Origin of the sequence: Alteromonas sp. S015 (assembly GCF_036864485.1) — a bacterium.
Taxonomy (GTDB): Bacteria; Pseudomonadota; Gammaproteobacteria; order Enterobacterales; family Alteromonadaceae; genus Alteromonas.
This window is the reverse complement of the sequence record NZ_JAZETO010000005.1, coordinates 173,015-401,213: the sequence shown is the minus strand read 5'-3', so window position 1 is coordinate 401,213 and position 228,199 is coordinate 173,015. Positions and strand designations below refer to the sequence as shown.

183 protein-coding genes and 1 tRNA gene (1 of these 184 only partly in view) are annotated in these 228,199 nt (G+C 44.2%); 107 read left to right on the top strand and 77 right to left on the bottom strand.

The features are described from left to right. Positions 1–207: 207 nt before the first annotated feature. Genes V7R42_RS12185 through V7R42_RS12160 form a run of 6 tightly spaced genes read left to right on the top strand, consistent with a single transcriptional unit; the run spans position 208 to position 7,863 of the window. The gene (locus tag V7R42_RS12185) at positions 208–3,006 is read left to right on the top strand and encodes a TonB-dependent receptor (protein WP_334020512.1); all 2,799 of its coding nucleotides are present in this window, start codon (positions 208–210) and stop codon (positions 3,004–3,006) included. A gap of 60 nt (positions 3,007–3,066) precedes the next feature. Then, a complete protein-coding gene (locus V7R42_RS12180) occupies positions 3,067–4,422 on the top strand; it encodes a DUF5690 family protein (protein ID WP_334020510.1) in 1,356 nt (451 codons plus the stop codon). Next, positions 4,419–5,225: a phosphonoacetaldehyde hydrolase gene (gene phnX, locus V7R42_RS12175; RefSeq protein WP_334020508.1), complete on the top strand. Its 807-nt coding sequence runs from the start codon at positions 4,419–4,421 to the stop codon at positions 5,223–5,225. The genes V7R42_RS12180 and phnX overlap by 4 nt, the downstream gene beginning before the upstream one ends. After that, positions 5,222–6,616 (top strand): FAD-dependent oxidoreductase, encoded by a 1,395-nt coding sequence (locus V7R42_RS12170; protein ID WP_334020506.1) that lies wholly within the window; start codon positions 5,222–5,224, stop codon positions 6,614–6,616. The genes phnX and V7R42_RS12170 overlap by 4 nt, the downstream gene beginning before the upstream one ends. After that, a complete protein-coding gene (locus V7R42_RS12165) occupies positions 6,613–7,164 on the top strand; it encodes a phosphohydrolase (RefSeq protein ID WP_334020504.1) in 552 nt (183 codons plus the stop codon). The genes V7R42_RS12170 and V7R42_RS12165 overlap by 4 nt, the downstream gene beginning before the upstream one ends. Positions 7,165–7,170: 6 nt before the next feature. Further along, on the top strand, positions 7,171–7,863 hold the full coding sequence (locus tag V7R42_RS12160) for a UTRA domain-containing protein (protein ID WP_334020502.1): 693 nt from the start codon (positions 7,171–7,173) through the stop codon (positions 7,861–7,863). Positions 7,864–7,916: 53 nt separating this feature from the next. Here V7R42_RS12160 and phnW read toward each other — a convergent pair whose 3' ends face one another. After that, the gene (gene phnW / locus V7R42_RS12155) at positions 7,917–9,005 is read right to left on the bottom strand and encodes a 2-aminoethylphosphonate--pyruvate transaminase (protein ID WP_334020500.1); all 1,089 of its coding nucleotides are present in this window, start codon (positions 9,003–9,005) and stop codon (positions 7,917–7,919) included. Positions 9,006–9,367: 362 nt separating this feature from the next. On the opposite strand from phnW, the gene V7R42_RS12150 reads away from it, so the two are divergent. Next, positions 9,368–10,330, top strand: a complete 963-nt coding sequence (locus V7R42_RS12150) for a DUF6792 domain-containing protein (RefSeq protein WP_334020498.1) — start codon at positions 9,368–9,370, stop codon at positions 10,328–10,330. Between the two features lie 275 nt (positions 10,331–10,605). Here V7R42_RS12150 and V7R42_RS12145 read toward each other — a convergent pair whose 3' ends face one another. The 4 genes from V7R42_RS12145 to V7R42_RS12130 form a co-directional block, all read right to left on the bottom strand. Continuing rightward, positions 10,606–11,229, bottom strand: a complete 624-nt coding sequence (locus tag V7R42_RS12145; protein WP_334020496.1) for a phosphatase PAP2 family protein — start codon at positions 11,227–11,229, stop codon at positions 10,606–10,608. A 137-nt stretch (positions 11,230–11,366) separates the two neighbouring features. Continuing rightward, positions 11,367–12,062, bottom strand: coding sequence for an EF-hand domain-containing protein (locus tag V7R42_RS12140; RefSeq protein WP_334020494.1), 696 nt, complete (start codon positions 12,060–12,062; stop codon positions 11,367–11,369). 381 nt (positions 12,063–12,443) lie between these two features. Continuing rightward, a complete protein-coding gene (locus V7R42_RS12135) occupies positions 12,444–12,842 on the bottom strand; it encodes a GFA family protein (RefSeq protein ID WP_334020492.1) in 399 nt (132 codons plus the stop codon). Positions 12,843–12,886: 44 nt separating this feature from the next. After that, positions 12,887–13,945, bottom strand: a complete 1,059-nt coding sequence (locus V7R42_RS12130) for an aromatic ring-hydroxylating oxygenase subunit alpha (protein ID WP_334020489.1) — start codon at positions 13,943–13,945, stop codon at positions 12,887–12,889. A gap of 162 nt (positions 13,946–14,107) precedes the next feature. Between V7R42_RS12130 and V7R42_RS12125 the strand changes: the two genes are divergently transcribed. Both V7R42_RS12125 and V7R42_RS12120 read left to right on the top strand, forming a co-directional pair. Further along, positions 14,108–15,028 carry a cation diffusion facilitator family transporter gene (locus V7R42_RS12125; protein ID WP_334020487.1) on the top strand — a complete coding sequence of 307 codons (921 nt, stop codon included), beginning with the start codon at positions 14,108–14,110 and terminating at the stop codon, positions 15,026–15,028. 101 nt (positions 15,029–15,129) lie between these two features. After that, entirely contained in the window at positions 15,130–15,462 is a 333-nt protein-coding gene (locus V7R42_RS12120; protein ID WP_334020520.1) for a hypothetical protein, read from the top strand. 187 nt (positions 15,463–15,649) lie between these two features. Here V7R42_RS12120 and V7R42_RS12115 read toward each other — a convergent pair whose 3' ends face one another. Beyond that, positions 15,650–15,889 (bottom strand): hypothetical protein, encoded by a 240-nt coding sequence (locus V7R42_RS12115; RefSeq protein ID WP_334020485.1) that lies wholly within the window; start codon positions 15,887–15,889, stop codon positions 15,650–15,652. A gap of 312 nt (positions 15,890–16,201) precedes the next feature. On the opposite strand from V7R42_RS12115, the gene V7R42_RS12110 reads away from it, so the two are divergent. The 11 genes from V7R42_RS12110 (at position 16,202) to V7R42_RS12060 (ending at position 26,945) form a co-directional block, all read left to right on the top strand. Next, the gene (locus V7R42_RS12110) at positions 16,202–18,121 is read left to right on the top strand and encodes an ATP-dependent DNA helicase (protein WP_334020483.1); all 1,920 of its coding nucleotides are present in this window, start codon (positions 16,202–16,204) and stop codon (positions 18,119–18,121) included. A gap of 76 nt (positions 18,122–18,197) precedes the next feature. Next, positions 18,198–18,914 (top strand): tRNA (adenosine(37)-N6)-threonylcarbamoyltransferase complex dimerization subunit type 1 TsaB, encoded by a 717-nt coding sequence (tsaB, locus tag V7R42_RS12105; protein ID WP_334020482.1) that lies wholly within the window; start codon positions 18,198–18,200, stop codon positions 18,912–18,914. A 131-nt stretch (positions 18,915–19,045) separates the two neighbouring features. Continuing rightward, positions 19,046–19,342 carry a hypothetical protein gene (locus V7R42_RS12100; RefSeq protein ID WP_334020481.1) on the top strand — a complete coding sequence of 99 codons (297 nt, stop codon included), beginning with the start codon at positions 19,046–19,048 and terminating at the stop codon, positions 19,340–19,342. A gap of 351 nt (positions 19,343–19,693) precedes the next feature. Continuing rightward, the gene (locus V7R42_RS12095; RefSeq protein WP_334020479.1) at positions 19,694–20,350 is read left to right on the top strand and encodes a Slp family lipoprotein; all 657 of its coding nucleotides are present in this window, start codon (positions 19,694–19,696) and stop codon (positions 20,348–20,350) included. 95 nt (positions 20,351–20,445) lie between these two features. Continuing rightward, entirely contained in the window at positions 20,446–21,285 is an 840-nt protein-coding gene (locus tag V7R42_RS12090) for an alpha/beta fold hydrolase (protein ID WP_334020478.1), read from the top strand. A 121-nt stretch (positions 21,286–21,406) separates the two neighbouring features. Further along, complete coding sequence (gene fadD / locus V7R42_RS12085) at positions 21,407–23,059, top strand: long-chain-fatty-acid--CoA ligase FadD (protein WP_334020477.1); 1,653 nt, start codon at positions 21,407–21,409, stop codon at positions 23,057–23,059. A gap of 62 nt (positions 23,060–23,121) precedes the next feature. Further along, positions 23,122–24,276, top strand: a complete 1,155-nt coding sequence (gene rnd, locus V7R42_RS12080) for a ribonuclease D (RefSeq protein WP_334020476.1) — start codon at positions 23,122–23,124, stop codon at positions 24,274–24,276. 124 nt (positions 24,277–24,400) lie between these two features. Then, positions 24,401–24,697, top strand: coding sequence for a YcgL domain-containing protein (locus V7R42_RS12075; protein ID WP_334020475.1), 297 nt, complete (start codon positions 24,401–24,403; stop codon positions 24,695–24,697). A gap of 6 nt (positions 24,698–24,703) precedes the next feature. Next, positions 24,704–25,786 carry a lytic murein transglycosylase gene (locus V7R42_RS12070; protein ID WP_334020474.1) on the top strand — a complete coding sequence of 361 codons (1,083 nt, stop codon included), beginning with the start codon at positions 24,704–24,706 and terminating at the stop codon, positions 25,784–25,786. Further along, positions 25,786–26,454, top strand: a complete 669-nt coding sequence (locus V7R42_RS12065; protein WP_334020473.1) for a fumarylacetoacetate hydrolase family protein — start codon at positions 25,786–25,788, stop codon at positions 26,452–26,454. The genes V7R42_RS12070 and V7R42_RS12065 overlap by 1 nt, the downstream gene beginning before the upstream one ends. Continuing rightward, the gene (locus tag V7R42_RS12060) at positions 26,451–26,945 is read left to right on the top strand and encodes a YcgN family cysteine cluster protein (protein WP_334020472.1); all 495 of its coding nucleotides are present in this window, start codon (positions 26,451–26,453) and stop codon (positions 26,943–26,945) included. Before V7R42_RS12065 ends, V7R42_RS12060 begins: the two co-directional genes overlap by 4 nt. A 42-nt stretch (positions 26,946–26,987) precedes the next feature. Here V7R42_RS12060 and V7R42_RS12055 read toward each other — a convergent pair whose 3' ends face one another. Continuing rightward, entirely contained in the window at positions 26,988–28,634 is a 1,647-nt protein-coding gene (locus V7R42_RS12055; RefSeq protein ID WP_334020471.1) for a methyl-accepting chemotaxis protein, read from the bottom strand. 241 nt (positions 28,635–28,875) lie between these two features. On the opposite strand from V7R42_RS12055, the gene V7R42_RS12050 reads away from it, so the two are divergent. Further along, entirely contained in the window at positions 28,876–30,159 is a 1,284-nt protein-coding gene (locus V7R42_RS12050) for an alginate export family protein (protein WP_334020470.1), read from the top strand. A gap of 41 nt (positions 30,160–30,200) precedes the next feature. Here V7R42_RS12050 and V7R42_RS12045 read toward each other — a convergent pair whose 3' ends face one another. From V7R42_RS12045 to nhaB, 3 genes are read right to left on the bottom strand one after another with little or no spacing between them, the layout of a single operon-like run. Further along, a complete protein-coding gene (locus V7R42_RS12045) occupies positions 30,201–30,755 on the bottom strand; it encodes a GNAT family N-acetyltransferase (protein WP_334020468.1) in 555 nt (184 codons plus the stop codon). Then, positions 30,752–31,279 (bottom strand): disulfide bond formation protein DsbB, encoded by a 528-nt coding sequence (dsbB, locus tag V7R42_RS12040; RefSeq protein ID WP_334020467.1) that lies wholly within the window; start codon positions 31,277–31,279, stop codon positions 30,752–30,754. Before dsbB ends, V7R42_RS12045 begins: the two co-directional genes overlap by 4 nt. Before the next feature lie 3 nt (positions 31,280–31,282). After that, positions 31,283–32,857, bottom strand: a complete 1,575-nt coding sequence (gene nhaB, locus V7R42_RS12035; protein WP_334020466.1) for a sodium/proton antiporter NhaB — start codon at positions 32,855–32,857, stop codon at positions 31,283–31,285. 430 nt (positions 32,858–33,287) lie between these two features. Here nhaB and fadR point away from each other — a divergent pair, with 430 nt between their 5' ends. The 5 genes from fadR to V7R42_RS12010 all read left to right on the top strand — a co-directional run bounded on the left by fadR (position 33,288) and on the right by V7R42_RS12010 (position 38,615). Next, positions 33,288–33,998 carry a fatty acid metabolism transcriptional regulator FadR gene (fadR, locus tag V7R42_RS12030; RefSeq protein WP_334020465.1) on the top strand — a complete coding sequence of 237 codons (711 nt, stop codon included), beginning with the start codon at positions 33,288–33,290 and terminating at the stop codon, positions 33,996–33,998. A 352-nt stretch (positions 33,999–34,350) separates the two neighbouring features. Next, positions 34,351–36,528, top strand: coding sequence for a S9 family peptidase (locus V7R42_RS12025; RefSeq protein WP_334020464.1), 2,178 nt, complete (start codon positions 34,351–34,353; stop codon positions 36,526–36,528). A gap of 170 nt (positions 36,529–36,698) precedes the next feature. Further along, positions 36,699–37,058: a phasin-related domain-containing protein gene (locus V7R42_RS12020; protein ID WP_039222766.1), complete on the top strand. Its 360-nt coding sequence runs from the start codon at positions 36,699–36,701 to the stop codon at positions 37,056–37,058. A gap of 186 nt (positions 37,059–37,244) precedes the next feature. Then, positions 37,245–37,997, top strand: coding sequence for a hypothetical protein (locus V7R42_RS12015; protein WP_334020462.1), 753 nt, complete (start codon positions 37,245–37,247; stop codon positions 37,995–37,997). A gap of 255 nt (positions 37,998–38,252) precedes the next feature. Further along, the gene (locus V7R42_RS12010; RefSeq protein ID WP_334020461.1) at positions 38,253–38,615 is read left to right on the top strand and encodes a hypothetical protein; all 363 of its coding nucleotides are present in this window, start codon (positions 38,253–38,255) and stop codon (positions 38,613–38,615) included. A 154-nt stretch (positions 38,616–38,769) separates the two neighbouring features. Here the strand turns inward: V7R42_RS12010 and V7R42_RS12005 are convergent, their stop codons facing one another. Together V7R42_RS12005 and V7R42_RS12000 are read right to left on the bottom strand one after the other, a co-directional pair. Then, positions 38,770–40,203 (bottom strand): hypothetical protein, encoded by a 1,434-nt coding sequence (locus V7R42_RS12005; RefSeq protein WP_334020459.1) that lies wholly within the window; start codon positions 40,201–40,203, stop codon positions 38,770–38,772. A gap of 77 nt (positions 40,204–40,280) precedes the next feature. Continuing rightward, on the bottom strand, positions 40,281–41,741 hold the full coding sequence (locus V7R42_RS12000; protein WP_334020458.1) for a DUF3336 domain-containing protein: 1,461 nt from the start codon (positions 41,739–41,741) through the stop codon (positions 40,281–40,283). A 400-nt stretch (positions 41,742–42,141) separates the two neighbouring features. On the opposite strand from V7R42_RS12000, the gene V7R42_RS11995 reads away from it, so the two are divergent. From V7R42_RS11995 to V7R42_RS11985, 3 genes are read left to right on the top strand one after another with little or no spacing between them, the layout of a single operon-like run. Further along, positions 42,142–43,350 (top strand): DUF445 domain-containing protein, encoded by a 1,209-nt coding sequence (locus V7R42_RS11995; RefSeq protein ID WP_334020457.1) that lies wholly within the window; start codon positions 42,142–42,144, stop codon positions 43,348–43,350. 55 nt (positions 43,351–43,405) lie between these two features. Then, positions 43,406–44,071: a TetR/AcrR family transcriptional regulator gene (locus tag V7R42_RS11990; protein ID WP_334020456.1), complete on the top strand. Its 666-nt coding sequence runs from the start codon at positions 43,406–43,408 to the stop codon at positions 44,069–44,071. Positions 44,072–44,081: 10 nt separating this feature from the next. Then, the gene (locus V7R42_RS11985) at positions 44,082–45,521 is read left to right on the top strand and encodes a wax ester/triacylglycerol synthase domain-containing protein (protein WP_334020455.1); all 1,440 of its coding nucleotides are present in this window, start codon (positions 44,082–44,084) and stop codon (positions 45,519–45,521) included. Between the two features lie 27 nt (positions 45,522–45,548). Here V7R42_RS11985 and V7R42_RS11980 read toward each other — a convergent pair whose 3' ends face one another. Beyond that, positions 45,549–46,274: a DUF1439 domain-containing protein gene (locus V7R42_RS11980; RefSeq protein ID WP_334020454.1), complete on the bottom strand. Its 726-nt coding sequence runs from the start codon at positions 46,272–46,274 to the stop codon at positions 45,549–45,551. Between the two features lie 214 nt (positions 46,275–46,488). Between V7R42_RS11980 and V7R42_RS11975 the strand changes: the two genes are divergently transcribed. Then, on the top strand, positions 46,489–48,141 hold the full coding sequence (locus tag V7R42_RS11975) for a GMC family oxidoreductase (RefSeq protein ID WP_334020452.1): 1,653 nt from the start codon (positions 46,489–46,491) through the stop codon (positions 48,139–48,141). Positions 48,142–48,313: 172 nt separating this feature from the next. Here V7R42_RS11975 and V7R42_RS11970 read toward each other — a convergent pair whose 3' ends face one another. Further along, positions 48,314–48,919: a TetR/AcrR family transcriptional regulator gene (locus V7R42_RS11970; RefSeq protein ID WP_334020451.1), complete on the bottom strand. Its 606-nt coding sequence runs from the start codon at positions 48,917–48,919 to the stop codon at positions 48,314–48,316. A gap of 138 nt (positions 48,920–49,057) precedes the next feature. Between V7R42_RS11970 and V7R42_RS11965 the strand changes: the two genes are divergently transcribed. From V7R42_RS11965 to V7R42_RS11955, 3 genes are all read left to right on the top strand, one after another. Beyond that, complete coding sequence (locus tag V7R42_RS11965) at positions 49,058–49,897, top strand: crotonase/enoyl-CoA hydratase family protein (RefSeq protein ID WP_334020450.1); 840 nt, start codon at positions 49,058–49,060, stop codon at positions 49,895–49,897. A 239-nt stretch (positions 49,898–50,136) separates the two neighbouring features. Then, positions 50,137–52,179 carry an NADPH-dependent 2,4-dienoyl-CoA reductase gene (locus tag V7R42_RS11960; RefSeq protein ID WP_334020449.1) on the top strand — a complete coding sequence of 681 codons (2,043 nt, stop codon included), beginning with the start codon at positions 50,137–50,139 and terminating at the stop codon, positions 52,177–52,179. Between the two features lie 209 nt (positions 52,180–52,388). Continuing rightward, positions 52,389–52,751: a HopJ type III effector protein gene (locus V7R42_RS11955; protein WP_334020447.1), complete on the top strand. Its 363-nt coding sequence runs from the start codon at positions 52,389–52,391 to the stop codon at positions 52,749–52,751. A gap of 66 nt (positions 52,752–52,817) precedes the next feature. On the opposite strand, the gene V7R42_RS11950 is transcribed toward V7R42_RS11955, so the two are convergent. The 4 genes from V7R42_RS11950 to V7R42_RS11935 all read right to left on the bottom strand — a co-directional run bounded on the left by V7R42_RS11950 (position 52,818) and on the right by V7R42_RS11935 (position 57,568). After that, a complete protein-coding gene (locus V7R42_RS11950) occupies positions 52,818–55,079 on the bottom strand; it encodes a cytochrome c3 family protein (RefSeq protein ID WP_334020446.1) in 2,262 nt (753 codons plus the stop codon). 86 nt (positions 55,080–55,165) lie between these two features. Then, positions 55,166–56,305 (bottom strand): retropepsin-like aspartic protease family protein, encoded by a 1,140-nt coding sequence (locus V7R42_RS11945; RefSeq protein WP_334020445.1) that lies wholly within the window; start codon positions 56,303–56,305, stop codon positions 55,166–55,168. Further along, positions 56,305–56,751, bottom strand: coding sequence for an acyl-CoA thioesterase (locus V7R42_RS11940; RefSeq protein WP_334020444.1), 447 nt, complete (start codon positions 56,749–56,751; stop codon positions 56,305–56,307). Before V7R42_RS11940 ends, V7R42_RS11945 begins: the two co-directional genes overlap by 1 nt. A 106-nt stretch (positions 56,752–56,857) precedes the next feature. Further along, positions 56,858–57,568 (bottom strand): FFLEELY motif protein, encoded by a 711-nt coding sequence (locus tag V7R42_RS11935; protein WP_334020443.1) that lies wholly within the window; start codon positions 57,566–57,568, stop codon positions 56,858–56,860. A gap of 154 nt (positions 57,569–57,722) precedes the next feature. On the opposite strand from V7R42_RS11935, the gene V7R42_RS11930 reads away from it, so the two are divergent. From V7R42_RS11930 to V7R42_RS11915, 4 genes are all read left to right on the top strand, one after another. Then, positions 57,723–58,481, top strand: coding sequence for an elongation factor P hydroxylase (locus V7R42_RS11930; RefSeq protein ID WP_334020442.1), 759 nt, complete (start codon positions 57,723–57,725; stop codon positions 58,479–58,481). After that, positions 58,478–59,641: an ATP-NAD kinase family protein gene (locus tag V7R42_RS11925; protein ID WP_334020440.1), complete on the top strand. Its 1,164-nt coding sequence runs from the start codon at positions 58,478–58,480 to the stop codon at positions 59,639–59,641. The genes V7R42_RS11930 and V7R42_RS11925 overlap by 4 nt, the downstream gene beginning before the upstream one ends. A 113-nt stretch (positions 59,642–59,754) precedes the next feature. After that, entirely contained in the window at positions 59,755–60,048 is a 294-nt protein-coding gene (locus V7R42_RS11920) for a YfcL family protein (RefSeq protein ID WP_334020439.1), read from the top strand. A gap of 203 nt (positions 60,049–60,251) precedes the next feature. Next, positions 60,252–63,005 (top strand): M16 family metallopeptidase, encoded by a 2,754-nt coding sequence (locus V7R42_RS11915; protein ID WP_334020438.1) that lies wholly within the window; start codon positions 60,252–60,254, stop codon positions 63,003–63,005. A gap of 59 nt (positions 63,006–63,064) precedes the next feature. Here the strand turns inward: V7R42_RS11915 and V7R42_RS11910 are convergent, their stop codons facing one another. Beyond that, positions 63,065–63,406, bottom strand: coding sequence for a carboxymuconolactone decarboxylase family protein (locus V7R42_RS11910; protein ID WP_334020437.1), 342 nt, complete (start codon positions 63,404–63,406; stop codon positions 63,065–63,067). 358 nt (positions 63,407–63,764) lie between these two features. On the opposite strand from V7R42_RS11910, the gene V7R42_RS11905 reads away from it, so the two are divergent. The 3 genes from V7R42_RS11905 to V7R42_RS11895 all read left to right on the top strand — a co-directional run bounded on the left by V7R42_RS11905 (position 63,765) and on the right by V7R42_RS11895 (position 69,925). Further along, positions 63,765–67,907 (top strand): hybrid sensor histidine kinase/response regulator, encoded by a 4,143-nt coding sequence (locus V7R42_RS11905; protein ID WP_334020436.1) that lies wholly within the window; start codon positions 63,765–63,767, stop codon positions 67,905–67,907. Positions 67,908–67,974: 67 nt separating this feature from the next. After that, complete coding sequence (locus V7R42_RS11900) at positions 67,975–69,282, top strand: short-chain fatty acid transporter (RefSeq protein WP_334020435.1); 1,308 nt, start codon at positions 67,975–67,977, stop codon at positions 69,280–69,282. Between the two features lie 82 nt (positions 69,283–69,364). Further along, complete coding sequence (locus V7R42_RS11895; RefSeq protein WP_334020434.1) at positions 69,365–69,925, top strand: isochorismatase family protein; 561 nt, start codon at positions 69,365–69,367, stop codon at positions 69,923–69,925. A gap of 32 nt (positions 69,926–69,957) precedes the next feature. Here V7R42_RS11895 and V7R42_RS11890 read toward each other — a convergent pair whose 3' ends face one another. Then, entirely contained in the window at positions 69,958–70,482 is a 525-nt protein-coding gene (locus V7R42_RS11890) for a cysteine hydrolase family protein (RefSeq protein WP_334020433.1), read from the bottom strand. Between the two features lie 125 nt (positions 70,483–70,607). On the opposite strand from V7R42_RS11890, the gene V7R42_RS11885 reads away from it, so the two are divergent. The 3 genes from V7R42_RS11885 to V7R42_RS11875 all read left to right on the top strand — a co-directional run bounded on the left by V7R42_RS11885 (position 70,608) and on the right by V7R42_RS11875 (position 73,533). After that, positions 70,608–71,564: a GlxA family transcriptional regulator gene (locus V7R42_RS11885; RefSeq protein WP_334020432.1), complete on the top strand. Its 957-nt coding sequence runs from the start codon at positions 70,608–70,610 to the stop codon at positions 71,562–71,564. 81 nt (positions 71,565–71,645) lie between these two features. Continuing rightward, entirely contained in the window at positions 71,646–72,848 is a 1,203-nt protein-coding gene (gene zigA / locus V7R42_RS11880; protein ID WP_334020431.1) for a zinc metallochaperone GTPase ZigA, read from the top strand. 1 nt (position 72,849) lies between these two features. Beyond that, positions 72,850–73,533, top strand: a complete 684-nt coding sequence (locus V7R42_RS11875) for a DUF1826 domain-containing protein (RefSeq protein WP_334020430.1) — start codon at positions 72,850–72,852, stop codon at positions 73,531–73,533. Positions 73,534–73,801: 268 nt separating this feature from the next. Here V7R42_RS11875 and V7R42_RS11870 read toward each other — a convergent pair whose 3' ends face one another. Further along, positions 73,802–75,313, bottom strand: coding sequence for an ATP-binding cassette domain-containing protein (locus V7R42_RS11870; RefSeq protein WP_334020429.1), 1,512 nt, complete (start codon positions 75,311–75,313; stop codon positions 73,802–73,804). Between the two features lie 120 nt (positions 75,314–75,433). On the opposite strand from V7R42_RS11870, the gene V7R42_RS11865 reads away from it, so the two are divergent. Beyond that, positions 75,434–75,928 carry a GNAT family N-acetyltransferase gene (locus V7R42_RS11865; protein WP_334020428.1) on the top strand — a complete coding sequence of 165 codons (495 nt, stop codon included), beginning with the start codon at positions 75,434–75,436 and terminating at the stop codon, positions 75,926–75,928. A 60-nt stretch (positions 75,929–75,988) separates the two neighbouring features. Here V7R42_RS11865 and V7R42_RS11860 read toward each other — a convergent pair whose 3' ends face one another. Next, on the bottom strand, positions 75,989–76,408 hold the full coding sequence (locus tag V7R42_RS11860) for a helix-turn-helix domain-containing protein (RefSeq protein ID WP_334020427.1): 420 nt from the start codon (positions 76,406–76,408) through the stop codon (positions 75,989–75,991). Between the two features lie 92 nt (positions 76,409–76,500). On the opposite strand from V7R42_RS11860, the gene V7R42_RS11855 reads away from it, so the two are divergent. The 6 genes from V7R42_RS11855 to V7R42_RS11830 all read left to right on the top strand — a co-directional run bounded on the left by V7R42_RS11855 (position 76,501) and on the right by V7R42_RS11830 (position 80,624). Then, on the top strand, positions 76,501–76,998 hold the full coding sequence (locus V7R42_RS11855) for a DUF2938 domain-containing protein (RefSeq protein ID WP_334020426.1): 498 nt from the start codon (positions 76,501–76,503) through the stop codon (positions 76,996–76,998). Between the two features lie 73 nt (positions 76,999–77,071). Then, on the top strand, positions 77,072–77,509 hold the full coding sequence (locus V7R42_RS11850) for a GNAT family N-acetyltransferase (protein WP_334020425.1): 438 nt from the start codon (positions 77,072–77,074) through the stop codon (positions 77,507–77,509). 129 nt (positions 77,510–77,638) lie between these two features. Further along, entirely contained in the window at positions 77,639–78,058 is a 420-nt protein-coding gene (locus V7R42_RS11845; RefSeq protein ID WP_334020424.1) for a GNAT family N-acetyltransferase, read from the top strand. A 395-nt stretch (positions 78,059–78,453) separates the two neighbouring features. Further along, positions 78,454–79,119, top strand: coding sequence for a FlgO family outer membrane protein (locus tag V7R42_RS11840; RefSeq protein ID WP_334020422.1), 666 nt, complete (start codon positions 78,454–78,456; stop codon positions 79,117–79,119). 4 nt (positions 79,120–79,123) lie between these two features. Further along, complete coding sequence (locus tag V7R42_RS11835; RefSeq protein ID WP_334020421.1) at positions 79,124–79,888, top strand: FlgO family outer membrane protein; 765 nt, start codon at positions 79,124–79,126, stop codon at positions 79,886–79,888. Positions 79,889–79,898: 10 nt separating this feature from the next. Beyond that, positions 79,899–80,624, top strand: a complete 726-nt coding sequence (locus tag V7R42_RS11830) for a FlgO family outer membrane protein (RefSeq protein WP_334020420.1) — start codon at positions 79,899–79,901, stop codon at positions 80,622–80,624. Between the two features lie 124 nt (positions 80,625–80,748). On the opposite strand, the gene mnmC is transcribed toward V7R42_RS11830, so the two are convergent. Further along, on the bottom strand, positions 80,749–82,809 hold the full coding sequence (gene mnmC, locus V7R42_RS11825; RefSeq protein ID WP_334020419.1) for a bifunctional tRNA (5-methylaminomethyl-2-thiouridine)(34)-methyltransferase MnmD/FAD-dependent 5-carboxymethylaminomethyl-2-thiouridine(34) oxidoreductase MnmC: 2,061 nt from the start codon (positions 82,807–82,809) through the stop codon (positions 80,749–80,751). Positions 82,810–83,077: 268 nt separating this feature from the next. Between mnmC and V7R42_RS11820 the strand changes: the two genes are divergently transcribed. The 8 genes from V7R42_RS11820 (at position 83,078) to V7R42_RS11785 (ending at position 93,322) form a co-directional block, all read left to right on the top strand. Continuing rightward, positions 83,078–84,643 (top strand): AMP-binding protein, encoded by a 1,566-nt coding sequence (locus V7R42_RS11820; RefSeq protein ID WP_334020418.1) that lies wholly within the window; start codon positions 83,078–83,080, stop codon positions 84,641–84,643. 293 nt (positions 84,644–84,936) lie between these two features. Then, a complete protein-coding gene (gene fabB, locus V7R42_RS11815) occupies positions 84,937–86,151 on the top strand; it encodes a beta-ketoacyl-ACP synthase I (protein ID WP_014949953.1) in 1,215 nt (404 codons plus the stop codon). A 388-nt stretch (positions 86,152–86,539) separates the two neighbouring features. Next, positions 86,540–89,719, top strand: coding sequence for a CHAT domain-containing protein (locus V7R42_RS11810; RefSeq protein WP_334020417.1), 3,180 nt, complete (start codon positions 86,540–86,542; stop codon positions 89,717–89,719). Continuing rightward, the gene (locus V7R42_RS11805; RefSeq protein ID WP_334020416.1) at positions 89,720–90,301 is read left to right on the top strand and encodes a sigma-70 family RNA polymerase sigma factor; all 582 of its coding nucleotides are present in this window, start codon (positions 89,720–89,722) and stop codon (positions 90,299–90,301) included. It abuts the gene before it with no gap. 79 nt (positions 90,302–90,380) lie between these two features. Beyond that, positions 90,381–91,019, top strand: a complete 639-nt coding sequence (locus V7R42_RS11800; protein ID WP_334020415.1) for a hypothetical protein — start codon at positions 90,381–90,383, stop codon at positions 91,017–91,019. A 19-nt stretch (positions 91,020–91,038) separates the two neighbouring features. Continuing rightward, positions 91,039–91,692 (top strand): hypothetical protein, encoded by a 654-nt coding sequence (locus V7R42_RS11795; RefSeq protein ID WP_334020414.1) that lies wholly within the window; start codon positions 91,039–91,041, stop codon positions 91,690–91,692. Positions 91,693–91,995: 303 nt separating this feature from the next. Continuing rightward, entirely contained in the window at positions 91,996–93,078 is a 1,083-nt protein-coding gene (locus V7R42_RS11790; RefSeq protein ID WP_334020413.1) for a hypothetical protein, read from the top strand. Positions 93,079–93,088: 10 nt separating this feature from the next. Further along, positions 93,089–93,322, top strand: coding sequence for a hypothetical protein (locus V7R42_RS11785; protein ID WP_334020412.1), 234 nt, complete (start codon positions 93,089–93,091; stop codon positions 93,320–93,322). 187 nt (positions 93,323–93,509) lie between these two features. Here the strand turns inward: V7R42_RS11785 and V7R42_RS11780 are convergent, their stop codons facing one another. Continuing rightward, a complete protein-coding gene (locus V7R42_RS11780) occupies positions 93,510–94,199 on the bottom strand; it encodes a Crp/Fnr family transcriptional regulator (RefSeq protein ID WP_334020411.1) in 690 nt (229 codons plus the stop codon). Positions 94,200–94,373: 174 nt separating this feature from the next. On the opposite strand from V7R42_RS11780, the gene V7R42_RS11775 reads away from it, so the two are divergent. The 10 genes from V7R42_RS11775 (at position 94,374) to purF (ending at position 109,462) form a co-directional block, all read left to right on the top strand. Continuing rightward, on the top strand, positions 94,374–95,129 hold the full coding sequence (locus V7R42_RS11775) for a class II aldolase/adducin family protein (protein WP_334020410.1): 756 nt from the start codon (positions 94,374–94,376) through the stop codon (positions 95,127–95,129). Positions 95,130–95,365: 236 nt separating this feature from the next. Continuing rightward, a complete protein-coding gene (locus V7R42_RS11770; RefSeq protein ID WP_334020409.1) occupies positions 95,366–96,568 on the top strand; it encodes a 4-phosphoerythronate dehydrogenase in 1,203 nt (400 codons plus the stop codon). 29 nt (positions 96,569–96,597) lie between these two features. Then, the gene (locus V7R42_RS11765) at positions 96,598–97,614 is read left to right on the top strand and encodes an aspartate-semialdehyde dehydrogenase (protein ID WP_334020408.1); all 1,017 of its coding nucleotides are present in this window, start codon (positions 96,598–96,600) and stop codon (positions 97,612–97,614) included. A gap of 520 nt (positions 97,615–98,134) precedes the next feature. Further along, positions 98,135–103,126: a FimV/HubP family polar landmark protein gene (locus V7R42_RS11760; protein WP_334020407.1), complete on the top strand. Its 4,992-nt coding sequence runs from the start codon at positions 98,135–98,137 to the stop codon at positions 103,124–103,126. A 204-nt stretch (positions 103,127–103,330) separates the two neighbouring features. Beyond that, positions 103,331–104,122, top strand: coding sequence for a tRNA pseudouridine(38-40) synthase TruA (truA, locus tag V7R42_RS11755; RefSeq protein WP_334020406.1), 792 nt, complete (start codon positions 103,331–103,333; stop codon positions 104,120–104,122). A gap of 310 nt (positions 104,123–104,432) precedes the next feature. Then, entirely contained in the window at positions 104,433–105,278 is an 846-nt protein-coding gene (gene accD, locus V7R42_RS11750; RefSeq protein WP_014949945.1) for an acetyl-CoA carboxylase, carboxyltransferase subunit beta, read from the top strand. Continuing rightward, entirely contained in the window at positions 105,278–106,609 is a 1,332-nt protein-coding gene (folC, locus tag V7R42_RS11745) for a bifunctional tetrahydrofolate synthase/dihydrofolate synthase (protein WP_334020405.1), read from the top strand. The genes accD and folC overlap by 1 nt, the downstream gene beginning before the upstream one ends. A 46-nt stretch (positions 106,610–106,655) precedes the next feature. Continuing rightward, on the top strand, positions 106,656–107,276 hold the full coding sequence (locus V7R42_RS11740) for an SPOR domain-containing protein (protein WP_334020404.1): 621 nt from the start codon (positions 106,656–106,658) through the stop codon (positions 107,274–107,276). Between the two features lie 159 nt (positions 107,277–107,435). Beyond that, positions 107,436–107,924, top strand: a complete 489-nt coding sequence (locus tag V7R42_RS11735) for a CvpA family protein (protein WP_334020403.1) — start codon at positions 107,436–107,438, stop codon at positions 107,922–107,924. A 14-nt stretch (positions 107,925–107,938) separates the two neighbouring features. Continuing rightward, a complete protein-coding gene (gene purF / locus V7R42_RS11730; protein WP_014949941.1) occupies positions 107,939–109,462 on the top strand; it encodes an amidophosphoribosyltransferase in 1,524 nt (507 codons plus the stop codon). Between the two features lie 79 nt (positions 109,463–109,541). Here the strand turns inward: purF and V7R42_RS11725 are convergent, their stop codons facing one another. Beyond that, positions 109,542–110,141 carry a Yip1 family protein gene (locus V7R42_RS11725; protein ID WP_334020402.1) on the bottom strand — a complete coding sequence of 200 codons (600 nt, stop codon included), beginning with the start codon at positions 110,139–110,141 and terminating at the stop codon, positions 109,542–109,544. A gap of 210 nt (positions 110,142–110,351) precedes the next feature. Beyond that, positions 110,352–111,134 carry a tRNA isopentenyl-2-thiomethyl-A-37 hydroxylase MiaE gene (gene miaE, locus V7R42_RS11720; protein ID WP_334020401.1) on the bottom strand — a complete coding sequence of 261 codons (783 nt, stop codon included), beginning with the start codon at positions 111,132–111,134 and terminating at the stop codon, positions 110,352–110,354. Positions 111,135–111,330: 196 nt separating this feature from the next. On the opposite strand from miaE, the gene V7R42_RS11715 reads away from it, so the two are divergent. From V7R42_RS11715 to V7R42_RS11700, 4 genes are all read left to right on the top strand, one after another. Then, on the top strand, positions 111,331–111,918 hold the full coding sequence (locus V7R42_RS11715) for an acyl carrier protein phosphodiesterase (protein ID WP_334020400.1): 588 nt from the start codon (positions 111,331–111,333) through the stop codon (positions 111,916–111,918). 150 nt (positions 111,919–112,068) lie between these two features. Next, on the top strand, positions 112,069–113,685 hold the full coding sequence (locus tag V7R42_RS11710) for a S10 family peptidase (protein ID WP_334020519.1): 1,617 nt from the start codon (positions 112,069–112,071) through the stop codon (positions 113,683–113,685). Between the two features lie 187 nt (positions 113,686–113,872). Continuing rightward, entirely contained in the window at positions 113,873–115,129 is a 1,257-nt protein-coding gene (locus V7R42_RS11705; RefSeq protein WP_334020398.1) for a nidogen-like domain-containing protein, read from the top strand. Positions 115,130–115,182: 53 nt separating this feature from the next. Next, positions 115,183–115,677 carry an invasion associated locus B family protein gene (locus V7R42_RS11700; RefSeq protein WP_334020397.1) on the top strand — a complete coding sequence of 165 codons (495 nt, stop codon included), beginning with the start codon at positions 115,183–115,185 and terminating at the stop codon, positions 115,675–115,677. 11 nt (positions 115,678–115,688) lie between these two features. Here V7R42_RS11700 and V7R42_RS11695 read toward each other — a convergent pair whose 3' ends face one another. Then, positions 115,689–116,606 carry a LysR family transcriptional regulator gene (locus V7R42_RS11695; RefSeq protein WP_334020396.1) on the bottom strand — a complete coding sequence of 306 codons (918 nt, stop codon included), beginning with the start codon at positions 116,604–116,606 and terminating at the stop codon, positions 115,689–115,691. A 99-nt stretch (positions 116,607–116,705) separates the two neighbouring features. Between V7R42_RS11695 and V7R42_RS11690 the strand changes: the two genes are divergently transcribed. Both V7R42_RS11690 and V7R42_RS11685 read left to right on the top strand, forming a co-directional pair. Beyond that, positions 116,706–117,719, top strand: coding sequence for a zinc-binding alcohol dehydrogenase family protein (locus tag V7R42_RS11690; protein WP_334020518.1), 1,014 nt, complete (start codon positions 116,706–116,708; stop codon positions 117,717–117,719). 282 nt (positions 117,720–118,001) lie between these two features. Further along, positions 118,002–120,071, top strand: coding sequence for a catalase (locus V7R42_RS11685; protein ID WP_334020395.1), 2,070 nt, complete (start codon positions 118,002–118,004; stop codon positions 120,069–120,071). Between the two features lie 384 nt (positions 120,072–120,455). Here the strand turns inward: V7R42_RS11685 and V7R42_RS11680 are convergent, their stop codons facing one another. Next, a complete protein-coding gene (locus V7R42_RS11680) occupies positions 120,456–121,445 on the bottom strand; it encodes a YhdH/YhfP family quinone oxidoreductase (protein WP_334020394.1) in 990 nt (329 codons plus the stop codon). Between the two features lie 195 nt (positions 121,446–121,640). On the opposite strand from V7R42_RS11680, the gene V7R42_RS11675 reads away from it, so the two are divergent. Continuing rightward, positions 121,641–122,063, top strand: a complete 423-nt coding sequence (locus tag V7R42_RS11675; RefSeq protein ID WP_334020393.1) for a winged helix-turn-helix transcriptional regulator — start codon at positions 121,641–121,643, stop codon at positions 122,061–122,063. 132 nt (positions 122,064–122,195) lie between these two features. Here V7R42_RS11675 and gtfA read toward each other — a convergent pair whose 3' ends face one another. The 9 genes from gtfA to V7R42_RS11630 form a co-directional block, all read right to left on the bottom strand. Then, complete coding sequence (gene gtfA / locus V7R42_RS11670; protein ID WP_334020392.1) at positions 122,196–123,692, bottom strand: sucrose phosphorylase; 1,497 nt, start codon at positions 123,690–123,692, stop codon at positions 122,196–122,198. Between the two features lie 367 nt (positions 123,693–124,059). Beyond that, positions 124,060–124,239 carry an oxidoreductase-like domain-containing protein gene (locus V7R42_RS11665; protein WP_334020391.1) on the bottom strand — a complete coding sequence of 60 codons (180 nt, stop codon included), beginning with the start codon at positions 124,237–124,239 and terminating at the stop codon, positions 124,060–124,062. 172 nt (positions 124,240–124,411) lie between these two features. Beyond that, positions 124,412–126,181: a flotillin family protein gene (locus tag V7R42_RS11660; RefSeq protein WP_334020390.1), complete on the bottom strand. Its 1,770-nt coding sequence runs from the start codon at positions 126,179–126,181 to the stop codon at positions 124,412–124,414. A gap of 18 nt (positions 126,182–126,199) precedes the next feature. After that, entirely contained in the window at positions 126,200–126,814 is a 615-nt protein-coding gene (locus V7R42_RS11655) for an OB-fold-containig protein (protein ID WP_334020389.1), read from the bottom strand. A 166-nt stretch (positions 126,815–126,980) separates the two neighbouring features. Beyond that, complete coding sequence (locus V7R42_RS11650; RefSeq protein ID WP_334020388.1) at positions 126,981–127,754, bottom strand: hypothetical protein; 774 nt, start codon at positions 127,752–127,754, stop codon at positions 126,981–126,983. A gap of 83 nt (positions 127,755–127,837) precedes the next feature. Next, positions 127,838–129,751 carry an alkaline phosphatase gene (locus V7R42_RS11645; RefSeq protein WP_334020387.1) on the bottom strand — a complete coding sequence of 638 codons (1,914 nt, stop codon included), beginning with the start codon at positions 129,749–129,751 and terminating at the stop codon, positions 127,838–127,840. Positions 129,752–129,765: 14 nt separating this feature from the next. Further along, positions 129,766–131,349, bottom strand: coding sequence for an alkaline phosphatase (locus tag V7R42_RS11640; RefSeq protein ID WP_334020386.1), 1,584 nt, complete (start codon positions 131,347–131,349; stop codon positions 129,766–129,768). Positions 131,350–131,669: 320 nt separating this feature from the next. Next, positions 131,670–132,395: a UDP-2,3-diacylglucosamine diphosphatase gene (gene lpxH / locus V7R42_RS11635; protein WP_334020385.1), complete on the bottom strand. Its 726-nt coding sequence runs from the start codon at positions 132,393–132,395 to the stop codon at positions 131,670–131,672. 126 nt (positions 132,396–132,521) lie between these two features. Continuing rightward, on the bottom strand, positions 132,522–133,013 hold the full coding sequence (locus V7R42_RS11630) for a peptidylprolyl isomerase (protein WP_334020384.1): 492 nt from the start codon (positions 133,011–133,013) through the stop codon (positions 132,522–132,524). A 202-nt stretch (positions 133,014–133,215) separates the two neighbouring features. Here V7R42_RS11630 and cysS point away from each other — a divergent pair, with 202 nt between their 5' ends. Continuing rightward, complete coding sequence (cysS, locus tag V7R42_RS11625) at positions 133,216–134,598, top strand: cysteine--tRNA ligase (protein WP_334020383.1); 1,383 nt, start codon at positions 133,216–133,218, stop codon at positions 134,596–134,598. Positions 134,599–134,659: 61 nt separating this feature from the next. Here cysS and V7R42_RS11620 read toward each other — a convergent pair whose 3' ends face one another. The 4 genes from V7R42_RS11620 to gloB form a co-directional block, all read right to left on the bottom strand. Continuing rightward, on the bottom strand, positions 134,660–136,822 hold the full coding sequence (locus V7R42_RS11620) for a TonB-dependent siderophore receptor (RefSeq protein WP_334020382.1): 2,163 nt from the start codon (positions 136,820–136,822) through the stop codon (positions 134,660–134,662). A 328-nt stretch (positions 136,823–137,150) separates the two neighbouring features. Then, positions 137,151–138,188, bottom strand: a complete 1,038-nt coding sequence (locus tag V7R42_RS11615; RefSeq protein WP_334020381.1) for an ion transporter — start codon at positions 138,186–138,188, stop codon at positions 137,151–137,153. A gap of 80 nt (positions 138,189–138,268) precedes the next feature. Then, positions 138,269–139,933, bottom strand: coding sequence for a lytic transglycosylase (locus V7R42_RS11610; RefSeq protein ID WP_334020380.1), 1,665 nt, complete (start codon positions 139,931–139,933; stop codon positions 138,269–138,271). Positions 139,934–139,997: 64 nt separating this feature from the next. Continuing rightward, positions 139,998–140,789, bottom strand: a complete 792-nt coding sequence (gloB, locus tag V7R42_RS11605) for a hydroxyacylglutathione hydrolase (protein WP_334020379.1) — start codon at positions 140,787–140,789, stop codon at positions 139,998–140,000. 84 nt (positions 140,790–140,873) lie between these two features. Here gloB and V7R42_RS11600 point away from each other — a divergent pair, with 84 nt between their 5' ends. After that, positions 140,874–141,734: a class I SAM-dependent methyltransferase gene (locus V7R42_RS11600; protein ID WP_334020378.1), complete on the top strand. Its 861-nt coding sequence runs from the start codon at positions 140,874–140,876 to the stop codon at positions 141,732–141,734. A 197-nt stretch (positions 141,735–141,931) separates the two neighbouring features. On the opposite strand, the gene metG is transcribed toward V7R42_RS11600, so the two are convergent. Then, positions 141,932–143,959 (bottom strand): methionine--tRNA ligase, encoded by a 2,028-nt coding sequence (gene metG, locus V7R42_RS11595; RefSeq protein ID WP_334020377.1) that lies wholly within the window; start codon positions 143,957–143,959, stop codon positions 141,932–141,934. 106 nt (positions 143,960–144,065) lie between these two features. Here metG and apbC point away from each other — a divergent pair, with 106 nt between their 5' ends. The 4 genes from apbC (at position 144,066) to V7R42_RS11575 (ending at position 147,771) form a co-directional block, all read left to right on the top strand. Beyond that, entirely contained in the window at positions 144,066–145,172 is a 1,107-nt protein-coding gene (gene apbC / locus V7R42_RS11590; protein WP_334020376.1) for an iron-sulfur cluster carrier protein ApbC, read from the top strand. Between the two features lie 222 nt (positions 145,173–145,394). Further along, complete coding sequence (gene dcd, locus V7R42_RS11585) at positions 145,395–145,988, top strand: dCTP deaminase (protein WP_334020375.1); 594 nt, start codon at positions 145,395–145,397, stop codon at positions 145,986–145,988. A gap of 134 nt (positions 145,989–146,122) precedes the next feature. Next, on the top strand, positions 146,123–147,559 hold the full coding sequence (locus V7R42_RS11580; RefSeq protein WP_334020374.1) for an SLC13 family permease: 1,437 nt from the start codon (positions 146,123–146,125) through the stop codon (positions 147,557–147,559). 135 nt (positions 147,560–147,694) lie between these two features. Further along, positions 147,695–147,771 (top strand) — tRNA-Pro (locus V7R42_RS11575). Between the two features lie 173 nt (positions 147,772–147,944). On the opposite strand, the gene V7R42_RS11570 is transcribed toward V7R42_RS11575, so the two are convergent. From V7R42_RS11570 to V7R42_RS11540, 7 genes are all read right to left on the bottom strand, one after another. Next, the gene (locus V7R42_RS11570) at positions 147,945–148,115 is read right to left on the bottom strand and encodes a YrhK family protein (RefSeq protein ID WP_334020516.1); all 171 of its coding nucleotides are present in this window, start codon (positions 148,113–148,115) and stop codon (positions 147,945–147,947) included. 28 nt (positions 148,116–148,143) lie between these two features. Further along, entirely contained in the window at positions 148,144–148,593 is a 450-nt protein-coding gene (locus tag V7R42_RS11565) for a carboxymuconolactone decarboxylase family protein (RefSeq protein WP_334020373.1), read from the bottom strand. Positions 148,594–148,641: 48 nt separating this feature from the next. Further along, positions 148,642–149,454, bottom strand: a complete 813-nt coding sequence (locus V7R42_RS11560; RefSeq protein ID WP_334020372.1) for a helix-turn-helix domain-containing protein — start codon at positions 149,452–149,454, stop codon at positions 148,642–148,644. Positions 149,455–149,538: 84 nt separating this feature from the next. Beyond that, the gene (locus V7R42_RS11555) at positions 149,539–150,402 is read right to left on the bottom strand and encodes an alpha/beta fold hydrolase (RefSeq protein WP_334020371.1); all 864 of its coding nucleotides are present in this window, start codon (positions 150,400–150,402) and stop codon (positions 149,539–149,541) included. Positions 150,403–150,555: 153 nt separating this feature from the next. Next, the gene (locus tag V7R42_RS11550) at positions 150,556–151,902 is read right to left on the bottom strand and encodes a sensor histidine kinase (RefSeq protein WP_334020370.1); all 1,347 of its coding nucleotides are present in this window, start codon (positions 151,900–151,902) and stop codon (positions 150,556–150,558) included. After that, positions 151,899–153,428 (bottom strand): DUF3369 domain-containing protein, encoded by a 1,530-nt coding sequence (locus V7R42_RS11545; protein ID WP_334020369.1) that lies wholly within the window; start codon positions 153,426–153,428, stop codon positions 151,899–151,901. Before V7R42_RS11545 ends, V7R42_RS11550 begins: the two co-directional genes overlap by 4 nt. A gap of 242 nt (positions 153,429–153,670) precedes the next feature. Further along, a complete protein-coding gene (locus V7R42_RS11540; RefSeq protein ID WP_334020368.1) occupies positions 153,671–155,173 on the bottom strand; it encodes a catalase in 1,503 nt (500 codons plus the stop codon). A 229-nt stretch (positions 155,174–155,402) separates the two neighbouring features. Between V7R42_RS11540 and V7R42_RS11535 the strand changes: the two genes are divergently transcribed. Further along, positions 155,403–156,074, top strand: a complete 672-nt coding sequence (locus tag V7R42_RS11535; RefSeq protein ID WP_334020367.1) for a nitroreductase — start codon at positions 155,403–155,405, stop codon at positions 156,072–156,074. 63 nt (positions 156,075–156,137) lie between these two features. Here V7R42_RS11535 and V7R42_RS11530 read toward each other — a convergent pair whose 3' ends face one another. From V7R42_RS11530 to V7R42_RS11515, 4 genes are all read right to left on the bottom strand, one after another. Then, positions 156,138–158,018: a putative bifunctional diguanylate cyclase/phosphodiesterase gene (locus tag V7R42_RS11530; RefSeq protein ID WP_334020366.1), complete on the bottom strand. Its 1,881-nt coding sequence runs from the start codon at positions 158,016–158,018 to the stop codon at positions 156,138–156,140. A 147-nt stretch (positions 158,019–158,165) separates the two neighbouring features. Beyond that, positions 158,166–159,272 (bottom strand): NADH:flavin oxidoreductase/NADH oxidase, encoded by a 1,107-nt coding sequence (locus V7R42_RS11525; protein WP_334020365.1) that lies wholly within the window; start codon positions 159,270–159,272, stop codon positions 158,166–158,168. A 65-nt stretch (positions 159,273–159,337) separates the two neighbouring features. Beyond that, entirely contained in the window at positions 159,338–160,492 is a 1,155-nt protein-coding gene (locus V7R42_RS11520) for an iron-containing alcohol dehydrogenase (RefSeq protein WP_334020364.1), read from the bottom strand. Positions 160,493–160,506: 14 nt separating this feature from the next. Further along, the gene (locus tag V7R42_RS11515) at positions 160,507–161,373 is read right to left on the bottom strand and encodes a type 1 glutamine amidotransferase domain-containing protein (RefSeq protein ID WP_334020363.1); all 867 of its coding nucleotides are present in this window, start codon (positions 161,371–161,373) and stop codon (positions 160,507–160,509) included. Between the two features lie 108 nt (positions 161,374–161,481). Between V7R42_RS11515 and V7R42_RS11510 the strand changes: the two genes are divergently transcribed. Then, on the top strand, positions 161,482–162,390 hold the full coding sequence (locus V7R42_RS11510) for a LysR family transcriptional regulator (protein ID WP_334020362.1): 909 nt from the start codon (positions 161,482–161,484) through the stop codon (positions 162,388–162,390). A 77-nt stretch (positions 162,391–162,467) separates the two neighbouring features. Here V7R42_RS11510 and V7R42_RS11505 read toward each other — a convergent pair whose 3' ends face one another. Then, the gene (locus V7R42_RS11505) at positions 162,468–162,872 is read right to left on the bottom strand and encodes a phosphate ABC transporter substrate-binding protein (RefSeq protein WP_334020361.1); all 405 of its coding nucleotides are present in this window, start codon (positions 162,870–162,872) and stop codon (positions 162,468–162,470) included. A gap of 163 nt (positions 162,873–163,035) precedes the next feature. Between V7R42_RS11505 and V7R42_RS11500 the strand changes: the two genes are divergently transcribed. From V7R42_RS11500 to V7R42_RS11480, 5 genes are all read left to right on the top strand, one after another. Further along, the gene (locus tag V7R42_RS11500; RefSeq protein WP_334020360.1) at positions 163,036–163,287 is read left to right on the top strand and encodes a hypothetical protein; all 252 of its coding nucleotides are present in this window, start codon (positions 163,036–163,038) and stop codon (positions 163,285–163,287) included. 204 nt (positions 163,288–163,491) lie between these two features. After that, positions 163,492–165,411 (top strand): methyl-accepting chemotaxis protein, encoded by a 1,920-nt coding sequence (locus tag V7R42_RS11495; RefSeq protein ID WP_334020359.1) that lies wholly within the window; start codon positions 163,492–163,494, stop codon positions 165,409–165,411. 389 nt (positions 165,412–165,800) lie between these two features. Beyond that, positions 165,801–169,811 (top strand): ExeM/NucH family extracellular endonuclease, encoded by a 4,011-nt coding sequence (locus V7R42_RS11490; RefSeq protein ID WP_334020357.1) that lies wholly within the window; start codon positions 165,801–165,803, stop codon positions 169,809–169,811. 11 nt (positions 169,812–169,822) lie between these two features. After that, the gene (locus V7R42_RS11485) at positions 169,823–170,434 is read left to right on the top strand and encodes a PEP-CTERM sorting domain-containing protein (RefSeq protein WP_334020356.1); all 612 of its coding nucleotides are present in this window, start codon (positions 169,823–169,825) and stop codon (positions 170,432–170,434) included. A 114-nt stretch (positions 170,435–170,548) separates the two neighbouring features. Then, the gene (locus V7R42_RS11480) at positions 170,549–171,436 is read left to right on the top strand and encodes a WYL domain-containing protein (protein ID WP_334020355.1); all 888 of its coding nucleotides are present in this window, start codon (positions 170,549–170,551) and stop codon (positions 171,434–171,436) included. Between the two features lie 51 nt (positions 171,437–171,487). On the opposite strand, the gene V7R42_RS11475 is transcribed toward V7R42_RS11480, so the two are convergent. From V7R42_RS11475 to V7R42_RS11460, 4 genes are all read right to left on the bottom strand, one after another. Then, positions 171,488–173,611 carry a response regulator gene (locus tag V7R42_RS11475; protein ID WP_334020354.1) on the bottom strand — a complete coding sequence of 708 codons (2,124 nt, stop codon included), beginning with the start codon at positions 173,609–173,611 and terminating at the stop codon, positions 171,488–171,490. Positions 173,612–173,702: 91 nt separating this feature from the next. Further along, positions 173,703–174,905, bottom strand: a complete 1,203-nt coding sequence (locus V7R42_RS11470) for a pectinesterase family protein (RefSeq protein ID WP_334020353.1) — start codon at positions 174,903–174,905, stop codon at positions 173,703–173,705. A 9-nt stretch (positions 174,906–174,914) separates the two neighbouring features. After that, on the bottom strand, positions 174,915–176,381 hold the full coding sequence (locus V7R42_RS11465; protein WP_334020351.1) for a glycoside hydrolase family 28 protein: 1,467 nt from the start codon (positions 176,379–176,381) through the stop codon (positions 174,915–174,917). A 32-nt stretch (positions 176,382–176,413) separates the two neighbouring features. Then, entirely contained in the window at positions 176,414–177,619 is a 1,206-nt protein-coding gene (locus V7R42_RS11460; protein ID WP_334020350.1) for a glycoside hydrolase family 88/105 protein, read from the bottom strand. Between the two features lie 678 nt (positions 177,620–178,297). Here V7R42_RS11460 and V7R42_RS11455 point away from each other — a divergent pair. Together V7R42_RS11455 and V7R42_RS11450 are read left to right on the top strand one after the other, a co-directional pair. Beyond that, entirely contained in the window at positions 178,298–180,997 is a 2,700-nt protein-coding gene (locus V7R42_RS11455) for a TonB-dependent receptor (RefSeq protein WP_334020348.1), read from the top strand. A gap of 206 nt (positions 180,998–181,203) precedes the next feature. Continuing rightward, positions 181,204–182,139 carry a rhamnogalacturonan acetylesterase gene (locus V7R42_RS11450; protein ID WP_334020347.1) on the top strand — a complete coding sequence of 312 codons (936 nt, stop codon included), beginning with the start codon at positions 181,204–181,206 and terminating at the stop codon, positions 182,137–182,139. A 144-nt stretch (positions 182,140–182,283) separates the two neighbouring features. On the opposite strand, the gene V7R42_RS11445 is transcribed toward V7R42_RS11450, so the two are convergent. From V7R42_RS11445 to V7R42_RS11395, 11 genes are all read right to left on the bottom strand, one after another. Then, positions 182,284–183,255, bottom strand: a complete 972-nt coding sequence (locus tag V7R42_RS11445) for a sugar kinase (protein ID WP_334020346.1) — start codon at positions 183,253–183,255, stop codon at positions 182,284–182,286. After that, positions 183,252–183,890 (bottom strand): bifunctional 4-hydroxy-2-oxoglutarate aldolase/2-dehydro-3-deoxy-phosphogluconate aldolase, encoded by a 639-nt coding sequence (eda, locus tag V7R42_RS11440; protein ID WP_334020345.1) that lies wholly within the window; start codon positions 183,888–183,890, stop codon positions 183,252–183,254. The genes V7R42_RS11445 and eda overlap by 4 nt, the downstream gene beginning before the upstream one ends. Continuing rightward, positions 183,890–185,431: a mannitol dehydrogenase family protein gene (locus V7R42_RS11435; protein WP_334020344.1), complete on the bottom strand. Its 1,542-nt coding sequence runs from the start codon at positions 185,429–185,431 to the stop codon at positions 183,890–183,892. Before V7R42_RS11435 ends, eda begins: the two co-directional genes overlap by 1 nt. Positions 185,432–185,433: 2 nt before the next feature. Further along, positions 185,434–186,849, bottom strand: a complete 1,416-nt coding sequence (gene uxaC / locus V7R42_RS11430; protein WP_334020343.1) for a glucuronate isomerase — start codon at positions 186,847–186,849, stop codon at positions 185,434–185,436. An 11-nt stretch (positions 186,850–186,860) separates the two neighbouring features. Next, on the bottom strand, positions 186,861–188,351 hold the full coding sequence (locus tag V7R42_RS11425; RefSeq protein ID WP_334020342.1) for a UxaA family hydrolase: 1,491 nt from the start codon (positions 188,349–188,351) through the stop codon (positions 186,861–186,863). Between the two features lie 209 nt (positions 188,352–188,560). After that, positions 188,561–189,577, bottom strand: a complete 1,017-nt coding sequence (locus V7R42_RS11420; protein WP_334020341.1) for a LacI family DNA-binding transcriptional regulator — start codon at positions 189,575–189,577, stop codon at positions 188,561–188,563. A 146-nt stretch (positions 189,578–189,723) separates the two neighbouring features. Next, positions 189,724–191,019 carry a TRAP transporter large permease gene (locus tag V7R42_RS11415; protein ID WP_334020340.1) on the bottom strand — a complete coding sequence of 432 codons (1,296 nt, stop codon included), beginning with the start codon at positions 191,017–191,019 and terminating at the stop codon, positions 189,724–189,726. Continuing rightward, complete coding sequence (locus V7R42_RS11410) at positions 191,019–191,504, bottom strand: TRAP transporter small permease (RefSeq protein ID WP_334020339.1); 486 nt, start codon at positions 191,502–191,504, stop codon at positions 191,019–191,021. Before V7R42_RS11410 ends, V7R42_RS11415 begins: the two co-directional genes overlap by 1 nt. Positions 191,505–191,506: 2 nt before the next feature. Continuing rightward, positions 191,507–192,490 carry a TRAP transporter substrate-binding protein gene (locus tag V7R42_RS11405; RefSeq protein WP_334020338.1) on the bottom strand — a complete coding sequence of 328 codons (984 nt, stop codon included), beginning with the start codon at positions 192,488–192,490 and terminating at the stop codon, positions 191,507–191,509. A 30-nt stretch (positions 192,491–192,520) separates the two neighbouring features. After that, positions 192,521–193,384, bottom strand: coding sequence for a 5-dehydro-4-deoxy-D-glucuronate isomerase (gene kduI / locus V7R42_RS11400; RefSeq protein WP_334020515.1), 864 nt, complete (start codon positions 193,382–193,384; stop codon positions 192,521–192,523). Positions 193,385–193,442: 58 nt separating this feature from the next. After that, complete coding sequence (locus V7R42_RS11395) at positions 193,443–194,201, bottom strand: SDR family oxidoreductase (RefSeq protein WP_334020337.1); 759 nt, start codon at positions 194,199–194,201, stop codon at positions 193,443–193,445. A gap of 175 nt (positions 194,202–194,376) precedes the next feature. On the opposite strand from V7R42_RS11395, the gene V7R42_RS11390 reads away from it, so the two are divergent. From V7R42_RS11390 to V7R42_RS11380, 3 genes are all read left to right on the top strand, one after another. Continuing rightward, a complete protein-coding gene (locus tag V7R42_RS11390) occupies positions 194,377–195,609 on the top strand; it encodes a DUF4861 family protein (protein ID WP_334020336.1) in 1,233 nt (410 codons plus the stop codon). Positions 195,610–196,045: 436 nt separating this feature from the next. Next, a complete protein-coding gene (locus V7R42_RS11385) occupies positions 196,046–197,902 on the top strand; it encodes an alkaline phosphatase PhoX (protein ID WP_334020335.1) in 1,857 nt (618 codons plus the stop codon). A gap of 64 nt (positions 197,903–197,966) precedes the next feature. Beyond that, positions 197,967–199,709, top strand: coding sequence for a hypothetical protein (locus V7R42_RS11380; protein WP_334020334.1), 1,743 nt, complete (start codon positions 197,967–197,969; stop codon positions 199,707–199,709). A gap of 170 nt (positions 199,710–199,879) precedes the next feature. Here the strand turns inward: V7R42_RS11380 and V7R42_RS11375 are convergent, their stop codons facing one another. Beyond that, positions 199,880–200,863: a glycosyltransferase family 2 protein gene (locus tag V7R42_RS11375; protein WP_334020333.1), complete on the bottom strand. Its 984-nt coding sequence runs from the start codon at positions 200,861–200,863 to the stop codon at positions 199,880–199,882. 555 nt (positions 200,864–201,418) lie between these two features. Between V7R42_RS11375 and V7R42_RS11370 the strand changes: the two genes are divergently transcribed. Beyond that, a complete protein-coding gene (locus V7R42_RS11370; protein ID WP_334020332.1) occupies positions 201,419–201,967 on the top strand; it encodes a hypothetical protein in 549 nt (182 codons plus the stop codon). A gap of 10 nt (positions 201,968–201,977) precedes the next feature. Here the strand turns inward: V7R42_RS11370 and V7R42_RS11365 are convergent, their stop codons facing one another. Continuing rightward, positions 201,978–202,967: an endonuclease/exonuclease/phosphatase family protein gene (locus V7R42_RS11365; protein ID WP_334020331.1), complete on the bottom strand. Its 990-nt coding sequence runs from the start codon at positions 202,965–202,967 to the stop codon at positions 201,978–201,980. 392 nt (positions 202,968–203,359) lie between these two features. On the opposite strand from V7R42_RS11365, the gene V7R42_RS11360 reads away from it, so the two are divergent. Further along, entirely contained in the window at positions 203,360–203,959 is a 600-nt protein-coding gene (locus tag V7R42_RS11360; RefSeq protein WP_334020330.1) for a BON domain-containing protein, read from the top strand. Between the two features lie 93 nt (positions 203,960–204,052). Here V7R42_RS11360 and V7R42_RS11355 read toward each other — a convergent pair whose 3' ends face one another. Beyond that, positions 204,053–205,288, bottom strand: a complete 1,236-nt coding sequence (locus V7R42_RS11355) for a polysaccharide lyase family 7 protein (protein WP_334020329.1) — start codon at positions 205,286–205,288, stop codon at positions 204,053–204,055. A 648-nt stretch (positions 205,289–205,936) separates the two neighbouring features. On the opposite strand from V7R42_RS11355, the gene V7R42_RS11350 reads away from it, so the two are divergent. Next, complete coding sequence (locus V7R42_RS11350; RefSeq protein WP_334020328.1) at positions 205,937–206,314, top strand: hypothetical protein; 378 nt, start codon at positions 205,937–205,939, stop codon at positions 206,312–206,314. A 175-nt stretch (positions 206,315–206,489) separates the two neighbouring features. Here the strand turns inward: V7R42_RS11350 and pyk are convergent, their stop codons facing one another. Continuing rightward, positions 206,490–207,926: a pyruvate kinase gene (gene pyk / locus V7R42_RS11345; protein WP_334020327.1), complete on the bottom strand. Its 1,437-nt coding sequence runs from the start codon at positions 207,924–207,926 to the stop codon at positions 206,490–206,492. 238 nt (positions 207,927–208,164) lie between these two features. Next, on the bottom strand, positions 208,165–209,016 hold the full coding sequence (locus tag V7R42_RS11340; RefSeq protein ID WP_334020326.1) for a MurR/RpiR family transcriptional regulator: 852 nt from the start codon (positions 209,014–209,016) through the stop codon (positions 208,165–208,167). Positions 209,017–209,300: 284 nt separating this feature from the next. Between V7R42_RS11340 and zwf the strand changes: the two genes are divergently transcribed. The 5 genes from zwf to V7R42_RS11315 are packed head-to-tail and all read left to right on the top strand — an operon-like array spanning position 209,301 to position 214,925. Continuing rightward, positions 209,301–210,794: a glucose-6-phosphate dehydrogenase gene (gene zwf / locus V7R42_RS11335; RefSeq protein WP_334020325.1), complete on the top strand. Its 1,494-nt coding sequence runs from the start codon at positions 209,301–209,303 to the stop codon at positions 210,792–210,794. Position 210,795: 1 nt separating this feature from the next. Then, positions 210,796–211,488 carry a 6-phosphogluconolactonase gene (gene pgl / locus V7R42_RS11330; protein WP_334020324.1) on the top strand — a complete coding sequence of 231 codons (693 nt, stop codon included), beginning with the start codon at positions 210,796–210,798 and terminating at the stop codon, positions 211,486–211,488. Positions 211,489–211,497: 9 nt separating this feature from the next. Further along, positions 211,498–213,324: a phosphogluconate dehydratase gene (gene edd, locus V7R42_RS11325; RefSeq protein ID WP_334020323.1), complete on the top strand. Its 1,827-nt coding sequence runs from the start codon at positions 211,498–211,500 to the stop codon at positions 213,322–213,324. After that, entirely contained in the window at positions 213,324–214,277 is a 954-nt protein-coding gene (gene glk, locus V7R42_RS11320) for a glucokinase (protein WP_334020322.1), read from the top strand. The genes edd and glk overlap by 1 nt, the downstream gene beginning before the upstream one ends. A gap of 3 nt (positions 214,278–214,280) precedes the next feature. After that, the gene (locus tag V7R42_RS11315) at positions 214,281–214,925 is read left to right on the top strand and encodes a bifunctional 4-hydroxy-2-oxoglutarate aldolase/2-dehydro-3-deoxy-phosphogluconate aldolase (protein WP_334020321.1); all 645 of its coding nucleotides are present in this window, start codon (positions 214,281–214,283) and stop codon (positions 214,923–214,925) included. Positions 214,926–215,046: 121 nt separating this feature from the next. Here the strand turns inward: V7R42_RS11315 and V7R42_RS11310 are convergent, their stop codons facing one another. Both V7R42_RS11310 and gap read right to left on the bottom strand, forming a co-directional pair. After that, on the bottom strand, positions 215,047–215,898 hold the full coding sequence (locus V7R42_RS11310; RefSeq protein ID WP_334020320.1) for a D-hexose-6-phosphate mutarotase: 852 nt from the start codon (positions 215,896–215,898) through the stop codon (positions 215,047–215,049). Between the two features lie 188 nt (positions 215,899–216,086). Next, complete coding sequence (gene gap, locus V7R42_RS11305; protein ID WP_334020319.1) at positions 216,087–217,082, bottom strand: type I glyceraldehyde-3-phosphate dehydrogenase; 996 nt, start codon at positions 217,080–217,082, stop codon at positions 216,087–216,089. 236 nt (positions 217,083–217,318) lie between these two features. Here gap and malQ point away from each other — a divergent pair, with 236 nt between their 5' ends. From malQ to msrB, 5 genes are all read left to right on the top strand, one after another. Continuing rightward, positions 217,319–219,517 (top strand): 4-alpha-glucanotransferase, encoded by a 2,199-nt coding sequence (malQ, locus tag V7R42_RS11300; RefSeq protein WP_334020318.1) that lies wholly within the window; start codon positions 217,319–217,321, stop codon positions 219,515–219,517. 159 nt (positions 219,518–219,676) lie between these two features. Continuing rightward, positions 219,677–221,860, top strand: a complete 2,184-nt coding sequence (glgB, locus tag V7R42_RS11295) for a 1,4-alpha-glucan branching protein GlgB (RefSeq protein ID WP_334020317.1) — start codon at positions 219,677–219,679, stop codon at positions 221,858–221,860. Positions 221,861–221,906: 46 nt separating this feature from the next. After that, complete coding sequence (glgX, locus tag V7R42_RS11290) at positions 221,907–223,994, top strand: glycogen debranching protein GlgX (RefSeq protein WP_334020315.1); 2,088 nt, start codon at positions 221,907–221,909, stop codon at positions 223,992–223,994. A gap of 345 nt (positions 223,995–224,339) precedes the next feature. Next, the gene (gene gndA / locus V7R42_RS11285) at positions 224,340–225,893 is read left to right on the top strand and encodes an NADP-dependent phosphogluconate dehydrogenase (protein ID WP_334020314.1); all 1,554 of its coding nucleotides are present in this window, start codon (positions 224,340–224,342) and stop codon (positions 225,891–225,893) included. Between the two features lie 99 nt (positions 225,894–225,992). Beyond that, complete coding sequence (gene msrB / locus V7R42_RS11280) at positions 225,993–226,421, top strand: peptide-methionine (R)-S-oxide reductase MsrB (RefSeq protein ID WP_334020313.1); 429 nt, start codon at positions 225,993–225,995, stop codon at positions 226,419–226,421. Positions 226,422–226,594: 173 nt separating this feature from the next. On the opposite strand, the gene V7R42_RS11275 is transcribed toward msrB, so the two are convergent. Beyond that, positions 226,595–227,479, bottom strand: coding sequence for a DUF2989 domain-containing protein (locus V7R42_RS11275; protein WP_334020312.1), 885 nt, complete (start codon positions 227,477–227,479; stop codon positions 226,595–226,597). 190 nt (positions 227,480–227,669) lie between these two features. Here V7R42_RS11275 and V7R42_RS11270 point away from each other — a divergent pair, with 190 nt between their 5' ends. Further along, positions 227,670–228,199 carry the 5' portion of a glyceraldehyde-3-phosphate dehydrogenase gene (locus tag V7R42_RS11270; RefSeq protein ID WP_334020311.1) on the top strand. It continues 916 nt past the right edge of the window, so 530 of the gene's 1,446 nt are visible here — the first part of the coding sequence; the start codon lies at positions 227,670–227,672; its stop codon lies off the right edge, out of view.

Sequence of the window (228,199 nt, the reverse complement as noted above, 5' to 3'; positions counted from 1 at the left end):
CAACTACAGACATTCAGGATAGGCTATTAATTGTCTAGGTTGTTAGTGCCTATTCATACAGTTATTTCTTTAAAATTTGTGAAATACTTTTGTCACATTCACCCCATAGAATAATTACAAGTCATCTGGTCTAGACCAGAATGTTAAGCACACTTTCTTGGGGATAACATGTACAAACTAACACCGATAGCAGCCGGCATTTTAGCTATGTCTAGCTTTTCCGCTTTAGCTGATGGTTCAATTACAGGTTTAGTAACTGATGCTTCTGGCACCTTGTCTGGTGCTAAAATTTCAGTTGTTGGCACTAAATCAAAAACATCATCAAATTATCAAGGACAATTTAATTTATCACGTTTACCCGCAGGTAAGCACGTATTACGTATTGAGTACCTTGGCTACCCATCATCTGATTTTGATATTACCGTTGTTGATGACAAGGTTGTCGATTTAGGTAGTTTAAATTTAAACCTCAATGATAATACCATGGAAGAATTGGTTGCGGTTGGCTATATGCGTCGTGGTGCTATGATGGCGACCAATATGCAAAAAGAATCAGACAATATAAAAAGCGTTTTATCAGCTGATGGCATTGGTAAATTACCGGATCGTAACGCTGCTGAAGCAGTGCAACGTATGCCAGGTGTTTCGATTGAGCGAGATCAAGGTGAAGGTCGGTTTGTGGCGGTACGAGGTTTACCATCGCAATGGAACTCAACGTCTATGAATGGTGACCGCCTACCAACCGCGGAAGAAGAAACGACAAGTCGTGCAGTGGCATTTGATTTTTTTCCTACTGATATGATTGAGCTCGTTGAAGTATCTAAAGCGATCACTCCTGATATGGAAGGAGATGCTATTGGCGGTAATATCAATTTTACTACGCGTCGTGCCCCTGATGAGCGCATATTATCGGTAAATTTGGGCATTGGTGACTCAGAGCTCGCAGAAGGTGGTAGTCATTCATTTAATATTTTATATGGTGATCGTTTACTTAACAATAAACTTGGCTTTTTAATTAATGCCACAGGATGGGAACGCGACTGGGCAACAGATAATTACGAACCTCGTCGTGAAGTTGATGCAGACGGTTTTGCTGGTGTGCATCGCTTAGAGCTTAGAGATTATACCGGTACACGAAAAACATATGGATTAAATGTAGCGGGTGAATACTTGCTTGATCATGGTTTGGTATATGCCAAAGCAATGTACGGTACGTTATCGGATGAAGAAACTCATTATAAACATCGTGTACGTTACAACAAAACTCGCGTTGAATTACAGCATATTTATGATGAGCTGATCACTGAAATGACAGGGTTTGAATTAGGTGGTGAGTACGATATTGACTTTAATACACGTTTCGAATGGAAGTTGAGCACTTATCAAAATCAGTTTGAATATGGTGATATACCTAACGGCAAAGATAATGCCTATTATGTAGTCAAGTTTAAACAAGGAGTGCAGTTTGACACTGATGTAGGTGAACGCGATGGTGTCGATGTAGGTAGCGGTTTAATTTATAACACAATTGATGGTGGTACAGATCCTGCCTTAGAAATTGGTATGCATTTGCCAAATGATTGGGTGATGGATCCGAATCAAGCGGTATTAGCCGATGTGGAACTTTATGGCATTGATATTAAAGAAAAAGATAAAATAGTTGCCCAGTTTGATTTAATCCATAACTATTCTGAGCAGCTCGAACTAAAAACCGGTGTTAAGTATCGAGATAAAGAGCGTAATGCTAGCTTCTACGATAAGTTTTATGGTTGGAATGAAGATCTATATGGTCCAACACCAACACTTGCTCAGGTTGCTGCTGATCTTGGAGTTAGCCTAGTTGACCAGCCGGGACGTAGTGACTATCTCGACAATTTCTCTATCAATTATCAACAACACTTTTCACAAGTGATACCTGTTAATGATTTAAAGCGTTGGTGGGATGAAAATAATCATAAACTAACCTTCTTAGATGGTGATTCTGAAGTCGTCGAAAATGGTGGAGGTTTAAGCCGTAATTTTGACCTAGAAGAAAGCCATTTATCATCGTACGGCATGGCAACATACAAGCCTTCTTCTATGTGGACTATTCTAGGTGGGCTTCGAGCGACACAAACAAAAACGGATGTTTACGGTTACGTAGCTGTTGAAAATGATCAGGGCACTAGCGTTGAGCCGGAAAATGGTAGTAAAGATTATTGGTCAATATTACCATCTTTGCACGTGACTTATCATCAAGATGATATGACCAATGTTCGACTTGCTCTAACGCGTACTTTTGCTCGCCCAGATTTTGGTCAATTATCACCAGGTGCAACCTATTTGGAAATGGAAAACCAATTGCGCTCAGGTAATCCAGAGCTTGATCCAACCTATTCAAACAACTTCGATTTAATGTATGAACATTACTTTGATGACGCAGGCGTTATTTCGGTTGGTTATTTCTACAAACAGATCATTGACCCAGTATTTTCGCAAAGCTATCAAGGCAGTTATCGTGGTAACTCTGTAACGGTGAAAAGCCCATTAAATGGTGATGATGCTTGGTTACATGGCATTGAGTTTGCTGCCAACTCAAGCCTTGGATTTATCAATCAATCGCTTGATAACTTCGGCATGAGTTTTAATTTCACCTTAATGGATTCAGAGATGGAAATCCCAGGTCGTGATGACAAAGTGAAAATATCTCGTCAGGCAGATGAGCTTTATAACTTTGCACTTTATTATGATGATGGCAACTTTGCTGCACGTATTGCGGTTAATCACAAAGGTGAATACATCGAAGATCACGGAAGCAACGAGATGTTAGACACCTACTACGGTGACTATACTAGTGTTGATGCCACCGCATCTTATTACCTTAACGACAATGCCATGATTTACATGGAACTGAACAACCTTACTGATGAGCCACTACAATATTTCACTGGCTCAGAAAGTCGTCCAAACCAAATTGAATACTACGGGATCCGTGGCCAAATTGGCTTTAAGTACGACTTCTTTTAATCAAGTTGTCAACTGGGAAGGTTAACCTTCCCAGCTCTCCTCTCTTCAGGTAAGTGATCAATGTCGGTAATCAGCAACTTTCTTCAGCGTAGCAACACTTTCGTGTTTGTGATTTATGCCTCGTCAGCGGCATTTATGACTTACTTCTGCATGTATGCATTTCGTAAACCTTTTTCTGTGGGGAAATTTGAACAAGTCGACGCCTTTATGGGCGTGCTAGATTTCAAAATTGCTTTAGTATTAGCACAAGTTTTTGGCTATTTATTGTCAAAATTCATCGGCATCAAAGTCGTTTCCGAGTTAACGGCAAATCGCAGGGCTTTAGCTTTGCTGGCTTTGGTTATGGCGGCGCAACTGGCTTTAGTATTATTCGCCTTAGTACCTGAATCTCTAAAGCCGCTGATGATGTTCTTAAATGGCATTCCATTGGGCATGATTTGGGGCATAGTTTTTAGCTTTCTTGAAGGCAGAAAAACCTCCGAAATTTTGGGTGCTTTTTTAAGTGTCACTTTTATTGTTGCATCAGGTTTAGTGCGCACCGTTGGCCAATGGTTAATTTTAGACTTAAACGTTACAGAGTATTGGATGCCAGCGACAACAGGGGCTATTTTCGTTTTACCGCTGTTTTTATCAGTGTACTTTTTAGCACAAACTCCTGCTCCTTCCCACAGTGACAAACTAGCACGCCAAGCACGTGCACCGATGAATGGCCAGCAGCGTCTAGCTTTCTTTTTCCGTTATGCACCAGGCATTCTATTACTTATCTCCAGTTTTTTGTTGTTCACCGGCTTAAGAGATTTTCGCGATAATTTTTCCGCTGAAATATGGCAAGCCCTTGGTCACGGAGAAGAGCCCGCGATCTTTGCTTATGCCGGTATTCGTATTGCGGGAGTGGTGTTGTTCGTCTTAGCTGCCATGGTGATGATCAAAAATAATACCACGGCATTTTTAAGCAATCATGGCTTTATATTGCTTGGCTGTGTTTTGTTAGGGGGGACTACTTATGCCTTTGAACAACAATGGATTGACGGCAAAAGCTGGATGGTATGGTTAGGTGCCGGTTTATATATTGCCTATATTCCCTACAACTGTTTTTTGTTTGACCGGATGATCTCCGCTGTTGGCTCAACGGCTAACGCGGGCTTTTTAATTTACCTCGCCGATTCAGCTGGCTATTTGGGCAGTGTCAGCATTTTGCTTTATCGCACCTTTGCATCTCCTGAGATCAGCTGGCTCGAATTTTTTATCCACCTTTGTTACTTGGTGGCAACACTTGGAGGAGCTTTGGTGATTGGCTCTATGTTGTATTTTAGCGTTCGGTTGCTTCGCCGCAGCCATGCATCTCATGCTGGATATCACCATAGTCATGAGAGACTCACTAAAGCCCCCCTACTTTTTTATAAGGAAAACACATGAATCACATCGAAGCGGTAATTTTAGATTGGGCAGGCACAGTGGTTGACTATGGCTCAGTCGCACCAACTACTATTTTTGTTGAAGCATTTAAACAAGCATATGACTTTGATATTTCCCTTGCTGAAGCTCGAGCCCCCATGGGCATGGGGAAGTGGGATCATATAAAAACTTTAGGCCAATTACCGTCCGTAGATCAACGTTGGCAAGCTCAGTTTGGCCAATCGATGACAGATGAAACTGTTGATGAAATTTATCAAACCTTTATGCCATTGCAAAAAGCCAAAGTAGCACAACATGCAACACCAATTGCAGGGGCATTAGACACAATTGCGTGGTTAAGAGTACAAGATATCAAAATTGGCTCTTGCTCTGGTTACCCTAGAGAAGTCATGGAAATCTTAGTGCCCGCAGCCGCAGAACAAGGCTATAACCCAGATTGCTGGGTCGCAAGCGACGACACTATTGGTTCAAGACCAGGCCCATGGATGGCGCTTGAAAACGTGCAAAAACTTGGCATCAAAGATGTCGCTAATTGTATTAAATTTGATGATTCTGCACCTGGTATCACAGAAGGGTTACGTGCAGGTATGTGGACTGTAGGTTTAGCTGTTACTGGCAATGTTATCGGTTTAACAGAGTCAGAGTGGCGCGACTTATCATCAGAAGAGCAAAACGCATTAAAAACTAAAGCTTATACTGAGCTTTATCAAGCGGGAGCTCATTTTGTTGTCGACTCATTGGCAGACGCAATTCCGGTGATCCAACACATCATGGCCAATAGAGCGAGGCAGCTACGCCCATGAGTAATACTCAGCCTTTTTGGTTTAAACAAGCATTAACCTTAACGGGCGATCAACCTGGTAGACCATTAACCAGCAACATCAGCACTGATGTGTGTATTGTTGGTGGTGGTTTTACCGGCTTATGGACAGCGATTAAAATTAAACAACAATCACCTAATACCGATGTCACCATTGTCGAAAAAGGACGATGTGGAGAAGGCGCTTCAGGGCGTAATGGTGGTTGTATGTTAACCTTTGCCACTAAACTCAATACCTTGATCAGCTTATTTGGCGTTACTGAGGCAATTCGACTAGTTCAGGCTTCTGAGCAAGCGGTATTTGATATTAAGAAATTTTGTCAGGCACATCACATCGATGCTGATATACGAGTCGATGGCGCTATTTACACGGCTAATAATGCTGCTCAAGCCAAAAAATTATATCAACCACTTAGTTTGCTCGATCAATATGGTATTAATCGTTGGCAAAAATTAAAAGCGCATGAAGCTATTAAGGTCTCCGGCAGCCCGTTAACCCAAGTAGCTATATCAACCGATGCTGCTGGTAGTTTGCATCCAGGAAAGTTAGTACTTGGGCTAAAAAAAGCCGCGCTTTCGCTTGGCGTGAATATTTATGAACATTCACCGATGACAGCACTACAGCAAACGACAACTCCAGAGGTTAATACTAAGCAGGGCAGTATAAAAGCCAAAAAAGTGGTGATAGCAGTTAATGGTTGGATGGGGCAAATGTTTCCTCGCTTTAATCGGCATTATGTGTTGGTGTCATCTGACATGGTCATCACCAAGCCTCAAGCACAAGCGTTAACTGATGTAGGTTTATCACATGGCAAAGCCGTGGCAGATTCGCGTATTTTTGTTCATTACTATAGAACAAGTGCGGACGGTAGGCTCATGTTAGGTAAAGGTGGAAATTTGTTTGCTTATGCCAACAAGATGTTGCCAGCCTTTGATCAAAAAAGTGGTTTTGAGGCTATGTTAGGCAAAAGTTTTAACAAAATTTTCCCTTCATTAGCGTTCAACATTGAAGCCAGTTGGACAGGCGCTTCTGATCGCTCTGTTACTGGGCTTCCGTTTTTTGGACGACTTAACGAAAACCCGAAAGTCTTTTATGGGTTAGGTTATTCTGGCAATGGCGTAGTACAAAGTTATCTGGGTGGTGAAATACTGTCTTCTTTAGCGCTAGGCCATAATAACACATGGTCAAATTGTGGTTTAGCAAAAGGTCCATTAGGTTCGTTTCCACCTGAGCCAATTCGTTACCTTGGTGCACAAATCGTTAAAAACTGTGTGCAACGTAAAGAACAATTTGAAGATGCCAACAAAACTCCTTGGTGGTTTGACCAATACATGGCGAAATTTGCCGCAGCGGCAGGAAAAGCAGATAAATGATCAACGATGTGATGACAGGTATTGAACAACTTTTTCAGCACTTTGGCGATAAAACTTACGGAGAATCTTGCAATCAACGCACTCACGCCATCAGTAGTGCTTGGCATGCTAAACAACAGCAAGCGCCGAAACCCTTAGTTTGTGCGGCTTTTCTTCATGATATTGGTCACTTTATTGCTGACCAACGTCAAATGGCAGGTTTAGATCAATGGGGTCACATTAATCACGATGTGATTGCTAGTGATTGGCTGCAACAACAAGGCTTTCCTGCTAGCGTTTATCTACCAATTCGTTATCATGTACAAGCAAAACGTTATGTAGCGCGCACCATGGAGCCTAGCACGTTATCAAAGGCGAGTTTTCAAACCTTGCAACAGCAAGGCGGCCCAATGACTGATGACGAAGCGTTAGCTTTTGAACGGCTGAATTGTTTTGCTGAGGCAATGGAGCTCAGACGCTACGATGATTTAGGAAAACCATGCCATACTATCGATGTATCAATTACGCCATGGTTAGCTCTGACAAAACAGATGTTTATAGGAAACTAGGGGCTTATGCTGCTCTACCAAGAAATTAGGCAATACTTATTTGCATTGATTGCTGAACATCCTGAACTTAAAAAACTACCTTCTGAACGAGAGTTACTAGAAAAATTTCAATCAACTCGTATTACCGTTAGAGAAGCGTTAACTCGCTTGGAAGCAGAAGGGGTAATTTATCGGCAAAATCGTAAGGGCTGGTTTATCTGCCCTCCCAGATTAAAGTGGGATCCAGTCAAAAAAGTTAATTTTTATCAGTTAGCACAAGAGCAATATTTTATACCGTTAACCAAGCTAGTTTCGTTTGAAACTTTGGCGACGAATAAGGAACTAGAGCAAGCATTTTCGCTGAAAACCTCAGGTGAGCTTCACAAAATATATCGCGTCCGATCGTTAGATGAACGTCCTATAATGGTAGAAGAGATTTACTGTTTAGCTTCTCAATTTGATGGTTTAAAAGACAAGGCCTTAGACGGTTCAATTACGACTATTTTTGAACACGATTACAGGGTCAATATCACCCATGAAAGTAGCCGTTTGATAGTTACTGTAATACCTGATGACAAAGCCGAATTGCTCAATGTAAATAGTGGCGCTCTGTGCCTAAAAATTATTCGTAAACGCTTTAACCAACACGACGAACTGGTCGACTACAACATTGAATACTGGGTGCATAGTGCGATAGAAATAGAAGTAGATAGTAAATAAGGTTATATAACTATCTTTAAATTAACTTAAGGCCGCCAAGCGGCCTTTTTTATTTACCAATATTTTACTCGAGCAACTGCCGAGACAAGGCGTTTAATATCTTCTGGATACACTTCGCCAATATTGCCAATCCTGAAGCAGTCGGCATCTGAAACCTTTCCCGGATAAATCACAAAACCAAATTGCTTCAATTCCTGATAAAAACGTTTAAAATTATATTCAGGTGCGCTTGGTGAATAAAAAGAAGTGATGATAGGCGAGTGCATTTCAATCGGCAATAAAGGTTGAAAACCCAGCTCTTTCATGCCATTGCATAATAATTGCTGGTTTTGTTGATAACGAGCTTGCCTAGCAGCTACACCACCTTCTTGTTCAAGTTCTACGAGTGCTTGACCAAATGCTCTCACCACATGTGTCGGTGAGGTAAAACGCCACTTGCCATTAGAATGTTCCATGGTATGCCATTGATCGTATAGATCTAGGCTTAATGATTTTGCATTGCCTTTACAACGTTCTATAGCTGATAGTTTGCCGATAACAAATCCAAAACCTGGCACACCTTGAATGCATTTGTTGGCGGAGCTAATCAAAAATTCTATATTTAGCTGTGCAACATTCATAGTTATGCCACCAAAACTCGACATAGCATCTAAAATAAAACGGACCTTATGTTCACTACAAAGTGCAGCTATCGCTTCGACAGGATTTAGCATCCCAGTGGTTGTTTCACAATGCACCATAGCTAAGTGACTAAAATCACCCGATGTTAAGGTGTTTGCAATCAATGCTATATCTGGTGCCTGTGTTTCTTTAAAGGTTAATACTTGATGGTTAAGTCCAAGTACTTGGCAAATCTCAGCCATACGTTTGCCATAAGCGCCATTGTTAATCACTAATAACTTATCATTGGGTAAAATAGCGCTGCCTAGTACAGACTCAACCGATGACGTGCCACTACCTTGCATCAATACACTAGAATAGTCGTTTGAATTAGTTGCCAAACTGACTAAGGTTTGGCGAATTTTTTGTACAACATCAATGTTGTAATCATCATCCCAAGTACACCAATCTTTGAGCATAGCTTGCTTAACGGTGTCTGACGTCGTTAACGGGCCGGGGGTCAATAACAAATAATGAGCCATAAGGTATTCTCTAACTACATTTCAACCTGGTCTAGACCAAATTGTATGGTTAAATAATTTCCATGGCAATCTTAGATCACTAATATTCACTGAATTGTCATATTATAAAATTCAATAGTGAACCTAATCAGACCTTATTCACTAAAAATGACGCTTTATCCTCCTACCCTCGGTCCTTTAAATATCCTTATAAAGATCTCAATGTAAGGGCGTCCGCTCTACGTACTTTGCAGTCCCATAGCTAGTTATGGTAAACAGAAAAAGACAGTATTTGCACAATCGTTGCTTGTATATTATATATACAATTGTAATATGAGTTGAAAGAACTGAGTAGTAGCTCTGTGCTTAGAAGGGACGACTTAATGAAGGGAATCAATCTCAGTACTATTTTTCTTATTTTGCTTCTTTCAGGGTGCTCCTCAGCCCCTAACCAAGCACCTATACGCAAAGCCCACCTTTCTGAATTTCAAAATCATTGGGTCGGCGATACAGAGCTAAACCATGCTGACAAAAAGTATGCTTTAGAAACATGGGTTTATTCTGTTGTAGCAGATAGAGCTTACCTTGAAGACGAAACTCTTTGCCTTCCTCTCAATGAGCAATGGAAAGAAATAACCATTGATGAAAACGAGTTTAAGAATATGCAAAGTAATGGTTTCTATGGTCAAGCTTGGCATCGAACTGTTTCGAATGGTAAAAAAGAATTGATTATCGCATATAGAGGAACAGATGGTTCTGGAGATTTCATGTATGCCAACTTCCGATTTTTTAGTACCAAAAACGATGACTCTCAGTTTACTTCATCCCTGTTGTTCAGAGATTTAGTTATTGAAAAGGCGAATGCTAATCCCAGCTTGGCATATGACTATGTCACATTCGTCGGCCACTCCTTAGGTGGGGGGCTTGCCCAGTTTGCACAAGACTTTACGGAAAACAGTAAAGCATATTCTTTCAATGGATCGCCAAACAGAGGGCGATTGTTTTCGCTGGGAAAACCCCATGAAGAACCTCGCAATGCAACCAGAGTATATGAAAAAGGTGAAGTCTTACGACCACTGAGGTGGCTACTTTTTGATTTCGACCCTTCTAACAACGAAAATCCCGGTGAACCCGGCATGAATACTCGGTGGATAGACTTTTATAAAGATTCACTTATAGCAAACCACAACATGAAAGACTTTTCCACTGCGCTAACAAGACTTGCTGCTTTTGCAGGAGACAAAGAAGCCGAGAGGGTGATTGATTATATGAGAGAGAGGCGCTTGGACAATGTCGAAAAACATCCATCTCATTGTTCGATTGGTGGTGTCATCACGAGTAACTGATGCTAACAGTTCATTGGGCGAATCAAGCGGACCAGCATATTTCGGACTTAGGAATTAGCGACTTGAATATCTCCAGGCATTTATCAATCTTTCAGGACGAAAGCCAGGCTTTAAGATTTTACTAAACGCCTTCTTTAAGTACACAGGAGACTGTCTCAGTTTAGGGTAAGTGGATAATGAACAATTGACCTAATGTTACACGTCAGGTTTAACCTAATATAAGCGTGTCCCTCTTAAAACAGAAAGGGACACACCTTATATTTAAGTGCTTAGCGTTATTTAAATCGGTTCGTCAGGGAAGTACTTTGTTTCTGGTCTTCAACCTTAGCTTCAACGGGCTTTTCGAGTTTGGACACCGCGTAGGCAACGCCAAAACCTAGGCAACTTCCAACCAACACATCTGAGAGATGATGCGCGTCACGTTTTGTCCTTGACCTTCCAATAACAGCGGTGGCAGCCAAACCTGCCGCTGATGCTAACAGCAGAGGCCCAGAAGTACGAGGAATTGAGCCCGCGACTGCCGCTACTGCGCAAGCATGTCCCGAAGGCATGGAGTTAAACTTGTCTTTTAAGGCAGGTCCTTTGAATTCAGGGCCGCTTTCAGCTCGCGGACGCTTCCGGCCGATTAAGCGCTTAAGACCAGCATTCAGTAGCCCCGCCACCGAAACTGAAAGCGTTGACTTCAATAGAAAGCGCTGTATCTTTGGTGAATCAGTCATCTTAGATATCGCGTATGCTGACCCCATAATTGTGGCAACAGATGGGGGCGTCGTTGCATTGCTTAATGCGCTAGATGTAACTAGGTTGCCTTTATTTTGCGTTGGTTTCGCACTGTGCCCATTCATTTTTCGCAGTGCTCGATACGCAAATAATCCTTTGATTCCTGTGGAAGCTAACATAAAAAATCCCTTGTTCGATAAAGTAGTAAAACCTTGAAAAAGGTTGCTGTCGTGTACAGCAATAAATGCATGCTCACAAAGCAAGTTGTTAAACCACAAAAAAGAGCCGCACGAGCGGCTCTGATCTTACTTAACAATTACTCTTCCGAATTATCGCCTAGGTCATTTTCTGGCGTACGCTGATAACGTTGAAATTCAGCCCGTGTGATCAATTCGTCGTCATTTACGTCGATTTTATCGAAGTCACGGGTTACGCCACTTCTTGACGCTTCGGCTTTGGTCAGTTCGCCGTCATTATTAGCATCCATCATTTCAAATTTACTGCGCGCAATTACCGCTTCATCTGCAATAACCGTGTTATCGTTAACAACGGTATCATCCGCGACTTTTTCAACATTTGTCTTTTTTAGGTTTCCTTTGGCATTCAACTTAGTTTCAGCTCTTAGCTCGTGAGTTAGCCTTTTGTCATTCGTTGCGGCAACCACTTCATCTACATCGGTATCAACTTCAACTTTTGTTTCCATGGTACCTTGTTTGCCCATGCTTTCTTTCATCGATTTTGCAGTAGCAAGCACTTCATCATCGAAATGTTGGGGGAACTTCATAACATGAGTGTTAAATTCTTCAGCTGAAAGCTGCATGTCTGAGTTGGCATCAATTTTTGAAAAATGTGCATAAATCTCATCGTCGTCAGCTTCTTCGCGTGAAATATAGCCGTTATCATCGTTATCCAAATCGGCAAATGTAGTGTCGATTTTTTCTATATCGCTGCCGGCAAATGCGCCAGTAGAAAGAGCGGCACTGATTAATGTAGCAATTGTTAACTTTTTCATATCTAACTCCTTGGTTTTTCGGCCTCCATACTGCTTTAAAACGGAGGAGAGAATTCACAAAGGGTTATTCATAGCACGTGCCAAATGTATAAAATTTACTTTAATCAATGGTTTATATGATGTGAGGGAAGAGGGGCGTCAAGCTAGGATTGTGAGAACTATAGAATTTTCTGAAAAAGTTACCGGTTTTTGTTAACGAAAATAGTACAAAAAGAGGGGCCGCATTAATACAATCGATAAATGAATTGCTGTTATTCAAGCAGGCAATTATTTGCGGTAACACACCGCGATTGTGAACATGTTAAGTCTTACATAGTGGGCGATTATCTATGCGGATCGGTATAACCCGGCTATAGTTTTTTCAAAAGAACACAGGTTTTCTTATGGTAAGCGCTCAAATTTTTTAAGTGTTTCCAAACTTTCTTCCCACGCCGCTTTGCTTGCACTAAAAATATGTGCAGTAGGCTTAATCAGGAGTTTTGTATCTAAGCACCCCGCAGGTACAGCAAGCATATTTTGAGATTGAGCGCTGGGTAGAGCTGAACCACATATTTTACAAAAGCTTTTGCTATGACGCGTGTTTTTTAGGGTAAAGGATGTGACTTCGTTAACACCCGATAGCCAAGTTAATATAGCCGAACTTGAAAACAGGTTGGCAGCGAAGGCCGAACCTGTATCCTTTTGACAATGTTTGCAGTGGCACAGATAAAAACTGTCTAGATCACCCTTAATTTCAAACCTTACGGTGCCGCATAAGCAGGACCCTTTATGCCTTTTCATCAAAACTCCTTTTTTGTAAAGTAACACCATTTAAAGCACTAAGATTACTGCTGTTTAGCAAGCCAGGCGTAAAAATGCGCCACGCCCGCTTCTAAAAAGGGGTCGATGGGCCCGTATTCTTCTTCGCCCGATAAATACAGTGCCCTTCGACCTTTTTCTAACAACAGGCAGGCTTCTTCGTCTTCTACAGCGGTTTCCATATAGGCCGCTTTTTCTGCGGCAAAGTAATCTGGCATGTCTTTATACAGTGCTTTGGGATAGTAAAACTCTACGTGATTTATACACGCGCCGGCCCCCTTGGGGTAAATCGTACTGACAACGATAATATCTGGGTACCACTCAATCATAATATTAGGGTACAAAAAACACCATATTGCGCCATAGCGCGGAAGTGTTTGCCCGAAACGTGCTATTAATGCGTCTTGGAACTCTCTGTAACATGGCGTCGTCCGCTTAGTAAGTTGATCGCCCAGCCCTACTTTTTGCACTGAAAAATCATCGCCAAACGACCATTCTAAATCATCGGGCTTAACAAACTGGCGAAGCCCGGGGTGCATGGAGTACACATGATAGTTCTCTAGATAAATCTCGATAAATGTCTTCCAGTTAAATTGATATTCCGTCGTTTCAGAACCGGCGTAAAAGTAATCGGCAAAGTCGAGGTAGTCTTGGATCTCGAGGTCTAATAAATCCATGTTGGGAGCGCGCCCTCGAAATAGAAGACCGTTCCACTTAGAAAGTGACTCCTTTTTCAACCGACCGTTAGGGGCATCTTTAAAATGGGGCGTACCTTTAAGCTGGCCTGTGTTGTCATAGCCCCAACAGTGGAGCTTACAAACAATGCTGCGTGCCCGACCTTGTCCTTCAAGAAGTTGAGCTTGTCGATGTAAACAAACATTAGATATAAGTTCATAGTTCTCACCCTGATTAAACAACGCATAACGGTCGTTAAAGTGCGGCAGCACTTGATAACTATACGTTTCTGGCACCATTAGAGAATGGCCTGCATAAGCAAGCCCACGAGAGAAAGCCTGCTCGACTTCCTGTCGGCATTCATCTGCATCAAAGTAACTTTTTATAGAAGGGTGGGTAACGATTTTCATAGTTCAAAATGGGCGTTAAAAACGCATTGCGTTAAGTCGAAATTGTATAGGCGCTATGTATCACTGAATTGGTTAAAAAAATAGCAATATTTTCGTTCAAAGCACTATTTTTTTTAAAATATCGGAGTAGAATCCGCGCACCTTAATTTCGAAGTGATTTTCATGGACATTGGCTTCCATCACCTTGAAGAAAAGCGCCTATTAACGCTTTCCTTTTATATTGCAGGCGCATTCGTCGTTGTTGCGCTTGGTTTTGCCATTTTAACGGGCTCAGGCGCTATTTTGTTTGACGCCGCTTACTCGTTAATCGCTTTTGTTATGTCAATGCTAACACTTAAAGTAGCTAACTTGGTTCAACGCCCTGATGATGACCGGTTTCACTTTGGTTATACGGCAATCGAGCCTACGCTAAACATGTTTAAGTCGCTCATTATCATTGCCACGTGTGTGTTTGCCGTCGCGAGTTCTGTTCAGAGTTTATTGGCAGGTGGGCACGCAGCTGAGTATGGTATTGGTATGGTCTACGGTGTTGTGGCAACGGTTGGCTGTTTTAGTATCTCTCTTTACATGCGTGTAAAAGGTAAGCATTTGCTGTCCGACTTAGTAAAAGTGGATTCCCACACGTGGCTGATAGACGGTGTGCTAAGTGCATCCATTTTGTTCGCTTTTATTTTGGCCTACGCGTTAGAGTTGACGGAATATAGAACACTGTCGCCGTACGTTGATCCTGTTTTATTGATTATTCTTGGTTCGGCAATGTTGCCGGTACCTTTTAAGATTCTGCGTGAAAGCCTTAATGAGGTAATTAACAAAGCGCCACCTGAAGCAATCTCGGCGGTAATTGAGAAAAAATTCAAGAAAACGTTGTCTGACGTGCCATACGAGCACGTAGAAGTGCGAATTAGTAAGCGTGGGAGGGATGTTTATCTTTTAGTCCACATTATTGTTGATGACGCATTCTCTATTGCTACCATTAGTGAATTAGATGAAATTAGACTGAAATGTGAAGCTGAGATGCGCGAGTGGGATCCCGCAATCATCATGGATATTTTGTTCATAAAAGATCCCGAACTAGCGGAGTAAAGATATGGGGTGAATGTGAAATCTTGCATTCACTCATTACTCGACTGGTAAAATCCCTAAAATTTTCCGATAATCAAATCTTTAAGCTATTTGAAGATGTGATGGAAACGCGACTTCCGCTATATAAAAAGCTGCTGGTAATGTACCGAATAGAACCGGGTTGCCTTGGGCCGCAGGGTGCTGACTATGTCGAAGAATTTTGTGTATTTGCCAAAAAGAAGCTAAAAGACAACAATAGTCACTGTTTGCGATGGACGATTAAGCCCCGTTACGACAAGACGCTACCAGAGCTTGAATTTCAGATAAAGAATGTCGCACTTTCACGTGATAACGCGGCTAAATATATGGACAGTTTTGGTATTGATATCGACGCTTTTGAAGAACAACTAGAGGAGTCGCTCGCTGATTTGGTTGATGCGTTTTTTGAGCGCTGATTTATTCAACTAAAGTGGCTTTGCATGCATTGCTGTATACAAGGCTGATAATCTCGAAAAGACACTTCAAAGATGAGCCCAGAAACACTCGCCCTCCAAAAAAAGAAACGCACAAAAAAGCCCCACCATTTCTGGCAAGGCTCGCCTGCTAATTCAGATAAAGTAATTTATTGGCTTACTTCTTAGATTAGTTTAAAGATTTCAGTTTTTGGTAACCTTCAGCTTCTAGCTCATCATTTACGCACTCTAATACAAATACGTCTTCAGATTTGCCTTTTGTGCCTTCTTCTTCAGCAACTTCTTTACAGAACTGGGTTAATTCCTCTACTAGTTCTGCAGGTGCTTTTTCTGATGCAGCTGCAATTACAGAGAACGCCATTGCGCTTAAACCGATTAAGCCTAAACCTATAAAGCGTAAACCTTTCATAATTACCTCGTTAAATAGTTGAGTGTGAACATTTACGGACTGGATATTGCGCCTAAGTGTTAATATAAAAAAGCTAATTTTTTTACTCTAGAAGACAAATTCTTTTCATCAAAACGTTAACATTTGTTTTGACCATTAAGACGGTATGGAGCAAACAGCGACGGACAGTGCGGTCTTCCAATGTATTGGCATGTCGACAGTGGATAGAGTGGTATCGGCCGACGTTAAAATGCAAACCTTTAATGGGCATTCAATAGGCTTTTTGGCATAATGCGCGGCCTAAAGATGAAAAGTAATGACAGCGCTTAAACCATGCCTACTATAAATAACGTATTCTCGTCAGATGGCCTCCTTGCCGGTGCTATCAAGGGGTTTGTACCTCGCGAAGCTCAAACTGAGATGGCAAAGTCGGTGAAGCGCGCTATCGATACCACAGGTAGCTTAATTGTAGAGGCAGGTACAGGAACGGGAAAAACCTTCGCCTATCTTGCGCCAGCATTGTTGAGCGACGGAAAAGCCATTGTTTCTACAGGAACTAAAAACCTCCAAGAGCAGCTATTTCACCGCGACTTACCGCTGGTGAAAAAGGCCTTGGGCAGCAAGCGAAAAACTGCATTGTTAAAAGGCCGTTCAAACTATCTTTGTCTCCACCGGGTAGCGCAGCACAGCGGTAATTCTACTTTGGTTGAAAAAGAGGTGCTAGGCCAGCTTTCAGAAGTTAAACGTTGGTCTAGTACCACCAAAACAGGTGACATGGGCGAGCTTAAAACCCTTCCCGAAGATGCCCGTGTTTTGCCCCTTGTCACTTCTACAGTGGATAATTGCTTAGGGCGCGATTGCCCAGATTACGAAGATTGCTATTTAGTAAAAGCGCGCAGAAAGGCGCTTGATGCTGATATTATCGTAGTTAATCACCATCTTTTCTTTGCTGATATGGCACTGAAAGACACAGGGTTTGGCGAACTTATCCCTGAAGCTGACGCGATTATTTTTGATGAAGCCCATCAAATTCCCGACATTGCGAGTGATTACTTTGGTGAGTCACTTTCGACAAGACAAATTCACGACATTGCGAAAGATATTACGCTGTTGTTTAGAACGGTTTTGAAAGATGCGGGGCAGTTAGATAAAGCGGCTGACAAATGCAGAATGATTGCCTCTGATTTACGGTTATTGTTCCCGGACACTGCTGAACGCGGCAACTGGGCCGAGGCACTAGACCGTGACGACGTACGCATGCAGGTAGGCAAGCTGGCCGAAGCGCTTGGCGTATTGCACGAGGTGTGCAAGTTACACATTGGCCGCGATAAAGATTTAGATAACATGTACGAACGGGTTGTGGCTGCAAGAGAGCAATTAGATGCATTGAGCGACAATAAGCAAGAAAATGTGAGCTTGTGGTATGAAACTACCCAGCGTCACCTCATTATGCATTTAACGCCATTATCGATTGCGGCTAAATTTAGGCGTTTCGTATCATCGCCCCCGCGCGGGTGGATCTTTACATCGGCAACCTTAATGGTAAACGGTGGTTTTGAGCACTTTCAGCGCCGCATGGGCTTAGAAGATGCAGAAACCTTGGGGCTAGATAGCCCGTTTAATTACCCTGAGCAAGCTATGTTGTGCGTGCCCCGCTATTTACCTGAACCCAATAGCTATGCAATGCGCGAAACCTTGTTAGAAACAGCAAAACGGCTAATTAAAGCAAGTCGCGGTAGGTGCTTCTTGCTGTTTACCAGTCACGCTATGCTTAGAGAAATTGCGCAGAAGCTAGAAGATGAGATAGATAATCCGCTACTGGTGCAAGGGACTACCACCAAGCAAGCATTGCTGGATGCGTACCTTGCAGATGAAAAAGCTGTATTAATGGGCACGGGCGCTTTTTGGGAAGGGGTAGACGTACGCGGCAACGACTTGGTTTGCGTTATGATTGATAAGCTGCCCTTTGCGTCACCTGATGACCCGCTGCTTCAAGCGCGTATGGAAGATGTAAAAAAACGTGGAGCAAACCCGTTTAGTGTTATTCAAATTCCCCAAGCCGTTATTACGTTAAAGCAGGGCGCAGGTCGACTCATTCGAGATCCCACAGATAAAGGTGTGCTGGTAATATGCGACAATCGGTTGGTGACAAAGCCTTATGCCAAAACCTTCGTTGGTAGCTTACCGGATATGAAAAGAACAAGAAGCTTGGACGAAGTAGAAAAATTTTTAGCCGGCATTGATGAAGCCTAAGTTAAAGCACTGAAAAGCGGTTAGCGTGTATACAGTCACCAACGCCATTTCAGCTTAGATGAAATAAGAGATAAACATGAACATTTTAGCTATAGACACGGCAACCGAAGCTTGTTCGGTAGCGCTTCAATACAAAGACACTGTGATTACGCGTTTCGAAATATGCCCTCAGCAGCACAGCCAGCGTCTTCTTCCCATGGTAGATGAGGTGTTAAAAGAAGCAAAGGTTTCACTGGGCGATCTGGATTTATTGGCTTTCGGTCGAGGCCCAGGTAGCTTTACCGGTGTGCGCATAGCTACAGGTATGATTCAAGGTTTAGCGTTAGGGACGGGCCTAAAAGTAGCCGGCGTGAGCACGCTTGAAGCTATTGCGTGTGAAGTGGCGTCTCAAACGCAGCACAACGATGCATTGATCGCCGTTGCATCGGATGCGCGTATGGGTGAAGTGTATTTCGCGGTTTACTCACAGTCTACCAATGGGGTTGTGCTTAGTATTGAAGAGCAAGTTTGTCCGCCTGAGGTGGCTATTGAACAGCTAAACGCGTTTAGGGAAGGAAATAGCGCCGCTGTGATTGCAGCTGGCACCGGCTGGTCTGCTTATGAGGAGCTTGAACAGTGGAAGTCTGAGGAGTGTGGCGAGGTAACGTCTGACGTTACGCTTCCAAACGCTCAATACATGCTTAAGCTTGCGTTTGATGCATTTGGTAAAGGCGAAATATCTGAAGCGGTAGCCGTAGAACCTGTTTATTTGCGCGATAAAGTCACGTGGAAAAAGTTACCTGGTAGAGAGTAGCGGCCCGCCATTTTTTATGAGGCTACCATTACTTAGCGATAAAAAGGCTGATACTGAAATGAGGAGCGAGTCGAATTACTGAGGCTCACTTCACACTCTAAATGGTATGATTCTTGCCTTGCTAACTCCATATGATTATCAATAATAATTTCGCTGTACCGTCTTCCGAACCTTCACAAGGCCGGGTCGCGAAAACCAATAAAGGCCCTGAACAGCAACAAAACAAAGGGCAAAGTGAATCGTCTGTTAGGGCGATTGTTGTTGCGCCTGATAAACAAGGAACGGATAACGCCCAAGCGTATCAGCAATTTATCCGTGAAGATGGCAACACCTATTCCCAAAATGCGATAGCCTCTTATACGAGTTTTGAAAAACAACAGCAACGCGAATCTATCCAATCGATGTTCGGTGTGGATATTTACGCGTAAGTTTGAGCAGAGCGCAATAACTTACCAAGTCAAAAAATCTTACGAATTATTAAATTTCAAACGTTGTTTTGAACAAATGTCTATTATCCACGCTCTAAAAAATGTTTGATTAAGTTTATATATCTTATTTACACGTTGCATGAGTTGAACGACAGTGGTTGTCGTTTCGTAATAATGCTAATGTTTAGCTATTAAGATACGGTTTTTCTTTTTTAAATTAAAAAAGATACGCAAAAGTATATAAGAGTTTTAAGATGTAATGCCGCATGTGGACGCCGTTTAAATTGCATATTATTCAATTGGAATCCGTATAAGCGCAGCATTTTTTCTTGGGATCAGAGGAGCGCTTTAATGTCTCGTTATTTAGTTTTACTTACGGTCATGTTGTTTACAGGCTGTACAATCGTTCCAGAAAGTATAGAGGTACCTGAGGGAACGCAGCTCATTACCTATTCTAAGGCGGTGACGTCAGGGGCGAATGCGCAGGGCCAAAAAGCCCGTTGGGGAGGGATGATTGTAGGTGTTGAAAACAAGCCTAACAAAACGTTTATTGAACTCGCACATTTCCCTTTGAATCACTACGGTAAACCTTCTACGAATGGCGAAACATCAGGACGTTTCAAAGTACAAATTGACGGCTTTGTCGATCCTATTGTTTTTGAAGAAGGGCGCTCAGCCACGTTTTTGGGCACGATAACAGCACCCACTGCGGGTATGGTAGGAGAGCAACCTTATATTTATCCAACGATCATTGCTGACGATTATCACATGTGGAGAAAACAAGAGGTTTACGATGTAAACACGTATTTCTTTAACTACCACACGGGTTGGTACTCTCCATTCTATCGCTTTAATGGGCCTTGGATGTACCCGCACTTTAATAGAACCCGAGTAATTCGTTATCAAAATGCACCGAGTAAAGCTACATTGCCCTCTCGAAATCCGGGTACTGGTAGCGCAAGGGGCAAGTCGACGCTGCAACCACAGCGGCTAGAAAAACAGAAATAAGATTAATAGATAAAGCGGCATGCTATTGCCGCTTTATTTTATTGGTGGAACAAAGGTGCAAGGGAGGCGGCAAATATTTGCCAGCATGGAAAGTTATGATTGATACTGAATTCAATATTGGCGCACTACAGTTAGCTGCGTTGGATAATCAAGGTGGTGGCAAAGTTGTAATCGGTTTACATGGGTATTTAGATAATGCAGAAAGCTTACGATTGTTAGCGCCTTATCTTCAGTCGTATCGTTTTGTTGCTATTGATCTCGCAGGACACGGCCGATCTTCCCACCGTGCACAAGGTGCACATTACAATCAAGCTGATTATCTGCAAGACTTGTATGCTTTGATAGAATCTCAAGGATGGGATGACGTTATTTTATTAGGGCATTCCCTAGGCGGAATATTAGCGAGCTTATTTGCTGCGCTATTTCCAGAGAAAGTCTCTGCAGTAATAAGTATCGATGCATGTGGACCGCTAACCGAGAGCGAGGAAACTACCGCGACACAACTGCGAGAATCTATTGTTAGTCGTTATGCCAAATCACGTAATAAGTTACGGCTCGTTGAGCTCGAAGATGCGGTGAGAGCGAGATGCAAAATTTCTGATATTCCCGAAGAACACGCGCGTTCAATTTTATCCAGAAATTTAACTCAAGATGCAGGCGGGCACTGCTTTTGGTCTAGCGACCCTAAACTTCGCACAAAATCATCGTTAAGATTGACGGAAAAGCAGGCAGAATCACTAATGCGTGCTATTGTATGCCCTGTACTTTTTATCGGTGCATCCAACAGCTTTAAAAAACTGGCAAGCGTTTTTCCCAAAAGGGAAGCATGGTTCTTAAATGCACAATACGAACAATTAGTAGGCGGCCATCATATTCACATGGAAAATACTGACGATGTAGGGGTATTAATTCGTCATTTTGTTGAGCAATTGTAAATTGCGCCGTTTATTTTCTTTTACACATCCTATACTATTCGCAAGTTATCAGACCAGTTATATAAGTGCAGCTCCCCAAGCGCTTATAAAATAGTATAAGAATAAAGTAGAGGAGGTTTTGGTGGAAAAAACCTGGCTTAAGCATTACGACCCTCGCGTTTCCGCAGAAATTGATGCCGATCGTTATGCATCTGTAGTAGACATTTTCGAGCAGTCGGTAAAGAAGTTCAAGAATAAAGAAGCCTTCATTAATATGGGGCATTCAATCACGTTTGAAGAGTTGGATACCTTATCAGCTCAATTTGCTGCTTATTTACAAGCAAGCGGACTAAAACGCGGTGATGCTGTGGCAATTATGATGCCCAACCTTCTGCAGTATCCTGTTGCCATGTTTGGTATTCTGCGCGCAGGGATGGTTGTGGTTAACGTAAACCCTCTCTATACCGCTCGTGAGTTAAAGCACCAACTCAATGATGCCAATGCCAAAGCCATCGTTATTGTTGAGAACTTCGCCTGTACGTTAGAAGAAGTCATCGCAGAAACAAATCTACAAGAAGTCTTTTTGACAGCTTTAGGCGATATGCTTCCGGCACCTAAGCGCTGGATTGTGAACGCAGTAGTGAAGTACGTTAAAAAGATGGTGCCTTCGTTTAACCTACCTGAAACCACATCGTTTGTGTCGGCGGTGAAAAAAGGGCAGTCGCTGAAATATAATCGTCCAGATATCGATAGTGGCGATTTAGCGTTTCTTCAATATACAGGCGGCACAACGGGAGTTTCTAAAGGTGCCATGCTTACGCACCGCAACATGGTGGCGAACTTAGAGCAAGTGTCAGGTATCTTAGAAACCGTGATTGAAGAAGGCGAAGATTTTGTGGTTACCGCGCTTCCGCTTTACCATATCTTTGCGCTGCTGGCTAACTGCTTAATGTTCGTTAAATATGGTTGCCGTAACTTACTTATCACAAACCCGCGGGATATGCCGGCTTTTGTAAATGAATTAAGCAAATACCCGTTTACCATTTTGCCTGGCGTAAATACTTTATTTAACGGCTTATTAAACACACCTGGATTCAGCGAGCTTGATTTTAGCAAGTTTAAGTTTGGTCTAGGTGGCGGCATGGCCGTTCAGCGCCCTGTTGCAGAGAAGTGGGAAAAGGTTACCAATACCGTGCTTCTTGAAGGCTATGGCCTTACCGAGTGCTCTCCAGTAGTTGCGGTAAATCCACCACAGATTGAAGCGTATAAAGGCGCCATTGGTATGCCTGTGCCTTCTACCGATATCAAGCTTCTTGACGATGATGGTAACCCGGTAGAAAAAGGCGAGCCTGGTGAAATGTGGGTAAAAGGCCCTCAGGTAATGAAAGGGTATTTAAACCGCCCAGAAGCAACAGAGGAAATTCTGAAAGAGGGTTGGCTAGCTACGGGCGACATTGCAACGGTAGATGATGAAGGTTACTTCTATATTGTTGACCGTAAAAAGGATATGATCCTGGTGTCAGGCTTTAATGTGTTTCCTAACGAAATAGAAGAAGTGGCTGCAATGCATGAAAACATTGTAGAGGCGGCTGCGGTTGGGGTTCCTCACGAAGTCAGCGGTGAAGTTGTAAAATTGTTCGTAGTACGAAACAGCGACTCACTCACTGAAAAAGACGTTATCGCGCATTGCCGTAATCACTTAACGGGTTACAAAGTGCCTAAGCAAGTTGTTTTCAAAGACGACTTGCCAAAAACCAATGTAGGTAAAATACTGCGTCGGGAGCTTCGAGACTAATTTCATTGAAATAGTTTTGTGAAAGCCGGCGTAAGCCGGCTTTTTTATTACTGTGCAAAAATATGCAATATCAATTAATTACAACATTTGAACAACTCGAAAAAGTGTGCACTGCCGCACAGCGTCAAGAGGCGGTAGCCTTAGACACCGAATTTGTAAGAACAAAAACCCTTACTCCTCATTTGGGCCTTATACAGCTTTATGATGGCCATCAGCTGGTACTCATCGATCCGCTCGCTATAGGCAATATGCAGCCGTTTGTCGATCTGATGGAAAATACTGAAGTAGTGAAAGTACTGCACTCTTGTTCTGAAGATATCGAGGCTTTCCTTACTGCCTTTGATACGGTACCAACGCCTGTGTTCGACACCCAGCTTGCGGGAAGCATTTTAGACATGGGGCCGTCGCTTGGCTATGCAAAGCTTGTAGAGTTGCTATGTGATATCAGTTTGGATAAAGGGGAATCGCGAACCGATTGGCTAGCCAGACCACTTCGCGAAGCTCAGCTTAGCTACGCAGCGAATGATGTGCTGTATTTATTGCCTTGCTACCAACAGCTAGCCAATAAAGTACAAGCCGCGGGCAAAGTACATTGGATTTACCAGGAAATTGCGTTGCTAGTTGATAAAAAGCGCGCTCAAATGCCTGAAGACTTTGCTTATCTGAGTTTTAAAAACAACTGGCGATTAAACAGCGAACAACTCACTGTGTTACAAGCGTTAGCGGCATGGCGTTTAAATACCGCGCGTAAAAAAGATTTGGCTTTAAATTTCGTTTTTAAAGAAGGGCATTTGTTTGAAGCAGCGCAGCGGCTTATTGACGATAAATCTGGTCTTTCCCGTATTAACGGCGTGAATCATCAGTCGGTACGTCGTTATGGCGATACCATTATCACGCTGATTGAAGAGGCAAGAGCAGAGTACGCGCAAACGCCAGAAAAGCTTAGGCTTCCGGTTGTGTTGCGCTTAATCGATATCGCCAAATACAAGAAAACACTAGCTGAACTTAAAATTATAAGTGAGCAAATCGCGAGAGATAATGGAGTGAATAGTGACGTTATTGCCTCCAAAAAACAGCTTAATCAACTGTTAAAATGGTACTGGTTTTCGGTTGATGAGACCCGCGTACAGGGTTTAATGCCTGATGTACTGTCGACGTGGAGAGAACCATTGTTTCGCTCTCAAGTAACCCGTCTACTTGGCGACGCTCCGGTTTAAATAGTGCTTTAAAAGCAATATGGGTGAGCAGTATTGGCGAGAGACTTATGCTCTCTGGACAATTAAAACAGCATAGTGAACCCAAAAGAACTAAACAAACGAATTAAGAAAGAGTAAAAATTCTATGTTATGCGCAGTTTATAAAACGCGAAAAAAAGACGGTATGTATTTATACGTGCCAAAGAAAGACTATTTCGAAGATGTGCCGGAACCGCTTATGGCTAAGTTTGGTCGGCCAGAATTAGTGACGATCATTGCTTTGGAAAAACGAGAGAAACTTGGCATGGTTGATAAGCAAAAACTTATTAACGAACTCAATGAAAAAGGCTTTTATCTTCAAATGCCGCCAAAAGAAGATAACTTGCTAGAGCAACACCGTGAATCTCTTGGGCTTTCAAAAACGCCCGATAAGAAGTTTTAAATTTCCATGTTATTTAAGATTCTAAATCGCTTGGCTAACCAAATTACCGTTAAAACTAAGCGTAGTAGCCGTAGCTTGTTTCCTCAAACGCGCAATATTGCCCTAGTTTTATCGAGTATAACCTTAAGCTTTTCACTCGCTGTTCATGCCGAAAATCAATCAAGTAATGACAATGGGCTGAGCGAAGAGGGGTTCAAAAGCTACATTGCTCAATTGAAAAAAGAAGCGGCTGAAAAGGGCATAGATAAGACTAAGTTAGACTTGGCGTTTGCCGACATCACTTTCAGGCCCACAGTCGTCAAGTCTGACAAAAGCCAGCCAGAGAAAAAAATAACGTTAGATGATTATTTAGCAACGCGAGTACCCGACTGGAAAGTAAAGCAGGCGGTTGAGCAGTACAATGAACACAAAGTACTGCTTGACGAAATTGCTCAAAAATACGGGGTTCAGGCACGCTTTATTGTTGCGCTATGGGGTAACGAGTCTAACTTTGGTAAAATACAGGGCAACTTCAGCGTGTTGTCTGCACTGGCATCTTTGGCGTATGAAGGACGACGAGAAAAGCTGTTCAAAGATAATTTTTTTGCGGCACTTCAGATACTCGATGAAGGGTATATCGGTGTAGAGGCGCTTAAAGGCTCTTGGGCCGGTGCGATGGGACAAACACAGTTTATGCCCATATCCTTTCTAAATTACGCAGTGGACTACGACGGCGACGGCAGAAAGGATATTTGGGGAACCAAGGCTGATGTATTTGCATCAATCGCGAACTACTTATCCTCTGAAGGATGGGATAATGAGGGAACGTGGGGACGTCAAGTAACGCTAACCAAACCGGTACCTATTTCAGGTTTAGCTAAATCTAACATGAAACCGTTGGCTTTTTGGCAAGAGAACGGCGTTAAACGCTACAACGGAAGTGAACTTCCCAATGCAAATATCAGTGCATCGCTCATTATGCCCGATGGTGAGCAAGGCCGAATTTACTTGGTGTATAACAATTTTCACACACTGATGAAGTGGAACCGCTCGACTTACTTTGGCGTTTCGGTTGGTTATTTATCAGAGCGGATAAAGCGAGGTTACTAATGACTTATCGTCACATCGATTTTCAAGGTAATGAAATAGCGTTACCTACAGGTAAAGTGGTTTGTATAGGTCGAAACTACCTCGATCACATTCAAGAAATGAATTCTACTGTGTCTGAAGCACCGCTATTGTTTATGAAACCGAAGGCAGCTTTGTGTCATATGAATGAGTCTATTGCCATTCCTACCGACAAAGGCGAGTGTCATAACGAACTCGAAGTGTCAGTGCTGCTTAAGTCTCCGCTTAAAAATGCTAGTAATGAAGAGGTCAAAAACGCTATTTGGGGGATTGGGCTTGGCCTCGATTTGACCCTTCGCGAGGTGCAAGCCGAGCTTAAGAAGCAGGGGCAGCCTTGGGAAAGAGCCAAGTCTTTTGACAATAGTGCACCGCTGTCAGGCTTTGTGCCGTTAGACAACGTTAATAACCTAGACGACCTGCATTTTACGTTAACGATAAACGGAGTGGTTAGACAGCAAGGACACACCGAACTCATGCTGCACAAAATCATCCCATTAATCGCCCATATGTCGACTATATTTACGTTAGACCGTGGCGACGTGATTCTTACGGGCACGCCTAAAGGGGTAGGTAAATTGAGCCCGGCAGATAAGGTAGAAGCATCGTTAGATAGCTTGCTCGCTTTAAACACAAAGGTAGTAGCTGGATGACGGTAGCATTTTGGGAAACTAAGTCGTTAGAAGACATGTCCCAACAGGAATGGGAATCGCTTTGTGATGGGTGTGGAAAATGTTGTTTGCAAAAGTTTATTGACGATGACGCGGTAGAAGAATACGAAGTTACCGACCATATCGACGATAATGAAAAGATCCACTATACCAATATTGTGTGCAGGTATTTGAACACTAAAAAGTGTGAGTGTACGCAATATGAAAGACGCACAGAACTTGTACCCGATTGCGTGAAGCTTACCAAAGAAAACCTGAAAGATATTTTCTTTATGCCAAATAGTTGCACCTATCGTCGTCTTTATGAGGGGAGGGGATTACCTTCGTGGCATCCATTGTTAAACAAGGGTAAAAAACACGTGATGCACGCGAAAGGTATGTCGGTACGCAACAAAACCGTGTTCGAAACTGACGTAGATCTTAATCACTTTGAAGACTACATTGCCATCTGGCCGCTGGAGGATATTGATTAAAAGCATGCTACGACAGCATGCTTTTAATCTGTAGTTCTCTTTTTAAACGTTAAAGCGATCGATATTTTTGGCTATGTGCCTTGTTGCATCGCTTACTTTATCGCTAGCGTTTCCAGATTCCTCAATAGTGCCCATAACTTGTTGGCTTAGCGTATTGAGAGAAGAAATATTGTCGTTAAGATTATCGACAACTTGACTTTGCTCTTCGGTGGCAGCAGCGATTTGGTAGATGCGATCGTTCGCACTTATTACTGAATTAGATACAGTATCTAGTCGTTCTTTAAGTGTTGCAGAAATCTCGACAACCTCTTCCATTTGCGATGAACCTGCTTCGATTGCGGTTACTGCTTCTTCTACCCCCTTGTTAAGATTAGAAAGCATTTCGTTAATATCTGTTGTTGCTTGTTGAGAGCGGTTGGCCAGTGATCTCACTTCATCCGCCACGACTGCAAACCCACGCCCTTGCTCACCCGCTCTAGCCGCTTCAATTGCAGCATTTAATGCAAGCAAGTTAGTCTGTTCTGAGATACCGCTAATGACGCCAAGCAGAGAAGAAATTTCTTTTGTTTCTTTTTCCAGTTTCTGTATGACATTGCTTGCTTGGCGTATAACGTCGTTTGTTTTCGCGATACTGTCTGTGGACAGCGTGACGGCACTTTTACTATTTTCAGCATCATTGTTTGCTGTTTGAGTGTCAGTAGACGCAACTTGTGTGTTGTCTGCGACTTCTCGTAGAGCATGGCTTAGCTGGTTTACTGCCGTTGCAATTTGATCAAGGTTGCTTTTCTGCTGTGTTGAGATTTGCGTTACAGCGCTAGAAGAAGCGTTCATCTCTCTTTCTGCTTGTGCAAGCGATGTAACGTCACTTTTAATAAACGATATTAGACGCTGTAAATTGTCCATCAAGCCATTAAACGAGTGGGCAACGTCTGTTATTTCATCACGCCCATTTGTTTTAATTCTCTGTGTAAGGTCACCTTCGCCTTGGCTTATCGAGTCCAGCATATATTTTAACGTATCGATGCGCTTTGTAATGAGTCTTGGCCCCATGACGATGGTCAATACACACGCAATGACTGCAAGTGCTAATGCAACGAGAAGGTAAAGCGTTTGACTATCACTGGTGCTTAGACTGGTCTGTGCGGTTTTGTCTGAGAGCTGTTTGACTGATTCGCCAACGCGATCGAAATTTTCTCTTAACGCTTCGAAAACAGGCATGCCGTTATTGTGGTATTCACTGGCTCCGTTACGCACATCTCCAGAGCGAACTAATTCAAATATTTTCGTATTTAAATTTGTCCACCGTTCAAAGTCTTGTTTATAAGATGACGCTTCCGCGCTTACTTCTGGATATTCTTTTGTAAGCGTGAGCACTTTTTCCATGCGGTCTTTGGCTTGCTGGACATTCTCTTCATAATCTTTAGTTAAGGCTGGAATTAGGTTCTGTTGGTTAAGCTGCGCTGCGAGCATGATGTCCAATATCGCCGAATGAGCTTGATAAAGATCCCTATCAGCATTCAACGCGGCGCTTATCGATTGGCTAAACACTGAAGATAATGTGTTTGTATTGCTGGATAGGAATCTAGCATTTGTAATACTTAAAAAGCTAACAATTAAGAGGAGAAATGCAACAAAACCGGTAGGTACTGCGAGCTTTTTGCGTATTGTTAAATTGTCAAAGTTTAGCATGTAAACCACTGTAGATGATGAAAAAGAACTGCCAACTAAAGCGAGCAATCCTAAAGTTTATTCATGCTTTACATGCTAGATGGTTATGATAGCTAAATCGATTAGACTTTATGTTAGGTGTAATATCCCACAGTGCTCATCGGGCTACATCCACTTTTTATACAAAAGGACAAGAGTGTAATCCAAGAGACTACTTTATACTCCGCTTACTTTTTACTATTTCGATTAAGTAAGGTTTCAGATGAAGAAACTTAGCACTATTGTCGTATTTTTATCTTCTGCAATGGCAGTCGCTCCATTGAGCATCGACGCAAAGGAATTCGAATTTGATTACAGTGGGTCGTATAGAGTGCGTTACGAAACTTTGAATAACCCAATCTTTCCAACAACCGAAGAAGTACGTTCAAAAACCAACGAACGTATTTCAACGCGAATCAGACTTAAAGGTGAAGCAAAGTACGGCAATTGGGAAGGCGCTGTTGAGATAGAAGATTCACGAGCTTATCTAGATGATAACGATCCAACGCTTAAGTCTTCACAGGTCAACACGCTTGAGCCTGTGCAATTCTACCTTTCATATAAAGGGATAAGTGAACACATTGATAGTGTAACCGTAGGTCGAGTTACCCTCGACCACGGAAGCCGCCGTTTAATGGCACGTACGCGATTTCGTAATGCAACAAGTAGTTTTGAAGGCGCGGTAATCGACTCTCGCTGGAACGACTGGAGTGTCAGAAGTTTTTATTTGTTGCCAGTATCGCGTTTTCCTGTAGATACAGCGTCAATAGATGATAATAAACGCGCGTTCGACAAGAGTTTCAGTAATAGAAAGTTCTTTGGTATTTATGCAGAGTCGTCAGATAAAGCGTGGAAAATTCACAGCTATTGGCTTAAAGAATCAGATTCTGCCGATCTTAATACTAAAAACAGAGATTTGTTTACCTTCTCTGTAGATCATACTAGAGAATTTTCAGAGGGATGGAAATATAACATTGAGGCAATAGGGCAAACGGGTCATGCGCGTCAATCTACTTCTTCAGCAGATATAACCGATAGAGACGTTAAAGCGTGGATGATACATAGCCATTTAGGAAAACAAATAAGCGATAGTACATTTTTGAGAGCCGAAATTGACGCAGCAAGCGGTGATAGTGATGCCAACGATGATACCATACACGCCTTTGATTCATTGTATGGACTTCGACGCTTCGACTACGGCCCTACTGATGTATATCAAACGTTTCCTCGCAGTAATATATTAGCTCCCGGATTAAGAAGTGTGACTAAGCTCGATGGTTTGCATAACATCATGATTGGTTATAAAGCGCTGTGGCTTCAAAAAGTAGCAAGTGGCGATGAAGATTTTTTAGGACATCAACTCGAATTCCGTTGGCGATATCAAGCGTTTAAACCGCTACGATTAGAGTTGGGTGGGGCTTATCTAGCGAAAGGCGATGCATTAGACAGTGGCGCATATTCAGACGATGCTATGTATGCGTATACGGCGTTGATGTACACATTCTAAATATTCAAATAGCCGCTTAAAATTACAATATTCTAGGCGGCCTAGCTTTCATTAATGAGGGCGTAAAGAAGCGCGTCTCTGCCAAATACACGTTTTCTGCACAACCCTTCTTTTATTCCACCAATGCGCTCAGCAACGCGAATACTTGCCTTGTTGTTTGGCTCTACAAAACATTCTAGTCGGTGCAGATTCATTTGCGAAAATGCAAGCTTTTTCAGTGCTTCACATAGCGCTGTTGCTAAACCCCTTCCGCAAGCATCGGACCTTAACCAATAGCCAAGGTTAGCGGTGAGGTGTGTATGGTGAATATGATTAATGATACCCATACCTAAACATTTATCCTCGTGAATTAGCAAATAGGTAAGTCCGTACCCTGAATCACGGGCCTTTTCCATATCGCCAATGCATTGTTTGGACAGCGCAGGCGTTACAGGACAAACCGCAGAGCCAAACCAAGGTTTTACGTGGTGAATGGAATGCTGACCCGCTTCACAAAGCGCATAGCAGTGTTTCTCTGCAATGCGCTGAATGGAAATAGGGCCTTGTTCCGTATGTATAGGAGGAAGACGAGAGGGCAAAATAGATAAATCGATCAAAAGGGTTTCTTATCCAATAATCGACAGGCAAATACAACCGCAAACACAGCAAAGTAAGTAGCAAAGATAATCTGCATCCACTCTGCCATACCCATAGACAAAAACTGCCAAGAGTCTTCTAAACAATCACCTTCAGCGGCAAAAACAGCAGGTAGCCACTCGTGAAGTTGTAGCCACGAAGGGAAGTTCGGCACTATTTCACAGCTGGCAAAAAATGGGTTCGCTGCGTTTAGAATACCTACGTGTTCTTTAGCAATTAAGAAGCCCCATCCTGCAGAAACTGCCCAACCCGCGAAGCCCAGCATGCGCGTTAAACCATTATTCTTCATTACAACAATAAGTGCTGACAGCACGATGCCGTACATCGCTGTTCGTTGATAAATACACATAATGCAGGGTTTTAAACCCATGCCGTACTGAAAGTAAAGGGCGGCAATTTCTAGTGTTAATGATGTGGCAAAAAGCACAAGCCATGAAGACTTGTGCTCTGCCCACTGGCTAATGCTGTGAATGATACCGCGCATAGATTAATGGCCTACCGCTTGAGCACCCGCTTCTGCAGCGGTGTGGTGTTCGATAAGGTGCATGTCATATAGCACCTGCGTGGCGTCGGCAAGTCCGATATACGTTGCCAACAGACCTACGATGGTCAGCACGATGGTATAAGGTAAAGCCATTATGACCATGCGGCCGTATGACAAACGAAGTAAAGGTGCAATGGCTGATGTTAGCAAGAACAAGAAAGCCGCTTGACCGTTTGGCGTAGCAACGCTTGGTAAGTTGGTTCCCGTGTTAATGGCTACCGCAAGCATGTCGTACTGGTCGCGAGTAATTTGTCCTGCTTGCAGAGCAGCCGTTACCTCAGTGATATACACCGAGCCTACAAATACGTTGTCACTCACCATCGAAAGCACACCGTTGGCAAGATAGAACATGACCATTTGTGTTTCACCTTCGAACGACAATACCCAATGGATTACTGGCTGGAAAAGGCCTTGGTCAATTATAACCGCCACTACACCAAAGAAAACGCAAAGTAGAGCGGCAAAAGGCAGTGCCTCTTCAAACGCTTTGCCTAATGCGTGTTCTTCAATTACACCGCTCATTGAGGTTGCAAGGACAATAACAGATAAGCCAATGAGACCAACCGATGCCATGTGCGTAGCCAGGCCGACAATTAACCATACCCCGATAAGTGCCTGCACGACCAATTTCGCGGTTTCACGTTTGCTGCGGCCTTTGTCCATGTGCTCGTTATAGTCGACCAAAATTTGTCTAACCGCTGAAGGTAATTTGGCTCCGTAAGAAAACATTCCAGTTTTTTCTAACACTACGGTTGTTAACAGGCCAAATACAAACACTGGCAATGTGACGGGCGCCATGCGGATAAAGAACTCTACAAAGTCCCAACCAGCTTTGTCAGCAATAATTAAGTTCTGTGGTTCGCCTACCATGGTCATTACGCCGCCAAGTGCAGTCCCGACAGCTGAATGCATCATGAGGTTGCGAAGAAATGCTCTGAAATCTTCTAAGTCATGGCTTCCTAGTTCGTCGTCGCTGGTGTGATCGTGATCAGAGTGAAACTCCTTGCCCGACGCCACTTTGTGATAGATAGAGTAGAAACCCAAGCCTACACTGATGATGACTGCAACCACTGTTAAGGCATCGAGAAATGCTGATAAAAACGCAGACGCAAAAATAAACGAAAGCGATAAAATCAATTTGTTACGAACTTTAATCACCAGCTTGGTGAATAAGTACATTAGCAGGTCTTTCATAAAATAAATGCCTGCTACCATAAATACTAGCAGTAACAATACTTCTAAGTTCACTTCAATTTCATGCATCATGTGACCAGGAGACGTCATTCCTATGAACATTGCTTCAATGAGAAGAAGGCCGCCCGGTTGAAGAGGATAACACTTCAGCGCCATCGCTAAGGTAAATATGAATTGGATTACAAGTGTCCAGCCAGCAATGTATGGATCCACCATGAAGATGAAGGGATTAACAATGAGAAAGGCAATAATAGTTTTTTTGTACCAGTCGGGCGCATGTCCCAGGAAGTTCTTATAGATCGCCGCGATCATTGAGGTTTGCATGAGTTCCTGTTCCTTTTACAACAAAGCACGCATTTTGCGCATCTTTATACTGTGGAGTTCCGGTTATTGCATACATAAACAGCTGTAGCTGTACGATTCAATTCGATTAACCGCCGTTTTGTTGCTGTCATTATAGTCGGAAATTAAGCGTACATGATATTAACGCCTTGAGAAAGCAATTCACAGACCCCACCATGTGAAAGTCACTGAATATTTATCACTTTTTGAGGGGTAAATATCATTGGACTTAAAAATGTAGATTATTTTGAACGCAAAACGTACAAGTGTTGCTTTGCAGCGTTTGAAACAACCCTAAAGTTTTTAAAAAATTGTTAAAAGCTTTAGTGGACGAAACATAATTCATTGTGATAATAAAACACCATCTGGTACAATCAGTTGTAAAATAACAAGAACGTGCAGGCGATTAGTTATGATTTATAAGGCACAGAGTCCAGCTGGATTCGCCGAAGAGTATATTGTCGAATCTATCTGGAGTGGAAGGTTCCCACCTGGCACCATTTTGCCTGCAGAAAGAGAGCTTTCTGAGTTAATTGGTGTAACGCGAACCACGTTGCGAGAAGTGCTACAGCGTTTGGCACGTGATGGCTGGTTGACCATTCAGCACGGCAAGCCAACCAAGGTAAATAATTTTTGGGAAACATGCGGTCTTAATATCCTCGAAACGCTAGCTCGTTTGGATCAAGAAGGCATTCCTGAACTTGTTGATAATTTGCTTGCAGCGCGTACCAACTTAAGTGCTGTTTTCATTCGTGGTGCCATTCGTAACAACCCTCAAGCTTCTGCAGATATCATCGCTCGATACAAAAATGTAGAGCAAGAAGGTTTGGCATTCGCGCAATTCGATTATCAGATGACCCACGACTTAGCGCTTGCTTCGAATAACAACGTATTTGTTCTTATGATGAACGGCTTCCGAGGCCTTTATTCGCGTATTGGCGGCTATTTCTTCTCTCACCAGCAGGCGCGGGATATTGCTATGAAGTATTACGCAGATCTTCTCGAAGTGGCCCAGAAAGGTGAATACGATAGGGTACCTGTTGTTGTAAGAAAGTATGGTATAGAAAGTGGCGAAGTGTGGCAGGCCATTCGTGATGACATGCCCAAGGATTTAGTTGACTAAGCACTTATCGTCAAAGGCCGTTAGTTTCAAGCTATCAGCTTAGATATTGAACTGCGAAAGCGCCGCAATGTTACTACATATGCGGCGTTTTTTGTGTGCCTCTCTTGATGCTTATTTGCCAACTCATCGCTGCGGACCACGGTTTCAAATATCTTGTAACATTTTATCTTGTTGTCAAACGCCCTTGCGCTTGCTAATGCTAGACCCTTGATGGTTTTTGTATATACTCAAGCTACTTATAGGTTCAGCTTTGTTTGATTGTCTATCGATTAGTTCAATTGGAAAAAACTCGATTTTCTTCAACTATGGGCTTTAAACAAAGCGCTAATAAAAGTAGACAACAGGAATAATAATGAAATATCCATGGATAGCGCTTGCTGCAGCTGGTTTGTTATCAGGCTGTGGTGTCGAAAATAAAACTGAACATTCTCAACAAGTGGCTGTTAGTGCAGCTCCATCGATTATGCTAAATACCCAAGTAAGTGCGCCCGTGGCGAAAAAAGTGCCTCATGAAATGACGGCGCACGGCGTCACCCGTAATGATAATTACTATTGGATGCGCGACGATTCACGCACCGATAAAGAGATACTGGCGCATTTAGAGCAGGAAAACAGCTATGTAGAAACAGTACTTGCGCCGCTTAAAGAAACTCGTGAGGCGCTTTATGAAGAGCTGGTTTCTCGAGTTGAAAAAGACGATTCTACCGTTCCAGTTTTCGACAATGGCTACTGGTACTACACCCGCTATTCAGGGGAAAACGAATATCCTGTTTATCTAAGAAAGCCTTCCCTTGATGCTGAACCGCAAGTGTTGCTCGATGCAAACCTTATGTCTGAAGGGCACGACTATTTCAGCATTGGTAGCTACTCGGTGAGCAGTAATAATACGCTGATGGCGTATTCTGAAGACACGCTTAGTCGTCGCATTTATTCAATATATGTGAAAAACCTGGAAAGCGACAAAAAGCTAAACGATGTGCTCGAGGGCACGTCAGGCAGCGCTGTATGGGCGAACGACAACAAACATTTATTTTATGTGAAAAAAGACCCGCAAACGCTTTTAGGCTATCAAGTGTATCGCCATAAACTGGGTACGTCTCAGGAAGATGATAAGTTAGTTTACGAAGAAAGCGATCCTACGTTTTATACCTATATCAGTAAAAGCAAAGATGACAGTGTCGTTTATATTCATCATTCCAACACTGACAAAACCGGCGTGACTTTGATTGATGCAAACAACCCAACGTCTCAACCAGACGTATTCCTACCTATTAAAGATGGGCAGGAATATAGCGTAGCAAAAGCAAGTGACGGTTATTACGTTTTAACTAATATTGATGCCAAAAACTTCAGAGTGATGAAAGCGCCGCTTGACGCCACTAATGACATTTCAAAATGGCAAGAAGTGGTACCACATCGTCCAGACGTGTTCCTTCAAAGCATAGAGGTGATGAAAAATCACTTAGTGGTGAAAGAGAAAGAAAACGGCATGCTGCGCATGGTTGTTCATAACCTGACGTCGAATGAAGAACAGGTTATCCCTACACAAGATCCAGTTTATGGTGCTTACTTCAATGACAACTCTGAAATGGACACCAATAAGCTTAGAATCTATTACAGCTCGTTGACCACGCCAGGCTCTATTATTGATATTAATTTAGATACCCTGGAAAGTGAAGTAATGAAGCAAACCCGAGTGTCTGACACATTCGACTCTTCAGTATACGCGTCAGAGCGAGTGATGATTGAGGCACGAGATGGTGCAATGGTCCCAGTTTCATTGGTTTATCGTAAAGATAAGTTTAAGAAAGATGGCACTAACCCACTGTATCAATATGCTTATGGTTCGTATGGAGCAACTATTGAGCCTACGTTCAGAAGTAGTTGGCTATCTTTGATAGACAGAGGTTTTGTGGTTGCGATTGCGCACCTTCGCGGCGGACAAATGCTAGGACGTGAGTGGTATGAAGACGGTAAAATGCATCAAAAAATGAATACCTTTACTGATTTCATTGACGTAACTAAAAGCCTGGTGGCGAAACAATACGCGGATAGAGACCGCGTGTTTGCCATGGGCGGAAGCGCAGGTGGTTTGCTTATGGGGGCAGTAGTGAATATGGCACCTGAGCTTTACAAAGGGGTGAGTGCTCACGTGCCGTTTGTTGATGTGGTAACTACCATGAGCGATGCGTCTATTCCTTTGACCACCGGGGAATATACCGAGTGGGGCAACCCAGCGAACAAAGAGGAGTTTAATTATATGCTCTCTTACTCGCCTTACGACCAGGTAGAAGCTAAAGATTATCCACATATGCTAGTGACGACTGGATTGCACGACTCGCAAGTTCAATACTTCGAGCCTATGAAGTGGGTGGCGAAACTAAGAGAGTATAAAACAGACGACAACTTACTGCTGTTTAAGACAGACATGGAGGCGGGGCACGGCGGCGCGTCAGGGCGCTTTAAGCGTTTTGAATCAACAGCTTTGGAATACGCTTTTGTTTTGCATCTAGCAGGTGTGCCACTCTAATTCGACGCTGATTTTTTGAATCTAGCTTTTGTTTTTAGGCCCGAATAAGTCACTACTTTTCGGGCTTTTTAATTTTTTTGTGTTTTTAGTATGCGGATTCTAATCGTTGAACGTACAGTGTATTCATGGTGTTGAAATACACTCTCATTTAGCATTCATAGGAGCTGAACATGACTACTACTGACACAATTAAAGGCAAAATTAACGAAGCTGAAGAAATGGCGCGTAAAATTTGGTTAGCAGGCCTTGGCGCTTATGGTAAGAGCGTTGAAGAAGCACAGGGGCGTTACGAGAAGTTAAGCGAAGAAGCGAGTAAAATGTTTGACGAGCTCGTAACCAAAGGTGAAACGCTTGAAGACGACGCTAAGAGCAAGTTTAAATCGACCACTAACGATGTAGAAAACCGTGTGGCTGATGTTCGTAAAAAGCTTGGTCTTGATTCTGAGCCTGCTGACCAGCGTATCGAAGAGCTTTCAGCAAAAATCGATGCGTTAACTGAAGCTGTTGCTAAACTGGCAGCAAGCAAGTAAAACAATAAGTATTTTGGGCATCGACCGTGGTGCCCGAAATGCAGCTTTCATTGGGTCCTTTTAATTAAAATGGGTTAATAGAAAGCTACCGTAGAGTGACAGCAGAAAGCAGGAGTACAACTCCAGCGTTGTTTAAACACGTCGTTTTTACTGTCATGCTTACTAAATCTCCATATTGGAGGCGTTATGAGCAACAAAAATATCCCTAATCCGGAAGCTATGCCTGTTGTCCAAAGAGAATCGACAACGTTAAATGGTACCACCGCTTCACCGCTAAAATCGTCCCCCTTGTTTGGATGGCTTTTTGCTGGTTCCGACCTATTATCTGCGAAACTGGATCAAGCTGCAGGCGTAGTAAGCCAGAAGATTGATAACACACACGAAACCATCAATGCTATGCAAGCTAAAGGCATGGAAGTGGAGAGTGAACTCAGACGTACGCTTAATCCATTCAACTTAGTTGATACTGCTCAGAAGCTGGTAGCATCAACGCCTTTATTTTCGGCATTATCAGGCGGTCAAAAACGTCAACAGAAAGAGCAGCAGCTTGAATTGTTGAGTGCAAAAGTGGACTTGCTTGTAGAGCAGGTAGCTCTTTTAGCGGCGAAAGAGGCGGCGAAAAAAGCCGAAGCGATAAGTACTGCCAGTAAGGCAGCTGCCCCTAAGGGAGCAGCCTCTAAAGGTGCCTCAGCGAAGTTAACTACGACTTCATCAACTACTACCAGCACCCGCAAACCGAGTACAGCAAAAACAACCGCTTCATCGTCTAGTTCGACTAAAAAGGCTGCAACCGGAACGGCTAATAAGCGCACTGCCGCAAAGTCAACGGCAGCTAAAAGTACAGCACGTAAAACAACGGCTAGTACCAAAACTACACCGGCCAAAAGCACGGCTAAAAGTACACCGGCTTCGTCTGAAACCACTAAGAACGACGAGTAGAAGCACTGAGTATTTTAGCGAGTGGTGCACTTCGGAGTTGAATTCACGGTTGGAGTTGGTTTAGCAGTAAATTATACATATGAAAGTATCGGCGGTGCTGCCGGAATTAACCGATATTCCGAAAACTCATGGGCTTCGATGAAGTCTTCTTACGATTACAATGTTAGAAGGTTGCGCAGAACCTTTGAGTTAAATCGCCTATAACTTTAGCTGGCCTCCTTTTCTAGTAGGAGGCCACAATTACTCGGAATGATAATGAACTACAAAGCATTTTTGGTCGCATGTGTATGTCTTCCTTGCGCAATCTACTCTGACGGTTTTGTTGAGCAATATAGAAGTTCTGTTCCTGAAAACATTCTTTTGAGCACGGCTTTGTACTCAATGCCTAATTTTATTTCGGTATTTTTTGTTTTTTTGCCATTTATGTTTACTAAATACGCTTTCAAGAAAATATTGCTAGGATTAATTCTTGGTACAATAGTCTATGAGTTTATGCAGGCTAAGTTAGACTGGGGAACAACAGACTATATGGATATTATGTTTACAATCTTGGCTGGTTTGATATCAGTGTTGGTATACAAATCGCTGATATATATGAAAGTATTGCAAAGTGAATAACATTAAAATTTAACCCATTGAGCACGAATTCAACTCTCTATTGCACTGTTTATACTCACAAATTCAGGGAGTAGCACTCTCTTGTTAAACTCAGGGTTGATAAAAGGCCCTCAAAAAAGACCCTAAGCACCGCTTAATTTATACTCATTACCTACTAGTTGTTTTTCGCCCACAAATTCTGATGTTTTTTGAAGCTAAAAAAATCATAGGGTTCCCAAAAACTTGGTACTAAATCGTCAAGTGCGTCTGAAGTAAAATTGCTCGACAGTTGACGCATAATTTCGCTTAGCCTTTCTTTCCCCACGCGCATGAGTTTCTTTCTGTTTGCTGGAAAATAAAGGTTTCTTCCTTTGGGAATAATTTCTTGTGTACCGCCAGTAATATATTTTTGATTTCTGGTTACGATTCTACATAAAGGCTCAGCAGGGTTAGCAGGGTTAAGCCCAATCACTATTGCACACTCGTATTGGTCTTTTTCTTGGCCTTTTTCATTTATTGGTATGTAAGTAATGCCGAATCCCTGCGGGAAGTATCCAACAAGCTCAACAAAGTCCTGCGCTAATTGTTTATCCAACCCGCCTTTTTTCGCTAGCTGTTCAATGACCAGGTAGCCTTTTGGTAGGCTCATACGCGAGTAGTCAGGTTTAGTTGAAAGTACAATCGAAACATAAATTTGAGGGATTTTTATAATTTCTCCCAAGCCCGTTTTCGACACAAACGCATCTTTAACCAGATGCAGCAAAAATTCACTGGCTTCATGATGGGTTTGAATAAAACGGTCTCTTTCATCTTTATTGTTTCCTATATACTTAGGCTGGCCTAACCCTTGAGATAAGTACCTTAAAGTGAAATGATAGTTGAGCTTCAGCAGGTCTTTTCGCTGTGATTCTTCTAACAGACGAAATTCATCTAAGTCGCCATTTTCCCCTTTTAAAATGGTGAGAGCAGCAGGGCTTAGCAGGCCAATATCTTGAAGTAATGCTGCGGTAATTAGCGGCCGCCCCAGCTCAGTTTTCCATTTATCTCGCCAATAACGGTTTCCTCGAAAGCGAGACGCAGCTTCGCGATACTTCGACAAATACTTGTGAGCAATGGTGTCTCGCTCTAAAAGCCTGTCGACCAAACGCAATGTTAGAACGGCTTTGTACAGCGGTTTTAAGCGTATGTGTACACGGGAAAAGTTGCCTTCCGACCCTTTTGTGAGCAGCATAAGTGTACCGAGTAATTTGGCGCTGAGCTGTTGCGTTTCTTGCCAGTTATCACCCTCACAAAGCTCGATAATTTTGGTGCTTACAGCGTCAAGGCGTTCTAGTCTTGCTAAGCGCTCTTCTTCAAGCTTCTCCGTGCTATTCGCTATTTGTTGAGTAAGTTGCTCTGCAAGTGTCTCTTTACTTTTATTCCCTTCAATTTTCTTCAACTTTGCTTTTAAATCTTCAATGTGCTGCTCGAAGGGCGGGGTAAGCGAAAAATAGTGACTAGCATCCTCGAACACCGAACCGTAACCCGTTTCTTGAGGATGAATCATATTAATAAGTTGTTTTACTTGTTGTGTGTAAATGCTATCGGGGTTCTTGCTTTGTGCGCTCACCGTTATCCTTTCAAATGATGCTGTGAATTGCCGTTGTTGTGCTGTTAACAATTCTAGACAGGCAAGCGACACAAACGCTATCTAACTTCATGTCTAAGCTCTACTGCCTCACGTTTTTTCAATTGTCCTAAATGATACCGTAAATTTTCGCTAATGTTGGTATTTCTTTTAATAACATCAAGTTGCGGCCACGATGCCCGCTCACCACTGACGATCAACTGATTAATGCTTGCGAGAGTTGGATTAGACAACACCAGTGACAAATTCCTTATTTGGCGCTTGGGTAAAATATTGATGTTACCAACGTACTGCTGATCAATGATAGACCGAACTTTATGAATAGCCAGCTTAGCACTTTTATTCTCAGTTAATCGTTCGATAATATCAATGGCGAAAATGCTATTGGTTTTCGCTAGTTGCCCAAGGTGACGCGCCGACATATCCCACAGCGAGTTAGGATCTATGCGATTTGAAGAAATAAATGGAACCGCCAATGGATTTGTTTGACTCACAATACTGTGATTCACACCGTACAATCTTGCTAAGCGCTCAAAGGGAAGGTCAGCCATCAGCGAGCCATCGGCAAATCGGCGGTTGGGAATGTAAGGCACAATGTCGCCGGACGGTGTTTTCGCTCTTAGCTGGACTGGACTAAAAATAACTGGAACAGCACAGGATGCACGCACCGCTTGCGTAATTATAGCATTGGGTGAAGTCTTGGCATTTAACAGCCGCGAATGCTGATGCAGATCGGCGGGAGAGACGGTAACTGTTATGTGTCGCCCTGTTTTTTTAAAAGCCTCTTCAAACGTTGTGAGGTCGAACAGTTCAATCAACGCATTTTCGAGTACTGAGCTATCGAATAGCCCTTTTTTTCCAACGCCAGCGAAGCTTCGCCAGTGTTTGAACGTCTCGTAAATAAAGTCGGCACTAAGCGCTTCCAGTAATTGGTCGTGTGTTCGCGTGCCTAACATGGCTGCGATGATCGACCCAGCACTAGAACCAGACACTACGGTGGGTAGCAGGTTTTTTTCATTTAACGATTTAACTACGCCAGCATGGAAAAAGCCTAAACCCGCGCCACCTGAAAGCATAAGGCAGCTTCTCCCAAACGCGTGTGCGGTTTCTTCAAAAAATGACAGCTTTTCGTAGAAGTCTACGTTTTGTTCATCGGCGTGGTAAATGTGCTCCAACGCCAAGATCACTTCATCAATGAATTGTTCGATAAGATATTTAGTGCCTATTTTACATTGGGTAAGTAATACAGGGTTGGCGATATTGCCTAAATTGCCGTGCAGCCCTTCGTGTAGAATAGACATAAGCGCGTGCAAATCACCTTTACCTCTGGCAAGCTGCAGACGCTGAACTCGTTTGCGAATAAGTTTGTAGTCGTAGTCATTGCTAGCATCTTCGGCCTTCCATTCATCAGCACCCGACAACGCGTCGTGTGCTAAGCACGCGGCTTCATATTCATCATAATTGCCTGCATGCTCGATTTCGTGTTCAAGCTTTTTTAACCGCAAGTCGAATACTGCCATGACGAGTACCTATTTTTAATTGATGAGGACTGTCGCTTCTACGCATTTAAAAGTACACAGGCCTGAAAGTACCAGCAAACGATAGTGTTCATTAAAAACGCCGATCTCATGAATTGCATGTCTTTAAAATACAGGCCACAAGCACGGAATATGAGCAGCGTTTCAAACACATGTTTGAGTCTACGATGTAAATTTAGAATCGACTACCTAATCGTTTGCCTTATGTAAAACTCGATGCATGTTAGATGCACTACTTAAATTTGAACCTTCTATTTTTTAGTCTTTCATTTGGTTGTTTTCAATCAACAATAAGCAGTAATTTCACTTTTTACATTGACCATTTCATAAGCACTGAGTAGCCTGAAAGGGAAAACAATAAATTGGATCACATGCTCGTAGTATGGAATGGAACTTTGAAACGCTAAGCCTGCTATCAATTCCTTTAATTAGCGCTGTTGTTGGGTGGCTGACTAACTATTTGGCGGTAAAAATGATGTTTTACCCCATAGAATTCGTTGGTATTAAGCCTTTCTTGGGGTGGCAAGGCCTTATTCCCGCAAAGCGCCGCCAAATGGCCGAGATTGAGGTTGAGCTGGTGCTAGGTAAACTGCTTAGTGTTGAAGAGTTAGCTCAGCGTTTAGATGCGGACGAGCTAACCAAAGCAATTGAGCGCCGTCTAAGTCAGGTTATACGCAAAGTCGTTAATGACGTAATGGCAGAATCTGCGCCTCAACTTTGGGCTGCTTTACCTGTACAAGGCAAAAACTTAGTTTACCAACGTATCGAAAACGACATTCCCAATGTGGTTCATAAAATGGTGGACGACTTTCAGCATAATGTTTCAGAAATTCTGGATATTAAAGAACTGGTGGTAGAGCAGCTGGTTAATGCACCTGAACTCGTTAATGAAATTTTCTTAACGGCAGGCAGTAAAGAGTTTCCGTTTATCGTGCGTTCTGGCTTTTATTTTGGCTTTTTGTTTGGTTTGCCTACCATGCTACTTTGGTATTTCTACCAAGCATGGTGGATTTTGCCGTTAGGTGGACTGCTTGTAGGTTATGCCACAAACTGGATTGCTATCAAGATCATATTTGAGCCTAAACGCCCAAGAAGACTGGGGCCTATTACTATTCAAGGTATGTTTTTAAAGCGTCAAAAGGAAGTGTCTGAAGTCTATTCAAACATTATTGAAGAAAAGCTGATAACGCCTAAGAACATCACTCATGTAATTTTACATGGCTCAGGTTCCGCCCAGCTTCTAGAGCTTATTGAACTTCATGTTAATGACGCTATTGAACGCTATGTTGCCATCGCACAGCCGTATTTCGCATTGGGTGTGGGGTCAGAAAATTACCACAAAATGAAGGCACTGGCAGTACGTCAGATCTTTGATAATTCTGATAAATATTTACTTTATGCCTTTGATTATGCCAATAACGCGATGCAGATAGGACACGATTTGAGTGAACGCATGCAGGCACTGAGTGTTGAAGAATTCGAAGGGGTGTTGCGCCCAGCTTATCAGCAGGATGAGTGGAAACTCATCGTAACGGGCGCTATTTTAGGTATGGTAGCTGGTGTTGCCCAACTTTATTTGGTGTTTATGTAACGTGTTTCATGAATAAAAGTTAACGTACTGGGTTGGCGAAGGAGTGGACTAAATTATGAAGACCGCGCAGAAAATACTGCTCACCGCGCTAACGTTATTTAACGAGCATGGTGAAAACACAGTAACCAGTGTTGATATCGCCGTCGAAATGGATATTAGTCCGGGAAACCTTTATTACCACTTTAAAGGTAAAGACAGCCTTGTTAGTGCGTTGATGAAAATGCATGAACAACAAATGCAGAAAATGCTAAATCGAGAGAAACTCGATACGCTTCACCCTGAAGAAATTATGTACTACTTGTATTTGCTTATCGATAGCATTCATGTATTTCGCTTCTTTTATCGCAGTCCAGCTGACTTGGCGGAAAAATACCCGAGTATAGTGCGGCCTAGACGGCACATACTATCTAGCTTAAATAAACAATTAGCTTTTCTTTTTGAGTCACTATCAAAGCGGAACATTTTCATTGGTTCTAAGGCAGATAGGGCACTCATGGTGGATTTAATATCCTTGATTATTACCCAGTCTTGTCAGTTTGATGAATTAAACAGTCATATGGATAGCACAATGCAGCGGTATCATGCCCTGTCACTCATGATGGTGAGTGTATTGCCAAGACTGGCACTGTCTGATGAACAAAAGCAACAGCTAGAACAGATGCTGCATTCTCATGACTTTGTGAGAAATGCCTCAACCCCGTCCCCCCTCGACTTCGCGTAAAGGAATAGTAATGGCTAAAACGCTCAGTTTCTTAGATAAGTCATTTTGGATAACAGAGTCAGACGAGAACCCAAAACATGTTGCTTGTTTGCAGCTACTCGCTATTCCAAAAGGGGCAAAAAGTACTGAATATGTGTTTCAGTTATTTCAAGAAATAAGAAGTTTTGCTCGGGCTACCTCTCCGTTCAACTGTGCGGTGAAGACGGTGCTAGGTTACCCTGTTGGGTTTACGCCGGTCAAAAAGCTAAACATGGACTATCATGTGCAAATTCATCGAGTGGCAGATATTACAAACCGAGAGGCGCTTGACGCGTTCGTTGCAAGGTTACATGCATCGCGGCTAGATCCTGACAAACCTTTGTGGCAATACCATTTTATTTTTGACGATAATAGCGAAACATTTGCCATTTATGCACGGGTTCACCACATGTATGGCGACGGTGCAACCTTAGTGCGTTGGTTTCAGGCCGGTTATGTTTCTAACTCTCACGAAACAAAGTTTACGCCAGTGTGGGCAGTAAAGCGGCTTCGTCATAAGCGCAGAGACTCGGTGAGTTTTTACAAGCGCTTAGTCGGGGTGGGCTATGCATTAAAAACCGCGTTCGATTTGCTCATTATTTTCATTCGCATATTTATGAAAGTACTGCGAGTGAACCCACATTATATGCCTATCCCTTTTACTGGCACGAAAACAGTACTGACCGGACAAGTCAAAGCAGGTAGAGCTGTGGCTACCATGGACTTAGACTTCAAGCGGGTAAAAGCCCTTGCGAGACGAACGCGCTCTACCGCAAACGAGGTGTTGCTATGCGCCTTTGATATCGGTGTGCATAAGTTGTTACAAGATCATGGTCAGGTGTTTAAAAAAGCGTTATTCACCAATATGCCAATAAATTTGCGTAAACCCGGCGAGAAAACCACTGGTAATAAAATAGCTATCGTGCCGGTAGAGCTAGCTCATGGGGAGAACGACCCTTACCTTAGGTTGCGTCAGATTGTGGTGAATCATCGTATCGTTAAAAATGCGGCACAGCATGCGCGCCCTGCGGCGTTTAGCGGCTATACCATTGTTATTCAATCGCTTGCACTGGTCTTTGAGTGGTTAAGACTATCTGGCGTAGTCAAACCGATCGCAAACATCTTAATCTCAAATGTACCGGGACCAAAAGATACGCGGTATTTAAAAGATGCAGAGCTTTTGGCTTGTTACCCCATTTCCACAATGACGCCAGGGGGCGGAGTAAATATTACCCTTATGACCTACGCGGGCACCGCCAATGTAGGCTTAGTATGCTGCAATAAGAATATTGAATCACTACAGCCTTTAGCGCGTTATGTTGAAGAAGCGTTTGATATGCTAGAAGCGAGCGTGGACGACCCAAGGCTAAACATTGATGATATTGGTGAGCAGGTGGATACCGTCCCTGTTTCTATTGTTTCAGATCACTAGCGTACTTGTTTCAGACACTAGGTATTGTCATTCATTAAGGTAAAAGCGCAGTACGTCGTCTTCTACACGTACGTTTCGACCGGCCTTAGAAAACAAAACCTCGCGCCAATGGTCGTTACGCATTCTATGGCTTAAGTCTTCTTGCTTAATTTGCGTTTTAATAGCGTTGTTAATATGAGGAATGTGATAGTCCAAAACCGCTTGTTTCGAGCCAGATAAATAAACTTTTAGGTAGTCTGCTGCCATATCAGATGTACCAGCACTAAACAGTGATAGTGCTGATTTTAAAGAGCCGCCAAGAAAAGAATTAACACTTTTAGGAAAAAAGCGAGACATCAGAAATTGTGTGTCTTTAATCAGCGCGTAATCATCGTTGACTAGAGTAACGTTGTCAGTGGCGATATCGGTCAAATAGAGTGTGCTCATATTTTTGTCGTAATAAGGTGAAGCCGACACGGTAAATATGACATGGGCGCGATAAATAGTCGTCATGGCTACCACAATATTGAGTGCCGCAAGGCACTGTAGACCAATACGGTTGTTTTCACTATCGAGCGCTATATTTCCCTCGAGCACGGTAACTGTTCCGGCTCCCATGGGGATATCAAAAGTGAATGGGTAGGGAAAACTGTCTTCTATAAGCGCTTGTAGTTCTAACTTTGTGAAGTCATCGTGCGTGAGTTTACCCCATTTCACAAGCCAATGTGCTAGGTAGACTTTACATTTGTCTTTAAACGAAAGGTTATTGGTCAACGTCTATTCTTAGCCTAATTTTATTAGGCGATGGCTTGTAGTTAGCTAGTGTTGGATAAGGGTAATACCGATACATCACTTAAGTTATCAGGATTATTAGATTTTTTAAATCTTACAATTTAAGTCTTTTCTTAGCGAAGTGTTGTTTGGTAATCTGGTCGTACCACAACGTTTTATTAACATTTGAAGTGTCTGCCCTCAAGGAGTTGGCAAAATGAGCGAAGTACTCAGCAAATACGATTACATTATTGTAGGAGGCGGTTCTGCGGGGGCGGTGCTTGCCACTCGATTATCGGAAAATCCTGCATTAGATATTTTGCTATTAGAAGCTGGCTCAAAGGATACTAATCCACTTATTCATATCCCGTTTGGGTTGTCTCTGCTTAGTAGGTTTGAAGGGATCGGCTGGGGGTATCACACGGCCCCTCAAAAAGAGATGTATGACAGAGAGCTGTTCTGGCCCCGCGGCAAAACGTTGGGTGGCAGCAGCTCGGTTAACGCAATGTGCTATATACGCGGTCAAAAAGAAGATTATGACCGCTGGGCCAACGAAGAGGGCGCCGAGGGCTGGTCGTTTGATGATGTACTGCCTTATTTCAAACGCTCTGAGAATTTTGAAGAGGGTGCCGATGAGTATCACGCTACAGGCGGACCTTTAAACGTTAGCAAGCTTAGACATACCAGCGTGCTGTCAGACGCATTCGTAAACTCGGCTTCGTTTGCAGGCTATCAACAGCTTGACGACTTTAACCGAGATGACAGAGAAGGGTTAGGCTACTACCATGTCACTCAGGCCAACGGGCAGCGCTGTTCAACGGCGAAAGGATATTTAACGCAGGCAAAGCATCGCAACAATTTAACGGTGCTTACTAGAGTTGCAGCCGAAAAAGTATTATTGAAAGAAGGGCGTGCTATCGGTGTCCAGGTACGTGAAAAGGGGGCAGTGAACCGCTATTTTGCTAAAAGCGAAGTTATCCTGTGTGGCGGCGCAATTAATTCACCACAACTTCTGATGCTTTCGGGTATAGGACCCAGAGCAGAGCTAGAAGAAAAGGGGATATTTGTACAGCAAGACCTGCCAGGCGTGGGCCAAAACTTACAAGACCATCTTGATGCAATTGTACAGTATACTTGTAAAGTTAGAGAGGGTTATGCCGTGGCATTGGGAGCATTACCTTCCTATGTAAAAGCCACCGCAGACTACGTATTTAGGCGCAAGGGCATTTTTTCATCGAATATAGCTGAAGCCGGTGGTTTTGTTAGCTCAAGCTTAGCGACACAAGGCCCTGACATTCAATTCCATTTCCTGCCTGCAATCTTAAACGACCATGGCAGACAGTTGGCATTTGGTTACGGTTATGGCTTACACGTATGCTGTTTATACCCTAAAAGTCGCGGCACTATTTCGCTGCAAAGTAACCACCCAGCTGACCAGGCACTTATCGACCCGAACTATTTGTCTGCCGAGGAAGATCAGCAAGTCATGATTGAAGGCGTGCGCATTGCCCGTAAGCTGCTATCGGCACCAGACTTTGATAAGTTCCAAGGCAGTGAGCTATACCCCGGGGATGATGTACAAACAGATGAAGAAATTTTAGAATTTTTACGCGAGCGCGCTGAAACCATTTATCACCCAATTGGTACGTGCAAAATGGGCAGCGATGATGATGAAATGGCCGTGGTCGACACTCAATTGCGGGTTAGAGGTGTTGCAGGCCTTAGAGTAGTAGATGCCTCAGTGATGCCCAGCCTCATTGGAGGGAATACGAATGCGCCAACGGTTATGATTGCTGAGCGCGCTGCAGAGTTTATTAAAGCAACGCACGAAGGACAGCCTGTTTCTTTAGCTAATGTAGAATCGGCGTAATTAAACAAAAAAAGCGAGACTTTGTCTCGCTTTGGCTGTTCATCGGCTCTGAGCCATTCATTTGCTGTGGTTTATTTTCCCGTTTAGGCAGTTAAACGCACTAGGCCGCTAACCCCTTTTGGCGCCGTTAATGCACAAAGCCGTATTTGGGCATTTGTATTGATAAAGCGTATTATACTTGCTTTTGCATAAACAAATCCGCTGCACAATCACACATTTCGTCGATATGACTGCTGTCTGCGTAAATACCATCTATAAGCAATCGCGCAATCCCGTGTAACGTGCCCCAAGTAACCTGTGCGAGTCTCAGCGCGTCCTGATTATTCGGTAGCAAGCCTTTCTCTTGCCAATAGCGCGTCATGGTTACTTGAAACTGAAAACAAGGGAATGCAACGTCTTTCAGGTCATTGGTTGCCGCTTGATTTTGCCAAATAGTGCGACCAAACATCAATTCGTACATCTCGGGATTGTCGGCAGCGTAGCCAATGTATTCGTGCACAAATTCGCGAAAACGCGCCTTCGGCGTTTTGTCTTCTTGATCAAAAATGCGTTTTGCTGCGCTATGCCAGTCGCTAAAGCCCTTCGCTGCAATGGCACTTAGCAGAGCGCTTTTATCTTTAAAATGGTGGTAGGGTGCAGTACGCGACACCCCGGCATCTTCTGCCAGCTTTCTAAGCGATAAACTATCCACGCCGTGTTCAGACAAACGCGCTGTAGCCGCTTCTATCAGCGCACTGCGTAAATCGCCGTGATGGTAGCTTTGTACTGCATTAGCCATAAACCCGATGTTTCCATTTTCAAAATTGAGACGAATAGATAACGTTTTATCTTGACACTGTCAACATAGCCTTTTATCTTGACGCTGTCTAGTTTGCAAATTTGTTAACAGGAACAGCCCAAGGAGACAGCGCAAACCATGAAGTACTCTACATTAGAAGTAAAACAAGAAGGCCATATTGCCCACGTAGTACTAAACCGCCCCGACGCAATGAACAGCATGATCCCAGAGTTCTGGACAGAGCTACCAGCGGCTATTCGTGAAATAGACGCTCAAGCAAACGCACGGGTCATTGTTATTTCATCTACAGGTAAGCATTTCTCTGCCGGTATGGACTTATCGGTGTTCCTGAATATGAAAGAAGACTTTAAGGGCGACCCATCGCGCAGAGCTGAGCGCATGCGCCGTATGGTAATGTTGCTTCAAGATAGCTTTACCGCCATAGAGCAGGCACGTATGCCGGTTATTGGTGCAGTTCAGGGCGGGGCAATTGGTGGTGCAGTAGATTTACTTAGTGCATGCGACATGCGCTATTGCACCCAAGACGCTTTTTTCACTATTAAAGAAACACAGTTGGGTATGACAGCAGATGTCGGTACGCTTCAACGCCTACCAAAGCTTATTCCTATTGGTATTGTTAAAGAACTGGCTTACACCGGGCGTAACTTTGGTGCCGAAGAAGCGCAGCAACTTGGCTTTGTAAATCAGGTATTCGATGACCAAACTTCCATGCTAGACGCGGTAATGAAAATAGCGCAGCAGATTGCAATGAATTCGCCGCTCGCGGTTTCAGGCACCAAGACTATGATTAATTACGCGGCAGAACATACGGTGGCAGAAAGCTTGACCTATATGGCCACATGGCAGGCGGGCATGTTCCAAATGGAAGACGTGTTTAAAGCCATGGAAGCACAGAAAACCAAAACGCTGCCGGAATATCCGCCTTTGCATCCAGCGATTAAGAAAATGAATTCTTAAGTGTATGGTTGAAAGCGCGTCTTCCTTGTAGCTCATGGCTCTTTGATGGCTCAATGGTGATTAGCATACGTTAAGGTTGGTGCGCGACATCACTTCTATTACATAAATTAAGTAGCTAGTTAAATTATGTAAGCACTTAGCTAAAAAGCGTTTCTAAAACAGAAACGCATCTAATAAGAATATTTAAACAGGCTTTTTAACGGCTTTTATAAAGCCAAAACGACTTTCAGGAATGTATCATGAATCAGACCGTTACCGATCATCCCGTTTACCCACATTTGTTCCGCCCGTTAGATTTAGGCTTCACTACCCTTAAAAACCGCGTGCTCATGGGCTCTATGCACACGGGCTTGGAGGAATTACCCGACGGCCACAAACGCATGGCGGCATTCTATGGCGAACGTGCCAGAGGTGGCGTAGGTCTTATCGTTACCGGTGGTATTGGGCCAAATGAAGAAGGCGCTACTCACCCGTCAACGTTTCGTTTAGATACAGACGAAGCGGTTAAAAACCACAAAGAAGTGACTGACGCGGTGCACATTGCAGGCGGCAAAATCTGTATGCAAATTCTGCACACGGGGCGCTATGCGTATAGTCCTAAGCTTGTTGCACCTTCAGCGGTACAAGCGCCTATCAATCCGTTTAAGCCCAAGGCACTCGAAGCTGACGAGATTGAGAAGCAAATTAAAGATTTCATCACTGCCGCAACCCAAGCTCAGCGCGCGGGTTACGATGGTGTTGAAATCATGGGTTCTGAAGGCTATTTCCTCAATCAGTTTATTGCAAGACGGACAAACCATCGCGACGATGAGTGGGGTGGCGAATACGAAAATCGCATCCGCTTGCCTATTGAAGTGGTGCGCCGCGTGCGCGAGGCGGTAGGTAAGAACTTCATCATTATTTATCGCTTATCAATGCTAGATCTTGTGGAAGGTGGCTCTACTTATGATGAAGTCGTGCAGCTTGGCAAAGAAATTGAAAAAGCTGGTGCAACTATCATTAACACCGGTATTGGATGGCATGAAGCGCGCATCCCTACCATTGCCACTAAAGTACCGCGTGCGGCATTTACGTGGGTAACGGCGAAATTCCGTGAAGCGTTATCTATTCCTGTTATTACGTCAAACCGCATTAACACGCCTGAAGTTGCTGAAGAAGTGTTGTCTCGTGGCGATGCAGACATGGTGTCTATGGCACGTCCGTTCTTGGCCGACCCTGATTTTGTGCGCAAAGCCCAGCAAAATAAAGCCGATGAAATCAATACCTGTATTGGCTGTAACCAAGCCTGCCTTGACCATGTATTTAATGGCAAAATGACCAGTTGTTTGGTGAACCCTCGTGCGTGTCACGAGCTTGAAATTAACGTAAAGCCAGCAGAAACCAAAAAGCGTATCGCAGTGGTAGGTGCAGGCCCAGCGGGATTAGCAGCGGCAGTGACCTCTGCCGAGCGTGGTCACGACGTTGTGATTTACGATGCATCTAGTGAAATTGGTGGGCAATTTAATATTGCCAAACAGATTCCGGGCAAAGAAGAGTTCTACGAAACACTGCGTTATTTTAAGCGCCAGATAGAGCTTCATAAAAATATTACCCTCAAATTGAATACTTACGTTGATGCGGCTGCGCTAAACGATGAAGGTTTCGATGAAGTGATGGTTGCAACAGGTATAAAACCCCGTACGCCAGCGATTGAAGGTATTGAGCACGAAAAAGTGCTGACCTATATCGAAGTATTGAAGGAAAAGAAACCCGTTGGCAATAAAGTGGCTATTATCGGTGCTGGTGGTATTGGTTTTGATACCGCTGAGTACTTGTCTCATGGCAAAGAAACACCAAGCCAAGATATCCCTGCATTTATGAAAGAGTGGGGCATTGATATGACCTTTTCGGCTCGGGCAGGTATTGAGGGAGTTAAGCCGCAGCCAGAGCCGTCACCAAGAGAGATTTTCTTATTGCAACGCAAGACAACAAAAGTAGGAGCCGGATTGGGTAAAACAACGGGATGGGCGCACAGAGTAGGCTTGCTGGCCAAAGGAGTGACCATGATCCCAGGCGTAAGCTACGATAAAATCGATGACGAAGGGCTTCATATTACGGTTGATGGCAACAGCCAAGTATTGCCGGTCGATAACATTATCATTTGTGCAGGCCAAGAGCCGATGCGAGACATTGTTGAAGGCTTAAACATGCCTTATCACTTAATAGGTGGTGCCGATGAAGCGTTGGAGCTAGATGCTAAACGCGCCATTGACCAAGGCACACGGGTATGTGCTGCGGTTTAATGACCTAGCGCAAAAACGCAGTTAGAAATATAAGTGCCTCATTAAGAGGTGCTTCAGATTGATGATAAACCCCTCTTTTTTCAGAGGGGTTTATTTTTTCTAGCCGCCGAAAGCTGTAATTTTTATGAAAATACCGAAACCAAACCTGTTTCGGCCTGTTGAAGTTACCTAGACCTGCTATTATCGTTTTCTTTTTCAATGAGATAAATATGACGTTTAGCAACACTCAAGACTTAGTTCAAACCGTAATCAATTCACCAGAGACTATCGAGTTTAACGATGTTATCGCGCTCGTTGATAGCGGGTTTGTTTTCACGCCAACCGCGTTCACTAATGGTGATGTTTCAAACGAAGCGAATCAGAATAACGGCTCATGCAAGCTGCTCGCACTTGGCCAGCATTTAAAGCTAAATCAAACACAAACACTGACTTTGTTTGGGCGCTTTTATCGTGAAGACGTACTTAAGAACCCCGATGGTAACGACCACGCCAATATCCGCAACTTTATGAAAACAGGACATGAAGGCGTGACGTTTGAGACATTTCCTTTAGTATTAACTAACGCTAAATAACGGTTGAAATTAAGACCACTTGGTTACTAAATATAGAACCCCTACTATTCAAACTAGGTGAGCAGTCTACTGTCTCATTCTTGATTGAAAAAAGCGGGTTGAGCCTTCATCGCCGAGTTTTCGGGATAAGGACAAGCCTAAGTTAATTAAAGAGCTGTCGGGTTTATTCACAACAATTTCTTTTAAGAGGGAAAGCCCTGTTTGCGTTTCACCGATACTATCTAGTGCAAGTGCATAGATATACCAATTTTGTGGATTATCCGGTGCAAGTGCTGTGGCTTTTTTAAAGTAAGTAATCGCAGTTGGCTTATCTTGATTTCGAATATAAAACATGCCCAAGGAGTAATGTAACAAGTCGCTCTTGGGCATATTTTCTATCCCATCTAATAGGGTCTGCTTTTCTAAATGTGTTTTATGTTGAGCACGATAAAGCTCAGCAAGATTTATATAGTTGGCATTAAAGTATGGATCTACATTAATGCCTTGCTTGAGTAATACTTCTGCTTGATCAATATTACCAAGCTGGTATTCAATTAAACTTTGATTCAGGCTGCCTTCACCACGCCATTGATTTATCGTATTTGATAGCGTGAGTTCGTTTAACGCTTTCTGAAAGCTCTTGATCTTTAAGTCTGATCCAACGAAGTTGTTTGCCGCCGCTATGCGAATGGCTCGATATTTGTCATCAAGTAGATTTACATAAGATTTCATCCGTTCGGGAAGCGGAAGCGCACGACCCGCTTGAGCTGCCCCCAATCGAAGCAGCGGCTCCGTACTTTCAATGAAATGTTGTAAATCTTTGTCTGCCAGCGGCCGGTTTGTTGTAGGCAGCATAGTTAATGCCGTTGCGCGTTTTATCACTGGCAACGATGCTGAATGTGCGATACGTAATATAGCTTGATTGCTTAAATTAATGCCATGCATAAGTGACACGTAATCTTCTTCAATACTACTTAGCAAAGAATCTCTTCCGTACCATTGCGTTAGTTGCTTCGATACCCATGCATTATCTTTGTCATGGCAATTTAAACATGCGTTGGGGGCCCCCGTTTGAGCGGATATGTGCGGGGTTGGAATACTGAAACTGTGGTCTCGCCTTGCATCAACCCCCATGTAAGTGCGGCTGGGCATATGGCAGCTTACACACTGATTAGCCTCTTTATTTTCAGCATGCTTGGAATGTGTTTCTCCTTGATATGTGGCAGCAGAGTGGCATTGTAAGCATAAATCGTTACCTTCTACTTTGAGCTTCATAGAGTGTGGATTGTGACAGTCGAGGCAGTTAACGCCTGCCTCATACATCCTGCTCTGTAAAAAGGAACCATAGACAAACACCTCTTCTCGTATCTGTCCGTCAGCAAAATACAACGGCGATAACAGCAGAGAAGGGGAAAATTGGTCTAAGAAAGACTGCTGTGGTTTGATACCATCTGTGAGCGCACTGCGAAGTGAATGGCAGGCAAAGCAAGTATCCATAAACGAATTGTCCCGGGAAGCGGGAACAAACTCACCATCTTTTTCTTCATGCCAAAGCGCAATACTAGCCCCTTCTTTCAATAACCATTTTCCTAACGATTTTTGCTCAGTTCGGGATAACGTGTGAGGTTTAATGGCGGGCTTGCCAGCTGAATTTATGTGAGATTCACTAACACGCCCACTTAGGCGGTTATGTTTGGCGACGCTTTTTGCAAATTCGCTACTATACACATCAGTGTGTAACGACATATCGCCGTGGCAAGATTTACATGAGACGTTAATTTCATCAAACTGGCTGTTAAACGAAAGGGTGTCGGCATCAAAATTACGCGTTAAGCCGCTAGAATGACAGTCAGCACACATACCGTTCCAGTTTTGCATAGGTTGTTTCCAGTGCAACCTGTCGTTGGTCGCTATATCTTCTGATGGATAATTAGGGTACCAACGTTGACCGCCTTCTTTCTTGTTACGTGCATCCCACGAGAAGGGAAAAACCTGAAATTGCCCGTTCTGCGTTTTTATTAGATATTGCTGCAGCGGATAGTGCCCAAAAACGTAGGTGATGGGGTAGGTTGTTGTAATGCCGCCCTCTGTTAATTTTGCGAAGAATTCGCTACCGCTTTTGAAAAAGTGCGCAGTTTGTGTGAAGTGTTTAATAGTTGAGTTGTCAAAGTTACCAAGTACTGATGAGTTGGTAGCATGGTCCATCGCTTTAGCGTGATCAGATACTTTCCACTCTTCAACTTGCTCTTTGTGACAGTTTACGCAATTTGCTGCCTCTTGTGCTTGCGCAACAACAGAGATATTTGTTGCAAGCGTTAATAAAACGAAAAGAAAAAACAACCTTGGCACTGCTGTATCCATGAATACTAGTGATAACCGGTCACACTTTAACACATTATTGTTTTTCGCATAGCACGCTTAAATTGGCGAAAACGTTACTCGTTACGCTCAGTTAAAATTAATTCGCTAGACTGGGGCATTATTGCAAAGTCAAACTGTCCTAAAACGTTCATTCCCAATAACCCGTCGGCATCGGGTAGGGCGTCTTCGGGTAGCACGATGGCAGAAACATCGCTGAACTCGTAGCCCGCGAAGTAAAAGCGCGGTATTTGTACCAACGACGCTTCTATGGTTCCGGACGCCGTTCTAACATTAAAGTTACCAATAAACGTGAGGTTTCGCATACGGCCCAAGCGAGCAAATAATCGCGACGATATTGCTGTAATACTGGCACCCGTATCCAAAATCATGTTGGCTTTTTGGTTAAGCGCCTTTGCTTCAAGGCGGTATTGGTCGCCGATGCGTTCAAGGGCTACGCGTGTTTGATACCGAGCAGCGTCCAGACTCGTAGGTTCAACTTCGATGTTGCTTGGCGTGGTGTCCGCACTGGCCATATCGCGCATTTCATAGGCGTTATCGCGAATGATATTGGCGTCTCTATCATTTAACGGCAGAGCGGCGAGCACATCTTCCATTAGCGTAAGCTTTTGCTGGTAAGCGTACGCTTCAGCCAAGTTTAGGGTATAGTGCTTAGCATCGGGTATTCGCTGATACAATGGCTCATTTAACCTTGCGACCAACTCCCATTGTTCGTCTTGACTCAGCTGCGTCTGCGCCTGTTGATATAAAGTGGCAATTTTTGTATCTATAAACGTAATTGTTTCGTTTGAAAGAGGCAGTTCAGTCAAGTCGTAATAGTGCACTATCGCCGTTGAAAGAGGCTTCGTCATTTCAATCAGTTCACCTTCAAGTAACAGTAGCGATTCGTTAAGCGGGTCATTTTTTAAAAGGTTTGTAAGCTCTGTGGTGAGCAACGCATATTGCTCGTTATTGAGTAGGGTAGTCAGTGATTCTATTTGGTCTTGATTAACGAGTGGTGAAGAGGTGTGCTGCTCTTCATCTTTCAACTGTGCCTGGGCTTCTAAGTGCTTGTCACTTTCTAAACGATGATCATAACTGGCCTCTATTGCATAAGCTTTATCATTGTGCTGCTTTAAACTAAGCCACAGGTAAACGTTTATGCCTAGCGACACAAAAAGGAAGAGCGAAAGCACTATCGCTAGCCACGTTTTCATTATGCCACACACGCCTTGCCGTATATGTCTACGAATTGTTCAGGCATCCGCTTTGGGGCGCCAGTATCAAGGCTAACGCACACGAATGTGGTTATGGCATCAAATACGGTTTTGTTGCGCTTTGGGCAGATAAATTGAAACTGGCGTTTCAAAGTCAGCTTACTGTCGCAATGCACTATCCAAGTAGCGCATTCTAACCTGTCACCAAGATGAGTTGGCAGGTGGTAGTTAAGCTCGTGACGTTTTATTACCATCCCACGGTTTAGCGCTTGATAATCGGCAAACTGTAAGCCAAGTGCGTTTGAATGTGTCCAAGCTAGGCTTTCTAGCTGCGATAGGTACGCCACATTGTTCACGTGCTGATAGTGATCGATGTGTGTTTCATCGATATGCCATTGCTGAACATAGGGGGTGTCTAACATCCAATTTAGCGTGGTGGAGCTCAAACCTCTTCCTCTTTCATATATCTTGTTCTTATCCTAGCTACTTCATTGCCATTGGCTTAGCGCCGTTGTTCTCGAACACCAGTTTTTGCACATCTGTTTTTGCAACTTATACCTCAGGCAATGGATTATCTTCTGGTAAGGTCAAATCTTCACTTAACAGTAATTGCATTATCGCTCTTTCTCTTGCTAATACGGGTTGTATAAAGCTTTGCACATCACCGAGTGCTTTAAATGCATTAAAGCCGCGCTCTAAAAACTCATGTAGGGCAAGTAAGCCGGCTAATTTGGCCGGGCGACGGGATAGCGAAATCAGCATACCTATACCACGAATTTTTGTTACGTCGGCAAGTTGATCGCCCAAATGGGCAATTATGTCGATTTGATGCTCTCTATCTTCAATCCTGCCCACATTACGATAAGCAAGGGCATAGTTGTCACGGTTGATGGGCTCGCCGGGAAAATGGCTTTGAAGATACTGAGCCATCACCATATCTAAATCAAACGACAATGCATTTAATGATAATGCATCGTCCATGGCGTTCATGGCTTTATCGGGCAGCACTTTTGCGAGCTTTGGTATGACTCTCACTAGATCAGCGTCCCGCTGGCTAAAGTCTTTTGGGCCATACAATTCATCTACAAAAAATGCCATGGCTTTTTGATAGCGCTTTTGCTTTGCCAAGTCGTCGTGAGTGACCAGTAAGCGTTCGCATTGCCAATGTTGCAGTTGATGAATGATAGGCATTACCCCCAACTGATTGGCTAAGTCACGAAGGGCATTTACTCGATGAATGTGTTTAATTATTTCTTGCGCCAAATGACAAACTCCCTGTTAAGCTAATGTGGCTTGTTCTCTGTTGTAAACCTAGATTGACCTAAGCAAGCAAGCCTTTCAAGTGAGAAGACAAAGTTTTACTGGTATACTCCACCGCCATTGATTTAGCTCTCTTATGTAGAATTTATTAGTCGTTATGAATATCGCCGGTAGTCACACTCTGTTTGACAAAATTGAAACTCAGAGCTCTGAAATTAAAAGCCTTGATACTAAACATACCGAAACAAAAAGTGCTGAAGTTGAAAGCCTAGCAAGTGAGAGCGTGCGCGTACACCAGCAAGCGCCAGCAAGTACCGCTCGCTCAGAAGTAGACGCTGATGTTCCGGCGTTAATTGCGTTGTTTAATACTACATTTAAAGATTTTAATACACGCTTGGTTTTAGGTGATAACGAACCCGTTTACATCCCAGCGGGCAGTGGAAAGCCTTACCATCAAATCGTGTTTGCCCATGGATTTTTTTCAAGTGCTCTGCATGAAGTAGCGCACTGGTGTATTGCGGGAGAAAAGCGTCGACTATTAGAGGATTACGGTTACTGGTATTGCCCAGATGGACGCGATGCAGCGCAGCAAGCCGAATTTGAAAAAGTAGAAATTAAGCCCCAAGCCATTGAGTGGGCGTTTACAGAAGCGGCGGGAAGAAAATTTCAGGTGAGCACGGATAACTTAGATGGTGCTGAGCCCGACAGAGAAGGCTTTACCCGCAGTGTAGCCGCTCAGCTTAAATGTTATAAAACTGAGGGCTTTCCGCCCCGAGCTGAACGCTTTATACAAGCGCTGTCATCTGTGTTTGGTAAAAGCAAGTTGTCTGCTTCACCCTGCAGTACAGCAGGAAATGCGCCCACAGATTTTGAAAGAAGCGAAACACGTAGCGGGATAGGAGTTGTTGCTGAATGAGTCAAGTTAGCGCCACGCAATCAGTGTCTGATCATAAACCCACATTCAAGCTAGGCGTTTTAGTTAACCCCTTCGCCGGCATCGGCGGAGCGCTTGCGCTTAAAGGCAGCGACGGTGCTAAAATTCGTGAAAAAGCCCTTGCTTTGGGCGCAGAGAAGAAAGCTAACGAAAAAATGGCTAAAGCGCTCAGCATTCTAGAAGCGTTGTCAGGCCATTTCACGGTGGTTACAGCCTCAGGCGACATGGGAGAAACCGTGTGTGAATCTCTAGGTATTCCTTATGAAGTCATTTATACAGCTAATGCCGAGCAAACCGAAGGCGAAGACTCAGAGCGCGCAGCTGAGGCCATGGTAAATGCTCGCGTCGACTTGCTGTTGTTTGCTGGTGGCGATGGAACCGCGCGAAATATTTGTAGCGTAGTGGGGACTCAGGTCCCCGTGTTAGGTGTTCCTGCAGGTTGTAAAATTCACTCTGGCGTTTACTGTGTCTCGCCAACAGCGGCAGGTCAGGTAGTAAGCCAAATGATCGCAGGCGAGCTTGTAAGTGAAATGGACGCTGAAGTCAGAGATATTGACGAAAACGCCTTTCGCGACGGAAAGGTTATTGCCAAACATTATGGTGAAATGCGTGTACCCGCTGAACTCACTTACGTTCAAGCAGTAAAAATGGGCGGCAAAGAAGACGAGGCTCTAGTGCTTGATGATATTGCCGCTTATGTGAACGAAATTATGGACGATGAACCTAACACTTATTTCGTCATGGGATCGGGCTCAACTGTTGGTGCGGTTATGGACTTTCTTGGCTTAGACAACACCTTGTTAGGTGTGGACGTGGTTAAACAAGGCGAGTTAATCGCAAGTGACGTGACTGCCAGTGAACTGATTGCGCTGACTCAAAACAAACCCACCAAAGTCATTTTGACGGTTATCGGGGGGCAGGGCCACATATTGGGGCGCGGAAATCAACAGTTAAGCCCAGCGTTTATCCGACAAATCGGCAAACAAAATATGCTTATTGTTGCCACTAAACAAAAACTACAGGCATTAAACGGCAAACCGCTTAGATTAGACTCAAGCGATGCAGCGCTGGACGCAGAACTCGCAGGCGCGTTTACGGTTATCACAGGTTATAAAGATAAAGTGCTCTGCCAAGCTAACTAAAGGCATTGCGCCATATACCAAAGCCAATTGATTGCCTTGAAAACAACGAGTTTTATCTCGAACTGAAAATTTAGAGATAAAGAACTTAAATCAACAACAGAAAGGAGTAAGACGTGTTACCACCTGCTGCAGCACCAGAAAGTGTCGTTAACGCCATCGCAGATATTGAGGCATCGCTTGATGATGTGGTAAATCACGGTAGTGATGATGAATTGTTTATTGCCAGCTACTTGCAAGGTCATTTCGCGGTAGAGGCACGCCAACTAGAAATGCAAGAAGACGCTACCGTTGCGCTGCTTAATGAGAAAATGCTCGAAAGCCTTGATAATGCTTTTGCTAACAACGAGTTAGAGAGTAATGATGCAAAACAAGTAAAAGCACTTTGGGCACGGTTAGTCGCAATATAATTGCGGCTTTCTTTGCCACTTTCTACTAAAGATAATTATCCATTCGTCGATTTTCCTCTTTTTTACAATCCGTTACAGTTTTTTGCCCCAGAGCCCTTTATAAACCGTTAGATTGATTTATGTTTAGTACTGGCGTAAAGCCGCCTTATGATGCCTGACACATTCTGGTGTTCAGCACAGATAATAAGATTAAGGATGACGACATGACTGTACTTAAGCATCTCACCAAACGCTTAAAACTAAGTGTAGGTGTGCTGGCAGTAAGTAGCACGCTGGTAAGCTCAGCGTTTGCAAAAAACGACATAAATATCGATTACGAAAAGTTCACTACCGATAATGGGTTAACTGTAATTGTTCACGAAGACCGCAAAGCCCCTGTAGTTGCAGTGGCGGTTTGGTATAAAGTGGGCTCAAAAGACGAGCCAAACGGGAAATCAGGGTTTGCGCACCTTTTTGAACACTTAATGTTCAATGGCACGGAGAACTATGATGATGAGTGGTTCGGGCCGCTTCAAGAAGCAGGAGCTACCGGCTTAAACGGTACCACGAACTTTGACCGAACAAACTATTTTCAAACCGTTCCAACGCCTGCTCTTGACCGTATTCTGTGGATGGAATCAGACCGTATGGGGCATTTATTAGGTGCGGTTACACAAGAGAAATTAGATGAACAGCGGGGTGTTGTTCAAAATGAGAAACGCCAAGGCGAAGACCAGCCTTATGGAAGCGTATTTACCCACATTTTTGAAGGTCTATTTCCAGATGAGCATCCTTATCACCATACGGTGATTGGCTCGATGGAAGACCTTAACTCAGCGTCATTAGACGATGTAAAAGGCTGGTTCAATCAATATTATGGCCCGAATAACGCAATATTAGTGCTAAGCGGCGACATTAATGCTGAAGAAGCCAAACCTCTGGTTAATAAATACTTCGCCGATATTGAGCCGGGACCAGCACTGTCTAAATGGGAAGCATGGGTACCGAAGCGCAGTGCAAACACTCGCGAAATTATCCAAGATAAAGTGCCACAATCGCGTATTTACCGCCTTTGGGTTTCCCCGGAAAATACCTCTTCAACCGCAACAGACTTGTTCATTGCCGCCAGTGTCATGGGAGATGGCAAAAATTCTCGACTATATAAAGAATTGGTATACGACCAACAAATTGCCACCAATGCGTCGGTATTTAACTACGAGCTGCAAATGGCGTCCATTTTTGGTGTAACTGTGGACGTAAAAGATGGCGTTGACGTTGCTAAAGTGGAAAAAGAGATCGATAAAGTCATTAGCGAATTTTTGCGTGAAGGGCCAAGCAGAGATGAAGTTAAATTGGTGTCGACTAAGCGACGTGCTTCTATTATTCGAGGGCTTGAAGAGGTAGGTGGCTTTGGCGGTAAAGCCGATACACTTGCCAGTGGTGAGTTTATTGCTGGTGATCCTAACTACTTCAAAACAGAACTAGAAGAGCTAGGGCAGAGTACACCTAAAGCCGTAAAAGCGGCTGCCAATAAATGGCTTAAAGAAGGGTGGCATCAAATAACGGTTGTTCCGTTTATTGAGCGCACAGCATCACCCGAAGGCGTTGATCGCAGCTCAGGCTTGCCTTCCATTGACGCCGAGACTCAACTAAGCTTTCCTGAAGTGACAGAAGCTACGCTCTCTAACGGGGTGAAGGTAGTCTTTGCACAACGCTCTACCGTGCCTTTGGTAAATGTAGCGGTGCAATTCGACGCAGGGTTCGCGGCCGATGCGGGTGGCAAGCTTGGACTTGCAAGTTTCACAACACAAATGCTCGATGAAGGTGCAGGTAAATATGATGCGCTAGAATTAGCTGCAGAGCTTGAACAATTAGGCACAGATTTAAATGCCGGCTCAAACTTAGATACAACTACAGTTAGCATGTCGATGTTAACAGAGAATATGAAGCCTTCTTTAGCGCTTTTGGGCGATATCTTGAAATCACCCACATTTAAAGAAGAAGAGATTGAACGCCAACGCGCACTTATCTTAAGCAATATTGCACAGCAAAAAACGCGTCCCGTAAGTATTGCACTTACTTTGCTTCCGCCACTCGTTTATGGAGAAGGCCATGCGTACGGTATTCCGTTTACAGGCACAGGAACCGAGCAGGACGTGAAGGCGATTACGCGAGAGGATCTCATTGAGTTCAAAGATACGTGGCTACGTCCTGACAATGCGACAATTTTTGTCGTTGGCGACACAACATTAAATGCCATAAAACCCATGCTTGAAAAAGAGTTCGGTAAATGGAAAGTTGCAGGAAGCAAAGGCACGAAGCAAATTGCTGAAGCGTCGATGCCTGAAAAAGGTCAAGCGATTATTATTGATCGCCCTGGTGCGCAACAGTCTCTAATATTGGCAGCGCATTTAGCGCCACCAACCGGCGCTGACAACAATATTGCTATTGAAGCTATGAACTTGACCTTGGGAGGCGCTTTTACTGCTCGCGTTAATATGAACTTACGTGAAGATAAAAGTTGGTCCTATGGAGCTTACACCTTCCTTCAAGATGCTAGAGGCCAACGTCCATTTATGGTTTATGCGCCGGTACAAACCGATAAAACAGGCCCGTCTCTGCTAGAGCTCAAGAAAGAACTCAACGCTTATCTGGGTGAAAAGCCGCCAATGGCGAATGAACTTGAAAGAGCTCGACTGGACGAAGTCCGCTCATTACCAGGTCAGTTCGAGACAGCGAATGCTGTGCTGAGAAGCTTGCTAGCAAGCGAGAGGTTCAAGAGACAGTATAACTACCCTGAATCTTTGGTAGAGAAATATAACAGCTTGTCTCTAGACGATTTGAGTAGCGCGGCGAAAGAAGTACTGCACCCAGAGAAATTAACTTGGATAATCATCGGTGATGCCGAAAAGATTAAAGCAGAGGTGGAAGCTGCCGAGCTTGGACCGGTTAGCGTACAAAGCATGAACTCGCTATGAAGGTTTAAGTTTTAAACGAATAAAGGGCCGAAATTTATTTCGGCCCTTTTCTTTAATTGCTATTCACTGAATTCATCAAAAGCACGCAAGGCATCTGCCGCGTACATAAACGAAGGGCCTCCTCCCATATAAACAGACATCCCGCAGACTTCTTCTATCTCACCTCGCGTCGCACCTAACTGAACCAACGCTTTTGCATGAAAACCTATACAGCCATCACATCGCGTCGCGATACCAATAGCAAGTGCAATGAGTTCTTTCGTTTTTTTGTCTAATGCACCGTCTGCTGTTGCCGCTTTTGCCATATCAGAGAAGCCCTTCATAACATCTGGGACCCCTTTTTTAACTTCAACCAGGTACGGGTTTAAGCTTTCAGTAATTTGTTTGTATGATTTGGTCATCGAACGCTCCTATTAAAATTTAATTGACTCATCAGTTGTTGGTATATTTTGTAAGCTATTAGATGAATGGGTATATCCCGCCTCAAGTTAATCATAGAGGATAATGCTTAAGGTATTGTGATGCAGGTCAAAAAGTCATCTCCTATATGCGACAAATGCGTCTTTTGTAGGATAGATTGCAATAGCAATATGTTTTAAAGTGAACAAAGTTTAATTTATCGTCTCGATTCTTACTTTGAAGAATATCACCCCTGCGGACAAGTCAAGCCTCGTACTTTCTCCAGTACGCGTGTTTGCGATTGCTCTTCTTAGCCTATTTTATACTTCTTTTGTTTGGGCAACAGGCTCAGACAAGCTCATGAATGAATATTCAGTAGAGCTATTAACCGCTGATGACGGCTTTGTTTCTTCAGAAATCTATTCGATTATCCAAGACCGACAAGGGTTTTTATGGTTTGGTACTGCTGAAAACGGCGTAATGCGCTACGAAGGCCGTAGGGTCACATTGTTTGAATCTAGTAGCGAACATGGTCAAGGGCTTTCCCATAATGACGCCGGCAACCTGATGCTGGACGCAGAAGGGAATATTTGGGTGGGTACGTGGGGCGGCGGGGTAAACAAGTATGACCCTAGAACCGGCATCTATTCACGCTACTTAAATGACCCGAATGACTTCCGCTCCCTTTCTTCAAACCGCATTCAATCGCTCTTTCACGATAAAACAGGCCAAATTTGGTTGGGCTCTTATGATCAAGGCCTGAATCGGTGGTTAGGCGATGGGCTGTTCGAGAGAGTTCAAAAAAAGCCGGGTGTCGGAAACAGTCTGTCTCATAACCGTATATGGGACATTATTGATAACAATGATGATAGCTTATGGGTAGCCACTAGCTTTGGACTAAATTTATTAGACAAACGTACCCATACCGCAATACATTTCTTTCCAGATCCGGACAATAGCACCGCCACAGGTGCCAATGAAATACGCAGTTTGCTGCGCACGTCTTCTAGCCAATTCTACGTGGCGACGCAAGATGGCCCTTTTCTTTTCTTTCCAAGTTCAGGCGTGTTCATTGCGCAAACCACGCGAGACGGCAAAGCACTAGGCCAAGTGAACTCAATGATCGAAGATCATGAAGGGGATATTTGGTTTGTAACTACCACAGGTCTATATAAACACACTGGCGAGGGGAACGTCGTCGAGAAGATGGATTTTGGCTACGACAATGGGCTTCGCATAATATATGAAGACAACACCAAAACGAAATGGATAACCAGTGAAGTCCACGGCATATTTAAACTATCGCCCCGCCGTATAATTAAACAAATCAACAGTGACTTGCTGACCGCGCCGAGTGGCATTGAGCTAGATACCTTTAACTCAGATACCTTAAAAAATAACGGCGATGTGTTGATAGCAACTTCAAATGCTGAAATATACAAGTGGAAAGTGAAAGAGCAAACACTTCAAAAGGAATTTGACTCGGTTTTTAAAGGAGAGAGCGAATATTCTACCAAGGGAGTTATAGAACGACCCATTATTGTTCCAGATAAAAACGGCAATATTTGGGTAGCACAAGACAATTTTATTGCACGTGTTAATAGAAAGAGTGGTCGTGTAAGTCGCTTAGAATATCCCAAAGGTGACAGTAACTACCGCCAATTTAGTGAATTCAGAGCTTTGGCATTGGATAACGAAGATAATTTATGGATAGGTACCTACAAGCATGGTGTGTATATATATAATGTGCAAACCGGCGTCTTTAAGCATATTTCAACCCGTGATGGTTTAGCTCACCCAGAGATCCATGTTCTTGTAAATGACGCTCAAGGTAATATGTGGATTGGCACGGGGAGCGGCGTTAATTTATGGTCTACTCAAAGCAGTAAATTTGTTCAGATTGAACATACCGATAATCACAATGCGGGTCTATTAGGTAACATTGTCGAAGATATTCATGAGGCGAAGAACGGCCAAATTTGGGTTGCAACACAACGAGGGTTGAATGTTTACAAGCCTGAGTCGAAATCCTTTGATTGGTTTGGGGAGCAGAACGGCCTACCAGCCTCCTTAGTAAGAGCGATTGCAGATGGCGATGGAGGCCAGCTATGGCTTACTACTAATAAAGGTATTTTTCTATTTAATCCGGCTACTAAAAGTGCAATTAACTATAGCAGGAATGCGGGGGCAGTAAGTCATAATTTTTATTCGAACAGTTTACTTAGTGCCTCTAACAATACGTTCTTTACCAGTAGTCAGCGAGGTATTGAATACTTTAAACATGTGCCAGAACAGTCTGAATTAGTCGACGCCAAAATTGTGCTAACCGGGTTCAATAAAATGGGCGAAGCAGTAAGCCTTGATAAGCCACTACCTTACGTGACGGATATTAACCTTTCCTACGAAGACTATTTTTTCTCTTTAGATTTTGCTGTCTTAGACTTCTCTGACCCCAAGCGTTCCAATTTTGCTTACAAGTTGGAAGGGTACGACGAACAGTGGATTGATATTGGAAACCACAATAACGTTTCGTTTAATAACCTAAATGGCGGCACCTATACATTGCTGGTCAAAGCAATGAAGCCCAATGGTGAATGGGGCAGTGAGGTCTTGTCGGTTAATTTACACGTTGCTACTGCGCCATGGAAAACATGGTGGGCATATAGCGCTTACATGGTTTTTTTACTCGGCATAACGCTGTTGATTATTTACTTAAGAACCCATTTGCAACAAACGGAAATTACTAAACAGAAACGCTTTGTTCAGGCACTGGAGCAACAAGTTTCAGAAAAAACAGCCTCGTTAAAAGAACAGGCTAGCGATTTGAAAAAAGCACTGGAGCAAGCTGAAGAAGCAACCAAATTGAAGTCTGAATTCCTTGCTAATATGAGCCATGAAATCAGAACGCCAATGAATGGCGTGATAGGGATGTTGGGCCTGCTCAAGAAAAGTAATCTAACCTCAGAGCAATCCCAGCGAGTCAATATCGCAAGCTCAAGCGCAAATTCCCTTCTGGTCTTGATTAATGACATTTTAGATTTTTCTAAAATAGAAGCGGATAAACTGGAGATTGAATCCGTCGATTTTGATGTAAGGGAGTTAGTTGAAAGTATTGCTCAATCGGTCGCGCATGTAGCACAAGAAAAAGGACTGGATGTCATTGTGGATTTGTCGAAAGTCAGTGAGTCCAAAATAAATTCAGATCCAAGCCGAATTCAACAAATCCTTACAAACCTTTTAAGCAACGCAGTTAAATTTACCGAGCAGGGAGAGTTGTCTGTCACTGCAGAACTGCTTCCTACTAACAATCTGAATACCGCGCTTCTGCACATTTCCGTGGCAGATACGGGCATTGGCATTCCCACTTCGAAGCTTCCGCACTTATTTGATGCTTTTACTCAGGTTGACGCCTCCACAACTAGGCGCTTTGGTGGCACTGGACTTGGGTTGAGCATTACTAAAAAGCTGGCTCAATTATTAGGAGGAGAAATAAGTGTTACCTCCGAACTTGGTAAAGGCAGCCGTTTTGATGTGACATGTGAAATTCGGTACGCTGAGCATCGTGAAGCCGTGCGCCCTAAGATTGCTAAGCAAGATATGTGTTGCATGGTTATTGACGACAATGCGTCAACAAGACGTGCTATGCAAAGTCAGCTTGAACTTTGGGGAGTGTTAACATTGGTCGCATCGTCAATAGAGGAAGCGACTACTTTATATCTGAGCGAAAGCGACAGTGAGCAAGAGGTATTGGCACCACCCATTGATGTTGTATTTCTGGAGAAACCAAAAGAAGACGCGTCGTTTGTACGTTTTTGCCAGACATTTTTTAGCAATAAAAGAACTCAACATACGCGTTTAGTATTAATGGTCCAGCTAAGAGATATGGAGAGCTCTGCGGTATATGGCAAAGTGAAAGCTGATGAAAGTCTTCCAAAGCCTCTGGTCTCCTCAGATTTGATTCGAATTTTAGAAGAATCGGTTAATACATCTGACTATCAAGGTAAAAGACTGCCAAAACAGCGCGCGGAACATTCGGCCTTTACTGCCCAAGACAAGACTCAGCAAGTGCACTCACCAGAAGAAAGGGTAAAACCAGTCGGTAAGAAGACGGCCTATCGAATTCTGTTGGTAGAAGACAATGCCATTAATCAAATTGTTGCAACCAATATTCTTGAAAGCGAAGGATATGAGGTTGACGTTGCCAACAGTGGCGTAGAAGCCCTCAAATTGTTAAAAAACAGCAAGTTAAAGGCACGTTACAGTGTAATTGTTATGGACTGCCAAATGCCAGAAATGGACGGGTTCGAAGCAACCAAACGTATTCGCTATGGTGCAGTTGGTGAATACTACAAGAGTATACCCATTATAGCAGTGACGGCGAATGCTATGCAGGGCGATAAAGATAAGTGCTTGAAAGCGGGCATGGATGATTTCCTCACCAAACCCATAGAGCACGATAGAGTAATCTCAACCTTACAGAAGTGGCTTAACAAAATAAAATAGCCCCTCGCCATTACGAAAGGAAACGCGTTAACATGCAACAAATTTTTAACAGGTTGTGAGAGCGTTAATGCTAAATCGAGCATCAAAACCCCTTGTAAAACTCGTAGAGCGATATCTTCCTGATCCCTATATTTTCGTTTTATTGCTCACCCTAATTACGTTTGCTTTTGCGGTGGTCATTCAAAACCAGTCTCCACTTACGACCATTCAGCAGTGGGGAGATGGGTTTTGGAGCTTACTTACATTTTCAATGCAAATGCTCTTGGTGCTGGTGACTGGATTCATGTTGGCGTGCACGCCGTTGGTAAAGGCCTTACTTGAAAAGCTTGCAAGCATAGCAAGAAGCCCCGGAAGCGCTATTGTGCTGGTCACGTTGGTATCCCTTGTAGCAAGCTGGATAAACTGGGGCTTTGGTCTTGTTGTAGGCGCATTGTTCGCTAAAGCCCTGGCAAGAAAAGTCTCAGCAGATTATAGGCTATTGGTAGCAAGCGCGTATTCAGGCTTTATTGTATGGCATGGCGGCTTGGCGGGCTCTGTGCCCTTAACTATTGCAACACTGGGCCATTTCTCAGAAGCACAAATTGGCATAGTGAGTACCAGTGAGACTATCTTTAGTGGATTTAACTTGCTGTTACTGGCACTCATGTTCGTAACTATTCCTATTGTTAACCGGTTAATGTTACCACCTGAATCTGAAAGCATTATTGTCGATAGCGCGAAGCTTCAAGACGACGCTTTACCTTCAGAAAAGAACGAGCGGCCCGCTGACAAGCTCGAAAATAGTAAGACGCTTGGACTACTCGTAGGCTTTGCGGGACTTGCTTATCTCATCAACTATTTTGTTACAGGTGGCGGGCTTAATCTCAATATAGTTAATGCGCTATTTCTCTTTCTCGCTATTGTCCTTCACGGTACACCACGCAATGTACTTCATAGCCTGCAGCAAGCTGTTCAGGGCGGTAGTGGCATTGTTATTCAGTTCCCATTTTATGCTGGCATTATGGCGGTAATGGTGCAATCAGGGTTGGCGCAGACCATGTCAGAGTGGTTGATCAGTTTTGCATCTGCAGAATCGTTGCCCGTATGGAGTTTTATTAGCGCAGGCATTGTTAATATTTTCGTGCCTTCGGGGGGAGGTCAGTGGGCAGTGCAAGCCCCTGTAATCTTGCCTGCTGCCGCAGAACTTGGTGCCGAAATAAATAGAGTCGCCATGGCTGTGGCGTGGGGTGATGCGTGGACTAATTTGATTCAGCCATTTTGGGCGCTACCCGTACTTGCCATAGCGGGCCTCAAAGCTAAAGACATTATGGGCTTTTGCTTAGTTCAGCTTATCGTAACTGGTGTCATTATTTCCTTGGTATTGCGGTTTGTGTGAGGATTTAGAGAGCAATTTAACGCCGTCAAACAAGGCGAATAGAGCCGAATATGAAGCCACAACTTAAACACAAGCGGTGTGAATGATGCATTTAGACGAAGAAAAGGTAGGATTGTTGATCGTAGATGTTCAGGGCGCGCTGGCTCGAAAAGTCAATGATAGCCAGACAATGATCTGCAAAACAGTAAAGCTAATACAGTGTTGTAAATTGCTCAATATTCCCGTAGCTGTACTTGAGCAAAATCCTGATGGCTTAGGGAAAACGGTCCCTGAAATTGAAACTCATGTCGCAAGCGATCCTCACTTTAAGAAGTTTACTTTTAACGCTGTAGCGGGTACTGACCAGTGTTCGTCCGAAATACTGGCGTACATTGGTGAAATGGAATTAAGTCGATGGCTGGTTGCGGGAATTGAAGCGCACGTATGCGTTTATCAAACGGTAACGGGTTTATTGGAAAATAATCACACTGTGGAAGTAATACAGGACTGCATTTCTTCAAGAGAGTCTTCAAATGCTGTGCTCGCCATCCAAAATATGCGTGAGCAGGGCGCACGGATCAGCAGTTTTGAAATGACACTTTTTGGCCTTTTCAAATCATGCCAACATCCAAAATTCCGAGAAGTGTTAGCGCTCATCAAGTAGTCGAACAACGTGATGAGCGAAACAAGTCGGAGCTAAGCGAATGCGGTTTCTATCGATACAATGTCAATACCACGCACTTGCATAGAATCCAGCGCCAATAGATGACCAATGGCGTCACGCGTGCAGGTGCAAGGTTCAATGACTTTGGGGGAATACGTGGCAGCAGCTGGTGATAATGCTGTGTGAGTTACGCAGTTGTGCGTCATCATACCTGCAAGAAGAATTTCATCCACGCCCAATGACTGTAAGGTTTCTTCTAAATTGGTGTTCTCAAAACAATCGGCGTGTTGCTTTGTGATGATGGGCGCATCCGGGGCAGCGGCTATCACCTCTTTATGAATTTCAGCGCCATGAGATCCTTCATAGAAAAACAACCCTTCTCCGGCCTCAACAGGCACAAGGTGCTGTATGTGAATAATTGGAATGCTCTTTTCCTTTGCAATAGCCATCGCTTTAAGTGTTTCTTGCATCGCAAGCTCTGGTTTGTGTAAAGGATACTTCCCTTCAGGAAAGTAATCGTTTTGAATATCTATAACAATAAGTGCTTGTTTAACCACGGTCTTATCCTCTTTTTCCAAGAAATAGTCTCTAGCACGGTTTAAGTTGTGCTTACTCGATATTGACTATTTTGCAGATTTTCACGTGTAATAGAGAGTGACGATAATGACAAAAAGCGCGCCAAATGCGACAGCGTTCACAGAACGACAATGAAACGATGAAAGAAATAAAAATAGCAGTAATAAACTATCCAACCGCAAGCCAATCTGCGCTTTACGGCATCGTTGAGATGTTAGAGTTAGCAAATACGATGTGTGAGCAAATCAACGCTGATGTGGCATTTAGCGCGAGTATTTACAAAGCGGAACAGTTGAATTCAAATGCACTGGTTGATGTCGTCATCTTGCCGCCAAGCATGAGTGAAACATTTTTTGAGCATGACTTCACATCACTCATCAACTATATGGAAGTCATGCAGTCCCAAGGTGCATTGCTCGCATCAGCTTGCGTAGGTGCATTTATTCTTGGCAAAGGGGGCTTTTTAGATAACAAAGAGTGTACTACACACTGGCGAATTGCCGATCACTTCATGGCAGCCTTTCCCACAGCAAAACTAGATGTTAAGGCTATCGTGGTAAACGGGGAGGGCGTAATAACAGCTGGCGGGAGAATGGCGTGGATTGATCTTGTGTTTGAAATCATATCGACCTTAAGTTCACCCACCATTGCCTTGAATCTTTCTAAAGAGATGGTGGTGGATACAGGTTACAGGGAGCAAGGCTTTTATCACCAGTTTTCACCTAAAAAAGATCATGGCGATGCTCTCGTTGTTAAAGCGCAAAACTACGTGGAAAACCATTACAGTCAGCCAATTTCTCTTAGCGATTTAGCCAGCCACACTTTCGTTAGTCAGCGAACCTTACAGCGAAGATTTACGCAAGCGTTAGGTATGTCAGTCATCGACTATCTGCAGAAGCTGAGACTTCATCATGCTTGTCAGCAAATTGAAGTATCAACGCGTAGCATTGCTGATATTGCATTCAACGTGGGCTATCAAAACGTCAATGCGTTTAGGAAGATATTCCGTAAAGAGTATGGGCTTAGTCCGGTGGAATACCGCAAGCGTTTTGCAATAAATTAATCGTATAGTTATTTTCATTTCAATTGTTATGTTATAACATTTATTAAATTCGATATTTAAAATGAAACTTAGCGAGTCGTTATGTCTATTCAAACTCAGCTTCCCGTTACCGTACTTTCGGGTTTTCTAGGCGCCGGTAAGACCACGGTTCTAAGCCATATTCTGAATAATCGTGATGGATTAAGAGTAGCCGTTATTGTTAACGATATGAGTGAAATCAATATCGATGCGGCTAAGGTGAAAAATGAAATTAGCTTTAATCGAGCCGAAGAAAAGCTAGTTGAAATGAGCAATGGCTGTATTTGCTGCACGTTGCGAGAAGATTTGCTTGAAGAGATAGAGCGTTTAGCGCATGAAGGTAAATACGATTATCTGGTAATAGAGTCTACAGGTATTTCGGAGCCGTTGCCTGTAGCTGAGACCTTCACGTTTGCTGATGAAGACGGTAAAAGCTTGTCGGAAATATCACGCCTCGATTCGATGGTTACCGTTGTCGATGCATTGAATTTTCTTAAAGACTATGACGAAGCTAAGTTTCTCAACGAAGTGGGTGAGAGCTTGGGGGAGGAAGACGAGCGAAGTGTGGCAGACTTGTTGGTCGAACAAGTGGAATTTGCTGATATATTGCTAATAAGCAAAACCGACTTAGTCTCTGAACAAGAGTTGGCGCGCCTTAAAAGTATTCTCCAAACCCTTAATACCGAGGCTATTCAAGTTCCTATTGAGCATGGAAAAGTGCCCCTCGACAAAGTGCTAAACACAGGGCGATTTAGCTTTGAGCGTGCTCAGCAGTCGCCCGGTTGGCTGAAAGAAATGCGTGGCGAGCACGTACCAGAGACTGAAGAGTTTGGTATCAGCAGCTTTTCGTACGAAGCGCGACGTCCGTTTGATCCGCAGAAGTTTTATGATTTCCTTCATAGTAAAGACATTGCAGGTAAATTAATTCGTTCTAAAGGCTTCTTCTGGTTGGCAACACGCCCTCAATTAGCTGGCAGCTGGAGTCAAGCCGGCGGTATGGCGAGATACGGAGCCGCTGGACTGTTTTGGAAAGCCGTACCCAAAGAGCAGTGGCCTGAAGATCCTGAATACCTTAAAGCGATTGAAGAACAATGGATGGAGCCCTTCGGCGATATGCGTCAAGAGCTGGTGTTCATTGGACAAGGGCTTAATAAAAACGACATTATCGAGCGGTTAGATAGCTGCTTGTTAACTGACGAGCAGCTAATTCAAGGCCATCATGTGTGGGCTGAAATGCCTGACCCATTTCCAGCGTGGGAGCAGTAGTATGCAGGCGCTACAAGACCAAAATAATGTCTTCGAACATAGCAAATCTTGGCGCTCAAGCGCCGATGCTATGGTGTTGGGTGATATCTTTGAAGAAGATATTAGCGTTGCCGTATGGACACGGCCCGAAGCACCACTTGTCTCGCAATATTATGTCGATGTTTTTAAATCATTAGGAATGGGACTTCGAGGTGTTTTCTCTTTAGCGACACTAAAAGAGGAAATTCCAAAGCAATTACCTGACGGAAAAAGTAGTGCCGAAAAGCAGGCTGCTATTGACGATATTTATTTGCTGTCAGACATGCTCACCACGCTTTTTGATTGTGAGAGTGTCGGTGTAAGGTTAGTGCCTCTCTCATCAGCAATGTGCCCAAGCTTTCATGTAGACAATATTCCTGTTCGATTGGTGAACACCTATTTAGGCGAAGGTACAGAGTGGCTGCCGAAAGAAAGTGTGGTTACAAGCCCATTGATTGACCTTAACGGCGCGAATACGCAAGGGCTGACGAAGAATAGGTTGGGGCAGTGCTATCAAGAGAGCAGCGTTAGGCAAATGAACGCCTTTGATGTGGGTTTACTTAAAGGTAAGTCATGGCAGGGGCATGAAGAATTTGCCGCCGTGCATCGGTCCTGCAAAGTCATACCTGGCACTCATCGCGTGTTGCTTACCCTGGATCCCATGTAGTTTTTAAGTACTTATTACATATCATCCTCGGTTATTTCGGCGCTATCACTTTTTTCATGAGTGTTCCCTTGTGATAGCGCTTTTTTCTTTCTCAGTACTTTCTTTTCGATACTAACTTTTTCACTACTTGCTTTCTCGGTACGTAGCCTCGCTAATCTTCTCAAATATTCACTTTTAAGCTTCCAGCTTTAAGGCTGGTTGTCTCAAAGGCAGGTACCAGATCTTTTTAAACGGAGACCCGAAAGGCCAAGTTTTTCAACCTATACCCTTAAATATTATAATCTTTCATATTTAACGTATTGTGAATGCTAGGAATGCGTTCTTCTGCATGGTGATTCACGTATAACAGTGTACTTGTGCCTGCCTTAGCCAATATATCAATAAGCTTAAGCACTTTTTGGCGGTTGAAGTCGTCTAAACCATTGCAAGGTTCATCCAAAATAAGCACGGCGGGGTGCTTAACCATAGAACGTGCAATAAGTACTAATCGCTGGTCACCAAAAGACAGCGACTGAAACGGCGTGTTCTTTTTCTGTTTCAAACCTAGTACTTCAAGCCACTGCTCTGCCACTATGCGCTCCGCTAGCGTGGGGCGGCTGTACAGACCAATACTGTCGTGGAAGCCTGAAATGATAACGTGCTCAACACTTGCATTCACTTTGTACTGCATGTGGAGCGCATTCGACATAATTCCAATGTGCTTTTTAATGTCCCATATGCTCTCGCCTGTGCCACGTTTTATGCCAAACATTGTTAAATCGTTGGTATAACAATGGGAATTATCACCAGTAAACATTTGAAGCAAACAGGTTTTGCCTGACCCATTTGGACCAGTGATCTGCCAATGCTCATTTTTGTTAAGCGTAAAGTTAAGCTTTTCAAATACGGTTCGCTCATCGAAGCGCACGAACCCATCTTTAAGCTGAATTAAGGTATGAGGAAGTGAATCTAACTCACTGTTCTGCTTATTGTGCTTGGAGTCACCGCCGTCTTTGTCGTTAGCATTAAACGCAGGAGGTACATCAATATCATCAGACTCCAGTGCAAACCACGTGCTTAATTCTGAGCGCAAACCGTCATAGTTAAATTTATCTTCAGATTTCCACGTAATGGCCAAGTCATCCATAACAATCAACTGGGCTTGCATATTCTTGGGAATATCTGCGAGTTTGTTGGCGGTAAGTACTAAAGAAGCTTGCTGCTGAGAGACAAGGAAGCGACTAAATGCGCTTATCGCTTCAACATCTAAACCTTCGAAGGGTTCATCAAGCAAAATAATAGAGGCATTACTTAACCATGCCAACATGATAATAATCTTGCGGGTTTCACCTGTTGAAAGTGAAAGAAACGCATTATCTAGCAAATGCTCAATTCTAAGAGCGGAGGCGAGTTCGTCGTAATAAGGGTGGTTTTGATAATCCTCATTAGTCTGTGCGAATAGTTCGCGAACCTGTGTTGGCTCAGCTATTACGTCTAGAATATCTGCACTGTCTTTTTGTTTTTCTTCTTCAATTATCGCTTGCTGTTTAAAAACCGATACCTCTGCAACAACCGAACTACATTCACGACTACCGCTTGCTACCTTCCCACTACCGGCAAGCGCGGAAATTAAGAGTGACTTTCCGCTACTGTTTCTACCTGCGATAAGGAAGTGCGACGGCGCACTTTCAGTACAGAGCGCTAGCGAAAATTCGGGAGTAATGTATTGATTAGAAAGCTTTATTTGAAATTCAGAAAGGTACAGCATTAATGATCGCGAGTGAATATGGTGTAGAACCATTGTGAAGTTTTCTGATTACGTGTCAATGGCGAATAAGACTTTCTGAAGCCAGAACTAGCTGGTAAGTTAGTCTTATAAAGTTAGCGCCACGTTCAATGGCCAGTTAAGGGAATCAAATTAGTGAGTAAAGTAATACTCAGAGATTTTAAAACGAGCGATGTAAGCAGTTTGGTAGATATTTTAAATCAACCGTCGGTCACGCAATTTCTGTCGACAAAAATTCCCAGCCCTTATACAAAAGAAGATGCCACATGGTGGATTCAAGAGGGGAGCAAAGAGGGTTTTATAAGAGCTGTAGAGTACGACGGCGAGTTAGTAGGGTGTATTGGTGTTAACCCAGGAAACTTTGAATATGAAAGAGCCGGAGAGGTCGGGTACTGGCTTTGTTCATCACATTGGCGAAAAGGGATTATGCGTGACGCGCTGCGCCAAATTATCGCCCTTACTTTCTCAAACACAAGTATAGAGCGCATTTTTGCCTGCGTATTTTCATCCAATCTTGCTTCGCAAAAGCTGTTGTTAGATGCAGGGTTTAAGCAAGAAGCGATATTGCAACGCGCCATTTTTAAAAATGGACGGTTTTACGATAGCCATATTTTTGCCAATTTGAGGTAGCTCTTCGATGGTGACTTTAGAACCCGCAAAGCGATGAGTGGTTTCCATTGATAGGGATGTTTATTTTATTGTTTTATTCGCGGCAACACCTTCAATCACCCCTGCGGCTGCAAGGTTCATCAATCGACGAAACCTCGGACATTCCAAATGACTCGGTGCTGTGCAAGCAGCTGCATGCTGCAGACCATCACGCATTGCTTCTAATTTTTTGACTGTTTCATCTAATTCGTTCGCTTTTTTAAGTAGTAGATCGCGATCTATATCAGGCTTTGCATCGGTTCCTAATATCCCAGAAATTTCTTCCAGTGAAAAACCAGCTGCGCGGCCTAGTGCGATTAATTCAAGGCGCTCTAAAACGTTTGAGCTAAATACGCGACGTATACCTTGTCGACCAATAGATTTGATAAGGCCTTTTTCTTCATAAAAGCGCAGTGTTGATGCCGACACTCCTGACTTTTTTGCTACTCGAGATATTTCCATACTTGTTATCCATAAAGGCACTTGACTTAAAGTTAACTTGAAGTTGTAGGCTAGCATCTCATGTTAATTGAAACTAGTTATTGAGAGTGAATATGGAAAGTATTGTTTTTATCTTGCTGATAGGTATTGGAGCTACTTTAGTGATGGATTTATGGGCCTTGTTGAGAAAGCAATTGTTTGGTATTGCCCCTACCAATTGGGGCATGGTGGGGCGTTGGATAGGGCACATGAGAAAAGGACAGTTTCGTCATACTTCTATTTCACGTGCCCATGCTGTTCACGGGGAAAGTACCATTGGGTGGTCAGCCCATTACTTAATTGGAATTACCTATGCAGCGCTGCTTATTTTTATATGCGGAGAATCTTGGTTGTTCGAACCTACGCTAGCTCCAGCAGTGGCCCTCGGTATCGCTACGGTCGTTGCGCCGTTCTTTATATTGCAGCCAGGTATGGGGGCGGGTATTGCCGCATCGAAAACGCCTAACCCTAATATCGCTCGGTTACACAGCATTATTAATCACGTCGTATTTGGCATTGGGCTGTACCTTTCGGCTTTGTTAATTAGGCTTTTACTATCAATCTGGCTATAAACGACTAATGATGACTTGAGTGAACTTCAGCTTATAATGGCAAGAAAACAGCATGCATTTATAAGAAGACAGGATGAAAATTTCACTGGAAGAAATAAACAAATCTAACTATGAGCAGGTTTGTGACTTGGATGTAGCAGAAAATCAACAAGCGTTTGTAGCGTGCAATATGTGGTCGTTGGTTGAGTCTTTTTACAACGAGAACCATACCTGTAAAGCCATTTATTGCAATGACCAGCCCGTAGGGTTCTTGATGTGGGTTCAGGAAACGCCAACCAAGGTGTCCGTTTGGCGCTTTATGATTGATGAGAGCCATCAGAACAAAGGAATTGGCAGAGTTGCTTTATCTCAAGCTATCACGCTTATAAAGCAAACTTCTGAGCTCGAACAAATAGAGATATGCTATAACCCCGAGAACCCTGTCGCCAAAACCTTCTATTCAAGCTTTGGTTTCGAAGAGGTGGGGTTAGATGAAGATGGCGAAGACATGCTAGCTGTTATTAACATCTAGCCATTGTGTAATTTCAATTGAGCACAGCACTGGGGAAGCGTTTTCTATCTATGGGGCCCGTCGGGCGAGCTTCTTCATATTACCGAATTAGGTAGCTAGCTTTTGCCAGAACTAGGGGCGGAATGACGAATGATGCATACGAATTACACCGTTAAAGAAAGTCCTCCGTCAGCTGAAGACTTTGCCAGTTTAAGAAAATTGATTGGATGGAGTAACCCGTGTTTATCAGTTGTGCAAAAAAGTATTGATGCCTCGTTGTTTTGGGCAACAATTTACCTTGATAACAAGCTTGTAGGCTGTGGTCGGGTGATTGGCGATGGCGCAATGTATTATTACATTCAAGACGTGATTATTCATCCAGAACATCAGAATAAAGGTTTGGGATCGAAAATAATGAACACGCTGATTGCACATTTGGCGTCTTGCTGCGCACCTGGCGCAACAATTGGCTTGTTGGCTGCGCACGGTAAAGAGAACTTTTATCTTAAGTTTGGATTTGAACCTCGCGATGGTCAAAGTTTAGGATTAGGCATGTGCAAGTTTATTTAACTGTTTTGCAAATACAAGGCATGAAAATCGCTGGAATTCTCAGGTTTATCTAAAACCCTCGGTACTGTGATTACTGACTTTCAACTATCGGCAGCTTTACGTCCGGAAGCGGCAAGTTGCCTCCGCTTGTTATGAACTGCTTAACATGCAATATCAAATTTTTCCGGCACAGAAAAAGATACACCTCCTTAACGCAGGCGTGTCACACTACACGCCTGACTGTAATGTTTTAATGCGCTTTTAGAATTAGCGATTACCTCTCTTTGGTGTGAATTTTGCAGTATCTTATTAAAAGACACTGAAAATGTCGGTTTGCGTAGTAGCTGATCACTGTTTTTCGATGAGTTTTTGCTTCTTTCCGATAGTAATTTGACGTTTTTCACTGGACACGTGTAATGAAAAGTATGACAAAACCTGTCTCTCAAGCTTTACTGACAGAAAATGGTCGCTTGATCGCGAAAGCCTTGGCATATACCGCGCTTCTCTTGGGCTTACTCTCTGGTTGCTCTTCATCTGACGAACCTAAGCGTCAATTTGCGCAAACTGATGCCAGCAACGTTTCGGCGTTGGGGAATGTGGAATACCAGACCTATATGTTGGCGAACGAACTTTTTTCAGATGTGAGTCCAGCACGTCAGTCTCGCTATGCGGTAGTTGGCTTTGTACCTGCCGATACTATGAAATACAGTGCCGAGCATCAACATCCGCTAATGTTGTTGGGCCATCAGCTTGAGCAGGGAATGATTACTGAAGCCACGAAAAGAGGCTTTTCTACTCAAGAATTTAAGCTTTCGAACGATATAATTGTTAGTGACGAGAGCGACAGGGTCTTAACGCGCAATATTGACCAGCTTTCCAACGTTGAGCGCGTCGATTTTTATATAACCGGCACTATGGTGTATCAAGAGTCTGGCGCGGTGGTTAACGCTCGAATTATCAACGCTAGAAATAAAAACATTGTCGCTGCAGCAACACGCTTCTTCCCTGCCGAACTGTTTTGGCGCGAAGAACAAGTAACCACCAGAAACGGCAAATTATACAGAACTGAAGGTACGAGGTAACCCCATGAAAAGACGAAATCAATACGCGGCGCTTTCGCTTTGTGCTTCACTGTTAAGTGTGAGTGGGTGCTCTATGATGATGGGGGAAGAAGAGGTAGCCGAACAAACGCCTCGCCGCCCGACCATGAATGTAATTGATATTAGTGCCGCCGACCGCGCTCCAGTTAAGCAAGTTGACAATACCAGTGATACCCAGTCTCAAGGAATGGATGCATACGGTGCTATCGGTCAACCCCCTCTGTATTCAAGCGTGCAGGGCGCGTACAAAGGTCGACCCTTGACCAAGCATATTGGTGACTATGTGAAGAACATGGCGCAAGACTTAATTGCCAATATGGAATATGTGAATAACAAGACACCTATTGGTGTAACCCATTTCGCACTACTAGATACTGACTTGCAGAAAACAGATTTGCTTGGTCGTCAGATGGCGGAATCCTTTGTGCACGAACTGCATAAATTCCGCGTGCCGGTTATCGACTTCAAAGCCACCGAGTATATTCGCATTACTGACGATGGCGATTTTGTATTAAGCCGAGACTATTTGGAATTGAGCAGCAGCCTTCCTATTGAATACGTGTTAACTGGAACAATGACCAAGCACCAAGGTGGCGTGTTAGTTAATGCCCGTATTTTAGGGATTGAGTCGCGTGCGGTGGTAGCAACTGCGCAAATGTTGGTGCCGTTTTACGTAGTAGATGCACTTATTCCAAGTGACGGTAGCCAGCAAAACGGTATGCGCGATGGCGTTAAGCTAAGTCGCGGCTAGGAGTTTCAGTATGGTGTTTACAAAGAAGCTTGTGCCAAGCAGTTGGATAGCCGTTGGCGTAATGCTGAGTATATGTATGACAGGGTGTACTAGCACAGCGTCTATTGGCTCGTTTTGGTTAGGTGAAGACGGTGAAATTACTCATCACGCCGAGCCAGTACCTGTACCAAGCCGTTCAGGGTTAGAGTACACACCAGATTCTCGCGATAGACAATATCAACAGTATGTGGAGGTAGAGCCGGGCTATAAAGACCCACTACACCATGGCTATTCACCTTCACAAACGCACAAGCGGTTAAATGATTACGCCTCGCAGCTGGCAATGGCGTTAATGGACAATGCAACCCGTCTTACGCAGCAAGACATGGTGGGCGTGGCGAGTTTCGTTAGGCTTAATCAGTCGTTGAGCGACAGCACCGTGTTAGGCAATCAGCTTTCAGAGTATCTAATAGCCGAGCTACAAGACTTTGGGTTAGCGGTTGTCGACTTTAAGCTTGCAGGTGGCATTACCGTAACGCCAGTCGGCGATTTCGTACTTACTCGAGATGGTACTGCACTCGCTAAACAGGTTGAAATGGACCATGTTGTAACTGGCACCATCATTGAAGATGACAGAGGCGTCCGCGTAAACGCCCGTATCGTGTCGCTGGAAAATAAACAAGTGGTGGCAAGCGCCAACGTATACATTCCTGCGTTTATCGTGATGGATTTAAATAAAATGGCTAGCGTAAACTAGCCATTTACTTCCTTTGCACTCTGTTTTCGAAAGCGAACTCACTTCATATTCGCTTTAAAACCTCTAAACATCCGATCTTTTGTGTCTAGGCACAGGAAAATTTTCACAAAGACCTCTCCGTTTATTAACCCTGACTTCTAATTGCTTCGCGAGTCATAAAGCGGCTTGTGTTTACAGCATTAAGCAGATCGTTGCTTAAAGGTAGCGGCTCCTTACATAGACTGCTCACCAAGACCTCTGCCATTAAAGGCGCTGTGGTTAACCCTCGTGACCCTAAGCAAGTAAGGGTGGAAACTACGCTTGTTGGTAACACTGGCGCGCTAGTCAACGGTTTGCCCACGCCTAGCATAGTGTAGTGTTCTTTTAATGAGTCAAAATTATGTAGTGCACCGACAACAGGCTGGTGGTCGGGTGAACCTAAACGCGTAGCAGCTCTGGCTTTACCGTCATGTTGTAATGCTTGCACGATGTCGGTGCTTGCCAGCGCTTGTTCGTGGGTGGCGAGGTTCATTTCAGTTTCATCGCCTCGTACATCGGTACTTAAGTCGCTTTTAACGTAGGTTGAACCTAACGCATGCCGACCTTCGAAAACAGGTGTCATATAGCCTTTGTGACACAACACAGTGTTAAGTTGTTCAATTGGCATTTGGGTGGGAATAGCTTCAACCTGTCCGCGAACAGGGCGAAGGGACAGGCTGTCAAAATCGCTAGCGTTTACCGCACCTGCACCAAGGGCAAGAATAAGGTGATCGGCAGTAATAACTTCTTCATTCTCAGCGCTATCTAAGTTAAAACGAATCTGCACCCCCTGCTTTGTTGTCTCAACTGCCTCATGAGATAAATAGGTATGATTGGGTTTCAGCGTGAGTTTGCCACTTTGCAATGCTTCTTCAATCATGGCATTAACTAGCTGTGGAGGAGAAAGCCATCCGCCCAAACCAATGTATAAGCCAGAGTAGGGAAGAGCTAGGTTAGCGATATCGCTCACTTCTTTGCTGTCCACGGGCTTAATCAAAGCGTCAGGCCATACGTCGGCTGCAGCCAGTTTATTTTGGCGTTCTGCTACCTTGTCGTTAAAGCTTAATTGAATAACGCCGCAGAAATCATGGGCAACGCTGGTGAGACCATAGGCTTTTGCATGTGCAATAGTGTGGTCGTAGGCTTGTCTAGCATACAAAAAACTGTGCGCCTGAATGCGGCTGGCAATACTTGCTTCGCTATGAAGCTGCGGATAAAAACCACCTTGTGGATTGCCAGACGCGCCGCTTGCAAGGGTGTCACCATCAAAATACAAAGTAGTGCAAATGCCGCGTTTTACTAAAGCCAGGCATGCCGTAGTTGCTGCAAGGCCGGAGCCAACTACTGCGACTTTACTTGTTTTATCTAAACTGTCGTTCGCGTACCTATAATAGGGGCCAGCAGGTAGGCGAAGTTTATGCTGCACATTTTCATTGTCTTGGTTAAAAACGCCGGTGAGCATGTCACGCTTACGGCCAAATCCTTTGCGTTTTTTAATGGTAAAACCCACACCAGCTAGCCCACGCTTTACGATGCCTGCGGCGGTAAAGGTTCCAAAGGTTGTGCCAGTTTTTGACAAACGAGCCATTTGGCTAAACAGAGCATCGGTCCACATGTCAGGGTTTTTGCTAGGTGCAAAACCATCTAAAAACCAAGCATCGATTAGTCCATTCACAGGAGAATGCCATTGAGGTAGAAGTTCGTGAACATCACCAATCCACAAGTCGAGTGTGGTTGAGTGGCTATCGAAGTGCAAGCGATGACAACCTTCAAGGCCCATGGGGTAAAGTGAAGCGAGTGCTTCCGCTTCGTCTTTAAGGGCAGGGAAAGCCTCTAGCGCACGCTGCATATCCTGTTGAGGCAGTGGAAACTTTTCCGTGGTGATAAAATACAGGCGTTTTAGCGGATGGTCAGGGTTCGCTGCTTTAAATTCGTTAAAGGCACGCATGGCGACCAAAAAGTTCAGCCCAGTTCCAAAACCTGTTTCAGCGATGACAAAAGTAGGGTTGCGCCACTGTTGCCAGCGCTTAGCAAGGTCGTTGCCTGCAACAAAAACGTGCTGGGTTTCATCAATTCCGCTGTCGTTAGAAAAATAAACGTCGTCAAAATGGTCGGCGACAGGCGTACCGCTCTCATTAAAATGAACCTGTGCATGCTTAGATTTCACTGTTTATTTTTCTCCATTGGTTTTGGTTTAGCGACAACAAGGCATCAGTTCGTATTCTTGTTACTTAAACCTGTAACAGTAGGCCGCGTATTCTACCTGTCACCTTTTTGTTTTTCCGCAAAAGTTTGTACCTGCTTTTAACTCTTCTTTTCTTATTGCTTCTGCAAATAACACACTATCAGTAAAAACAATGCGTTTATTTAATTGCAATTGTAAGTAATTTGTTAAGTTTAACTGTGGGTCTATTGAAGATAGTCAGGGAGAAGATATGGCGGGCGTGTTTCACCAATGTGGTCAAAGCATATGTACAAGAACAAGAAACGAAATGGATGATCGTGCACGTATTATCGCACACGCACTCGCTAAGCAAGATGTTAGAGAAAACGATGTGGTCGCTATTTTTATGCGAAACCACGTCGATATATTCGAAATAGTAGAGGCTTGCCGATATGTGGGCTCGCGCTATGTTCTGCTTAATTGGCACAGCCCAGTTGCCGAGCTTTTGCCTATTCTGGACGACTGCGGCGCTAAAGTACTGTTCGCTCATTACGATTTATTAAAGGGTGAGAATGCCCACGAAACGTTATTACAAGTTCCCACCTTGTCTGTGATATACACGATTAAAACGCCGGAAAGCATTTTAGCGCGTTATCATCTAACAGATAATTCACTGTTAGCATCAGAACCGAAAACTGGGGAGCAGTACCAGTGCCTTGACACGCTAATAGCTGCCCCAAACGCAAAGCGCCACAATGAACCGCCCAAACGCTTTAAGGGCATGTTTCCCTACACATCTGGCAGTACCGGAAAACCCAAAGGTATCAAGCGAGATGAAGACCTAACGCGGCCAGACCCTTATTTGATATTTAAGGGGCTGTCTGAAGCGTTAATGCAGTTATCAGAAGGTGATCGCTTTTTCGTCTCGGCACCGCTTTATCACAGTGCACCACATGCGCTTACGCTCTGCTGTTTAGCAGCGGGTTATATTGATGTATTTATTGAGCCTCAATTCGATCCCGAACGCTTTTTACAAGACATAGAGCGGTTTAAACTGACCCACGCCTATATTGTTCCCACCATGATGGTGAGGCTACTCAAACTGCCCGAGTCGACAAGAAGCAAATACGACACTTCAAGTTTGCGATTTGCCTTATCAACAGGGTCCGCACTGCCAAGCGATGTGAAAGAAGCGATGATTAACTGGTTTGGTCCAATTTTCTATGAATCTTATGGCGCTAGTGAATTGGGCTTTATGACCTTAATTTCATCTCAAGAGGCATTGGCTAAACCTAATTCTGTGGGTAAGCCCATTCCCGGTGCTGCAATTAAAATACTGAGCGACGATAAAGAGACGTGTGAAGTAGGGGATGTTGGCGTAATTTATGCGCACCTTTCCATGTTCGCGCCATTCAAATATACCAATACTACGGGCACACTGAGTGATTTGCATGTTGGTGAATTCACGACATTAGGCGATATGGGTTATGTGGATGAAGAGGGTTACTTATATATTTGCGATAGAAAAAAAGACATGATTATCTCTGGTGGTGCCAATATATTTCCTGCCGAAATAGAAAGCGTCATCATAGAAATGCCAGAGGTTGCAGACTGTGCAGTGTTCGGCGTGCCTGATGCTGAGTTTGGTGAAAAAGTTGTGGTGGCTGTTCAATGCTCACCCGGCAATGCGCTGTCGATTGATGAACTACACAGGTATTTAGACGGGAAACTAGCGCGATTCAAGTGGCCTAAATTGTTGCAAATACACGAAGCCCTACCTAGAGAAGATACGGGTAAAATATTTAAGCACAAACTTAGAGCCCAATTTAGTCAATAAAAGAAACCGCTAGAGCTATTTTGAAGGTTTTGTGAAGGTATAAATTAACGCTGGTCATGACCCTGTACATTCGTGCTACATTGGAAATATTCCGAATAAGAGAGCTTAGACGAAGACGGCAAAAACGAAAAAGAAGGGAAGTGGGAAACTACCTGTTTATACACACAAGCCCAGAATTAAAACAGGTAATGCAACGCTTAAGTTTAGCAAATTTGAGTATGGCAATTGGCAGAGCAGACCACTTTTTCATTCAAAATCGTTACCATAAGCCGCAACAACGCAAAGGGTAAACTATGAGAAGAGCAGTTATCACCGGTCTTGGTATCGTATCAAGCATCGGCGTAAATAAAGAAGACGTACTTGCTTCACTTAAAGCGGGTAAGTCTGGAATTACATTTTCAGAACAGTTCGCCGAAATGGGCCTTCGCAGCCAAGTTTGGGGCAACATCGACATCGATTTGAAAGACCACATTGACCGTAAAGCTATGCGCTTTATGGGCGATGCGGCGGGCTACGCATACGTAGCGATGCAACAAGCCATTGCAGACTCAGGTTTAGAAGAAAGCGACATTTCAAACGAGCGCACAGGCATTATTGCTGGCTCAGGTGGCGCGTCTTCTGAAAACCAAGTGCTTTCTGCAGATATCCTTCGCGAAAAAGGCGTTAAGCGTGTTGGACCCTACATGGTTCCTCGCTGTATGGCGTCTACGGTATCAGCTTGCTTGGCCACACCTTTTAAAATTCGCGGTGTGAACTATTCAATTGCCTCTGCATGCGCAACCAGTGCCCACTGTATTGGTAATGCACTAGAACTTATTCAGCTTGGTAAGCAAGACGTTGTATTTGCCGGTGGCGGTGAAGAACTACATTGGTCACTATCAAGCCAATTCGACGCTATGGGCGCACTAAGCTCTAAATATAACGACAATCCTGCTGTGGCATCACGTACTTACGACGCAGCACGCGACGGTTTTGTAAGTTCCGGCGGCGGCGGTATGGTTGTTGTTGAAGAACTTGAGCACGCACTAGCGCGCGGCGCAAAAATCTACGGTGAAGTTGTAGGTTACGGCGCGACATCAGATGGTTTCGACATGGTTGCACCGTCGGGTGAAGGTGCAATTCGCTGTATGAAAATGGCAATGCAAAATATCGATGCCCCAATCGATTACTTGAATACCCACGGTACATCAACGCCGGTAGGTGACGTGAAAGAACTTGCTGCTATTCAAGAAGTGTTTGGTCAAGCGGGTGTGCCTATTAGTGCAACCAAGTCGCTGACAGGTCACGCATTAGGTGCAGCGGGTGTAAACGAAGCTATTTATAGCTTGTTGATGATGGAAAACAACTTTATTGCGCCATCAATTAATATCGACACGCTGGACGACGCGGCACAAGGGCTAGATATTGTTACCCAAGCACGCGAAGCAACGTTAAACACTATTATGTCTAACAGCTTTGGCTTTGGCGGCACTAACGCAACGCTGGTTATGCAGCGTTACAACGGTTAATCAAAACCGCTTGAAGCAGAAAGCTTGTTAGCTTTATTTAAAAAGCTTTAAAACAAAAAGGGCGTAAAACAGAGCACCGTGGGTGTTAGTGTTTACGCCCTTTTTTATTGCCGTTTTTTTGATTAAACCTGCGTTTTTAAAAGCGGCCGCTTAAGTGATTGGCGGTTTTTTACCAATAGCATGCGGTTGCTGCTATTGTTGAAATTAGTCGCGACATCGCGTTTGAAGCGGGTAAAGTTGCAATGACACAAGGATTAGCGCTTAAAGCAAAAGGGTAAGGGGAATAGACGTACCACTTTTCTATAGGAAAGGTGCGCAATCTGTATTAATGTACATTTATTGTTCGTTTTTATGCTCAATCGTTTGGGACGACATGATTAGAGACATAATGATAAATGTAATATTAATAATGATTATAAGCGGGGCGAGTGTTCAGGAAGCCGCTTCAGCACACTATATCAATTTAACACTAACCAACCCTGAGGAAATCAGGCGAGTAGCCACAAATACATCTGTTACTTTTTCCTTACCACCTAACACGTCACTATTAATAGAAGCGTCACAGGACACCAGCGATATTAGTTTAATGGCTTCGGGGTGTTACAAAGGCAGCGACAATGCGAATCACCAAGTAGATATTCCCGGTACATATCGTCAAAGCGAGTATTTATTAATTCATTGGCCTATTGAAGGTGCATGTGCTGTTACCATCGCGAGTAATAGCGAAAGCAAGTACGAGGCAAATACAACTATTTCTTTTCGCTTACTTCAAGATGATAAACGCATTGCGGTATACGATTACTTATCGCGCGCAGGTCAATATTGGTTTAACGAGAAAAGCGAAACGCCCTCGTTACTTGATGTTCAGACCATGTATACCCAAGCGCTTTATCTGGCAAAAAAACATGATCTCGGTGATTTGGCGTTATTGGCACAGTTTAATTTGAGCGTAGTTTACCACTACCAAAGTCGCTACGATGCACAAGCAGAGTTGCTACAATCAATGTTGCTCACATTACCCAGCCAGCATAAATGGGCGTTAAAAGCCAATGCAGAGCTTGCCAACTATTATTTGTACGAGACACACGATCACAAAGCTGCAAAGGAAGCCTTAAATCTCGTACTTGCAAATATTGATAGGCACGTGCACCCCTTTGTGTTTGCAGAAGCACTGGAATTGCAAGCAAGTATCTATGTTTTTAGTCAACGATACATGGATGCGATAAGTGCGTTTAATCAGGCACGCAATATCTATTTGCGACAGGGAGATCATACCTCTGCACTTAATACAGCGCTATCTATGAGCTATTACTATCTGAAAAGTGGAGACTATCTAAGTGCGTTAACTCAGTACAAAAATGCACTAATAAACGCTGAAAATCTTGGAGATTTGTTTTCGCACACCAATGCCAATATAAAACTGGCGACGATTTATCGCAATCTTGGGCAATTCGATGAAGCAGACAAACACATCGCAACCGCACTTCACGGGGTAAAACAGTTCCCTCATTCTTTTTTACAACCGTGGGCGTACAAAGAAAAAGCTCGTCTTTTTTTGCTTACAGCACAGCCCGCTCTAGCGAAAGACTATTTCCTCTTGGCGCAAGAGCACTTCGATGCGCTGATGGCCCACCGTGAAGTGAAAGATATTGCAGCGATTTTAGGTGAGGTTTACGCTCAATTGGGAGAATTGGATAACGCGGAGCGTCAGCTTACTGAGTTTATCGATTATGCATCGCTCAACGGCCTTGACATGGATGTTGCAAGGACCAAAATAACGTTAGCAAACATTTATATTAAACAGAATAAAATAAAAGACAGTGAATCTCTTTTAGTAGACGTCGAATCGGTACTTTCAAATTCCGACGATGCCTTGCTAAAAGGTTTACACAACGCGTTAGCCGCTATTATCTCTTTGCATAAAGGCAATAGTGACCTTGCCGAGGCAACATTTGCTAAAGCGGAAAGCTTATTTGCTACATTGCAGGGAAATACACAACTTCTCAACGCACGGGTTGAGTTTGCCTCACACCTTTCAAAAACCAATCCGGCCCTCGCACCACCGTATTTAGCCAGCGCGTCTGAGCTTATGCAAAGTATTCATACTACGCTCACGCGAAAAGACTTTAAGCGAGGTTTTTTTTCATCTTATCAAACTGTTACAAGCAGAATAATTAGCCTTACTAATGACATGTCACCCAGAGAAAGTTTATTGCTTGCTGAATCCATGCGGGGAGAGGTGAAACAATTCACAGAGCGTGATGTGAACCAGCACGCATTAGACACGCAGGATAACGATAACTTACTGACGCGTTTAGACGAGCAATTAGCGTTGCTATATCAAGCAAATTCCGGTTATGAAAAGCAGCAGATTATGCAGTCGTTGCGGCAGTTATCAGAAGAGCGCTATGCTTACGAAGCGCGTGTAATCGAGCGCGGTAATAATATACAAAACGCGCAGGTCTCTGTGTTTGATAATGACGCCTTGCTATCGCTACAACAGCACCTAGATGCATATACTGCTGTCGTTTTTGTAGATGTCGATGCGTTTCAATCTCATCGATGGCATATAACCACCCACAATGTGAGCTATAAAGCATTGCCAAGTGAAACGTTGTTATCTGACACCGCAGAAACTTTACAGGAGGGTATTCAGCAAAATGCGTCATTATCTGCGCTACAAGGTGAAATCGCGTCTCTCTCCAATTGGTTGTTTTCAGATATCATTGCGCCACACACACATCGAATTATATTTATTGGCGACGGCGCGTTAACAGGCATTCCCGTCTCTGTTTTGCAAGATCCTAGAACACTGTCGCCCATTGTTAACAAGGTGTCGGTATCAAGGCACTTTTCGCTAAAAACGCTACTTACTCAACTTACGCGACGTGATAAACACACATCGTTTTCCAATGCATTGGTAGTAAGTAACCCGCTTACTGTCGCAGACGATTCAGCTAATCGTTTATCATCATTGCGTGTGGTGTTACCTGAACTGATTTATTCCGAGGCAGAGGTCGCCCCATTAAAAACATTTGAGGGCATAAATGTCGAGCTGCTAGAGGGACGTTTGGCATCAAAAAACAACTTGTTATCTAGGCAGTGGAACCATTTCGACCTTTTACACTTTGCTACTCATGGCCTCGCAAATACCGCGTTACCTGAATTGGGCGGTTTAGTACTTGCCACGGAGGACACTGACTCAAATGTGTTATTAGTACCTGAAATCAGAAAGCTGGGGGTTAACGCGCATTTAGTGGTGTTAAGCGGATGTGAGACCAGTGATGGTCAGTACGTTGCTGGCGATGGCATGCTCGGACTTTCACGGGCTTTTTATGAAAGTGGCGCAAACAACGTCATTGGTAGTTTATGGAAAGTTCGGGATGACGCCACAGCCTTCTTGTTTAAGAATTTTTACCAGTTCTTGCTAGAAGATGGGTTATCTATTGATCAAGCATTACGCAACGCAAAAATAGCGGTACGCGAATTTCGCAGAAAAGATGGCAGGCAGCCTTGGCGAGCTCCGCTTTTCTGGGCTGGCTTTGAGCTTCATGGAGGCGGTATATAAATGCAAAGCACGGTGTCGGACAAACTGGCGGTCTCGTTGGTTGAGCGTATTGAGAAAGGCGATAAAGAGGCAGAGCGAGAACTAGTCAGTCTTTATGAGCGAGGTTTGCGTTTTATACTGTTGCGCAATTGTAATCACGACGAAGCACTTGCAAATGATATGTTTCAAGAAACGTGGTCAGTGGTACTGAGTGCTTTGCGTCAAAAAAAGCTTCGCGACCCCACAAAACTTTCCTCGTTTATTATTCAAACGGGCAAAAATCTCGTTATTGCTCACTATCGTAAAACGGAAAACAAAACGGCAAAGTTTGTTGAAAATAAAGATATAGAGTACGCAGATAATACTCAGTCTCCCGATATTTCATTAGAGCGCTACAATCTAGGTCTTTTAGTCAAGAAAGTTATTCTGGAACTTGAACAGCCCCGTGACAGAGAGTTGATGTTTAGGTTTTACGTAAAAGAGCAAGAAAAAAAGGCGATTTGCAACGAGTTAGTATTGGATACTGCCCATTTCGACCGTGTTTTGTATCGCGCAAAACAGCGATTTAAAGCCCTTTGGGAAAGCCGATTTGATACCAGTTGAATGAAGTGGTGAGATAAGCATACCTTTCATCGCACTACTAAATTAAACGAGCACTATATGTGCAACTTGGAGCAAGCCATTGCAACGAGATAGCAAAATTGAACAATACCTTTTAGGTCAAATGAGCCCGAGTGAAGAAGCTGAGTTTGAACAATTATTTGTGACAGACCACGCTATGTTAGCGCAGCTTGAACTTGCTGAGCGGTTACATAGAGGCATGAAAGCATTAGAAAAAGATGATCTTTTCCTAAAGGTTAACGCAGAACAAAAAAAGGTTGTTTGGTTTAAAAAACGCGTACCTGCTTGGTCTCTGGCAGCATCTATTTTTGTTGGCGTACTCACGGGCTATATGGGGTTTAACAACGATATGCGTAGTGACAATACAGCCGTAAACGTTGTTAACCTTGAGTTAGCGTCGCAGCGAAGTAATACCTCAATAATGGCAAAGGTGGCTCAACGCTCACAACAAACCCTGTTGTCTATTTACATTGATAGGACAATAGCAAAACTTAATTACCCAGCGTTTATGTTCGAATTGTTCGATGATCATGACAAACCTGTATTTTCGTCTCAATCAATAACGGTTAATGCTGTCGATATGCTTTACGTAAACTTGGGTCAAACAAAATTTGAGTCTGGTGAGTACCGCTTCCAACTTGTTGGGCTTGATGACAACGAACGCCAAGTGTTGATGTCTGGCAACATTCTTTTTGAATAACAGTTTCAAGGATGCAGGTATGCAAAAGTTAAAAACGAAGTTTATGTATTATTTGGGTTGTTTTTGGTTGTTAAGTGGTTGTCAATTTATATGTCCTGATCTAAGCATAGATGAGCAAAACAAAATTCTACATTACGTAAAGAGTGAATACGCATTGGTCTTTGAGTGCGACCAAAATGACTGCACAGATTACATTAACGATAAACCTAGTCAGGGTGACGCTACTCGAACACCTGTTAGCAAGTACTCAATGTCTTTTATTGAGTCACCTGAGATAAATAGTAGGGTTAAAGGGAGAGAAGCGTTTAATATTAGAATGGAAACAAAAGAAGAAGTTTTGGAATGTGATGGATATTGCAATTGGGATATCAGGCTTCTGGGTAAAGCATACGTCATGACTATTTACAATATTGGGGTATGTATTACAACTGAGTCGAATTGTGAAAAGGTCGGTCAGAACTATCATTTTCATCATGATAAAGATGGTAATTCGCAACATATTTTAACTCTGGTATTCAGAAACATTGACGAGCAAGATGACGCTGATACGACATTATATTTTGAGCAACCAGTGCTGTTTTATTCACTAGTACACGCAGAAAGTGGTTTGCATGATGAACTAAATGATAAAAAACATAGAAGTACCCATGGGGGTGGCGTCGACTTATATTGATAAAAACAATAGGAAAGGCAGCCAACTTGTTGATGTAAAGTTGGCGCTTTTTTTGTTGGTGCATCAATATTGAATGTTTTGATAAACCTATACGTCATTCGTTGACTTTGTAAAACCTTAACAAGGTAGTTGTCTGAACTAATTTAACTTACTCGTGGATAAATATGAGACCTACTCTGTGGTAAACGGACAATCACGCGTTGCTTTGACTAGACTGACAAAAAGGACTTTTTTACGTTCCCCCTGAGAGGTTACGTTTGTTCAGAGCACTGTATTCATAGCGCCAACTTACAAGGAACCGCTATGAATATTGATAATACAAAGTTAACTGGTTTAACCGCTCTGCTTTTACTCGTACTCTCCCACTCGACAGTTGCGAGCACATTAACGCTTCAATGCGACAACAACACACAAGTAACATGCGCCAAAGAGGCATATGAACTAGACGATGAAGTGTGTGAAGCGCCAAAGCGCAGAGAGGCGCTAGACTTAAACTTACAGGCACTGCTTTCTAACGGTCAACAAGCAGGGGACGATGCCTCGACCAATGCTACTGCGTGGTTAAACAGTGCACAACACAGCTATCAGGTATGCATGGCGTTGGCAAATCAACCCGCTATGTTTACAGATTCATGGAGTAATCAAATTCTGCTTGGTTACATGTTTCAAAGTGACTACAACGACCAAGGAGAGCACCTAGGGTTAGAAGAGCAGTCAGCGGTAGCGCAGATTGCATTTAATGGCCGGTGGTTGTTTGATGAACATGCACTTATGCATTGGGAGGTTGGTGCTGTACTTGGCAAAACAGCCGCCAATATAGAACCTGATGATTCAGAGGACGAAAATGACACTGACACTGACACTGACACTGGAAACGGCGCTGGTGGCGATGCGGGTACGATGGCTTCAAAAACCCCCAGTTTTAATGATGTTGATGGCTCTCTTGATATTTATACCAAAATCACTTATTCACCAGAATGGGCGTTAATAGGTAATGAAGATACGTTGTCGTCCTATTTTACCTTTGGTGCACTGGCCGGATTTCGAACCAGAGATGTGCTAACTGACGAAAAAGACGGTGTTTTGGGATACGTAGGGTTAATTGGCGAATATTATTATTTTGGAAAAGATGTTCGCATAAGTGGCAATGACATACCCCGTGGACGCGTTATGCTTGGCCCCGTATATTTCGAAGAATACGGTGGCGCTGAACACGAACTCCGATGGCTATTTGTGGGCGAATGGAATGTAACGGGAGGCGCAGATGGCGACCTTGTGGTAGGTGTACGCGCAAATCTAGGCAAAGGTAGCGATGATATTGGCGTATTCGCTGCTATCAGAAAGCCGTTATCATCGTTAAAAGGCTTCTTCGGCTTTAAAGGGTAGGTAACTCACCATGAATATATACCAAAAGAGTCGTTCCGCAGAGTTGACTACTGAGTTTTCATTTAAACGTTTACCTGTAATGAGTATGAAGCTACTCAAAACGAACAACAAGTGTTGGGTAATACGCATCATTCAAATGGCTAAACCGAGAATCTATGTACTAGAAAAGGATTGGGCCTTCAGTGTGAAAAACTATCGGTTGGAAAGCAACAGTGAAAAAGCCAGTGCGACCACACCGTGTTAATTTCAGGCTTGTTGTAAATTCGACTTGTTAAATATACGATTCTGTATAGCAGTTTCCAGCTATTATGCTGTTAGCATAAGGCTTGGCATTTGGGGAAGTTATGTTGTTTTTTGCGAAATCATTATAACCGATCCAATTGCCGTTTGCTTTTTATACCGCATAGGTCAACACGCTCTAGTCGCTCCAGCTAAATGAACTGATAACGACCAAACAAGGTGTCTGGCTCGGGAATGGTGATTTTGCCGTAATGCCGTTTTACCAAACCTTCTTGTTGAAGTTCACCTAGTAACTGATTAACTGTTTGCCTACTGCTATTTATCATTTGAGCCAAAGACTCTTGCGAAAGCGATAGTGTAATCGCATTGTGTTTGGGTAAATGCTGCCCATAGCTGGTGGTAAGCATTAATAGCCGTTTTACCAGCTGGTGCTTAAGGCTAAGCCCCGCGCTTGAGTCAATAAACTGAAAAGCGCTGCGCACCCTTGTGCATAAAAGGCGGGTAAAATGCGGGTAAAGTTCAGGGAACTGTTCAAGCAGTACTTTAAATGCGTTCTTTTGAATAATCGCTACAGTGCAGTTTGTTTCGCAAAAGTTGTCGTGAGTGCGAGGGAGGTCGTCAAACATCGATATCTCGCCAAACCAGGTGCCGGGCCCAAGTAACGCAAATAGCATTTCGCGACCATCCACGCCCACAGTAACCACTCTTAAACGGCCTTCGCACACTCCATAAAAACCGACACCGTCCTCACCTTTGGCATGCAGTTGCTGCCCAGCTCTTAGGTGTTTTAGACGCATCTTGTCGAACATGGCTTCCTGCAAATAGGGTGGGAGCGCGCCAAACCACGTAGAGCTAGCGAGAACAGGTTTGAATTTTTCCATTTAACAAATTTCTTACAATGTCGTATATCCGACAGTGTATAGCAATTACTGCGCGTAATGTAGGCGTTATGAAAAAGTACGTGGAAGTTTTATTAAAATGCTCAAGGTATCGAGCCTTCCACCTAGGGCTCCCGCCTCAAATGAAATTAATGTGTACATTAAAAGAGTAAAGCTATGACAGATTCAGTAAAGTCGAAAGTGAGCAGTGAAGAATGGCAAACCCGTGTTGACCTTGCCGCATGTTACCGCGCAGTTGCTATGTATGGTTGGGACGACCTTATTTTTACTCACATTTCTGCCCGTGTTCCTGGGCCTGACCATCATTTCTTGATTAACCCCTACGGTTTAATGTTTGATGAAGTAACTGCATCAAGCTTGGTTAAAGTCGATCTTCACGGTAACAAAGTAATGGAAAGTGAATACGACATTAACCCAGCAGGTTTTACTATTCATAGCGCTGTTCATGAGGCTAGAGAGGATGCCAAATGCGTGTTGCATTTGCATACAGCAGACGGCGTGGCGGTATCCATTTTAGAAGAAGGGTTGCAGCCATACTCGCAACAGTCGCTTTTTCCGCTGGCGTCACTTTCCTATCATGCCTACGAAGGCGTGGCGCTGAACCCAGAAGAAAAAGCACGATTGGTTCGCGACCTTGGCGATACCCAATTTATGATTTTGCGCAATCACGGGCTTTTAACCTGTGCAGACAATATTCCCGATGCATTCTTGTTTATGTTTATTATGCAGCGCGCCTGTGAAATTCAACTTAAAGCGCAGGCCACAGGCAAACCGCTTATTCCCATTCACTCGGCAATTCTAGATGGCATTCGAATACAGGCCGATCAAGTCACCCGGCAGGCTGGTGGTTCGTTAGCGTGGCCGGGTATTAAACGACGCGTTGAACGCCGTTTCCCTGGATACGAGAAGTAACGTTTAAAGTTAGCGTTATTCAATACCACGTTCGCAAAGGATGAGGTGGACAAAAAACGCGAGCTAAAGCGCTTTGCTTTAAGCGCTCCCGTTTGAAAAGACTGTATGAACTTCGGCCGTCACTTTAATGTTGCGGCCAAATGTGCATCAAAATGACGTAAAATAAACGAATCATCGACAAGATAAATCAAGGGCGCTGGGTTACTAAAAGCCTAAGTTAAGGTACACTTAGCGCCATGAAAATACTTCTTGAAGACACCATTCCGTTTGGCACCGATTACCTTAATAGCGTAGGTGAGGTTGAAACCTATGCATGGCAATCTCTTGTGCCTGAAATGCTGCGCGATGTCGATATTCTTGCGCTGCGTTCTACCACCAAGGTTACCCCTGAACTTCTGACCAAGGCTAACGAGCTTAAGTTTGTTACTACGGCAACGGCGGGAACCAATCATCTAGATAAAACACATTTGGATAGCGTGGGTATTATGCATAGCAGTGCTGCAGGCTGTAATGCTGTTGCGGTGGCCGAGTACGTGTTAAGTGTTTTGCTGCACGCGCAAAAAGCCCAAAAGCTCGATTTATATAATGCGACAGTGGGAATAGTAGGTGCTGGTAATGTGGGAACGGCACTATCAAAAATTCTAACGGCAATTGGCGTTAAACACAGTCTGTATGACCCACCGCTACAGCAAGCGCTAGCAAAATCGGGTAAGAAGGAGCATAACGGTCAGTCCTTTGTAGATTTAGCGCAAATAGCGAAGTGCGATGTTATCTCGCTTCACGTGCCTTTTATTAAAGGCGGCGAATATCCTACCTATCAGATGATAGACGAAGCGTTTCTGGAAGGACTAACGTCAAACCAGCTGCTTATAAATGCATGCCGGGGCGAGGTTATCGATGAAGTGGCACTACTTAGCGTACTTGAAGAAGAACAATCGCCAACGGTAGTACTCGATGTGTTTGATAGTGAACCTGCCATAAATACAGCACTCTTTGACTATGTTTGGTTCGTTACACCACATATTGCGGGGCATTCTGTAGAAGGTAAAGTGCGCGGTACACAAATGATTTATGAGCAAATTTGTGGCGTTGTGGGCATAGCCCCAAACAAAGCGCTTAGCGACTTTTTAGAGAAGACCAACCCGATCAAAGCTGCGTTAAATTCGCCAGAGGCATCGCGGTTGTCGGTTGATGATCTCATTGCCGTATTCCACAATGTGTATGATGTAGCTATAGACGATGAGATAACGCGAAGCGCGTTTGCGTCAGGCCATAATGAAATGCCAGAGACACACATTGCAAATACGTTCTCTACATTGCGCAAGCAATACAGAGTGCGCCGCGAGTGCAGCGCCTATGCGTTACACTTGCCAAAAAACACCAGTAAGCAAATTCAAGACACATTCACCAAATTGGGCTTTCACGTTAGTCTGGTTTAGTTATTTTTACATTAGGAGCATAAAGCATTATGTCGCAAGCGTTTGACGTAGCGGTACTTGGCGCCACAGGTTTAGTGGGCCAAACCATGATTGAACTATTAGAAGAGCGAGACTTTCCGGTAAACCGTTTGTATCCGCTTGCCAGTAAACGTTCAGCAGGTAGTACCGTGTCGTTTAAAGGCGAAGACATTGAAGTAGTAGATGCTGATGATTTCGACTGGTCATTAGTGCAATTTGGCTTTTTCTCAGCCGGTGGCAGCATTTCTGCAAAATTTGCGCCGCTAGCCGCAGAGGAAGGCTGTATTGTTATCGACAATACTTCAGAGTTTCGTTACGAGCCAGATATCCCACTTGTGGTGCCAGAAGTTAACGCCCATGCACTGGCAGAGTTCCGCAATAGAAACATTATTGCGAACCCAAATTGCTCAACCATTCAAATGTTGGTTGCACTTAAACCTATTCAAGACGCGGTTGGTATTGACCGTATTAACGTGTGCACATACCAGTCAGTTTCTGGTGCAGGTAAAGAAGCCATGGAAGAGCTGGCTAAACAAACCGCAGGTTTGCTAAACGCACGTGAAGTAAAGCCAGAATCGTTTAGTCGCCAAATTGCCTTTAACGTTATCCCTCAAATCGACGTATTCCAAGACAATGACTACACCAAAGAAGAAATGAAAATGCTGTGGGAAACCCAAAAAATCATGGGCGATCAAAGTATTTTGGTAAACGCGACGGCTGTGCGCGTACCGGTTTTCTACGGACATGCTGAAGCCATTCACTTAGAAACGCGCTCACCAATAGATGCGCAGCACGTTAAAGAGCTTTTAGCCGATGCGCCAGGCGTAACAGTTTACGACGGCAATGAGCAATTCCCAACGCAAGTAAGCAGCGCTAGCGGCAATGATATTGTGCATGTGGGGCGGATCAGGAATGACATTACTCATCCTTGTGGTTTAAATTTGTGGGTTGTGTCTGACAACATTCGCAAGGGTGCAGCAACAAACAGCATTCAAATTGCTGAGACACTCATTCGCGACTACTTGTAAGTGTTTTACAGAGGAACAGCCTCTGATTAATCGGGCAAGCACAGGAAAGGGTAAACATTTTTCTGTGCTTGCCGATACGCAATAAAAGAGGCATTACCTGTTGCAATGGAAAAAGGCATTTATTGCAATGAAGCAGCACTATTCAACGGGATAGAAAGACAGCGCTTGAAGCAACCAAATGACGGCTTTTAGCGAAAATTTAAGCATTAGAATAGCCCAATTCTATTGTCTAACTAGATCACCCTTAATAACTGGTTTATAGTTTGTAAAGTTAGGAACAGAACAACATTAAAAACAATACTCAGTCAGACACTTAGGCGAAGGGTAAGAACTTTAAAAAGCGCAAATAAATCTTACTGCTAAGTTTATCAAGGCTGTAAAACGCTAGCTTGATGATTAATGGTGTCAAGGTGGCTTAAGAATAAAAATAAAAGCCAATATTTTCTTCCGTACTGATTGGCTAGAAAATCCGCCCATTTTTCTCGGGTGGTAAAGACGCTTGAGGGCATATAGGACTGCTATGAAATTGCATTTAACGGGCTTACTAATACTCACACTTTGTTTGTCTAGCCCTATTATCACTGTTGATGCACAAGAACGCGCTACCTTCTTAAAAGGTCCCAAAGACGCAACAGATCAGTACTCGGGCCTGGAATATGGACCCATTGACGCAAACGACACCCTATGGCGTATTGCTGAGCGCTATCGTCAAAACAAAAACCTGAGTGTGTATCAGGTGATGAGCGCTATCTATGAGCTTAATCCCAACGCGTTTGAAGACGGTAATTTAAATTTATTGGTTGATGGTGCAGTGTTAAAACTGCCATCAGAGCGTTATATTGCCAGAATTGACAAGCAAAGAGCTCAGATGCGCGCTGAGCAGGATGACAGAGCATTTGCTGAAATGCTCAATAAGCCTGGCAGTAGCGTAAGAAACATCAAGCCTGCATCTCCTTTAGTAAACCAACAAGACTTAACGCAAACCCAAACTGATATCGAGCAGAAAATCACTCGCTTGGATCAGGAGCAAACCCGACAATTTGACGAACTGCGTATGCAGTTTGCAGCCTCACTGGAAAACGTCGAAGCAATTCTTAATGAAAACAGACGCTTGTACGAGCGTGTTGAGGCCGTTAATGGTGAACTAGAAACCTTGCGTGGACAAGTAGAAGGCGACGTTAAGAGCCAACTAGATATGCAAGTGGCGCTCCAGCAAGAACTGCTCGATATGATAAAAGCTGAGCAGGCGCAACGGGAATCTGAGAAACAGTCTTCGTTTCTTAGTGCGCTTACCAGTCCGTTGAGCCTAATCATCGGCTCAGCAATTTTGTCGTTATTGTTGGTTGGTGGTCTTATCATGTGGTTGCTAAAGCGCAACAGTAAGCCTGAAGAAGCGCCTGTTGCAGGCCCCACAATCACCGCTGTTGACGAAGACGTGCCGGTGCCTGAAGCCGACATCGACGACCTGTCAAGTGCGCTAGCTCCAGATTTTGACGACAAAGCAGAGCTATCAGATGATGACTTGTTTAATGATGATGACCTGCTAGATGACGTTCTTACGTCAGATTTAGAAGAAAGTCTGGATGATGAATTAGAGACCTTTTCAGACCTTGAAGATGACATGTTGGTGCCAGATGATGGTGGCGACGATTTGTTTGAAGCAGGAGATGATGAGCTCGATCAGAGCGAATTAGATAGCTTGTTCGACGACGATGACTTGTCAGATAAGGTATTAAACGAAAATGACGCTGACGACCTTGAAGGTTTCGACCTTTCTGGGGATGACGATGTTTTTGATGAAAACAGCAGTGCAGATGTTGCTGAAGATAGCAAGCCAGAAGAGTCGGTATCAACCGATGATGATTTTGACATTGATGACTTGCTCGATGATGTACAAAGCCAAGACGCGGCAGAACCTGAAGGTGATGAACTTAACGAGTCGGGCGACATCGACCCTGACGATATTCTTGCTGAGGTAAACGGAACTGCCGAATCAGAAAATGTAGATGAAGACGATATTGATGCGTTGCTAGCTAGCTCGGTTGACGATTTGTCTGAAGCTAACGAAGAAACAGAAAATGTTTCATCTTTGCCAGCGGTAGAAGATGAAGACGATATGCCTGAAATCAGCATTGATGATTTACTTGAAGAGCATGGCGTTGACGCCGGCCTCACCGATGAACTAGATAGTAATGATGACCTGATCAACGAGGACATGCTGAGTAAGCTTGACGACGAGATAAATCAGCAAAATAAAGAGATAAATAAAATCACAGACGATTTGCTTAGTGAAATAGAGCAAATTGAGATGATGGGCGATCTTGGTGAGGAAAATGCCGAAGACGAAGATGATCTTGAGGAAGAAATAACTACGTCTTCGCCTTCGCCGCAGTCTATTCAGAGTCTTGACGCCATCACTGACGATTTAGATGAAATAGTCACTGATGATATAGAAACCAGCGCAAACTTTAGCGACCCGCTTTCTGACGAACTCATTGCCGAGCTACAGGCGGAAGATGAATTTGATGAAGAGCCTTTAGCGGATACAGAGCCCTCAGCGGATACAGAGACGTCAGCGGAGATAGAGCTCGACGAAAGTGCTTCAAACGCGTTAACTACTGACGCTTTTGATGAAGATAATTTTGATGATCCGTTTACTGATGAGCTACTAGCAGAGCTTGAAGCGGAGTTAGAAGACGAACCTGAAGTTAGTCCAGAAGCACACAATGAAAATGTAGGTATAGATGCTACTGCAGGCAATGAGAACGAAGATGACTTTAGTGATCCACTTACTGATGAATTGCTTGCCGAATTAGAAGAAGAAGAGTCTAAAAGTAGCGAAGAAGTAGATTCGCTAACAGATGAACTACTTTCTGAGCTTGAATCCGAAATAGAATCTGACGACGCGGACGCAGAATTCGAAGCTGAGGAAGAGCCTGAACCTGAAATAGAGCCAGAGCAAGACGCTGAGATTGAGCCAGAATTAGAAGCGGAACTTGACGCGGAGCCAGCGCCGGAATCAGAATTAGCATTCGAAACTGAGGAAGAACCTGAGCCCGGAACTGAAGTAGCATTCGAAACTGAGGAAGAACCTGAGCCCGAAATCGCCTTGGAAGATGAAGGAGAACCTGCCTCTGAGCCTGAACAACCTGAGTTAGAAGCCGAATCAGAATCAGAGCTTGGAACTGAAGTAGAGCCAGAGCAAGACGCTGAGATTGAGCCTGAATTAGAGGCAGAGTTGGATGCGGAGCCAGCGCCGGAATCAGAATTAGCATTCGAAACTGAGGAAGAACCTGAGCCCGAAATCGACTTGGAAGATGAAGGAGGAACTGCCTCTGAGCCTGAAAAACCTGAGTTAGAAACCGAATCAGAACCAGAGCTTGGAACTGAAGTAGAGCCAGAGCAAGACGCTAAGATTGAGCCTGAATTAGAGGCAGAGTTGGATGCGGAGCCAACGCCGGAATCAGAACTAGCATTCGAAACTGAGGAAGCGCCTGAACCTGAAATTGACTTGGAAGGTGAAGGAAAGCCTGCCTCTGAGCCTGAACAACCTGAGTTAGAAACCGAATCAGAACCAGAGCTTGGAACTGAAATAGAGCCAGAGCAAGACACTGAGATTGAGCCAGAATTAGAGGCTGAGTTAGATGCGGAGCCAGCACCGGAAGCAGAACTAGTATTCGAAACTGAGGAAGCGCCTGAGCCTGAAATCGACTTGGAAGGTGAAGGAAAGCCTGCCTCTGAGCCTGAACAACCTGAGTTAGAAACCGAATCAGAACCAGAGCTTGGAACTGAAATAGAGCCAGAGCAAGACACTGAGATTGAGCCAGAATTAGAGGCTGAGTTGGATGCGGAGCCAACGCCGGAATCAGAACTAGCATTCGAAACTGAGGAAGCGCCTGAGCCTGAAATCGACTCGGAAGTTCAAGGAGAACCTGCCTCTGAACTTGAACAACCTGAGTTAGAAACCGAATTAGAATCAGAGCCTGGAACTGAAATAGAGCCAGAGCAAGACGCTGAGATTGAGCCTGAAATCGACTTGGAAGGTGAAGGAGAGCCTGCCTCTGAGGCTGAACAGCCTGAATTAGAAGCAGAACCTGACGCGGAGCCAGCACCAGAATCAGAACTAGCATTCGAAACTGAGGCAGACCCTGACATAGAGCCAGAGTTAGAGAATGCTGATGAAGGCACCATAGAAAACACAGAAGAAACGTCAGACGATCCACTGGATGACGCTATTGAAGCGTTTGAAAGACAAATGATGGATGATATTCCTTCATTCAGTCAGATGGATACGGAAGAGCCTTTAGCGGGAGAAGAGCCCTCAGCGCAGGAAAAGCCCTCAGCGCAGGGAAAGCCTTCAGCGCCAACAGAGCCAGCAGAAGACAGTGATGAATACGACGATAGCCTATTAAACGCGGCGTATGACGAAATAGAAAGTTTTGAGTTAGAGCAAGAAATTGACGGTGTAGTAGACGGTGAAGATGAAGGCGACGAGCTATCGTCAGAATCTGGTGGTGACGAAGAGTCGAGCTCACCTGAAAAGTCTGATTCAAGTCAACCCGATTCAGATAAAAACAGCGAAGAAGACTTTAATGAACTTGATGATGTGCCTGGTCTTGATGACTGGCTGTCATCTTCTGATGACAATAATGTAGACGATAATGAAATTCTCGATGACTTAGACAGTGCAGAATTCGATGAGCTTCTTCAAAGCCTTGAGTCAGACACTATTGTCGATGGCAGTGATATTGAAAGTGAAAACGCTCAGGAGTCAGAAGCATCTTTAGCAGAAATTGAAGAAGATACTTTTGCCCTTGAACAGGAAGATGATGTAGCCCCATCTGAGCCAGAAGACAGCGTCAACGACAATCTTGAACTCAACGAGAACGATGATACGTTTGAACTAGAAGAGGACGATGAAACCTTTGAGCTAGAGGAAGGTGGCGCTTCTGAGTCAGAGCAAGATGGTGACGAAGATACTTTCGCTCTTGAAGAAGATGATTCAGAACTGGCATTAGACGACCTTGAAATTCCAGATGATGTGGAATTGGATATTGCCACACCTACTGAAATTGAAGAGGACGAACAAAGTGATCAAGCCGTTGACACTGACGAGGGGAAAGAGGACGACCTCAAACTTGATAACCCTGACTTAGATCTTGCAGCCTTGCTTAGTGATGTAGACGTGGAAAGTGAGGCTCAAACGCCTCCAGACGACTTCCTTGACGTAGAAGCACTGATGGATGATGGCGATGATGCAGACGCTATCGACCCAGATAGCCAAGCGCTAGATCTTGATGTGAGTTTGTCTGATTTCACTGGCGTATCTGATGAAGATACGGTGATTGATATAGATAAAGACGCAGGGCAAAACGCTAACTTAGATTTAGCACGCGCCTATATTGAAATGGACGATGTAGATGCGGCAAAAGAGTTACTTGAAGAAGTAATGAAAGAAGGTAGCGAAGAACAAAAGCAGGAAGCCGCATTGATTTTAGCGAATATTGCCTAAGTTATCTGTACGGACGCGCATAATAGATTGTTCGATAGACATAATGAACGGCCTGTATATTTATAAGATATACAGGCCGTTTTCGTTTTAGATGATGTACATTCATTTTCTATGGCCTAATAGGGTTTTGCGTATTAGCGGCATTGCATGTTGCAAGCGACATGACTACACTTAGCGCCTTTTCAGAAATGGGGTAAAACAGATATGGGGCGAATTGCCTTAGGGATTGAATACGACGGTGCTGCTGTATACGGATGGCAACGCCAGCGTGAAGTACCAAGTGTTCAGGAACATCTTGAAAAGGCACTATCGACAGTAGCCAACGAACCCATTGAAGTGCAATGCGCCGGGCGTACCGACGCTGGTGTGCATGCCACTGGGCAAGTGGTCCATTTTAATTGTGATGCACCACGCTCAGAGCGCGCTTGGACACTCGGCGTAAATGCGAATCTGCCTAACTCTGTTGCGGTTACTTGGGCGAAGAACGTCAGCGATGACTTTCATGCACGTTTTTCTGCTACACACCGCCGCTATCGTTACGTTATTCATAATGCGAAGATGCGTCCTGCTATTCTCCATTCCGGTGTTACCCATATTCACCGCGAATTAGACGAGAAAAAAATGCATGTTGCCGCACAAGCACTGCTAGGCGAGCAAGATTTTACCTCCTTCCGCGCTGCATTATGCCAAAGTAAAACGCCGTTTCGCAACGTTACCGATGTGAGCGTATATCGCCAAGGGCGATACGTCATTATCGATATTCGCGCCAACGCTTTCTTGCACCATATGGTTCGAAATATTACAGGCGCGCTCGTTGAAATTGGGACAGGGGAGCAAGATGTAAACTGGATAGCTCACTTGTTAAGCCTGAAAGACAGAAGCAAATCTGCAGCCACGGCGAAGCCAAATGGCTTGTACCTGGTAGACGTAACTTACCCTGAAGAGCATAACCTGCCTAAAGGGCCTTTGGGGCCACTATTCCTTCCTGAGGCTTAAGTTAGTCAATATTTATGCCTAAGCTTCTCAAGCCCGAGTTAGCCGCATACCAGCTAGCACTTAACTCGGGTTGTATTGAAGCCTATATCTTCAAATCATCCCTTACCAACTTCTAAGACCAGTTTTGTTTTTTCCATTTCGTTGTATTGTGGTCTAATAGCGCGCTATATTAGGTAGCTGTTCTATTGTGTTACGTATTTTTTCTTTGTAATACAGTATGAAACTTAAAAAATTAATGTGTTGTTGGTCACAAGTATGAACAAACATCAATCGTCATGGCCGGCAAACAAAAACAAAGGATTCAATTTCCATGAGCTGGATTCAAAAAATTCTTCCTCGCACGCAAACATCAACCAAAGGTAACGTACCAGAAGGTATCTGGACGAAGTGTGGTTCATGCCAAGCAGTGCTGTATAAGAGCGAACTGGAAAAACTTCAGGAAGTTTGCCCTAAGTGTGACCATCACATGCGTATCACCGCGCGTCGCCGTATCGATGCATTTTTGGACGATGGCGATCGCGTAGAGTTAGGTGCAGAGCACGAGCCGCAAGACGTACTTAAGTTTAAGGACTCTAAGCGTTATAAAGATCGTATTGTTGCAGCACAAAAGGCTACAAACGAGAAAGACGCGCTAGTGGTAATGCAGGGCAAGTTAAAAGGCATGCCTGTAGTGGTTGCTTGTTTTGAGTTTGCGTTTATGGGCGGCTCAATGGCATCAGTAGTAGGCGCGCGTTTCGTAGCCGCTGTTAATGCTTGCTTAGAAAATGATATGCCCCTTATTTGCTTTAGTGCAAGTGGTGGTGCACGTATGCAAGAAGCATTGATGTCGCTAATGCAAATGGCTAAAACATCTGCAGCCCTCGCTAAAATGAGTAAGAAAGGTTTGCCTTATATCAGTGTGCTTACCGACCCTACAATGGGTGGTGTATCTGCAAGCTTGGCCATGCTTGGTGACGTAAACGTAGCCGAGCCAAAAGCGCTTATCGGCTTCGCAGGTCCTCGCGTAATCGAGCAAACTGTAAGGGAGAAGTTGCCTGAAGGTTTTCAGCGCAGTGAATTCCTTGTTGAGAAAGGTGCAATTGATATGATTGTTGACCGCAGAGATATGCGTGATAGATTACACAGCCTGTTGGTTAAGTTGCATTATAAGAATTAGTGAATAACGAAAACAATCTAAATACTGGCTCAGCGCCACACGCAGAAAACGCCTCAGCGTCTTCATCTTCGCAAAAAAGCCTGAGCCAGTGGTTATCCTACTTAGAATCTATTCATCCTAGCGCCATCGATATGGGGCTAGACAGAGTGAAAGCAGTGGCTAATGCCATGGGACTTTCGCTTAGCCAGTCTTTGGTTATTACTGTTGCAGGCACAAACGGTAAAGGCACAACGTGCCGCTTACTCGAGCAGGCCATGCTTTCGCAAGGAAAAAGTGTTGCGGTATACAGTTCACCCCATTTAACCGACTATCGTGAACGTGTGCGTTACAACGGCGAGTTGCCGCCTGCCGATGAATTTGTAGATGCATTTGAGTTTGTTGAAAGTGCACGTAAAGACACGGGTGGCGAACCTATTACTTTAACTTATTTTGAGTTCGGTACGCTGGCCGCCATGAAAATGATGCAGTCATGGGCAGTCGATGTGGTCATTCTTGAAGTTGGCCTGGGTGGACGTTTGGATGCCACCAACATTATTGACCCCAATCTTGCCGTTATTACGACTATCGATCTCGACCATCAGGATTGGCTTGGCAATACCCGCGAAAAAATAGCCCGGGAAAAAGCGGGCATTATGCGTAAAAACGGCAGTGCCGTGGTGGGTGAACTGTTTCCACCATCATCGCTTTACGATGTGGTTAACGAACTACAGGCAAACGTACGATGGGCTACACAACATTTCGAAACCGTAGTAGCAAGTGATTACAGTGAGTGGAGCTGGAAAGGGAAGAGCAATAGTTATACGTCACTACCTTACCCTAAAATTCCGCTTCAAAATGCGAGCACAGCGTTGGCTGCGCTGGAGCTGCTAGATTTGCTTCCTGAAGAACATGTAGTCAGAGATATTATTGAAAACACCACCATGCCGGGGCGTCAGCAGACTATCAGTGAATCACCGCTCGTTGTTGTAGACGTTGCCCACAATCCACAGGCCACAACAGCTATGCAAGATTGGCTGAATCGTTATGATGTAAGCCAAATGCGTATTGTGGTAGGCATGCTTAAAGATAAGTCTATTGCTGAAACCTTAGCGCCACTGGCGGCACTTAATGCCAAGTGGTACGTAGCGTCAACCAGTGGTCCTCGGGGCTGTAAAGCAGAAGTACTTGAAAATGCACTTGTTAATGCCGGCACAACCATAGAGAATATAGACACGTTTCAGGACGTGACCTCGGCATATCAGCGCGCGCTTGCAGATTATCAAACTGGTGAACTTATTCTCGTTTTTGGTTCTTTTGTTACCGTAGCAGACGTGCTTGCTGAGCAAAACTAACATACGCATTGTAGAGTATAACCGTGTATTCAAGCAGGAGAGCACAGTGACATCGGCATTAAAGAATAGACTGGTGGGGACAATTATTGTTGTCGCCTTAGCGGTTATCTTTTTACCAGACTTTCTTGACGGCAAAAAGCAAACAAACAGGGAACCATTTGTCTCTGTACCTGCCAACCCAGCTAAAAAGCCTATCGTTGAGCCTGAATCGTTTCCATCAGAGCGAGTAGCCAAAGCATCAGTTCCAGCGGTTCAAATTGAAGATGAAACGGCACTAGATGATGAACCCACTTCTTCTGGCGCTAGGGACAGTGGTCGCTCAAGTGAAGCGACTACCGCAAAAGCGCCAACGGTGAAAACCTTTGAAGAAGAGGACAAGCTAGCAAGTCAAACGGTGGTTAATACGAAAAGTGTCGCAGACGATGACGCTGGTTGGGTTATTCAACTCGGCAGCTTTCGTCACGAGAAAAACGTGAAGGCACTTTTGACGAAATTGGAGAAGGCCGGATATCGCGCATTTAGTCGCAAAATTCAAACAAGCTCTGGCCTGCTCAATAAAGTCTTCGTGGGGCCGGATTTGGACAAGAAGAAATTGGAATCTGCACTACCACACTTAAAAGAACTTACGAGCCTTAAAGGTAAGGTCACTACGTTCAAAGTTGAATAGTGCGCTTTACCCCTAGTGAGGGCCGAATTTAGCGTAGATGGAGCAACTGGATTGGTATTACAGACTAGTAATATTTTTATCTTCTGTTAGAATGCGCGCCATCTCGCCAAAGGCTCGTTGCTTTTCGATAAAAAGCAACATCAACGCAATAAAGAGACGATGAACTGGGTAGACTTTTCCATACTGGGTATCATTGCGGTATCTACCTTAATAAGCCTGATCAGAGGGTTTGTTAAAGAAGCCATCTCATTAGTGGTTTGGTTTGCTGCACTCTTTATTTCAAGCAATTTTTACGCGGACCTCGCCGTTTACTTTACAGCCATTGACGACCCTTACTTAAAAAACGGTGCTGCAATAGCAGCATTGTTTGTCACAACGCTCATTCTGGGCGGCATGATCAATTACGTTATTAGCCAGCTAGTTCAGGCAACGGGTTTGTCTGGCACAGATAGGGCACTAGGTATCGTTTTTGGTGCTCTGCGTGGCGTGCTTATAGTTAGCGCATTGCTCTTTTTTATGGACACCTTCACTGGCGCCGCTTCCTCTGGTTGGTGGCAAGCATCGGTGCTCATTCCCGAGTTTGGTGTCATCATTGAGTGGTTTTTCAGCTATGTGAAAGACTCCTCTAGTTTTTTAAATCCCGCTTGAAATAGGTAACGCACATGTGTGGTATAGTCGGAATAGTTGGTAAAACGCCCGTAGCTCAGTCGCTGTACGACGGTCTCACGGTTATTCAACACCGTGGACAAGACGCCGCAGGCATAATGACTATCGACCAAAATATGTTCAATTTGCGTAAGGCAAATGGTTTGGTTCGAGATGTTTTCCATACGCGTCATATGAAAAGGCTATCGGGCAACATGGGGATTGGCCATGTTCGCTATCCAACCGCGGGTACGTCAAGCTCTGCAGAAGCGCAACCGTTTTACGTGAACTCGCCGTTTGGTATTGCTTTTGCTCACAATGGCAACCTAACTAACGCTCATGAGCTTCAGGAAGAAGTGTTCCGCATTGCACGCCGTCACATCAACACCACCTCAGATTCAGAATTATTACTTAACATTCTTGCTCACGAGCTTCAGCAAGTTGCAGGTTTAAGCGTAAGCGCCGAACACATTTTTGAAGTGGTAACGAAAGTTCATAAGAAGATCCGTGGAGCCTACGCTGTCGTTGCGGCTATCATCGGACAGGGCATTGTAGCGTTTCGCGACCCACACGGTATTCGCCCTCTGGCGCTAGGAAAGCGTATGAGCGAGTTAGGTGAGGAATGGATGGTGGCATCTGAAAGCGTGGCGCTTGATGCCGTAGGCTTCCAGTTTGTTCGCGACGTAATGCCAGGTGAAGCGGTTTTCATTACCGAAGAAGGTCAGCTACATACCAGACAGTGTGCTGAAAACCCTGTAACGTCACCGTGCATCTTTGAATTTGTTTACTTTGCTCGTCCAGACAGCTTTATAGATGGCATTTCTGTTTATGCATCGCGTGTAAACATGGGCCGCAAGCTCGGTGAAAAAATTAAACGCGAATGGGCAGACCTTGATATTGACGTGGTTATTCCTATTCCTGAAACCTCTATGGATGTGGCGCTTCAAATCGCGAATACCTTAGACTTACCGTATCGGCAAGGCTTCGTTAAAAATCGCTACATTGGCCGTACGTTCATTATGCCTGGCCAAACCATGCGTAAGAAGTCAGTACGTCGTAAGCTAAACGCAATATCGTCTGAGTTTAAAGGAAAAAGTGTACTACTAGTCGATGACTCTATCGTGCGCGGTACTACGTCAGGTCAAATCATTGAGATGGCGCGTGAGTCAGGTGCGAAAAAAGTGTATTTCGCGTCAGCCGCTCCAGAGATTCGTTTCCCGAATGTGTATGGTATTGATATGCCATCGGCAAACGAACTGATTGCTTATGGTCGTGAAATCGATCAAATTGCAGAACTAATCCAAGCTGATGGTCTAATCTTTCAAGACATTTCTGACTTGGTTGATGCCGTTCGCGAAGAGAACGAAACTATTCAGCGTTTCGAAACATCAGTGTTCGATGGTAATTATATTACTGCGGATATCGACCAAGAGTACCTTGAGCGAATTGATATGTCGCGCGGTGAAGCGTCAAGAAAAGCGCCAGTGGTGCAAGCAGAGCTTAGTAACCTTGATGTGCATAATATTGATGCCGCTGATTAATGTTAGACACGTTTTGATATAACAAAAAGCCGCTTTTTGAAGCGGCTTTTTAGTGCTTTATATTAATTGATGATGGAGGTTAGTGAACAAATACCGGTCCGCCGGATAGTCCCCATACCAATACCGAGCCTGTCATTAAGATAACGAGCAACACTAAACCGCACGTCACCACCGAACTAGAGTAAATGAAGCCTTTATCTTCAGGCATGTGCATCAAAATTGGTACGCCAGAATAGAGCAAATATACTGAATAGCTAATGCCGACTAACAGGGCCGTCATCACCACCCAGAGTTCGGGGTAAAGACCTGCGAAGCCCACCATAAACAACGGTGTAGCCGTGTAGGCCGCAAGTTCCAGCGACTGCGTGTAAGTAGGCGTCGCATCAAACGCTTTAGCCAACTCATGAATAAGTACAGCCAATGCGACCACGCCGGCAATTAAGCCAAAATACATGCCTATACCCATCATAATGGCGGTATTTTCACTAAGGCGAATTATGTCACCTGCGCCGATACTCCAGCCTGTATGGGCGCTGGAGTAATACGCCACAACTGAAGGAATAAGTGCTATAAAAGCGATGTGCGTAAGTGCGTAAAAATAAGTTTCGTGCTTGGTATCAATGGTTTGCCATTCTTCTCTTGGGTGAGTATAAATACCAATTAGATGATTTAAAATCATAATGTCCTGCCTTATTCACCAACGTTATTATTTTAAAAAATATTGTTGTGAGGCAGGGTAAACACACGGACAAACCGTAAAATCAGGAAAACACGAACACGACGCAAAGCGCCAAACACTGCCATTAACAATATGTTTACAAAATGAGTGTGCAGCAGAAATTCAAAGCCGTCAATATAAATTGATTGATTTATAAACAGATGCAAAGCGCTAACTTAACCGTGGTGCGCCTGAGTGAAAGCGCAATTCGTTGTCGTCGCTTTCAATCAGCGACTTTTCAACGCTTCCGAAGTGGGCGACACGCTCTGAAATATCGGTTTTAGCAATTTGCCCAGCAAGGGTAAGGTAATCTTCGAAGTGTCTGGCTTCTGAACGCAGCAGTGACACATAGAACTTGCCTAAATCTTCAGAAACATACGGCGCGAGTTTGGCAAAGCGTTCGCAGGAACGTGCTTCAATGTAGGCGCCACAAATGAGTTTGTCGACGAGCTTTTCCGGCTCATAAGTGCGTACGTGACGCAGCAAACCATTGGCATAACGACTGGATGTTACCGATTTATATTCGAACCCTAACTCGTGCATAATTTCTAGCACTTGGTAAAAATGGTGTAGCTCTTCTTTAATCAGCATAACCATTTTATCCAGCATATCTTTTTTAAACGTGTCTAGCCCATCGGTGTTAAACACATTTTTTGAAAGGTGCTTAGTATTTAGCGATTGCCAATCACCTTCATGGCGATAAGTAAAATCTTCATAAGGCTTCAACCAGCCCAGCAGTACCTTACTTGTTTCATCATCAGCCACATAGCGACGAAGCAGGTACATAGCCGACTGAGCCGCTTTAAGCTCGCAAATTAAATGATCGGTAAGGATAACCCTAAGGTTTTCTTCTTTCTGCGCTTCATCTATCCACGACTGTGGCGTCTCGCAATGTAAAAAGGCATTGACGGGTGAAAGTAGAGACGTGACTTCAGAGGAAGATATTACAGACATGTTGAAACTCAGTTTTAAGTGCTACGAATTTTCAGTTACATTTGAATTTGTCATACTTTCAACGGTAGTGTCGGCAAGGCAGTTGTCTGCGCTCTAGACTGAGGCTATCCAAATTCAATGCTTCTGAACTGAGCGCCGATTTTACTTGATACCCGCAAGCCCTTACAACTTAAAATCGAGACCTCTAAGTAACAAAATGAATTATCTTGCCCATCTTTTCTTAGCCCGCCCTACAGCCGATTCTCATTTCGGCAATTTACTCGGTGACTTCAGGCGAGGTGTTGATATAAGCAGATTTGGCAATGCAGTTCAGCTAGGTCTTAAAAATCACTACGAAGTCGATAGGTTCACCGATAGTCATACCAGTGTTTTGGCAGCGAAGGCGCTTTTTCATAAAAGTCGTCGGCGCTTTGCACCTGTAGCGCTGGATATCTACTTCGATCACTTGCTGATTAAACACTGGACGTCGTTTACAACACAGGGTTTTGACGTCTTCAGAGAACAAAGTTTCTCACTGTTAGAACAGCGATTGCCCACTATGCCAAGAACGATGCAGCACAGTGTCGGGCATATGATAACTCATGACTGGTTTGAGGGTTACGCTAAGGAAGAGGGCATTGTTAAAGCGATTGCTGTTGTCGCTAAGCGTATTCGTTTCCCCAACACGTTTCATCTTGCCGTGGATGATATCAATGCGAATCAAGGCGAGATTGAAGCGAGATTCTTGGAGTTTTTCCCTGAACTCATTACACATATTAGAAATAACGGCCCTGAGAATATTTGAAAGGCTTAACCGTGTTTCAGAAGTGTATCGAAGAAATTGGTAGTTTTGTCGTTCATTGCAAAGCTGTTCCGCGAACAGAGATATAGTAAAACGTGCAAAATAAAGACATGCCAAAAACGATAAGGTTAACGACACAAAAAGATAATTATGATGAATATTCAATCCTTAGTTCGAAATACATTGTCCCTGTTATTTAGTCTGGGTAACAATAAGTACAGCGCCAAATCGCATCCGACTTCAGCATGGTTAGTGGCAGCCTTGATTGTATCTGTAAGTCTACCTGCCTTTGCTTCAGCGCAAGAAGAAAGGTCATCTGCACATGCTCGTTCAATAAAAATTGATAGCAGTGTAGTGACAGAGCACGAAACTAAAATCCTTGGCAAGCGTGTAAAGTACAGCGCGACCACAGGTACTCAACCGGTTTGGAACAGTAAAGACGAAGCGGTCGCCACTTTGTTTTACACTTACTATCAGCGCACTGACGTAAAAGAAAATACTGAGCGCCCGCTTATTATTTCATTCAACGGTGGGCCAGGCTCTGCGTCGGTGTGGATGCATGTAGCTTATACAGGCCCTCGTATTTTAAATATTGACGATGAGGGGTATCCGGTTCAGCCCTATGGTGTTCAAACGAACCCTTACTCCATTTTGGATGTGGCTGACATTGTGTTTGTTAACCCAGTAAACACTGGGTATAGCCGAGTGTTGCCTAAAGCCGATGGCAGCATGCCGTCGCAAGATGAGCAGCAGAAAATGTTTTTCGGCGTAAACGCCGACATTAGCTATTTGGCAGACTGGGTGAATACTTTTGTAACGCGTAATAATCGCTGGCGTTCACCTAAATATCTTATCGGTGAAAGTTACGGCACTACGCGCGTTTCAGGGCTAGCATTGGAGCTTCAAAATCGTCAGTGGATGTACTTAAACGGCGTGGTACTAGTGTCGCCAACTGACATTGGTATAGAGCGAAATGGACCAGTTAAAGCTGCCAATCGACTGCCTTATTTTGCTGCAGCGGCGTGGTATCACAATAAGCTTGAACCAGAGTTGCAAAGCAAAGATCTCACCGAATTATTGCCTGAAGTTGAAGATTTCACCATTAATACGCTTGTCCCTGCTCTGGCCAAAGGGGGCTTCATTGGTGAAACAGAAAAGCGCGATGTGCTAAAAAAAATGGCGCGCTATTCTGGGCTAAGCGAAATGTCTATTGCGCAAAATAACTTAGACGTGACTACGGCCTTCTTCTGGAAAGACTTGCTGCGCGATGAAGGGAAGACGCTAGGTCGTTTAGACAGCCGCTATTTGGGTATAGATGCTAAGCAAAGCGGCGACCGCCCTGACTATTGGGCCGAGCTAACATCATGGCTGCATTCGTTCACGCCTGCCATTAACTACTATTTGCGCGAAGAACTAAATTATAAAACTGATATTAAGTACAACATGTTTGGAAACGTGCACCCATGGGATAGAAGCAATAATCAAACGGGTGAAAACCTGCGATTGGCTATGGCGCAAAATCCTTATCTGAATGTGATGATTCAAGCTGGCTATTACGACGGTGCTACGAACTACTTTGATGCCAAGTACACGATGTGGCAGCTCGATAAAAGTGGTAATTTAAAAGACCGTTTGAGTTTTAAGGGATATCGTAGCGGCCACATGATGTACCTGCGTCGCGACGACTTAAAACAGTCTAACCAAGACCTACGCGAGTTTATTAAAATGAGTACACCAGGCAAAGGCGTACCTGCTGAATACAAGCGCTAGTACATCTATAAAATGAAAGACATGGATGTCGGTTTTTTTTACATTTATTTAATAATAATCGTTTGGTTTTTTCTATGCTCTTGTATTTAAAGGTTAATTTATATTTGGCTCACACCTTGCTAAACACGGTGTGCTAAAGCAGCCTATTAAATAAATTCTAATTAACAATAATTACAAGGACGTATACATGCTAAAGTCTTCGCGTTTATCCTTATCCTTACTGGCGAGCGCAGCGCTAGCCTTTTCTATATCAAGCACTGCCGCTAATGCCTCTGTACTTCTTTCCGGTTGGGATGGTTCTACCGAAAGTGGTTTTGGTAATTTGGCGATGAATGGTAATGATGATGAGTCATCGGGCGCTATCGTATTTGATTCATTTGAATCGCTTTCCTTCGAAAGCGGCCTAAACTTTTTCGGTACTTCGTACGATAGATTCTTTATCAATAATAACGGTAACATTACGTTCAATAACCCTGTAGGTACATTCACTCCAGACGCGTTTCCTAACAACAACCAGCCTATGATCGCGCCATTTTGGGGTGATGTAGATACAAGCTGTGCAGAGTGTGGCGACGTGTTTATCGGTTCACCCAATGCAAACACGCTGGTAGTGACATGGAACGATGTTGGCTACTATGACCAAAACAGTAACCCTACTAACACATTTCAATTAGTGTTAATTGATAGGAATGACACTGGTGCAGGTAATTTTGACGTTGAGTTTCGATATGAAGACATCGGCTGGACTTCAGGTGACGCATCAGATGGTATACCGGCTCAGGCGGGTTATGACGCAGGTGACGGTGAGAACTTTTTCACTGTTCCAGGCTCTCGAACTGCCGCCATTGCTGACATAGATGAAAGTAACAGTAATACAGGCACGCCTGGTATCTGGAAGTTTGCTATTCGCGAAGGTGTGTTGCCAGGCGATAATCCTGAAAACCCTATTTTGCCAATAGTTAACCCAGAAACGCCGACTGACTACGAATTTGAATTCTCTATTGATGATCCTGACGAACTTGTTTTCATAGACCCAGACGTAGCAGTAGGTTACGACTATATCGTCAATAGCGGTCCCAATATCGCATCGGTGCTCTTACCAGAAGGTTTTGATGACAACTTGTTTGATTTGTTCCTTTGGGATAGTGTTCTAATGGATTGGTTCGATACGGGTACAGACATTGTTGGTGGCGAAGAATACAATTTTAACTCGCCTGTGGACCGCTTCAGAATAATGGGTATTGATATTTCCAATATGCTTGAACCCACGCCTGACGCATTTGTAACGGGTTTAACGTTCGATGGCTCTGGTGTCATTAACATGAACCAGAATGCAGTAACTGTATTTGTACCTGACTCAACACCAGTTCCTGCGCCCAGCACGCTATTTCTTATGCTAGGTGCGCTGTTTGGTACTACTTTTATGAGAAAGCGCAAGCAGTAAAATTGGCACTAAGAAGGGGAGCGTGAGCTCCCTATTTCTGCTAAGAGGTGAAAGTGAAATATTTAGTTATATTTAGTTCGATACTTGCGTCGTTTTCTTCATGGGCCGTTACAACGAGTGATTTTGGAAGTTGGAGTTTGTTGTGTAACGATTCATCGATATGTACGCTTAGTCAGCTTGTTGCCAAAGATAAAGAAGCAACAAAGGTATTATTGGGTGTCAATGTTGATTACTCTTATTCGCAAGATTTTCCAGTTTTAAAGATAAAGCTTCCAAAAAACACGCTAACAAAAAATGGGGTCGGAGTAAAAATTGATGAATTTGCGCCCTTACAAGTGCCTTTTTCTGGGTGCGATGAAAAGACCTGCCAAAGCATAATCAAAATTGATAGTGAGCTCTTAGCGCAAATGCATAACGGTGAAACCATGTTAGTTGCATTTCAGAAGTCTGAAAGCCAGCAGGTTACCTTACCCATATCGTTAGCAGGCTTTGACGAAGCATACGCGAAGCTTAATCAAAACGTTAAAACTGAACCTAATAGTCTTTAATTAGGTGAGTTTTAACATACGCCCGCTTTTTTGAGCTGCGCTAAACAATCCGCGCAGCGTTCTTTTAGCATGTCTCTAAATAGCCTTACTGCAGGCGTTATTGATTGGCGGCTTGGGCAAATTAGCCAAAGTTGTTTCGGTTTGGGCTGATATTCAGGCAATAAAGTAACGAGACGGCCTTTTACAACCTCTTCGCACGCATCTAAACCAGACTTAACGGCAACACCTTTCCCTGCAATGGCCCAACGCTTGACTATTTCTCCGTCGTTTGCGGTTCTGTTACCTTGCATTTTTATTTTTAACGGTTTGTCGTTGTGAAAAAACTCCCATTCGTTATAAACCTTGTCATGTAATTGATAAAAGAGCCCGTTGTGTGTTTGCAAGTCTTTAACGTCTTTCGGTTCACCGTGGGCGCTGAGGTAAGAAGGAGAGGCAACAAGTAGACTTGGCACGTCACAAATTTTAAAGCCGTATACATTCGCATCAGCGGGTGTACCGTAGCGTAAAGCTAAATCGACGGGATCGCGATAAAAGTCAATATTACTGTCGCTTAGATTGAGCTTAACAGTTATTTTTTCATGTAAATCCATAAAGTCATCAAGCCAAGGGGCAATTACATTTCGGCCTAAATCAGACGATAAACCTAGTCTAAGTTCTCCCTCAATTATGCCAGTATCGCCTTTTAAGTTCTGCTTGGCATTTGCCAGCATTGACATGGCTTCTTGACACGTTGGCAAGAACCTTTCACCCGCCGACGATAACCGCAATGACCGAGTAGTTCGTACAAACAATTCGGCGCCAAGAGTCTGTTCTACGCGCTTGACGGCAGCACTTGCCGTCGCGGTACGCATATTTAAATGGGTCGCTGCTGCAGTAATGTTTCTGAATTCAGCTACCTTTATTACTACGTTTAGGTCGTCGAGCAACATGGTTTTCAAAATTTAATTGATAATGTTTCTTTTATTGTGCTGTTTATAGAAATTTTATCAAGCGTATGATGCTGATATAACTTAAAGGAGAGACGAATGATGAAAGCGATTGGCTATACACGGTCACTTGATATTAATGAGCCTAATGCACTAATGGATATAGAGGTCGAAAAGCCCAGAGCTTCAGGTCGAGACTTGCTTGTAAAAATAAGTGCTATAGCGGTTAACCCTGTTGATTATAAAATTCGACAGCGTGTAAACCCAGAGGGGGGCGAACCTAAAATACTTGGCTGGGATGCAGTTGGTGAGGTGGTTGATATTGGTGCGGATGTATCTGAGTTTGTAGTAGGCGATAGGGTTTATTACGCTGGCGATCTAACCCGAGCTGGTTCAAACGCAGAATTTCAATTGGTTGACGAGCGTATTGTCGGTAAAGCACCTAAGTCTCTATCTGATAGCGATACTGCAGCTCTCCCGCTTACCACAATAACCGCTTACGAGTTACTATTTGATCATTTCGCACTTAAGCAAAAAAGTGAAAAAAACGACGACATCGTGCTTGTTGTCGGCGCCGCTGGCGGTGTGGGCTCTATAATGCTTCAGCTTCTCAAAACGCTTACGGGGGCAACCGTTATTGCTACTGCATCCCGTGAAAGCTCGAAAAAGTGGGTACAGGAACTAGGTGCAGACTATGTGGTTGACCACAGCAAACCTATGGCTGAGCAAATTAAAGCTTTAAACATTGGCGAAGTGACTCACGTTGCTAGTTTAAATAATACCCACCAATATATTGATACTTATGTAGAAGTTATGAAGCCTAGAGGTAAACTAGCGCTGATTGATGATCCAGAAATTTTGGATGTTTCAAAGCTTAAACATAAGAGCTTGTCGCTACACTGGGAGTTTATGTTCACCCGGTCTATGTTTGAAACCAACGATATGGCAGAGCAGAGCCGTCTTCTTACTCACGTAGCAGCCCTTATAGACGAGGGTAAAATAATGACTACAGTGGGCAAACATTTAGGGAAAATTAACGCTTCAAATCTTATACAAGCGCATAAGATACTTGAAGAGGGAAGTGCAATCGGCAAGCTTGTATTAGAGGGGTTTTAATCTTTATCTTTCCTTTAAAACAGCAGTTAATACGTTTTTTTCACAGCTAAACAAAAGGGAATTCGACACCTTGGCTTGGAAGCGAATAGTGCTCATAGCCAGGATGTCGAATTTTAGAAAACTTTCTAGGCTTTTTGTAAAAGTGACGACTCAAACAATGGTGTATTTCCTAAGTGATTGATAAATATTAATTTAGTTCATGGAATCTAACTTGCTGTAAGAGTGACACATTACATTGAAACAATGTGAAACGTGTCCAATCTTAAATGACAAGGAAAAATCATGGCTGAATCATTCAAATATGAAGGAAACAAGGGAAAAGGCGGCGAATTACATCAAAACGCGGGGGATGGTTATTCGACGATGACGACAGCCCAAGGCTGCCCTGTGCATGACGACCAGAACTCCCTGAAAGCTGGCGTACGTGGGCCAACAGCTTTGGAAGATCACGTAATGCGTGAAAAAATCTTCCATTTCGATCATGAACGTATCCCCGAACGGGTAGTCCACGCAAGAGGCTATGGTGCCCATGGTTACTTCGAAACGTACGAATCACTCGCTGACATAACATGCGCCGATATCTTTAAAGAGAAAGGCAAAAAGACCCCCGTATTCACTCGATTTTCTACTGTAGCCGGCAACCAGGGTTCTCCAGACCTTGCTCGTGATGTTCGAGGTTTCGCTGTTAAATTCTATACCCAAGAGGGCAATTGGGATTTGGTCGGCAACAACATTCCTGTTTTCTTCATTCAAGATGCTATTAAGTTTCCAGATTTAATTCACTCAGCCAAACAAGAGCCAGATCGAGGTTTTCCACAAGCGCAAACCGCGCACGATAATTTCTGGGATTTCGCAAGTTTAAGCCCAGAGTCTGTTCACATGCTTATGTGGGCCATGTCAGATCGTGCTATTCCGCGTTCATTCCGGTTTATGGAAGGTTTCGGTGTTCATACGTTTAAGCTCATTAATGAAAAAGGTGAGATGAAGTACGTTAAATTCCATTGGAAGCCAAAGCAGGGCCTTCAATCGGTTGTTTGGAATGAAGCGTTGAAAATAAATGGGGCTGATCCAGACTTTCATCGTAGAGATCTATGGAACGCTATTCTTGCAGGAGACTTCCCAGAATGGGAACTTGGTATGCAGATATTCGATCAAGAGTTTGCAGACAACTTTGAATTCGATGTTTTAGACGCTACAAAACTTATCCCTGAAGAGCAAGTACCCGTTAAAATTGTAGGTAAAATGGTACTTAATAAAGTAGTAGACAATTTTTTTGCCGAAACTGAACAAGTTGCATTTTGTACACAAAATATTGTACCCGGTATCGATTTTACTAACGATCCATTGTTGCAAGGGCGTAATTTTTCTTACCTTGATACACATCTAAAACGCTTAGGTAGTACCAATTTCACCCATCTACCGATAAACGCGCCTAAATGTCCTATGCGTCACTTCCAGCAAGACGGCCACATGGCAATGCACAATCCGAAAGGGCGCGTCAACTACGAACCAAATTCTTGGAAAGCAGATGAAGATAATTCGCGCGCGTGTCCTGCCCATGGATTCCAATCGCACAATGAAGAGGTTTCTGGTGAAAAAGTTAGACATCGCTCGGAAACTTTCGCCGACCATTACAGCCAAGCTCGTCAGTTTTACATTAGCCAAACTGAAACCGAAAAGGCGCATATTCGCGATGCATTCGCTTTTGAGCTATCCAAAGTTGAACGTTTAGCTATTCGTGAAAGAGTTGTTTCCCATCTGCTAAATGTTGATAAGGATCTAGCTAAAGCGGTTGCTGAAGCGCTAGGCTTTAGCGAAATGCCAGAGCCCGCAGAGGCTGCCATGGAAACTAGAGAAGATCTTGCTGAATCTGATGCGTTAAGTATTTTAAAGAATGCGCCTAATACATTTAAAGAAAGAAAACTGGGTATTTTAGTGAGTGATAACCTTGACGGTGAATTACTTGGCAATGTAAAAACCGCCTTAGATAATGAAGGCGCTATGTACGAAATTGTTGCACCGCAAATTGGCGGCGTTACTTGTGATAAGGGCAATTCAGTAGATGCTCAGCAGAAAGTCGATGGCGGACCGTCAGTATTATATGATGCAGTGCTATTATTGATGTCTAAGTCGGGAGCCGAAAAGTTAGCGGGCAAGCCTGAAGCGAAAGACTTTGTATCAGATGCGTTTGCCCACAACAAGTTTATAGGCTATACGGATGCTGCGTTGCCACTCATCAAGGCAGTTGGTTTAGATAGCATGATAGATGAAGGTTTTGTGGACCTTAAACAAAAGTCGGCAGACGAATTCATTAAGACATTACGTGATATGCGTTACTGGGCAAGATCTTAATCCTCATCCGTTGCTGTTTTTTAAAAAAAGAAGGGCGTTCTTTTGAGCGCCCTTTTCGTGCTGCTCGCTCTCTATAATCTACATCAACGTAGCGCCAAATAACGCCTTCACTTCTATTTAAGACAAATATTGCGGGTATAGGAAGAATACGCTATTCCCATTATTAAATGCCTCTAAGTTAAGCTGAAGGGCGTTACGCATATGCTTAAGTAAAATTTCTGGCTCTTTCCAGGCCACGCCATAGGTAGCAGCAACTTTCGCCCACCGAGCGGATAAGACAGTGAAAGGTAGCTGCTTTATCTGCTCCGCGCTTAAACTGCTGGCGGGACTTTTAGGGCTAACGGCGACAAGGCTGCCATTGCGACAGCCTCTACGTTCAACGGGCTAAAGCTTAACTAAAGTTCTGCCCGACAGTTTGCCTTTTAAAATGGCATCAATTTTTTGGCTAACGTCATCTAGCGAAACTTCTTCAGTTAAATCGTCTAGACACTCTAGTTTCCATTCACTGGCCAACTTATCCCAAAGTCTCAATCTAGGGGGCATGGGGCATTGCACAGAGTCGATACCTAGCAAAGACACGCCGCGTAAGATAAACGGAAATACACTTATATTAAGGTTGGCGGAAGCCGTTAGCCCGCAACATGTTACCGAGCCACCATATTGGGTTGCCTTAATAGCCTGCGCTAAGTATTCGCCACCTACAGTATCAACAGCGCCCGCGTATTGCTCTTTTAACATAGGGCGCTCTTTACTTTCTAACAGCTCATCGCGAGTTATTACTTTATTTGCGCCGAGGGTTTTCAAGAATGACTCGTGTTTCTTTTTGCCGGTACATGCCACTACAGAAAAGCCAGCTTTGGCAAGCAGCGCAACTGCCACCGATCCAACGCCACCCGTGGCGCCTGTGACTAAAATATCACCTTTATCTGGCGTTAAACCATGTTCAACTAACTCTTGTACTGATAATCCAGCTGTGAAGCCAGCAGTGCCAATAACCATAGACTCCCTTAACGTAAGACCATCTGGCTTAGGAACCGCCCATTCACTTGGTATTCTGATGTATTCACCAAAGCCTCCTGCGGTGTTCATGCCAAGGTCATAACCGGTAACTATAACTTCATCTCCTTCTTTAAACCGGCCGTCTTCACATGACACCACTGTGCCAGCCGCATCAATGCCAGGGGTGTGGGGAAAATTTCTACTAACACCAGGATTACCTGTCGCAGACAACGCATCTTTATAGTTGAGTGATGAATACTCAACCTTGATGAGTAGTGCGCCGTCTGGCAAATCATCGAGTGAACGCTCCGTGACGCCACGAGTAAATGATTTGTCTTCCTGTTTTTCTACAAGCAAAGCCTTAAACGATGTCATACCTGTCTCCGTTGGTCGAAAAGTTACGCTACCCATTGTGACGATATATAAACTTTGCGCAAGTATGCACTTTTTAGTAGGGTAGTACCCTAAAATATACTATTAAAGAGTATTGGGCTTTTTGCTTATGCGTTTTTGCAAAAGGCAAGCTGATATTAATGCAGCATTTTTGCTTGATTGAGCGGAGAGGGCGATATGGAAACAAATTCGAAAAGTGTAGAAACAGAGTCTTGCGGCACAGTTACTAAAGTCGAAGGGAACGCCTCGAATGCAAAACAGTGCTCTAGTGAAAGCGCAAACGACTCTAGGCAATACATTTGTGGTGTTGCGGTATCGCTTGAGATTATCGGGGGTAAATGGAAGGGCGTTATTTTGTGGCATCTCTGTCATAAAACACTACGTTTTAGTCAATTGCGAAGGCGTTTGCAGGGCGTTACTCAAAAAATGCTTACTCAGCAGTTAAGAGAGTTAGAGCGTGATGGTTTGGTCAACCGGAAGGTGTATGCTGAAGTGCCTCCTCGTGTGGAGTACTCACTTACTGAATTAGGTCGCACGTTAGAACCAACTCTACGACAGCTATGTGATTGGGGTAGGGCATACAATGATGACTACAGGTAATGCGTGCTAAATAAAATCATTTAAGCTGTTGATAATGGCGATGATGAGCAACGAATTAGATAAGGACGGCTAAGAACGGCGAGTACTGAGCAGACCAGCTGTACTCGCCTTAGTGGTCGTACTTTTTATGATTTAAGCGATTAACGAACCGATAGACAATATGCTTTCTTCGCCCTCGGCAACTGTTTTGATAGTCGCGTCCATTACGCTGAAATCTACGCATAGTGACGCTACATTGTTGCTATTTACCCAAGACAGTGTCAAAACATTATCGCTGTAATTTACGTCAAACGTACCATTAAAGGCATCGCTTTCGTTTCTTAGCGTAATTAGCTGCATTAAGCCTTTAACTACTGGTTTTTTAACTGCCTCTTCAACCATCGCGGTAGACAAATAAGGGCGGTTAATGTCACGACCCACATTCGTTTTTGCAAGCAGTTCCATATCGTTTTGTGCAGCCAATAAGCCGCCATAGTAAACTTGCGGTATACCTGGACTAAAGAACTGAATGGCGCGAGCAACTAAATAGGCGAAATCATCCTTACCCAACGCGTCATAATAGGTGCAGTTAACCTGGTAAAGGTCGACATTGTTCGCCGCAGCGCCCGTGGCTTTCTTAGATTCACCGTTAGAGTTTTCATGAATCTGCTCAACGAGTGCGTTAATCGCATCTGCTTCAAGAAGACCCGGTTTGTCACCACTTGCACCCACGTCAACAATACCAATGCCGTCGTGAGTATCAAGCACGGTAAAACAGTTACGAGGGGAAATAGAAAGCCAATGTGCTAGCGCTTCTGCATTTTTAGTAAACAGGGTATGTAGTACAAGCGGTGGTAGAGCAAAATCGTAGACACTGTCACAACGCGAGGCAATATCAATTTGCGTTTGATAATGGCTATGTATTTCTACCAAACACTGCATGCCCATGCTGCGAGCGCGGTTAGAAAGTTCTTCAATAAACTCAAAGGTTTCTTCAAGCATAAAGCAGTTGGAACCTGCACGTTTGATAGCATAACCTGCTGCATCTAAGCGAATAAGATCAACATTACTTTCGGTGAACGACTGAAGAATAGACGATAGATAGTCTTTGCCTAATTGTGACTCTACATCAATATCAATTTGATTCGAGGTAAAAGTTGTCCAGAATGGCACGATTTCAGGCTTACCAGTCTCTGTGCCAACTTCGTAATCGCTGAAAAATGGTGTTGGGCGAGGGCGGAACACTTGCGCAATTTGTTCATCGATTTGTGCCTGATCGTTGCCCTTAAAGATATCTTCCTTGGTTAAGAACAACGGCCAATAACCAGATTCGCGCCCGTTTTTTAGCACATCTTTAAACGCTTCACTTTGTCCCGACATATGGTTAACTATGAGATCAGCCATGATGTCGACCGATTCACCAAGCTTTTTGATGTTGTTCCAGTCGCCTAAACGCTCATCGACCGATGTATGATCAATAGGATCGAAACCCGCGTCTTCACCGTCGTAAGGATAATAGAAGGGAAGCACGTGAACACCCGTGAACAGGCCATTTAGCGGGCCTTGCAATATGCTTGTCAGGCTATCGATGTTGCCATCGCCTAGTCGGTCAGCATAGGTGATTAGTTGAACGCCATTGCGTATTGACATGATAATTCTCCAAAATTCAGCATGCGCTTGCTCGTACTTCTTTTGTATATCGCGAGCACACATTACTATGAATTAAGCACTACCAGCCTGGTAGGTTCACAATTAACCATGTAACGGGTTTAGCTTAATTCTTAACCTTCTATTTTTAACTGGCCAAACTAAGTGGATACACGAAAAATAAAAGACTTAATCGATTAAGTTAAAATAGCAGCAGAAAGGGTATTTGTAAATGAGAAGTTTCAAAAATGAGACCGCATGAGCTTATACATAGGTTTAGTGGGTGTGTTTTACGACCATACAGCGTACAGAGGGGGGACGCTCAGTTAATGGGGACGGAACAAAAGTAAGTTAAGTATGGGTATTGAGTTTAGTTTTGCGACCTAATGTCCGAAAATTCAACATTATTTAACGCGTCGAATTCTCGTTTCGCTTCCTTCCACTGAGCAAGCTTCTCGTAGTATACGTCCCAAATACATGGGCAACACGAACCTCCGCCACAACAGTCGTCTCTTAGTGGTTTCTCTGGTTCTTTGGGGAGCGAATTCATAGCACTTATCCTCGATTCCTTTGCTTCGAAATATTATTAGGCAAATGGAAGTAAACTTCATCTGGTGGTTTCATGTTACTCTCATCAAACGGACAAAACAAAAAGCCCTGTTGAAATACAGGGCTTTGGATGTTGTGTCGTGTTAGCTAGCTAAGTACTAACCAATTAAGCACTAATTAGATGGAAGCTCTTCCGACGCTTTATTACCATTTAGGTTTTCAGGTGTTGTTACAATAGGTTTAGGTTTTGCTGCATTGGCCTTGGTCAGTATGTCGCTGTTGCCTGTTACCAAATCATCTAATGTGCCCTTTTCCACATCGACCAAACCCACTTCACGCAACATAGAGTCCACCAGTGGGGCGTTAGCACGATAGCTTAGTGCGGCTTGCGTTACTTGTTCCGCTAAACCACTACCAGCAGTAGCAACGGTGTGATCGCCTTTCGCGCTACTACCTTGGCCGTAGCCTTGAAGAATTTTAATCCCTTCTATGTTTTCAAGTGGCTTAACGGCATGTGCCACAAGCTCAGGCAATATCTTGAGCATGGCAAGGGCTTTTTGCAGCTCAATCTGCTCAGTTTTGAGCGTATTCTCAGCCTCATAAAGCGCCTGCTTACCTTGTGCTTCAACTGCAAGCACTTTCTCATCAGCTTCAGCTTGAAGCATTTTTGCATCGGCTGCGGCCTTAGCTTCTGTAAGAATAGCAGCAGCAGAGTTTTCGGCTGCTTCTTTCTTAGCTTGTGCTTCTACGGTAATTCCCACAGCCTCACGCTCTGCCTCTTTACGCGCGTCGATAACTTCAATTTGTTTCTTACGCTCAGCTTCTGCCACCATTTTTGCTGTGGTTACTGCTTCCACTTTTTCTACTTTAGCTTTTTCCGCTTCAGCAGCTTTAGCGCGTGCGGCAGACTCTTCTTCAGACTTTGTTGCAACGGCAATTTGCTTAATTTGCTCGGAAACCTCAACTTCTTGCTGCTGACGAATGCGCGCTTGTTCTAGCGCCTGTCGCTTAGCAATTTCTTGGGTTTCAATTTCTCGTGATTTTTCAATTTCCGCAGCCTCAATAGCACGGTTTTTAGCAATCTCCGCTTCTCGCTCTTCCCGTTCTTTCATTTCGCGCTGTTTAGCAATTTCAGCTTTTTGTTCCTGACGTTTAAAGGCAAGAATTTGCTCTTGGGCTAAGCGTGCTTCTTCTTCATCGCGCTTTACTTCAAGCGACTGCTTTTCGGCTGCTAAATTACGCTGCTCAATAAAAATGCGGTTTTCTTGTTGAATATCGTTGGTTTCTTTGCGCTTTTCTTCAATGATCTTCGTTAATCGTGCACGCCCCTCGGCGTCGAATGCATTGTTTTCATTGAAAAACTGTAGATCGGTTTGGTCAAAACCAGTCAAGCTCACCGACTCTAACTCAAGACCGTTTTTTTCAAGGTCGTTAGCCACGCTTTGCTGAACTTTTTGTACAAAGTCAGCGCGCTGTTCATGCATTTCGGTCATGCTCATTTCAGCTGCTACCGCACGTAGTACGTCAACAAACTTAGACTCCATTAACTTCTTAACTTCTTCAGCGCGGGTGGTGCGCGTTCCTAGCGTTTGCGCGGCCATCGATATGCCATTGGCATTGGGTGCTACGCGCAAATAGAAGTCTGCCTTAACATCAACACGCATGCGGTCTTTTGTAATTAGCGCGTCTTTTTGAATTTTTTCCACTTCTATACGAAGGGTGTTCATGTTCACTGGAATAATTTCGTGAACAACGGGAAGCACAATAGCACCACCGTCTTTAATTACTTTTTCGCCACCTAACCCCGTTCTAACGAATGCCGTTTCCTTGGTGGCGCGAGTATAGAGTTTCGCAAAAACAAGGCCAATAACAATAAGCCCTACAACAATTACACCGGCAATAAAGAGTATTGACGGCAAGCTAGATGGTTGAATTGTATCCATACTTTTATCTCTTTTAAATTATTGGTAGCGGGTTGCTAACCAGCTGTGTTGATTTTTTTTAACTAAAATGACGCGCTCTCCCTGTGCGAAAAGCTCTTCTTCTTCAAAAGGCTCTACCAACACAAAATGAGGCTGTGAATAGTGATCGGTAAACTTCGCTTCGGCAGGGTTACCACGGCTCGCTCTTCCAATAGTAATTTCTGCCACTGAGCCAATAAAGTCATCGCTATTAACCGCGCTAGACTCTACGCTTGGCAAAAATCGGGAAATAATGCTCGCTGCTCTTGCAGTTACCAGCAGCGCCACAATTAAGGCGAGTGGCACAGAAGCACTAGCGGGTAGCGATACATTAAATAAACTGACCGTTACACCGTTTATTATCAGCCCTGACAGGCCAAAAAACGTGAGTAGAACAATCAGAAAAATAAGAAAGGGAACTTTATTAATGTTAAGCCAGTTGGCTAACGATGTGTTAAGAAAGCCTTCTCCGTCCACCTCAGCAAAATCGTCTCCCAAACCTACAAGACTTACACCAAAAACGGTACTGATTAGCTCTAAAATGAAAACAAAAAATACGGCGATTAGCGCAATGCTAAACCAAAAGTTTGCAGGAGAAAGAAGAACATCTGTCATTTACACCGTCCATGATGACTAACTTGCTTTTATTCTTTATACCACAGAACAAAAATTAAGCCAGTGCGCAACACATGTCCTTTGGGTTAGTTTGTAACAAAACCTTTTCACGATGCCTAAATGGCCGAGCCGCAGGTACAGCCATTTAGAGAGCGTTTTTAAACGTTTAGTGTGGGTGACCCTCACCGATACTGTGACCATGCTCATCGTAGTAGCCACTGGCTCCTGCTTCAATAAAGCCTTGGGTTACCATTTTGGTCAAAAAAGGATCAGTGTGGTCATCGCCAATATCAGCGTAATCTGTACTTTGATAGTCTTGTCTTTTTGCAAAGAAGTCCTTTGTATTCTTATTGAAATCGACGGTTTTGAGTTTCCACTCTCTTACATACCCACTTTTATCAACGCTAAAAGATTCTATTAATTTTAGATGGGGAAGCCATGCCAATTTAAAGTGGCCCTGACTGTTATCTAGTGAATAGTGTTCCACTGTATTACAGCCTTTACCATCTCTTGTATCTAGGGTCATGGCATCAATAAGTTTGTCGCTAATGAGTTGGTAGCGGTATGAGAAGTCCGTCTCTTTTTTTCCGTGAATGGTTTCACCAGGCTGGTATTCAATAGCGCGCTGATGAGCATCGAAAAAGCGAGTAGGTTTTATATATTTGTTTCTAACAAGCGTCCATGACTCAGTAATATTAGTGGAAGGGTATTCATGTGCGACCTTGTTGCCGTTTCGCCACAAATGAAGAAATGTAGTTCGTGAGGTTTTTGTTGGGCTTGTCGCGCTTATTTCATAATTAGCGAATAGGCTGCCGCTATCTTTCTTACATATCTGCTCATTAGATACGTTTACTACTGACGAAGTCTCAGCGACTTGAGCTAAGCTACACGTACTTACACTTGTAATAAAAATCAGCGCACATGCATTGAATAATTTCATTCATTTATCCTACCGAGAATGATGTTGTTGACTGAAGCGGAAAAGGCGGCCAAAGGCCGCCTTTGCCTTACTTTTTTAAAAGTTTATTCCATTGCATTTTCTGCTTGAGAGACAAAGTCTCCTGCAAAATCCATAACGTGGAATATGACGCTTTGCTCGTTAGTGCCGTTGACGAGGAAAGCGCCAGGGCCTTTGGCATAAATGCCTACATCTTCACCTGAGTGTGTTTCTGAACCCAGTGGAATTAAGGCTTCTTGGTGATAGCCCGGTGTTGTAGTGTCAACACCAGTGATGTCTTTACGACCTGTATCAGGGCCTTCTAAATAAGATGCGTCTGAGTTAGTAACGTCTCCCAGATTTCTAAAGCCTAGGCCATTGGTGTAGCCAAGTGTGGTGTATGGCGTACCGTCGGCAGCTGTAGCAGCTTCATCTGAACCCACGTTTACCACTTTTCCCAAAATGGGGTTACCGCGCTTAGGATAACCAGCAATAGTAAAAACGTGACCGTGGTCGGCGGTTACAATAATGAGTGTATCTTCGTCATCAGTGAGCTTGTCAGCAGCATCAACAGCTTCAGCAAAAGCGATAGTGTCGTGAAGCGCGCCATAAGCATTACCCGCGTGGTGAGCGTGGTCGATACGACCAGATTCAACCATAAGGAAGAAACCTTCTTCATTGTTATCTAGCACTTTAATGGCTGCACTTGTCATTTCAGCGATAGATGGTTCACCTGCGATGTCGTTACCGCGGTCCGCTTCGTATTGCATATGTGACTCATTAAACAATGCAAATACTCGTTCAGTTGTCTCTGTATCTAGCCCATCAAACCCAGACTGGTCATAAATATAGACACCGTTTTCGTACTTTGCTTGCCACTCAGCAGTTAGGTCACGTCCATCTGTGCGATCACCTTCTACACTGCTTGCAGCGTCAGGGCTGTTGAATGCTTCGTCGCGAGGTAAGAAGTGGCGACGTCCGCCTCCCATTACTACTTCAATGCCATCAACGTCTAGGCCTTCAAAGTTCGCTTCTAAGTTAGTTTCGAAATTAATTAGCTGGTCGGCAATGTCAGAACAGCCCGCTGTAACCGCATCTTCTGGCATATCTGAAATGTCTTCCCAATTGCGGTCAGCAGATTTAGCGTAAGTTGCAGCAGGTGTGGCGTGTGTAATACGGGCAGTCGAAATGATGCCGGTAGATTTACCTGCAATTTCTGCAAGTTCAAGTGCCGTAACTAACTCGTTACCTGCAACTGTTGAACAATCGCCGCGCTCAATATCTTCGTCTACGCCGATAACACCAACATCGGTTTTTATGCCGCTCATCATTGCAGTCATGGTACCTGCAGAATCTGGTGTTTGGGCATCAACGTTATAAGTTTTTGAAAGCCCAGAGAATGGGAATTTGTCAAAGCTAAGCTGGTTTTCTTCGCCCGCTAGGCCGTTCATCTGACCATCTAAAATACGCGCTGCGGTAACGGTAGAAACGCCCATGCCGTCACCAACAAACAAGATAACGTTTTTCGCTTTACCGCGCAGGTTCGCTACCATGGCTTTCAATTCTTCTTGCGAATTTACAGTGGCAGTAAACGTAGCATTCGATGACGATGCACTTTCACCTGATGTTGCGTTCATCCAAACCGCTTTGTTGTTTTCTACTTCGCTTTGAGCAGCCACAAACCACTCATTATTTAGACTGGTTATTAGTTCGCTACTGCTCACGCTGTTTACGCCAGGAACACAAACATAGCTGGTAGAAGTGATTTCAGAATCACCAAGGGTGCCGTCAGCATCCGCGTCTAAGCCAGAGTCGATACGAACACCCGAGTTAGGGCAGTTAGCATCGCCAACCGCTAATTCCGTTTGCACGGTAAGGCTTGTTAAACCGTTTTGACCGTCAGCTCCATCAGCACCATCGTTACCATCGTCGCCTTCCAAGCTACACGCTGAAAGACCTGCAACTGCTACCGCAATTATACTTAATTTAAAAAGGTTCATATTCTTATCTCTACTTACTCGTTTACAAGGCCTAGCGCTTGATTAATCAAGTGGAAAACAACGTTTTGCTCTATTACGCCTTGCGCAAGCTGGCTTCCAGGTCCTTTGGCATGTAGTGCAATGTCTTCACCAGAGTGTGTTTCTGAACTAAGTGGAATAAGTGCTTCTTGGTGATATCCAGGCGTTGTTGTGTCGATATTGGTAATATCAACGCGACCGGCTGCGTTTTCTAATGCATACGTGGCATCAGAATCTGTTTCATCACCTAGGTTGCGGAAACCTAGACCGTTGGTGTAACCCAATGTAGTGTAAGGGGTACCATCAGACGCTGTTGCAGGTTCGTCTGAACCCACGTTAACCACTTTGCCTAGAATGGGATTGCCGCGCTTAGGATAGCCTGCAATCGTGAACACATGTCCGTGGTCAGCAGTAACGAGGATTAATGTTTCAGAAGGATCGGTATTTTCAACCGCAGTCATTACTGCTTCTTCGAATGCTAGAGTGTCGGTAAGTGCACCCGCCGCGTTGCCCGCATGGTGAGCGTGGTCAATTCGACCTGATTCAACCATTAAGAAAAAGCCATTATCGTTGTTGTTGAGGATATTAATTGCAGTTTCTGTCATTTCGGCTACAGATGGTTCACCCGAAATATCATTTCCACGGTCTGCTTCATATTGCATATGCGACTCGTTGAAAAGACCGAATACACGTTCAACACTTTCAGTGTCTATCGCGTCAAAACCTGCTTTATCATAAACGTATACACCATTTTCATATAGGGTCTGCCATTCAGCCGTAAGGTCGCGCTCGTCGGTTCTATCGCCTTCTACATCACTTACTGCATCAGGACTGTTGAATGCGGCGTCTTTTGGCAAGAAATGACGGCGGCCACCGCCCATAGCGACTTCAATGCCGTCAACGTCAACACTGGTGTAGCGTGCTTCTAAATAAGTTTCAAAATTGACGAGCTGGTCAGCAATGTCACTACAGCCAGCGGTTACAGCGGCTTCTGGCATATCGGAAATGTCTTCCCAGTTGCGATCTGCTGATTTTGCGTAGGTCGCCGCAGGAGTAGCGTGAGTGATTCTTGCCGTAGAGACAATACCTGTAGATAGGCCTTTTATTTCAGCAAGTTCTAGCGCAGTAATAACTTCATTGCCAGCAACCGTTGAGCAATCACCGCGCACAATATCTTCGTCAACACCAATTACACCCACGTCAGTCTTAAGGCCTGACATCATTGCGGTCATGGTGCCCGCTGAATCTGGGGTTTGAGCATCTACATTGTAGGTTTTAACTAGGGCCGTATGAGGAAAGCTTTCGAAACTTAAATAACCCTCTTCACCAGGGTTACCCGCCAATTGACCTTTGTGAATTCTTGCTGAAGTGAGGGTGGAAATACCCATACCATCACCTACAAACAAAATAACATTCTTTGCTTTAAACTGATTGTTGGTTTGTAGCTTTGAAGTTAGTTTGGTTTGAGCATCGGTAAACCAAGCGCTGTTAGTTTGGTGCTCGGGTAACACTGCCGCTTGAAGACTAGCTGAAACCGCTAGAGCAACTGCGGTGCATGCCACTTTCCAGTTACGATTCATGGTTTTTTCCTAAACGTTCTGTTTATATTGGTTATGGTGTTGTCTAGACATTTAATCGCTACACATTCTCATTTCATACTGGGTAGTGATGCGCTTAAATCACGAAGAGCGTAGGTGGGAAAGGTGACACTTCTTTGACACTAATATTGCCAGATTGTCACAATTGTCATAAAACCGTACTTGTAGGCACTAAATACCACTGTGTAAATACAAGGTATATGCACTGTTTATAAGGGAAAAGAGCATGAAGGAAGATTTAGTTAAAATTTTATTAATAGTAATAAAAAAGTGGTAAGACCACTTGTAACTGTCAGATATTATTACAGAAAATTGTGATGTTGTAACATAGCTTCTGATTGGGTAACCTTTAGAACACTACCTTGATCGTACCAATCGCCGAGTACGATTCGAGTCGCGGGCTTACCGTTTGCTGTAAGGTTATGAATGTTTGGCCTATGAGTATGGCCATGGATCATGCGCTGCACGCCCCATTTTTCCATAACTTTCACCACTTCTTCAGGTGTAACATCCATAATATCAGGCTTCAAGTTCTGTTGTTTGGCTTTGCTCTCGGCGCGGCCGTTATCTGCAACACGCTGACGGTACCATAAAGGTAAGGCAAGCATTAAGCGAGGCCACCACCAACCACGAGATTTCTTGCGAAACTTCTGATAGGCAACATCACGAGTGCACAACTCGTCGCCATGAGTAAGCAGGGTAGGCGTGCCGTATAAGTCTATGACCTCTTGTTCGTTTAACAGTGTCATGCCGGCTTTTAATAACCACTTCTCTCGAATCGCGAAATCGCGATTACCGTGAATAAAATAAATAGGGCAATGCTGACTTACTTCCTTGAAAGCGGAAGCAATGGCGGTATTGAAAGGCGTAACATTGTCGTCGCCAATCCAAACTTCAAACAAATCACCTAAAACGTATAGTGCGTCAGCATTAATGGCATCTTCTTTTAAAAAACGCATTAAACATTCTGTGATATCTGGACGGTCTGCACTTAAGTGTAAATCGGCAATGAAGTAGGTGAACGACATAAATCTTCTTAATTTGGTTAAAAAGCCGCGTTAACGATAACGCGGCTTGTTTTTAACTAAGGGCAGAGAGCATGTTGAAGAACATGCCAATCAAGCCAGTATCTAGTCAAGCGTTTGAGCGGCTACTTACGCTACCACTGCTTTTTCAATAATAACTGGCTCAACTGGTACATCTTGATGATAGCCGTTGTTACCGGTTTTAACCGATTTAATCTTCTCAACAACATCCATACCTTCAGTTACTTTACCGAAAGCGCAGTAGCCCCAACCGTTTACAGACTTGCTAGAATGGTTAAGGAAGTCGTTGTTGTTCACGTTAATAAAGAACTGTGCAGTCGCAGAGTGTGGGTCCTGCGTACGCGCCATTGCGATTGTACCCACTTCGTTAGCAACACCGTTGTCTGCTTCGTTTTCGATAGGATCTTTTGTATCTTTTTGGTCCATATCTGGCGTAAAACCACCACCTTGGATCATAAAGTTATTAATTACACGGTGAAAGATAGTGTTATCAAAAAAGCCGTCTTCAACGTAAGAAAGGAAGTTAGCGACGGTTTTAGGCGCTTTATCTTCGAAAAGCTCGAGCGTGATATCACCGAAATTTGTTTTTAACGTAACCATTGTGGTGTCCTGTGTGTTAGCAAACATATAATTTGAGGCCATTTTAGCGCAAAACGAGTGGCTAGCGCAAAACGGGTAACTAGCGCAAAGAGATGGATATTGTGCATCACGGTAATAAACGCTGTAAAAGGCTTGTACCATTTAAATCGTGACAGTGCTAAACTTTGCGGCCGAAAAATTACGACAAATAGGAAATATAGACATGCTGCATCTTTACAATACCCGAACCCGTGAAAAAGCGAAGTTTGTTCCGCTTCAAGAAGGGAAAGTGGGTTTGTATGTGTGTGGTATTACCGTTTATGACCTTAGTCACATGGGGCATGCCCGTACCTATCTAAGTTTCGATGTTTTAGTACGCTATATGCGCCACCTTGGTTTAGACGTGAAGTATGTGCGTAATATCACCGATATCGACGATAAAATTATTGCTCGCGCCAACGAAAATGGCGAAAGCTTTGAAGCGCTAACAGCACGCACTATCGCCATGATGCACGAAGACTTTGCGACAATTAACTTACTAGAGCCAGACGTTGAGCCGACAGTAAGTGGCCACATGGATGAGATCATTGAAATCATCCAGCGCTTAATGGACAAAGGCTACGCCTATCAAGCGCAAAGCGGCGATGTATTGTTCGACGTAAGCAAATATGAAGATTATGGCAAGCTAAGTAAGCAAGACCTAGATCAGCTTAAAGCCGGTGCCCGGGTTGAAGTAGCTGCAGGTAAAGATGACCCGCTAGATTTTGTATTGTGGAAAACCACCAAGCCGGGTGAGCCAGCGTGGCAGTCGCCATGGGGCGAGGGGCGTCCGGGCTGGCACATAGAGTGTTCTGCAATGAACCACAAGCACCTTGGCGCGCACTTTGATATCCATGGCGGTGGTTCAGATTTAACCTTCCCACACCACGAAAATGAAGTGGCTCAATCGTGCTGCGCATACGATACGCCATATGTAAACGTGTGGATGCACGCAGGCATGGTTCAAGTTAATGATGAAAAGATGTCTAAGTCATTGGGTAACTTCTTTACCTTGCGCGATGTGCTAAAAGAGCATGACTCAGAAACACTGCGTTTCTTCTTGATGTCGGCGCACTATCGTAGCCAATTAAGCTATTCACAAGATAACATCACCCAAGCAAAAGCGGCGCTGGAGCGTTTGTACACCGCGCTTCGTGGTGTTGAAGTAGATGAAAGCACTGACCTTAGCTATGGCGGTTATTTAGCACGTTTTGAAGCGGCTATGAATGACGACCTAAACGTGCCAGAAGCGTTTTCTGTATTGTTCGATGTGGCACGTGAGCTTAATCGCCAAAAAGACAACGCTGAAGAAGCGGGTAAACTGGCTGCGGTTCTAAAAGGTTTAGGCGCAATTTTGGGTATGCTACAGAGCGATCCTGACACCTACCTTAAAGGTGGCGAGGGCAACGATGACGAAGCAGCAGAGATTGAAGCCTTAATTAAACAACGTAACGATGCCCGTGCTGCTAAAGATTGGGCAGCCGCAGATGCTGCACGTGATGCATTAAATGAAAAAGGTGTGGTTTTAGAAGACGGCCCTAGCGGTACGACCTGGCGAAAAGCGTAAGCCCAATCCGCTAAAGCTCTTAGTTGAAAAAGCCCACAAACTGTGGGCTTTTTTGTGGCAATTAAAAACGCTTTTCTATCCCTACTTCAAAGCGACGTTGTGCGCCGAACCAGCAGTTATTTGAATCGTAACATGAGCCAACGTATTCTTTGTCAGTTAAGTTGCTAACGCTGCCTGTCAACCTTAAGTCGTACTCAGGCATATCGTAAGTTATGACTGCATCAATCAGCGTGTAAGAGGGGACTTCATCGGTATTATATTTGTCGACCTGTGTTTCACCAACGTAGCGTACGCCTGCACCCACCATTAAACCATCAAGTGTGTTATCAAATAGGTAATTAGCCCACACAGAACCACTTTCTTCGGCTACCCATACTGGTGTTTTGCCTACTTCTGTGGGGTCTAGCTCATTTTCTGTCACTTCCATATCTAAGAAAGTCGCATTAGCCTGAAGCGAAAGGGCAGGTGTGATATTTGTACTTAACTCTAACTCAATACCTTTAGATTCAACTTCACCGGTTTGGGTACGCTGAAGGAAATCTGGCGTATTAACTACCACATTTTGTTTAGTGAGAACAAAATAAGCTCCCGTGAAGGTAGTTGCGCCATCACGTGACTGGAATTTCGTGCCCACTTCAATTTGATCGGCAGTAGTCGGCTTGAAGGCTTCGCCTGTAACCGAGTCAACGCCCGTTACAGGCTCAAAAGATTCTGAGTAGTTTGCATAAACTCGCCAACCTGAATCGAAAGTATACATAGTGGCTACACGGCCAGAAAATTCGTCTTGGTCAATCTCGGTAGTGCTACCGTATTCGGAACTGTCGTAAACGTTTGCTGCGACATCGGTGCTTTCAAAATTATCAAAGCGACCATTTAACAATACGGTGATATTGTTAAATTGCATTTCGTTTTGAATGTAAAAGCCGAGTTGCTCAACATCGATATCATGATCTTCTTGGTAGAAATCGAGAGGTAGTGTGTTGATGTCGAAAAGATTGTTATCAATATTTGCAAGGTTGATTGGCGGTGTATTAGTGCCCAACGTATCACGATAGGCAACCGCAGAATCTGATTCTTGATAGTCGACACCAAATAAAAGGTTGTGGGTTATATCGCCACTCTCTATTTGCCCTGCCAGTTGGGTATCTACCGTTAGGCCATCTGTTTCTTCATCAGTTAAATATGCAGAACGATACAAATCGTTTTCAGCATCTAACACGGAATGGTATGTATTGCGTTGAAGCGCTTCTGAATCTGTATATCTGAATTTTTGTAGCACAGACCAGTTATCATTAATTCGGTGGTTCATTTTATAGCCAAGCATCAGTACTTCGCGTGAAAAACTATTCCAGTTTTTATCACCTGCGTAGGCGCTTGCGTCTAACTTTCCATACTGGTCGCTATACAAAGTGCCTTGCCCAGGAAGAGGAGTAGAAGGGATCATTTCTGGGTCATCTTGATAATAACCGGATAGGGTTAGCTCAGTATCCTTACTAAGATCTATCGTGACCGAAGGTGCTATGGTATATCGCTCGGTTTCCGTTGTGTCTTGAAAGCCATCGCGTTTTCTTCCTAACATCACAAGTCTGTATCGTGAATTGTCTGTAAGTGCCCCTGCGGTATCCAAACCAAGTTCAATCAAGCTGTCAGAGCCCAACGCTGCTCTTACAAGCGTTTCATCTTCGTCTTTAGGGTATTTAGCAACTTGGTTTACCATGCCGCCTGGCGGAACCAGACCGTACAACGATGAGGCTGGGCCCTTTAGTATCTCAATAGACTCAGTCGCAAACGCGTCGACTTGAGGATATAGGTTCCAGCTATTATTCGTAAGCAGCGGAAGGCCATCATAAAAAGTCTGATAAGTGGTAAAACCACGAATAGTAAATTGGTCGAAAATAGTAATAGTGGGACGACTTTCTGTGGTAACACCAGAAACATAACGCAACGCTTTATTCACCGAGTCGGCTTGGCGAAGCTGAAGTAAATCCTGATCAATAACGCTAATGCTTACTGGCGATTCAATAGGGCGGAGCGATGATTTTGTTGCAGTGCTTCGGTAAGACTGCATAGGGTTTATTTCTATGTGTTCTAACTTTTCGTCATCTTCAACTTGCTGGCCAAATACAGTGGTTGATGTCAAAACGGCGAGCGCAATTACGGAAAGCGGAAAAGTATTTTTTATTGATGCATTACGCTGTGTTGATAATGGCTTGATAAACGCCATAGATTCCTTCCTCGAATGATAGATGTTTAAGTTCAAATACATAGTCTATCATCTGAATATTATTGATAATAGTTCTTGTTTGTTTTTATGTTTTTGAAGAGGCCTCTATCAGCCAGCAGACTACTATAATTGGCATCAGCGTTATGGTTTCATTATGACTTGAGTTTATTTTGTTTACTCAAATGCTTACTGTGGTACTGACAATAACTGCTAATGATTGCTAAGAAAGGCGAACTGAGATGTGATAGTAAATATTCTACAGACGCTGCCTATAAATACTTGGGGGGAGTGCGGTTTATCTGACCTGGTAAAATGCACGTAGTGTTCTTTACTGGTTCACATTAGGCTTGCCACTGGGGATAGCCGATTCTTTTTCAGTTAGGTGTGACTTCCAACGCTGCTGTGCAACGTGGGCTTTTACCAGCTCTAAGCATTCATTTACAACGTTAAGCACTTCTTTATCTAGCGCGTCTGCGGTTGGGGTATAGTCGTGCATGCCTACTGATATGAAGTGATCGATGCGCTCTGCATCTAAGTCGCTCAACAGGTTTACCAGCGAAGTGGTAACAATATCGGTGACCGACTCTTCCAACGTATTTTCAATCGTTCTGCCAATAACAGGTAGGTAATGTAAAGAAGAGACTTGCGCATTACTTCTTACCGCCTTACCCACGCTTTTTCTTACGTGTTCTCGAATTACCTCGCCGTGTTCTTCGCTCTTAATAGAGTGACCTAAATGGTTGATGACACCGGCCATCCATTGCGTAATAACCGGGCGACGAGGGGCCAGTACCTGTGCGTTGATATCGTCCAATAAAGGCGAACCCGCAGAGATGTCTTTCTGTGCATCGCTTAGCACTTTAACAACAATTCTGTCGCTCAGCTCCTCAACGAAAACGTCATAGTAGAACGCAAAAAAGCGAAATACGGCAGTTTGGTTTAAGTCGATAATTTCGAATTTGTGCAGGCGGTGCAGAATGGAAAATATACGAAGGAACCGAAACAATCGAGTGGGGCCTGTAGGGATCAAGCCAATAATGTCGTACCAGTGCAAAAAGGGGAAAAAATACCAGCGTAAATGCTCTTTCCTAACAATGGCTACAACCCACCTGAAGCAAAACTCGCTAAAGAATATGGCGATAAACACCAAGTCGACCAACAAGAAGTTGTTGTGAACGGGGTCGTAGGCGCTAAGAAAAGCGGGAAAGTACGTGCCCAGTAGACCATAGACAAAATCGGTGGCGTATAAGGCATCGAAAATGAGCCATGCTAGATTCACAAAAAGTATACCTAACATGACTAAGTCTAAGATTAACCAAGGCGTTTCATGACTGTTTCGCAAATTTTCTCGGTTAATTCTTAGCATGTCCTTATCCTGTATGTTGACGTAAAGCGCAATGTGTATTCAGTAGGACATGAACAACATTGCACTTTAAAGACTAAAGGTTAGCTTGATGCGTTTAACCTTGTTACGTCTATATAGAGTTTTAGCTTTTGGCCAGGTTGCAGATAGCGCTTAGTATTAAGCGAATTCCACTTACCTATATCGCTAACCTTAACATTGAATTTATTAGCGATACGAGATAATGAATCGCCATTTCTCACGGTATAGGTCACTTTTTTGGTAACGCCGTCTTGTGCTTTGCCTTCTTGCCAGATAACTAAAGTCTTTCCTGGATGAAGCATATCGCCAGGTGCCATACCGTTCCACTTAGCTAACTGCTTAGTGCTTACTTTGTACTTACGAGCAATATCCCAAAGCGTATCACCGGATTGTACTGTGTGACGCACTTTTTGCTTAGATGTGTTGGCGTTTTGCAAACGTACTAAACGCTGTTCCTGAGACAATGTATAGCTGTCCAGTTCTTGAAGCGCCACGGGTACCATAATGGCTTGACCCACACGGATCATGGACGAGTCTAGTTCGTTCACTTTTTTAAGCACTTTCACCGTGGTGTGATACTGCTTCGCAATTTTGCCTAAGCTATCGCCAGGCTTCACGGAGTGGCGTACCCAGTTCAATCGCTCTGTCTTGTCTATTTTAGCCAAAGCTTGAGAGAAGGCGGCGGCTTTATCGAGCGGAAGTACTAACCTGTGTGGCCCTTCTGGCGACGTTGCCCAGCGGTTAAAGCCTGGGTTTAATCCATGAAGTTCTTTTAAAGACATACCGGCAAGCTCGGCCGCAAACGCTAAATCAACCTGTGAGCCAATATCAACGACTTCGATAACGGCTACATTTTCAACTTCCGGCCAGGCGAACGCATATTCATCTTTGTTCTTAAGAATATCAGCCAGTGCAAGCAGTTTAGGCACATATGCGCGTGTTTCTTTAGGTAAATTTAAGTTCCAAAAGTCAGTAGGTTTACCCGCACGTTTATTGGCTTTAATTGCCCGTTGAACGCGACCTTCACCGCTGTTATACGCAGCGAGTGCGTGCAGCCAATTACCATCAAACATTTTATTTAAATAGGTTAGGTAATCAATTGCACCTTGGGTTGAGGCAACCACATCGCGTCGTCCGTCATACCACCAGTTTTGTTGCATACCAAAGCGCTTGCCTGTGCCAGGAATGAACTGCCACATACCGGCTGCTCTACCATGGGAATAGGCGAAGGGATCGAAAGCACTTTCTACTATTGGTAGAAGCACCAGCTCCATTGGCATGTCGCGTTTTTCAATTTCTTCTGTAATATAGTAAAGAAATGGCTTGGCACGTTTAACAACGCGAGCCATATACTCGGGATGCTTTAGATACCACTTTCGCTGCGCGTTAATACGCTTGTTATCGGGAATGGGTAATGCAAAATTAGCGCTGGCGCGTTCCCATACGTCAGTGACAATCGCCTGCGTATGCATATCCGGTGTATCAGTGAATTCGGCACCTTCTTCAAGCGTATCATCATTAGGGTGAACAACATCAATAACGCCTTCTCTTGCGATTTCACAGTCAGAAATGGCTTCTTCGTTGTTATGAATATCACTGCACGCTTCTAGTAAAGTTGCCTCGTTACTTTTTAATTGTGCATTGTCGTTATTACTATTGGTTAACTGACAACCCGTTAAACCTAGCGCCAATATTAGTGGCGACAGTGGGAAAAACTTCAACTGCATATGTGAAGAAACCTCTTGGAGCACCGCAAACCGACCATAATACGATAATCGGCTTACTTTTGCATCAAAACTCATCCTTCCAGCGGCGAACTGCAGCAAACACTGCTACATCGTCGGCCAGGTTCTTTTCGCAATGGGCTTCGGCAGCGGTTTTCACAGAAAGTTCATGGGCGCGTAAAAATGGATTTATATTTTTCTGCTCTTTCAGGTTACTTGGAAGTGTAGGTTGATGTTGAGCGCGCTTCTTTTCCACCCACTGCGAGTAATCACGTAACGCCTCGTTGTTTGGCTCAACTGCTAACGCAAATTGAACATTAGCCTGAGTGTATTCGTGGGTGCAGTAAACGCTCGTAGTGTCGGGAAGTCGTTTTAACTTATTAAGTGAATGATGCATTTGCTCTGGCGAACCTTCGAACAGTCGTCCACAACCAGCAGAAAATAATGTGTCACCACAAAACAATACGCCGTGCCCAAAGAATGCAATGTGATCAAGGGTATGACCCGGCACTTCCATGACTTGTAGCGCCATTTTAAAAACAGGCAGCGTGACGGTATCGCCTTGAGAGACCGATTTAGTAATGCCTCTAATATGATTGCCTCTTGGGCCTATAACCGGTAAATCTGGTACTGCGGATACCAATTTTGCAATACCGCCAGTGTGGTCTCTGTGATGATGAGTAATGAGAATTGCACTAAGGGTTAACCGCTTTTCTTTTAGAAAAGCCAACACAGGCTCTGCATCACCCGGGTCGACTACAATTGCACTACTTTCATTATAAATGCACCAGATGTAATTGTCGGTAAAGGCGGGAATAGGATGTATGACTACGCCTGAAGGAAGTATTTCTGCCGTCATTAGAGTGCCTGCTTGTGTAGGTAGAATTATGCGTTACTATAGGGGCTTGTAAAGATCAGAGCAACCTAAGAGCGCGCAGTATTAATGAGATCCGCGTTTAGAACTAAACCGCCTCGCTACCCAACAAGTTGGGATGACTTTCCCGCTGGTGAGCACATTCGTCATGCTGTGAATACAGTGTGTGATGATTATGCTGAGCGTATATTTGGGTATCACTTTGCTAAACTGGGTTCATTGAGCGCCGAGATAAGCTTAGAGAGCAGCCCAATTAGACACCACATCAATTATGTACCCTATGATGTTCCATTTAGCGACGAAGTAAATACCTGCGAAGTAAAAACAGGCTTCTCCAATTGCGATTCAGCAGGCGTCATGTCATTGGGCGTTGACAACATCGAACCGAAAACATGCAAAGGAAACACGGTAGTAGGGCAGTCGAACTGCTTACCTTTTTCCGAAAACAGTATTGACGGCTTTCTATTAGCTAATGAATTAGATTTTGCGCAAGACCCCCACGAAATATTGAGAGAAGTTGACCGCGTTATCACGCAAAACGGCTATGTCATTATTAGTGGTTTTAATCCATTGAGCCTAGCGGGTTTCGCTAAGTTTTTGCCTGTTAAGCGCGGAAATATTTTACACGACGCACGCTTTTTCACGTCTTATCGCATTAAAGATTGGCTTCAATTATTGGGTTTTGAAATTATTGAACAGCGCCAGGTGTTGTTTTCAACACTCTTTTTCCAACAAAAATGGAAGGGCGCGGTGAAATTTCAAGACTATTTAGCGTCTTACTTCCCTTGGTGCAGCGCGGTTTATGTCATACTCGCGAAAAAACGGGTTATCCCTATGACGGCGATAAAACCTAAACGCAATTTGAAACCGCGCTTTTCAGCGGTAGGCGCTAGTGTGAGAACTTCTACGGCGAATCGAACGGGTCGCTAGCTTTTTAAACGTAGTCAAGATTCTATCGCGCAGCTTCGCGTGAGAAATTTGCAAACCTTGCACGCTAAGCGCTGTTTTCCACTGTCGCTGTCGGTTTATGAAAAGTATAAAAAAGCCACGATAGGGCTAACCCAATCGTGGCTTTAGCTAAGGCGAACTGCTGCTCAACCTTAAATATTTTCTTTTTTTATATTGGATTACTTAACGCGCATGCCCGGTTTTGCGCCTTCATGCGGCTCAAGAATGTATAGTTCGTCGCCACCTGGACCTGCGGCTAGCACCATACCTTCACTCATACCAAAACGCATCTTACGAGGTGCTAAGTTAGCTACCATTACCGTATGCTTACCAATAAGCGCTTCAGGCGAGTAGGCCGACTTAATACCTGCAAACACTTGCTTAGTTTCGCCGCCTAAGTCTAGCTCTAAACGCAGAAGTTTATCTGCTTTTTCTACATGCTCGGCTTTAGCAATACGAGCAATACGTAAATCAACCTTGGCAAACTCATCAAATGAGATAGTGTCGCTGATAGGGTCTTTAGCAAGCGGGCTGTCTGGGTCGATAGCCGGTGCGGCTGGCGCTAGGCTTTCTTTTGAATCTTCAACCATGGCGTCAATTTTCTCCATTTCTACACGCTGCATCATCGGCTTAAATTTGTTGATGGCGTGACCTTTCAATATGGTTTGCAGTGAATTCCAGTCGAAATTGTCGTTTAAAAACTCTTCTGCTTTTTCTGCAAGTACTGGCAGTACAGGCTTTAAGTAAATCACCAACAGCCGGAACATGTTGATACCTAGCGAGCACACATCGTGTGTGAACTGCTGCTTAGTTTCGTCTTTAATGGTTACCCAAGGTGCGTTGTTGTCAATGAACTGGTTAGCTTTATCAGCAAGGGCCATAATTTCGCGCACAGCTTGGTGGTACTTACGCTTCTCAAATAATGCAGCAATGCTTTGTGACGCGTTTTGGAACTCAGCAATAAGTTCGGGTTCAATCACGTTGTCAGATAATTTGCCGTCGAAACGCTTGGTAATAAAACTTGCACAGCGGCTCGCAATGTTAACCACTTTGCCTACCAGGTCTGAATTCACTTTTTGTGCGAAGTCAGTAAAGTTAAGGTCGATGTCGGTAACACCGTCGCCTAACTTAGACGCAAAGTAGTAACGCAGATATTCTGGGTTCAGGTGGTCAAGGTAAGTACGGCCTTTTATAAACGTGCCGCGCGACTTTGACATTTTCGCGCCGTTCACCGTTACAAAACCGTGAATATTTACGCCAGTCGGCTTACGGTATCCCGCGCCTTCTAGCATGGCAGGCCAGAATAGGCAGTGGAAATAGGTAATGTCTTTACCAATAAAGTGATAAAGCTCAGCCTCTGAGTCTGCCTTCCAGAAGTCATCAAATTCTAGGTTGTTTTGGTCGCAGAAGTTTTTGAAACTTGCCATGTAGCCAACGGGCGCATCTACCCACACGTAGAAGAACTTGTTCGGCGCACCTGGAATTTCAAAGCCGAAGTAAGGCGCGTCACGGCTGATGTCCCACTGTTGAAGACCTTCAGTAAACCATTCTTGCAGCTTGTTAGCCATTTCTTCCTGCAGGGCACCTGAGCGGATCCACTCTTTTAACATGCCTTCAAATTTTGGCAGGTCAAAGAAGAAGTGCTCAGACTCACGTAGTACTGGTGTAGCACCCGATACAACGCTGCGCGGGTTCTTTACTTCTGTTGGGCTATACGTTGCGCCACATACGTCACAGCTATCGCCGTTTTGATCTTCTGCGCCACAGCTTGGGCAGGTACCCTTAACGAAACGATCTGGCAGGAACATTTCTTTTTCAGGGTCGAACAGTTGGTTAATAGTGCGCTTGCTAATGTAACCTGCGTTATCTAGACGAGTGTAAATTTCTTCACACAATGCCTTGTTTTCTGGCGAATGGGTTACATAGTAGTTGTCGTAATCAACGTGAAAATCAACAAGGTCTTGATGATGTTCAGCGCGCGTTCTTGCCACCATTTCTTCTGGTGTAATGCCAAGCTCTTGGGCTTTAAGCATAACCGGCGTACCGTGTGCATCGTCGGCGCAAACACTGTAACATTCGTTTCCGCGAAGGCGCTGAAAACGAGTCCAGATGTCGGTTTGAATGTGTTCTAGCAAATGACCTAAGTGAATAGAGCCATTTGCGTATGGCAACGCACTGGTTACCAGAATTCGGCGTTTTTCTGACATAATGACGTTATTGATTCTTTGCGTTTCAAAATGGCTGCAAATACTAGCGGAAAACCGCGTTTTTTGCATTACGTAATTCACAATTCTACTACTAGTAAGGCATTTTATGTTCTTTTCTCGCAAAGCAGAGCCGCTTACGCTAAAAGTTGCTGCTATTTTGGCCACGTATTTTTCATTAGGTGTTGAAGATACCTTGCCATGGTGTGCTTTTAGTCAGCCAGAAAAAGAAGATGCGGGCGTTACGGTTACCTTGCCATTTTGTATTGCTACTCAATTAGATACCCTTAAGCAAGAAGTGCTTAAACAGCTAAGAGGGAAGCTTGGCGATGGTCAGCTTACGTTTAAACAGATTGTGGCAAGTGGCGAAACTGAAGTAGCGCCGGTCACCAACATTAAAAACATTATAGCAGTGGCTTCTGGCAAGGGCGGGGTAGGTAAGTCGACAACCAGCATTAATTTAGCATTTGCACTTATGCAGGAAGGCGCGAAAGTAGGGATTTTAGATGCCGATATTTATGGACCGTCTATTCCCATTATGTTAGGTAACCCCGACGCACATCCTGAAAGTGAAGATAATAAGCACATGCGGCCGCTAACTGCTCATGGGCTGGTGGCGAACTCAATTGGTTATTTAGTGCCTCAAGAAGACGCGGCCGTATGGCGAGGACCGATGGCCAGCAGGGCGCTTAAGCAGTTATTGGATGAAACCTTGTGGCCCGTGCTGGACTACTTAATTGTAGACATGCCACCAGGAACTGGCGATATCCAACTGACAATGGCGCAACAAGTTCCACTTACCGCTTCTGTGGTAGTTACAACGCCACAGGACTTAGCGCTGGCCGACGCCCAAAAAGGCATAAGCATGTTTGAAAAAGTTAACGTACCTGTATTAGGGCTTATTGAAAACATGAGCTATTACCAGTGTAGAGCATGCGGTACGAGGGACTATGTGTTTTCAAAAGACGGTGGCGAAGCACTTGCCGAACGTCACGGCTTGCCGCTTTTAGGTCAGCTACCGCTTGATATTCATATTCGCGAGCACGGCGATGCCGGTACGCCTTTATTAATTTCCTCGCCAGAAAGTGCTTTGAGTGAAAGCTATCGCGAGGCTGCTCGCGCGCTGTCTATGCAATTGGCCCTTACCGTTGCGCCTCGCAAAGGGGCAGTTAAGCACATTAAAGGCGATCCGATTGGCATTGTTGGCAAAGAATAGCTGGCAGAGTAAAGTTAGTTAGAAACGTCAGGAGGGCTTAACGGACAGATAAATCAAGACAAATGTAGTGAAAGCAAATATAGCTAGGTTAAGTTGCTTGAATTCAAAATTGTCAAAAACTCTAACAAAATTGCGCAAAAGCAGATAAAACAAGCCTTTGAGCAGTTGAATGCATGCGGTGACATACGCATAATAGCGGCCTAACGAAATGAGGAATACACCATGCGCTTGTGCGACCGCGATATCTACCAGCATCTGAAAGATGGAAAAATTAAAATTGACCCGACACCCAGCTACGATCAGATAAGTGGTGTAACGGTAGATATCCGCTTAGGAAACAAATTTCGTGTGTTTGAAGACCACCAAGCGCCGTTTATCGATTTAAGTGGACCCAAAGCACAGGTTCAAGAAGCGCTCGACCACGTTATGAGCGACGAAATTGAACTAGAAGAGGGTAAAGCCTTCTTTCTACACCCCGGTGAACTGGCACTTGCCATCACGCATGAGTCAGTAACCTTGCCAGACAACATTGTGGGCTGGTTAGATGGGCGTTCTTCACTCGCGCGTTTAGGCTTAATGGTGCACGTGACTGCGCATCGAATAGATCCAGGCTGGTCAGGCAACATCGTGCTTGAGTTTTACAACAGTGGTAAGCTACCACTGGCGCTTCGCCCTAAAATGAAAATAGGGGCGCTTAGCTTTGAGGTGTTGTCAGCGCCAGCTGAAAAACCTTACAACGCCAGAGCAGATGCTAAATACAAAGGCCAAGCGGGCGCAGTAGCAAGCCGAATCTCGTCAGACGACGAAAGCAAGTAGCAAAATCAGTCTAAAAACACGTTTTTTTGGAAAAGCCTAGTGCGTTTCCCGCGAATTACTGATAGAAATTATAAGAGCAATAACTGGGGAACGCCCTGGCACTTATAATAAAGCGATTAGTAATGGGAAGCGCAATGCACTCAAACCCTGAATCTTCTTCAGAAATTCAACAACGAAAACCAACACGCAAAAACAGTATCATTCTGTTTGCGTTTATTGCCTCTGTGCTAAGTGGCGTTGGTTTGTGGGCCATCGACCAGCCTAACGAGATCATTTTTACCGCCGCGATCACGCTTTTTGTCGCCGTGCTTTGGGTTACTGAAGCACTTCCTATTCCGGCAACCTCGCTGTTACCCTTTGCGCTATTTCCGTTATTTGGCGTGCTGTCACACAGCGAGGCTGCGTCTGCACTCGGAAGCCATGTCATTATCTTATTAATGGCTGCTTTTATGCTTTCAAAAGGGTTAGAACGGGCCAACTTACATAAGCGTTTCGCCATTTACATGTTGCGTGTAACGGGCAGCGGCAGCCCGCTTAAACTAATACTTGGCTTCATGTTAACGACAGCAGTGCTTAGTATGTGGATCAGTAACACGGCAACTATTCTTATGATGCTGCCAATGGCTATCGCCATAATTAACGCGGTAGATAACCCGCGTTTTGGCGTGGCGCTTATTCTTGGTATTGCTTATTCGGCAAGCCTAGGCGGGGTAGGCACGCCAATTGGGACGCCTCCTAATATTATTTTCATGAGCGTGTATGAAGAAACTCAAGGTATGGAATACAGTTTTATCGACTGGATGAAAACGGGCGTTCCTATTGTGATTTTGGGCGTGCCTATTATGGCTTTATGGTTAGCGCGTGGTATAAAAGAGGTGGGTAACATCGATTTACCCGTACCAAGTACATGGACGAAAGCCGAAAAACGTGTTCTTGCTATTTTTGGCACGGTAGCAATGGCTTGGATTTTCAGACCTTTTTGGACCGCGTGGATAGGCATCAATACCATTAGCGACAGTACGATTGCGGTAGCGGGTGTTGCCGCCATGTTCTTCACCAATAGCGGCATTGACAACGGTGAAGTAGACGCAAAAGGCAACCGCGACAAACTGCTTGACTGGAAAACTGCGAACGATATTCCGTGGGGCATGTTGTTATTGTTTGCCGGCGGTATCTGTATTGCCAAAGCATTTATGTCGTCGGGGCTAAGTGTGCTGATGGGAACATGGCTAACGGGACTTTCTACCCTTCCTGTTCTTTTATTGGTACTTGGCATTTGCCTGTTCGTTACCTTTTTAACGGAAATTACTTCCAACACAGCAACATCTACACTACTAATGCCAATTCTTGCGGCGGCAGGTTTGGCAGTAGGTGTAGACCCTAAATTATTAATGATCCCCGCTGCAATCAGCGCAAGTTGCGCTTTTATGCTGCCCGTAGCAACAGCGCCTAACGCCATCGCATATTCGACAGAAAAGTTCGATATTAAAACCATGGCCAGAGAGGGAATAGTGTTGAATGTATTGATTGCATTGGTTGTAACCGCCGTGTGTTACGTTACGTTGGCCTAATAACGGTTATCAAGCAACTCGGTGATTTAAGGTGAAAATTCGTAAAGTGGTTAGCAATTGAGCGCTTAAACAGGCTTATTGTTAATTCTCGTTGCATTGTGAACAAATTTGAGTAGACTTGTTCGCTCTTTCGGTCGGTGTGTAGCGCAGCCTGGTAGCGCACTGTCATGGGGTGTCAGGGGTCGGAGGTTCAAATCCTCTCACACCGACCAACTTCCTTACCCCGCTTGACTTCTAGCCTTTTCGGCGATATGTCCTCTTATAAGATTTAATCGGTAGGTCCACATTTGGGTCCACTTTTCTGTGCCGTTATACATCAGTAAATATAGCTCAATAAAAGAGTGCATAGTTGTATATACACTCTTAAATAATGAAAGTGCAAAGGCTAGTTGCGCTTAACGCTTAAGATGTCGAAAAGCATTAATAGCGAACCCGCCATAAATAACCATACCCCAACGGTTGCAAATTTGCTGAAGGCTGGCAAAAATAGCGAACTTCCACAAAAAAAGCACAAGCATGCGGCTAGGCCCAATTTGTTATTTTGCGCCTTATCCATGATAGTCATTTTCACGTTTTCCTTGCTATTAGATAGAAGGTTGAAACTGAAGGCTCACGGAGATACGGTTCCAGCTATTAATTTGAAGAACAATAGAGGTTAGTTCTATTAGTCCTTCTTTTCCAAATACGCTTTCTACCTTGCTATAAAGTTCCTCGGTAATGGTCGAGGCGTGAATAAGCGTTAACGCTTCGGTCCACTCAAGGGCAACACGTTCTTCATGAGTAAAACAATCCATCTCTCTCCAAGCAGTTAACACATCGAGTCTTGCCTGGTTTTCATCAGACTGTCTTGCTTCACCGGCATGCATGTGTTGGCAGAAGCCACATTGATTAATTTGTGAAGCGCGTAGCCTCACTAAATGTATGAGTTTTTGACTTAATGTACTTTCTACTGAAGGCTTCACTAATCCTTGAAGGTGTTCAAGAATATGAGGATATTCAGAGTAGAATTCAGATTGTTTAATGCGGTTATTCATAGTGGTCTCCTTTAAACTATGGAGAACTATAAACCCCGAGTGTCTTACTTAATTGTAAATTTGCGACAACTTTCGTTTTCTATATTGATAAGGCGTTTCCAACGCAAACGCGCTAAACGAATGTGTAAAATGCGATTGGTCGAAGTAGCCACATGCTAGGGCGATATGGCTCAGCGACTCTGTGTTGGAGGTTAGTAGCGTTCGTGCATGGCGTATTTGAGCAAATTGATGCAGCTTGTTCGGCGAGAAGCCAAAGTTAGCGCGGAATTGGCGTTCAAGCGTTCTTCGACTTACGCCGAATTCGTCAGCAAGACGTTGCGGAGGCACCAGTAAGTGCATCGACTGATAAAGCATGTGCTCCCATTTTTGCAAGCTATCATTACAACGTTCTACTAAATTAACCAGCCAACATTGTATGGCTGAACACTGCTGATCAATAGTTTTACCAATAAGGTAGTCTTGCAGTTGTTGATAAACATCTTGCTGCTTACCCATAGCCAATGCGATGTCGATTTGTTGGTTTTGGCAGTCATCAAAGTTTGAGCCAAATAAGCACTTCAACGCACCGGGCCTGAATCTTACGCTTATTTGTCTGCAAGCTAGCTCCCAAGGCATGGCGCAGACTTGAGTATGGTAAAACAATTGCGCTTCACAGTTAGTTTGGTCTAGATAAAAAGTCAAACTAGCACCCGCATCGGGATAAAATTTTTCGTTTAGCGTAGTGGGTGAGTCCTGAGGGTTATCAATTACCCATAAACATTGCACAAACCGTTTTATGGAAGTAACAGGTGCCACGAAATCAATACCAATCTGCTTAAAGCTAGCGGCAGGAATAATTTCGTTGTTGTGTGAAGCGTCCATAAACGTTGGCTGCGAGTCTAGAGTTAAATCAGTGAAGCTTTATATTACCCCTGTCGCGTGCTGTATCAAGACAAAGTTTCACGTTTAGTTAGCGTAGCGACCTAAAAAGCTTATTATAGAGTTCACCACGGCTTCAGCACTTTCAATTTGCGGATAGTGCCCAATTTTATCGAGCTCAATTACGTCTGCATTGGGAATGAGTTGTTTGTACCGCGCCACCATATGCGCGCCAGATATTGGGTCTGCCATGCCCGCGGTGAGTCGAAGAGGGACATCCGCATTTTGTAGTGCACTTACCCAGCGTTCTCGGTATTGTATGCGCTGCTTCATATAGTTCAAAAGCAGGTGCATATATTTGTGGCCATTATTTTCAGTGATAAGCGTCCAAAAATCGTTGATGTCTTGATTCGAAGGGGGGGTGTTTGGGCCAAAAATATTGTGCATGCTTTTTCGAATTGCATTTTTGTTTAAAAAGCGAATGAGTAGCCCACCAAGTGGAGAAAGCAGGAGCTTTTGAATGGGCAGTGCACGATGTGTCTCAGGAAAAAGGCCACCGTTGAGTAGGTGTAGCGACGCCATGTGAAAACCAAGGTTGTTTTCCAATTGCTGAGCCATTAGTTCCTGTGCAACAGTGTCACCGTAATCGTGAGATAATACGTGAGCTTGCGGTATTTTAAGGTGTTCGATTAAGGCATTTATTACCGCGGCTTGTTCTTTGATTTTGTACTTTTTGGGCGTCTTATCACTAAATCCAAAGCCCAGCATATCGAGCGTCACGCAGCGAAACTGGTTTGTGAGAGCCGGCCATATTTTAGCCCAATCAAAACTTGCAGTGGGGTATCCGTGAATGAGTAACAGGACTAGTCCAGTGCCTTCTGTTTTATAAAAAATCTGCTGACCGTTGACGTCTAAAAAACGGCCGGAATTTAGCCATTGTGAAAGTTGCATTTCTACGTGCCCTGTTATGCCTTTATATTTAGCTTGCCCAGCCTTTGGTTTTAGATCTGTCGTGACGGCGACATTTGATAATGTTGCTTACTACATTGGGGGGATAAAGCAGAGGCTAGGTAGCGTAGAAGGAAAAGGAGAGGCACATTAGCCTTAAACCGGAATACATACAGTTACCGTTGTTCCCTTACCAGGGTTTGATGCTAAATCAATCTCACCGTTAAATTTTTGTCGTACAAGATTGTATAAAATGTTTAAGCCGAGCCCTGTACCTCCTTTGTCACGAGCGGTTGTGTAAAAAGGTTCGAACACTTTTTTGTGAAGGGCTTCGGGAATACCTTTACCATTGTCTTGCACGCTAATCACGATGCCTTTTGCGTTTTTACTGCAACTCACACTAACTCTATTTATCTCGTTGTTTACCGATGGACCAAAAGCATGACGCTGAGCGTTCGATATTAGATTCGTTAGCAATTGGGCAATAATACCAGGGCAAGTAGTGATAACTAAATTTGGGGTAACGTCTATGCTGAGCTCAATTTGTTCCTTGCGAAGCATAGGTTTCAAAGGGTTACAGACTCTGGGTATATATTCGTCTAATGCAATTTCTTCTATTTCTAACGTCGTTTGATCAGCAGAAGTGCGTTTAAAATCTTGTACTAAATTCGCTGCTCGCATAAGACTCGTTTCAGCCAAGTTTAACCCTTCAGAGCAAATAGCTTCGAAGTCTTTAAAACCCTCTTCGGTTAATTCGCCATTCTCGAACTCTCGATAGATATCCTTGAGTTCTTCTTTGCAATTGCTCACAGAGGTGAGTGCAATGCCTAAGGGCGTATTAACTTCGTGAGCAATACCTGCCACTAGGTTACCTAAAGCGGCCATTTTTTCCGATTCGACCAGTTTTTCCTGGGCGGCCTCAAGCTCTGCCGTACGGTCTATTATTTTTTGCTCAAGAGTTTGGTTGGCCTCAATAAGTTTCTGTTCGTAATCTGCGCGTTCATTAGCACTCACTGCACGCCCGTAAAGATCAGCCAGTGACGCCGCAAATACAATTTCATCGGCATGCCATTCTCGGGCGTTGCCTTGATGTTCACAGCAAATTATCCCAATCATTTTGCCGCGGTGGCGAATAGGGACATCCAGCATAGAGCTTATACCCAGCGGCGTTAAATACACTTCTGCAAATTCAAATGTTGCAACATCGGTTAAGGCGTCGTGAGCCGCGATGGTTCGTTCTGAATCTAGTGCTTCGAAATAATGAGGAAAGTCCTTTCGAGTAAGGACTAAGCTTTCGTGGTCAAGGTCGTTTCCTTTGTCTATGAGCAGCGTGCACTGCACCAGTGTCTGCATTTCATCATACAACCAAATGCCAGCACGAGTAATTTGCAAGCCCTCACACACCGAGTTAATAATAAGTCTAGAAGCAACGTCCAATTCACCTTTATCAATATCCGCATTTTGGCTAACGCGTAGTAAAATTAATTCTAAGGTTTCTTTCATTCATCTTCGTCCGGTTCTGTGGCGCGAATTTCGAGGATCCTGTCGAAGTGCTCTATCATAATGTGGGTGATTAGTGGGTCGAATTGTTTCCCTGCATTTTCATGAAGGTAGACTTTCACTTCCTCAGGACTCCATGCTGGTTTATAGCAGCGCTTAGAAAGCAACGCATCGACAACGTCAACAATTGCCATTATTCGACCCTCAACGGGAATGTCGTTTCCAGCTAGCCCTTCAGGATAGCCATGGCCGTCCCACCGCTCATGATGTGTTTTCGCAATGATGGCGCCCATTTTGGCAACGATGCGATCAGATCCAGCAAGTAGCTCGTAGCCTTTCTGTGCATGGGTTTTCATTATTTCCCACTCATCTGGGTCGAGTTTGCCTGGCTTATGTAAGATTGTTTCAGGGATGCTAATTTTGCCCACATCATGAAGTGCCGCAGAATACCGAATGGTCTCAATAAATTCTTGACTCATGTTAAGCTTTTCAGCGAGAAACTCAGTCATTAATATGACCCGCCTCACGTGACCGCCAGTTTCTTTGCTCCGCATTTCAATTGCGTCGCTAAGCACCATAATGAGTTCTTTTTGGGTTCTTTGTATGTCTTCTTTTTGCGTAAGATTTTGGAATATTACCGCCACATTAGAGGCAAACATTTCTAGTGTTTTTCTTTGCATGTCATCTAGAGGCTGGTCGAGTTTAACGTACAAAATGTTATGACTATCTTTACCCGTAGGGTAATAGCCAATAAACACTTTGTCGCTTTGAAAGTGTGATTTATTCGCTAATACTTGTTTAACTTCTTCTTCTATCGATTCTGGAATACGGCTGGAAATACCGGGTTCACACATTTCTATGAGGTCTCCACTCGCTCCCAATACGGTCATGGTCGTGTCGCCATATAAATCGGTGTGCTGGGTAGTTAGGTAGAGTACAGAATTATTCAGGTTAAGTAGGGTAAGCGTCTGTTTTAGCACCGCGGTTCCAAATTGGGCTAGAGACCGGCTGGCTAAAACGGAAGAAGACGATTTTAAAACGTCTTCCATACCCCGCTTACTTTGCTCTATTGTTTGTATATCGCGGTAAGAGCGTATAGCCGTATATACGCATGATTTTAGTTTTAGCGACGATAGCTCTGTTTTGGCTTTATAGTCATTGATGTCATACCGCCTAATAACGTCTTCTTCAGGGGCTTGACCTGGCTGGCCTGTTCGCAGAATCAATCGAGTGACATGGTTTTTAAGCTCGTTGCGAATTGCGTCAACGAGTTTGAGACCAGCGTCGTCGGTTTCCATTACAACGTCTACGAACGCGAGCGCAACATCAGGGTTTGCTTTTAAAAGCGCTAGACCTTCCTCGCCACTGTAGGCTGATAAAAATTCGACACCACGGTTCTCAAATCTAAACTTGCGCAATGTTAATTGGGTAACCTCGTGAACGCCTTCTTCGTCATCGATTATGGCTATTTTCCATGGAGCTTGGCGAGAGGTGGATTGTTCTGTCTTTGACTTCTTAAATAACGACATACATAGCGCTATACAAATGTAGATATATTAAACGTAAGCCACAATTTTCAATCTCGCAAACTTACTCGGCAAGTTTTGTTCTAAAGTTCAATGAGCATATTTTGATGACAGAAGTCTCTTTATCATCAGTTAGACGTGTTTTAGGCAAGTATTAAAAATATGCCATGTTTGTTAAATTGTGGAGCCCAGCAGATTCCCGTAGGAGAAAACTGCTGGGCCGCGATACCTTACAACAATAGCGTTTAGCTATCTTCGATAGGGGTATTTTCAGTAATCGGTACCGTATTTACGTCGGTATCTAAGCTTTCTACCGCATTTCGTACGCCTGCGGCGTAGTCTGGATGTACCTTTTCTAGCACGGCGTACCAACGCTCTTTTACGCTATCTGAGCACGGGCCCATAGCGGCAGCGTAGTTTTTGTATAGCCGTTCTTTTTGATCATCAGAAAACATCTCATACAGTTTTCGCGGCTGCACGTAATCCACATCTGCTTCATCTTGATGATATCTATCGGCATCTCCATCAATGCGAAGCGGAGGCTCTTTCACCGAAAAGTCAGCCACCGGACCTTCGTATTGATTGGGCTCATAGTAGGCGTCAGGGTTACCAAAATCATTGGTAAAGAAGCGCATTGCGCCGTCTTTGTGATAGTGGTTTACCTTGCTATTTTTCGGCGCGTTAGCGGGGAGTGCTTCATAGTGTGTGCCCAAACGATAGCGATGGGCATCAGCATAAGAGAATATGCGAGCCTGAAGCATTTTGTCAGGGCTAAAACCAATACCAGGGACAACATTTGACGGACTGAATGCTGCGTTTTCTATAATTTGAAAGTAGTTTTCTGGATTTCTGTTCATTTCCAGTTCGCCAACTTCAATAAGCGGATAGTCATCGTGCGGCCACACTTTGGTTAGGTCGAACGGGTTATAGCTTTGCTGTCCTGCTTCCTCTTCTGGCATGGCCTGAATGTACATTGTCCATTTTGGGAAATTGCCTTCTTCAATGGCGTTATATAGCTCTTCTTGATACTTTTCCCGAGTGCTTCCAATGATTTTTTCAGACGTTTCATTGGTGTAGTTTTTAATGCCTTGTTGAGTTTTGAAATGGAACTTCACCCAATGGCGCTTGCCTTCCTTATTCCACATGCTGAAAGTGTGGCTGCCATAGCCGTTCATGTGCATAGGTGACACCGGAATACCACGGTCCGACATTAAAATGGTAACTTGGTGCACGCTTTCTGGCTGTGCAGCCCAAAAGTCGAACATGGCTTCTGGTGAGCGCAGGTTAGTTTTCGGATGACGTTTTTGCGTACGAATGAAGTCAGGGAACTTGTATCCATCACGAATGAAGAAGATAGGAGTATTATTACCTACCATATCCCAGTTGCCTTGTTGTGTGTAAAACTTCAAGCTAAAGCCTCGCACGTCACGCTCGGTATCAGCTGCGCCTGATTCTCCTGCTACCGTAGACCACCGGCTTAATACTTCAGTTTGTTTACCCACTTCTGAGAATAAGTCAGCGCATGTGTAATCGGTAATGTCGTGCGTGACCGTAAATGTGCCCTGTGCACCCCAGCCTTTCGCGTGAACGACACGTTCTGGAATTCGTTCGCGGTTTTGATGCGCTAACTTTTCAATTAGTTGATAATCTTGTAAGAGGGCGGGGCCGCGCTCTCCTGCTGTTTTAGTGGTTTCGTTACTTACTACGGGGGCGCCTGCTGACGTGGTTAATTGCGGTTTCTTAGCCATTATAAAACTCCTTTCGTATGCTTCTTTTGAAAGCCAAACTTCCATAAACATCATGTATGCCTGACTCATGACATGCTTTTGCTACGCACTGCTAAATGAAAGAGTTTACAAACTTCTATATATATCTATAAAAACAAACAATCTGAATTAGGTTTGCCACCTATTGAAGAGCAAACTCGTCGTGTTTACTCTAACTTAACAAGTTCAATTACCGCGTTTAAGGAAGTGTATGAATTTTGCCGAGTTTGCAGCATCAAGAAAGAGTGTTAGAGGGTTCACCAAACAGCCTGTTACTAAGGAAACAGTAGACGCGATTATCAACGCGGCGAAGTGGGCGCCATCGTCCTATAACACGCAAACCTGGAAAATTCATGCAGTAACAGGCGACGTGCTTGATAAAATTCGCGAAGGCAACACCAAAAATACGCTCGAAGGTAAACCGCACGTTCGAGACTTTCCCTACAAAGAAGACTACGAGGGTATTCATCGCCAACGTCAAATTGACGTAGCCATACAGCTGTTCGATGTAATGGGAATAGCCCGAGAAGACAAGGAAAAGCGTATGGATTGGATGATGCGCGGTTTTAGGCAGTTTGATGCACCGGTTTCTTTGGTGCTTACTTACGACAAGACATTAGAACCAGCAGGAATCACCCAATTTGGTTTGGGGGCGCTGGCGTATGGCATCGTGTTAGCCGCATGGGACTTAGGGCTTGGTTGCGTTATAAACGGACAAGGTATAATGCAATCTGACGTTGTTCATAAATATGCCAATATTCCAGATGACGAAGCGATTATGATTTGCATAGCGTTAGGCTATCCCGACCCAAATTTTCCCGCGAATGGCGTTCGCTCATCTCGCGCCGACAACGAAGAGTTTGTAACTTATCATGGGTTTTAATGCGGTGACTTTTTGCTTAGTTTGTTCGCCTAAAGCTCAAGATGCGTTTGATGAGTCTGGTCACTATGGTGGATATCGACTTAAGAATTTTTCTATTTCGGGCGCTGGGAGTGGTTTGCTCCAATAATAACCTTGCCCCAAGTCACAGCCCATCTTTATAAGCTTTTCTAAAGTGGCATTATCTTCGATACCCTCAGCTACCGCTTTCATGCCAAGGCTGTCGGCAATGCTGATTATTGCTGCAACTAAAGGTGCATCGTTTTCCCCAATGCCTAAGGTGTTAATAAAGCTGCGATCTATTTTAAGTTTGCGTGCGCTAAACGTTTGAAGGTAGTTTAAGTTAGAGTAGCCGGTACCAAAATCATCAATAGCAAGGTGTACACCTAACGATTTAATCGCTTCGAGTTGTTCGGCAGTGGTGCCATTTTCATCTGCAAGTATAGTTTCGGTTAGCTCCAGCTCTAAATAGTGCGGAGCTAATTGTGACTTTTGCAAGGCCTGCTCGACGACAGCAGGTAGCTTACCATCCTTGAATTGCGCAAAGGATAAGTTTACGGCAACAGTAAGATTAGTATGACCGTTTTCATGCTGTTTAGCGCAAAATTCACAAGCCTGGTTTAATACCCACGCGCCAAGAGGAACGATCAAACCACTACTTTCCGCCACAGGAATGAACTTGTCGGGGAGTATCATTGAACCGTCCTGCTGAGGCCATCTTAACAGTGCCTCTACTGCTTGAACCTTGTTAGACGCAAGGTCGATTAAAGGCTGGTAGTACACGTCGAATTCGTTAGCATGTACCGCAGGACGCAGGCGTTGAAGGAGTGTGAATTTTTCATCGTTTTCTTCATCAAAGCGTACATCATAGTACTCGTACCTATTTCTGCCATTGCGTTTCGCTTCATACATGGCAATATCAGCTTTACGGCACAGCTGTTTAAAATTGATTCCATCATAAGGTGCTTGTGCTACACCAATCGAACCCGACACGACCACTTTGGTCTGCAGAACTTCAAACTCATTCGAGCACCACGTGATTAAGTTCTTACATAAGTCATCAATTTCAGATTTATCTGATATTTCAGGGGCCAACACAATAAACTCATCGCCACCAAAGCGTATTAAGCTTTGTTTTGGTGATAGGTGGTCGGTGATCGTTTGGGAAATTTTCTGAAGAAACCTATCGCCTGCGGCGTGCCCCAGCGCATCATTAATGGGTTTAAAGTTGTCTAAGTCTATGAATAGCAGCGCGAGCTGGCCGCCCTTTTCTTCACTATCACGTAATTTTTCATTAAAAAGACGCTCGCCTAGAATCCTATTTGGCAAGTTTGTTAGCGGATCATGATGGGCTAAGTGCTGAATATGTGATCTATTTTGTTCAACTTTCGACACTTCCTGCTGAAGTGACTGCATAAGTCGGCGAATATCCTGTATTAAAATAAAAACACTGAAGCCTGTAATTACGTAAATGACCATGATGAAAAGCACATGAGACCAGCTTAGAATAGGTGGGTTTGGCGATATCATGTCGTGCATTATTAACCAGGTAAGCGCAATGCACTGAAGAAGTACCAAAGATAAAACGGTGCCAAATAGGGTAACTCCACCTAATAAAGCGGCGAATATAATGACTCCCGGATAGCCAATCATGGCGATATCAAATACGCCTGCACCTGTTGCTGACAGAGCAAACAACATTGACGACATCGCGCCTAAAAGGAGGTAGCTGCTGGTGGTGACGTAATATCTGTATGCCAGCGTAGCTGTGACAATAAGTGAGAGCAAGCCCAGTAAAAAGATATCGAACGTTATGCCTCTCGCTACCAGAGATGAAGCGAAAAGCCCGAAGCCCGTTACCGCGCTTATCTGAATGACGCGGCGCCTTCGGATTGATGTCAGGTCAGCAAGTTTCGCTGATGAGAAAAAAAAATCTTTAACCTGCATTCTTCCATAATTTGAAGGAGGTTTATGTCAACCATAAACCTAACTTAAAAAAAAGCAAGTGCAGAGAAGCAACGGTAAGCGTGAATAACATAGGGCGAACATAAAGACGGCAAGACTGGAAAGCTCTGCCGTCTTTAAAACTCACTACTACCTTTCATCCGATGGCGCGTAACGCTCCAGCCAGTGCGCGTAAGGTGCGGGCATAACCCAAGACGGCTTTTCGACACCTAGCTTCTTCGCTGCAAAGTAAGTCCAATGCGGGTTGGTAAGGTGCATTCTGCCTACCATAACTACGTCAAGTTGCTGGTTTTTAATCGTATCGTTGGCAAGTTCTGGCGTATCTACTCCCCAAGCGGTTGCAACCGGAATATCGGCTTCATCACGCACTCTTTTTGCAATTGGAGCAAGGAAAGCCGGGCCCCAAGGAATATTGGCGTCAGGAATATTGAAACCAACGCTTACACTTACGAAGTCAGCACCAATTTCTTTGAACTGTTTGATAAGCTCAATAGACTCGTTTAGCGTTTGTTCATCATCGCCATCGTACTCAATAACGCCAAAGCGTATTGTAAGCGGCAGATTTTCAGGCCACACGGCACGCACGGCGCTTAATGTTTCAAGTAGGAATCGGCCTCGGCCTTGTGCATCGCCGCCGTATTCGTCAGTGCGCTTATTGGCGTGTTTTGAAAAGAAGCTCTGCGCTAAATAACCGTGGGCGAAGTGAAGTTCAAGCCACTCAAACCCCGCTTCAAGGGCGCGCTGGGCACCTTTAACAAAGTCGTTTTTAACACGTTCAATATCGGCCTTGGTCATTTCCGTAGGTGTAACTGGCAAATGTGCGCCAAAGGCCTGCGCCGAAGGGCCAATAGGCTGCCACCCTTTTTCATCAGTGGGTTGGATGTGGTCGTCGCCTTCCCACGGACGATTGGCACTGGCTTTTCGACCTGCATGGGCAATCTGAATTCCTGCTACAGCGCCTTGGCTTTTTATGCGTTCAGCAATGTTTTTCAAGCCTGTTACGTGCTCATCTTTCCAAATGCCCAAGCAATTAGGCGTGATACGTCCTTCTGGAGATACGGCGGTTGCTTCTACAATTACAAGCCCTGCGCCGCCTCTTGCGAATGATTGGTAGTTTGCTTCATGCCACTGGTTTGTAAACCCATCTTCTGCAGAGTATTGGCACATAGGAGGCACAGCAATACGATTGCGAAGCGTCACGTCTTTTAATGAAAATTGTTCAAATAGTGCAGTCATATTTCTCTCTTTTTGAAATTAAAGCAAAAACACTCAGCCATGGCTGAGTGTTTTGACAACTGGGGTTACGCCGCGAGAGTTAAAATTTCACGGGCTTTATTAAGGTCAATGTCACCATGCTCGCCAAGTGAGGTTAAACCATTGCGCTCAAGGTTTTTGATAAGCCGATCAATCGCTGACTTTTCAATGTCATAGTCTGACAAGCGAGTCTTAACCTGCATGGTCTCGAAAAAGTCCTGCACTGCTTTGATGGTCAAGTCGATGGCCTTTTCTTTGTCATCTTCTTGAATACCAAATACACGCTCGCCTAACTGCAGGATTTTCTCCTGCTTTTTGTCACGCTGCACAAACATCAACGACGGCAGCACAATAGCTAGGGTTACAGCGTGGTCTAAACCGTGTAACGCAGTAAGTTCGTGCCCAATCATATGGGTGCCCCAGTCTTGTGGTACGCCTTTTCCAATTAGCCCATTAAGCGCCATTGTTGCCGACCACATGACGTTCGCGCGCACGTCGTAATCTTCAGGCGTTGCTAGTGCTTTAGGGCCTTCCTGAATTAACGTTTGTAAAATACCTTCTGCAAAGCGATCTTGAAGCGGTGCATTGACAGGGTAGGTAAGGTATTGCTCAATCACGTGAACAAAAGCATCAACCACACCGTTCGATACTTGACGTGGTGGTAGTGAATAGGTGAACTCAGGATCGAGTACGGCAAAAACAGGCTGAACTGTTTCAGAAGAAAATGCGCGTTTTTGCGACGTTTCTTTCCTGTTTACTACCGAGTTACCGTTACTCTCAGACCCTGTCGCAGGTAAAGTAAGTACTGCACCAATAGGTAATGGATTTTCAAATGCTGCACCTTTTACTAAAATGTCCCACGGATCGCCTGCAAAGTTAACGGCAGCAGCTACGAATTTGGCGCCGTCGATAACACTTCCACCGCCAACCGCAAGAATGAAGTTCACGTCATTTTCACGTGCGACATTCACAGCTTTCATCAGCGTCGCAAATTCTGGGTTTGGTTCAACACCCTGAAATTCAATGACTTCAGCACCTGCTAGTGCAGTCGTTACTTTATCGTAAATACCATTTTTCTTAATTGAGCCGCCACCGTAGAGGAAGAGGACTTTTGCTTGTTTCGGCAAGCGTGAAGATACTTCATCTAGTTGCCCTTTGCCGAACAAAATTTCGGTTTGATTCTTAAACGTAAAATTAAGCATAGTGTTGCCTGTCCTTAATTAGATTGTGAATTTAACTGTTGTAAAAGCTTTTCAGCTAACAGTTCATCAGAAAACGGGTTTTGGCCTGTAATAAGCTCACGGTCTACTACTACATTGGGCGCCCACATTTCTTTGAATTCCATCTTGCCACCCGCTTGCGCCATGGCGTCTGCTGGGTAGTACAATAACGTTGCGTCGTTTAACGTGCTTTCAAAATAGGCCTCTTCCGGTGTGGAGAAGATTGTCATTTTGTAGCCATCATAAATCCAACTCTCAGATGAGGCTTGCTCACCGGATTTCAATGCCAGTTCAAATGCCTGCGGGTTAGATTGCCCAGAAAGTAAGGCGATTGGGCCATGACAGATAGCGGCAGTAGGTTTTCCTTCACTGTGAAAGTGAGACAAAATTTCACCCACTTGTGGATTGTTTGCCAGGTCGATAAGCGGTGCATGACCGCCTGGAATGAATACGCCTTCAAACTCTTCCAGACCTTGTCCAATCACTTCGCTCAATGACAACGTGTCATCAATGCCTTCTATTGACGCAACAAACGTTTGAATATCTCGCATTTGCGACTCGCCGCCATCAAAGTATTGCGGAATGACTGACTTTTTATCTACAGATGGCGCATTGCCTTTTGGCGTGGCCAATACCAATTTGTAGCCAGCGTCTACCAATGCTTTTGCCGGCACACCGAACTCGTTAAGGTAATAGCCTGTAGGCTCTGTTTTGCCATCTGCAAGTTGCATTACATTTTCACTTGAAAGTAGTACAAGTATTTCGCCTTTACTGGCATTGGCAGTTTGAGTTTCAGCAGCATAGGCCGACTGTGATAAACCCGCAACGATGGCGAGCGATAAAATTGATGATGCTGATTTCATGTGCAGCTCCTGTCGCATTAGAAAGTGCGTGTATCTTAGAGAGGTTGGCTCACATCGAGAAGTCAGATAAATTGTGATGAGTCATCAAAAATCTGATGGGTAGGGATTATGTCTTACTTAACACAGTTAAAAACCTTCGTAGAAGTTTATCGAAGCGGCAACATTACGCGTGCTGCAGCTCGCCTTCATATGTCTCAGCCAGCGGTCACTTCTCACATACAAGCCATGGAGAATATTGTCGGTAAAGAGTTGTTCATAAGAAAAGCGAGAGGCGTTGAGCCAACGGCTATCGCTGATGACTTGGCGCTGCAGGTCGCCAGTCACATTGATACGTTAGAGCAGAAAGTGGCTTCTATTCGCAGTCGCGCTTCCACTGATCACGGTACGTTACACCTTGCAGGCCCTGCGGAGTACCTAAGTCTGGTGGCAGGTCCAGCACTTGCTAACTTGCTTCAGGCCGACAAAGTGAATTTAGTAATCCATACCGGCAACAAAAGTTCTATTTATCATTTGTTGGAGAATGATGTAGCGGAGCTTGCCATTACAGCCTCTGAGCCCACTGACGCGATGTATGAATACCAGAAGTTGGATAAAGAGCGCTTAATCTTAGTGATGAATCGCGTGCAGGGAAAGTTGCTGGGAGAAAGAGAAATATCGGCAGAGTTACTCAACCAACACAAAGTAGTGACGTATGATGAACAGTTACCGCTTGTTCGGCGATATTTTTCAGAGGTTTTTAACGCTGCATGTGAGTCGCCTGTTGCGGCTGTTTGCCCCGATATAAGGGCAATAAGCAGTATTATCAAAGCGGGAATTGGTTACTCAGTTTTGCCTGACTACTTATGTAAAGAAGGTATAGCAAAAGGCGAATTGGTCGCGCTGGGCAAGCCAGGCCCAGAAAATGATGTTTATTTAGTGTGGAAAAAGGGAGCGCTTCGTCACCCAAGAGTGGACTTCGCCAAAGACGTCATAATGGCCTTTGCAAACATGAATTATCTATCGGCACTTCCGGATTAACGCTAAGAAATTGGGGGAGGCGGCGCATTTACTATGAGGCGCCGCCACTCAAGCTCAGTTGACAAAGGCGATAAAAATTAGAATGTACCGATAACTTTTACCGTGCTATCAACTTTGCCCTCGTCCACAAAACCTATGGTATTGGGGTTGGTCGCAACAAGATTTAGCATCTCATCTTCTGTCGCTATCATTTCAGGCGGTGTGCCTCTGCCGGTGAACACAAGCTTCGACCAGAATGCGGAGTACTGTGATTCAGATTTTCCTAGTACATTATTATTAAAGGCGTCTCTGATATTATTACCTTGTTCGAAGGTGAGGGGAATTGCGCGGCTTCCATCGGGAAACGCCTTAACTTTTCCCAAATATATCTTTTTGACGGTATCGATATCGATACCAGAATTGTTATTGGCATTTATTATCACGGCTGTACCGGCATAAATCGGCGCAGACATTAAAAAACACAGGGCTGCAACTATCTTCATTAATTTTACCTTCGTTCTTAACTCGCTCACATTTAGGCAAGTGTGCTAGTGGTTTGTACCCAAGGGCACTGCACCTACGACAAAGTATAAACGAGAATTACATGTTGTCGCACTACGACAAAAGGTGAAATTTGAAGGATTCAAAAACATATAAAGAGAAGTTATGGCAAAACCTAATGCAAAAGGACCGGTCAGGACCGTTCAGATTCGTTGCGCTAAGTGCAAATTCCAGCTAATTAAATATCGCAAAGGCGGCAAAGGCGCGCTAGTTAAATGTTTCAAAGAGAGAATAGTTGAGGATTTTACCCTGGAAGAAGGAATATGCCCTTCTTGTCACAGACAGTTTGCAAGAAATACACTAATTCGAGGCGTACCGGCACTGAAAATTGTTGGCACAAAGGTGACCATGAAGTAGTACGATAGCTAATTGATTGTTCACTGGATGGCTTTCTTTAAATATAAACGTTTGGATAATTTGCACTTGCTTAATTTTTGCCTAAATTAATACCTAGGAATTCGCAGCCTCAAGCCTTTGTGTTGGTTGGCAAAAAATAAAGGGGCGAGGTAAAAAAGCGCAAAGGAATGGCTTGTATTAAACGTCTACATATCGAGATGATAAATGTCCATTCAAAGAAAGTTTCTATTTTCTATTTCTGCTGTTATCGCTCTGTTCGCATTAATTGTTGCCGTTGCAACGGTTATTACAACGTCCTCAAATGTTTCAACACTCGTTCAAGAGCAAAAGAAGAACACTGCTGATCGTTTAGTGAATATTCTTACTGTGACTGACTCTATCATGCTTGAACGCGTGAAAAGCAGTATGGCGTTGCTCAAGCAGCGAGGTGAGGCATTGGGCGAGCCCAATCAAACAGGCATCGTTTCCGTTAAAAATACGCAGGCTCGGCAATTGAGGTTGGGCAATACTGAACAAGCAAATACATTTGACTTGGTGGATAACCTGACAAGCGTAATGGGAGGCACCGCCACGCTTTTCAGTAAAACCGGTGACGACTATATTCGCGTGAGTACCAATGTTATTAAAAACGGCGATAGAGCGATTGGTACTAAGTTGGCACCCGATGGTAAAGCCATCAAAAAGATTAATCAGCAGAAAGCGTATTACGGTGCGGTTGATATTCTGGGCAGCCCTTATTTAACAGGGTACGAGCCAATGTTTAACAGCAGAGGTGACGTTATAGGCATATGGTATGTGGGATATTCAGCCGATCTTAACGTTTTAGAGCAGGCTATTAAGCAAAGCCACGTGCTAAAAGAAGGCTTTGTAGCCCTTCGTGATGCAAAAGGAAACATTCGCATGCATTCCGCGCATGTTACTGACGCACAGGTGGCTGAAGCTCTACAACCCAATGATGATTGGGTTGTAGAAGTAGTACCGTTTTCGCCATGGGGGTATGACATAATATTAGCCGCGTCGGCGTCAGAGAAATCGGCGATGGTTCGAAGCTCTGTGTTGGTTGTTGTGCTCAAAATTGTGTTGGCGAGTACGGGAATTTTGATCACTATTTGGTTACTGGTTAAATACATTGTTGGCAAACCACTTGAAGAGTTCATTGGGGTAGTGAGCAACTTATCTTCTGGTGAGGGGGATTTAACGTTCCGTTTTCAGGCATCGAGAAGCGACGAGTTTGGCACAATGGCAAAAGCGTTTAACGGGTTACTTAGCCAATTGCAGGAAACCTTGCAGAGCGTGGACGAAGCAACCGACCATATGCTAGCTAAGTCAGAAAGGTTAAACACTACAGCGTTGCAATCTAAAGATTCAGTATCACAACTTAGTCGAGAAACAGAGTCTATTAACAACGCTATTTCGTTAATGCAGCAGAATGCACAAACGGTATCGTCAACCATTCGCAGTTCAAGTGAAGCGGCTCACGCTGCTGATCAAGATACCAGAAATAGCGTAAGCGTGTTGGCAGAAACTATTAAAGATATCCAGTCTCAAGCAAGCGATGTAGATGCGTCGGTGAAGGTTATCACCGAATTGGCGCAGGCAAGCGAAGAAATTAGCGGAGTAATGGAAGTCATCCGAAATATCGCTGAGCAAACCAATCTTCTGGCACTTAATGCAGCAATTGAGGCAGCACGTGCAGGTGAGCAGGGGCGTGGCTTCGCCGTTGTTGCTGACGAAGTGCGCTCACTTGCGAGTAGAACGCAGTCTTCCACAGAAGAAATTCGCAACATGATTGAGCGCCTTCAGCAAGGGAGTCGCGTAGCTTCTGAAAAGATGCAACAGAATAAAGAGACCGCCTACAAGACTGTAGACACTACAAAGCATGCTGGCAATTCGTTAAAGCAAGCGCTTGACGCAGTTGCACGCATCACTACGTTAAATGAAGATGCTGCGACGATGGCAGAAGGGCAAACGGCGGTTGCCGACGATGTAAACAAAGGCGTTAGCAGTATTCAGCAGGTAGGCAATGCCAATACTACCTATGCAAAAGAAGTAGTAGACAACTGTGAAGCGTTAGTTCAGCAAATTAAGCAAATGCAGATGCAACTGCGACGATATCACTTCTAGTTGACATGATGAGCTGTTGGCTTTTTTAACCCGTTTGACCGTAAGCAAGCGTGGAATGCGGTGAAGGTGTTCAACTGGTACTTTTAGTCTTAACGTTATGATGTAAAGCGCGCCCACAAGGCGCTCTTTTTTTGTGCATAAAACTGTAACATGCACCACCGAGAGTCACTGAAATATTTCAAAGCTGAAACATTTACCCATTGTGACAAATCAACTTTCCCTGTACCAAAGTTCAGCAGAGTTAATCAATAAGTAAGTTTATTTTAAACGTCTAAGTTTCTGATTTTTAACGTTTGTGACGTTTATATTATTATTTTTATTAAGTGCTTGCTGTATATACGTATGTATAAGAATTTATACCTTCCTTATACAAAAAAGCGGAAAGCAAAATGATTCATGAGGGTAACACACAGCAGTATAAGCTGAGGAGATCAGCTAAAGTAGTTAACGCCTTGTTGGCGGGCGCATTGTCGTTAGGCGTTGTTTCTATTAATGCCTCTGCAGATACAGTATGGCAAGAGGACTTCGAAGCAAATGAACTGCAAGGCAAGGGCGCAACTGGCTCAGACCCAGCGGGAGCAATTGTTGACCTTGAAGGTGTTGATCGTTGGTCAGTAGACGTGTCAGCGAGTGAGCTAAGTGCCACTTCAGACTGGTTCCGTGTTGAAAGCGGCGCAATGCAAGCACGTGATACTGACGGTGAAGTAGTCTGGTTGAGCGAGTCTATCGATATATCTGGTGCCGGTGATATCACCATAAATGCCGTGCTTTCTCAAAGTGGAAATTTTGAGTCGACAGACTACATCGATGTATTTTACTCATTAGATGGTGGCGCATTCGAGCTTATTACGCTTTCAGAAGGGGCAACGAATACGGTACAGGAAGACTTTGGTTCTGCAACACTGACCGAAACGATAGGTAGCGGAAGCACTTTAGAACTGAAAGTAGCCATGGCTAACAACTCGGGTACCGAATATCTCAATTTAGACAGTATTTCAGTAAGTGGAAATGGAACTACCGATGGTGGGGATACTGGCGGTGACCCTGACAACGGCGGTGAACCTTCAAATGAACTTCTTTTCTTAAGTGGTACTTGTTTTAACTGCCCTGATTTGGAAGCAGTTAACCTAGCCAGCGACTTTGTTGCATCTGACTATTACGCAGCTCTCGACACAGCTATTGCAAACGGTGAAAGTGCGCAAACGTTAAAAGACACGGCGCATAACATCATTGAAAATGGTCATCGTACGCTTTCTTACTCTGAAGTGTGGACAGCACTCACTTACACTGATGAAGATCCTGCTAACACCGATCACGTTATCTTGTTCTACAAAGGCATATCACAAGGCAAGTTTACCAACGGTAGCGGTAGTCAAAGCACCAACCCAGACAATTGGAATCGCGAACATGTTTGGGCTAAGAGCCATGGTTTTCCTAGCTCAAGCCTAACGGCATACAGCGATATTCTGCACCTGCGTCCTACCGATATTTCGGTAAATAGCTCACGCGGCAACTTGGATTTTGATTTTAGTGATAGCGCGCTTTCTGAAGCTCCATTAAACCGAGTTGATGGCGACTCTTTTGAGCCTCGCGATGCGGTAAAAGGCGATGTAGCACGCTCAATGCTATACATGGACGTTCGGTACGACGGCAATACAGCTGGTGATACCGAAGACGATTTAGTGTTAGTAAATCGCCTTACCTCTACGAGCGAAGCCGCGTTTGGTAAGCTCTGCGTATTGCTTCAATGGCATGAAAGTGATCCAGTGGATGATTTCGAACGTCGTCGTAACGAGCGCGTTTATGAATTCCAAGGTAATCGAAATCCGTTTATTGATAAACCTGAACTTGCTTCACTTATCTTCAACGATAGCTGTGACGGTACCGGTGGCGATACTGGCGGTGATACGGGGGGTGATACCGGCGGTGATACGGGTGGAGACACAGGCGGCGACGCAACACCTTCTACCAGTAGTATTTATATTTCAGAATACATCGAAGGTGGCGGTTTCAATAAAGGTATAGAGCTTTTCAACAGCTCGACACAACCGATAAGTCTAGCGGGTTATGAGTTAGTTTTACTCTCCAATGGTGAGACCGCAGATGCTGATCGTAAAGTGTTAGCACTGGAAGGCACTATCCCAGCAGGTGGCGTAGCAACATTCGCTCACGGAAGTGCAGACCCATTGTTAACTGCCCGCTCAACGATTAGCAGCTTTGTGATTAATTTCAATGGCGATGACTACATTGAACTCGTCGCTAACGGGCAGGTTGTCGATGCGCTAGGTACTTACGGCGTTAAAACTAACTGGGGTAAAGACGTTACCTTAGTACGCAAGCGTTCAGTAACGGTAGGTAACCCTAATCGCAACCCAGCGTTCACTCTTGAAGAATGGGATAGCCTACCAAAAGATACGCTTAACAATTTTGGTGCGCACAATGGCGCTGTTAGCGACCCTACGGATCCAACAGACCCGACCGACCCAACTGATCCTACAGACCCTGTTGGTGAAGTAGTCTTAATTAGCGCTATTCAAGGGGAAGGTGATACCTCGCCACTTACAGGCAACGACGTTGTTGTTGAGGCGGTGGTGACTAAGGTTGTGCCGGAAATGAACGGATTCTTTATTCAAGAAGAAGCCACAGACTCTGATGGTAATGCTGCGACGTCTGAAGGTGTATTTGCCTACTCGACAACTTTTACTGAATACCCATCTGTTGGTGATGCTGTGCGTGTTAACGGCGCAGTAGCTGAATACAATGGCATCACAGAAATTGTATTAAGCGGCAATGCTGAAACGCTAGGTGCAGGTGCTGACATACTCGTGACAAGTATTGAAATGCCATTTGACGAGAGCGTTAACCTCGAGTCACTTGAAGGTATGCAGGTTCAATTCCAGCAAACTTTGAACGTGACAGACGTTTATAATCTTGGTCGATATGGGCAATTCAACGTGTCATCAGGCCGCCTGATGATTCCTACAAACCAATATGCGGCGGGTTCAAGTGAAGCTATTGCCTTGGCTGAAGCGAATGCACGCAACACATTGTTGGTTGATGATGGCTCAAGCGCACAAAATGCTGACAATATTCCTTTCCCAGTTGGCGGTTTATCTCATGCGAATCCTCTGCGTTTAGGCGACAGTGTAGAAGGCCTGGAAGGTGTAATGCACTACGCATTTGGTGCTTACCACTTAATTCCAGTTGGCGCTCTTCAAACTGCGCGCACAAACCCAAGAACAGATGCGCCTCAGTTAGACGAACAGGGCGATGTCAAAGTGGCTAGCTTTAACGTGCTTAACTACTTTAATGGTCCAAACTTCCCTACCTCTCGTGGCGCAGACTCAGAAGGTGAGTTCTCTCGCCAGAAAGCGAAGACAGTGTCAGCTATTGTGGCGATGGACGCAGACGTGCTTGGCTTAGTAGAAATCGAAAACGATGGGTACGGGAGTGATTCAGCCATTGCTTCACTTGTAGCTAGCGTGAATGCTGAACTTGGTAGTGACGTTTACAGCTACGTTGCACTTGAATCATTGCCAGGCGGGGATGAAATTGCGGTAGGTATTATTTATAAGCCTGCAACGGTTACACCACAAGGCGCAGCGGTTACTTCCTCTGAAGCACCTTTTGACTACGGTAACCGCCAGCCGCTGTTACAAACCTTTAGCGTAAATAGTAACGGTGAAGGGTTTACGTTCGCGGTGAATCACTTCAAATCAAAAGGAAGCTGTGGCAGTGCAACAGGTAATAATGCTGATTTGGGTGATGGACAAGGCTGCTGGAATGAGCTACGTACCCAAGCTGCGTTAGGGCTAACAGCGCTTGTGCAAAGCAGTGCAGGTTTGTCTGACCGAGTTATCGTAATGGGTGACCTAAATGCGTATGCGAAAGAAGATCCGATTCTTGCTTTGGAAAATGCCGGTTACACCAATTTGGTAAACGCGTTCGATGGCGCTAGTGCTTACTCGTACACCTTCGGCGGCGAAGTGGGTTACTTAGACCACGCGTTATCAAGCCCGTCGCTAACAGAGTATGTCGTAGATGCAACAGTTTGGCATATCAATGCCGATGAGCCTCGTGTCTTCGACTACAACGTTGAATACAAAACAGAAACACAGCTATCTAGCTATTATGGCGCTGATCCTTACCGTTCATCAGATCACGACCCAATAATTGTTGTGCTGGATTTCCCTGAATCGAGTGAGCCTGAGCCAGTAATTGGTGATTTTGATGGCGATAGTGACGTGGATAACACCGATGTTGTGGCCTTCTACACCTTGCTTCTTCAACGTCAAGCCACGGTTGAAGAGCACGATTTTAACAACGATGGCAGATTAAATATCTACGATTTATACGCGTTAATGTCTATGTGTACACGCAACGCATGTGCAGTTCAGTAGTTGGAAAGAAAATGAAAAAGATTATTTTAATGGTATTGGCATTTGCTACTTTTAGTGCAAATGCCGCAGTAATTGAAATCTCTACCGATAAATCGATTTATCAAGTAGGAGACACTATCACGGCGACGGTAAGCTTTTCTAATGAAGATGCTTTTTTAGGTAGCGTACCGTTTCCTCAACCATTTGATGTATATAACACGACAATTGGTTTTAACGATTCGCTCTTGAGTTTTATTGGCGCTTCTACGTTAAATCCTTTTGGCTTAGTTAGCAGCTTGGGGACCCCAGTGTTAGAGATGTTTCTTCCTCCTTTCACCACGGATGGGGTATTAGAGATAGGCTCTCTAGCGTTCTTGGAACAAATCGATTTGCTCTATCAACTGCAAACACCGGTGATTGGGTTATACACCCTACAATTTATCGCGCAGTCTGTTGGTGACATGACAATCGATGGGGTGTCAGGTTCGTACCTTTTTCAAGGCTCTCAAGGGGGCCAGCTGACGCCTATACAAGTGAGTAGCGCAAGTTTCAGCATCGCAGAAGTTCCTGCACCAGGTACCTTCGCGCTATCGCTTCTGGCTTTAGGTGGTATGTTTTTCGCTCGCAAACGTGTGAAGTCATAAACATTAATGGCTAAAAGTTTAAGCCCAGCCAAGTGCTGGGCTTTTTATTTCTTTTGCTATTTACATACGGCTTTAAATGAACCACACTGAATAAAAATACAATAAGTGTGCACTATGTTAGATACTATTCCCTTTCCTCAACGTCAGCGGCTGGCGTATATCGATTTTTGCTTGTTATTCAAAGGGGCAATCCATCGCCAAGACTTAATAAATCGTTTTGAAGTGGGGCTATCGGCTGGTTCTCGTGACTTTACGCTATACAAAGAGCTCGCCCCTGATAACTTAGTGTACGACCCAAGGGAAAAACGTTACTTTCAAACAGAAAATTTTGTTCCAGTTTTTGAACATGATGCAAAACGAACCCTGGTAAAGCTTGCCAATGATATATCTGATGGCTTTGATGCTATTGGAGACATACATTTCCCTGTTGAAAGTGCATCTTCACTTAATGTGCCTGATATTTTTGTCGTAGCGAAAGTGGTACAAGCCATCGTAAACAAAAAGGCGATGAGCGTAATCTATACGTCGCTTTCAAGCGGCAGTGGTGCGAGAGAGTTAGTGCCTCATAGTATTGTTGATAATGGTCAACGCTGGCATGTTCGCGCGTTCGACAGAAAATCACAAAGTTTCAGAGATTTTGTACTGACGAGAATTAGCAAGGTAACGGTTAAAGCTGAACCTGAAGCGCACGAATGCATAGATTGCGATGAGGAGTGGGGACGACTTATCTCACTTGAAATTGTGCCACATCCTAAGAATATTAAATATGCTACCGCAATAGAGCTTGATTACGCCATGGAAGAAGGCGTGCTTATATTGGAAGTACGGGCTGCCATGGCGGGATATCTGCTTAGACGCTGGAATGTTGATTGTACAAAACATGCAAGCTTACGAACTGGCGAATATCAGCTTTGGCTAAGAAACCAGCATAGCCTTGTTAATACGGATAACCTAGCCATTGCGCCGGGGTACATTGCAGAGCAAGAACCCTATACCGTATAAAATGTGAGCGTGGCTTGCCGACCGCCCATTGTTGAGTGTTTATATTAACAGCTATCCGATATATTTTTTAATACAAACCAGCAGCGTGTCTTTATCTAACGGCTTGGCTAAAAAGTCAGTCATGCCAGCAGCCAAGCACTCTTCTTTATCTTCCGCAAAGGCATTTGCAGTAAGTGCAACGATCGGTATGTCGGTTTCTAATGTCGTACGCAATATCATTGATGCTTCAATACCGCCCATTACAGGCATATTGCAGTCCATCAAAATAAGGTCGAAATGATGACGTTTCGCCACGTCCACGGCGTCTTTTCCGTTTTTAACGTGCAGGAACTTATAGCCTTCTGACTGTAAAATGGTCTTCACAATTTCTGCATTAATTTCATTATCCTCAGCAAGGAGTATGCGTTTCTTGTTGTTGCCACTTTGCATATCAGTGCGAGAAACAGGCTTGGTCTCTATAAGCTTACCTAGATCGTGCTCAAGTTCTTTGCGGTTAATCGGCTTGGCATGCGTTCGCCAGATAAGTTCAGACACATCATTTTCAACTTCTAGCCTCTCCAGTTCGGCAGAGATCAGAATGATTTTAGGAAATTGTTCCGGGTTCATCGCCTTTAACTTTTCTATCAAATCGACACCGCTCATTTCAGGCATAGATAAATCAAGGATAATAACATCGAAGGCCAGTGGGTCGTCTGATAGGTAAGCTTTTGCACTTTCATAAGTGTTGGGTACTATCGACATAGACGTAACAACGTGCTCAAAGTACTCGCGGCTGGTTTGCAAATCATCAACAATTGCACATCGCAAATTAGCAGTGGGCTCAACACTAATGTCGGGCAGGTGAGATTCTTCTGCTGCCATGGTGAAACTGAAGGTGCTTCCTTGTCCTATACATGAGGTTACGTTGATGTCCCCATCCATAAGCTTTGCTAGCTGTTTAGCAATACTTAAACCTAGCCCTGTGCCACCGTATTCACGGGTGGTGGATTGATCAGCTTGCTCAAACTTCTTAAAGATATTATCAAGCTTAGATGACTCGATACCAATGCCGGTATCAATAACATCGAAGCTTAAATAATTGCCGTTTGGGCGTTTGGTATAGGTGACCTTTAACGTGACAGAACCTTGTTCAGTAAACTTGATCGCATTGTTTAGCAAGTTGTGTAGTATTTGCGAAATACGTGTGTTATCTCCTTTGATGACGTGAGGCAGGTGTGGGTCTTTAATATAATGAAAATCAAGGCCTTTCCGTTGGCAGTGCACCCGCTGTAACGACACTACATCATCCAAGACTTGTAACAGGTCGACCGGAGCCTGTTCAATTTTGATTTTACCTGCCTCAATTTTTGATATATCGAGAATGTCGTTGATTAAGACAAGGAGCTGCCTACCGGCAGTTTTGGCTTTTTTTAGATAGATGTCGCTTTTGTCAGAGTTATCTAGGGCCAACTCGATCATGCCGAACAGGCCGTTCATTGGTGTGCGAAGTTCGTGACTCATGCTTGAAAGGAATTCTGATTTTGCTTTACTTGCTCTGCGGGCCTCATATGCCAAACTTTCTGCTTGCTCTTTCAAGCTCGTTAGTTTGGCAAATGATCGTTTAACGGTGCGCTCCATAGGCGAAAAGATGAATGCTGCCTCGATACATAATAGAGCGAGTGTGGCTAGCCATAAGTAAACTTCAATCGAAAGAAGCACATCCACTCTAGCAGTGGCGTCTTGCTCGAACTGGGCGACAACATAATCAAGCTGTTGCAATAGCGATGTCAGCGCTTGAATATCTAAAAGCGTAGTGGGTTGACACTGTTCATAATCTAAAACTTGGTCGGCGCTTTTTATGTATCGGTTTACTTTGTTGTCGAGCTGGCCTTCGTTAAAGTAAGTATTAGAGATAGAGGAGGGAAGGTTGTCAAGCGACACAAGCTGTTGATGATTTTGTTTAAAACGTGCTAACGATTGCGCCAAATACTTTTGCTCGTCACTGTTGTCGCAAACGTTTGGTGTGGATGTAAGCAATGCAATACGCTGTGAAAGCATGCGCTGCTGACCCGCGATATTGATAATTTGAGCATCGTTCTTCTGATCACTGATTAACTCATACAGAACAACAAAAGAAAGAGTAACGAGTGTAGCGGTTAGCAATAAGGCAACGATATAACGAACACGTATAGACATAAGGGGAGCAGTGGCACAGTGATAACTAAAAGATAATAGATACCAAGTGGTTACGCAATGTGCCGAGCAAATTACTTACGCTAATGTTGCTCTATTTAGTGTCGCTCGGGACGTTATTAGGCATCCAGCCACGCAATACCGCCTCTTTAGTATAAAAAGCCGCGTTTTTATCATTCAGAAAATGAGAGTTTATTGCTGGTGAAGAGGTGACTTTAGGCGCACCTTCCCCATGAGATTGGTACTCGGAAAATCTCGCTTCTGTGTGGGGGTTAAACGGTCTTTTTGTACCTGAACGGGTAGTTCCACCCATGGTAGTCCAGCGCTTTTGGATGATATGACCTGCCATATACGTGTTTATAAACGTGGTTTTGCCTACTGCGTAAAGATTTGCATACCGACCATCTGAAAAGGTGGTCGTTGGATGCCAAGGCCTTCCCAGTGCGACGCTCTCATCTGGCACGCCATCCTCTCTTTCTAGCCTGCAATTGCTGAACGTTAGCCCATATGGCCGCTGCAAATGCGTACTAGGCGCGGTAATGTAGCCAGTAAGTCCTTCAATATCGCCGTTGGAATAACGGGCTCTGGAAAGAATGGTGACGCGGTCGAAAAACGCTGTACCTTCTCCGAAAATAAAATCTATATGTCCTGCTATTGTTCCGCCTTCAATTAGAGCGCGGTCACCTTTTAGATAAAGTGTGTCTTGATAACCCCAAAGTGCGACGTTTTTAAGATAAGTGCGATCTGAATTCGCGTCGGTTTTAAGCGCAACCGCCTGTGTCCCTGATAGGCGGGTAGGGTCATCTTGTGCTTTTACTTCATTGCCAGGATAATCGAAATCATTGGTGATAGTGATATCTTCGAGAGTGATATTATTACCCAAAATCTCTACAGTGGCAGTGCGACGAGTTCCCCATTTTTCTTTAGCGTTCTCTGCGATTTTTTGACCTGCATATCGATTGAAAACGATAGTCGTTGTTTCTTGCGATTGTCCTACCAAATGGACATTATCAGCGTTAATGACGACGCGCTCTCGATAAATGCCTTCGTTAATAAAGACGGTCCATACTTTGGCTTTATGTGACTCGTGTGACTCGATATAAGCAACAGCTTGGGTTATAGAATTAAAATGAGGCAAAGCGGTATTGACCGATGTATTCGCCAAATCACGGTCATGTAACTTGCCTACCACTATATCGGTGGTTGCAGGCATTGCTACGCTCAATCCGCTGAACATTCCGGCCGCTAGCAATCCAAGGGCTACATTAATCGGGTAACGAACTTTGGTCATCTTCATTATATTTATTTACAACCCGTTATTGTTAAAAGGCTGGCCATTTATAAACACATCGTTTATAGAAAGTTGCGCCACGTTTTCAATGATCGCATCGTTAAGCGCAAGTTTTATCGTTATATTATTTAACGTCAACCCAGAAATAGGCGTATGGTCATACCCGCGAAGCACAAAGGCTCGGTTAGCGGAAGCCACGCTCAAGTTCTCTATAGTGATATTTTCCAGTAGAGGAGGGAAGTTGCCAGCGTCACCTTCTTCATAAAAGAAATTCACCACTACCGCATCTTTCACTGTACCAATATCAATATTGCGGTAATTGAGGTTTTTAAGATGACCACCCCGAATACTGTTGGTTTTAATTCTAATGCCGCGGTCTAAATCAGGGCTACTCATGCTGCAATACTGAGCATAGAGATTCTCTACACCACCGGATATCTCACTGCCGATGACAACACCCCCATGGCCAGCCTTCATCTCGCAATGTTCTATGACGATATTACTGCAGGGAACATTGACCCTTCTGCCGTCTGCATTACGTCCAGATTTAATGGCGATGCAATCGTCTCCTGTATCAAACGTGCAGTCAGAGATAAGCACGTTCGTGCAGCTTTCAGGGTCGCACCCGTCCGAATTGGGGCCGAAACTTTTGCAATACACGTCGTTAACGGTGACGTTCTTGCAAAGCACAGGGTTAACTAGCCAAAATGGAGAGCGCAGGATGGTAACACCCTCAATAAGTACATTTTCACAGCGGTAAGGTTGTATAAACGGAGGTCGCAGGTAGTTGTTTTCAAAAACGCGATCACTGACAGGCGTGCCCCTTTCTACCATTTGTTGCAGCGTATCTCTGGTGTATTTTTGGTTCTCAACCGGATCGTCACCCCATGTTGAAGCCTTCCACTTACCTTTCCACGGCCACCAGTTGTCTTTTGCTGCACTACCGTCAAGCGTACCTTTACCGGTAATTGCGATATTGGTTTGCTCAAACGCATAAATAAGAGGGGAGTATCCCATCAACTCCATACCTTCCCAGCGAGTAAAAACGTAAGGTTTGTAGTCATCAGGATTAGTAGAAAATCGAATTGTTGCGCCTGCCTCAACATGCAAGTTTATATTCGACTGTAGGTGAATTGGGCCGTTGCATAGCCAGTCGCCTTTTGGCACAACCACTTTGCCACCACCCCGGCTTGCGATTTGGTCGATAGCTGCGTGTAATGCTTGCTTAAAATCACTGCCATTTTCTTTTAAAAAGTCAGTAATGTTAACTTCGCGCTTTGCAAAGGTGGGGCGCTTTATCATCCCTTTTATAAGGTTTGCTTCGGCGTCCCACTGGCGTTGCGTCCTTCCTGTTTCGGTCACATTTGCACAACCAGATAGGAACGTAGGAACACCTACAGCCATCCCAGAAGCTGCTACAGTGGTGGCGAGACCGGTCTTTAAAAAATGTCGTCTAGTGCTCATTGAGTTAGGTTGGGCCATCATAGACTCCTTGCATTACGATTTAGTGCTTTCTACTTATTTAGGTAGTGTGCAGCCAGAATAAATGGGCCTACACCTTTCGCGTCGTTTGCTCTGATTGGTTCGCTCATGTAGTAGTCGAATGAACCATCTCTATATGGATTTCCACCAAGGCCAGCAACAGCGCAAACCTGTTCAAGGCTGATTACGTTAGTTTCCGGGTTAACCGAGATCATTTGATCAAGAAGTCCAGCAAACCCTTTTTCTGCGTGAGCTTTGTATTCCTCAGGAAGAAATTTAAGGCTTGCACCTTTAGCCATAGCGTAGGTCAGCATTGCTGTACCTGATGCTTCTAGGTAGTTTCCTTCACGGCTGCCCAAGTCAGTAACCTGATACCAGGTGCCTGAATTATGTTGATAGGTAAGCGTGGCATCAATAAACGCTTTAAAGCGCGCCTGTAGCCACGGTGTTTTTGGGTGTTCCGCAGGAACAATTTCAAGCACATCCACCATTGCCATAGCATACCACCCTAGCGAACGTGACCAGTGATGTTGAGAAAGGCCTGTTTCTTTGTCAGCCCACTTTTGCTTTTTAGATGCGTCCCAACCATGCAAGGGTAGGCCGGTTTTTTCGTCGTAAAGGTGCTCTTCAATGAGTTCAAATTGCAAAAATACATCGTCTAGCTCTTTCATATCGCCGTATCTAACGATGTATTCAGCGTAGAAGGGAGCTCCCATGTATAGGCCGTCAAGCCACATTTGATCTGGATAGCGTTTTTTATGCCAAAAGCCTCCATGCTCTGTGCGCGGGTGGCCAGTTAGCTGGGTTCTCAAAAGGTGCGCTGCCTTTTTGTACTTAGGGTTGCCAGTTTCTTCATACAGAAAAAACAGTACTTTGCCGGGGTTAACCATATCAATATTAAATTTATTGATATCATAAGTCTTAATGCTACCGTCGTCTTGAACTAACATGTCATAGTAGTCATTCACGTAGGACAGAAGTCGAGGGTCTTTGGTATCTCGATAGACTTCTGTAATGGCAAGAAGATTGAGACCGTGAACGTAATCCCATTGTGGCTTTTCATCCCAATCGATTTGCCAAGCTTGTGGGAAACGCACCATTTCAGACTCAATCATTCTGATAGACCATGGTTGCGTGTTGTCGAGAGGTACTTTTACCCAATCATTTGCATTAGCAGCGAAAGCAACAAACGCTGTGCCAGCCACAACGGACACCGCACGTAGAATACCTTTTAGCATAACAAACCCTTATTCTTATAACATTGTTAAAACACTATGTGCTACCGGTAGCATAATGGTTTTTATTTAGTTGCATGTCAACGAAATTATTCACATTTATTAACTTTTATTTTACTCACTGTGAAGCCTTTGTTATTAACTAAGATGTTGTATTAAATGGTTAAAATTTTTTACTTTTCTTTTTTTGTTAGTTCATGTGACGTGTTTTTCGCCCATTAATGCTTTCAAATTTTTTACTTATTGTTAAATTTTTAAATAAAATTGTTGCCACCGGTAGCATTAGTGTTTAGGATGTAAATCAAATGTAAAGCTGGCGTGTTGTTTTCAAAGTTTTACATTAATGCCGAAGAGAAGATTTGCATCAACTAATAAACAGAGCTGTACCCTGCAACGCTTCTCATTCAAGGCTCTGGTGGTTACGAGACCACTATAGAGAATAAATTAGAATTGACGCGTTTTCGCTTCCTTAACAGCCTAGTCGTGATACCGGATACGTGTAAAGCATAAAGAGTGCTAATTACCCGAATGTTATACGGTGGCACGAAGGGAAGCGAAATGGTTAACTATGACAAATGTTGAATCTATGTAAATTTTAACGGTTTACACACGTTTGAAGAGCACTTTCGCCCTTTGTCAGCATGCGCGTCTTTTATAAATATAAAAACCGGAGAAACAACAATGTTACCAAAGAAAAAGCAACTCGCTGTTCTTGTTACACTAGCGTTGTCAGGCGCGCATATTCATGCCCAAGAGGCCGCAGACGAACAAACCAGTGAAACCGAAGCGCAAAATATGGAAGTTATTGAGGTATCGGGCTTTCGTGGATCACTCAATAAATCACTGATGGAAAAACGAACGTCAGTGAACAGCAAAGAATCCATTGTTGCGCAAGACATTGGTAAATTCCCGGACTTAAATATTGCAGAGTCAATTCAACGTGTTCCTGGCGTGGCTATTTCTCGTGAAGGGGGAGAAGGGCGTCAAATTACATTGCGTGGGTTAAGCCCTTCATTTACCCGCACAACACTTAATGGCATGGAAGTGCCAGCAAGTACAGACGGTACAGATTCAGGCGGCGGTGTTAACGGTGGACGTGGTTTCGACTTTAACATTTTCGCTTCGGAATTGTTTAACCGCGTAGATATTCAAAAGTCTCCAACTGCTTCAATGGAAGAAGGGGGAATTGCAGGTACCGTTGACCTGTACTCCGCTAAGCCGTTTGATTATGACGGCTTTAAATTCGTATCCTCTCTTCAAGGTGGTTATAACAGCATTACTGAAGAGACCGATCCTCGCGCAGCCTTTATGATTAGTAATCGCTTTGCTGACGACAAAGTCGGCGTGCTCTTCTCAGCCGCATTTTCAGAACGTACGGTAAGACAAGAAGGCTTTGGCACTGTGCGCTGGACAACACCGGCTCTCGACGGAGGCGGTATTTTTACTGACACGTCTGATACTGTCGTGAACGGTACTCCAGATGTCGGCGATTGCCAATATCAAGGCGAATCAGTGGATCCTATTAACTGTTTGTGGACACCGCGTCTTCCACGACCTGATTACTTTGGCAACGACCAGGAGCGTACTGGCTTCACAGGCTCTATTCAGTGGGCTGCCACCGATAATTTCACTCTTACGCTAGACGGCCTGGTATCTAAGCTTGATAACACCCGTACCATGTATAACTTCTTCCATATGTTCAGAAGTACGTTCGAAGATATCACGCCGACCTCTATTACCGTTCACCCTAATGGTAAACAAGTATTAGCGGGTACTTACGACGGCATCAAGTCGCGCATTGAAAGTCGTTTACAAGAATCAACCACAGACTTTAGTCAATTTGTGATTTCTGGTGAATGGTTTATTGGCGAAAACTTTAAGCTCGATATGATGGCAGGCACAGCAGAGTCTGATGCTCGTTCAGAGCAATATCGTTACAATATGACATTATTGGAAGAAACCAGCTACGGCTTTGACTTTAGCAACAACAGCAATGCCCCTGAATTGACCTACGGTTACGATGTTAACGACGCAAGCAACTATAACCTAAGCGATGGTCGCTTGCGTGCGACAGACGTATTGCGTGAAAATGACACGGTTAAATTTGATGCGACATACTTAGGTGATGAAGTTACCATCAAAGCGGGTTTTGCTTACAACGACCGTGTTGTAACCTACAGTGAAGAACAAATTAATGGCTTCCCAGACCAAGATTCGGCGGTAGGCTTTGCCGAAATGATGCCAGTAGATGATTTCGGTAGTGGCTTTGATGGTCCTCTTGACCCCTTCCTTGTTGCTGACTTTGACGCAATTAATAGTCAATTGCTAGACGTTGTTTGGACGCCGCGTTCTGCTCAAAGCTGGAAAGTAGGCGAAGAAACCACTGCGGCTTATATCGAGATGGATACAAGCTATGAAATTGAAGATATGTTGCTTCGTGCCAATTATGGTGTGCGTTACGTGAAAACAACCACAACTTCTGAAGGCTTCATCCAAGGAGAAACCGTACAAATAGAAAACGACTACAATAACTTTTTGCCAGCGGTTAATTTAGCGCTTGAAGCCACCGATGACATTGTTGTTCGTCTTGGCTTAACGCAGTCAATGACGCGCCCAAGCCTGAATTCATTAAATCCTGGCAACCCTAGCTTCGATTATATTAACGGCTCGGTAAGTGTAGGTAACCCGTTCCTTGATCCGTTTACGTCGAACAATGTTGATTTTGGTGTTGAATGGTACTTTGACGACGAAGCGTTACTTGCAGCAACAGTGTTCTATAAAGATATTGACAACTGGATTGTTCGCGCATCGGAGGAACGTTTAGTCGATAGTGCTTATTATGATTTTATCGATAATGATGCACAGTTTGACCCTGTGATTGCGCTAGATCCCCGCACTATTCCATATGAGCATAGCAGTCCAATTAATGCTGAGGAAAGAAGTATAAGCGGTTATGAGTTGATTTATCAGCAGCCGTTAAGCTTCCTGCCTGGACCGTTTGAAAACATGGGTATTGTATCTAACTACACCCACGTTAACGCAGATGATATCGAAGGGATGAGTGAAACGTCGTATAACTTTACGGTGTATTACGAAACAGACCAGTACGGCGCCCGTGTATCAGTCAACAAACGTGACGATTACCTAACAGACTTTACTGGCAGCAATGGCAACGTCTCCCACGGAACGACAGGCCCAACGCAGGTGGATTTTTCGTCATTTTATAACGTGAACGACGAGCTAACGCTGACCTTTGAGGTAATTAATCTTACCGACGAATATGAGCGTTTGTTCACCACGGGTGATGGCTCGTTGAACTTGATGCGTGAGTACAACCACACGGGCCGTCAGTTCTTCCTAGGAGCACGTTATAACATGTAAAAATAACAGGTTGACCAGCTGTATTGGTCAATCTGAGAATAATTACAACGTATTGTGTTCCGTGAACACGGGTGTGTTTGGCCATCGTAATGATGGCCTTTTTTATGTGCAAAATGTGTATGCCGGGAGGGTTTTGGTACTCGTCTACCTGACTTTTTTGAGCAATTTGCATCGCAGCAATAGAAATATTGAGAAGGAGAAAAGGTGTGAGAAATTCAGGTAAGCCCACTACGGGGAAAATATTCAACGCGCTACGCTACAGTCTTGCAAGTGTTTTTGCTGTAACGAGTACTTTTACAGTGGCAGACCAGCAAGATACTCGTGGACTTCACATTAGTTACGGTGCCCAATCGAGCGGTTATGCACTTACCAGTATGGGTTCCCATATTATTTCAAGCCAAAGCGCTGCTAATAAGGGCAGTGAAGAGGCTGTGAAAGCTTCGCCCTACAAAAAGCCGGTTACCTTACATCTGGTTGGCGACTCCACCATGTCAGACAAGCCAATGTTGTCATACCCAGAAAGAGGATGGGGACAATTGCTTCCTGAATTCATGCTGCCAAATCTTAATATTAAAAACCACGCGGCTAACGGCAGAAGCACAAAGCGATTTGTGGACGAAGGGCGTTGGCAAGTGCTGTTATCTGACCTTTCTGAAGATGACTTTGTGGTCATACAGTTTGGCCACAACGATCAAAAACAGTCGGACCCCGCGCGCTATGCCGACCCTCAAAATGCCTATCCTGCTTACTTGAAACAGTTTGTGCAAGATGTTCAAGCAAAAGGAGCATCAGTTATTATTGCAAGTAGTATTTGCAGGCGTCATTTCACCGAGGAAGGTGTGTTAAAACGGACGTTGCTGGCGTATGCCGATGCTGCGAAGAAAGTGGCAGCACAAAATAATGTGCCATTTATCCCTATGAACGCTTTAACCTGTGATTTTCTTACTCAGGTAGGCGAGCCTAAAAGCAACCATTACTTCATTAAAGTGCCCGCCGACCTATATGCGCGCTACCCCGAAGGCAAAACGGACGACACTCACTTGAACGTAGTAGGCGCGGCTAAAATGGCGCAAATATTCGTGCGAGAGTTAAAAGCGACAGCGCACCCACTGGCAAAATACGTATATCGAGACACGTTGTAAGCTTGCATAAAAATGGAGTGGCGCGTTAGTACGGGCGTGCCGCGTTTTTTAGTGGGGTATCGTTTTTATTTTATTTGGCGTACTTGTTTATGGTTGCAGTGGCAGGAAATAGAAGAAAAAAGAAGAAGGAATGTCACATACCGACTATAGCGACGGTATGTGCTTAGTGAAGGCATTACTTGATATAATGGCACCGGGGTAGGTTATCACTGTGGCCGCAACTTTTGCGCCATAGCTTGCGCTTTCTACAGGCTTTCTACCAGCCAGTCGAGCGGCCATATAACCACCGTTAAATGCATCGCCAGCAGCCGTTGTATCAACCACCTGTTCAACACGCTCTACCGGCACTATACATTGCTCTTTTTGGCGGAGTATATGAACGCCAACTGCCCCGTTTTTCATTACGATTTCTTCAATCTGTTTGTCGGCTAGATAGCTAAATATTTCATCAGCATTAATATGTCCAAACAGCATTAAATGGTCGTCAGCGCCTGGGAACGCCAAATCTGCTTCGGCATATGCCTTACCCGTCCAGTATTTGGCATCTTCTTGAGATGACCAAAGGCGTGCTCGATAGTTAGGATCAAAGGCAATCTTACTGCCTTTGGCCTTGAGGGACGAAATCAGTTCGAAAAGTGTAGCGCGCTGTTCGTCATTTAAAATGGCAATAGAGATACCGCTCAAATAAAACCAGTCACACGCAAACTCAGCGCCCTTCATAATGTTGAGCGTCTGTGTCGCCGCAGACTGGTTACGCCAATACGCAAAGGTTCTTTCACCTTCGTTGTCGTTGCGGATCATATACAAACCAAGATTACGCGACGACGAGCGAAACACTAAATCAGTGTTAATTTCGTGTTCACCCATTTTAAACAGCAGCTCATCGCTTAAAAAGTCAGCACCTATCGCTGTTAAGTAGCTAATGGAGGATGAAGGCAAACAGCGCTTTAAATAAACCGCAGTGTTGTACGTATCGCCAGCAAAGCTTTTCGCCATCAGGTTATTATCTGTGTTTTCATCACACGTACTAACCGATGACTCACGCTGAGTGCTTCGAAGCTCTACCATGCACTCGCCAAAAATAACCATTCTTTGTTTAGTATCAACTATGCTCATGCCGCAGCCTCATCAAATAGCGTTAGGCTTTGTTGGCATGCCAAAGTAATAGCTTGCCAATTTTGTGCTTCAATGGCTGTCTTCGGCATCATCCATGTACCGCCTACTGCTCGAACATTGCCAAGCGCGAGATATTCATTCACGTTTTCGCCATTAATGCCGCCGGTAGGGCAGAAACAAACATCGCTAAATACACTTGAAATAGCGTTAAGAAACGGTGTTCCGCCGCTAAGACTCGCAGGAAAGAACTTCATTTCGCGAATGCCTTTTTGGTGAGCCAAAAGAATATCGGCAGGCGAAGCGACACCTGGCAAAAAGGGTGCATTAGAAGCAATCAGTGTATCGAGCAATGTCTCTGAGCTTGTGGGCGTTATCAAAAATTGCGCGCCTGCATCCAACGCTTCGAATACATGGTTGCGATTTAACAATGTACCCATGCCCACAACGAGTTCGGGAAACTGTTTTCTAATGGCTGACAGGGCTTCAAATGCTGCGTCGCTGCGTTTCACTACTTCTATGTTGCACAGGCCGCTATTTGCAATTGCTTCTGCTAGGTGAAGCCCCTCGTCAACAGATTTAGGCTGAATAATAGGGAGTAATGGGGCGCCTTTAAGCATGGAAAAGGTACTTTTCATCACGCGGTTCCTTTTAGTGAATCTAGCGAACTTTCTGTTAACTTTGTCGTAGCAGAGCCTTGCTGAATTTCGTTGCTATTTTCGTGCGATAAAATATCAAGTAGCTGATTAACTTTCTCGAGCACCTTTTCCTTAAACGTATTATTTACCGACAGTTCGGCGAACATGGTATCGAGAGATAGCAATTTTTTAGCAAGTTCAATCGCCTGAAAGTCTACCGATTTCGCTGTGGCCCTTAACGTACTATCTAGCGGGTCGGTAATGGTTTCGTTTAAGCGCGCCTTGTTGTTCACAAATAGACACCACGCAGCAACAGCACTGCAGAGCAAATCGATGTTTCGTTTTGCTTTTAGGTTATCGCGTACAGTGTCGAGAATTCGAAATGGGATTTTCTGTGACCCATCCCAAGCAATTTGCGACAACAGGTGGCGAATATGCTTATTCTCATAGCGCTTAACAATGTCTTGTGCGTAAGCGTTCAGGTTGAAGTCTTGTGTACCGCTATCGGTATTGTCGTGCTCACTGGATAGAGACGGAACAATTTCTTCTTTCAACATGGTTTGAATCAGTTGCTTTATGGCTGGGGTACGCATTGCGTCGTATACGGTTTCCTTGCCAAGCAATAACCCTATGTAAGCCAATGTTGAATGTGTGCCGTTTAGAATGCGAAGCTTAGCTTTTTCAAAGAAGCTCACATCATGAGTAAAAGTAACGCCAACTTTATCCCATGCGGGTCGTGGGCCAGAAAAATTATCTTCAACCACCCACTGAGTAAATGCCTCACGCTGAATAGGCCAGTTATCAGTTAAACCCAGCTCAGCGGCAACGTTGGCTTTAAAGCTGTCTTCAGTAGCTGGCGTAATACTGTCAACCATAGTGCAGGGGAAGGCGATATTCTCCGTTATCCACTGGCCTAATGATTCATCCGTTTTATTGGCGAACTCGGTCACCGCTTTTTGCAGCTTTTTACCGTTGTCTGACACGTTGTCGCAGCTAATAATAGTAATATCGGCATAGCCTGCCTGCTTACGTTGTGCGAGCGCTTGTACAATAAGGCCAACGGCACTTACCGGTGTTTCTGGTGTGACTAAATCAGCTTTAATATCCGGATGATCAGTATCTAGATGACCTTGTGCATTAAGGCAATAGCCCTTTTCTGTCACGGTAAGCGTAACAATTTTAGTTTGCTTATTTACCAGCGCAGCAACAATGTCATCTCGGTCATGTGCTAATGTAGAAAGGATTTTAATTGCGCCAATAATATGGGTTTCAGGCTCGTTATCAACAATACACAACGCATAGAGATTGTCTTGTGTACTCAACGCTTCTTTAAGTGATGCACTGCGCATTGACACACCGTGAATTCGCCAGTCACCACCGTAAGCCAACGCCTTTTCGGTGTAATACGCTTGGTGCGCACGATGAAAGGCGCCCGGGCCAATATGCACAATGCCACAACCGGTTGTTTCTAAGTCGTAATTTGGTTTACTTACGCTGTCACTTAAAAGAGGTAGCGTTGAAATTGATAACGGCTTTGTCATGATTACCCCAGTTTGTACGCTTGTTTAGCAAAGTCATAAGTTAGTTTTCTGGCAATGCTGGCCGCTTCTGTTTCACTAATGCGGTGTTCCACAACTAGCTGTGCAAGGAAACGACAGTCAATGCGTCTGGCAACATCATGACGCGCAGGGATAGACAAGAACGCGCGCGTATCGTCGTTGAAACCAACAGTATTGAAGAAACCGGCGGTTTCTGTCACTTGGTGTCTAAAGCGCAACATGCCTTCTGGGCTATCGTGGAACCACCAAGAAGGGCCTAGCTTCAGGCAAGGGTAGTGGCCTGCAAGTGGCGCTAGTTCGCGGCTGTACGTAGTTTCATCTAATGTGAACAAAATAATGTCGAGATTAGGCTCGTTACCGTATTTACCCAGTAGCGGGCGAAGCGCTTTAACAAAATCTGTTTGCATTGGAATGTCGTGGCCTTTATCGCGGCCAAACTGAGCAAAGAGCTGACTATTGTGGTTTCTAAACGAACCAGGGTGAATTTGCATCACCATGCCGTCCTCTACGCTCATTCCCGCTAATTCGGTAAGCATTTGGGCTCTAAATAGCTCTTGCTCTTCAGCGTTACTGTTTCCACTTCTTACTTTATCGAATAAAGCAATACACTCAGCTTCACTTAAATCAGCTGTGTTTGCCGTTGGGTGTCCGTGATCTGTCGCTGTCGCGCCGTGCTCTCTGAAGACGGCGCGTCGTGCACGAATTGCGTTCAGGTAGCCCTGCCAGCTTGCAGTATCTTCACCGGTTAATTCACCAAGTTTCTCAATGTTTGAAACAATATCTTCGCGCGATGCATCGACGACATCATCAGGTCTAAAGGTGGTAATAACTCGCTTTGCCCACGGTGTATCTTTAATCGCCGCGTGATGGGGTAGGGTATCAAGAGCACCTTCGGTGGTAGCAATCACTTCAATATTGAAGCGGTCCATAAGCGCACGGGGTTTAAAGTCATTCCCTTGAAGCTGCGCAGTGATGTGGTCGTAATAATGCGTGGCGTTGTCGCTACACAACATTTCTCGTAAGCCAAACACATCGTGAAATACGGTGTCTAACCATAAACGGGAAGGTGTGGCAGCAAACAGGTGATAATTATCTGCCAAAAGTTTCCAGATTTTACGCGGATCTTTTTCCGTCTCGCCGCCATCCCAACGTGGTACACCAATATCGGTTAATTTGATACCTTGGCTATAAAGCATTCTGAAAACATAGTGATCAGGGGTGATAAATAGCTCGGTTGCATTGGTGAAATTGTTGTTCTGTGCAAACCAACGTGGGTCAGTATGGCCATGCGGACTTATGATAGGGAGATCTCGAATTTCCTTGTACAGCGCCTTTGCAACACTTCGGGTTGCTTCATCGGCAGGAAAAAGTCTATCTTCGTGTAATAATATCGATTCCATAACGCTCTCTTTTAGAGGGTGACGCCACGTTTCCAAATAGCGATCTCATGGCTGCCATTTTTCTCGTTGCAGGTTTGTTGACCAGATGCTACTGCCAAGCAATGTTGAAGTAGCGCTTCGGCACACTTATCGATAGATACGCCTTCTAGAACTTGCCCAGCGTTAAAATCTATCCAATGTGGCTTCTTATTAGCGATATCTGAATTTGACGATATCTTGACTGTGGGTACAGGAAAACCAAGGGGCGTACCTCGGCCTGTGGTGAATAAAACGATATGTGCCCCCGATGCTGCCAACGCTGTTGAACTAACAGCATCGTTACCGGGCGCTTGTAATAAACTTAAGCCTTTATCTTGCTTGGGCTCACCATATTGCAAGATAGACTGAATAATAGACGTTCCACCTTTTTGAACCGCGCCAAGTGATTTTTCCTCTAGCGTGGTTAAACCGCCTGCCTTATTACCTGGAGACGGGTTTTCGTAAATAGGTTGGTTGTGGGCGATAAAGTAGTTCTTAAACTCATCAATCAGCGAGTTAAACGCCTTAAATACTTCTTTATTTTTAGCGCGATTCATTAATAGCTGCTCAGCGCCAAACATTTCAGGCGTTTCGGTTAAAATGACCGAACCACCTAGATTACACATCAAATCGGTAACGCGTCCTACCGTCGGATTGGCAGTAATACCGCTAAAAGCGTCGCTACCCCCGCATTTCATACCTAATGTTAATTCGCTAGCGTCTATAGGCTCGCGTTTGTCCGTTGCCATAACTTTTAGCAAGTCATAAACCGCATTAACGCCTTCTTCTAATTCGTCTACCACTTCTTGTGCGTTGTAGAAGCGAACGCGATTTTCCGGTTTGTCAACGTGAGGCAGTAAACTCTTAAGCTGATTGTTTTCACATCCCAAGCCTACAATTAACACCGCACCAGCGTTAGGGTGGGAAGCCAGTGATGCCAAAATTGTGCGTGTGTCATCTAAATCATCACCAAGCTGAGAGCAGCCAAAAGGGTGGGTGAAGGCGCGGAAACCGTCGCACTCGCTAGCGAAACGCCGGCTACATTCGTTGGCAATACGGTCTGCTGTTCGATTCACGCAGCCTACGGTATTGATTATCCACACTTCATTTCGAATACCTACTTTTCCATTCTCTCTTCTGTAGCCCATAAACTGTAGCCCAGAGCTAGCATGTGTTTGCCTCGATGGGATATTCGACGGCGAGTAAACGTATTGTTCAGTGCCTTGTAACTTGGTCTTTGCATTATGGCTGTGAACGTGTTCACCAGCATTAATTTGGCTTGTTGCTACGCCAATGCTGAAGCCATACTTTATGATATCACTACCATTATTTATGGCGACTAAAGCAACTTTGTGGCCAGCAGGAATGTCTTGGCTAACAGTGATGTTATATGCACCGATGTAAGTGCCAGCCGAGAGAGGGCAGGTTGCAACCGCAACGTTATCGTTACTATGCACTTTTACTAGTTGTGTTTTAACGTCCATTACAAGTCCTGCTTTATCTTTACGGCTTAATTAACCGCCAAGCTTTGTTAAATAAGCACTGAGCATTTAAAAAGAGCGATAGTTTAGAAAACATTTCTCTTTACGCTCTGTTTACAAATTGTTTATTTTTAACATTCTTTTTTATTGTCATGCCACCGGTGGCATAATAGGTCGAAAATGAAGTCTTAGCAACACTTCATTGTAAAAAATCACACTTTTTTGATGGAATCGCGAATAATTAAGTGAGGCTTAACCAAATAGGTTTCGGATTCACTGACTTCACTACCCTCGATATGGGCAATGATTTTACGGGCTGCGATAGCTGCCATGTCCCCAACGGGACGTTGGACGGTTGTTAGGGCAGGGATAACGCGAGCGGCAAGTAAGTTGTCATCGAACCCTGCAACGGAAAGTTCGTCTGGCACGATTATTCCCATTTCATGGGCCACTTTTAACACGCCTGCCGCCATTTCGTCGTTGTTCGCGAAAATAGCTTTGACCCGCGGAGACTGAATGAGTAATTGGCGTGCGCACTCTATGCCGCTTTCGAAGCTGTTTTTACCCTCAATGACTCTGTTTTTAGGTACATCGACACCTAAACCATTAAGCGTTTCAACAAAGCCCTCCAAACGCTCTTTTGATGAATAGTACTGTTGAGGACCGCTTATAATACCAATGTCTTTATGACCTAGTGACACCATATAGCGGGCCAAATCACTTAACGCAGCTCTGTCATCACTGACTACAATGTTTTGATGATCATCCAAATCGACTGACGCCATTCGTACATAGTTAATGCCTTTTTGTTGAAGCGCGTCCGCGAGTAACTTAGATTCAGATACCGGTGGTAATATAATAACGCCATCTATGTTTGATCGACGTACAAAGTTAATGCAGTCTTCTACGAACCCTTCTGCGTTGTAATGGCACGGATGAACGACTAATTCGTAGCCCTTTTGAGAACATATACTTAACACGCCTCGTTGAACTTGGTCGATGTACAGTGCATCTGGGTTGTCGTAAATCAAGCCAATCAAATAGGAACGGCTGGTACTTAATCCTCGCGCTTGTTTGTCTGGGGCGAAGCCAGTTTCCCGAATAACGGCCTCAATGCGCTCACGTGTTGCTTTACCCACATTGGTTGCGCCGTTAATGACACGTGACACAGTACGTTTTGATACTCCAGCTAATGCTGCAACATCATTGATAGTTGGGCGCTTGTTCATAATTCTCTATTTTTCCGCGCTGTTATGTCGTTGTTACTGATTTTAACACACAAATTAAAGCGATATATTCTTGTTACTAAAAGATGAAAGGTCGAGTGCTCAAATTGCACCTGAACAATCGATTCAATTTTTATCACTCAATCTTTCTAAAACCCTAGTGCACGTGGTAGCGCTTCACTGAACCAAGCGACATACGTGACTAACATGAGGACGACAAACATAGCTACATACAAGGGTATTAATGGTCGAATGATGTTCTCAAGTTTGGTTTTGGCAATCGCACAAGTAATGAAAAGTACTGCACCAACGGGGGGCGAGCATAGCCCAATAGACAGATTAAGTACTAGCATGATGCCAAACTGAAGCTCGCTCATACCAAGCTCTAGTGCCACAGGTAAAAATATGGGTGTAAAGATAAGTACGGCAGGCGTCATATCTAAAAATGCACCAACTACGATGAGTAATAGATTGATCAATAGAAGAATAAGCAATGGGTTTTCGCTTACCGACAAGAGCGCATTACTTAAGGTTTGCGGAATGTTCTCGAACGATAAAAGCCAAGACATGGCGGTAGACGCCGCGATAAGCAACATAACAATCGCTGTTGTTTCCGCCGCTTTTAAGAAAATGTCAGGTAAGGCTTTCGCCTCTACTTCTTTGTAAAACACCACGGCTAGCAGCAATGAGTAAACCACCGCAATGGCGCCAGCTTCAGTAGCGGTAAAAATGCCGCCCACAATGCCGCCAATTACTAAAAATATGAGAAACAAAGAAGGAAGCGCCGCAACGGTTTTTTCAACAACGACTTTTACAGGAAGTCGCGGTGACAGAGGGTACCCCTTCATTTTTGCGTATATAAAGCACACCAGCATGAGCGCTAGACCTACCATAATACCTGGAATATAGCCAGCCATAAAGAGGGCGGCGATGGATACGCCACCGCTAGCGATTGCGTATACTATTAAAATATTACTTGGTGGAATTAACATGCCAGTGGTGGATGCTGCGGCAGTGACCGCGGCGCTAAAATTTGGCTCGTAGCCAGCTTTTTTCATCTCGGGCAGCATGAAGCTGCCAATAGCAGATGTGGTCGCTACCGCAGACCCTGAAATCGCACCAAAAAGCATGCAGGAAACGACGTTAACCAGGGCTAGTCCACCGGGAAGGGCACCAATAAGCGCCATTGCACATTCAATTAATCGCTTGGCTATCCCACCGCGTCCCATGATAAGGCCAGATAAAACAAAAAATGGAATTGCCAAGAGCGCGAAGCTATTGAGGCCACCTGCCATACGCTGGGCAATAGTAATGGTAGCCGGTGCAACGTCCATGCTCATTACCATAGCAAGCAGCGTGGCTACCCCTATACTGATTGAAATAGGAACATTTAAAAGAAGGAGTACAAAAAAAGCGACGATTAAGATTATACCGGTCAGTTCCATTACACTGACTCCTTATTGTTGTTATGCCATAGCGTCGTAATGTTGACCAGTGCGTAGGCAATGATTAGGCCTCCAGATAAGGGAAGCACGCTGTAGATAAAGCCCATTTTTACACCAAGCGCTGCTGAGATTTGCTCTAGCTCTAATGTGAGAGAAACCAATTCGGCGCCGCCGTAAACCATCACTAAAACACAGAAGATAATGACAATAACTTCAACGCAGGTAAGTAGAAGGCGTTTCACTTTACGGGACTGACGCTCAACAATTAAGTTGAATCCTAAGTGGGCATGTTGGCGATAGGCGTAGGCCGCACCTAAGATGCCAATCCAGATAAGTATGAACCTAGACAATTCTTCGGTGACCGAAGCGGGATCTTTAAGTATGTAACGTGAGACCACTTGCCAAATTACGGTAAGTAAAATACTCACCATGGCAATTATAAGGGTGCCGGCTAAGGCTTTATCAATGAGGCGTAATATTGTCATTGTTACATCGCTTTTATTTGCGTAATTAAGTCGCCAATTGGCGTGTCTTCAAAGCTCTTGTGAAAAGGCTTTACCGCTTCAACGAAAGGCCCTTTGTCCGGCATAATAACTGTGACGCCTTCGGCTTTTACCTTTTCTAAAGAGGCTTGTGTCGATGTTTTCCACAGTTCGCGTTGGTATTCAACAGAGTCTTCCATCGCTTTGGTTAACCACGTTTGTTGCTGTTCATTCAAACTTTCCCATACCGGAAGCGATGCCAACATGACGTCTGGAACACTGGTATGCTCGTCAAGGCTGTAATAACGGGCAATTTCGTAATGACGTGAAAGGTAGTAGCTGGGCGGGTTATTCTCTGCGCCGTCTACCACGCCTTGCTGAAGCGCTGTGTAAAGCTCTCCCCAGGCAACGGGAGTTGCAGCTCCTCCAAGTGCGCGAACTGTTGCTACTGCAGTAGGGCTATTCAACACGCGAATTTTGAGCCCGTTTAGATCGCTGGGTGTTTCTATTGGTTTGTCGTTGGTGTAAAAACTACGGCTTCCTGCATCGTAATAGCCGAGACCTTTAAGTCGGAAGTCTTCAACACCAGAAAGCAACTCATCGCCTAAGTCGCTGTTTAATACACGCCAGAAGTGTTCGTTATCGCGGAAGATATAGGGAATGCTAAAAATCTTCATTTCGGGAGCAAACCCTTCCAGAGGGCTTGCAGACACCTTAGTCATGGCGAGTGAACCAATCTGCAGCAGTTCTACCATCTCTCTCTCGGTTCCCAACTGGCTGCTCGGGTAAATAACCACACTCATTGTACCGTCAGAATAGTAGTTTAGGCGCTCTCCAAGATACTCCATTGCCTTATGCACTGAGTGTTGAGTGTCTAAGGTATGCCCCAAGCGCAACACGGTGACTTCACCTTGCAACTCATTTTGAGAACACGCCGAGATTAGCAACAGGGCCGTAGCAGAGAGTGTAAGTTTTATATACCGCAACATAATCATTTCACCTAGTTAGAACAGGACTGCTTAGCGCAACTGTGAAGGTGGAAACTTATCCATATCATCGTAATCCAGGTTTTCACCTGCCATTCCCCAGATAAATGCATAGCTTCCTGTACCTACACCACAGTGAATCGACCAAGGTGGTGACACCACAGCTTCTTCATTTGCTACGAAAATATGGCGAGTTTCGTGAGGTTCGCCCATAAAGTGACACACGCGGCTTTCGCTATCCATATCAAAATAAAAATACACTTCATTGCGTCGGTCATGTTGATGAGCCGGCATGGTGTTCCACACTGAACCCGTGTGCAGACGTGTTAGTCCCATCTGCAGCTGACAAGTATCGACAACAGTATTGATAAGTAACTGTTTGATTTCACGCTTGTTGGAGGTTTCTTGACTGCCTAAGTGAAGAATATTTGCGTCCTTGCTGCCTATCTTTTTACACGGATAAGCATGGTGAGCTGGCGCTGAATTTAAGTAGTACTTAGCGGGATTAGACGCGTTGTCTGACTCGAAAATGACTTGTTCATTGCCTTGGCCGATGTACAAGGCTTCTTCATTATCCAAATGGTAAGTGGTGCCTGAAACAGTGATGGTGCCAGGTCCGCCGATATTAATGGCACCTACCTCACGACGGGCGGTAAAGAACGGCATCTTCAGCTGATCTTCAATGGTTTCTAACGTTAACGCTGACGTTGTCGGTACCGCACTTCCAAGCATAAACCGTTCGTAGTGGGTGTATATCCATACGACTTCGCCTTTTGTCATTAGGGTGTCGACTAAAAACGCGTCGCGCAATTCTTGCGTGTTGTAAGCGTTGGCCTCTTTACGACCAATAGCATATCGGGTGTCTATTTTTTTACTAACGTATCTTTTATCGCTCATGGCTGTGTTATCGCTTATGCTTTTTCCATCGCTCATGGATGTATCCCCTATTCGTAAATTAACGTGCTAGAAAGCCGCCATCGACAGCAAGGATATGGCCGTTTACGTAATTGCTTGCTGCGCTCGCAAGAAATACCGCCGCACCCGCTAAATCATCACTTTCTCCCCAGCGATTAGCTGGAATGCGGGCACAAATTTCAGCACTGCGTGTTTCATCGTCTTGCAGTGCTTGGGTGTTATCGGTTTTGATGTAACCGGGCGCAATTGCGTTTATCTGCACATTGTATTGACCCCATTCATTTGCCAGCGCTTTGGTAAGGCCTGCAATGGCGTGTTTACTCGCTGTATAGGCAGGAACGGTAATGCCGCCTGTATAACTTAACATTGATGCAATATTGATGATTTTGCCTTGCCCACGTTCTACCATCGTCTTGCCAATAGATTGGCTGAGTAGAAAAGCTGAATCGATGTTGACCGCAAGTACGTTTCTCCACTCGTAAAAAGGAAAGTCGATAGCAGGTGCTCTGAAAATAGTGCCGCCGTTATTCAGCAGGATGTCGATGTGTCCTTTAATGCTTAACGCATCGTGGGCAAGTTTAACTACCGCGTCGGCATCGGCGAGGTCAGCGTTTAACGCCATTGCCTGACCGCCTTTACTTTGAATTTTACGTAGTGTCTCGTCACATCCACCTGGTCGAGAACTGGCGCAGATTACGAAGGCGCCAGATGTGGCGAGTGCTAAGGCAAGCGCTTGGCCTATACCTCGACTTGCTCCGGTCACTAATGCGGTTTTTCCTTCTAGGCTAAAGTTGACCATGTAATTTACCTTTTACTAAATAGTTCATGGGCATGACGAATTTTATCGACATACTAAATTGAAAAATTCCGTTAACAAAATTTAAAATAATTGCCACCGGTGGCATTTGTCAATATATTGTTTATAAATATCGTTAATTATTTTAATACGTTAACAACCGATGGAGAGCATAAAAGTGATAAAATTTAGTAAGATAGGTCTAATTCTGGTGCCATTATTGGCAAGTTGCTCACAAGGGGATATAGATTCGGTTTTGTCTGTCAAGGTGAAAAATTCGGCAGACGGTGGTAGCGGCGAGCAAGTTTTCGAAGTGTCTTTGCCGCCGCAATATTCAGGTTGGAAGCTAAAACAACACCCTTCAGAGTGGGTAGTGAATAGCGAAGGACAAGCGGTACTATTAGGTGCCGCATCCATTGCACCGGGAGAAAGTGCGTTATTGGAACTCGTGCCACCAGAGCAAGCAACCAATGTTAACCTCCAAGACCGTGCACACGCTGAACTTTCTGTACGAACGGGAGGAGAGTGGCAAGACGCAGCATATAGCGCTGAGGGTTTTTCTTTTGAAGAAGTTACCTCATTCACATCACCTCCACAATTGACCGATCATTCTTACTTTTTGCGTTACGAAGGACCAGGCTGGGAGTCTGATCAAATGGGCTATCGCCTTTATCTTGATTGGCGTAACGCTATTGATGCCTTTGTTAAAACGAACGACAGTGTTGTATTACCTGAGGTGGGGCAAGACGGCTACGATAGCTATCACAATTTATCTCCGTGGGGCGGAGACGCGCTTAAAGTTGGTAAATCGTTGGGCGTGGGGGCGCTAGGTCGATTAATAGAACAAGAAACCCAAGACTCCTCAACGCAGACAGTTATGCATTTTCAGCATGTAGATAATACGCAATACCAATTGGTATCGAATTCTCAGTTGCGGGCTGAGTTCGAGGTTGGCTACGAAGGGTGGTCATCGTCTGATGCGAAAGCGGACAGTATCGACGTTACCACGCGCTATCGAATTGAAGCGTTCGACCCCACAACCCATATCAGTGTTTCTGTATCAGAGCCTTCGGATAATATTGTCTCAGGTCTAGTGGCGCATGATGGAATGCAGGTGATTAAAGCCGAGCGCGGTGAGTGGGGCGTGGTGGCGACTTGGGGAACGCAAAGTATCTTGGCAGATAACGACAACTTAGGGTTGGCCGTTGTTTACCGGTTAGATCAGGTTGAAAAGGTATTCGAGGGTGAACATGACCACCTTGTATTGTTCAAACCTTTAACCGCTTTAGATTATAAAATACTCGCGGTCTGGCCCAAACGTAGCAAAGATATACAAACTGCAAAGCAGTTCGAAGACTATCTAATAAGTAAATTAAAAGTGTATAGTCATCCGCTTACCGTCTTAAACTAAGTATCGTCAAGTGACCGGGCTAGCGCGCTGTTGTGAGATGCTTAGCCCGTTAGCTATTCAAATTATTTCCTCCCTTTACTTTCTCTTACCACTTTACTCCATCTAAGTTTCGAGAAGTGTGCTCTGTGGTGTTCATGTAAACAAAGCTTGGACCAGTATTGTGAAACAAATAATTCATAAACTGACTGAGTGGTTTAGGTTTTCTTGATTGAGCATTCAATAACCCCAGTGATTACAGCGCCTTTGTAAATCTTCGCATTTGTTTTATTTGTTTTTCAGACCCTTGTGTCAATAAAGGTTCATTTTGGTGTCAATTCACTGTCACCGGAATGTCACAAATGTCCTCCAAACTTTCGCCCGCTAAGACCATTTAGCGAGGTAAGCCATCTGCTCTCCTCATCTCTAATTATAAAACAAGCATAAGCAAGGAACCGTAATGAAAAGCGAAACTCTTCGTGGAATAAAGTATTCAGCGATTGCACTAGCAGTAACACTTGGCATGTCTGCCTGCTCACTAGAGGGTGATGATGGTGAAAACGGCGTTCAGGGTCCAGTAGGTGAGCAAGGCCCAGTAGGTGATCAGGGGCCGGTAGGTGAGCAAGGGCCTCAAGGTGACGGCGCAGGCACACTTACGCGTATTGCTACGGTTCCACTTGGTGCGGAAGTGACTGGTATTTTTCTAACTGATGAGGGTGATTTGTTTTTCAACGTTCAGCACCCGTCGGGCACTAATTCAGCAACAACAAGTGTAAATGCAATGCCTATCAATACCGGTACGGTTGGTGTGCTTGCAGGTGCTAACTTCAATAATCTGCCAGTTACATTACCAGATTCACCTGTACCAAGCTCAGATGAAGAAAAAGAGCTGGTGGTTTCTGCTATCGGTCAATATCAAGTACTGGGACAAACGGGTGATACTTTCGGTACCGACTTACCAGAAGGCCTAGGCCACATTTACACACTAGATGGTGAAGAGTTGGTTCTCGAAAACGACATGCCTGACTTTAACGGCTTCATCTCAACCGCCGAAGGCGAAGGTTACCTTTTCTCAAACTGGGAAGAGCTTCCTGGCGGTATGAGCCGCATGAAAGTGGAAAAAGATGAATTTGGTATGTGGGAAGTGACCGAAGCCATGATGCTCGATTTTTCGCCTGTGTGGGGAACGGCGGCAAACTGCTTTGGTTCAATGTCACCTTGGGGTACGCCGCTTACCTCAGAAGAGTGGGTAGTAGATTCGGCGGTAAATACAACTACGTCACCCAGCTGGAACAACCCTGAAGCTGTATCTACAGATCCGCGTATAAGTCGAATGTGGCAAATGACGGCGCCAGATGCACCAAACCCATACAACTATGGTTACATTGCTGAAGTAACAGAGCCGTTGGCTGATGAGCCGGTTATTGTTAAACATTTTGCCATGGGTCGTTACGAACACGAAAACTCAACGGTAATGCCTGATGGAAAAACCGTTTACCTCTCTCAAGATGATACAGGTGGCGTATTGTTTAAGTTCATCGCAGATACGGCTGAAGACTTATCTGCAGGAACACTCTACGGCGCTAAGCTTACTCAGGATGCAGGTCAAAATGATCCTGCGACTACGGGCTTTGCGGTTGAATGGGTGGAATTAGCTAGCGGTGATAACCTGACTATTCGCGCGTGGATTGATGAATACAATGGTATTGGTACCGACGATTACGTGGAAGGACAAAGTTCTTACATTACTATGGCCGACGTTCAAGCATGGGCTGATGGCGATGCGACCTATCCAACGGTAGAGGAAGGTGGCTCTAGCGTAACAGCAGGACAGCCTATGGATAACCGCGTTGCGTTCCTAGAGAGTCGTGCAGCGGCACGTCTTAAAGGAGCTACAGCAGAGTGGAGAAAACTGGAAGGTATCTCAATCAACCAGAAACGCGCAAAGGAAGCGGTTGAAGGTGTAGATACTATCGAAGGTGAAGTGGTACAGAATGCATACCTTTACATCGGCATCGCTGATATCGACAACACAATGATTGACGGTGAAGGCGATATGCAGCTTTCAGCCCGCGTTAAAGACTGTGGTGGCGTTTATCGTGCCAAGCTTGAAGCAGGCTACAACATCTCTCGTATTGAACCTGTGGTGATGGGCGGTACGTACCGTTCAAGCCTAACTGGCGCCGAGCGTTGTGACGTTGAACAGCTTTCTCAACCAGATAACGTAGTGGTGATGAACGACGGCCGTATTCTTATCGGTGAAGACGGTTTCCAAGAAAACAATACGCTGTGGATGTATGAGCCAGCAGATAAGTAAGTTTTCTTTTTAAATAAAAATATTCCGGGTACCTGTGTGCCCGGTTTTTTCCGTTGTGACGATTATGAAAATGTTAAAAATAACTTCGAGTGTTGGCATTCTGCTTTCACTACTTACCAGTGCAGGGTGCATTGATAACACGGGTGACAACGTAAGCAATCAGTCAAATTACGAACTAAGCTCACCTAGCTCTGGCGCTCACGCACAAGCGCCTTCATCTACAAAGAAAAAGACCGACAGCACGAACGCTTATCCTTATCAAGAAGGGGATACTATTCCCGCTCTTGCGTATATTGAACATAACGAAGTGTATAATCCTGAGTCGGTTATTCCTCCCCAGTGTTACACCAAAACGGAAGGCGTCAATAACCCCTGCTACGCATGCCATCAAAGTTACGATGCAATGGAAAAGCGCCCTAATCAAATGGGTGATGGCACGCTACAGGGCAACTATGAATTTTCAGACGTAGGGTTAACAAACAGTTGGAAAAACTTGTTTATTGACCGTACATCACTGATTGCGAGCATTGATGATGCCACGATTAAGAAGTATATAGCACAAGATAATTACACTGCTTCGCTTAACAATGACACCATGCCAGATTACATGCGAATTGAAAATTTGAGCGCTGCTGACAAAGCATTTGATAGCGACGGTTTCGCTAAAGATGGCAGCGGGTGGGTGTCATACAATTACAAGCCTTTCCCGAGTACCTTTTGGCCGACGAACGGGTCGACCGGTGACGCGATGATTAGGCTTCCGAAAAACTTTCAAGCGCTTAATGGCGAGTATAATAAGGCTATTTATATATTAAACCTCAGCTTGGTTGAGATGGCGCTTAAAGATTTAGACAAACTAACTGTGGCGCCGATTAATGAGGTAGCACTGAACCTTGACGTAAACCAAGATGGCAAGCTGTCACAGTCAGTGACTGAAATCGCTCGTTTGTCGCGCTACGTTGGCGATGCAAGCGCAGTTTCGCTAGCGCACATGCTTTATCCTGAAGGCACAGAGTTTTTACATACGGTACGCTACATTGGTGTGGATGAAAACGGGAATATTTATAACGCGCCGCGTATGAAAGAAGTTCGCTACATGAAAAAGCATATGTTCAGAAGCAGAGAAAGTTTAGCGTCCGCCTATTATGCGGAAGCAAAAGATAAGCATTTTGAAAAGCTGCCTCAAACTCGTTATCTAGGTGAGAAAGGTATAGACAATGGCTTTGGTTGGACAATTAACGGCTTCATTGAAAACGAACAAGGCGCGCTTCGCGCACAGCACGACCAAGAGCTTGCTTTTTGTAACGGCTGTCACAAAACCGTTGGATCAACCTTCGATCAAACATTTTCATTTGCCCGCAAAGTACCTGGAGAAGCGGGGTGGGGCTATATAAACCTGCGTGAAATAGAAGATGTGCCAAATATCAACGAGGAAAAAGGCGAATTCCTTACTTACATGGAACGCGTGGGCGGGGGCGATGAGTTCCGTCAAAACGGTGAAATGCTGGCTAAATGGTTTAATGAAAAAGGCATGGTTAAGGCAGAAGAAGTGCAGCGTGCTAAATCAGTATACGACATCATTACCCCTTCTCCCGAGCGTGCTTATGCGTTAAACAAAGCCTATTTGACCATAGTGAAAGAGCAAAGCTATTTGTTTGGACGTGATGCAACGATAACCGAAGCAACTAACGTGCTGAGTACCATTGATGCAGAGCAACCACCACTTAAACTAGAGCATCGTTTTAAGTGGGATATGCGTCTGAACTGGCAGCAAGGAAAAACAAGCGCTATTGCAGAAGCTCGGTAGCGCTTGTTTATTTAGAAGATAACGCTCGCGGCTAAATATTGGCCGCGGGTAAAACTTCAAACTGAATCGGTTTGTAACGGAAGTTATTTGACTCGCCCGCTAAGTGTTCGGTTAATCCCACAACCAAATTAGGTTTCATTAAAGACGCTCCATATCTTCCTGAAAGCGTTTTATGCCGTTGTACTCAAAAGGTCAGTGCTTTTCTCCGGCGAATGAAAAGATGTAAATTCAACGTTATTATGGGTGTATGTTACCGTTAAATGGTCCACCGGCGAACTCGGCGTGTCTTCATTTTCCTGTTGGGGAAGTTGCTTGATTTTGATGCCGTTTTTCTCATAATCGGCATTAATAAAGCCCTCTTTAGCATAGGCGTTCAATACATCGACACAGGGGTAGAAATTCCATTTAGAGTGAAAACGCTGAGCGTTGTGTACAAAATCGAGAAGATGGTGTACCGGGCATTGATAATTAGGTCGGTGTGGCGCAAATGTGCGCGTGGGTAATTGCTCTAAAGAAAGACCTAACGCTCTACAGTTTGTAAAAAAATCTTCGTCGTTTAGTCCGAAACCCGCGTAGCCTTCATCGAAGCCGCCGGTTTTTTGAAAGTCTGCCTTACGAATAAAAAACACTGTAGAACAAATACTATCGTCACTAAACTTTCCATGATTAATTTCCTGCTCTCTTGAAGGGATTTCATTATTGTCATCATCAGGTAACGTATCGTCGTTACTCGCGAGATAACCAATTTGTCTTTCATCTTTTGAAATTTGTAAATAGGGCTTATTGCATCGATCGCTAGGAAGGAAAACCACTGAAGTAAACACTAAGGTGTCGTCTCGAAGGGCCAATAAGCCATCCTTAAACAGCGAAGGTGCAATGACAGCATCTACGTTTAAATACGCCAAGTTTGCATGTTTCGCTGCCTGCATCCCCTTGTTGCGAGCTTTCGCAATGGGTAACGCTTCTTGTGTAGTAAATTTATGTACAATATCGAACTTATCACTGCGAACGAGCGATAAATCAGAAGGAGGTGCCATCCATACAATCACGAGTTCATCTGGCGTCGGAGAGCATTGCTCTAACTGCGTAATTAACTTGCTCAGTTTCTCAGTTCTATTCTTTACTATAGTCACTGCACTAATAGGTGAACGCATACTCTACCTCCTTTATTAATTCGTTGAATCAGTTGTTTCTGTACGACGCGCTATTCGTTATATTTTGGTACAAGCAAAGAGTGTTCCTGTTTTCTATCATTTTGAAAAGTAATGGTTTATTTTGTTTTTTGCGCTTTTTTTGAATTTTTTTAGCGATTGCTGAACAAGTAGGCGAGCAAGAGGTGCAAAGTACGAGAAATATTTACAATCAAAATAGTTGAGGCATAAATTAGCAGTTCGTTAATAGGAAAGTTAGGTTGCTTACGTAAGATTCGCAGACCCATATGACTCACTATTATATGCGTACGATTTCAACGCCTATTTAGCGCGTATTAACTTTTCCATCACTACATAGTTTGATATGCTTGTTAAGTGGGTTAAACATTACAATTCAATAGTTTAAATATTCCTGTAATTATTGCTTAGCAAATTTTCTTTCGAGTAAAGCTTATCTTTTATTGTGGGTTTACTCATACAGGGTGTAGGCAAATCTTCAGCGTTGCTTGTAACGTATTAATAACTGTATTTCGTATTTTTGTTTGGTGGATAAAGGCTGTGGAATCACAATCGTCTGTACTTATTCGACAGTATGACAAGCAATCATTAAAGTTGGTTGATGTTATATCAGGCATCTCACCGAATGCTATGCGCAGAGTATTTGGTGGCTGGATATTTTTCGCAGGTGTTGTAGGCGTCATAGTAAGTGTGGCACCAGATTTAAGCGATCAATTTATTGGTTTAACGCTTTTCGTGCTTGTTGCCTTTACGCTCGTTATGTTCGGGCAAAGCAGAATAACGGAAGGCTGGCCCGCTATTATTTGTGACCACGACTATATTGGCGTGGTAAGAGACCCAATGAAGAGGGAATACATTTGCGTCAACTCTGCCTTGGTTAAAGATGCGAAGCCCGCGCTTATAAAGCCCAATAAAAAAGCAATTGAAATTATACTTGTTGATGAGCGGCTCACAGCACGGGATAAAGAGGTGCTTAACCAAGCAGTTTGGCCTAGAGATAGTACGCTTATTGGACTGGCGCATTTCAAAAAGCGTGAAGACGCGTGCGATAGTCTAATGTGGTGCGTAAAACACCGTGGCGTTCGCTAGAGATCACAAATTAACATCTATCGTCATTGCTGATGAGCGCAAGTTCGGTGTAAAGAGGGTAGTGGTCCGAACCAACGCCCTCAAGCTTCTCTATGTTTACCAGCGCAAAATGTTCAGAATGAAATACGTGGTCTAATGGCCACTTCACAAGTGGATATTTTGCGTGAAAAGTATTAAAAAAACCACGTCCCTCTCTGGGATCTAGCAGTCCACTTATTTTTTTAAATTTCCTGGTAGTAGGGGACCACGCCACATCATTTAAATCGCCAGCCACGATAATAGGCCCGTCTGTTTTAGCAATTTCCTCACCCACCACGGTTAGCTCAACATCTCTGGGCTTCGCATAAGTGTTTTCTGTTGGGCTTGGGGGTTTTGGGTGAAGAAAATATAAAGTAACAACGCTGCCGTGATGATTAATTTTCACTCTCATAGACGGAACATCCTCTTCAATTAGGAATCGCAGTGAGACCTCTTCAAAAGGAATTTTGCTATAAAGATGCATTCCATAGAGATTTTCTAATGGACAAAATTTACGAAACGGGTATTCAGACTCAATTTCACTGATGCCTTTCTGCCACTTTTCATTAGACTCCAGCGTGACAAGAAAATCGGGTTGCTTATTTCGAACGTGTGCGATGAGTTTGCGAAAGTCGTCATTTGGCATATACACATTGCTCGATAAAACACTTAGCTTTTGACTAGCGTTTTCAGCTTTTAAATGCCTAACCTCCCGTTTGTACAACGGTGTGTAAGGAATAATCCAAATGATTTGATAAATAAAGCTTACTATTAACCCAGCTACAATAACTATTGAGAACACGCCTATATGCGTGTGGTAGCTAGCATTAAACGCATGTCCTACAATCAATATTGAAATAATTGATGCAATTTGCAACCGCGGAAATTCCCACACTCTGACTAACCAATGAGAAGAAGGAAGTAAAGGGGCCCAACTAATGGCTATGAATAAGACTGAAACGGCATTAAGTGCAGAGTCCATGTCTGACTGTTCCTTGAACTTGATTAATAAAAAGCACCTTACCCGGAAAAATAGCGAAGTAAAGAAACACGCAACGACCGGAAAAGTAAAACAAATCATGATAGTTACGCCAACTTTCTAAATTAAGTTTAACCTCAATTATTATTAGCAAAACGAGTTTTAAGAGCAATATCAAACGCTGACAATAAATTTTGCACTACCGACTCACAATAAAAGGGGTTTACACGAGTACTTAAAATTAAGTAAAAAATTCTCAAATTAACGCAAAGTTTTCAAATCAGTGAATGTAAACATACAGTGGTACTGTTGATTTAACCTTTATAATCAAAGTGATACGGTTTTGGCAAGGATTTGGCATTGTTTACTGTGAGTTTCGACAAAGGAGAAATGTTATGAAACGTTCACTAATTTCTATGATTGTTGCTACAACGTTGACTACAGCTGCTTATGCAGGTGACATGGGGACAGACAACAAATGGGAGAAAGGTGCCAAAGACGCATGGATTGACGGTAAAGCTGAAGCTACGCTGTTGTTCAATGGCAACCTAGATTCATTCGACATTAACACTGACGTGAAAGACGGTAACGTGGTGCTTACTGGTAAGGTGGAAAACTCTGTCGATAAAAAGCTAGCGGAAGAGCTAGTAGCCAACATCGACGGCGTAACTTCTGTAGATAACAAGCTTACCGTTGTTGCAGATAACGATATGGATGGCGACATGTCCGAAGATATGGAAGATTCCGTAGATGAAGGCACGAGCGAACTAACAGACGCCAAGATTGCTACAGTAATCAAAACTCGCCTTCTTATGGACACTGACATTTCTGGCTTTGACATTGATGTTGACGTAGAAAACGGTGTGGTAACACTGACTGGCAAAGTTGATTCTGACGCTGAGCGTGACCTAGCAGTGGAAATTGCTAAGAATGCTTCTGATGTCAAAGACGTAGAAAGTGACCTACGTGTTGTTACTGAAACTGCAATGAACTAAAGGTTCGTTTATTCGACTTAATGAAAAAGGGGCATTCGCCCCTTTTTTCTTGCCTAACGTAAGTAAGATAGACCGGTCAGCACATCGACATAACTAATGTTTCCACTCTTTATTCAATAAGACAACTTCATCGTTTTCATATTTAATTTCTTTACGGAGTTCAGTGCCATTGTCTACATTGTCGCTTTTTGTCGTTGGTCTTTGCGTCACAAGGTTAGCTTTGAAGATTTCTGTAGGTTCGCTGCTTTCACCTACCGTTAAGTTGGAAAACGCGACCTGTACATAGTCACCATTTTTCTTATCTTCTGCCCAGTTTCCTGTACCCATACATGCAGCGTACCAAAAGCCGTCATCATCTTTAGTACTGCACTGGTTGTAAGCCCCCGCTTTGAAGTAATTCCAGTCTTGCGTATAACCGTAAGGGTGATCGTGCTTATCTAACTCACCATAAGCATTTACACCATTGGCGAGATTGATAGCATAATTAACGGTTTTGTGTCTGTCTGATTTAAAGCTTAGATACATCACATCACCGTGAACATTCACTTCATAACTAAAGCTCTCGTTAAGTTTGATACCTTCGCTACCAGGGTCTTCAGGGTTGGTCCATATATTCCCCCAAACTGGATAAGCAATATCAGTGCGGTTTTTTTCATTCTTGGGCAGGTTGCGCTCGTAAGTCCAAAACACAGACCCGGTTTCATGGCGTGGCCACTTTTTATAATAAATTTTGAGTGGCTCGTTACCCCAACCAAAGCCCTTTACTTTTTTCTTCCATTTACTGGCGTGTATTTGACCCACTACAACTGAAAAAGCTGGCGCTTTATCAGGATATTTAGCTCTGGTAGCGACATGCTGCACTTTAAGCGTAGCGTTTAATTTTCCGCCCACTTGAGCAAAGCGGTCTGAAAGAGGGTTACTGGCAACAGTAAAGTTATTATTGGGGGAGTGGGTTTTTATGCGCGTGTTAGAACCGCGAAGCATGTGCCGAAGTTCGCTACGGGTATTAGATGAATTTTGAGTGGTTAGCGCTTTATTGGGCGCAGCAAATACCATGTTGCCTTCATCGTCCACATAGAAAAAGTCTTTGTGTTTGAAACTCTGAATATCCTTTACTGATATTTCGTCAACCTTGCCATCGTTATCTTTATCTGTAGGGACAGTGATTTTCCATTCGTTTAAATCAAACTTATTAGCAGGAATAGTCTCTGCAGTGACTAGGGTTGCAGCAAATATAAAAGGCAAAACAGCAACGGCGTATCTTGCGCTTATAGCTAGAAAACCCTTTTGTGTAAAAGGTACGGTAGTTGAACGTTTTACTCGAAACATAATAACCTCTGGGTAGACTATCTCTTATTTATCTAATTAACAATTCTTGGTTTATTGGTAAGTCCAATTTGTAGGGAGAGTTTAAATGTGTAATGCCAAAATATCATTTATGTAAACCAATTGTAAGGCATCTCATAGTGCTATAACAAAAGAGCAAGCGAGAAAGGAATTAGAGGAGTATTTAAAGCTGAGCAGAGCCTATCTAATTAATGGCGTCGACAAGATTGGACGTCTTCCAAAAAAGGTGAGTTTCAGTTGGTAATCTTGGGTTGTTAATGGGTATGACCATTTTATGGGGTCAATACTGTTGAACTTACATATTCGCTCTGTGGAATGAATCGTTTGCTTAAACAAGATAAAAACGACAGGGAAAATTTTTTCTTCAAGTGTGTAGAAAGTTCTTTCACCCTATTTTATAACCGCGTTTGTTTTTGTAACCTTTTGATATTTATGTAAATTCAATGTGGTACAGAAGCTGCTTTTATAAATGGAAGAAGCAGCAGGTTATTTTAGCGAGCCACTCGGCTTTAACATCGCCTTGGTTTACGTAAATGTGTCCGGGTGATAATCAGTCGAAGTGATCTACTTTTTAAGAATAACCTGGTCATTAGTAATATGGGCAGATTAACCTTGCTCAAGGAGTGAGACATGAACGTTTTAAAGTGGGTTTTTTCAGGTATCGTAGTATCAGTTGTAATCGTCTTAGTGGGCATGTTGGGGCAGGGTAAGCTCTCGGTTAGTCAAGCAACCGCTGATGACGCCAAGCGTAAGGTCCACGCTGACATTGGGAAAGTTGAACAAACCTTATCACTTGTTGAGTTTGATTTATCTAAAAAAGCGCATTTACTTAGAAAAACGCGATTAGACTTTTATATCGCGCAGGCAAAACAAGCAGATTTAAGAGGTTGGAAATTTAAACGCGATGAGTTTGTTGAACGCGCAGAAAATATATTGAGCCACCATCTTACTCAATATGCCAATGATGTTACTAAGGACTCAGAGACTTACACAGCACAAGCAATTTAACGCGAAGATTACACGTGAAAACTCACTTTCCTTTACAAAGAACGTAAGGTGCTTTTTAAAAGACGTTTTTTAAATTGAAGAGACTTTCTCATTATGAGCGTTAGCTTATCATCGTTTGAGTAAAATAAAGGCATTAAAGCGAAGCACTTGCTTCGCTTTAATGCTGTAGGTAAGGTTATTCGACTTCTACAATCTTAAGGGTGTTAGTCGCACCTACTTTTTCCATTTCATCGCCGTATGTCAAAATGATGCTGTCACCCGTTTTCACTAGTCCTTTTTCTTTAAGTGACGCAATGACATCGTACTTCAGCTTGCCCGGTTCACTGTTTGAAGAGTCGAAGAAAACTGGCTTAACGCCGCGGCAAAGTGCCATTGTGTTAAGTGTTGAGTGGTGGCGAGACATCGCGATAATTGGCAGAGATGTAGTGATGCGTGACATTAACGTTGGCGTAGTGCCGCTTTCCGTTAAACCTACGATCGCTTTAACACTTGGCAAATGGTTCGCGGCATATACTGCAGACAGAGCAATTGACTCGCTTGTCGAAGAAAACTGCTGATCCATGCGGTGCTTGGAAATTTTAACACTTGGATGAGTTTCCGCGCCTTCACAAACACGAGCCATAGCGGCAACTGTTTCAATAGGGAAGTTACCCGCCGCTGTTTCAGCCGAAAGCATTACCGCGTCAGTGCCGTCTAGTACAGCGTTTGCAACGTCCATCACTTCTGCACGGGTTGGCATAGGGCTGTCAATCATTGACTCCATCATTTGCGTCGCTGTGATGACAACCTTGTTTAGCTGGCGAGAACGAGCAATTAGCTTTTTCTGAACACCAACAAGTTCTGCATCGCCAATTTCCACACCCAAGTCACCGCGGGCAACCATTACTGCGTCAGAAGCAGAGATAATATCAGTCATCGCTTCGTCAGACGCAACCGTTTCGGCACGCTCCACTTTTGCGCAAATTTTGGCGTAGCAGCCTGCTGCTTCTGCAAGTTCACGTGCGTAGTTCAAGTCCGCGCCGCTGCGAGGGAATGACACTGCTAGGTAATCGACGCCAATTTTCGCGGCGGTTTTTATATCTTCTTTATCTTTGTCAGTAAGTGCATCTGCTGAAAGACCACCACCTTGGCGGTTAATACCTTTATTGTTTGAAAGCTTGCCGCCTACGGTTACTTCGGTAATCACTTTGCGACCTTCAACACCAGTGACTCGTAACTGAATACGACCATCGTCAAGAAGCAGAATATCACCTGCTGATACATCATCAGGCAGCGCTTTATAATCAATACCTACTTGATTGATATCACCTTCATCACGACCTAATTCAGCGTCTAGAATGAATTTTGCACCAACCTCTAAACGAATAGCGCCTTCGGCAAAACGAGCAACTCGAATTTTTGGGCCTTGCAAATCACCTAAAATGGCTACGTATTTACCTAAGTTCTTTGCTGCCTGACGAACGCGTTTCGCACGTTCGATATGATCTTCAGCCTGTCCGTGTGAAAAGTTCATGCGCACTGTATTTGCGCCTGCGGCAATGAGAGCCTGAATCTTTTCAAGTGAGTCTGTTGCAGGTCCTAGGGTGGCAAGAATTTTCGTTCTTCTGGTCATGTTATTCCGTCGCTGTTTCTAAGTTAGAAAAGACAAAGAGTGATAGGCTACGCGTTTATACGGTGAGCCTGTAATCGCTTTACGTAATTTTATTACAGAATAATAGTTTAATTTGACAAAAATGTGAATGAAATAAACAAAAACGCCACACTGGCTCGACCAGTTAGGCGTTTTCGCTGTTTTGTTGAACTAGTGTTGTTACGCTAACGCATTCTTTAATGATCATGTAGAAAGAAAATTACTCACCACGCTTTTCGTAGCGTGAACCACGCAGCGTATCTTTTACTCGCTTTAGGTTCTCTCTGAACTTGTTTCCGCGGCGCAATGTGAATCCTGTAGCAAGTACGTCAATCAGTGTAAGCTGCGCAATACGAGAGGCCATTGGCATATACATGTCAGTGTCTTCCGGTACTTCCAATGACAGCACGTAGCTGCATTCCTGCGCCAGAGGGCTTTCCGCAGAAGTAATACCGACTACAGTTGCGTCATTCATACGGGCAATCTGCGCGATTTCTACTAAGCTCTTAGTTCGACCAGTGTGACTGATTAATACAACAACATCGCCATCTGAGCAGTTCATGCAGCTCATGCGTTGCATCAGAATATCCTCAAAATACACAACTGGAACATTGAAGCGGAAAAACTTATTTAACGCGTCGTGAGCCACTGAAGCTGAAGCGCCCAAGCCGAAAAATGAGATTTTCTGGGCCTGCGTAAGTAAATCAACAACGCGATTTACTACGTTTACATCCACAGATTGGCGCGCAACTTCAAGCGACGCCATGGTTGATTCGAATATTTTATTGGTATATTCGCCTGGGCTATCGTTTTCATCTACGTGACGGTTAACATAGGGCGTGCCGTTGGCCAGGCTTTGAGCCAAGTGCAATTTAAAGTCTGGAAAGCCTTTGGTATCAAGTCTTCGACAGAAACGATTTACGGTAGGCTCACTGACATCCGACATCTTAGCGAGCGTTGCTATACTCGAATGAATGGCCGTTTGTGGGTTAGCTAAAATGACTTCAGCTACCTTCTTCTCAGATTTACTGAATGCCGCTTGATTTTGTGTGATTTTTTCTAAAATGTTCATACAGATATAGCAATTAGTTAGCACAATTTATTGTAAGGTACACTCGTAATAGTACCCAATGTGACGACTGTGACAAGAAAAATGTAATTTTTTGACAATTTTTGTTATTTCAATCGGGTTAAATGAGGGTAAACTGAGGGAAAAAGTAAAGAACGAGATGCTGTAGTTGGCACAAGTTGTAATTTTACTACATTTAGTGTTAACTATAGGGTAAAAATAGTCGTTAGTGTTGTAAATAACTGTACAATACGCCGCGGACACATACATTTAAAAGGTCGACGAATATGGTATTGGATAATTCCTACGAACCCTGTGATTTTGTACTTTTCGGTACACTGGGAGATCTTTCACGACGCAAGTTGTTGCCTTCTTTATATCAGCTTGAAAAAGCGAACTTGATGCACCCCGACACCACGATTGTAGGTGTTGCGCGTCAAGAAATGGAGCTGGACGCCTATATAGAAGAAGTTTACGCCAATCTTATTAAGTTTGGTGAAAAGAATTTGTGTGAAGCCACTTGGGAGAAAATGAAAGCGCGTTTGCATTATGCATGCGTAGACATGAAAGATGTTGAAAGCTATTGCGTACTAGACGATCACGTTGACCCAAGCCGTACCATGGTTTGTTACCTTGCAACTCCCCCAGCAATATACGGCGACATTTGCCGCGGCCTGCATAGCTGTAAAATTATCGATTCAAGCGTTCGTGTAGTGCTGGAAAAGCCTATCGGTCACGATTTGGCATCGTCAAAAGTGATTAATGAGCAAGTTGCTGAGTATTTCGACGAAAAGCAAATTTACCGCATCGACCATTACCTTGGTAAAGAAACGGTGCTTAACTTAGTATCGCTGCGTTTTGCCAACTCTATCTTTGCTACTAACTGGGATCACAACTGTATTGATCATGTTCAAATTTCAGTTGCAGAGTCAGTGGGTATTGAAGGGCGTTGGGGTTACTTTGACGACGCGGGACAAATGCGGGACATGGTACAAAACCACTTACTGCAAATATTAAGTTTGGTGGCGATGGAGCCTCCGACAACCCTAGACGCAGACAGCATTCGAGATGAAAAACTCAAAGTGCTTAAAGCGCTTCGTCCTATCAACTCGTTTAATATTAATGAAAGCACAGTTCGAGGTCAGTATACGTCGGGCTTCGTGAAGGGCGAGGAAGTGCCTGGATACCTTGAAGAAGAAGGTGCCAATACGCAAAGTAAGACTGAAACCTTTGTTGCGATTAAGGCGGAAATTGATAACTGGCGTTGGGCTGGGGTGCCGTTCTACCTACGCACAGGTAAACGCATGCCAACTAAGGTGAGTGAAGTTGTTATTTACTTCAAGCGTCAGCCGCACAACTTATTCGGTGACAGCTTCAAGAACCTTCCGCCGAACAAGCTGGTTATTCGTCTACAGCCAGATGAAGGTGTAGAAATCACCGTAATGAACAAAGTACCTGGCCTCACCAGCTCTGGTTCTATGGATCTACAAAAATCGAAGCTTAACTTAAGCTTCTCTGAAGCGTTCGCCGATGAGCGTATTCCTGATGCTTACGAAAAACTGCTTCTTGAAGTTATGCTGGGTAATCAGGCGCTATTCGTTCGTCGCGACGAAATTGAACAAGCCTGGACATGGGTAGACTCAATTCTTGAAGCGTGGAAGCAATCGAGTGAGCCACCAGAGCCGTATCAAGCAGGTACGTGGGGGCCGGTAGACTCTATAGGACTTCTTGCTCGCGAAAATCGCAGCTGGTACGAAAGCAAAACAGGGAAGAAAAAGTAATATGGCGTTGACAACTCTATCATTCGAAACACCTGATGCATTGACTGATGCATTTGCGCAAGACTTAGTCAGTATCTTAAAAACAGGTATTAAAACTCGTGGTCGTGCATCGCTTGTAGTGAGTGGTGGTCGCACGCCGCTGGCGCTTTTCAAACAGCTAAGCGAAACCGATCTTGAGTGGGATAAGGTTGATATCACCCTTGCTGACGAGCGTTGGGTTGAAGAAGGCCATGAGGCCAGCAACACAAGCCTAGTCAAAAATAATTTAATTCAAAATAAAGCCGCAGCGGCTCGTTTTATCGAATTGAAAAGCGAAGCTGACGATGCAAACGAAGGCGTAAATGCAGCAGAGTCAAATCTTGCTAGCATGTCGCAACCTTTTGATGCATTAATTCTTGGCATGGGGGAAGACGGTCATACTGCATCGCTTTTCCCTTGCTCTGAGCAAGTACTTGACGGCTTAGATGTGAACAGCGGCAGAACCTGCATCGCTGTTCAACCTACAACAGCACCTCATCAACGTATTTCATTAACGCTACCAGCGTTACTCAATAGTCGTAATATCTTTTTGCATTTAACTGGTGAAAAGAAAAAACAAGTTTTACTTGACGCTATTGAAAATGCCACCGAAGCGCAAAAGCCCATCACCGCCGTAGTTAACCGCGCGCCGGTTACTTTGATGTGGGCGCCATAGGAGACAAACATGAATCCAAAAATTGCTGAAGTTACGCAACGAATTATCGAGCGTAGTAAAGAAACGCGTAAGGCGTATCTAGAAAAAATTGAGAGTGCACGACGTCAAGGGCCACACCGTGGCGTGTTGTCATGCGGTAACCTTGCTCACGGCTTTGCAGCATGTGGTACAAGCGAAAAATCTGACCTTCGTTCAATGACTAAAGCCAACGTGGCTGTTGTGTCTGCGTATAACGATATGCTTTCGGCGCACCAGCCTTACGAGAGCTATCCTGCGCTTATCAAGGATGCAGTAAAAGATGTAGGCAGTGTAGCCCAGTTTGCTGGTGGTGTACCTGCAATGTGTGATGGTGTTACACAAGGCCAGTCTGGCATGGATTTAAGCCTAATGAGCCGTGATAACATTGCTCAGGGTGCTGCCATAGCCCTTTCTCACAACATGTTCGATAGCGCACTGATGCTAGGTATCTGCGACAAAATCGTTCCTGGGCTACTAATGGGCGCACTAACGTTCGGTCATTTGCCAACCGTTTTTGTGCCAGCAGGTCCAATGCCATCGGGCCTTCCAAACAAAGAAAAAGCCCGTGTTCGTCAAGAATTTGCCGAAGGTAAAGTAGGGCGTGACGCGCTGCTTGAAGCTGAATCTCAATCTTATCATTCAGCTGGTACTTGTACGTTCTATGGAACGGCAAACTCGAATCAGCTAGTGGTTGAAATGATGGGCTTGCACCTTCCTGGTTCGTCTTTTGTTAATCCAGGTACACCTTTGCGCGACGCGTTAACAAAAGCGGCTGCGGTTCAAGCAACACGCTTAACTGATCTTGGCGACAACTATACGCCAATTGGTCACATTGTAGATGCAAAAGCCATTGTGAACGGCCTTGTAGGTCTCCTTGCTACGGGTGGTTCTACTAACCACACCATGCACCTTATTGCGGTAGCTCGCGCTGCAGGTTACATCGTAAACTGGGACGACTTCTCTGATATCTCTAATGCCGTGCCTCTACTTACACGCATTTACCCGAATGGCTCAGCCGACATTAACCACTTTGTTGCAGCCGGTGGTATGTCATTGCTAATTAGACAGTTGCTTGATGCGGGTCTACTGCATAACGACGTTAAGACTATTTGTGGTGAAGGCTTGGACTTCTATACTAAAGAGCCTGTACTTAAAGATGGCGAATTAGAATGGCGAGATGGCCCAACTGAATCCCTTGATAAAGAAGTGCTGGCAACCGTTGACGCACCGTTTAAGCCAGATGGCGGCTTGAGCGTGCTTGATGGCAATCTTGGTCGTGGCGTTATTAAAACCTCAGCGCTCCGTACGCCTCACTGCAATATCAAAGCGCCAGCGGTCGTGTTTGAAGATCAGTTTGAACTGGATGATGCATTTAAGTCTGGCAAGTTAGACAAAGACTGTATTGTTGTTGTTCGATTCCAAGGTCCTTCTGCGATTGGTATGCCAGAGCTTCACCGCTTGACGCCACCTCTAGGGGTGCTTCAAGACCGAGGCTTCAAAGTTGCGCTAGTTACTGACGGGCGTATGTCTGGTGCATCGGGTAAAGTTCCTGCGGCTATCCATGTTACCCCAGAAGCCTATAAAGGCGGCTTACTTGCTAAAGTGCAAGAGGGCGATATTATTGAGCTAAATACCGAAACTGGCGCGCTTACACTTCACGTTGACGATGAAACACTGGCGGCGCGTGAAGCTGCTCCAGCAAATCTAACGAAGCATCATGTTGGAATGGGACGTGAAATGTTTGCGGGTATGCGCGCTATGCTAACAGGTGCGGAAGAAGGTGCGTGTTCACTGTTTTATACGCAGGAGCAAGCATAATGAGCCAGAAGTTTGTGGCTGATGTTGGTGGTACGAATATTCGTGTTGCAAGGGTAACCGAGTCAGGTGTAGCTGACATAAAAAAATACATGTGTAAAGATTTTGCCAGTATTGACCTTGCTATTGCGCAATATTTTAGCGACATGACAGGGTACAACTTTTCGCAAGGTTGCATTGCAATTGCATGTCCAGTATTAGGCGACCACGTCGAGATGACGAACCACAGTTGGGCATTTTCTCAAACAGCACTTAGCTCACAGCTTAAACTTGAAGCGTTGTTCGTTATTAACGATTTCACGGCCGTAGCGCACTCTCTTCCAGTTCTGAGCGGCGAGCAAGTCGTGCAAATTGGCGAAGGCACAGCGAAAGAAAATGGCAATATTGCTGTTTTTGGGCCTGGAACGGGATTAGGTGTTGAGCATATTACAATGACCGCAGCTGGCTGGCAGACGCTGGACGGAGAAGGCGGCCACGTAGACTTTGCACCGGTAGACGAGACCGATGTTGTTGTATGGCGTCACCTCCAATCTACTTTAGGGCGTGCGTCTGCCGAAGAAGTGATGTCTGGTCGCGGTCTACACAATATCTATACTGCGTTAGCCAAGCACGCATCAGCGCCAGTTGTGTTTACTGAGCCCGCTCAGATAACTGACGCTGCGCTAAACGGTACCTGTAAGATTGCTGAAGCAACCCTTACCCAATTCTGTCGAATTATGGGAAGCTTTGCGGGTAATTTAGCACTTAATATGGCGACCACAGGCGGCATCTTCATTGGTGGTGGTATTGCTAATCGTTTCCCTGAATTTATTCAAAATAGCGATTTTAGAGCGCGTTTTGAAGCAAAAGGGCAAATGAAGCATTACGTAAAAGACATCCCTACCTATTTAATTGCAGAACCTGATCATGGTTTATTGGGTGCGGCTGCATATCTGAATCAAAATACAGCGAGCTAAATTATGACAACGAAATGGAAAACCTCTCCAGAGGAAATTTTTGCCGCCGGACCAGTTGTACCTGTGTTGGTAATAAATGACGTAGAAAAAGCCGTACCTCTGGCAAAAGCGCTGATGGAAGGCGGTATTAAAGTACTAGAAGTAACACTACGTACTCCTGCGGCAATCGACGTGATTAAGCGAATCGCACAAGAAGTGCCAGATTCTTTAATTGGTGCGGGAACGGTTACTAACGCGCAGCAGCTCAAAGCGGTAGTTGAAGCTGGCGCTAAGTTCGCCATTAGCCCAGGTATGACGGCGGATTTGCTCAAGGCGGGTATGGATTCGGAAATCCCACTTATCCCAGGTATCTCTTCAACCTCTGATTTGATGAAGGGTAAAGATGCAGGTTACACCCACATGAAGTTCTTCCCAGCAGAAGCTTCAGGTGGCGTTAAAGCCATTAAGTCTATCAGTGGTCCTTTCCCTGATGTGACGTTCTGCCCAACAGGTGGTATTGGCCCAAACAACTACCATGACTATCTGGCGCTTAATAACGTTAAATGTGTTGGTGGTTCATGGCTTGCCCCTGACGACGCAATTGAGGCAGGTGATTGGGCACGCATTACGCAACTGGCAAAAGAAGCTGTTGCGGGCGCTAAACAGTAATTTGCCGAACGTATAAACGAAAAAAACCTGCCCATTGGCAGGTTTTTTTATGTCATTTACGGAAGAACGAGACAGTCGACTCCCTTAAATGCGCGTAGAACGCGTTTACACTAAAGATAATTCACTTAGGCACTATGGTTTGTCTAAGCGTATGACTAGCGCCAGGCGCTACCGTTTTACCTTGGGTTATTGATGTTTCTACGCACAGCATATGCTTATAACCAAATGGGTCCATGTCTGAAATAGATGCTGCTCCTAACCAAGGGTTCCACACTACCAAAGAGTCATTACCGTCGGATAACACTTCTGTAAACGGGCTGCCTTCAACTTCAATTTCTGCAGTTTTAATTGGCGCAACATGAATGCGGTCTGTCTCACCTGTAATGGTGTAAGGGCTAGGGGTTGGCTTTAAACTCCAGTTGTCTAGTTTGTCTTGATATTGACCTTCGATGCCATTTATTTGTGTATGCTGTATGTGATCAACATGAAAATAAGTATGCAGCGCGCAATTAAAATCAAAAGGTGTAACGCCCGTGTTTTCAGTATTTAACGAGATGTCCATTGTGTCACCAACGGTAATGATCATGTTCACATTACAGTCATACTCAAACCCCTCAGCTCGGGTGAAGTTTGGTGAAAGCGTAATTGTTGTGCCGTTATCCGCTTCTTCTGAGTGGATCAGTTTCCACACTTGGGTTCTTAAAAAGCCGTGGGCGGGGAGGGCACCTTTTTCTCGGCCGTGATCATCGCTGAACCAGGGCCAGCATACCGGTATACCTCCGCGAATTGGACGCTCTCCATTTAAGTATGCGTGCGGGCTTACCCAAAGACGTTCTTTACCATCCTTTTTAGGGATGTATGACAAAATATGACCGCCAAAAAGGCTTATACGTGCTGAAGCAAACGTATTGCTTACGTCTAAAAAGGTAAGCCCATTCGACTCGCTAACGGTGACTGAATTAACAGGTGGCATAAGTCCTCCTTGGACTAAATAAGAAAACAGCAAAGGGTAAGCGACCGGAAAGCGTGTGTCGCCGAAATATCGTTATTATGTGTGTTTACGACCACGGAAAACAAAAAGGTGCAAACGTTGTGTTTACACCTTTAGATTAACTCAATTTTAGCGTAGTTAGTTTAACTATTTTTGCTAAATACAGTTAATTATTTAGAAATATGAGCCACAAGGTCAAGTACCTTGTTCGAGTAGCCCCATTCGTTGTCGTACCATGAGACAAGCTTAACGAATGTGTCAGTAAGCGCGATGCCTGCCGTGGCATCAAACACTGATGTACGCGCGTCGCCAAGGAAGTCGTTAGATACAACCGCATCTTCAGTGTAACCCATGATGCCTTTAAGCTCGCCCTCTGACGCTTCTTTCATTGCTGCACAGATTTCATCATAGCTAGCTGGCTTTGCTAGGTTTACGGTAAGGTCTACAACTGAAACGTTTGGTGTAGGCACGCGGAACGCCATTCCAGTTAGCTTACCGTTAAGCTCAGGGATAACTTTGCCTACTGCTTTTGCAGCACCGGTTGATGATGGAATGATGTTTTGACCGGCACCACGACCACCACGCCAATCTTTCATTGAAGGACCGTCTACGGTTTTTTGCGTTGCCGTAGTAGCGTGAACAGTAGTCATCAGACCGTCTACAATACCAAACTTGTCATTAAGTACTTTGGCAAGTGGTGCAAGACAGTTAGTAGTACAAGACGCGTTAGAAACGATAGTTTCACCTGCGTAGCTTTCTTGGTTCACGCCCATTACGAACATTGGCGTGTCGTCTTTAGAAGGCGCAGACATAACAACTTTCTTCGCGCCAGCCTCTATGTGCTTCGCTGCAGTTTCTTTAGTTAGGAATAGACCTGTTGATTCAACAACAACGTCAACGTCTACTTCATCCCACTTAAGGGTAGCTGGATCTCTTTCTGAAGTAATACGAATAGTTTTGCCGTTTACAATTAGGCTGTTGTTATCTACTGTAACTTCACCGTCGAATAAACCGTGTGTCGAGTCGTATTTCAATAGATAAGCAATGTAGTCCGTGTCTAGTAAGTCGTTTATTGCAACAACTTCAATGTCGTTGCGCTCTGCTGCTGCGCGCATTACTAGGCGTCCAATACGGCCAAAACCATTGATACCGATGCGAATTGTCATAACGTACCCCGATTATTTAAATAAAGTGAAAATTAATTACGTAAAGTATGGATCAAAATGCCATAATTAGCAAAATAAAAAGCCAAAGTGTTGCAAAATTACGAATAAGTGCTATTGCAATCGTATTCAGATATCGCCGCGCCCTCGTTTCTAGAATAATGTTAAAAATTTGTTTGTAGACGCACCATGCTTACTTTTGCTTTGCGTCTTTCACCGAATAACAGGAATGATAGACCATGACACAACAACTTCTGCAACAACTGGTTGAAATGCGGGGAATAGAAACCCAATACGTCGACGCATGGGGAAAGCCAGCAACCATCGCAGAATCAAGTAAAGCAAAATTACTTAACACACTTGGCTATGACACCAGTAGTGATGAAAAAATTCAGTCACAAATTACACAAGATATAAAATCGGTTTGGTTGTCTCCGTTAAACCCTGTTCAAGTAGTTCGCAACAACCAAGTAATTTACCTTGCGGTACGTTTGCCTATTGAATTGGTAAACGATGACCACACGCTAACAATCACCTGTGAAAATGGCGACGTGCTCACACATCAATTTACGCCTGTTGATCAGGATATGACAACGATGGCGCATATTGATGATGTTGAATTCCATGAATACGTCGTAACGTTGTCTTTGGATTTACCCCTTGGGTATCACGATATAGCCCTAAGTGCAGATGACGATGAGTTTGCTCGCTCGCGATTAATTGTGGCACCAGAAGCGTGTTATACGCCAAACGAGATCAAAGAAGGTAAAAAGGTTTGGGGCTTAAGCGTTCAGCTCTATTGTGTACGCAGTGAAAAGAACTGGGGTATTGGTGACTTTTCGGATTTAGCGCTACTTATTGAAAAAGCCGCTGGCGTTGGTGCAGACTTTATTGGGCTTAACCCTATACATGCCCTTTATCCAGCAAACCCTAATGCATGCTCGCCTTATGGACCAAGTTCTCGTCGCTGGCTGAACTATTTATATATTGATGTTACCGCTATTGAGGGTTATGAGGATACGTCAGTACAAGCGGTAGTGAGCAACGATGAATTTAAAGCTACGCTTGAACATGCGCGTAACGTAGAACACGTAGACTACGAGGCGGTGGCGCATGTTAAATTAGCTGCGCTAAAAGCGGTATTTAACGTATACGATGCCAAGTATCTTCGTAGAAACACTAAACAAAACAAAGCATTCAAAGCCTTCGTAGAAGCGGGCGGAGAAAGTTTAGATATGTTGGCGGTGTACGATGCTCTGCAGTCACACCTAAAAGCTGATGGTAAGGAAAGCTGGGGTTGGCCAGTGTTTCCACAGGAATACAAAGACTACCACAACCCAGCGGTGGCTAAGTTCAAAAGCGCCAACCAGCATGAAGTTAAGTTCTACCTGTTCCTTCAATGGGTTGCGGCGCAGCAGCTCGAACTTGCAAGTAGCAAAGCCACAGATGCAGGCATGACCATTGGCCTTTATCGCGACTTGGCGGTAGGCGTTAGCGAAGGCAGTGCGGAAATTTGGGGTAATAAAGACCTGTACTGTACAGGCGCAAGTGTTGGGGCGCCACCTGATATCTTGGGGCCACTCGGCCAGAACTGGGGATTACCTCCTATGGATCCTCGTAAGTTATACGAGCAGGGGTATCAGCCTATTATTGACTTGTTCGCGTCCAACATGGCGTCGTCAGGTTCACTGCGCATAGATCACGTCATGGCGTTGCTGCGTTTGTGGTGGGTTGTGAAGGGCGATAACGCGAAAGATGGCGGCTATGTTTATTATCCTGTTGACGATTTGCTCGGTATCTTAGCGTTAGAAAGCCATCGCAATCAGAGCTTAGTTATTGGTGAAGACTTGGGTACTGTGCCAGAAGAAATCCGCAGTAAACTTGCTGATAATGGCGTGTACTCATACCGTGTATTTTTCTTCGAACAAGCAGAAGACGGTGGTTTCTTCTCACCTAGCCACTATCCTGTTCAGTCGATGTCAACCTTGACTACCCATGATATGCCAACACTGATTGGTTACTGGCACTGCTTAGACCTAGAGTTAGGTAAAGAAATTGGGCTATATCCAACAGAAGAAATTCTTCAAACGCTGTATGCGGATCGTCATGAAAACAAACAAGCGATTCTAGATACCTTACACGGGCACGGTTCCGTTAACGATAAGGTGGGCCACGATGTTAACTACACAGGTATGAATCGCGAGCTGAACAACGGTATGCAGGTGCATATGGCAGGCGGTTCAAGTGCACTGCTGAGCCTACAGTTGGAAGACTGGCTAGAAATGGATAAGCCGGTGAATATCCCAGGCACATTTGATGAATATCCAAACTGGCGTAGAAAGCTCACCGAGAATATTGAGTCGATGTTCGATAGACATGATATAAATGAGTTAGCGTCTAAACTTACTCATGCCAGAAAGCAAGCAAGCCAAGGTTAGTTGCCTATTATCAAAGAAATGATATTAGGCGGTTGCCTAGGTAACTTAAACGAGTAAGATAAAGTACCAAGACGGTACTTGATAGAGCTTAAATGTGAACCACGCATTTAAGCTCTCAATTCAACCCGCTGCCATGCGGGTTTTTACTAGGAGTAGTGAATGCAATTAGCGCAGCAGTTTGAACAGGTATTATGTTCTCAGCCGTTTTCCCATTTAGGTATAGTTAAAAAACAGCAAAAGTCGATACTTCGCGTGTGGCGCCCTAACGCCAGTGAAATAACGATTAAATGGGAGAATGCAGCGCTAGCAAATGTAACCGTTATCTCCAAAAATGGTCTTTTTGAAACACCACTGCATAAAGAATATCAAGGTGAGGTTTATCGTGTTATCGCCAAAGGCTTGAATGACGATAAGTGCTATATCGATCCTTATCAATTCTCTGAACAGGCATATCATGCGGTACATTACATCGACAGCAAGCCTGCAAACTTGTACGAGCAAGCGGGAGCGCAACTTTTAACACTCACATCATCACAAGGCGAGGCTGTAAAAGGTGTAAGGTTCTGTGTTTTCGCGCCTAATGCGAGTACGGTGTCGCTCATTGGCGATTTCAATCACTGGGATGCGCGCATGCATCCTATGGAAAAGACCTCTATGGGATACTGGGTACTGTTTGTACCAGAACTCGCAGAGGGGGAGCGTTACAAGTATCATATTAAAGATGCGCATGGTCACGACTTACCTCATAAGGCTGACCCTCTTGGCTTCAGTGCAGAGCAATACCCTTCCCACGCTTCGAAAATCTACAATCACAATACCTATGAGTGGAACGATAGTGCTTGGATGGAAAAGAGAAAGGAGAGCAAGTACAACAGCCCAATGAGCATTTATGAAGTGCATCTTGGCTCTTGGAAACGTCCTGATATTGAAGGTGATGCGCGCTATCTTACGTATAAAGCGTTGGCTGATGACCTAATAAACTACGTTAGCGATATGGGCTACACACATCTTGAGTTGCTGCCCATTTCCGAGTTTCCTTTTGATGGTTCATGGGGCTATCAGCCAGTAGGGATGTTCGCTCCAACCAGCAGATTTGGAAACCCAGACGACTTCAAATATTTTGTTGATAAAGCCCACCAAGCAGGTATTGGCGTAATTATCGATTGGGTACCTGCGCACTTCCCAGAAGATGGCCATGGTTTAGCTCGATTTGATGGCTCATGCGTTTATGAATATGAAGACCCAAGAAAAGGCTGGCATCCAGACTGGAATTCTTGCATTTACGATTTTGGTAAAGACACGGTTCGTCAATTCTTGGTAGCGAACGCATTGTTCTGGCTAGACAAATTCCACGTTGATGGATTGCGGGTTGATGCTGTGGCATCCATGCTTTATCTCGATTATTCACGCAATGACGGTGAGTGGATCCCCAATGTGGATGGTGGTAACGAGAATTACGAGGCTATCAGCTTACTTAAATGGATGAATGAAGAAGTGTACAAGCACTTCCCTGACGCTATGACGATTGCCGAGGAGTCAACGTCATTTCCCAAGGTCTCTCGCCCAGTATTTGATGGTGGGTTGGGCTTTGGCTTTAAGTGGAATATGGGATGGATGCACGACTCATTGCACTACATTGCGAAGGACCCCGCATACCGCAACTATCACCACGGTGATATTACCTTCAGCATGGTCTACGCGTTTGACGAGAACTTTGTGCTGCCTATCTCGCACGATGAAGTGGTGCATGGTAAGGGCAGTATGTTGCACAAAATGCCTGGCGACGAATGGCAACAAGCAGCTAACCTACGTTGCTATGCGGGTTTCATGTACGGTCACCCGGGCAAAAAGCTCAACTTTATGGGAAATGAGCTTGCGCAAGCCCGTGAATGGAACCATGACAGCAGTTTAGACTGGCACTTGCTCGATTACGAAAAACACAAAGGCATTCAAGCGCTTTATAAGGCGCTCAACCACCTCTATACGACGACGCCCGCATTGTATGAGCAGGATCACGAACCCAGCGGTTTTGCTTGGTTAGATCACAATAATGCGGACCAAAGTGTAGTGTCGTTTGTAAGAATGTCGAAAGACGCCAAACAAAAAGTGTACGTGGTGTCTAATTTTACGCCTGTACCACGCAAAAATTTCAGAATAGGCGTAGATGATGCATGCACGCTTACGCTGGCACTTAATACAGATGACGGTACTTACTGGGGCAGCAATTATGAAGTTGTGTCGACTGTAAAGGCCCAGAAAATGCCTTGGAATGAGCGTGCGCATTCGGCGGAGGTTACCTTACCGCCGCTCGCTACGGTATTTTATGTTACCAATGTGGATTAGTCGCCTAGCAATTCAGGCTCTGGCGAACAGATAGATTGAGAACGTAGTGAACGAAATTCGAGACACCGCACTAATTGTAGAAAGTGGAATGGGTAAAGCCCACCCACTTGGCTCAACTATTACAGAAGATGGTTGTAATTTTGCCGTGTACGCTCCCGACGCAAGGGCGGTTGTGTTGTGTTTTTTTAATAGTGACACGGAAGAGGCCATAAGCGAGCACGCTTTACCTGAGAAGACCGGTGATGTCTGGCACGGTCACTTTAGCGGTGTTAAGGCAGGGCAGTACTATGGTTATCGCGTAGAGCGTGGGGAGGGTGGTTTACATGCTGTACCCACCGACAAATTGCTTATCGATCCTTACGCCAAGAAAATTAGCCGCGCAATAAAATGGGATGCTAGGCAATATAAACACGACTCTCAGTTTATGATCCCAAAAAGTATTGTGATTGACCACAAGGGCTACGCGCCCAGTCATGTTAGCGCGCCTGCTATCCCGAAACACAAGCGTATCGTTTATGAAGCGCATGTTAAAGGTCTCACAAAGCGCCATCCAGATGTTCCTAAAGAACACCGGGGAAAATTTTTAGGTGCTGCACACCCGAGCGTAATCAAGCATCTAAAAGCATTAGGCGTAACAACGGTGCAGTTTATGCCTTTGTGCTCATTCATGCCTGAACCATTTATTACAGAGAAAAGCCTGACCAATTATTGGGGATATAATCCGGTTAACTTTTTTTCGCCAGAGCCTCGTTACGGAGTATCAGATGCCCTTGCTGAATTGAAGTCTATGGTTGACGCTTATCACACTGCCGGATTAGAGGTAATCGTTGATGTAGTATTTAACCATACTGCAGAGGCAGGCGTTGGCGGCCCCATTTTATCCTACAAGGGTTTCTGCCCTTACCAAGCGTATTTGCTTGAACAAACAAAGAATGGAGAACTGGTTTATTCCAATCACTCTGGCTGTGGTAACACGGTAAATACAGCACAACCATTTATGATGGGTCTCATTTTAGATGCTATGCGTCATTGGGTATCCGTTATTGGTGTGGACGGCTTCCGCTTCGACTTAGCAGTATGTTTGGGCAGAGAGCCGCAAGAATTCAACAAAAAATCAGGGTTGTTACGAGCTATCAGGAGCGATCCTATTTTAAAAGAAAAGGTGTTGATAGCTGAACCATGGGATATTGGTCCCGGCGGCTATCAAGTCGGAAACTTTCCGTCACCTTGGTTAGAAGTGAACGATAAATATCGCGATACCGTGCGCGCTTTTTGGCGGGGCGATGACGGGGTAACAGCTGACTTTGCTACACGCTTGATGGGCTCACGAGATATCTTTCACAAAGGTCATCGACATATCAGTACGTCGGTGAATAACGTGACCTACCACGATGGATTCACGCTGCACGATATGGTGACCTACGCCGAACGTCATAATCTCGATAATTTAGAAGAAAACCGTGATGGCCATGGGCACAACCTTTCTGCTAATTATGGTATTGAGGGGGAAACGAATGATGAGCAAATTCTTGCTACTCGTGAACGCCAGAAGCGCAATCTATTCGCAACCCTGATTTTCTCCCAAGGTACACCGCATATTCTGGGCGGGGATGAACTAAGCCGCACCCAAAATGGCAATAACAATGCCTACTGTCAGGATAATCCAATTAGCTGGATGAATTGGGAATTAAACAAGCGCAAGCAAGATTTCCTGAGCTTCTGTCAGTACGTTATCCGTTTGCGTCAGTCATCATTGCTGTTAAGTGAATTAAAGCTGCATGATGATACTTTTACGCTGTCGCGGAACGTGAAAGAAATAAACTGGTATAAGCCCGATGGTTCTGACAAGGCGTCAGAAGACTGGAATGCACACCACAACAAAGCGTTTGGTGTAGAAATAAAAGGTTGTGTAATGGGCGATCAAAAGCCTGAGCATTGGTTCTTATGTGTAAATGCAAGCGAAAGTGACGTGCGGTTTCATTTGCCTTCTGTCATACCGAGAGGTGGATGGACAATGCATCTTGATACACGCTACAGTTCCCTCGAAGAGCAACCGTCAATTTGTATTCAAAAAGTGTTTTTACAGGCCAGCAGATCGCTTACCTTGTTTAGCTTCTCTCAGTTTTCGGGATAACCCCGTGGCGTTAACAAGGGCTGATGTTTATTAAGATTTAGTGTGTAAGAACAATATTTCACAGACAAAGGTAAAACGGAGCTTGCTACCAAGAGGTGAATAAGCAGGGCAGACAGATGAGAAACAAAGTCTTTACCTTTGTGTGAATTTTGTACAGGGTGAGTGCCCGTGCGCTCACTACATATAATAAGCGTAGTAAAATATCGGTCATAATACGCTGTCGAACCCGTTAATGTTTACCGTTGGTGACAATTACACCAGCACGCACTAAATTGTAAGCTTAGACTGTTCTTTATTCTTTCTGGTGGTATCATGCGCAGCCATCTGAAATGTGAGGGTGTTCCTATGCAAAAGAAAGGTGGTAATTCGCACGAAGACAAGTCGTGTGATATTGGTTTTATTGGTTTAGGGGTGATGGGTAGTAACCTTACCATGAACCTAGTAGACCATGGCTATCGTGTAGCGTGTTTCGATTTAGACCAAAACAAAGTTGAGTCTATTCTTGCCAAAGACGCAAGTGAAAGAGCCGAAAATACTGAGCCTCGAGTTGAAGGCTGCAGTTCTTACACCGAGCTTTTAAGCAAGTTAAAAGCCCCGCATCTTATTATTATTTCTGTGCCTGCTGGCGATCCCGTTGATCATGTTTGTAATCACCTTATCGATGCCGGTATTCACGCAGACGATATCGTGGTTGATACTGGTAACAGCTTGTGGACAGACTCTGTAGCACGTGAAGAGCAGTACAAAGGTAAATTTATCTTCTTCTCTACCGCCGTGTCAGGTGGTGAAGTAGGCGCGCGCTTCGGGCCATCTTTGATGCCATCCGGTAACCCTTACGCGTGGACTCGCATTGAGCCAGTACTGAAAGCTATCGCTGCAAAGGTTGACCCTGAAACGGGTAAACCCTTGGAAAGCCACACCCCAGGCCAGCCGGTGCTAGAGGGTGAGCCATGCGCGACCTATATCGGTCCGGTGGGGGCAGGGCACTATGTAAAAATGGTGCACAATGGCATCGAGTACGCAGACATGCAGCTAATCTGTGAAACTTACCATATAATGCGCGAAGCGCTGCACATGGCGCCAGCTGAAATTGCAGAGGTGTTTCGTCGCTGGAACGAAGGTAAGCTAAATAGTTATCTGATGGAAATTAGCGCTGAAGTGCTCGAACAAATGGACCCTGAAACACAACAGCCATTGGTTGACGTCATTTTAGACAGAGCGGGTCAAAAAGGTACAGGCCTTTGGACTGCAGTAAGTGCATTGCAAGTAGGTAGCCCTGCACAGACCATCACTTCTGCAGTATTCGCACGCAGCATTTCAAGTTTGAAAGACGAGCGCGTAGCAGCGAGCAAATTGCTTGCAGGACCTGATACACCGACATTTAGCGCTGACGAGAAAATGTCTATCATTAATAAGCTGGAACAAGCGCTTTATTGCTCTAAAATCTGTGCGTACGCACAAGGTTTTCAGCTAATGGCAATGGCGGGCAAGGAACACGGCTGGACCTTAGAGTTTGGTGAAATCGCTAAAATATGGCGTGCAGGCTGTATTATTCGCGCTGTATTTCTTCAGTCTATTTCTCAAGCTTACGAGAATAATGAAGATTTAGCTAATCTGCTTATGGATCCATTTTTTGCAGAGCAAATTACTCAATATCAAGCTGATTGGCGCGAGTCTATTGCTCAGGCAACATTGGCTGGCGTACCTTGCCCTGCAATGATGTCAGCGCTTAGCTACTACGATTCGTATCGCACTGCTGTGCTACCAGCTAATTTGCTGCAAGGGCAGCGCGATTACTTTGGCGCACATACCTATCAGCGTGTAGATAAACCAGCGGGGAAAAAGTATCACATTGAGTGGAGTGATCCTGCACGACCGCAAACCGCTATCAAAAAGTAGTACGAGATAAATAGAATTACACGCGCTCATAATTGAGCGTAAACTAAATGAAGGTGTATTTGTTTTCAAATACACCTTTTTTGTTTTAAGAGGTAAGTTATGTCCACAGGTAAAAAAGCGAACGAATCAATGGCAGGAAAAGACTGGAAAACCCAGCTTAGCGACGAAGAATATTATGTTTGCCGCGAAGCAGGTACTGAACGGCCTTTTACGGGGGTCTTGCTAGACGAGCAGCGAGAAGGTTTATACGTATGTAAGTGCTGCGAGGCGCCACTATTTCCCTCCGATACTAAATTTGACGCAGGTTGTGGATGGCCTTCATTCTATAAGCAGCTCGATGACGGTAACGTAAACTACAGAGAAGACTTAAGTCACGGTATGCGCAGAGTTGAGATTTTTTGTAAGCAGTGCGGTTCGCACTTAGGACATGTATTTCCCGATGGCCCAGCGCCAACAGGTCAAAGATACTGTGTGAATTCGTTGTCTATGACGTTTAAGGGTAAGGATAATACAAAAATTAAAGGTTAAAAGGTGATAGATCAAAGTGCCCTAACCGAGGTGCGCACAGAATTAAGGTAAACATCTGGTTAAAATTTAACCTTGCGCGAAGCGTCGAGCAACTTGCCCCCCAAAAAAACACCATAAATGGCGTTTTTCTTATTCATAATATGAATAAAATTGTGTAATTGAGTTTCAAAAAATCAGAGTTTATCGAGTTTTAATGAAACCGCGTTGAAGGTGCCGCTATCTAGACTGCTGACTATCTCCTCAACGATGTTATCGAGAACGTCTACTGGAAGATTGTGTTGTTGGCCCAGCTGCACGCGCAGAGTGTCGTTAAGCCTCTTATCATATTCTTCCGCCACGCCATACCAAACGTAGGCAAGACGATAGTTATCCATATCCATTCCCATAGACGCGAGCGAGTGGAAGATACCGACATCAATGTTTTCGCTATCAGTATATAAACTTAGCGCGCGATACAAGGTTTTTATTGTTCGTTTCTGGTCTGTTTTTATAAGAACAGAGGCCATGGCGACCAATAGCTTAGGGTCGCTAACGCGGTTGCTAGCCACATAGCGCTCAAAGCGATGAAAAGCATCGTTGTCGTTATGACGTGTCCAGTGATAGAACGAAAGATAAGGGTCAAGCGAGTCCTTCGTTTCACGGTTTAGGCGTTTAATTTCACGCTGAGCAGTCATGACACCTTTTAGTCTTGAAGCTTCATTGTCTTTGCGTTTAACGTGTTCGATATGCTGGACGACTTCAACACAACTTAAGTATTCTTCGAAGCTGAGAAGGAGAGGGTATTTGTAAGCGTCGTCTTTTGAATCTGCGTTGTAATAACGTAGACGAATAATTTCAGCGCGTTCAGCGCGACAACGTGCATCCAAATTCAAATCTGAGCAAATCTCGCTGTGAGATTCACAAATTTCACTGATAGTCGGCTCGAAAAGGTCGCCACAACCAGTCAATACTGTCGTTATTGCAAGACATACCGTCGTTAAACAACTTTTTGTTGGAAACTTACCAAATAAACTCTCTGTTACATGCGTTTTTATAGAGGTTTTGAAAATTATTGACAATTTGGTCTTCCTAGCTTGTTTATTTAAGATAGCGCTCGTCACCGTCAGGCGAAAACTCACCTAGTGTACCCTAAAAATAATAAAAAGCTGACGCGTAATTAGGATAAGTTGAGAGCGTTTGTACTAGTGAAAGATAGGCTGCGCTTACAACGACGACAACCGTTAAATTAATATCGATAAAGGCAGAAGCATGAATCAACAGTATGAGCAGGAATTACAAAGCAGCTGGCAAGAGCGTCAGGAATACGCAGAAATGATGTTGCCCCTTATTGGTAAGTTGTACCGCAATAAGGCCGTTGAAATTTCAGTTTATGGACGCTCGTTACTGAACGCCAGCGCTATTGATGTTATTAAAGCGCACCGCAAAGTACGTCTGCACGAAGGTATTAAGCTACGCCTACGCGAGAGTTTTCCAATTTTAGAAGCTCTGAGCAGTATGAAACTGGCCCCGGCTCAAATTGATATAGGTAAATTAGCGTTTGATTTTCACTACGGTTCTGCGGTCGACAACAGCGACCTTACGGCCTACCTTAACGAAAAACTAAACGACGTTGCCGACAAAGAGGACGATCAGAAACCTCAGGACGTTGTACTATATGGGTTTGGCCGTATAGGTCGTTTACTTGCTCGCTTGCTTATTGAGCGCCAAGGTAAAAACAATAAGCTTCGCTTACGTGCTATTGTGGTCCGTGGCGGGCGCGATGGTGACCTAGAAAAACG

Excerpts from the sequence above, each read along its gene's own strand:
- V7R42_RS11525 (WP_334020365.1), bottom strand. The coding sequence starts at position 159,272 with ATGACTGCACTATTTGAACAATTTTCATTAAAAGACGTGACGCTTCGC.
- V7R42_RS12075 (WP_334020475.1), top strand. The coding sequence starts at position 24,401 with ATGTTATGCGCAGTTTATAAAACGCGAAAAAAAGACGGTATGTATTTA.
- V7R42_RS11810 (WP_334020417.1), top strand. The coding sequence starts at position 86,540 with ATGATAAATGTAATATTAATAATGATTATAAGCGGGGCGAGTGTTCAG.
- V7R42_RS12120 (WP_334020520.1), top strand. The coding sequence starts at position 15,130 with ATGGAAACGCGACTTCCGCTATATAAAAAGCTGCTGGTAATGTACCGA.
- V7R42_RS12180 (WP_334020510.1), top strand. The coding sequence starts at position 3,067 with ATGTCGGTAATCAGCAACTTTCTTCAGCGTAGCAACACTTTCGTGTTT.
- V7R42_RS11570 (WP_334020516.1), bottom strand. The coding sequence starts at position 148,115 with ATGGATAAGGCGCAAAATAACAAATTGGGCCTAGCCGCATGCTTGTGC.
- V7R42_RS11900 (WP_334020435.1), top strand. The coding sequence starts at position 67,975 with ATGCTAAATCGAGCATCAAAACCCCTTGTAAAACTCGTAGAGCGATAT.
- V7R42_RS12160 (WP_334020502.1), top strand. The coding sequence starts at position 7,171 with ATGCTGCTCTACCAAGAAATTAGGCAATACTTATTTGCATTGATTGCT.
- V7R42_RS11645 (WP_334020387.1), bottom strand. The coding sequence starts at position 129,751 with ATGAACCTTTTTAAATTAAGTATAATTGCGGTAGCAGTTGCAGGTCTT.
- V7R42_RS11870 (WP_334020429.1), bottom strand. The coding sequence starts at position 75,313 with ATGGTTCTACACCATATTCACTCGCGATCATTAATGCTGTACCTTTCT.
- V7R42_RS11770 (WP_334020409.1), top strand. The coding sequence starts at position 95,366 with ATGAAAATACTTCTTGAAGACACCATTCCGTTTGGCACCGATTACCTT.
- nhaB (WP_334020466.1), bottom strand. The coding sequence starts at position 32,857 with ATGCAAACCTCAATGATCGCGGCGATCTATAAGAACTTCCTGGGACAT.
- V7R42_RS11395 (WP_334020337.1), bottom strand. The coding sequence starts at position 194,201 with ATGGTCAACTTTAGCCTAGAAGGAAAAACCGCATTAGTGACCGGAGCA.
- V7R42_RS11470 (WP_334020353.1), bottom strand. The coding sequence starts at position 174,905 with ATGAAGATGACCAAAGTTCGTTACCCGATTAATGTAGCCCTTGGATTG.
- V7R42_RS11530 (WP_334020366.1), bottom strand. The coding sequence starts at position 158,018 with ATGCAGGTTAAAGATTTTTTTTTCTCATCAGCGAAACTTGCTGACCTG.
- V7R42_RS11780 (WP_334020411.1), bottom strand. The coding sequence starts at position 94,199 with ATGGAAAAATTCAAACCTGTTCTCGCTAGCTCTACGTGGTTTGGCGCG.
- V7R42_RS11535 (WP_334020367.1), top strand. The coding sequence starts at position 155,403 with ATGAATTTTGCCGAGTTTGCAGCATCAAGAAAGAGTGTTAGAGGGTTC.
- edd (WP_334020323.1), top strand. The coding sequence starts at position 211,498 with ATGAATCCAAAAATTGCTGAAGTTACGCAACGAATTATCGAGCGTAGT.
- V7R42_RS12170 (WP_334020506.1), top strand. The coding sequence starts at position 5,222 with ATGAGTAATACTCAGCCTTTTTGGTTTAAACAAGCATTAACCTTAACG.
- zwf (WP_334020325.1), top strand. The coding sequence starts at position 209,301 with ATGGTATTGGATAATTCCTACGAACCCTGTGATTTTGTACTTTTCGGT.
- V7R42_RS12100 (WP_334020481.1), top strand. The coding sequence starts at position 19,046 with ATGATTATCAATAATAATTTCGCTGTACCGTCTTCCGAACCTTCACAA.
- V7R42_RS11855 (WP_334020426.1), top strand. The coding sequence starts at position 76,501 with ATGGAAAGTATTGTTTTTATCTTGCTGATAGGTATTGGAGCTACTTTA.
- V7R42_RS11350 (WP_334020328.1), top strand. The coding sequence starts at position 205,937 with ATGAACGTTTTAAAGTGGGTTTTTTCAGGTATCGTAGTATCAGTTGTA.
- V7R42_RS11555 (WP_334020371.1), bottom strand. The coding sequence starts at position 150,402 with ATGCAACTTTCACAATGGCTAAATTCCGGCCGTTTTTTAGACGTCAAC.
- V7R42_RS11435 (WP_334020344.1), bottom strand. The coding sequence starts at position 185,431 with ATGACAAAGCCGTTATCAATTTCAACGCTACCTCTTTTAAGTGACAGC.
- V7R42_RS11910 (WP_334020437.1), bottom strand. The coding sequence starts at position 63,406 with ATGACCAAATCATACAAACAAATTACTGAAAGCTTAAACCCGTACCTG.
- V7R42_RS11580 (WP_334020374.1), top strand. The coding sequence starts at position 146,123 with ATGCACTCAAACCCTGAATCTTCTTCAGAAATTCAACAACGAAAACCA.
- V7R42_RS11375 (WP_334020333.1), bottom strand. The coding sequence starts at position 200,863 with ATGCGTTCACCTATTAGTGCAGTGACTATAGTAAAGAATAGAACTGAG.
- V7R42_RS11355 (WP_334020329.1), bottom strand. The coding sequence starts at position 205,288 with ATGTTTCGAGTAAAACGTTCAACTACCGTACCTTTTACACAAAAGGGT.
- V7R42_RS11960 (WP_334020449.1), top strand. The coding sequence starts at position 50,137 with ATGAATCAGACCGTTACCGATCATCCCGTTTACCCACATTTGTTCCGC.
- V7R42_RS11915 (WP_334020438.1), top strand. The coding sequence starts at position 60,252 with ATGACTGTACTTAAGCATCTCACCAAACGCTTAAAACTAAGTGTAGGT.
- malQ (WP_334020318.1), top strand. The coding sequence starts at position 217,319 with ATGACACAACAACTTCTGCAACAACTGGTTGAAATGCGGGGAATAGAA.
- V7R42_RS11405 (WP_334020338.1), bottom strand. The coding sequence starts at position 192,490 with ATGTTGCGGTATATAAAACTTACACTCTCTGCTACGGCCCTGTTGCTA.
- V7R42_RS11895 (WP_334020434.1), top strand. The coding sequence starts at position 69,365 with ATGATGCATTTAGACGAAGAAAAGGTAGGATTGTTGATCGTAGATGTT.
- V7R42_RS11505 (WP_334020361.1), bottom strand. The coding sequence starts at position 162,872 with ATGAAGATAGTTGCAGCCCTGTGTTTTTTAATGTCTGCGCCGATTTAT.
- V7R42_RS11500 (WP_334020360.1), top strand. The coding sequence starts at position 163,036 with ATGGCAAAACCTAATGCAAAAGGACCGGTCAGGACCGTTCAGATTCGT.
- miaE (WP_334020401.1), bottom strand. The coding sequence starts at position 111,134 with ATGTCTGTAATATCTTCCTCTGAAGTCACGTCTCTACTTTCACCCGTC.
- apbC (WP_334020376.1), top strand. The coding sequence starts at position 144,066 with ATGTTCTTTTCTCGCAAAGCAGAGCCGCTTACGCTAAAAGTTGCTGCT.
- V7R42_RS11475 (WP_334020354.1), bottom strand. The coding sequence starts at position 173,611 with ATGTCTATACGTGTTCGTTATATCGTTGCCTTATTGCTAACCGCTACA.
- V7R42_RS11795 (WP_334020414.1), top strand. The coding sequence starts at position 91,039 with ATGCAAAAGTTAAAAACGAAGTTTATGTATTATTTGGGTTGTTTTTGG.
- V7R42_RS11830 (WP_334020420.1), top strand. The coding sequence starts at position 79,899 with ATGGTGTTTACAAAGAAGCTTGTGCCAAGCAGTTGGATAGCCGTTGGC.
- V7R42_RS11620 (WP_334020382.1), bottom strand. The coding sequence starts at position 136,822 with ATGGCGTTTATCAAGCCATTATCAACACAGCGTAATGCATCAATAAAA.
- V7R42_RS11685 (WP_334020395.1), top strand. The coding sequence starts at position 118,002 with ATGGCTGAATCATTCAAATATGAAGGAAACAAGGGAAAAGGCGGCGAA.
- V7R42_RS11560 (WP_334020372.1), bottom strand. The coding sequence starts at position 149,454 with ATGGACGCTTCACACAACAACGAAATTATTCCTGCCGCTAGCTTTAAG.
- truA (WP_334020406.1), top strand. The coding sequence starts at position 103,331 with ATGGGGCGAATTGCCTTAGGGATTGAATACGACGGTGCTGCTGTATAC.
- V7R42_RS11790 (WP_334020413.1), top strand. The coding sequence starts at position 91,996 with ATGAATATTGATAATACAAAGTTAACTGGTTTAACCGCTCTGCTTTTA.
- V7R42_RS11820 (WP_334020418.1), top strand. The coding sequence starts at position 83,078 with ATGGCGGGCGTGTTTCACCAATGTGGTCAAAGCATATGTACAAGAACA.
- gndA (WP_334020314.1), top strand. The coding sequence starts at position 224,340 with ATGCAAAAGAAAGGTGGTAATTCGCACGAAGACAAGTCGTGTGATATT.
- dsbB (WP_334020467.1), bottom strand. The coding sequence starts at position 31,279 with ATGCGCGGTATCATTCACAGCATTAGCCAGTGGGCAGAGCACAAGTCT.
- V7R42_RS11760 (WP_334020407.1), top strand. The coding sequence starts at position 98,135 with ATGAAATTGCATTTAACGGGCTTACTAATACTCACACTTTGTTTGTCT.
- V7R42_RS12065 (WP_334020473.1), top strand. The coding sequence starts at position 25,786 with ATGACTTATCGTCACATCGATTTTCAAGGTAATGAAATAGCGTTACCT.
- V7R42_RS11445 (WP_334020346.1), bottom strand. The coding sequence starts at position 183,255 with ATGAGCATAGTTGATACTAAACAAAGAATGGTTATTTTTGGCGAGTGC.
- kduI (WP_334020515.1), bottom strand. The coding sequence starts at position 193,384 with ATGAGCGATAAAAGATACGTTAGTAAAAAAATAGACACCCGATATGCT.
- V7R42_RS12060 (WP_334020472.1), top strand. The coding sequence starts at position 26,451 with ATGACGGTAGCATTTTGGGAAACTAAGTCGTTAGAAGACATGTCCCAA.
- V7R42_RS11310 (WP_334020320.1), bottom strand. The coding sequence starts at position 215,898 with ATGCCACCTGTTAATTCAGTCACCGTTAGCGAGTCGAATGGGCTTACC.
- V7R42_RS11425 (WP_334020342.1), bottom strand. The coding sequence starts at position 188,351 with ATGGACGTTAAAACACAACTAGTAAAAGTGCATAGTAACGATAACGTT.
- V7R42_RS11410 (WP_334020339.1), bottom strand. The coding sequence starts at position 191,504 with ATGACAATATTACGCCTCATTGATAAAGCCTTAGCCGGCACCCTTATA.
- V7R42_RS11970 (WP_334020451.1), bottom strand. The coding sequence starts at position 48,919 with ATGGCTAATGCAGTACAAAGCTACCATCACGGCGATTTACGCAGTGCG.
- V7R42_RS11680 (WP_334020394.1), bottom strand. The coding sequence starts at position 121,445 with ATGACATCGTTTAAGGCTTTGCTTGTAGAAAAACAGGAAGACAAATCA.
- V7R42_RS11420 (WP_334020341.1), bottom strand. The coding sequence starts at position 189,577 with ATGAACAAGCGCCCAACTATCAATGATGTTGCAGCATTAGCTGGAGTA.
- V7R42_RS11630 (WP_334020384.1), bottom strand. The coding sequence starts at position 133,013 with ATGGTTACGTTAAAAACAAATTTCGGTGATATCACGCTCGAGCTTTTC.
- V7R42_RS11690 (WP_334020518.1), top strand. The coding sequence starts at position 116,706 with ATGAAAGCGATTGGCTATACACGGTCACTTGATATTAATGAGCCTAAT.
- eda (WP_334020345.1), bottom strand. The coding sequence starts at position 183,890 with ATGAAAAGTACCTTTTCCATGCTTAAAGGCGCCCCATTACTCCCTATT.
- V7R42_RS11465 (WP_334020351.1), bottom strand. The coding sequence starts at position 176,381 with ATGGCCCAACCTAACTCAATGAGCACTAGACGACATTTTTTAAAGACC.
- V7R42_RS11490 (WP_334020357.1), top strand. The coding sequence starts at position 165,801 with ATGATTCATGAGGGTAACACACAGCAGTATAAGCTGAGGAGATCAGCT.
- V7R42_RS11315 (WP_334020321.1), top strand. The coding sequence starts at position 214,281 with ATGACAACGAAATGGAAAACCTCTCCAGAGGAAATTTTTGCCGCCGGA.
- V7R42_RS11860 (WP_334020427.1), bottom strand. The coding sequence starts at position 76,408 with ATGGAAATATCTCGAGTAGCAAAAAAGTCAGGAGTGTCGGCATCAACA.
- fadR (WP_334020465.1), top strand. The coding sequence starts at position 33,288 with ATGATTTATAAGGCACAGAGTCCAGCTGGATTCGCCGAAGAGTATATT.
- pyk (WP_334020327.1), bottom strand. The coding sequence starts at position 207,926 with ATGACCAGAAGAACGAAAATTCTTGCCACCCTAGGACCTGCAACAGAC.
- V7R42_RS11995 (WP_334020457.1), top strand. The coding sequence starts at position 42,142 with ATGGAATGGAACTTTGAAACGCTAAGCCTGCTATCAATTCCTTTAATT.
- V7R42_RS12145 (WP_334020496.1), bottom strand. The coding sequence starts at position 11,229 with ATGTTAGCTTCCACAGGAATCAAAGGATTATTTGCGTATCGAGCACTG.
- V7R42_RS11990 (WP_334020456.1), top strand. The coding sequence starts at position 43,406 with ATGAAGACCGCGCAGAAAATACTGCTCACCGCGCTAACGTTATTTAAC.
- accD (WP_014949945.1), top strand. The coding sequence starts at position 104,433 with ATGAGCTGGATTCAAAAAATTCTTCCTCGCACGCAAACATCAACCAAA.
- V7R42_RS11765 (WP_334020408.1), top strand. The coding sequence starts at position 96,598 with ATGTCGCAAGCGTTTGACGTAGCGGTACTTGGCGCCACAGGTTTAGTG.
- V7R42_RS11930 (WP_334020442.1), top strand. The coding sequence starts at position 57,723 with ATGAATATCGCCGGTAGTCACACTCTGTTTGACAAAATTGAAACTCAG.
- V7R42_RS12055 (WP_334020471.1), bottom strand. The coding sequence starts at position 28,634 with ATGCTAAACTTTGACAATTTAACAATACGCAAAAAGCTCGCAGTACCT.
- V7R42_RS11515 (WP_334020363.1), bottom strand. The coding sequence starts at position 161,373 with ATGAAATCAGCATCATCAATTTTATCGCTCGCCATCGTTGCGGGTTTA.
- V7R42_RS12110 (WP_334020483.1), top strand. The coding sequence starts at position 16,202 with ATGCCTACTATAAATAACGTATTCTCGTCAGATGGCCTCCTTGCCGGT.
- V7R42_RS11785 (WP_334020412.1), top strand. The coding sequence starts at position 93,089 with ATGAATATATACCAAAAGAGTCGTTCCGCAGAGTTGACTACTGAGTTT.
- V7R42_RS11715 (WP_334020400.1), top strand. The coding sequence starts at position 111,331 with ATGAATTATCTTGCCCATCTTTTCTTAGCCCGCCCTACAGCCGATTCT.
- V7R42_RS11480 (WP_334020355.1), top strand. The coding sequence starts at position 170,549 with ATGTTAGATACTATTCCCTTTCCTCAACGTCAGCGGCTGGCGTATATC.
- V7R42_RS11805 (WP_334020416.1), top strand. The coding sequence starts at position 89,720 with ATGCAAAGCACGGTGTCGGACAAACTGGCGGTCTCGTTGGTTGAGCGT.
- V7R42_RS11610 (WP_334020380.1), bottom strand. The coding sequence starts at position 139,933 with ATGCAGTTGAAGTTTTTCCCACTGTCGCCACTAATATTGGCGCTAGGT.
- V7R42_RS11905 (WP_334020436.1), top strand. The coding sequence starts at position 63,765 with ATGAATGAATATTCAGTAGAGCTATTAACCGCTGATGACGGCTTTGTT.
- V7R42_RS11640 (WP_334020386.1), bottom strand. The coding sequence starts at position 131,349 with ATGAATCGTAACTGGAAAGTGGCATGCACCGCAGTTGCTCTAGCGGTT.
- metG (WP_334020377.1), bottom strand. The coding sequence starts at position 143,959 with ATGTCAGAAAAACGCCGAATTCTGGTAACCAGTGCGTTGCCATACGCA.
- V7R42_RS11520 (WP_334020364.1), bottom strand. The coding sequence starts at position 160,492 with ATGCTTAATTTTACGTTTAAGAATCAAACCGAAATTTTGTTCGGCAAA.
- glk (WP_334020322.1), top strand. The coding sequence starts at position 213,324 with ATGAGCCAGAAGTTTGTGGCTGATGTTGGTGGTACGAATATTCGTGTT.
- V7R42_RS11955 (WP_334020447.1), top strand. The coding sequence starts at position 52,389 with ATGACGTTTAGCAACACTCAAGACTTAGTTCAAACCGTAATCAATTCA.
- V7R42_RS11460 (WP_334020350.1), bottom strand. The coding sequence starts at position 177,619 with ATGCTAAAAGGTATTCTACGTGCGGTGTCCGTTGTGGCTGGCACAGCG.
- V7R42_RS12050 (WP_334020470.1), top strand. The coding sequence starts at position 28,876 with ATGAAGAAACTTAGCACTATTGTCGTATTTTTATCTTCTGCAATGGCA.
- V7R42_RS12070 (WP_334020474.1), top strand. The coding sequence starts at position 24,704 with ATGTTATTTAAGATTCTAAATCGCTTGGCTAACCAAATTACCGTTAAA.
- V7R42_RS11885 (WP_334020432.1), top strand. The coding sequence starts at position 70,608 with ATGCGACAGCGTTCACAGAACGACAATGAAACGATGAAAGAAATAAAA.
- V7R42_RS12000 (WP_334020458.1), bottom strand. The coding sequence starts at position 41,741 with ATGGCAGTATTCGACTTGCGGTTAAAAAAGCTTGAACACGAAATCGAG.
- msrB (WP_334020313.1), top strand. The coding sequence starts at position 225,993 with ATGTCCACAGGTAAAAAAGCGAACGAATCAATGGCAGGAAAAGACTGG.
- V7R42_RS11840 (WP_334020422.1), top strand. The coding sequence starts at position 78,454 with ATGAAAAGTATGACAAAACCTGTCTCTCAAGCTTTACTGACAGAAAAT.
- V7R42_RS11655 (WP_334020389.1), bottom strand. The coding sequence starts at position 126,814 with ATGACAGATGTTCTTCTTTCTCCTGCAAACTTTTGGTTTAGCATTGCG.
- V7R42_RS11835 (WP_334020421.1), top strand. The coding sequence starts at position 79,124 with ATGAAAAGACGAAATCAATACGCGGCGCTTTCGCTTTGTGCTTCACTG.
- V7R42_RS12020 (WP_039222766.1), top strand. The coding sequence starts at position 36,699 with ATGACTACTACTGACACAATTAAAGGCAAAATTAACGAAGCTGAAGAA.
- fabB (WP_014949953.1), top strand. The coding sequence starts at position 84,937 with ATGAGAAGAGCAGTTATCACCGGTCTTGGTATCGTATCAAGCATCGGC.
- V7R42_RS12135 (WP_334020492.1), bottom strand. The coding sequence starts at position 12,842 with ATGAAAAGGCATAAAGGGTCCTGCTTATGCGGCACCGTAAGGTTTGAA.
- V7R42_RS11725 (WP_334020402.1), bottom strand. The coding sequence starts at position 110,141 with ATGATTTTAAATCATCTAATTGGTATTTATACTCACCCAAGAGAAGAA.
- V7R42_RS11945 (WP_334020445.1), bottom strand. The coding sequence starts at position 56,305 with ATGAAAACGTGGCTAGCGATAGTGCTTTCGCTCTTCCTTTTTGTGTCG.
- V7R42_RS11965 (WP_334020450.1), top strand. The coding sequence starts at position 49,058 with ATGAAGTACTCTACATTAGAAGTAAAACAAGAAGGCCATATTGCCCAC.
- lpxH (WP_334020385.1), bottom strand. The coding sequence starts at position 132,395 with ATGTCGTTCACCTACTTCATTGCCGATTTACACTTAAGTGCAGACCGT.
- V7R42_RS12015 (WP_334020462.1), top strand. The coding sequence starts at position 37,245 with ATGAGCAACAAAAATATCCCTAATCCGGAAGCTATGCCTGTTGTCCAA.
- V7R42_RS11415 (WP_334020340.1), bottom strand. The coding sequence starts at position 191,019 with ATGGAACTGACCGGTATAATCTTAATCGTCGCTTTTTTTGTACTCCTT.
- V7R42_RS11650 (WP_334020388.1), bottom strand. The coding sequence starts at position 127,754 with ATGAAATTATTCAATGCATGTGCGCTGATTTTTATTACAAGTGTAAGT.
- tsaB (WP_334020482.1), top strand. The coding sequence starts at position 18,198 with ATGAACATTTTAGCTATAGACACGGCAACCGAAGCTTGTTCGGTAGCG.
- V7R42_RS11385 (WP_334020335.1), top strand. The coding sequence starts at position 196,046 with ATGAAAAGCGAAACTCTTCGTGGAATAAAGTATTCAGCGATTGCACTA.
- V7R42_RS11665 (WP_334020391.1), bottom strand. The coding sequence starts at position 124,239 with ATGAATTCGCTCCCCAAAGAACCAGAGAAACCACTAAGAGACGACTGT.
- V7R42_RS12130 (WP_334020489.1), bottom strand. The coding sequence starts at position 13,945 with ATGAAAATCGTTACCCACCCTTCTATAAAAAGTTACTTTGATGCAGAT.
- gap (WP_334020319.1), bottom strand. The coding sequence starts at position 217,082 with ATGACAATTCGCATCGGTATCAATGGTTTTGGCCGTATTGGACGCCTA.
- V7R42_RS11550 (WP_334020370.1), bottom strand. The coding sequence starts at position 151,902 with ATGAAAGAAACCTTAGAATTAATTTTACTACGCGTTAGCCAAAATGCG.
- V7R42_RS11600 (WP_334020378.1), top strand. The coding sequence starts at position 140,874 with ATGAGATCCGCGTTTAGAACTAAACCGCCTCGCTACCCAACAAGTTGG.
- uxaC (WP_334020343.1), bottom strand. The coding sequence starts at position 186,849 with ATGGAATCGATATTATTACACGAAGATAGACTTTTTCCTGCCGATGAA.
- V7R42_RS11695 (WP_334020396.1), bottom strand. The coding sequence starts at position 116,606 with ATGTTGCTCGACGACCTAAACGTAGTAATAAAGGTAGCTGAATTCAGA.
- V7R42_RS12010 (WP_334020461.1), top strand. The coding sequence starts at position 38,253 with ATGAACTACAAAGCATTTTTGGTCGCATGTGTATGTCTTCCTTGCGCA.
- V7R42_RS11540 (WP_334020368.1), bottom strand. The coding sequence starts at position 155,173 with ATGGCTAAGAAACCGCAATTAACCACGTCAGCAGGCGCCCCCGTAGTA.
- phnW (WP_334020500.1), bottom strand. The coding sequence starts at position 9,005 with ATGGCTCATTATTTGTTATTGACCCCCGGCCCGTTAACGACGTCAGAC.
- V7R42_RS12095 (WP_334020479.1), top strand. The coding sequence starts at position 19,694 with ATGTCTCGTTATTTAGTTTTACTTACGGTCATGTTGTTTACAGGCTGT.
- V7R42_RS11565 (WP_334020373.1), bottom strand. The coding sequence starts at position 148,593 with ATGAATAACCGCATTAAACAATCTGAATTCTACTCTGAATATCCTCAT.
- rnd (WP_334020476.1), top strand. The coding sequence starts at position 23,122 with ATGCAATATCAATTAATTACAACATTTGAACAACTCGAAAAAGTGTGC.
- V7R42_RS11845 (WP_334020424.1), top strand. The coding sequence starts at position 77,639 with ATGATGCATACGAATTACACCGTTAAAGAAAGTCCTCCGTCAGCTGAA.
- V7R42_RS11380 (WP_334020334.1), top strand. The coding sequence starts at position 197,967 with ATGAAAATGTTAAAAATAACTTCGAGTGTTGGCATTCTGCTTTCACTA.
- V7R42_RS11495 (WP_334020359.1), top strand. The coding sequence starts at position 163,492 with ATGTCCATTCAAAGAAAGTTTCTATTTTCTATTTCTGCTGTTATCGCT.
- V7R42_RS11925 (WP_334020440.1), top strand. The coding sequence starts at position 58,478 with ATGAGTCAAGTTAGCGCCACGCAATCAGTGTCTGATCATAAACCCACA.
- V7R42_RS11660 (WP_334020390.1), bottom strand. The coding sequence starts at position 126,181 with ATGGATACAATTCAACCATCTAGCTTGCCGTCAATACTCTTTATTGCC.
- V7R42_RS12165 (WP_334020504.1), top strand. The coding sequence starts at position 6,613 with ATGATCAACGATGTGATGACAGGTATTGAACAACTTTTTCAGCACTTT.
- V7R42_RS11455 (WP_334020348.1), top strand. The coding sequence starts at position 178,298 with ATGTTACCAAAGAAAAAGCAACTCGCTGTTCTTGTTACACTAGCGTTG.
- glgB (WP_334020317.1), top strand. The coding sequence starts at position 219,677 with ATGCAATTAGCGCAGCAGTTTGAACAGGTATTATGTTCTCAGCCGTTT.
- V7R42_RS11710 (WP_334020519.1), top strand. The coding sequence starts at position 112,069 with ATGAATATTCAATCCTTAGTTCGAAATACATTGTCCCTGTTATTTAGT.
- pgl (WP_334020324.1), top strand. The coding sequence starts at position 210,796 with ATGGCGTTGACAACTCTATCATTCGAAACACCTGATGCATTGACTGAT.
- V7R42_RS12185 (WP_334020512.1), top strand. The coding sequence starts at position 208 with ATGTCTAGCTTTTCCGCTTTAGCTGATGGTTCAATTACAGGTTTAGTA.
- V7R42_RS11850 (WP_334020425.1), top strand. The coding sequence starts at position 77,072 with ATGAAAATTTCACTGGAAGAAATAAACAAATCTAACTATGAGCAGGTT.
- V7R42_RS12090 (WP_334020478.1), top strand. The coding sequence starts at position 20,446 with ATGATTGATACTGAATTCAATATTGGCGCACTACAGTTAGCTGCGTTG.
- V7R42_RS11675 (WP_334020393.1), top strand. The coding sequence starts at position 121,641 with ATGGAAACAAATTCGAAAAGTGTAGAAACAGAGTCTTGCGGCACAGTT.
- V7R42_RS11360 (WP_334020330.1), top strand. The coding sequence starts at position 203,360 with ATGAAACGTTCACTAATTTCTATGATTGTTGCTACAACGTTGACTACA.
- V7R42_RS11510 (WP_334020362.1), top strand. The coding sequence starts at position 161,482 with ATGTCTTACTTAACACAGTTAAAAACCTTCGTAGAAGTTTATCGAAGC.
- V7R42_RS11615 (WP_334020381.1), bottom strand. The coding sequence starts at position 138,188 with ATGCTAAGAATTAACCGAGAAAATTTGCGAAACAGTCATGAAACGCCT.
- gloB (WP_334020379.1), bottom strand. The coding sequence starts at position 140,789 with ATGACGGCAGAAATACTTCCTTCAGGCGTAGTCATACATCCTATTCCC.
- V7R42_RS12115 (WP_334020485.1), bottom strand. The coding sequence starts at position 15,889 with ATGAAAGGTTTACGCTTTATAGGTTTAGGCTTAATCGGTTTAAGCGCA.
- zigA (WP_334020431.1), top strand. The coding sequence starts at position 71,646 with ATGTCTATTCAAACTCAGCTTCCCGTTACCGTACTTTCGGGTTTTCTA.
- V7R42_RS12125 (WP_334020487.1), top strand. The coding sequence starts at position 14,108 with ATGGACATTGGCTTCCATCACCTTGAAGAAAAGCGCCTATTAACGCTT.
- purF (WP_014949941.1), top strand. The coding sequence starts at position 107,939 with ATGTGTGGTATAGTCGGAATAGTTGGTAAAACGCCCGTAGCTCAGTCG.
- V7R42_RS11365 (WP_334020331.1), bottom strand. The coding sequence starts at position 202,967 with ATGGACTCTGCACTTAATGCCGTTTCAGTCTTATTCATAGCCATTAGT.
- cysS (WP_334020383.1), top strand. The coding sequence starts at position 133,216 with ATGCTGCATCTTTACAATACCCGAACCCGTGAAAAAGCGAAGTTTGTT.
- V7R42_RS11775 (WP_334020410.1), top strand. The coding sequence starts at position 94,374 with ATGACAGATTCAGTAAAGTCGAAAGTGAGCAGTGAAGAATGGCAAACC.
- V7R42_RS11485 (WP_334020356.1), top strand. The coding sequence starts at position 169,823 with ATGAAAAAGATTATTTTAATGGTATTGGCATTTGCTACTTTTAGTGCA.
- V7R42_RS12025 (WP_334020464.1), top strand. The coding sequence starts at position 34,351 with ATGAAATATCCATGGATAGCGCTTGCTGCAGCTGGTTTGTTATCAGGC.
- V7R42_RS11975 (WP_334020452.1), top strand. The coding sequence starts at position 46,489 with ATGAGCGAAGTACTCAGCAAATACGATTACATTATTGTAGGAGGCGGT.
- V7R42_RS11985 (WP_334020455.1), top strand. The coding sequence starts at position 44,082 with ATGGCTAAAACGCTCAGTTTCTTAGATAAGTCATTTTGGATAACAGAG.
- V7R42_RS11545 (WP_334020369.1), bottom strand. The coding sequence starts at position 153,428 with ATGTCGTTATTTAAGAAGTCAAAGACAGAACAATCCACCTCTCGCCAA.
- V7R42_RS11340 (WP_334020326.1), bottom strand. The coding sequence starts at position 209,016 with ATGAACATTTTAGAAAAAATCACACAAAATCAAGCGGCATTCAGTAAA.
- V7R42_RS11705 (WP_334020398.1), top strand. The coding sequence starts at position 113,873 with ATGCTAAAGTCTTCGCGTTTATCCTTATCCTTACTGGCGAGCGCAGCG.
- dcd (WP_334020375.1), top strand. The coding sequence starts at position 145,395 with ATGCGCTTGTGCGACCGCGATATCTACCAGCATCTGAAAGATGGAAAA.
- V7R42_RS12150 (WP_334020498.1), top strand. The coding sequence starts at position 9,368 with ATGAAGGGAATCAATCTCAGTACTATTTTTCTTATTTTGCTTCTTTCA.
- gtfA (WP_334020392.1), bottom strand. The coding sequence starts at position 123,692 with ATGTCAATACGCAATGGCGTTCAACTAATCACCTATGCTGACCGACTA.
- V7R42_RS11735 (WP_334020403.1), top strand. The coding sequence starts at position 107,436 with ATGAACTGGGTAGACTTTTCCATACTGGGTATCATTGCGGTATCTACC.
- V7R42_RS11875 (WP_334020430.1), top strand. The coding sequence starts at position 72,850 with ATGCAGGCGCTACAAGACCAAAATAATGTCTTCGAACATAGCAAATCT.
- V7R42_RS12140 (WP_334020494.1), bottom strand. The coding sequence starts at position 12,062 with ATGAAAAAGTTAACAATTGCTACATTAATCAGTGCCGCTCTTTCTACT.
- phnX (WP_334020508.1), top strand. The coding sequence starts at position 4,419 with ATGAATCACATCGAAGCGGTAATTTTAGATTGGGCAGGCACAGTGGTT.